At 60.9% G+C, this 226,058-nt stretch carries 223 protein-coding genes, 4 tRNA genes, 2 rRNA genes, 1 other RNA gene and 4 pseudogenes (1 of these 234 running past the window's edge); 87 read left to right on the top strand and 147 right to left on the bottom strand.

The window, feature by feature from the left end:
• A protein-coding gene (locus tag AERO9A_RS20430) for a MazG-like family protein (RefSeq protein ID WP_159973736.1) crosses the window boundary here: on the bottom strand, positions 1 to 235 show its 5' portion. The gene continues 71 nt to the left of window position 1, outside the view; 235 of the gene's 306 nt are visible here — the first part of the coding sequence; the start codon lies at positions 233 to 235; its stop codon lies beyond the left edge, outside the window.
• Between the two features lie 315 nt (positions 236 to 550).
• Here AERO9A_RS20430 and AERO9A_RS20435 point away from each other — a divergent pair, with 315 nt between their 5' ends.
• The 6 genes from AERO9A_RS20435 (at position 551) to AERO9A_RS20460 (ending at position 7,227) form a co-directional block, all read left to right on the top strand.
• Positions 551 to 1,990, top strand: coding sequence for a cytochrome ubiquinol oxidase subunit I (locus AERO9A_RS20435; protein WP_159973737.1), 1,440 nt, complete (start codon positions 551 to 553; stop codon positions 1,988 to 1,990).
• A 2-nt stretch (positions 1,991 to 1,992) separates the two neighbouring features.
• Positions 1,993 to 3,000: a cytochrome d ubiquinol oxidase subunit II gene (gene cydB / locus AERO9A_RS20440; protein ID WP_159973738.1), complete on the top strand. Its 1,008-nt coding sequence runs from the start codon at positions 1,993 to 1,995 to the stop codon at positions 2,998 to 3,000.
• A gap of 10 nt (positions 3,001 to 3,010) precedes the next feature.
• Complete coding sequence (locus AERO9A_RS20445; protein ID WP_159973739.1) at positions 3,011 to 3,157, top strand: DUF2474 domain-containing protein; 147 nt, start codon at positions 3,011 to 3,013, stop codon at positions 3,155 to 3,157.
• A gap of 100 nt (positions 3,158 to 3,257) precedes the next feature.
• A complete protein-coding gene (locus AERO9A_RS20450) occupies positions 3,258 to 3,758 on the top strand; it encodes an RNA polymerase sigma factor (protein ID WP_159973740.1) in 501 nt (166 codons plus the stop codon).
• Positions 3,748 to 4,668 carry a FecR domain-containing protein gene (locus AERO9A_RS20455; RefSeq protein WP_159973741.1) on the top strand — a complete coding sequence of 307 codons (921 nt, stop codon included), beginning with the start codon at positions 3,748 to 3,750 and terminating at the stop codon, positions 4,666 to 4,668. The genes AERO9A_RS20450 and AERO9A_RS20455 overlap by 11 nt, the downstream gene beginning before the upstream one ends.
• Positions 4,669 to 4,824: 156 nt before the next feature.
• A complete protein-coding gene (locus tag AERO9A_RS20460) occupies positions 4,825 to 7,227 on the top strand; it encodes a TonB-dependent receptor (protein WP_159973742.1) in 2,403 nt (800 codons plus the stop codon).
• A gap of 188 nt (positions 7,228 to 7,415) precedes the next feature.
• Here AERO9A_RS20460 and AERO9A_RS20465 read toward each other — a convergent pair whose 3' ends face one another.
• Positions 7,416 to 7,766, bottom strand: a complete 351-nt coding sequence (locus tag AERO9A_RS20465; RefSeq protein ID WP_159973743.1) for a hypothetical protein — start codon at positions 7,764 to 7,766, stop codon at positions 7,416 to 7,418.
• Between the two features lie 127 nt (positions 7,767 to 7,893).
• Between AERO9A_RS20465 and AERO9A_RS20470 the strand changes: the two genes are divergently transcribed.
• The 5 genes from AERO9A_RS20470 to AERO9A_RS20490 all read left to right on the top strand — a co-directional run bounded on the left by AERO9A_RS20470 (position 7,894) and on the right by AERO9A_RS20490 (position 11,997).
• A complete protein-coding gene (locus AERO9A_RS20470; RefSeq protein ID WP_159973744.1) occupies positions 7,894 to 8,490 on the top strand; it encodes a DUF2796 domain-containing protein in 597 nt (198 codons plus the stop codon).
• 123 nt (positions 8,491 to 8,613) lie between these two features.
• Positions 8,614 to 9,321, top strand: a complete 708-nt coding sequence (locus AERO9A_RS20475) for an ABC transporter ATP-binding protein (protein WP_159973745.1) — start codon at positions 8,614 to 8,616, stop codon at positions 9,319 to 9,321.
• A 1-nt stretch (position 9,322) separates the two neighbouring features.
• Complete coding sequence (locus AERO9A_RS20480) at positions 9,323 to 10,588, top strand: ABC transporter permease (protein ID WP_159973746.1); 1,266 nt, start codon at positions 9,323 to 9,325, stop codon at positions 10,586 to 10,588.
• Positions 10,589 to 10,645: 57 nt separating this feature from the next.
• Positions 10,646 to 11,167: a DUF3299 domain-containing protein gene (locus AERO9A_RS20485; RefSeq protein WP_159973747.1), complete on the top strand. Its 522-nt coding sequence runs from the start codon at positions 10,646 to 10,648 to the stop codon at positions 11,165 to 11,167.
• Positions 11,168 to 11,304: 137 nt separating this feature from the next.
• Positions 11,305 to 11,997, top strand: coding sequence for an OmpW family protein (locus tag AERO9A_RS20490; RefSeq protein WP_159973748.1), 693 nt, complete (start codon positions 11,305 to 11,307; stop codon positions 11,995 to 11,997).
• A 65-nt stretch (positions 11,998 to 12,062) separates the two neighbouring features.
• Here the strand turns inward: AERO9A_RS20490 and AERO9A_RS20495 are convergent, their stop codons facing one another.
• The 3 genes from AERO9A_RS20495 to AERO9A_RS20505 are packed head-to-tail and all read right to left on the bottom strand — an operon-like array spanning position 12,063 to position 14,448.
• Entirely contained in the window at positions 12,063 to 12,986 is a 924-nt protein-coding gene (locus AERO9A_RS20495) for an NAD-dependent epimerase/dehydratase family protein (RefSeq protein ID WP_159973749.1), read from the bottom strand.
• Positions 12,979 to 13,863 carry a sugar nucleotide-binding protein gene (locus AERO9A_RS20500; RefSeq protein WP_159973750.1) on the bottom strand — a complete coding sequence of 295 codons (885 nt, stop codon included), beginning with the start codon at positions 13,861 to 13,863 and terminating at the stop codon, positions 12,979 to 12,981. The genes AERO9A_RS20495 and AERO9A_RS20500 overlap by 8 nt, the downstream gene beginning before the upstream one ends.
• 6 nt (positions 13,864 to 13,869) lie before the next feature.
• Entirely contained in the window at positions 13,870 to 14,448 is a 579-nt protein-coding gene (locus AERO9A_RS20505; protein ID WP_256666018.1) for a helix-turn-helix domain-containing protein, read from the bottom strand.
• A gap of 16 nt (positions 14,449 to 14,464) precedes the next feature.
• Between AERO9A_RS20505 and gstA the strand changes: the two genes are divergently transcribed.
• Positions 14,465 to 15,070, top strand: coding sequence for a glutathione transferase GstA (gene gstA / locus AERO9A_RS20510; RefSeq protein WP_159973751.1), 606 nt, complete (start codon positions 14,465 to 14,467; stop codon positions 15,068 to 15,070).
• A gap of 53 nt (positions 15,071 to 15,123) precedes the next feature.
• Here gstA and ssb read toward each other — a convergent pair whose 3' ends face one another.
• Together ssb and AERO9A_RS20520 are read right to left on the bottom strand one after the other, a co-directional pair.
• Positions 15,124 to 15,624 carry a single-stranded DNA-binding protein gene (ssb, locus tag AERO9A_RS20515; protein WP_159973752.1) on the bottom strand — a complete coding sequence of 167 codons (501 nt, stop codon included), beginning with the start codon at positions 15,622 to 15,624 and terminating at the stop codon, positions 15,124 to 15,126.
• Positions 15,625 to 15,636: 12 nt separating this feature from the next.
• A complete protein-coding gene (locus AERO9A_RS20520) occupies positions 15,637 to 17,031 on the bottom strand; it encodes an MFS transporter (RefSeq protein WP_159973753.1) in 1,395 nt (464 codons plus the stop codon).
• Positions 17,032 to 17,283: 252 nt separating this feature from the next.
• Between AERO9A_RS20520 and uvrA the strand changes: the two genes are divergently transcribed.
• Positions 17,284 to 20,121 carry an excinuclease ABC subunit UvrA gene (uvrA, locus tag AERO9A_RS20525; protein WP_159973754.1) on the top strand — a complete coding sequence of 946 codons (2,838 nt, stop codon included), beginning with the start codon at positions 17,284 to 17,286 and terminating at the stop codon, positions 20,119 to 20,121.
• 61 nt (positions 20,122 to 20,182) lie between these two features.
• On the opposite strand, the gene bfr is transcribed toward uvrA, so the two are convergent.
• From bfr to AERO9A_RS20795, 54 genes and pseudogenes are all read right to left on the bottom strand, one after another.
• Positions 20,183 to 20,647: a bacterioferritin gene (gene bfr, locus AERO9A_RS20530; RefSeq protein ID WP_159973755.1), complete on the bottom strand. Its 465-nt coding sequence runs from the start codon at positions 20,645 to 20,647 to the stop codon at positions 20,183 to 20,185.
• A gap of 132 nt (positions 20,648 to 20,779) precedes the next feature.
• On the bottom strand, positions 20,780 to 22,930 hold the full coding sequence (katG, locus tag AERO9A_RS20535; RefSeq protein WP_159973756.1) for a catalase/peroxidase HPI: 2,151 nt from the start codon (positions 22,928 to 22,930) through the stop codon (positions 20,780 to 20,782).
• Positions 22,931 to 23,122: 192 nt separating this feature from the next.
• Entirely contained in the window at positions 23,123 to 23,509 is a 387-nt protein-coding gene (gene rplQ / locus AERO9A_RS20540) for a 50S ribosomal protein L17 (RefSeq protein ID WP_003243945.1), read from the bottom strand.
• 44 nt (positions 23,510 to 23,553) lie between these two features.
• Positions 23,554 to 24,555 carry a DNA-directed RNA polymerase subunit alpha gene (gene rpoA / locus AERO9A_RS20545; protein ID WP_159973757.1) on the bottom strand — a complete coding sequence of 334 codons (1,002 nt, stop codon included), beginning with the start codon at positions 24,553 to 24,555 and terminating at the stop codon, positions 23,554 to 23,556.
• A 22-nt stretch (positions 24,556 to 24,577) separates the two neighbouring features.
• Positions 24,578 to 25,198, bottom strand: coding sequence for a 30S ribosomal protein S4 (rpsD, locus tag AERO9A_RS20550; RefSeq protein ID WP_159973758.1), 621 nt, complete (start codon positions 25,196 to 25,198; stop codon positions 24,578 to 24,580).
• 17 nt (positions 25,199 to 25,215) lie between these two features.
• Positions 25,216 to 25,605: a 30S ribosomal protein S11 gene (gene rpsK / locus AERO9A_RS20555; protein ID WP_003243933.1), complete on the bottom strand. Its 390-nt coding sequence runs from the start codon at positions 25,603 to 25,605 to the stop codon at positions 25,216 to 25,218.
• 30 nt (positions 25,606 to 25,635) lie between these two features.
• Positions 25,636 to 25,992, bottom strand: a complete 357-nt coding sequence (gene rpsM, locus AERO9A_RS20560; protein ID WP_003463275.1) for a 30S ribosomal protein S13 — start codon at positions 25,990 to 25,992, stop codon at positions 25,636 to 25,638.
• Between the two features lie 133 nt (positions 25,993 to 26,125).
• Positions 26,126 to 26,242: a 50S ribosomal protein L36 gene (gene rpmJ / locus AERO9A_RS20565; RefSeq protein WP_002555468.1), complete on the bottom strand. Its 117-nt coding sequence runs from the start codon at positions 26,240 to 26,242 to the stop codon at positions 26,126 to 26,128.
• Between the two features lie 28 nt (positions 26,243 to 26,270).
• Positions 26,271 to 27,599, bottom strand: a complete 1,329-nt coding sequence (gene secY, locus AERO9A_RS20570) for a preprotein translocase subunit SecY (protein WP_159973759.1) — start codon at positions 27,597 to 27,599, stop codon at positions 26,271 to 26,273.
• Positions 27,600 to 28,034: a 50S ribosomal protein L15 gene (gene rplO / locus AERO9A_RS20575; protein ID WP_159973760.1), complete on the bottom strand. Its 435-nt coding sequence runs from the start codon at positions 28,032 to 28,034 to the stop codon at positions 27,600 to 27,602.
• 2 nt (positions 28,035 to 28,036) lie between these two features.
• On the bottom strand, positions 28,037 to 28,216 hold the full coding sequence (rpmD, locus tag AERO9A_RS20580) for a 50S ribosomal protein L30 (protein WP_159973761.1): 180 nt from the start codon (positions 28,214 to 28,216) through the stop codon (positions 28,037 to 28,039).
• Between the two features lie 2 nt (positions 28,217 to 28,218).
• Entirely contained in the window at positions 28,219 to 28,719 is a 501-nt protein-coding gene (gene rpsE, locus AERO9A_RS20585) for a 30S ribosomal protein S5 (RefSeq protein WP_159973762.1), read from the bottom strand.
• A 3-nt stretch (positions 28,720 to 28,722) separates the two neighbouring features.
• Complete coding sequence (gene rplR / locus AERO9A_RS20590) at positions 28,723 to 29,073, bottom strand: 50S ribosomal protein L18 (RefSeq protein WP_003243919.1); 351 nt, start codon at positions 29,071 to 29,073, stop codon at positions 28,723 to 28,725.
• An 11-nt stretch (positions 29,074 to 29,084) separates the two neighbouring features.
• Entirely contained in the window at positions 29,085 to 29,618 is a 534-nt protein-coding gene (rplF, locus tag AERO9A_RS20595; protein ID WP_159973763.1) for a 50S ribosomal protein L6, read from the bottom strand.
• A 12-nt stretch (positions 29,619 to 29,630) separates the two neighbouring features.
• Complete coding sequence (gene rpsH / locus AERO9A_RS20600) at positions 29,631 to 30,023, bottom strand: 30S ribosomal protein S8 (protein WP_159973764.1); 393 nt, start codon at positions 30,021 to 30,023, stop codon at positions 29,631 to 29,633.
• A 190-nt stretch (positions 30,024 to 30,213) separates the two neighbouring features.
• The gene (gene rpsN, locus AERO9A_RS20605) at positions 30,214 to 30,519 is read right to left on the bottom strand and encodes a 30S ribosomal protein S14 (RefSeq protein ID WP_003463288.1); all 306 of its coding nucleotides are present in this window, start codon (positions 30,517 to 30,519) and stop codon (positions 30,214 to 30,216) included.
• A gap of 15 nt (positions 30,520 to 30,534) precedes the next feature.
• Positions 30,535 to 31,074, bottom strand: coding sequence for a 50S ribosomal protein L5 (gene rplE / locus AERO9A_RS20610; RefSeq protein ID WP_159973765.1), 540 nt, complete (start codon positions 31,072 to 31,074; stop codon positions 30,535 to 30,537).
• 19 nt (positions 31,075 to 31,093) lie between these two features.
• On the bottom strand, positions 31,094 to 31,408 hold the full coding sequence (gene rplX, locus AERO9A_RS20615) for a 50S ribosomal protein L24 (RefSeq protein WP_003463290.1): 315 nt from the start codon (positions 31,406 to 31,408) through the stop codon (positions 31,094 to 31,096).
• Positions 31,409 to 31,419: 11 nt separating this feature from the next.
• Complete coding sequence (gene rplN, locus AERO9A_RS20620) at positions 31,420 to 31,788, bottom strand: 50S ribosomal protein L14 (RefSeq protein ID WP_003243907.1); 369 nt, start codon at positions 31,786 to 31,788, stop codon at positions 31,420 to 31,422.
• A gap of 23 nt (positions 31,789 to 31,811) precedes the next feature.
• Positions 31,812 to 32,078, bottom strand: a complete 267-nt coding sequence (rpsQ, locus tag AERO9A_RS20625) for a 30S ribosomal protein S17 (protein WP_159973766.1) — start codon at positions 32,076 to 32,078, stop codon at positions 31,812 to 31,814.
• A gap of 2 nt (positions 32,079 to 32,080) precedes the next feature.
• Positions 32,081 to 32,272, bottom strand: coding sequence for a 50S ribosomal protein L29 (gene rpmC / locus AERO9A_RS20630; protein WP_159973767.1), 192 nt, complete (start codon positions 32,270 to 32,272; stop codon positions 32,081 to 32,083).
• Positions 32,272 to 32,685, bottom strand: coding sequence for a 50S ribosomal protein L16 (gene rplP, locus AERO9A_RS20635; RefSeq protein ID WP_003243901.1), 414 nt, complete (start codon positions 32,683 to 32,685; stop codon positions 32,272 to 32,274). Before rplP ends, rpmC begins: the two co-directional genes overlap by 1 nt.
• 12 nt (positions 32,686 to 32,697) lie before the next feature.
• Positions 32,698 to 33,384, bottom strand: a complete 687-nt coding sequence (gene rpsC / locus AERO9A_RS20640) for a 30S ribosomal protein S3 (RefSeq protein WP_003243898.1) — start codon at positions 33,382 to 33,384, stop codon at positions 32,698 to 32,700.
• A 13-nt stretch (positions 33,385 to 33,397) separates the two neighbouring features.
• Positions 33,398 to 33,733 carry a 50S ribosomal protein L22 gene (gene rplV / locus AERO9A_RS20645; protein ID WP_159973768.1) on the bottom strand — a complete coding sequence of 112 codons (336 nt, stop codon included), beginning with the start codon at positions 33,731 to 33,733 and terminating at the stop codon, positions 33,398 to 33,400.
• An 11-nt stretch (positions 33,734 to 33,744) separates the two neighbouring features.
• Positions 33,745 to 34,020 (bottom strand): 30S ribosomal protein S19, encoded by a 276-nt coding sequence (rpsS, locus tag AERO9A_RS20650; RefSeq protein ID WP_159973769.1) that lies wholly within the window; start codon positions 34,018 to 34,020, stop codon positions 33,745 to 33,747.
• A gap of 16 nt (positions 34,021 to 34,036) precedes the next feature.
• A complete protein-coding gene (gene rplB / locus AERO9A_RS20655) occupies positions 34,037 to 34,861 on the bottom strand; it encodes a 50S ribosomal protein L2 (protein ID WP_159973770.1) in 825 nt (274 codons plus the stop codon).
• A gap of 14 nt (positions 34,862 to 34,875) precedes the next feature.
• Positions 34,876 to 35,175 carry a 50S ribosomal protein L23 gene (rplW, locus tag AERO9A_RS20660; RefSeq protein WP_021444331.1) on the bottom strand — a complete coding sequence of 100 codons (300 nt, stop codon included), beginning with the start codon at positions 35,173 to 35,175 and terminating at the stop codon, positions 34,876 to 34,878.
• The gene (rplD, locus tag AERO9A_RS20665) at positions 35,172 to 35,774 is read right to left on the bottom strand and encodes a 50S ribosomal protein L4 (protein WP_159973771.1); all 603 of its coding nucleotides are present in this window, start codon (positions 35,772 to 35,774) and stop codon (positions 35,172 to 35,174) included. Before rplD ends, rplW begins: the two co-directional genes overlap by 4 nt.
• A gap of 14 nt (positions 35,775 to 35,788) precedes the next feature.
• On the bottom strand, positions 35,789 to 36,418 hold the full coding sequence (rplC, locus tag AERO9A_RS20670) for a 50S ribosomal protein L3 (protein WP_159973772.1): 630 nt from the start codon (positions 36,416 to 36,418) through the stop codon (positions 35,789 to 35,791).
• Between the two features lie 83 nt (positions 36,419 to 36,501).
• Positions 36,502 to 36,813: a 30S ribosomal protein S10 gene (gene rpsJ, locus AERO9A_RS20675; protein WP_003243886.1), complete on the bottom strand. Its 312-nt coding sequence runs from the start codon at positions 36,811 to 36,813 to the stop codon at positions 36,502 to 36,504.
• Between the two features lie 153 nt (positions 36,814 to 36,966).
• Entirely contained in the window at positions 36,967 to 38,160 is a 1,194-nt protein-coding gene (gene tuf / locus AERO9A_RS20680; protein ID WP_159973773.1) for an elongation factor Tu, read from the bottom strand.
• Positions 38,161 to 38,190: 30 nt separating this feature from the next.
• Entirely contained in the window at positions 38,191 to 40,338 is a 2,148-nt protein-coding gene (fusA, locus tag AERO9A_RS20685; RefSeq protein ID WP_159973774.1) for an elongation factor G, read from the bottom strand.
• Between the two features lie 30 nt (positions 40,339 to 40,368).
• Positions 40,369 to 40,839: a 30S ribosomal protein S7 gene (rpsG, locus tag AERO9A_RS20690; RefSeq protein ID WP_159973775.1), complete on the bottom strand. Its 471-nt coding sequence runs from the start codon at positions 40,837 to 40,839 to the stop codon at positions 40,369 to 40,371.
• 103 nt (positions 40,840 to 40,942) lie between these two features.
• Positions 40,943 to 41,314: a 30S ribosomal protein S12 gene (gene rpsL, locus AERO9A_RS20695; protein WP_159973776.1), complete on the bottom strand. Its 372-nt coding sequence runs from the start codon at positions 41,312 to 41,314 to the stop codon at positions 40,943 to 40,945.
• A gap of 154 nt (positions 41,315 to 41,468) precedes the next feature.
• A complete protein-coding gene (gene rpoC, locus AERO9A_RS20700; protein ID WP_159973777.1) occupies positions 41,469 to 45,668 on the bottom strand; it encodes a DNA-directed RNA polymerase subunit beta' in 4,200 nt (1,399 codons plus the stop codon).
• 61 nt (positions 45,669 to 45,729) lie between these two features.
• The gene (gene rpoB / locus AERO9A_RS20705; protein WP_159973778.1) at positions 45,730 to 49,803 is read right to left on the bottom strand and encodes a DNA-directed RNA polymerase subunit beta; all 4,074 of its coding nucleotides are present in this window, start codon (positions 49,801 to 49,803) and stop codon (positions 45,730 to 45,732) included.
• 221 nt (positions 49,804 to 50,024) lie between these two features.
• Positions 50,025 to 50,393: a 50S ribosomal protein L7/L12 gene (gene rplL, locus AERO9A_RS20710; RefSeq protein WP_013717352.1), complete on the bottom strand. Its 369-nt coding sequence runs from the start codon at positions 50,391 to 50,393 to the stop codon at positions 50,025 to 50,027.
• 80 nt (positions 50,394 to 50,473) lie between these two features.
• On the bottom strand, positions 50,474 to 50,974 hold the full coding sequence (gene rplJ, locus AERO9A_RS20715; RefSeq protein WP_003463333.1) for a 50S ribosomal protein L10: 501 nt from the start codon (positions 50,972 to 50,974) through the stop codon (positions 50,474 to 50,476).
• A gap of 217 nt (positions 50,975 to 51,191) precedes the next feature.
• Positions 51,192 to 51,887: a 50S ribosomal protein L1 gene (gene rplA / locus AERO9A_RS20720; protein WP_159973779.1), complete on the bottom strand. Its 696-nt coding sequence runs from the start codon at positions 51,885 to 51,887 to the stop codon at positions 51,192 to 51,194.
• On the bottom strand, positions 51,887 to 52,318 hold the full coding sequence (rplK, locus tag AERO9A_RS20725) for a 50S ribosomal protein L11 (protein ID WP_159973780.1): 432 nt from the start codon (positions 52,316 to 52,318) through the stop codon (positions 51,887 to 51,889). The genes rplA and rplK overlap by 1 nt, the downstream gene beginning before the upstream one ends.
• Positions 52,319 to 52,437: 119 nt before the next feature.
• Positions 52,438 to 52,971, bottom strand: coding sequence for a transcription termination/antitermination protein NusG (gene nusG / locus AERO9A_RS20730; RefSeq protein ID WP_159973781.1), 534 nt, complete (start codon positions 52,969 to 52,971; stop codon positions 52,438 to 52,440).
• 9 nt (positions 52,972 to 52,980) lie between these two features.
• Positions 52,981 to 53,349 (bottom strand): preprotein translocase subunit SecE, encoded by a 369-nt coding sequence (gene secE, locus AERO9A_RS20735; RefSeq protein WP_159973782.1) that lies wholly within the window; start codon positions 53,347 to 53,349, stop codon positions 52,981 to 52,983.
• A gap of 42 nt (positions 53,350 to 53,391) precedes the next feature.
• Positions 53,392 to 53,467: transfer RNA gene (locus tag AERO9A_RS20740), tRNA-Trp, on the bottom strand.
• A gap of 51 nt (positions 53,468 to 53,518) precedes the next feature.
• Positions 53,519 to 54,712 carry an elongation factor Tu gene (tuf, locus tag AERO9A_RS20745; RefSeq protein ID WP_159973773.1) on the bottom strand — a complete coding sequence of 398 codons (1,194 nt, stop codon included), beginning with the start codon at positions 54,710 to 54,712 and terminating at the stop codon, positions 53,519 to 53,521.
• 84 nt (positions 54,713 to 54,796) lie between these two features.
• Positions 54,797 to 54,872: transfer RNA gene (locus tag AERO9A_RS20750), tRNA-Thr, on the bottom strand.
• A 26-nt stretch (positions 54,873 to 54,898) separates the two neighbouring features.
• A tRNA-Gly gene (locus AERO9A_RS20755) sits at positions 54,899 to 54,972 on the bottom strand.
• Between the two features lie 24 nt (positions 54,973 to 54,996).
• A tRNA-Tyr gene (locus AERO9A_RS20760) sits at positions 54,997 to 55,081 on the bottom strand.
• Positions 55,082 to 55,224: 143 nt separating this feature from the next.
• Positions 55,225 to 55,914, bottom strand: coding sequence for an SPOR domain-containing protein (locus AERO9A_RS20765; RefSeq protein WP_159973783.1), 690 nt, complete (start codon positions 55,912 to 55,914; stop codon positions 55,225 to 55,227).
• A gap of 8 nt (positions 55,915 to 55,922) precedes the next feature.
• Positions 55,923 to 56,672, bottom strand: a complete 750-nt coding sequence (locus tag AERO9A_RS20770; protein ID WP_159973784.1) for a pantothenate kinase — start codon at positions 56,670 to 56,672, stop codon at positions 55,923 to 55,925.
• Positions 56,662 to 57,627, bottom strand: coding sequence for a bifunctional biotin--[acetyl-CoA-carboxylase] ligase/biotin operon repressor BirA (gene birA, locus AERO9A_RS20775; RefSeq protein WP_159973785.1), 966 nt, complete (start codon positions 57,625 to 57,627; stop codon positions 56,662 to 56,664). The genes AERO9A_RS20770 and birA overlap by 11 nt, the downstream gene beginning before the upstream one ends.
• A 359-nt stretch (positions 57,628 to 57,986) precedes the next feature.
• Positions 57,987 to 58,102 (bottom strand): 5S ribosomal RNA (gene rrf, locus AERO9A_RS20780).
• Positions 58,103 to 58,184: 82 nt separating this feature from the next.
• Positions 58,185 to 59,365, bottom strand: a pseudogene (gene hutU / locus AERO9A_RS20785) (urocanate hydratase); the annotation flags it as partial.
• A gap of 130 nt (positions 59,366 to 59,495) precedes the next feature.
• Complete coding sequence (locus AERO9A_RS20790; protein WP_159973786.1) at positions 59,496 to 60,854, bottom strand: glutamine synthetase family protein; 1,359 nt, start codon at positions 60,852 to 60,854, stop codon at positions 59,496 to 59,498.
• A 42-nt stretch (positions 60,855 to 60,896) separates the two neighbouring features.
• Complete coding sequence (locus AERO9A_RS20795; RefSeq protein WP_159973787.1) at positions 60,897 to 61,349, bottom strand: hypothetical protein; 453 nt, start codon at positions 61,347 to 61,349, stop codon at positions 60,897 to 60,899.
• A gap of 277 nt (positions 61,350 to 61,626) precedes the next feature.
• Between AERO9A_RS20795 and AERO9A_RS20800 the strand changes: the two genes are divergently transcribed.
• The gene (locus tag AERO9A_RS20800) at positions 61,627 to 63,006 is read left to right on the top strand and encodes a glutamine synthetase family protein (protein ID WP_159973788.1); all 1,380 of its coding nucleotides are present in this window, start codon (positions 61,627 to 61,629) and stop codon (positions 63,004 to 63,006) included.
• Positions 63,007 to 63,195: 189 nt separating this feature from the next.
• Positions 63,196 to 64,302, top strand: coding sequence for an agmatine deiminase (gene aguA / locus AERO9A_RS20805; protein ID WP_159973789.1), 1,107 nt, complete (start codon positions 63,196 to 63,198; stop codon positions 64,300 to 64,302).
• Between the two features lie 159 nt (positions 64,303 to 64,461).
• On the opposite strand, the gene AERO9A_RS20810 is transcribed toward aguA, so the two are convergent.
• The 11 genes from AERO9A_RS20810 to AERO9A_RS20860 form a co-directional block, all read right to left on the bottom strand.
• Positions 64,462 to 64,881, bottom strand: a complete 420-nt coding sequence (locus tag AERO9A_RS20810; RefSeq protein ID WP_159973790.1) for a DUF6691 family protein — start codon at positions 64,879 to 64,881, stop codon at positions 64,462 to 64,464.
• Between the two features lie 2 nt (positions 64,882 to 64,883).
• Positions 64,884 to 65,318, bottom strand: coding sequence for a YeeE/YedE family protein (locus AERO9A_RS20815; RefSeq protein WP_159973791.1), 435 nt, complete (start codon positions 65,316 to 65,318; stop codon positions 64,884 to 64,886).
• Positions 65,315 to 65,629, bottom strand: a complete 315-nt coding sequence (locus AERO9A_RS20820) for a metalloregulator ArsR/SmtB family transcription factor (protein ID WP_159973792.1) — start codon at positions 65,627 to 65,629, stop codon at positions 65,315 to 65,317. Before AERO9A_RS20820 ends, AERO9A_RS20815 begins: the two co-directional genes overlap by 4 nt.
• A 184-nt stretch (positions 65,630 to 65,813) precedes the next feature.
• The gene (gene gcvH / locus AERO9A_RS20825; RefSeq protein ID WP_159973793.1) at positions 65,814 to 66,203 is read right to left on the bottom strand and encodes a glycine cleavage system protein GcvH; all 390 of its coding nucleotides are present in this window, start codon (positions 66,201 to 66,203) and stop codon (positions 65,814 to 65,816) included.
• Positions 66,204 to 66,291: 88 nt separating this feature from the next.
• Positions 66,292 to 67,374 carry a glycine cleavage system aminomethyltransferase GcvT gene (gcvT, locus tag AERO9A_RS20830; RefSeq protein WP_159973794.1) on the bottom strand — a complete coding sequence of 361 codons (1,083 nt, stop codon included), beginning with the start codon at positions 67,372 to 67,374 and terminating at the stop codon, positions 66,292 to 66,294.
• Between the two features lie 310 nt (positions 67,375 to 67,684).
• Entirely contained in the window at positions 67,685 to 69,301 is a 1,617-nt protein-coding gene (locus AERO9A_RS20835) for an iron ABC transporter permease (RefSeq protein ID WP_159973795.1), read from the bottom strand.
• Between the two features lie 149 nt (positions 69,302 to 69,450).
• The gene (locus tag AERO9A_RS20840; protein ID WP_159973796.1) at positions 69,451 to 70,452 is read right to left on the bottom strand and encodes an extracellular solute-binding protein; all 1,002 of its coding nucleotides are present in this window, start codon (positions 70,450 to 70,452) and stop codon (positions 69,451 to 69,453) included.
• A gap of 924 nt (positions 70,453 to 71,376) precedes the next feature.
• Positions 71,377 to 72,594 (bottom strand): 2-octaprenyl-3-methyl-6-methoxy-1,4-benzoquinol hydroxylase, encoded by a 1,218-nt coding sequence (locus AERO9A_RS20845; protein WP_178111163.1) that lies wholly within the window; start codon positions 72,592 to 72,594, stop codon positions 71,377 to 71,379.
• Between the two features lie 16 nt (positions 72,595 to 72,610).
• Positions 72,611 to 73,795 carry a 2-octaprenyl-6-methoxyphenyl hydroxylase gene (gene ubiH / locus AERO9A_RS20850; RefSeq protein WP_159973798.1) on the bottom strand — a complete coding sequence of 395 codons (1,185 nt, stop codon included), beginning with the start codon at positions 73,793 to 73,795 and terminating at the stop codon, positions 72,611 to 72,613.
• 4 nt (positions 73,796 to 73,799) lie between these two features.
• The gene (gene pepP, locus AERO9A_RS20855; protein ID WP_159973799.1) at positions 73,800 to 75,134 is read right to left on the bottom strand and encodes a Xaa-Pro aminopeptidase; all 1,335 of its coding nucleotides are present in this window, start codon (positions 75,132 to 75,134) and stop codon (positions 73,800 to 73,802) included.
• A gap of 22 nt (positions 75,135 to 75,156) precedes the next feature.
• Positions 75,157 to 75,711: a YecA family protein gene (locus AERO9A_RS20860; protein WP_159973800.1), complete on the bottom strand. Its 555-nt coding sequence runs from the start codon at positions 75,709 to 75,711 to the stop codon at positions 75,157 to 75,159.
• Positions 75,712 to 75,887: 176 nt separating this feature from the next.
• On the opposite strand from AERO9A_RS20860, the gene AERO9A_RS20865 reads away from it, so the two are divergent.
• From AERO9A_RS20865 to AERO9A_RS20890, 6 genes are all read left to right on the top strand, one after another.
• On the top strand, positions 75,888 to 76,097 hold the full coding sequence (locus tag AERO9A_RS20865; protein ID WP_159973801.1) for a TIGR02449 family protein: 210 nt from the start codon (positions 75,888 to 75,890) through the stop codon (positions 76,095 to 76,097).
• A complete protein-coding gene (locus AERO9A_RS20870) occupies positions 76,094 to 76,402 on the top strand; it encodes a cell division protein ZapA (protein WP_159973802.1) in 309 nt (102 codons plus the stop codon). The genes AERO9A_RS20865 and AERO9A_RS20870 overlap by 4 nt, the downstream gene beginning before the upstream one ends.
• Before the next feature lie 68 nt (positions 76,403 to 76,470).
• Positions 76,471 to 76,649, top strand: a non-coding RNA gene (gene ssrS, locus AERO9A_RS20875) — 6S RNA.
• A gap of 58 nt (positions 76,650 to 76,707) precedes the next feature.
• The gene (locus AERO9A_RS20880) at positions 76,708 to 77,310 is read left to right on the top strand and encodes a 5-formyltetrahydrofolate cyclo-ligase (protein ID WP_159973803.1); all 603 of its coding nucleotides are present in this window, start codon (positions 76,708 to 76,710) and stop codon (positions 77,308 to 77,310) included.
• A 374-nt stretch (positions 77,311 to 77,684) separates the two neighbouring features.
• Positions 77,685 to 78,134, top strand: a complete 450-nt coding sequence (locus AERO9A_RS20885) for an EVE domain-containing protein (protein ID WP_159973804.1) — start codon at positions 77,685 to 77,687, stop codon at positions 78,132 to 78,134.
• A gap of 51 nt (positions 78,135 to 78,185) precedes the next feature.
• Positions 78,186 to 80,024 (top strand): diguanylate cyclase, encoded by a 1,839-nt coding sequence (locus AERO9A_RS20890; RefSeq protein ID WP_159973805.1) that lies wholly within the window; start codon positions 78,186 to 78,188, stop codon positions 80,022 to 80,024.
• A gap of 83 nt (positions 80,025 to 80,107) precedes the next feature.
• Here the strand turns inward: AERO9A_RS20890 and AERO9A_RS20895 are convergent, their stop codons facing one another.
• On the bottom strand, positions 80,108 to 80,512 hold the full coding sequence (locus AERO9A_RS20895) for a flagellar basal body-associated FliL family protein (protein WP_159973806.1): 405 nt from the start codon (positions 80,510 to 80,512) through the stop codon (positions 80,108 to 80,110).
• A gap of 155 nt (positions 80,513 to 80,667) precedes the next feature.
• Here AERO9A_RS20895 and AERO9A_RS20900 point away from each other — a divergent pair, with 155 nt between their 5' ends.
• On the top strand, positions 80,668 to 81,648 hold the full coding sequence (locus AERO9A_RS20900) for an NADPH:quinone oxidoreductase family protein (protein ID WP_159973807.1): 981 nt from the start codon (positions 80,668 to 80,670) through the stop codon (positions 81,646 to 81,648).
• 194 nt (positions 81,649 to 81,842) lie between these two features.
• The gene (gene ppx, locus AERO9A_RS20905) at positions 81,843 to 83,345 is read left to right on the top strand and encodes an exopolyphosphatase (protein ID WP_159973808.1); all 1,503 of its coding nucleotides are present in this window, start codon (positions 81,843 to 81,845) and stop codon (positions 83,343 to 83,345) included.
• 156 nt (positions 83,346 to 83,501) lie between these two features.
• Here the strand turns inward: ppx and ppk1 are convergent, their stop codons facing one another.
• Both ppk1 and hemB read right to left on the bottom strand, forming a co-directional pair.
• Entirely contained in the window at positions 83,502 to 85,688 is a 2,187-nt protein-coding gene (gene ppk1 / locus AERO9A_RS20910; protein WP_159973809.1) for a polyphosphate kinase 1, read from the bottom strand.
• Between the two features lie 19 nt (positions 85,689 to 85,707).
• Positions 85,708 to 86,721, bottom strand: a complete 1,014-nt coding sequence (gene hemB / locus AERO9A_RS20915) for a porphobilinogen synthase (protein ID WP_159973810.1) — start codon at positions 86,719 to 86,721, stop codon at positions 85,708 to 85,710.
• A 218-nt stretch (positions 86,722 to 86,939) separates the two neighbouring features.
• Between hemB and AERO9A_RS20920 the strand changes: the two genes are divergently transcribed.
• The gene (locus tag AERO9A_RS20920; RefSeq protein WP_159973811.1) at positions 86,940 to 87,494 is read left to right on the top strand and encodes a DedA family protein; all 555 of its coding nucleotides are present in this window, start codon (positions 86,940 to 86,942) and stop codon (positions 87,492 to 87,494) included.
• Here the strand turns inward: AERO9A_RS20920 and AERO9A_RS20925 are convergent.
• Positions 87,426 to 88,706, bottom strand: a complete 1,281-nt coding sequence (locus AERO9A_RS20925; RefSeq protein ID WP_159973812.1) for a sterol desaturase family protein — start codon at positions 88,704 to 88,706, stop codon at positions 87,426 to 87,428. The genes AERO9A_RS20920 and AERO9A_RS20925 overlap by 69 nt on opposite strands.
• 160 nt (positions 88,707 to 88,866) lie before the next feature.
• Here AERO9A_RS20925 and elbB point away from each other — a divergent pair, with 160 nt between their 5' ends.
• Together elbB and AERO9A_RS20935 are read left to right on the top strand one after the other, a co-directional pair.
• A complete protein-coding gene (gene elbB / locus AERO9A_RS20930; protein WP_159973813.1) occupies positions 88,867 to 89,526 on the top strand; it encodes an isoprenoid biosynthesis glyoxalase ElbB in 660 nt (219 codons plus the stop codon).
• Positions 89,527 to 89,692: 166 nt separating this feature from the next.
• Complete coding sequence (locus tag AERO9A_RS20935) at positions 89,693 to 90,160, top strand: thioesterase family protein (RefSeq protein WP_159973814.1); 468 nt, start codon at positions 89,693 to 89,695, stop codon at positions 90,158 to 90,160.
• Positions 90,161 to 90,209: 49 nt separating this feature from the next.
• Here AERO9A_RS20935 and AERO9A_RS20940 read toward each other — a convergent pair whose 3' ends face one another.
• The 6 genes from AERO9A_RS20940 to AERO9A_RS20965 all read right to left on the bottom strand — a co-directional run bounded on the left by AERO9A_RS20940 (position 90,210) and on the right by AERO9A_RS20965 (position 96,340).
• Positions 90,210 to 90,659: a YaiI/YqxD family protein gene (locus tag AERO9A_RS20940; RefSeq protein ID WP_159973815.1), complete on the bottom strand. Its 450-nt coding sequence runs from the start codon at positions 90,657 to 90,659 to the stop codon at positions 90,210 to 90,212.
• 56 nt (positions 90,660 to 90,715) lie between these two features.
• On the bottom strand, positions 90,716 to 91,051 hold the full coding sequence (locus AERO9A_RS20945; RefSeq protein ID WP_159973816.1) for an enhanced serine sensitivity protein SseB C-terminal domain-containing protein: 336 nt from the start codon (positions 91,049 to 91,051) through the stop codon (positions 90,716 to 90,718).
• A gap of 124 nt (positions 91,052 to 91,175) precedes the next feature.
• The gene (locus tag AERO9A_RS20950; protein ID WP_159973817.1) at positions 91,176 to 93,071 is read right to left on the bottom strand and encodes a cytochrome c/FTR1 family iron permease; all 1,896 of its coding nucleotides are present in this window, start codon (positions 93,069 to 93,071) and stop codon (positions 91,176 to 91,178) included.
• 114 nt (positions 93,072 to 93,185) lie between these two features.
• Positions 93,186 to 93,818 (bottom strand): LysE family transporter, encoded by a 633-nt coding sequence (locus tag AERO9A_RS20955; protein WP_159973818.1) that lies wholly within the window; start codon positions 93,816 to 93,818, stop codon positions 93,186 to 93,188.
• A gap of 60 nt (positions 93,819 to 93,878) precedes the next feature.
• Entirely contained in the window at positions 93,879 to 94,418 is a 540-nt protein-coding gene (locus AERO9A_RS20960; RefSeq protein ID WP_159974119.1) for a mechanosensitive ion channel family protein, read from the bottom strand.
• A gap of 8 nt (positions 94,419 to 94,426) precedes the next feature.
• Complete coding sequence (locus tag AERO9A_RS20965) at positions 94,427 to 96,340, bottom strand: ATP-binding cassette domain-containing protein (protein ID WP_159973819.1); 1,914 nt, start codon at positions 96,338 to 96,340, stop codon at positions 94,427 to 94,429.
• Positions 96,341 to 96,378: 38 nt separating this feature from the next.
• Between AERO9A_RS20965 and AERO9A_RS20970 the strand changes: the two genes are divergently transcribed.
• On the top strand, positions 96,379 to 96,822 hold the full coding sequence (locus AERO9A_RS20970) for a TIGR02444 family protein (RefSeq protein WP_159973820.1): 444 nt from the start codon (positions 96,379 to 96,381) through the stop codon (positions 96,820 to 96,822).
• On the opposite strand, the gene AERO9A_RS20975 is transcribed toward AERO9A_RS20970, so the two are convergent.
• Entirely contained in the window at positions 96,819 to 97,565 is a 747-nt protein-coding gene (locus AERO9A_RS20975; RefSeq protein WP_159973821.1) for an AlgP family protein, read from the bottom strand. The genes AERO9A_RS20970 and AERO9A_RS20975 overlap by 4 nt on opposite strands.
• A gap of 140 nt (positions 97,566 to 97,705) precedes the next feature.
• On the opposite strand from AERO9A_RS20975, the gene AERO9A_RS20980 reads away from it, so the two are divergent.
• Positions 97,706 to 98,350, top strand: coding sequence for an FKBP-type peptidyl-prolyl cis-trans isomerase (locus tag AERO9A_RS20980; protein ID WP_159973822.1), 645 nt, complete (start codon positions 97,706 to 97,708; stop codon positions 98,348 to 98,350).
• A gap of 20 nt (positions 98,351 to 98,370) precedes the next feature.
• Here AERO9A_RS20980 and rsd read toward each other — a convergent pair whose 3' ends face one another.
• The 8 genes from rsd to AERO9A_RS21020 form a co-directional block, all read right to left on the bottom strand.
• Complete coding sequence (gene rsd / locus AERO9A_RS20985) at positions 98,371 to 98,844, bottom strand: sigma D regulator (RefSeq protein WP_159973823.1); 474 nt, start codon at positions 98,842 to 98,844, stop codon at positions 98,371 to 98,373.
• A 289-nt stretch (positions 98,845 to 99,133) separates the two neighbouring features.
• A complete protein-coding gene (locus AERO9A_RS20990; RefSeq protein ID WP_159973824.1) occupies positions 99,134 to 99,625 on the bottom strand; it encodes a disulfide bond formation protein B in 492 nt (163 codons plus the stop codon).
• Positions 99,626 to 99,741: 116 nt separating this feature from the next.
• The gene (locus tag AERO9A_RS20995; protein ID WP_159973825.1) at positions 99,742 to 100,989 is read right to left on the bottom strand and encodes a heme biosynthesis HemY N-terminal domain-containing protein; all 1,248 of its coding nucleotides are present in this window, start codon (positions 100,987 to 100,989) and stop codon (positions 99,742 to 99,744) included.
• A complete protein-coding gene (locus AERO9A_RS21000; RefSeq protein ID WP_159973826.1) occupies positions 100,986 to 102,110 on the bottom strand; it encodes a uroporphyrinogen-III C-methyltransferase in 1,125 nt (374 codons plus the stop codon). The genes AERO9A_RS20995 and AERO9A_RS21000 overlap by 4 nt, the downstream gene beginning before the upstream one ends.
• Before the next feature lie 12 nt (positions 102,111 to 102,122).
• Positions 102,123 to 102,893, bottom strand: coding sequence for a uroporphyrinogen-III synthase (locus AERO9A_RS21005; protein ID WP_159973827.1), 771 nt, complete (start codon positions 102,891 to 102,893; stop codon positions 102,123 to 102,125).
• Positions 102,890 to 103,828: a hydroxymethylbilane synthase gene (hemC, locus tag AERO9A_RS21010; protein WP_159973828.1), complete on the bottom strand. Its 939-nt coding sequence runs from the start codon at positions 103,826 to 103,828 to the stop codon at positions 102,890 to 102,892. Before hemC ends, AERO9A_RS21005 begins: the two co-directional genes overlap by 4 nt.
• Positions 103,829 to 104,016: 188 nt before the next feature.
• Positions 104,017 to 104,763, bottom strand: coding sequence for a LytTR family DNA-binding domain-containing protein (locus AERO9A_RS21015; RefSeq protein WP_159973829.1), 747 nt, complete (start codon positions 104,761 to 104,763; stop codon positions 104,017 to 104,019).
• Complete coding sequence (locus AERO9A_RS21020; protein ID WP_159973830.1) at positions 104,760 to 105,842, bottom strand: sensor histidine kinase; 1,083 nt, start codon at positions 105,840 to 105,842, stop codon at positions 104,760 to 104,762. Before AERO9A_RS21020 ends, AERO9A_RS21015 begins: the two co-directional genes overlap by 4 nt.
• Before the next feature lie 234 nt (positions 105,843 to 106,076).
• On the opposite strand from AERO9A_RS21020, the gene argH reads away from it, so the two are divergent.
• The 7 genes from argH to AERO9A_RS21055 all read left to right on the top strand — a co-directional run bounded on the left by argH (position 106,077) and on the right by AERO9A_RS21055 (position 112,722).
• Positions 106,077 to 107,471, top strand: coding sequence for an argininosuccinate lyase (gene argH / locus AERO9A_RS21025; protein ID WP_159973831.1), 1,395 nt, complete (start codon positions 106,077 to 106,079; stop codon positions 107,469 to 107,471).
• Between the two features lie 37 nt (positions 107,472 to 107,508).
• Positions 107,509 to 107,751 (top strand): hypothetical protein, encoded by a 243-nt coding sequence (locus AERO9A_RS21030; RefSeq protein ID WP_159973832.1) that lies wholly within the window; start codon positions 107,509 to 107,511, stop codon positions 107,749 to 107,751.
• 19 nt (positions 107,752 to 107,770) lie between these two features.
• Positions 107,771 to 108,262 (top strand): GNAT family N-acetyltransferase, encoded by a 492-nt coding sequence (locus tag AERO9A_RS21035; protein WP_159973833.1) that lies wholly within the window; start codon positions 107,771 to 107,773, stop codon positions 108,260 to 108,262.
• A 3-nt stretch (positions 108,263 to 108,265) separates the two neighbouring features.
• Positions 108,266 to 108,541 (top strand): hypothetical protein, encoded by a 276-nt coding sequence (locus tag AERO9A_RS21040; RefSeq protein WP_159973834.1) that lies wholly within the window; start codon positions 108,266 to 108,268, stop codon positions 108,539 to 108,541.
• Between the two features lie 106 nt (positions 108,542 to 108,647).
• The gene (locus AERO9A_RS21045; protein WP_159973835.1) at positions 108,648 to 109,451 is read left to right on the top strand and encodes an ABC transporter substrate-binding protein; all 804 of its coding nucleotides are present in this window, start codon (positions 108,648 to 108,650) and stop codon (positions 109,449 to 109,451) included.
• A complete protein-coding gene (locus AERO9A_RS21050) occupies positions 109,448 to 109,702 on the top strand; it encodes a TIGR02647 family protein (protein ID WP_159973836.1) in 255 nt (84 codons plus the stop codon). Before AERO9A_RS21045 ends, AERO9A_RS21050 begins: the two co-directional genes overlap by 4 nt.
• Positions 109,703 to 109,860: 158 nt before the next feature.
• Entirely contained in the window at positions 109,861 to 112,722 is a 2,862-nt protein-coding gene (locus tag AERO9A_RS21055; protein WP_159973837.1) for a class I adenylate cyclase, read from the top strand.
• A gap of 22 nt (positions 112,723 to 112,744) precedes the next feature.
• On the opposite strand, the gene AERO9A_RS21060 is transcribed toward AERO9A_RS21055, so the two are convergent.
• The 5 genes from AERO9A_RS21060 to AERO9A_RS21080 form a co-directional block, all read right to left on the bottom strand.
• On the bottom strand, positions 112,745 to 113,545 hold the full coding sequence (locus AERO9A_RS21060; protein WP_159973838.1) for a lipase family protein: 801 nt from the start codon (positions 113,543 to 113,545) through the stop codon (positions 112,745 to 112,747).
• A gap of 58 nt (positions 113,546 to 113,603) precedes the next feature.
• Positions 113,604 to 114,011: a nucleoside diphosphate kinase regulator gene (gene rnk, locus AERO9A_RS21065; protein WP_159973839.1), complete on the bottom strand. Its 408-nt coding sequence runs from the start codon at positions 114,009 to 114,011 to the stop codon at positions 113,604 to 113,606.
• 315 nt (positions 114,012 to 114,326) lie between these two features.
• Positions 114,327 to 114,518 carry a DUF1289 domain-containing protein gene (locus AERO9A_RS21070; protein ID WP_159973840.1) on the bottom strand — a complete coding sequence of 64 codons (192 nt, stop codon included), beginning with the start codon at positions 114,516 to 114,518 and terminating at the stop codon, positions 114,327 to 114,329.
• The gene (gene cyaY, locus AERO9A_RS21075; RefSeq protein WP_159973841.1) at positions 114,508 to 114,840 is read right to left on the bottom strand and encodes an iron donor protein CyaY; all 333 of its coding nucleotides are present in this window, start codon (positions 114,838 to 114,840) and stop codon (positions 114,508 to 114,510) included. The genes AERO9A_RS21070 and cyaY overlap by 11 nt, the downstream gene beginning before the upstream one ends.
• 66 nt (positions 114,841 to 114,906) lie before the next feature.
• Entirely contained in the window at positions 114,907 to 115,944 is a 1,038-nt protein-coding gene (locus AERO9A_RS21080; RefSeq protein WP_159973842.1) for an AraC family transcriptional regulator, read from the bottom strand.
• A 134-nt stretch (positions 115,945 to 116,078) separates the two neighbouring features.
• On the opposite strand from AERO9A_RS21080, the gene AERO9A_RS21085 reads away from it, so the two are divergent.
• The 6 genes from AERO9A_RS21085 (at position 116,079) to AERO9A_RS21110 (ending at position 120,848) form a co-directional block, all read left to right on the top strand.
• The gene (locus tag AERO9A_RS21085) at positions 116,079 to 116,204 is read left to right on the top strand and encodes a lipoprotein (protein WP_159973843.1); all 126 of its coding nucleotides are present in this window, start codon (positions 116,079 to 116,081) and stop codon (positions 116,202 to 116,204) included.
• Between the two features lie 13 nt (positions 116,205 to 116,217).
• Entirely contained in the window at positions 116,218 to 117,465 is a 1,248-nt protein-coding gene (gene lysA / locus AERO9A_RS21090) for a diaminopimelate decarboxylase (protein ID WP_159973844.1), read from the top strand.
• A 10-nt stretch (positions 117,466 to 117,475) separates the two neighbouring features.
• On the top strand, positions 117,476 to 118,306 hold the full coding sequence (dapF, locus tag AERO9A_RS21095; RefSeq protein WP_159973845.1) for a diaminopimelate epimerase: 831 nt from the start codon (positions 117,476 to 117,478) through the stop codon (positions 118,304 to 118,306).
• On the top strand, positions 118,303 to 119,001 hold the full coding sequence (locus AERO9A_RS21100) for a DUF484 family protein (protein ID WP_159973846.1): 699 nt from the start codon (positions 118,303 to 118,305) through the stop codon (positions 118,999 to 119,001). Before dapF ends, AERO9A_RS21100 begins: the two co-directional genes overlap by 4 nt.
• 246 nt (positions 119,002 to 119,247) lie before the next feature.
• A complete protein-coding gene (gene xerC, locus AERO9A_RS21105) occupies positions 119,248 to 120,150 on the top strand; it encodes a tyrosine recombinase XerC (protein WP_159973847.1) in 903 nt (300 codons plus the stop codon).
• Entirely contained in the window at positions 120,147 to 120,848 is a 702-nt protein-coding gene (locus tag AERO9A_RS21110; protein WP_159973848.1) for an HAD family hydrolase, read from the top strand. Before xerC ends, AERO9A_RS21110 begins: the two co-directional genes overlap by 4 nt.
• Positions 120,849 to 120,985: 137 nt before the next feature.
• Here AERO9A_RS21110 and sutA read toward each other — a convergent pair whose 3' ends face one another.
• The 5 genes from sutA to glnK form a co-directional block, all read right to left on the bottom strand.
• Entirely contained in the window at positions 120,986 to 121,309 is a 324-nt protein-coding gene (gene sutA / locus AERO9A_RS21115; RefSeq protein WP_159973849.1) for a transcriptional regulator SutA, read from the bottom strand.
• A 77-nt stretch (positions 121,310 to 121,386) separates the two neighbouring features.
• Complete coding sequence (locus AERO9A_RS21120; protein ID WP_159973850.1) at positions 121,387 to 121,812, bottom strand: secondary thiamine-phosphate synthase enzyme YjbQ; 426 nt, start codon at positions 121,810 to 121,812, stop codon at positions 121,387 to 121,389.
• 93 nt (positions 121,813 to 121,905) lie between these two features.
• Complete coding sequence (locus AERO9A_RS21125) at positions 121,906 to 123,159, bottom strand: ammonium transporter (RefSeq protein WP_159973851.1); 1,254 nt, start codon at positions 123,157 to 123,159, stop codon at positions 121,906 to 121,908.
• Positions 123,160 to 123,271: 112 nt separating this feature from the next.
• Positions 123,272 to 124,588, bottom strand: coding sequence for an ammonium transporter (locus AERO9A_RS21130; protein WP_159973852.1), 1,317 nt, complete (start codon positions 124,586 to 124,588; stop codon positions 123,272 to 123,274).
• A 40-nt stretch (positions 124,589 to 124,628) separates the two neighbouring features.
• On the bottom strand, positions 124,629 to 124,967 hold the full coding sequence (gene glnK / locus AERO9A_RS21135) for a P-II family nitrogen regulator (RefSeq protein WP_003096476.1): 339 nt from the start codon (positions 124,965 to 124,967) through the stop codon (positions 124,629 to 124,631).
• Between the two features lie 407 nt (positions 124,968 to 125,374).
• On the opposite strand from glnK, the gene AERO9A_RS21140 reads away from it, so the two are divergent.
• From AERO9A_RS21140 to gspD, 3 genes are all read left to right on the top strand, one after another.
• Entirely contained in the window at positions 125,375 to 125,632 is a 258-nt protein-coding gene (locus AERO9A_RS21140) for an accessory factor UbiK family protein (protein WP_159973853.1), read from the top strand.
• Positions 125,633 to 125,724: 92 nt separating this feature from the next.
• Entirely contained in the window at positions 125,725 to 127,218 is a 1,494-nt protein-coding gene (locus AERO9A_RS21145) for a YifB family Mg chelatase-like AAA ATPase (RefSeq protein WP_159973854.1), read from the top strand.
• Between the two features lie 309 nt (positions 127,219 to 127,527).
• On the top strand, positions 127,528 to 129,465 hold the full coding sequence (gene gspD, locus AERO9A_RS21150; RefSeq protein ID WP_159973855.1) for a type II secretion system secretin GspD: 1,938 nt from the start codon (positions 127,528 to 127,530) through the stop codon (positions 129,463 to 129,465).
• Between the two features lie 419 nt (positions 129,466 to 129,884).
• On the opposite strand, the pseudogene AERO9A_RS21155 reads toward gspD, so the two are convergent.
• From AERO9A_RS21155 to AERO9A_RS21165, 3 genes and pseudogenes are all read right to left on the bottom strand, one after another.
• Positions 129,885 to 130,211, bottom strand: a pseudogene (locus AERO9A_RS21155) (transposase); the annotation flags it as partial.
• A gap of 159 nt (positions 130,212 to 130,370) precedes the next feature.
• Entirely contained in the window at positions 130,371 to 130,754 is a 384-nt protein-coding gene (locus tag AERO9A_RS21160; RefSeq protein ID WP_159973856.1) for a DUF2750 domain-containing protein, read from the bottom strand.
• Positions 130,755 to 130,764: 10 nt separating this feature from the next.
• Positions 130,765 to 135,102 carry an RHS repeat-associated core domain-containing protein gene (locus AERO9A_RS21165; protein WP_159973857.1) on the bottom strand — a complete coding sequence of 1,446 codons (4,338 nt, stop codon included), beginning with the start codon at positions 135,100 to 135,102 and terminating at the stop codon, positions 130,765 to 130,767.
• Positions 135,103 to 135,466: 364 nt separating this feature from the next.
• Between AERO9A_RS21165 and AERO9A_RS21170 the strand changes: the two are divergent.
• Positions 135,467 to 135,856: pseudogene (locus tag AERO9A_RS21170) on the top strand (magnesium chelatase); the annotation flags it as partial.
• A gap of 5 nt (positions 135,857 to 135,861) precedes the next feature.
• Here AERO9A_RS21170 and AERO9A_RS22990 read toward each other — a convergent pair.
• The 3 genes and pseudogenes from AERO9A_RS22990 to AERO9A_RS21180 all read right to left on the bottom strand — a co-directional run bounded on the left by AERO9A_RS22990 (position 135,862) and on the right by AERO9A_RS21180 (position 138,931).
• The gene (locus AERO9A_RS22990) at positions 135,862 to 136,722 is read right to left on the bottom strand and encodes a methyl-accepting chemotaxis protein (protein WP_372239713.1); all 861 of its coding nucleotides are present in this window, start codon (positions 136,720 to 136,722) and stop codon (positions 135,862 to 135,864) included.
• Positions 136,717 to 137,838, bottom strand: a pseudogene (locus AERO9A_RS22995) (Cache 3/Cache 2 fusion domain-containing protein); the annotation flags it as partial. The pseudogene AERO9A_RS22995 and the gene AERO9A_RS22990, both read right to left, overlap by 6 nt.
• Positions 137,839 to 138,010: 172 nt before the next feature.
• Positions 138,011 to 138,931 carry a LysR substrate-binding domain-containing protein gene (locus AERO9A_RS21180; RefSeq protein WP_159973859.1) on the bottom strand — a complete coding sequence of 307 codons (921 nt, stop codon included), beginning with the start codon at positions 138,929 to 138,931 and terminating at the stop codon, positions 138,011 to 138,013.
• Between the two features lie 138 nt (positions 138,932 to 139,069).
• On the opposite strand from AERO9A_RS21180, the gene AERO9A_RS21185 reads away from it, so the two are divergent.
• Positions 139,070 to 140,449 carry a NorM family multidrug efflux MATE transporter gene (locus AERO9A_RS21185; protein ID WP_159973860.1) on the top strand — a complete coding sequence of 460 codons (1,380 nt, stop codon included), beginning with the start codon at positions 139,070 to 139,072 and terminating at the stop codon, positions 140,447 to 140,449.
• A 19-nt stretch (positions 140,450 to 140,468) separates the two neighbouring features.
• Here AERO9A_RS21185 and AERO9A_RS21190 read toward each other — a convergent pair whose 3' ends face one another.
• Positions 140,469 to 142,139, bottom strand: coding sequence for a bifunctional diguanylate cyclase/phosphodiesterase (locus AERO9A_RS21190; protein WP_159973861.1), 1,671 nt, complete (start codon positions 142,137 to 142,139; stop codon positions 140,469 to 140,471).
• A 271-nt stretch (positions 142,140 to 142,410) separates the two neighbouring features.
• Here AERO9A_RS21190 and rep point away from each other — a divergent pair, with 271 nt between their 5' ends.
• Together rep and AERO9A_RS21200 are read left to right on the top strand one after the other, a co-directional pair.
• Positions 142,411 to 144,420, top strand: coding sequence for a DNA helicase Rep (gene rep / locus AERO9A_RS21195; RefSeq protein ID WP_159973862.1), 2,010 nt, complete (start codon positions 142,411 to 142,413; stop codon positions 144,418 to 144,420).
• A gap of 290 nt (positions 144,421 to 144,710) precedes the next feature.
• Entirely contained in the window at positions 144,711 to 145,283 is a 573-nt protein-coding gene (locus tag AERO9A_RS21200; protein ID WP_159973863.1) for a xanthine phosphoribosyltransferase, read from the top strand.
• Between the two features lie 825 nt (positions 145,284 to 146,108).
• Here AERO9A_RS21200 and AERO9A_RS21205 read toward each other — a convergent pair.
• Together AERO9A_RS21205 and AERO9A_RS21210 are read right to left on the bottom strand one after the other, a co-directional pair.
• Positions 146,109 to 147,743 (bottom strand): methyl-accepting chemotaxis protein, encoded by a 1,635-nt coding sequence (locus AERO9A_RS21205; RefSeq protein WP_372239689.1) that lies wholly within the window; start codon positions 147,741 to 147,743, stop codon positions 146,109 to 146,111.
• 170 nt (positions 147,744 to 147,913) lie between these two features.
• A complete protein-coding gene (locus tag AERO9A_RS21210) occupies positions 147,914 to 148,990 on the bottom strand; it encodes an FAD-dependent oxidoreductase (RefSeq protein WP_159973865.1) in 1,077 nt (358 codons plus the stop codon).
• Positions 148,991 to 149,379: 389 nt separating this feature from the next.
• Here AERO9A_RS21210 and AERO9A_RS21215 point away from each other — a divergent pair, with 389 nt between their 5' ends.
• The gene (locus tag AERO9A_RS21215; RefSeq protein ID WP_159973866.1) at positions 149,380 to 152,226 is read left to right on the top strand and encodes an EAL domain-containing protein; all 2,847 of its coding nucleotides are present in this window, start codon (positions 149,380 to 149,382) and stop codon (positions 152,224 to 152,226) included.
• 157 nt (positions 152,227 to 152,383) lie between these two features.
• Here the strand turns inward: AERO9A_RS21215 and rpmG are convergent, their stop codons facing one another.
• Positions 152,384 to 152,539, bottom strand: a complete 156-nt coding sequence (gene rpmG / locus AERO9A_RS21220) for a 50S ribosomal protein L33 (RefSeq protein WP_012703270.1) — start codon at positions 152,537 to 152,539, stop codon at positions 152,384 to 152,386.
• A gap of 10 nt (positions 152,540 to 152,549) precedes the next feature.
• A complete protein-coding gene (gene rpmB, locus AERO9A_RS21225) occupies positions 152,550 to 152,786 on the bottom strand; it encodes a 50S ribosomal protein L28 (RefSeq protein ID WP_003242523.1) in 237 nt (78 codons plus the stop codon).
• 347 nt (positions 152,787 to 153,133) lie between these two features.
• On the opposite strand from rpmB, the gene AERO9A_RS21230 reads away from it, so the two are divergent.
• Positions 153,134 to 154,711, top strand: a complete 1,578-nt coding sequence (locus AERO9A_RS21230; protein WP_159973867.1) for an ABC transporter substrate-binding protein — start codon at positions 153,134 to 153,136, stop codon at positions 154,709 to 154,711.
• 53 nt (positions 154,712 to 154,764) lie between these two features.
• Here the strand turns inward: AERO9A_RS21230 and radC are convergent, their stop codons facing one another.
• Positions 154,765 to 155,439 carry a DNA repair protein RadC gene (radC, locus tag AERO9A_RS21235; RefSeq protein WP_159973868.1) on the bottom strand — a complete coding sequence of 225 codons (675 nt, stop codon included), beginning with the start codon at positions 155,437 to 155,439 and terminating at the stop codon, positions 154,765 to 154,767.
• Between the two features lie 138 nt (positions 155,440 to 155,577).
• On the opposite strand from radC, the gene coaBC reads away from it, so the two are divergent.
• The 4 genes from coaBC (at position 155,578) to argB (ending at position 160,804) form a co-directional block, all read left to right on the top strand.
• Positions 155,578 to 156,786 (top strand): bifunctional phosphopantothenoylcysteine decarboxylase/phosphopantothenate--cysteine ligase CoaBC, encoded by a 1,209-nt coding sequence (gene coaBC / locus AERO9A_RS21240; RefSeq protein WP_159973869.1) that lies wholly within the window; start codon positions 155,578 to 155,580, stop codon positions 156,784 to 156,786.
• A gap of 2 nt (positions 156,787 to 156,788) precedes the next feature.
• Positions 156,789 to 157,244, top strand: a complete 456-nt coding sequence (gene dut, locus AERO9A_RS21245; RefSeq protein ID WP_159973870.1) for a dUTP diphosphatase — start codon at positions 156,789 to 156,791, stop codon at positions 157,242 to 157,244.
• Positions 157,245 to 158,479: 1,235 nt separating this feature from the next.
• Complete coding sequence (algC, locus tag AERO9A_RS21250; RefSeq protein WP_218580160.1) at positions 158,480 to 159,874, top strand: phosphomannomutase/phosphoglucomutase; 1,395 nt, start codon at positions 158,480 to 158,482, stop codon at positions 159,872 to 159,874.
• 24 nt (positions 159,875 to 159,898) lie between these two features.
• Complete coding sequence (gene argB / locus AERO9A_RS21255) at positions 159,899 to 160,804, top strand: acetylglutamate kinase (protein WP_159973872.1); 906 nt, start codon at positions 159,899 to 159,901, stop codon at positions 160,802 to 160,804.
• Positions 160,805 to 160,937: 133 nt separating this feature from the next.
• Here the strand turns inward: argB and AERO9A_RS21260 are convergent, their stop codons facing one another.
• Positions 160,938 to 161,540: a DUF4124 domain-containing protein gene (locus tag AERO9A_RS21260; protein WP_159973873.1), complete on the bottom strand. Its 603-nt coding sequence runs from the start codon at positions 161,538 to 161,540 to the stop codon at positions 160,938 to 160,940.
• A 21-nt stretch (positions 161,541 to 161,561) separates the two neighbouring features.
• A complete protein-coding gene (gene pyrE, locus AERO9A_RS21265; RefSeq protein WP_159973874.1) occupies positions 161,562 to 162,203 on the bottom strand; it encodes an orotate phosphoribosyltransferase in 642 nt (213 codons plus the stop codon).
• An 80-nt stretch (positions 162,204 to 162,283) separates the two neighbouring features.
• Here pyrE and AERO9A_RS21270 point away from each other — a divergent pair, with 80 nt between their 5' ends.
• Positions 162,284 to 163,063, top strand: a complete 780-nt coding sequence (locus AERO9A_RS21270) for an exodeoxyribonuclease III (RefSeq protein ID WP_159973875.1) — start codon at positions 162,284 to 162,286, stop codon at positions 163,061 to 163,063.
• A 55-nt stretch (positions 163,064 to 163,118) separates the two neighbouring features.
• Here AERO9A_RS21270 and AERO9A_RS21275 read toward each other — a convergent pair whose 3' ends face one another.
• Together AERO9A_RS21275 and rph are read right to left on the bottom strand one after the other, a co-directional pair.
• Entirely contained in the window at positions 163,119 to 163,493 is a 375-nt protein-coding gene (locus tag AERO9A_RS21275) for a DUF4870 domain-containing protein (RefSeq protein WP_159973876.1), read from the bottom strand.
• A gap of 29 nt (positions 163,494 to 163,522) precedes the next feature.
• A complete protein-coding gene (gene rph, locus AERO9A_RS21280) occupies positions 163,523 to 164,242 on the bottom strand; it encodes a ribonuclease PH (RefSeq protein WP_159973877.1) in 720 nt (239 codons plus the stop codon).
• 164 nt (positions 164,243 to 164,406) lie between these two features.
• On the opposite strand from rph, the gene AERO9A_RS21285 reads away from it, so the two are divergent.
• The 6 genes from AERO9A_RS21285 to AERO9A_RS21310 all read left to right on the top strand — a co-directional run bounded on the left by AERO9A_RS21285 (position 164,407) and on the right by AERO9A_RS21310 (position 169,921).
• Entirely contained in the window at positions 164,407 to 165,270 is an 864-nt protein-coding gene (locus AERO9A_RS21285; protein ID WP_159973878.1) for a YicC/YloC family endoribonuclease, read from the top strand.
• Between the two features lie 206 nt (positions 165,271 to 165,476).
• Positions 165,477 to 166,097 (top strand): guanylate kinase, encoded by a 621-nt coding sequence (gmk, locus tag AERO9A_RS21290; protein WP_159973879.1) that lies wholly within the window; start codon positions 165,477 to 165,479, stop codon positions 166,095 to 166,097.
• 147 nt (positions 166,098 to 166,244) lie between these two features.
• Positions 166,245 to 166,508: a DNA-directed RNA polymerase subunit omega gene (gene rpoZ, locus AERO9A_RS21295; protein ID WP_159973880.1), complete on the top strand. Its 264-nt coding sequence runs from the start codon at positions 166,245 to 166,247 to the stop codon at positions 166,506 to 166,508.
• Between the two features lie 63 nt (positions 166,509 to 166,571).
• Positions 166,572 to 168,683, top strand: a complete 2,112-nt coding sequence (spoT, locus tag AERO9A_RS21300) for a bifunctional GTP diphosphokinase/guanosine-3',5'-bis pyrophosphate 3'-pyrophosphohydrolase (protein WP_159973881.1) — start codon at positions 166,572 to 166,574, stop codon at positions 168,681 to 168,683.
• Positions 168,684 to 168,751: 68 nt separating this feature from the next.
• A complete protein-coding gene (locus tag AERO9A_RS21305; protein WP_159973882.1) occupies positions 168,752 to 169,132 on the top strand; it encodes a RidA family protein in 381 nt (126 codons plus the stop codon).
• 57 nt (positions 169,133 to 169,189) lie between these two features.
• A complete protein-coding gene (locus AERO9A_RS21310; protein ID WP_159973883.1) occupies positions 169,190 to 169,921 on the top strand; it encodes a hypothetical protein in 732 nt (243 codons plus the stop codon).
• A 16-nt stretch (positions 169,922 to 169,937) separates the two neighbouring features.
• On the opposite strand, the gene AERO9A_RS21315 is transcribed toward AERO9A_RS21310, so the two are convergent.
• The 3 genes from AERO9A_RS21315 to AERO9A_RS21325 form a co-directional block, all read right to left on the bottom strand.
• The gene (locus AERO9A_RS21315) at positions 169,938 to 170,558 is read right to left on the bottom strand and encodes a LysE family translocator (protein ID WP_159973884.1); all 621 of its coding nucleotides are present in this window, start codon (positions 170,556 to 170,558) and stop codon (positions 169,938 to 169,940) included.
• Between the two features lie 69 nt (positions 170,559 to 170,627).
• Positions 170,628 to 171,428, bottom strand: a complete 801-nt coding sequence (locus tag AERO9A_RS21320; RefSeq protein WP_159973885.1) for an AraC family transcriptional regulator — start codon at positions 171,426 to 171,428, stop codon at positions 170,628 to 170,630.
• A gap of 2 nt (positions 171,429 to 171,430) precedes the next feature.
• Positions 171,431 to 172,288 (bottom strand): NAD-dependent epimerase/dehydratase family protein, encoded by an 858-nt coding sequence (locus AERO9A_RS21325; RefSeq protein ID WP_159973886.1) that lies wholly within the window; start codon positions 172,286 to 172,288, stop codon positions 171,431 to 171,433.
• Between the two features lie 184 nt (positions 172,289 to 172,472).
• Here AERO9A_RS21325 and exbB point away from each other — a divergent pair, with 184 nt between their 5' ends.
• The 6 genes from exbB (at position 172,473) to AERO9A_RS21355 (ending at position 179,334) form a co-directional block, all read left to right on the top strand.
• Entirely contained in the window at positions 172,473 to 173,585 is a 1,113-nt protein-coding gene (gene exbB / locus AERO9A_RS21330) for a tonB-system energizer ExbB (protein WP_159973887.1), read from the top strand.
• 3 nt (positions 173,586 to 173,588) lie between these two features.
• Positions 173,589 to 174,008, top strand: coding sequence for a TonB system transport protein ExbD (gene exbD / locus AERO9A_RS21335; RefSeq protein WP_159973888.1), 420 nt, complete (start codon positions 173,589 to 173,591; stop codon positions 174,006 to 174,008).
• Positions 174,005 to 174,745: an energy transducer TonB gene (locus tag AERO9A_RS21340; protein WP_372239690.1), complete on the top strand. Its 741-nt coding sequence runs from the start codon at positions 174,005 to 174,007 to the stop codon at positions 174,743 to 174,745. The genes exbD and AERO9A_RS21340 overlap by 4 nt, the downstream gene beginning before the upstream one ends.
• A gap of 87 nt (positions 174,746 to 174,832) precedes the next feature.
• Positions 174,833 to 175,759 (top strand): hydrogen peroxide-inducible genes activator, encoded by a 927-nt coding sequence (locus tag AERO9A_RS21345; RefSeq protein WP_159973890.1) that lies wholly within the window; start codon positions 174,833 to 174,835, stop codon positions 175,757 to 175,759.
• A gap of 7 nt (positions 175,760 to 175,766) precedes the next feature.
• Positions 175,767 to 177,842 carry an ATP-dependent DNA helicase RecG gene (gene recG, locus AERO9A_RS21350; protein ID WP_159973891.1) on the top strand — a complete coding sequence of 692 codons (2,076 nt, stop codon included), beginning with the start codon at positions 175,767 to 175,769 and terminating at the stop codon, positions 177,840 to 177,842.
• 91 nt (positions 177,843 to 177,933) lie between these two features.
• A complete protein-coding gene (locus AERO9A_RS21355) occupies positions 177,934 to 179,334 on the top strand; it encodes an aminoacyl-tRNA deacylase and HDOD domain-containing protein (protein ID WP_159973892.1) in 1,401 nt (466 codons plus the stop codon).
• 15 nt (positions 179,335 to 179,349) lie between these two features.
• Here the strand turns inward: AERO9A_RS21355 and AERO9A_RS21360 are convergent, their stop codons facing one another.
• From AERO9A_RS21360 to AERO9A_RS21385, 6 genes are all read right to left on the bottom strand, one after another.
• On the bottom strand, positions 179,350 to 180,102 hold the full coding sequence (locus AERO9A_RS21360; protein ID WP_159973893.1) for a hypothetical protein: 753 nt from the start codon (positions 180,100 to 180,102) through the stop codon (positions 179,350 to 179,352).
• Between the two features lie 58 nt (positions 180,103 to 180,160).
• Entirely contained in the window at positions 180,161 to 180,553 is a 393-nt protein-coding gene (locus AERO9A_RS21365; RefSeq protein WP_159973894.1) for a helicase, read from the bottom strand.
• 152 nt (positions 180,554 to 180,705) lie between these two features.
• A complete protein-coding gene (locus tag AERO9A_RS21370) occupies positions 180,706 to 180,978 on the bottom strand; it encodes an HU family DNA-binding protein (protein ID WP_159973895.1) in 273 nt (90 codons plus the stop codon).
• Between the two features lie 185 nt (positions 180,979 to 181,163).
• Complete coding sequence (locus AERO9A_RS21375; protein WP_159973896.1) at positions 181,164 to 182,312, bottom strand: NAD(P)/FAD-dependent oxidoreductase; 1,149 nt, start codon at positions 182,310 to 182,312, stop codon at positions 181,164 to 181,166.
• 82 nt (positions 182,313 to 182,394) lie between these two features.
• Positions 182,395 to 182,562 carry a rubredoxin gene (locus AERO9A_RS21380; RefSeq protein ID WP_159973897.1) on the bottom strand — a complete coding sequence of 56 codons (168 nt, stop codon included), beginning with the start codon at positions 182,560 to 182,562 and terminating at the stop codon, positions 182,395 to 182,397.
• A 108-nt stretch (positions 182,563 to 182,670) separates the two neighbouring features.
• Positions 182,671 to 184,164 (bottom strand): acetyl-CoA hydrolase/transferase family protein, encoded by a 1,494-nt coding sequence (locus AERO9A_RS21385; RefSeq protein ID WP_159973898.1) that lies wholly within the window; start codon positions 184,162 to 184,164, stop codon positions 182,671 to 182,673.
• 331 nt (positions 184,165 to 184,495) lie between these two features.
• On the opposite strand from AERO9A_RS21385, the gene AERO9A_RS21390 reads away from it, so the two are divergent.
• The gene (locus tag AERO9A_RS21390) at positions 184,496 to 185,356 is read left to right on the top strand and encodes a DMT family transporter (protein ID WP_159973899.1); all 861 of its coding nucleotides are present in this window, start codon (positions 184,496 to 184,498) and stop codon (positions 185,354 to 185,356) included.
• A gap of 20 nt (positions 185,357 to 185,376) precedes the next feature.
• On the opposite strand, the gene AERO9A_RS21395 is transcribed toward AERO9A_RS21390, so the two are convergent.
• From AERO9A_RS21395 to AERO9A_RS21460, 14 genes are all read right to left on the bottom strand, one after another.
• Entirely contained in the window at positions 185,377 to 186,717 is a 1,341-nt protein-coding gene (locus AERO9A_RS21395; RefSeq protein WP_159973900.1) for a hemolysin family protein, read from the bottom strand.
• Positions 186,718 to 186,779: 62 nt separating this feature from the next.
• The gene (gene phoR / locus AERO9A_RS21400) at positions 186,780 to 188,090 is read right to left on the bottom strand and encodes a phosphate regulon sensor histidine kinase PhoR (RefSeq protein WP_372239714.1); all 1,311 of its coding nucleotides are present in this window, start codon (positions 188,088 to 188,090) and stop codon (positions 186,780 to 186,782) included.
• A 48-nt stretch (positions 188,091 to 188,138) separates the two neighbouring features.
• Complete coding sequence (gene phoB, locus AERO9A_RS21405; protein WP_159973902.1) at positions 188,139 to 188,828, bottom strand: phosphate regulon transcriptional regulator PhoB; 690 nt, start codon at positions 188,826 to 188,828, stop codon at positions 188,139 to 188,141.
• 113 nt (positions 188,829 to 188,941) lie between these two features.
• Positions 188,942 to 189,835 carry a 4-hydroxybenzoate octaprenyltransferase gene (gene ubiA, locus AERO9A_RS21410; protein ID WP_159973903.1) on the bottom strand — a complete coding sequence of 298 codons (894 nt, stop codon included), beginning with the start codon at positions 189,833 to 189,835 and terminating at the stop codon, positions 188,942 to 188,944.
• Positions 189,836 to 190,047: 212 nt separating this feature from the next.
• Positions 190,048 to 190,599: a chorismate lyase gene (locus AERO9A_RS21415; protein WP_159973904.1), complete on the bottom strand. Its 552-nt coding sequence runs from the start codon at positions 190,597 to 190,599 to the stop codon at positions 190,048 to 190,050.
• 244 nt (positions 190,600 to 190,843) lie between these two features.
• A complete protein-coding gene (flgN, locus tag AERO9A_RS21420) occupies positions 190,844 to 191,290 on the bottom strand; it encodes a flagellar protein FlgN (RefSeq protein ID WP_159973905.1) in 447 nt (148 codons plus the stop codon).
• Positions 191,287 to 191,568: a flagellar biosynthesis anti-sigma factor FlgM gene (gene flgM, locus AERO9A_RS21425; protein ID WP_159973906.1), complete on the bottom strand. Its 282-nt coding sequence runs from the start codon at positions 191,566 to 191,568 to the stop codon at positions 191,287 to 191,289. Before flgM ends, flgN begins: the two co-directional genes overlap by 4 nt.
• 76 nt (positions 191,569 to 191,644) lie before the next feature.
• Positions 191,645 to 192,070, bottom strand: a complete 426-nt coding sequence (locus tag AERO9A_RS21430) for a flagellar FliJ family protein (RefSeq protein WP_159973907.1) — start codon at positions 192,068 to 192,070, stop codon at positions 191,645 to 191,647.
• The gene (fliI, locus tag AERO9A_RS21435; RefSeq protein WP_159973908.1) at positions 192,067 to 193,383 is read right to left on the bottom strand and encodes a flagellar protein export ATPase FliI; all 1,317 of its coding nucleotides are present in this window, start codon (positions 193,381 to 193,383) and stop codon (positions 192,067 to 192,069) included. Before fliI ends, AERO9A_RS21430 begins: the two co-directional genes overlap by 4 nt.
• Before the next feature lie 16 nt (positions 193,384 to 193,399).
• Positions 193,400 to 194,092, bottom strand: coding sequence for a flagellar assembly protein FliH (gene fliH, locus AERO9A_RS21440; RefSeq protein WP_159973909.1), 693 nt, complete (start codon positions 194,090 to 194,092; stop codon positions 193,400 to 193,402).
• Position 194,093: 1 nt separating this feature from the next.
• Complete coding sequence (locus AERO9A_RS21445; protein ID WP_159973910.1) at positions 194,094 to 195,164, bottom strand: FliG C-terminal domain-containing protein; 1,071 nt, start codon at positions 195,162 to 195,164, stop codon at positions 194,094 to 194,096.
• Positions 195,139 to 196,839, bottom strand: a complete 1,701-nt coding sequence (gene fliF / locus AERO9A_RS21450; protein ID WP_159973911.1) for a flagellar basal-body MS-ring/collar protein FliF — start codon at positions 196,837 to 196,839, stop codon at positions 195,139 to 195,141. The genes AERO9A_RS21445 and fliF overlap by 26 nt, the downstream gene beginning before the upstream one ends.
• Positions 196,840 to 196,858: 19 nt before the next feature.
• Positions 196,859 to 197,194 (bottom strand): flagellar hook-basal body complex protein FliE, encoded by a 336-nt coding sequence (locus AERO9A_RS21455; protein WP_159973912.1) that lies wholly within the window; start codon positions 197,192 to 197,194, stop codon positions 196,859 to 196,861.
• A gap of 12 nt (positions 197,195 to 197,206) precedes the next feature.
• Positions 197,207 to 198,616, bottom strand: coding sequence for a sigma-54-dependent Fis family transcriptional regulator (locus tag AERO9A_RS21460; protein WP_159973913.1), 1,410 nt, complete (start codon positions 198,614 to 198,616; stop codon positions 197,207 to 197,209).
• Between the two features lie 476 nt (positions 198,617 to 199,092).
• On the opposite strand from AERO9A_RS21460, the gene AERO9A_RS21465 reads away from it, so the two are divergent.
• Genes AERO9A_RS21465 through flhA form a run of 7 tightly spaced genes read left to right on the top strand, consistent with a single transcriptional unit; the run spans position 199,093 to position 205,356 of the window.
• Entirely contained in the window at positions 199,093 to 199,932 is an 840-nt protein-coding gene (locus tag AERO9A_RS21465; RefSeq protein WP_159973914.1) for a FliM/FliN family flagellar motor switch protein, read from the top strand.
• A complete protein-coding gene (fliN, locus tag AERO9A_RS21470; RefSeq protein WP_159973915.1) occupies positions 199,929 to 200,297 on the top strand; it encodes a flagellar motor switch protein FliN in 369 nt (122 codons plus the stop codon). The genes AERO9A_RS21465 and fliN overlap by 4 nt, the downstream gene beginning before the upstream one ends.
• Positions 200,294 to 201,049 (top strand): flagellar type III secretion system pore protein FliP, encoded by a 756-nt coding sequence (fliP, locus tag AERO9A_RS21475; RefSeq protein ID WP_178111164.1) that lies wholly within the window; start codon positions 200,294 to 200,296, stop codon positions 201,047 to 201,049. The genes fliN and fliP overlap by 4 nt, the downstream gene beginning before the upstream one ends.
• A 13-nt stretch (positions 201,050 to 201,062) precedes the next feature.
• Positions 201,063 to 201,335, top strand: a complete 273-nt coding sequence (locus tag AERO9A_RS21480) for a flagellar biosynthetic protein FliQ (protein WP_159973916.1) — start codon at positions 201,063 to 201,065, stop codon at positions 201,333 to 201,335.
• A 3-nt stretch (positions 201,336 to 201,338) separates the two neighbouring features.
• Positions 201,339 to 202,133 carry a flagellar biosynthetic protein FliR gene (gene fliR, locus AERO9A_RS21485; RefSeq protein ID WP_159973917.1) on the top strand — a complete coding sequence of 265 codons (795 nt, stop codon included), beginning with the start codon at positions 201,339 to 201,341 and terminating at the stop codon, positions 202,131 to 202,133.
• Positions 202,126 to 203,256 carry a flagellar biosynthesis protein FlhB gene (gene flhB, locus AERO9A_RS21490; RefSeq protein WP_159973918.1) on the top strand — a complete coding sequence of 377 codons (1,131 nt, stop codon included), beginning with the start codon at positions 202,126 to 202,128 and terminating at the stop codon, positions 203,254 to 203,256. The genes fliR and flhB overlap by 8 nt, the downstream gene beginning before the upstream one ends.
• 3 nt (positions 203,257 to 203,259) lie before the next feature.
• Positions 203,260 to 205,356 carry a flagellar biosynthesis protein FlhA gene (flhA, locus tag AERO9A_RS21495; RefSeq protein ID WP_159973919.1) on the top strand — a complete coding sequence of 699 codons (2,097 nt, stop codon included), beginning with the start codon at positions 203,260 to 203,262 and terminating at the stop codon, positions 205,354 to 205,356.
• A 102-nt stretch (positions 205,357 to 205,458) separates the two neighbouring features.
• On the opposite strand, the gene AERO9A_RS21500 is transcribed toward flhA, so the two are convergent.
• The 4 genes from AERO9A_RS21500 to AERO9A_RS21515 form a co-directional block, all read right to left on the bottom strand.
• The gene (locus tag AERO9A_RS21500; protein ID WP_159973920.1) at positions 205,459 to 205,794 is read right to left on the bottom strand and encodes a PilZ domain-containing protein; all 336 of its coding nucleotides are present in this window, start codon (positions 205,792 to 205,794) and stop codon (positions 205,459 to 205,461) included.
• A 403-nt stretch (positions 205,795 to 206,197) separates the two neighbouring features.
• Positions 206,198 to 206,313, bottom strand: a 5S ribosomal RNA gene (gene rrf, locus AERO9A_RS21505).
• Between the two features lie 459 nt (positions 206,314 to 206,772).
• Positions 206,773 to 207,996, bottom strand: a complete 1,224-nt coding sequence (locus AERO9A_RS21510) for a CaiB/BaiF CoA-transferase family protein (protein WP_159973921.1) — start codon at positions 207,994 to 207,996, stop codon at positions 206,773 to 206,775.
• A gap of 42 nt (positions 207,997 to 208,038) precedes the next feature.
• Positions 208,039 to 209,217: an acyl-CoA dehydrogenase gene (locus AERO9A_RS21515; RefSeq protein ID WP_159973922.1), complete on the bottom strand. Its 1,179-nt coding sequence runs from the start codon at positions 209,215 to 209,217 to the stop codon at positions 208,039 to 208,041.
• A 179-nt stretch (positions 209,218 to 209,396) separates the two neighbouring features.
• Here AERO9A_RS21515 and AERO9A_RS21520 point away from each other — a divergent pair, with 179 nt between their 5' ends.
• From AERO9A_RS21520 to AERO9A_RS21555, 8 genes are all read left to right on the top strand, one after another.
• Positions 209,397 to 210,290 carry a LysR family transcriptional regulator gene (locus AERO9A_RS21520; RefSeq protein WP_159973923.1) on the top strand — a complete coding sequence of 298 codons (894 nt, stop codon included), beginning with the start codon at positions 209,397 to 209,399 and terminating at the stop codon, positions 210,288 to 210,290.
• 472 nt (positions 210,291 to 210,762) lie between these two features.
• Positions 210,763 to 211,884, top strand: coding sequence for a Re/Si-specific NAD(P)(+) transhydrogenase subunit alpha (locus AERO9A_RS21525; RefSeq protein ID WP_159973924.1), 1,122 nt, complete (start codon positions 210,763 to 210,765; stop codon positions 211,882 to 211,884).
• A gap of 11 nt (positions 211,885 to 211,895) precedes the next feature.
• Positions 211,896 to 212,225 (top strand): NAD(P) transhydrogenase subunit alpha, encoded by a 330-nt coding sequence (locus AERO9A_RS21530; protein WP_159973925.1) that lies wholly within the window; start codon positions 211,896 to 211,898, stop codon positions 212,223 to 212,225.
• Positions 212,226 to 213,662: an NAD(P)(+) transhydrogenase (Re/Si-specific) subunit beta gene (locus tag AERO9A_RS21535; RefSeq protein WP_159973926.1), complete on the top strand. Its 1,437-nt coding sequence runs from the start codon at positions 212,226 to 212,228 to the stop codon at positions 213,660 to 213,662.
• 355 nt (positions 213,663 to 214,017) lie between these two features.
• Positions 214,018 to 214,233: a DUF1127 domain-containing protein gene (locus tag AERO9A_RS21540; protein ID WP_159973927.1), complete on the top strand. Its 216-nt coding sequence runs from the start codon at positions 214,018 to 214,020 to the stop codon at positions 214,231 to 214,233.
• 315 nt (positions 214,234 to 214,548) lie between these two features.
• A complete protein-coding gene (locus tag AERO9A_RS21545) occupies positions 214,549 to 214,872 on the top strand; it encodes a DUF2388 domain-containing protein (RefSeq protein WP_159973928.1) in 324 nt (107 codons plus the stop codon).
• A 130-nt stretch (positions 214,873 to 215,002) separates the two neighbouring features.
• Positions 215,003 to 215,323 (top strand): DUF2388 domain-containing protein, encoded by a 321-nt coding sequence (locus AERO9A_RS21550; protein WP_159973929.1) that lies wholly within the window; start codon positions 215,003 to 215,005, stop codon positions 215,321 to 215,323.
• On the top strand, positions 215,320 to 217,275 hold the full coding sequence (locus AERO9A_RS21555; protein WP_159973930.1) for a DUF4105 domain-containing protein: 1,956 nt from the start codon (positions 215,320 to 215,322) through the stop codon (positions 217,273 to 217,275). The genes AERO9A_RS21550 and AERO9A_RS21555 overlap by 4 nt, the downstream gene beginning before the upstream one ends.
• A gap of 36 nt (positions 217,276 to 217,311) precedes the next feature.
• On the opposite strand, the gene AERO9A_RS21560 is transcribed toward AERO9A_RS21555, so the two are convergent.
• On the bottom strand, positions 217,312 to 217,722 hold the full coding sequence (locus tag AERO9A_RS21560; protein ID WP_159973931.1) for a GFA family protein: 411 nt from the start codon (positions 217,720 to 217,722) through the stop codon (positions 217,312 to 217,314).
• Between the two features lie 107 nt (positions 217,723 to 217,829).
• Between AERO9A_RS21560 and AERO9A_RS21565 the strand changes: the two genes are divergently transcribed.
• The 3 genes from AERO9A_RS21565 to AERO9A_RS21575 all read left to right on the top strand — a co-directional run bounded on the left by AERO9A_RS21565 (position 217,830) and on the right by AERO9A_RS21575 (position 220,972).
• Positions 217,830 to 218,699 carry an AEC family transporter gene (locus AERO9A_RS21565; RefSeq protein ID WP_256666036.1) on the top strand — a complete coding sequence of 290 codons (870 nt, stop codon included), beginning with the start codon at positions 217,830 to 217,832 and terminating at the stop codon, positions 218,697 to 218,699.
• Between the two features lie 247 nt (positions 218,700 to 218,946).
• Complete coding sequence (locus AERO9A_RS21570) at positions 218,947 to 219,708, top strand: TerC family protein (protein ID WP_159973933.1); 762 nt, start codon at positions 218,947 to 218,949, stop codon at positions 219,706 to 219,708.
• A gap of 139 nt (positions 219,709 to 219,847) precedes the next feature.
• Positions 219,848 to 220,972, top strand: a complete 1,125-nt coding sequence (locus AERO9A_RS21575) for a PilT/PilU family type 4a pilus ATPase (protein ID WP_372239691.1) — start codon at positions 219,848 to 219,850, stop codon at positions 220,970 to 220,972.
• Between the two features lie 60 nt (positions 220,973 to 221,032).
• Here the strand turns inward: AERO9A_RS21575 and AERO9A_RS21580 are convergent, their stop codons facing one another.
• Together AERO9A_RS21580 and AERO9A_RS21585 are read right to left on the bottom strand one after the other, a co-directional pair.
• The gene (locus AERO9A_RS21580; RefSeq protein WP_159973935.1) at positions 221,033 to 223,582 is read right to left on the bottom strand and encodes a TRAP transporter permease; all 2,550 of its coding nucleotides are present in this window, start codon (positions 223,580 to 223,582) and stop codon (positions 221,033 to 221,035) included.
• A gap of 129 nt (positions 223,583 to 223,711) precedes the next feature.
• Positions 223,712 to 224,683, bottom strand: a complete 972-nt coding sequence (locus AERO9A_RS21585) for a TAXI family TRAP transporter solute-binding subunit (RefSeq protein ID WP_159973936.1) — start codon at positions 224,681 to 224,683, stop codon at positions 223,712 to 223,714.
• Between the two features lie 247 nt (positions 224,684 to 224,930).
• On the opposite strand from AERO9A_RS21585, the gene AERO9A_RS21590 reads away from it, so the two are divergent.
• On the top strand, positions 224,931 to 225,932 hold the full coding sequence (locus AERO9A_RS21590) for an LLM class flavin-dependent oxidoreductase (protein WP_159973937.1): 1,002 nt from the start codon (positions 224,931 to 224,933) through the stop codon (positions 225,930 to 225,932).
• Positions 225,933 to 226,058 lie beyond the last annotated feature (126 nt).

A 226,058-nucleotide genomic window follows, 5' to 3' on the forward strand; every position in this document is an offset into this window, starting at 1 on the left:
CGCTGCATAGGAGCAGGAGATAGAGCACGATGTCGCCAACTTCCTGGCCAGCATGGGCGAGTTTGTCAGCCGCCAGCGTGCGTGATTCGTCTTCGCTCAGCCATTGGAATATTTCCACCAGCTCGGCCATTTCCACGCTGGCGGCCATGGCCAGGTTCTTCGGGCTGTGGAAGCGCTTCCACTGGTTGGCATCGCGAATGGCGTGCAGGCGGGCGGTGAGTTCGGGCAGGTTCATCGGGGGCTCCTTTCGAGCCGCATAGCTTCGGCGTGAACGCCGCGCGCTGCAAGCAGCGCTTTGTCTTCACGGGCTTTCGCTAAGGCACTGCGGTGGTCTGTCGCGCGGCAACCAACCACAGAGTCGGTGGCGCAATTAGCAGCTAATCTTTCATGGTGTATTGACCCAGATCAATGCACCGGTTTGCGCGACCCACTCTGGCTCACGGGCATTTGCCCGCATAAGAACAACAGTGCTGCGTGTGACTCCAACGCCTGGAGTCTGTGGCTCGGCTTTGCGTGCCGAGGCCGAGATAACCCTGAACGAGGACGTGTCATGTTTGGCCTAGAGGCGCTCGAACTTGCCCGTATTCAATTTGCCTTCACCATTTCCTTCCACATCATCTTCCCGGCCATCACCATCGGGCTGGCCAGTTACCTGGCCGTACTCGAAGGCCTGTGGCTGAAAACCAGCAATACGGTGTACCGCGACCTCTACCACTTCTGGTCGAAGATCTTCGCGGTCAACTTCGGCATGGGCGTGGTTTCCGGCCTGGTCATGGCTTACCAGTTCGGCACCAACTGGAGCGCGTTTTCCGACTTCGCCGGGGCGGTCACCGGGCCGCTGCTGACTTACGAGGTGCTCACTGCGTTCTTCCTCGAAGCGGGCTTTCTCGGCGTCATGCTGTTTGGCTGGAATCGCGTCGGGCCGGGGCTGCACTTCTTTTCCACGGTGATGGTGGCCATCGGCACGCTGATTTCCACCTTCTGGATTCTCGCCTCCAATAGCTGGATGCACACGCCGCAGGGCTTCGAGATCGTCGATGGGCGAGTGATCCCGGTGGACTGGTTCGCCGTGGTTTTCAATCCTTCGTTCCCCTATCGCCTGGCGCACATGGCCACAGCGGCGTTTCTTGCCACCGCCTTCTTCGTCGGTGCTTCGGCGGCCTGGCATCTGCTGCGCGGGCGCGACAATCCGGCGATCCGCAAGATGCTGTCGATGTCCTTGTGGATGGCGTTGATCGTCGCCCCTGTGCAGGCCTTCATCGGCGACCTGCATGGTCTGAATACGCTGAAGTACCAGCCGGCCAAGATCGCCGCGATGGAAGGCCACTGGGAGAACGTCGGTGACGAGCCGACGCCGTTGATCCTCTTCGGCTGGCCGGACATGCAGCGCGAGGAAACCCGCTTCAAGGTGGAGATTCCCGGCCTGGCCAGCCTGATCCTGACGCACAGTCTGGATAAGCAGGTGCCTGCACTCAAGGAGTTCGCTCCCGAGGATCGGCCCAACTCAACGGTGGTGTTCTGGACGTTCCGCATCATGGTCGCCATGGGCCTGCTGATGATTCTGGTGGGCATCTGGGGCACCTGGCTGCGTCGAGGTGATCGCTTGTACCGCTCGCGTGCGTTCTTGCGCGTGGCACTGCTGATGGGGCCGAGCGGGATCATCGCCATCCTCGCCGGCTGGTACACCACCGAGATAGGTCGTCAACCATGGATCGTGCATGGCCTGATGCGAACCGCCGATGCCGCATCCGGGCATAGTGCAACGCAGCTTGGCATCACGCTGGTGCTATTTGTGGTGGTCTATTTCCTGCTGTTCGGTGCCGGTATCGGCTACATGCTGCGCCTGGTGCGCAAGGGGCCGCAGATCGACGAGGGCAAGGCCGTCTCGGCAGGCGGCCCAGGCCAGCCACGCACGCCGGCGCGGCCGCTGTCGGCGGCCTCAGAGGGCGTGGACGAAGGTGAAACCGACAGCTTGCAGCCGAGGAACTGAACATGGGTATCGATCTTGCGCTGATTTGGGCAGTGATCATCGCCTTCGGGGTGATGATGTACGTGGTGATGGACGGCTTCGATCTGGGCATCGGCATCCTCTTTCCCTGCGTTCATGACAAGGGCGAGCGCGACGTGATGATGAACACCGTGGCGCCGGTGTGGGACGGCAACGAAACCTGGCTGGTGCTCGGTGGCGCAGCGCTGTTCGGCGCCTTCCCGCTGGCCTACGCGGTGGTACTCGATGCCTTGTACCTGCCGCTGATTTTGATGCTGCTGGGGCTGATCTTCCGCGGTGTGGCCTTTGAGTTTCGCTTCAAGGCTCAGGAGCACAGGCGCCACCTGTGGGACAAGGCGTTTATCGGTGGCTCACTGACCGCCACGTTTTTCCAGGGTGTCGCGCTGGGCGCGTATATCGACGGTTTCGAAGTGGTCAATCGGCGTTTCGCCGGTGGTGCCTTCGACTGGCTGACGCCATTCTCGGTGTTCTGCGGCGTGGCGCTGATCGCGGCTTATGCACTGCTCGGCTGCACCTGGCTGATCATGAAAACCGAAGGGCGCTTGCAGCAACAGATGCACGATTTGGCGCGGCCATTGGTGCTGGTATTGCTGGGAGTGACCGCTATCGTCAGCCTGTGGACGCCCTTCGCCCACCCGGACATCGCCGAACGCTGGTTCAGCCTGCCCAACCTGTTCTGGTTCATGCCGGTGCCGGTACTGGTGCTGCTGTGCACCTGGGCGCTGCTCAAGGCGGTGGCGAACAATGCCCACTACGCGCCGTTCATCCTCACTCTGGCACTGATCTTCCTCGGCTACAGCGGCCTGGGCATCAGCCTGTGGCCGAACGTGATCCCGCCAGCCATCAGTATCTGGGACGCTGCCGCGCCGCCGCAGAGCCAGGGCTTCATGCTGGTCGGTGCGCTGTTCATCATCCCCTTCATCCTTATGTACACCGCCTGGAGCTATTACGTGTTTAGAGGCAAGGTGACGGTGGATGACGGCTACCACTAAGGAAGCGGCCATGACCGAGAGCGAAGAGAAGAAACCGCTGTGGCAGCGCCTGGGTTGGCTGGTGCTGATCTGGGGCTGCAGCGTCGCCACGCTGGGTATCGTTGCCTGGCTGCTGCGCTTGTTCATGAGCGCAGCGGGATTAGGCACACCGGCTTGAGGTTGGAGATCGACCGCAGGCGCGCCCATGGCCGCGCTCATTTGTAAATCATTTGCGTTTGTACTATTTTCTCGTGTTTTCCCGGCACCGAGAGCCGCCCGTGTCCACCCCTGTCGATCCTCCGCCGCCCGAAGAGTTGTTCCGGCGTCATTCGTCGGAGCTGCTGCGTTTCTTCACCCGGCAGACACGTTGCTGCGAGCTTGCTGCCGACCTGCGCCAGGAAACCTGGCTGCGCCTGCAAGGTCGTCCGGCGGGGGAAATCGGCAATGTACGCGCCTTCCTCTACCGCATTGCGCGTAATCTGCTCATCGACCACCACCGCCAGCAGCAGGCTCGTCCGCAATTGGCGCAGCTCGATGAGGCGCTAGAAAGCGAACTACCTGAACCCGAGCGTGCCACTGAAGACAGTCGGCGTCTGGCCCGATTGCAGACCTTGATGCACGAGTTGCCTGAGCACCTGCGTCAGGCGCTGCTGTGGAATCGTCTAGATGGCCTCACCCAGCGTGAAATCGGCGAGCGCCTAGGTGTCTCGGAAAGTATGGCCGGACGCTATATCCTCAAGGCCCTCGAATATTGTCAGGAACGCATGGATGACCTGTGAGGCAGATTTGCGCAGCCAGGCTCGGGAGTGGCTGGTACTGCTGAACTCCGGGCGCGCCAGCGCGGACGATCATGTGGCTGTCGAGCGCTGGCGTCAGACCAGTACCGAGCACGCCAGTGCATTGGCCGAGGCGGAGCGCTTGTGGGCGCTGCTTGGCCAGGTCGAACGACCGACCGCCGTTGTACAGCCCCCGGCGCGTCGCAAGCGGCGCTGGCCACTACCCCTGGCGACGGCCGCCTGCCTGCTGCTTGCCCTGTGGATGGCACCGCCGGGCTGGCATGCCGATGTACGCACCGAGGCGGGAGAGCGGCGTGAAGTGACGCTCGAAGACGGCTCGCATCTACATCTCAATGGCGCGACAGCCCTGGACTGGGATGCCAACGCCGACGGCCTGCGCCGGGTGCGCCTGTATCGTGGCCAGGTGGATTTCCAGGTGGCGGCCGATGCTGCGCATCCCTTCGTGATCGATGCCGGTGCTGCACGCATCCGCGTCACGGGTACCCGCTTCGACGTCAACCTGCTGGACGAACAGGTGTTGCTGGCCGTGAGCGAAGGGCACGTGCAGGTCAGCGATGCCGATGGTAACGAGCGCGCCGTGCAAGCCGGTGAGCAAATCGCCTGGCGCGATGGCCGCCTGCAACCTCTGCAGCCTCTGGACGCCGGGCGGGCACTGGCCTGGCAGCGTGGGCGTCTGGTGTTCCGTGATCGTCCTTTGGCGGAGGTATTCGAGGAACTGGAGCGCCAGCAAGCGCAGCAGGTGTTATTCCTCGATGGCCAGGCGCGTGAGTTGAAGGTAACCGGGGTGTTCTCTCTCGATGATCCATCGGCCGTGCTGCGCGCCATCGAAACCGCGCTGCCGGTTCGGCTGACCCGGCTTCCGGGTGTACTGCTGGTGTCTTCGCGAAGCTGACCACGCTGTTGCCGGTGCGATCCCGTCGCCGACACTGGTGAGCACCTATGCAAAAAAAATTGCGGCATCGGTTCAGGAATGCGCGATGTCCTCGTCTTCTGTTCCTGCAAATGCGACTTCTTCGCATGAATAGCAAGCAGAGCACAGGACACCCGCATGCGTTCGATTCCCTTCATCCCGACGTTGATCGCCCTTTCTATCGGCCTCGTTGCCGCTCAGGTGCAGGCCGTCGAACTCGATATCCCGGCGCAGCCGCTGGATTCAGCGCTCACCGATTTTGCCGAGCAGGCGGGCATTCGCCTGTTGTACGACGCCAGCCTGACCCGTGGCATGAGTGGCGGCAGTGCGCTCAAGGGCGACTATTCCGTCAGCGACGGGCTGCAGCGGCTGCTGCAGGGCAGCGGTCTGACGTTCAGCATTGGCAGCGATGGTACCGTCACGCTGATCCCCGCACCCGCCAGCGGCGACGTGCTGGAGTTGGGCGCCATTGATGTCAGTGGTCAGCTCGATGGTCGTGCGGACCTGCCGAGCCACTATGCCGGTGGCCAGGTAGCGCGCGGTGCCAACATTGGTGTGTTGGGCAACCAGGACATGCAAGACGTGCCCTTCGCCTTCTCCAGCTACACCTCGGAACTGATCGAGACACGCCAGGCGCAGACGCTGGCCGACGTACTGGCCAGCGATCCAGGCGTACGCCAGTCCTACGGCTTCGGCAACTTCTCCCAGGTCTTTGTCGTGCGCGGCTTCCAGTTGTACAGCGACGACATCGCCTTCAACGGCCTGTACGGGATCCTGCCCCGGCAGATCATTTCCACCGAATCGGTCGAGCGGGTCGAGGTGTTCAAGGGCGCCAATGCCTTTCTGAACGGCGTCGCGCCTGGCGGCAGTGGTGTCGGTGGGGCGATCAACGTGGTGTCCAAACGTGCCGAAGACACCCCGACACGCCGCTTCACCCTCGACTACGCCAGCGACAGCCGGGTGGGTGGGCATCTCGATCTGGGGCAGCGTTTTGGCGAAGACAACCGTTTCGGTGTACGCCTGAACCTGGCGCAACGCGAAGGGGAAACGGGCATCGACGATGAGCATTCACGCTTCGGCCTGGCTTCCCTGGCCCTCGATTATCGCGGTGAGCGCCTGCGCCTGGCGGCGGACATCGGTTACCAGAAGCAGCGGGTGAACGAGGGGCGCTCGGTGGTCTACCTGACCACCACGGGGAGCACGTCCACCCTCAATGGCAAGGTGCCGGACGCGCCTGACTCCAAACACAACTACGCCCAGCCTTGGAGCTGGTCGCAACTTGAAGACACCTACGGCATGTTCAGCGCCGAGTACGACCTGTCACCGTCGTGGACGGCCTATGTCAGCGGCGGTGGCAAGTACACGCGGGAGAATGGTGTATATGCCTCCAACTACGTGTACGGCGCCGATGGCGCGGCGCGCATCGGGCGCCTGTATTCGCCACTCGACCAGGAAACCTTGAGCCTGGCCACGGGCCTGCGCGGCGAGCTGCAGAGCGGCTCGGTGAGCCACAGGGTCAACCTGGCGGCCAACGGTATCTGGCAGGAAAAGCGCAACGCCTTCGAGTCGACCAGTGCGGCCAATCGCGAGGAGGGCAATCTGTACGACGGCTCGCCGGTTTCTGAGCCCTCGGCCAGCACGCCTTCTGGCGATCTGCATGACCCGGACACCACTGGCAAGGTGCAGAACAAGAGCCTGGCGGTCTCTGACACGCTGGGCTTCTTTGATGATCGCGTGCTCCTGACGCTCGGCGTGCGCCGGCAGACCATCGGCGCCGATGCCTGGAGTGCGGCCAGTGGCGCGCGTACGTCCAATTACCAGGAAAGCATCACCACGCCGGCCTACGGCCTGGTGTTCAAGGCCACCGATTATCTGTCGTTCTATGCCAATCGCATTGAGGCCTTGCAGCAGGGGCCGACCGCGCCCAATAGCGCTAAAAACAGCGGCACGATGTTCGCGCCTTATCGCTCCAAGCAGACCGAGGCGGGTGTGAAACTCGACTGGGGGCGTTTCGGCGGCAACCTGAGCCTGTTCCGCATCGAACAGCCGCAGGGCGTGACCGATGGCAATGGCTACTACGCAGTGGATGCCGAGCAACGCAATCGTGGTGTCGAGCTGAGCCTGTTCGGCGAGCCATTGACTGGCCTGCGCCTGCTCGGCGGGGCGACCTGGACACAAGCCGAGCTGCGCGGTACCGCAGGCGGCAGCAACGATGGCAACCAGGCCGTCGGCGTACCCGAATTCCAGTTCAACGTCGGTGCCGACTGGGACGTACCGGGTGCGCCGGGGCTGAGCCTCAACGGTCTGTTGTTGCGCACTGGCGGGCAGTTCGTCGATAGTGCCAACGATTACAGCATTCCGGCCTGGACGCGGGTGGATCTTGGCGCGCGTTACAAGACCCGCCTGGACGAGCACACCGTGACCTTCAATGCACTGCTGGAGAACGTCGCCGACAAGAACTACTGGGCTTCGGCCAACGGCGGCTACCTAACCCAGGGCGCGCCACGCACCTTCAAACTGTCGGCCACGCTGGATTTCTGAGTGCTGGTCGGCTGGCCTCGGTGTCTCTGCGCCGCCTAACGTCACACTGCGCTCGATAGATGCGGCAGGGCTGGTACGCCTTAGTCGGGTAACGGCGGCGGGGCGAGGGTGACTGACGCGTTAGTCACCCCCTGTTCTACATGGCGACAAGCAAAGCCAGTAGCCATGCTCTTTCTTGCAGCTTATAGCTATCCCTGCCAGTGATAGATTGGCGCATCTGCGCCGGTCTCCATGCGGATCTGCGCGCAATGGCGCAGCCGTACCAACAGGCGCTTGCCTGCCACGTCTCCACCCGCCAAAGCAGCCAGTTGCGCCAACAGGCGCGGCCCTTCGATCTGCCCGGCATCACGCACTAGTTGCAGGGCCGTTTGCCACAAGCCGTCGCCTACAGTGGTGGCTGCAGGCGTTAGCGCGGCAGGCGGCATGCTCGTCAACGGCGCCCCCTGCACAGCTTGCGCAAGCTGCGCCCAATCTTCGTGATCAAGCTCCAGCGTCAGGTCAACGGGCCAGTCACCTATGCGTCCGCGTATTCGCACCATGTTTTTGCTCCCCCGGTAATGCCGCGCATGCTCCCACGAGCTGAACGAAGCGCCAAGTCGCACTGGTCAGCCGTACAAAAAAACTGTTATAACGTAACACTCTATTTCAACCGTCACGGAGCCACCCATGTGCCGCCTACTGCTCGCCCTCCCCTTCGCCCTGCTGCCCCTGGCTGTCGTCCAGGCCCATGACGACCACGACCATGAACACGGCAGCCTCGGCGCGCACGAGCATGGCGTGGCCAGCCTCAACGTAGCCCTCGACGGTCAGAACCTGGAACTGCAGGTCGACAGCCCGGCGATGAACTTCGTCGGCTTCGAGCATGCCGCCAAGAGCGATGCGGACAAGGCCAAGGTCGCCGCTGCCAAAGCCGAACTGGAGAAACCCATCGAGCTGTTCGGCCTGACCGCTGGCGCCTGCCAGGTGACCCAGCAGGAACTGGAAAGCCCGCTGTTCGGTGGCCACGATCACCACGACGATGATGCTGATGAACACGAGCATGAGCATGCCGACGCTGACGAGCACGAGCACGAGCACGAGCACAGCGATATCGAAGCCAGCTACCAGCTCTCCTGCAAGCAGGTCGACGCCCTCAAGCAACTGGATCTGAGCGAGCTGTTCAAGCGCTTCCCCGCGACTCACAAGGTCAACGTGCAACTGATCGGCCCGAGCGGCCAGCAAGGCGCCGAACTCAGCGCTGCGCAACCGCGCCTGAGCTTCTGACGCCTACCGCCCCTGGCACGAGTGCGTGCCAGGGCTGCAGGACGCGGTTTCGCGCTGAATAACTGCGTAATATCCCTGCACCTGTCAGATGCAGCGCCATCCAAGACGTCCAACGAGTGTGCAATGAGTTCAGCCCTGATCGAACTGTCCGACCTCGGTTTCGCCTGGCCTGGCCAGCCCGAGTTACTCGACATCCCTGCCTTCACCCTGGGACAGGGTGAAGCCCTTTTCCTCAAAGGCCCCAGCGGCAGTGGCAAGACCACCCTGCTGGGCCTGCTCGGCGGCGTGCAGAAGGCCCAGCGCGGGCATATCCGCCTACTCGGCCAGGATCTGGCGGCGCTCTCGGCCAGTGCCCGCGACCGTTTCCGTGTCGACCACACCGGCTACATCTTCCAGCAGTTCAACCTGTTGCCCTTTCTCTCGGTGCGCGAGAACGTCGAGCTGCCCTGCCGCTTCTCGCAGACGCGTGCGCAGCGGGCGATACAGCGCCATGGCAGCGTCGATGCAGCCGCCGTCGGTCTGCTCGAACACCTGGGCCTGCGCGCCGAGTTGCTCGAACGCCGCGCCGACAGCCTGTCCATCGGCCAGCAGCAGCGCGTCGCCGCCGCCCGCGCACTGATCGGCCAACCGGAACTGGTGATCGCCGACGAGCCCACCTCGGCGCTGGACGCCGACGCCCGCGAGGCCTTCCTGCAATTACTGTTCGCCGAATGCCGTGGCGCTGGTGCCAGCCTGCTGTTCGTCAGCCACGACCAGAGCCTGGCTCCCCTGTTCGACCGCAACCTGTCGTTGGCCGAACTCAATCGCGCCGCCAAGCCTGTCGAGGTCTGAGATGCACCTTCTGCGTATCGCCCTGGCCAGCCTGGCCAACCGTCGTTTCACCGCGCTGCTCACCGTATTCGCCATCGCCCTGTCGGTGTGCCTGCTGCTGGCCGTCGAGCGCGTGCGTACCGAGGCGCGCGCCAGCTTCGCCAACACCATCAGCGGCACCGATCTGATCGTCGGCGCCCGCTCCGGCAGCGTGAATCTGCTGCTGTATTCGGTGTTCCGCATCGGCAACGCGACCAACAACATCCGCTGGGATAGCTTCGAGCATTTCGCCAATCACCGGCAGGTGAAGTGGGCCATCCCCATCTCCCTCGGTGACTCGCACCGTGGCTACCGAGTGATGGGCACCAGCACTGCTTATTTCGAGCACTACCGCTACGCCCGCACGCAACCGCTGAAATTGGCGAAGGGCCGGCCGTTCGCCGACGACCCGTTCGAGGTGGTGCTCGGTGCCGAGGTAGCCAGCGCCCTGGGCTACGACCTGGGGCAGAAGATCGTCCTGGCCCACGGCGTGTCCACCATCAGCCTGGTCAAGCATGAGGACAAGCCTTTCACCGTGGTTGGCATCCTCGAACGCACCGGCACACCGGTGGATCGCACCCTGCACATTTCGCTGGCCGGTATGGAGGCGTTGCATATCGACTGGCAGAACGGCATGCCCGCCCGTGGTGATGCGCGCATCAGCGCCGATCAAGCCCGCGCCATGGATCTGCAACCCAAGCAGATCACCGCCTTCATGCTCGGCCTCAACAGCAAGATCGCCACCTTCAGCCTGCAGCGCGAGATCAACGAGTTCCGTGGCGAACCGCTGCTGGCGATCCTCCCTGGCGTGGCCCTGCAGGAACTGTGGAGCCTGATGGGCACCGCCGAGCAGGCACTGTTCGTGGTGTCGTTGTTCGTCGTACTGACCGGCCTGATCGGCATGCTCACGGCGATTCTCACCAGCCTCAACGAACGCCGCCGGGAAATGGCCATCCTCCGTTCGGTCGGCGCACGCCCCTGGCATATCGCCAGCCTGCTGGTGCTGGAAGCCTTCGCCCTGGCCCTGGCCGGCGTGGCCTTCGGCCTGGCCTTGCTGTACCTGGGCATCGCCAGCGCACAAGGCTTCGTGCAGGCCAACTACGGCCTCTATCTAGCCCTAAGTGCACCGACGAGCTACGAGTGGACGCTGCTCGGCGGCATCCTGCTGGCCGCCCTGCTGATGGGCAGCGTGCCAGCCTGGCGCGCCTATCGGCAGTCACTGGCCGACGGCCTGTCGATCCGCCTGTAAGGCAAGAACAGAGCGCCTCGCGTAGACTGCGCGGGCGCTTCTGCAACGAGGTATTTCATGTCCCGCCGCCTGCTTGCCACCCTGCTGCTGACGCTGAGCCTGCCACTGTTCGCTGCCGAGGTACGCGAACTGAACTGGTCCGATCTGATTCCCCCGGACGCTCCGCCCGAGAAGGTCGACCCGACGCCCATCCACGATCTCTCGCAACTGGCCAACACCCTATCCGAGTCTGGCCCTGCGGCCACTCAGCAATCGCCCGCCGCGCCGGTGGTCAAAGCGCTCAATGGTCAGCACATCAAGCTACCCGGCTATATCGTGCCGCTGGACGTGACCGACGAAGGCCGCGTCACCGAGTTTCTCCTGGTGCCCTACTTCGGCGCCTGCATTCACGTACCGCCACCGCCCTCGAACCAAATCGTGCACGTCACCAGCGAACTCGGTGTGATGCTCGATGCGCTGTACCAACCGTTTTGGATCGAAGGCGTGGTCAAGGTGGAACACATGAGCAGCGAACTGGCGGAGGTCGGCTACCAGATGGAAGCGGACAAGATCTACGTCTACGAACTGCCCGACAGTTGAATCTTGCCAGCGAGCGACAGTGACTGACAAAACGCCACACCCCTCCACGCCGATCTATTGAGCCAGGTCAAAAAGCGAATCGTTGCTTGGCTTAGCATTGATTCCAGCCAAGACACTCGACTCGACTGGAGTTCGCTATGTACAAGTCATTGTTCACTGCCTCACTGCTCGCCCTCGCCGTTGCCGCCCCCATGGCGCAGGCTCACCAGGCCGGCGACATCCTCATCCGCGCCGGTGCCATCACCGTCAACCCGGACGCCGACTCCTCCAGCGTCAAGGTCGACCGCGGCGGTCTGGCTGGCGCCAATCTGGGTGGCAAGGCAACCATGAGCAGCGACACTCAGTTGGGTCTGAACTTCGCTTATATGGTCACCGATCACCTGGGTATCGAACTGCTGGCCGCCACGCCATTCGAGCATGACGTGAAGATCAAAGACACTTCACTGGCCGCCGCCAACGGCAAGCTGGGCACCCTCAAGCACCTGCCGCCGACCCTGAGCCTGGTGTACTACCCGCTCGACGCCAAATCGGCCTTCCAGCCGTACGTCGGCGCCGGTATCAACTACACCTGGATCTATGACGAACACGTCGGCAGCGCCGCCAGCGCCAACGGCTTCGACAACTTCCGCGCCAAGAACTCCTGGGGGCTGGCCTGGCAGGTAGGCGCCGACTACATGCTGACCGACAATCTGCTGATCAACGCCCAGGTGCGCTACATCGACATCGACACCACTGCCTATGTCAACAACACCGCCCTTAACGTCCGTGCCAAGGTAGACGTGGACGTCGATCCGTACGTGTACATGGTCGGCCTGGGCTACAAGTTCTAAGCCCTCCCGAAAACCAAGAAGCCGGCAATCGCCGGCTTCTTGCATTCTGGGTGCAGGCCTTGGCCTCAAAGGCCTAGCAGATGCGCCAGCCCTTCGCGCAGCGGCGTCTGCGGCGGCAAGCGATATTGCGTACTGAGTCGGGTGATATCGGCGCGCGAATGACGAATATCCCCGGCACGCGGCGCCAGATGCGTCACCGCAGGCAAGCCGCCACACAGCGCTCCAATCTCGGCCAACAACTGCTTGAGGCTGACCGCCTGGCTCCAGCCGACGTTTACTGGCAGCGGCTCGACCTGCTCGGCCGTGAGCGCCTGCATCAGCAGCGCGACCAGATCGCCGACATAGAAGAAGTCACGGGTCTGCTCACCATCGCCAAACACACTGATCGGCAAGCCCTGCTGCGCGCGCTGAGTGAAGATGCTGATAACCCCGGAGTACGGCGAAGAGGGATCCTGGCGTGGCCCGAAGATATTGAAGAAACGGAACACCGCCGGCTCTAGGCCATGCTGGCGGCGATAGAAGTCCAGGTAGTGCTCACTGCCCAGCTTGTCCGCCGCGTAGGGCGTCAGCGGCGCCTTGGCGGTGTCCTCATCGATGGCGCAACCTTCGCCATTGTTGCCGTAAACAGCGGCGCTGGAGGCGAACAGCACGCGACGTACGCCGTGACGGCGCATGGCTTCGCAGACGTTCAGAGTGCCGATGAAGTTGCTTTGGTGCGTCGCCACCGGGTCATCCACAGAAGCCTGCACCGAAGCGACCGCGGCCAGGTGCGCCACGGCATCGCAGCCGACCACAGCCCGTGCGACCCGCTCGGCATCCGCCACATCACCCTCGATGAACTGCAATTGCGGATTGGCCAACGGCAGATTCTCGCGCTTGCCCATGCTCAGGTTGTCCAGCACACGCACGCGATAGCCTGCGGCCAGCAAAGCATCGACCAGATGCGAGCCAATAAAACCAGCGCCGCCGGTTACGAGAATCTCAGCCATGACGGTAATAGTGATCCAGCAAGCTCGGCAGCCCCGTACGCCAGGCACGCGGTTTGATACCGAAGGTATGAAAAATTTTCTTGCAAGCCAGCACCGCGTGTTGCGGCTCGTCTAATGCGTCAGCACGTGCCGCATGCGCCTGCGCCAGCACCTGCTCTGGCAGGTTGTTGCGATAATGACGCGCCTCACTCAGCACCGCCTGGCCAAGACTCAGCGAAGTGCTCGCCTCATGCCCGCCATAATGATAGGTGCCCCATAGCGGTGACTCGCAATCGAGCTGCTTGAGCACCGCCAGAATGATGCGAGCCGCGTCGTCTACAGGCGTCGGGTTGCCTCGTCGATCGTCGGCCAGATGCAACGCCTCGCCCTGTTCGGCACGCTGCAGGAAGCGCCCAAGCACACCCTCGCGGCTGTCGTCGAGCAACCAGCCGAAGCGCAACAAGACGTGCCGTGGACAATTCGCTCGCACGCTCTGTTCCAGACGCCACAACGCCTGGCCACGCAAGCCAAGCGGCACGGGTTCATCCTTCTCGCTATAAGCCGTGGCGCGCGCACCGTCAAAGACGCGGTAACTGGAGGGTTGCAGCAGCACAATAGCGTGATGCTGACACAGCTCCGCCAGACGCTCGACAGCCCGTTCCTGTGTCTGCAGGCGCGCATCGTCCACCGCGGCGGCCTGGAACCAGTCGAAGTAATAGGCCAGATTGACCAGTGCATCGGGCCGAGTTTCGTCAAGCAATTCGGTAAGGTTGGCGGCATTCCAGCCGCCCTCTGGCGGGCGTGGTGCCAGGAAGCCGATATCGTCCTCGGCACCGAGACGGATCAGCGCTTGCCCCAGGGCACTACCGCCGCCCAGCAGCATCAGGCGCATACGCATGGTGGCTCAGGTGACTCCAGAATTGTTCTGCCTGCCGGTATGGCGGCGATGATGGCCGACATTCTGCTGGTTTTCCCCAAAATCGTCACCCTGCATCGCACACTGCAGCGGATCGGCGTCATGCCCAGCGGCCTGATCGAAGGTTTGCTGCGCCCGCGCGATCTCGGCCACGTTGCACTCCACCCAACGGTCGAGCGCTTTGATCGGATCACTGAGCGAATGTCCCAACGACGTCAGCGAATACTCAACCCGTGGCGGAACCTCCGCGTAGGCCTGGCGCGCCACCAAACCAAAGCGTTCGAGGCGACGAATCGTCTGAATCAGCATTTTTTCCGAAATACCCTCGACACGCCGACGTAATTCGGCAGTACGCAAGGTGCCGCCGTGCGAAAGCGCATGGATCAGCAACAGCGCCCATTTGTCCGCGATCACGGCTAGAACATGGCGCGCCGGGCAAGCGCCACTGAACACATTGCCAGACGAGCCATCATCAGCCATCGAAGGTACTCCAAAACTTACCAAAAGGTGGGTACTTGCCCAGAAGAAAGCAAAGAGTAAGCTCTTTCGCGCTTCTACTCCACTCACGCACAAGGAATCCCGTATGAAGCTGTACTACAAAGCAGGTACCTGCTCGCTCTCGCCGCATATCGCCCTGCGCGAAGCCGGTATCGAATTCGAGATAGAAGCCGTCGACCTGCAAACCAAGCGCACCGCCTCGGGCGCCGATTTCACCCAGATCAACGCAAAGGGCTACATCCCCGCCTTGAAACTGGACAACGGTAAAGTGCTGACCGAAGGCGCAGCAATCGTGCAATACATTGCCGACCTCAAGCCTGAAAGCGGCCTCGCCCCAGCCAACGGCAGCGAAGCGCGCTACGAACTGCAAAGCTGGCTGAGTTTCATATCCAGCGAACTGCACAAGCCCATGGGCAGTATGCTCAACCCGGCGCAAAGCCAGGACTGGAAGGCTGCCACACAAGCACTGCTGAGCAAACGCCTGGACTGGCTGGTCGGCGAACTCGGCGAGCGCGAGTTCCTGCTCGGTGATTGCTTCACCGTGGCTGACGGTTACCTGTTCACCGTCCTCGGCTGGACCGACAGGCTCGGCTTCTCGCTGTCCACGTGGCCAAGCCTGCAGGCCTACCGTGCCCGCATTGGCGCGCGCCCGAAGGTGGTCGAAGCGCTGAAGGCAGAAGGCCTGATCTGAGACCGAAAAGAAAACCCCGAGCTAGCTCGGGGTTTTCGTATCGGCTCGATCGCTTAGAACGGAATATCGTCGTCGAAGCTGTCGTAGTCCGGTGCTGGCTGCTGAGATTGTTGCGGTGCCGGGCGCTCCTGACGCGGAGCCGACTGTTGCGGCTCACGCTGCGGTGCCGGGCGCGACTGACGCGGCGCACCGCCTTCATCGCCACCCGGACGGCCACCGAGCAATTGCATCTGGCCGTTGATGTCCACCACGATCTCGGTGGTGTAACGATCCTGACCATCCTGGCCCTGCCACTTGCGGGTGCGCAGGCTGCCTTCGACATACACCTGCGAGCCCTTGCGCAGGTATTCACCGGCGATTTCCGCCAGACGCCCGAAGAACACCACGCGGTGCCACTCGGTACGCTCCTGCTGCTGACCGGTCTGCTTGTCCTTCCAGCTTTCGGAGGTGGCCAGGGTGATGTTGGTCACGGCGTTGCCGTTGGGCATGTAGCGAGTTTCCGGGTCGCCACCGACGTTACCCACCAGAATGACTTTGTTAACCCCACGGGCCATAACGTTCTCCTACTAGGCTTGGCACGCCGCCGGTGCTGCCGCGATCAGGCGCTCCAGGGACGTACGATCCAGTTGTTGGGTATCCACTTTGATATAGATGGCCGCTTCATCGACCACCACCACGGCGTCCGCCACTCCCGGCGTTGCCTTGAGGCGTTCGACCAGTCCGACATCGGCCAGTGCCGCAGCATCGAGCGGCAGGCGCAGGCTGGTCACATACGGCGGTTCGCGCATAGTAACAGCAATGGCCAGCCAAATCGCACAGAGCAGGGCGCAACCGATGAACACACCGTTCAGACCGACGTGCTGGTACAGCCAGCCGCCAAGGATGCCACCCAGTGCGGCGCCGAGGAACTGACTGGTGGAGTAGACCCCCATCGCCGTGCCCTTGCCACCAGCCGGCGCCACCTTGCTGACCAGCGACGGCAGCGAGGCTTCGAGCAGGTTGAAGGCGGTGAAGAACACCACGATCCCCACTACCAGCATCCGCAGGCTGTGGCCGAGTACGGCAAAATACAGCTCGCAGGCCAGCAACACCGTCACCGCGCCGAGCAGCACACGCTTCATCTGGCGCTTCTTCTCACCGTAGATGATGAACGGCACCATGCCGAAGAAGCCGACCAGCAGTGCGGTGAGGTACACCCACCAATGTTGCTCCTTGGGCAGACCGCCCTGCTCCACCAGCGCCAACGGCAAGGCCACGAAGCTAGCCATGAGCACCGCGTGCAGCGCCAGGATGGCGAAGTCCAGGCGTAGCAGGTCGGCGTGCTTCAAGGTTGGCCACAACGCTTGCGCGGCTACGCCGGACTCCCGGTGCTGCAACGACCCGGCACTCTTCGGCACGATGCCGGCGACGATAACGATGCCCAGCAGCGCCATGCCCGCCGTCACCCAGAACAACCCCGAGAGGCCGAACGCGCGCGTCAGCAACGGGCCGACGACCATGGCCACGGCGAACGACAGGCCGATGCTCATGCCGATCATGGCCATGGCCTTGGTGCGGTGCTGCTCACGGGTCAGATCCGACAATAGCGCCATCACCGCCGCCGAGATGGCACCAGCGCCCTGCAACACGCGCCCGGCGATCACACCCCAGATCGAGTCGGCATTGGCCGCCAGAATGCTACCGGCGACGAAGATCAGCAGCCCGACATAGATCACCGGGCGTCGGCCGATGCGGTCACTGATGATGCCGAAGGGAATTTGCAGCACGGCCTGGGTCAGGCCGTAGGCGCCGATAGCCAGACCGATCAGTGCCGGGGTGCTGCCGGCCAGGTCCATGCCGTAAGTAGCCAACACTGGCAGCACCATGAACATGCCCAGCATGCGGAAGGCAAAAACCAGGGCCAAGCCACCGGCAGCGCGAGTCTCGCTGCCACTCATGCGGTCACTATGGGAATCGTGCATGGAAAATGCCCCATGAAAATCAGCCGCGGATTCTAGCAGCCCTCACCGCGCCGATACAGGCACTCACTTTGCCGCAGGGTGTCGCCTGGCCCTATACTCGACCGTTTTCCGTTCGCCAGGCTCTATTGCGGCCCGCCGCTAGAAACGCCCTGGTGAAACCGTCGACGCAAGTAGCCGATGCTGGCTGCCGCCCGAGCCGCTCACAGGCCATGCAGATGCTTGCGCAACGCAGATCGCTTTAGAGGTTTTTCCGTGGACAAGATCCTGATTCGTGGCGCCCGCACCCATAACCTCAAGAACATCGACCTGACCCTACCTCGCGACAAGCTGATCGTGATTACCGGCCTGTCCGGTTCCGGCAAGTCGTCGCTGGCCTTCGATACGCTCTACGCAGAAGGACAGCGCCGTTACGTCGAATCGCTGTCGGCCTATGCGCGGCAGTTCCTGTCGATGATGGAAAAACCCGACGTCGATACCATCGAAGGGCTTTCCCCGGCCATCTCCATCGAGCAGAAATCCACCTCACACAACCCGCGCTCGACCGTCGGCACCATCACCGAAATCTACGACTACCTGCGCCTGCTCTACGCCCGCGTCGGCACACCGCGCTGCCCGGATCACGACGTGCCGCTGGAGGCGCAAACCGTCAGCCAAATGGTCGATCAGGTACTGGCCCTACCGGAAGGGCGCAAGCTGATGCTGCTCGCCCCGGTCATCCGCGAGCGCAAGGGCGAGCACCTGTCGGTGTTCGAAGAGCTGCGTGCGCAGGGCTTCGTCCGCGCACGGGTCAACGGCAAGCTGCATGAGTTGGACGAGTTGCCCAAGCTGGACAAGCAGAAGAAGCACAGCATTGACGTGGTGGTGGATCGCTTCAAGGTGCGCGAAGACCTGCAGCAGCGCCTAGCCGAATCCTTCGAAACCGCCCTCAGGCTGGCCGACGGCATCGCCCTGATCGCCCCGATGGACGATGAGCCGGGCGACGAGATCATCTTCTCCGCGCGCTTCGCCTGCCCGCACTGCGGCCACTCGATCAGCGAGCTGGAACCCAAGCTGTTCTCCTTCAACAACCCAGCCGGCGCCTGCCCGACCTGTGACGGCCTGGGGGTGAAGCAGTTCTTCGACGTCAAACGCCTGGTCAACGGCGAGCTGACCCTGGCCGAGGGCGCCATTCGCGGCTGGGATCGACGCAACGTCTACTACTTCCAGATGCTTGGCTCGCTGGCCGGCCACTATGGCTTCAGCCTGGAAGTGCCGTTCGACGAGCTGGCCGCCGAGCACCAAAAGGTGATTCTGTTCGGCAGCGGCACGCAGAACGTCGACTTCAAGTACCTCAACGACCGTGGCGACATCGTCAAACGCTCGCACCCCTTCGAAGGCATCGTGCCCAACCTCGAACGGCGTTATCGCGAAACCGAGTCGACCAGCGTGCGCGAGGAGTTGGCCAAGTTCCTCAGCACCCAGCCCTGCCCCGATTGCCGTGGCACCCGCCTGCGTCGTGAGGCACGGCACGTCTGGGTCGGCGAAAAGACCCTGCCCGCCGTCACCGGCCTGCCGGTGGGCGAGGCCTGCGATTACTTTGGCGAGTTGCACCTGACCGGCCGCCGTGGCGAGATCGCCGAGAAGATCCTCAAGGAAATTCGCGAGCGCCTGCAGTTTCTGGTCAACGTCGGCCTCGACTACCTGACCCTCGACCGCAGCGCCGACACCCTGTCCGGCGGCGAGGCTCAACGCATTCGCCTGGCCAGCCAGATCGGCGCCGGCCTGGTCGGCGTCATGTACATCCTCGACGAGCCGTCCATCGGCCTGCACCAGCGCGACAATGAACGCCTGCTGGGCACCCTCACCCACCTGCGCAACCTGGGCAACACGGTAATCGTGGTCGAGCATGACGAGGACGCCATTCGCTTGGCCGACTACGTGGTCGACATCGGCCCTGGTGCCGGCGTACACGGCGGGCAGATCGTCTCCCAGGGTACGCCTGATGAAGTGATGGCTGACCCGCAGTCGCTGACCGGCAGCTACCTGTCCGGGCGCAAGAAGATCCTCTACCCGGAAACCCGCACCCCGCGCGACAAGAAGAAGTCGCTGAAACTCAAGGGCGCGCGCGGCAACAACCTGCGCAAGGTCGACCTGGAGATTCCGGTGGGCCTGCTCACCTGCGTCACCGGTGTGTCCGGCTCGGGCAAGTCGACGCTGATCAACAACACCCTATTTCCCATCACCGCCACCGCGCTCAACGGCGCTACCACCCTGGAAGCCGCCCCGCACGACTCGTTCGACGGCCTGCAGCATCTGGACAAGGTGGTCGATATCGACCAGAGCCCGATTGGCCGCACGCCACGCTCCAACCCGGCCACCTATACCGGCCTGTTCACGCCGATCCGCGAGCTGTTCGCCGGCGTGCCGGAGTCGCGCTCGCGCGGTTACGGGCCTGGGCGCTTCTCCTTCAACGTCAAAGGCGGGCGCTGCGAGGCCTGCCAGGGCGACGGCGTTATCAAGGTGGAGATGCACTTTTTGCCGGACATCTACGTGCCGTGCGACGTGTGCAAGGGCAAGCGTTACAACCGCGAAACCCTGGAAGTGAAGTACAAGGGCAAGAGCATCACCGAAGTGCTGGACATGACCATCGAAGACGCCCGCGCATTCTTCGATGCCGTGCCGGCCATCGCCCGCAAGCTGCAAACGCTGATGGATGTGGGCCTGTCGTATATCAAGCTGGGCCAAAGCGCCACCACCCTGTCCGGCGGCGAGGCGCAGCGGGTCAAGCTGAGCCGCGAGCTGTCCAAACGTGATACCGGCAAGACCCTGTACATCCTCGACGAGCCGACCACCGGCCTGCACTTCGCCGATATCCAGCAACTGCTCGACGTGCTCCATCGTCTACGCGACCACGGCAACACTGTAGTGGTGATCGAGCACAACCTGGACGTGATCAAGACCGCCGACTGGCTGGTGGATCTCGGCCCCGAGGGCGGCTCCAAGGGCGGCATGATCATCGCCACCGGCACCCCGGAAGAAGTGGCGGCCAATCCGGCTTCGCACACCGGGCACTTCCTCAAGCCGTTGCTGGAAAGAGATAGCGGCAAGTAAGAGCCAAACAAAAAGCCAGAGCATTAGCTCTGGCTTTTCCTTGTAGCTTGCCGCTTGCGGCTCACATCTGACTTTGCAGGTACTTCTCCAGCCCCAGCTTGTCGATCAACTGGAGCTGGATCTCCAGCCAGTAGGCGTGGTCTTCCTCGGTGTCCTTGAGCTGAGCCAAGAGAATATCGCGGCTCTGGTAATCCTGGTGCTTCTCGCACAGCTCAATGCCCTTGCTCAGGGCCGCGCGCACTTCATACTCCAGCGCCAGATCCAGCTTCAATGCCTCCGGCACGCTCTGGCCAAACTTGAAGGCATTGGGCGCCATGTCCGGCACGCCCTCGAGGAAAATGATGCGCTTGAGCAGCGCATCGGCATGCTGGGTTTCCTCTTCCATCTCGTGATTGATGCGCTCGTAGAGTTTGCTGAAGCCCCAATCCTCATAGAGCCTCGAGTGGATGAAATACTGGTCGCGCGCGGCCAGCTCACCCTTGAGCAGATTTTTGAGGTAATCGATGACTTCTGTGTGGCCTTTCATACGGGCGATCCCTGTTGCATTTATTAGCAAGGCTCAATGCTCCACCTCACTCGCGCTACGGTCAAGCAAAAGCACAACGCCTCCACGTAGGAGGCGTTGTGTGTCACTCACACCAAACGGTGCGCGTCAGGGTCAGGCCAGATCGAAACGATCCAGATTCATCACCTTGGTCCAGGCGGCAACGAAGTCCTTGACCAACTTCTCTTTGCCATCAGCACTGGCATACACCTCGGCATAGGCACGCAGCACCGAGTTGGAGCCGAACACCAGATCGTTACGGGTAGCCGTGTATTTCACCTGGCCATCCTGACGCGAACGCCCCTCGAACACTTCGCTGCTGCTATCAGTGGCTTTCCACTCGATGCCCATATCCAGCAGGTTGGCGAAGAAATCGTTGGACAGCACGCCGACCTTGTCGGTGAACACGCCATGCTGGCCAGCATCATGGTTGGCACCCAGCACACGCAGACCACCAACTAGCGCGGTCAGCTCCGGCGCAGTCAAGGTCAGCATCTGCGCCTTGTCGACCAGCATCGCCTCGGTCGGCACGCCAAGGTTGCCCTTGCTGTAGTTACGGAAGCCATCTGCGACCGGCTCCAGCACATCGAAGGACTCGATATCGGTCTGGTCCTGACGCGCATCGACACGACCTGCCGCGAACGGCACATCCACCGTCACACCAGCAGCCGTGGCCGCCAGTTCGACACCGACATTACCGGCCAGCACGATCACATCAGCCAGCGATGCCTTACCGGAAGCCTGCTGGATCGCGACCAGTTTCGGCAACACCTGGATTGCCCGCTGGTTGACAGCCCAATCCTTCTGCGGCGCCAAAGCCAGGCGCGCACCGTTGGCGCCACCGCGCTTGTCACCACCACGGAAGGTGGATGCCGAAGCCCAGGCCACGGAGACCAGATCACCAACCGACAGACCGGAGGCAGCAATCTTCGCCTTCAGGTCCGAGATATCGGCAGCACTCGGATTGTGCATAGCAGCCGGCAACGGGTCTTGCCAGATCAGGTCTTCTTGCGGCACCTCCGGGCCGAGGTAACGCGCCTTCGGCCCCATATCGCGGTGAGTCAGCTTGTACCAGGCACGAGCGAATGCATCGGCAAAGGCCTGAGGATCATCCAGGAAGCGCTTGGAGATCTTGCCGAACTCCGGGTCGAAGCGCATGGTCAGGTCAGTGGTGAGCATGGTCGGCTTGTGGAATTTGCCCGGCACATGGGCGTCCGGAATGATCTCCGGCGCGTCTTTGGCTACCCACTGCTTGGCACCGGCAGGCGACTTGGTCAACTCCCACTCGAAACCGAACAGGTTCTCAAAGAAGTTGTTGCTCCATTGGGCCGGCGTCGTCGTCCACGTCACTTCCAGACCACTGGAAACCGTGTCCTTGCCAAAGCCACTACCAAAGTTGCTATTCCATCCCAGGCCCTGCGCTTCGATAGGCGCGGCTTCAGGCTCCGGCCCCTTGTGCGATTCGGGCGCGGCACCATGAGCCTTGCCAAAAGTGTGACCACCAGCAATTAGGGCGACGATTTCCTCGTCATCCATAGCCATACGGTAGAAGGTAGCGCGAATGTCCTTGGCTGCAGCCAAGTAATCGCCGCTGGCATTCGGACCTTCCGGGTTCACGTAGATCAGCCCCATATGGGTCGCGCCAAACGGAGCGCTCAGCTCACGGTCGTCGTTGACCCGCTTGGGATCGACACCCAGCCAGGCAACTTCGGCGCCCCAGTTGACGTCCTGATCCGGTTCCCACACGTCTTCACGACCACCGGCGAAACCGAAAGTACGCAAGCCCATTGACTCCAGCGCGACGTTACCGGCAAGGATGTACAGGTCAGCCCAGGAAATCGACTGGCCATACTTCTGCTTGATCGGCCACAGCAGGCGACGCGACTTGTCGATGTTGACGTTATCCGGCCAGGAGTTGAGCGGCGCAAAACGCTGCTGACCACGACCACCACCGCCACGGCCATCGGTTGTGCGATAGGTACCAGCGGAGTGCCAGGCCATACGGATAAACTGCGGGCCGTAATGCCCAAAGTCGGCAGGCCACCAGTCCTGGCTATCGGTCATCAGCTTGACCAAATCAGCCTTGAGCGCCTGGTAGTCGAGCTTCTTGAAAGCCTCGGCGTAATTGAAGGTTTCATCCAACGGGTTGGAGCGTGCGGAGTGCTGATTCAGCAGATCGACACGTAGCTGGTTGGGCCACCAATCTTTGTTGGTTGTGCCGCCACCAGCGACATGATTGAACGGACACTTACCTTGATTCGACATGGTTCTCTCCTTCTCCTCATCGGGTCGACCCTTGGCCTGCGGCCGACGATGGAACAAGCGTAGTCGCGCTTTCGCGAGAGAACCAATTTATGAACTTCAACAGCTCGATAGCTTTTATCTCTCAATAAAAACAACACCCCGATATAAACGAAAAAACCGGGCACTAGGCCCGGTTTCTTCATACAGCTTGACTTACTCGGCAGCTTCTACCGAACCACCGACCGGACGGTCGACCAGTTCAACGTAAGCCATCGGAGCGTTGTCACCAGCGCGGAAACCGCACTTGAGGATACGCAGGTAGCCGCCGTTACGGGTGGCGTAGCGCTTGCCCAGATCATTGAACAGTTTGCCAACGATAGCTTTCGAACGGGTACGGTCGAAAGCCAGACGACGGTTAGCAACGCTGTCTTCCTTGGCCAGGGTGATCAGCGGCTCGGCAACGCGACGCAGTTCCTTGGCTTTCGGCAGGGTAGTTTTGATCAGCTCGTGCTCGAACAGCGAGACCGCCATGTTCTGGAACATGGCCTTGCGGTGAGCGCTGGTGCGGCTGAGGTGACGGCCACTTTTACGATGACGCATGGTTCAATTCCTTACCAAACTTGTTCGTTCGGTGATGATGACGATCAGGCAGTCGCCTTGTCGTCTTTCTTCAGACTTGCCGGCGGCCAGTTATCGAGGCGCATACCGAGGGACAGACCACGAGAAGCCAGAACGTCCTTGATTTCGGTCAGGGACTTCTTGCCCAGGTTCGGAGTTTTCAACAGTTCTACTTCGGTACGCTGAATCAGGTCGCCGATGTAGTAGATGTTCTCCGCCTTCAGGCAGTTGGCCGAACGCACAGTCAGTTCCAGGTCGTCAACCGGGCGCAGCAGGATCGGATCGATCTCGTCTTCCTGCTCAACCACGACCGGCTCGCTGTCACCTTTGAGATCCACGAACGCGGCCAACTGCTGTTGCAGAATGGTCGCAGCACGACGGATGGCCTCTTCAGGGTCGAGGGTGCCGTTGGTTTCCAGATCAAGAACCAGCTTGTCCAGGTTGGTACGCTGCTCGACACGAGCATTTTCCACCACGTAGGCAACCCGGCGAACAGGGCTGAACGAAGCGTCGAGCTGCAAGCGACCAATGCTGCGGCTCTCGTCTTCATCGCTCTGACGCGCATCAGCCGGCTCGTAACCGCGGCCACGGGCCACGGTGAGCTTCATGTTCAGCGCGCCGTTGTCGGCCAGATTGGCAATCACGTGGTCGCCGTTGACGATTTCGACATCGTGATCCAGCTGAATATCGGCAGCAGTAACGACGCCTGGGCCCTTCTTCGAAAGAGTCAGGGTCACTTCGTCACGACCGTGCAGCTTGATAGCCAGACCTTTAAGGTTCAGGAGGATCTCGATGACATCTTCCTGAACACCTTCGATGGCGGAGTACTCGTGGAGTACGCCGTCGATCTCGGCCTCGACTACTGCACAGCCAGGCATGGAGGACAACAGGATGCGACGCAGCGCGTTGCCCAGGGTATGACCGAAACCACGCTCGAGAGGCTCGAGAGTGATCTTGGCGCGGGTCGGACTGACCTCCTGCACATCAATGTGACGGGGGGTCAGAAACTCATTTACCGAAATCTGCATGGATGCACCTATTTTCTAGCCCTTACTTGGAGTAGAGCTCGACAATCAGGCTCTCGTTGATGTCAGCGGACAGATCGCTACGAGCTGGGACGTTCTTGAACACACCCGACTTCTTCTCGGCGTCTACTTCTACCCACTCAACACGGCCGCGCTGGGCGCAAAGCTCGAGAGCCTGAGCGATGCGCAGCTGGTTCTTCGATTTCTCGCGAACAGCAACGACGTCGCCAGCTTTAACCTGGTAGGACGGTACGTTTACGGTCTGACCGTTGACGCTGATGGCTTTGTGCGAAACCAGCTGACGGGATTCGGCACGAGTAGCGCCGTAACCCATACGGTAAACCACGTTATCCAGACGGCACTCCAGCAGTTGCAGCAGATTTTCGCCGGTGGCGCCCTTCTGGCTAGCAGCTTGCTTGTAGTAACCACTGAACTGACGCTCCAGCACGCCGTAGATACGACGGACTTTCTGCTTCTCACGCAGCTGGGTGCCGTAGTCGGACTGACGACCGCGACGCTGACCGTGGATGCCGGGAGCGGATTCGATGTTGCACTTGGATTCCAGCGCGCGAGCACCACTCTTCAGGAAGAGGTCGGTGCCTTCACGGCGAGACAGTTTGCACTTGGGACCAATGTAACGAGCCATTTCTCACTGTCTCCTGTTTACACGCGACGCTTCTTCGGCGGACGGCACCCGTTGTGCGGGATAGGCGTCACGTCGGTGATGCTGGCGATTTTGTAGCCGCAGGCGTTCAGAGCACGCACAGCGGATTCGCGACCTGGACCTGGACCCTTGACGTTGACGTCGAGGTTCTTCAGACCATATTCCAGAGCAGCCTGACCAGCACGCTCAGCGGCGATCTGGGCAGCGAACGGAGTGGACTTACGCGAGCCGCGGAAACCCGAACCACCGGAGGTAGCCCAGGACAGGGCGTTACCCTGACGGTCGGTAATGGTCACGATAGTGTTATTGAAAGACGCGTGGATATGGGCGATGCCATCAACCACTGTCTTTTTGACTTTTTTACGAGTACGAGCAGCAGGTTTTGCCATGACTAAATTCCTGTCGATTCGCGAATGCGATTACTTGCGGATCGGCTTACGCGGGCCCTTACGGGTGCGAGCGTTGGTCTTGGTGCGCTGACCGCGAACCGGCAGACCTTTACGATGGCGCAGGCCGCGATAGCAACCCAGATCCATCAAGCGCTTGATCTTCATATTCACTTCACGACGCAGATCGCCTTCGGTGTTCACCTTGGCTACTTCGCCACGCAGTTGCTCGATCTGCTCGTCAGTCAGATCTTTGATTTTCGCAGCCGGATTTACGCCGGTAGCGGCACAGATTTTCTGTGCAGTGGTGCGACCAACACCAAAGATGTAGGTCAGCGAGATAACAGTGTGCTTGTTATCCGGAATGTTAACGCCTGCAATACGGGCCATTCAGTGGAACTCCAATTGACAGCTACCTACGCCCCGGAAGCCAAGAAATAGGGCGCGAGATATTAACGCTGTAAAAACAAATAATCAACCCGGCAGCGCACTAGCTGCCGGGCTTATCACGCGTGGTTCACACTCAGCCTTGGCGCTGCTTGTGACGCGGCTCTGCGCTGCAGATCACCCGCACGACACCTTCGCGACGGATAATTTTGCAGTTACGGCACAGCTTTTTCACCGATGCACGAACTTTCATTACCAACTCCTCGAACCTTACGGGTGGATCAGCGGAGCATGCCGCCGCCATAACCCTTCAGGTTAGCTTTCTTCATCAGGGAATCGTACTGGTGAGATACGAGGTGAGACTGCACTTGAGACATAAAGTCCATTACAACCACAACCACGATCAGCAACGAGGTCCCGCCAAGGTAGAACGGAACGTTGGCCGCCACCACCAGAAACTGGGGCAGAAGGCACACGGCCGTCATGTACAGAGCACCGAACAGAGTCAAGCGAGTCAATACGCCATCGATATAGCGCGCCGACTGCTCGCCCGGACGGATACCCGGAATAAAGGCACCGGATTTCTTCAGGTTTTCCGCTACGTCTTTCGGATTGAACATCAGCGCCGTATAGAAGAAGCAGAAGAAAACGATCCCTGCACTAAACAGCAAGATGTTCAACGGCTGACCAGGAGCGATCGCCTGTGCAATGTCCTGCAGCCAGCCCAAACCCTCGGACTGACCGAACCAGGAACCCAGCGAGGCCGGGAACAGCAGAAGGCTGCTGGCGAAAATGGCCGGAATGACGCCCGCCATGTTCACCTTCAACGGCAAGTGGCTAGTCTGCGCAGCGAAGACCTTGCGGCCCTGCTGACGCTTTGCGTAGTGCACCGCGATGCGACGCTGACCACGCTCAATGAACACCACGAAACCGATGATCGCTACCGCCAGCAAACCGATGGCAACCAGAGCGAAGATATTGATATCGCCCTGCCGCGCAGACTCGAAAGACTGCCCAATCGCCCTCGGCAGACCGGCCACGATGCCAGCAAAAATCAGCATCGAGATACCGTTGCCGACACCGCGTTCAGTGATCTGCTCGCCCAGCCACATCATGAACATCGCGCCCGCCACGAAAGTGGTGACCGCCACGAAGTGGAAACCGAAACCGACCGAGAACGCAACGCCTTGGCTAGCCAAGCCAACGGACATGCCGGTAGCCTGAACCAACGCCAAGACGAGAGTGCCGTAGCGGGTGTACTGGCTAATCTTGCGACGGCCAGCCTCACCTTCCTTCTTCAACTGTTCCAGCTGTGGGCTAACAGCGGTCATCAACTGCATGATGATCGATGCCGAGATGTACGGCATGATCCCCAACGCAAAAATGCTCATCCGCTCCAGCGCACCGCCGGAAAACATGTTGAACAAGCTAAGAATGGTCCCCTCATTCTGACGGAACAAATCCGCCAGGCGATCCGGGTTGATACCGGGCACCGGGATGTGTGCGCCTATCCGATAGACGATGATCGCCAGGAACAGAAAACGCAGACGAGCCCAGAGTTCGGACAACCCGCCACCTGCCAACGCAGAGAGAGCACCTTGCTTAGCCATTTATTCCTCGAACTTACCGCCAGCCGCTTCGATAGCCGCACGCGCACCTTTGGTGGCAGCGATACCTTTCAGGGTAACCGCACGGGTAACCTCACCGGACAGCATGACTTTTACACGCTGTACGTGTTGGCCTACCAGATTGGCATCCTTCAGCGCCTGCAGAGTAACAACGTCAGCCTCAACCTTGTTCAGCTCGGAAGTACGGAGTTCCGCACGATCCATCGCCTTCAAAGAGACGAAACCGAATTTCGGCAGACGACGGTGCAGCGGCTGCTGACCACCCTCGAAGCCCGGAGCAATGGAGCCACCGGAACGGGAGGTTTGACCCTTGTGACCACGGCCACCGGTCTTACCCAGACCGCTACCGATGCCACGGCCCGGACGGTGCTTTTCGCGACGGGCACCCGGCGCGGAACGCAGATCGTTCAGTTGCATGATTAACCCTCCACCTTCAGCAGGTAGTAAGCCTTGTTGATCATGCCGCGGTTTTCAGGAGTGTCCTGAACTTCGACGGTGTGACCGATGCGACGCAGGCCCAGGCCCTTGACGCAAGCTTTGTGATTGGCCAGGCGGCCATTGGTGCTCTTGATCAGAGTCACTTTGACGGTGTTAGCCATGGTTAGAGAATCTCCTCGACGCTCTTGCCACGCTTGGCCGCAACGGATTCCGGGGACTGCATGGCTTTCAGACCTTCGAAAGTGGCGTGAACCACGTTTACCGGGTTGGTAGAGCCGTAGCACTTGGCCAGAACGTTCTGCACGCCAGCTACTTCCAGAACGGCACGCATGGCGCCGCCTGCGATGATGCCGGTACCTTCGGAAGCCGGCTGCATGTACACCTTGGAGGCGCCATGAGCGGACTTGACCGGGTACTGCAGCGTGGTGCCGTTCAGGTCAACCTGGATCATGTTGCGACGAGCAGCTTCCATCGCTTTCTGGATCGCAGCCGGCACTTCACGGGACTTACCACGGCCGAAACCGACGCGACCCTTACCATCACCCACCACGGTCAGCGCGGTGAAAGTGAAGATACGGCCACCCTTTACGGTCTTGGCAACGCGGTTAACCTGGACCAGCTTCTCGATATAACCTTCGTCGCGCTTTTGGTCGTTGTTTGCCATAACTTAGAACTCCAGCCCGCCTTCACGAGCAGCATCGGCCAGCGCCTTGACGCGACCGTGGTACTTGAAGCCAGAACGGTCGAATGCAACCTGAGTCACACCAGCGGCTTTCGCACGCTCAGCAACCAGCTGACCTACTTTCTTGGCGGCGTCGACGTTGCCAGTGGCGCCGTCACGCAGTGCTTTGTCCAAGGTAGAGGCGCTGGCCAGAACCTTGCTGCCGTCGGCCGAAATGACCTGGGCATAGATGTGCTGCGAAGAGCGATACACGCACAGACGCACGGCTTCGAGCTCGTGCATTTTCAGGCGTGCTTTGCGAGCGCGACGCAGACGAGTAACTTTTTTGTCGGTCATATCCCAGCCCCTTACTTCTTCTTGGCTTCTTTACGACGGACGACTTCATCCGCGTAACGAACGCCTTTGCCCTTGTACGGCTCAGGACGACGGAAGTCACGGATCTCCGCAGCGACCTGACCCACCAGTTGCTTGTCGATACCCTTAATCAGGATGTCGGTCTGGCTGGGAGTTTCGGCGGTGACGCCTTGCGGCAGTTCGTAGTCGATCGGGTGGGAGTAACCCAGCGCGAGATTCAGCACCTGACCTTTGGCCTGGGCCTTGTAACCTACGCCGACCAGCTGCAGCTTGCGCTCGAAGCCTTGGCTAACACCGATGACCATGTTGTTGACCAGTGCACGGGTCGTACCGGCCATGGCCTTGTTCTGCAGATCGCCATTGCGAGCAGCGAAACGCAGTTCGCCACCTTCCTGGGTCACTTCAACAGAAGGATGAACGGTCAGTTCCAGAGTGCCCTTGGCGCCCTTGACCGAAAGCTGCTGGCCAGCGAGTTTGATCTCGACACCGGCAGGCAGCACGACGGGGTTCTTAGCAACGCGAGACATGCTTATCCCCCCTTAGAACACGGTGCAGAGCACTTCGCCGCCGACACCGGCAGCGCGCGCAGCGCGATCCGTCATCACACCTTTGTTGGTGGAGACGATGGAAACACCGAGACCGCCGCGAACCTTCGGCAGATCATCGACAGACTTGTACTGACGAAGACCTGGACGGCTTACGCGCTTAACTTCCTCGATGACCGGACGGCCTTCGAAGTACTTCAGCTCGATGGAAAGTTGCGGCTTGGCTTCGCCGCTTACTTCGTAACCCGCAATGTAACCTTCGTCCTTCAGAACTTTGGCTACAGCCACCTTCAGAGTGGAAGACGGCATGCTTACGACGGACTTTTCAGCCATCTGGGCATTACGGATACGAGTTAGCATGTCCGCTAACGGGTCCTGCATACTCATGGGCTAGACGCTCCTGATACAAATAGAACAGCCCGAAGGCTGTGGGATCATCCATAAGCTCGACACCAAAATGCCAGGCTCAGGGAGCCGGCCATTCTAGAGATCGATCAAAAATGAATCAAGCCCCAAAAGGGGCTTGTTCAAGAAAAGACAAAACCGGCACAAGGCCGGTTTTGCTTTAAACAACTGCTTACCAGCTGGCTTTCACCAAACCCGGTACGTCACCACGCATGGCAGCTTCGCGCAGCTTGTTACGCGACAGACCGAACTTGCGGTAAACGCCGTGCGGACGGCCGGTGATGCGGCAGCGGTTACGCAGGCGCGAGGCGCTGGCGTCACGCGGCTGCTTCTGCAGGGCGACCTGGGCTTCCCAACGCGCTTCCGGACTGGTGTTCGGATTAGCGATGGTGGCTTTCAGCTCGGCACGCTTCTTGGCGTACTTGGCAACCGTTTGCTGACGCTTCAGCTCGCGGTTCTTCATGCTTGTCTTGGCCATTGTCCAGGACTCCGATCAGTTGCGGAACGGGAAGTTGAAAGCACGCAGCAGAGCGCGGCCTTCATCATCGTTACGGGCAGTGGTAGTCAGGGTGATGTCCAGACCACGCAGCGCATCGATTTTGTCGTAATCGATTTCCGGGAAGATGATCTGCTCTTTCACGCCCATGCTGTAGTTGCCACGACCGTCGAAGGACTTGGCATTCAGGCCGCGGAAGTCACGCACGCGCGGCAGGGAGATGGACAGCAGACGATCCAGGAACTCATACATACGTTCGCGACGCAGAGTGACCTTGACGCCAATCGGCCAACCTTCACGAACCTTGAAACCTGCGATCGACTTACGGGCATGAGTCACAACGACTTTCTGACCGGTGATCTTCTCGAGGTCGGCAACAGCGTGCTCGATGACTTTCTTGTCACCGATCGCTTCGCCCAGGCCCATGTTCAGGGTGATTTTGGTGATGCGCGGAACTTCCATCACGTTCGCCAGCTTCAGTTCTTCCTTCAGCTTGGGCGCGATTTCCTTCCGGTAAATCTCTTTCAGTCGTGCCATGGTGTTCTACCTATGATTCTCAAGCGCCAACCGGCTTTTGGGTGGACTTGAAGACACGAATTTTCTTGCCGTCTTCAACCTTGAAGCCAACGCGATCAGCCTTGTTGGTTTCAGAGTTGAAGATGGCAACGTTGGAAGCGTGCAGTGGCGCTTCTTTCTCGACGATACCGCCTTGAACGCCCGACATCGGGTTCGGCTTGGTATGACGCTTGACCAGGTTGATACCACCGACGACCAGACGGTCGTCAGCGAGAACCTTCAGCACCTTACCGCGCTTACCTTTGTCTTTACCGGCGATCACGATGATCTCGTCGTCACGACGAATCTTTTGCATGTCGGATCTCCTTAAAGCACTTCAGGGGCGAGCGAGACGATCTTCATGAACTTCTCGGAACGAAGTTCACGGGTCACCGGGCCAAAAATACGGGTCCCGATCGGCTCTTGCTTGTTGTTCAGCAGAACAGCAGCGTTGCCGTCGAAGCGGATGATCGAACCATCGGCACGGCGAACGCCGTGACGGGTACGAACGACCACTGCGGTCATGACCTGACCTTTCTTCACTTTGCCGCGCGGAATTGCTTCCTTGACGGTGACCTTGATGATGTCGCCGATGCCGGCGTAGCGACGATGCGAGCCGCCCAGCACCTTGATGCACATGACGCGACGTGCACCACTGTTGTCAGCCACATCGAGCATGGATTGAGTCTGAATCATAAAATTTCTCCGACCCCTAGCCCTTAGACTTCAACTGCGCGTTCAACGACTTCAACCAGGGCCCAGGACTTGGTCTTGGACTGCGGACGCGTCTCACGAATGGAAACGAAGTCGCCGATCTTGCACTGATTGTTTTCGTCGTGAGCGTGCAGCTTGGTCGAACGCTTGACGTATTTACCGTAGATCGGGTGCTTTACGCGACGCTCGATCAGTACGGTGATGGTCTTGTCCATCTTGTCGCTGACAACACGGCCGGTCAGCGTACGGACTGCTTTTTCAACTTCGGCCATGATCACTTACCTGCCTGCTGGCTGAGGACAGTCTTAACGCGAGCGATGTCGCGCTTCACTTGCGAGAGCAGGTGAGACTGCCCCAGTTGGCCAGTCGCTTTCTGCATACGCAGATTGAACTGGTCGCGCAGCAGGCCGAGCAGTTGCTCGTTAAGCTGCTGAGCGCTTTTTTCACGAAGTTCGGTCGCTTTCATCACATCACCGTCCGCTTAACAAAGGTGGTGGCGAGCGGCAGCTTTGCAGCAGCCAGGGCGAAAGCCTCGCGCGCCAACTCTTCGGATACGCCTTCGATCTCGTACAGGACCTTGCCCGGCTGGATCTGGGCTACCCAGTACTCGACGCCACCCTTACCTTTACCCATCCGCACTTCGAGAGGCTTCTTGGTGACCGGCTTGTCCGGGAAGACGCGAATCCAGATCTTGCCGCCACGTTTTACGTGACGAGTCAGAGCACGACGAGCGGACTCGATCTGACGAGCGGTGAGACGACCGCGAGCAACAGACTTCAGCGCAAACTCGCCGAAGCTGACTTTGCTACCGCGCTGAGCCAGACCACGGTTGTGGCCAGTCATCTGCTTGCGGAACTTCGTACGCTTTGGTTGCAACATGATGCGTACTCCTTATTTCTTGGCAGCTTTACGAGGCGCAGGCGCTTGCGGCTTCAGCTCTTCAGTGCGGCCACCAATGACCTCACCCTTGAAGATCCAAACCTTGACGCCGATCACACCGTAAGTGGTGTGTGCTTCGTAGGTGGCGTAATCGATATCGGCACGCAGGGTGTGCAGGGGCACACGACCTTCGCGATACCACTCGGTACGGGCGATTTCAGCGCCGCCGAGACGACCACTCACCTGGATCTTGATGCCCTTGGCACCAATACGCATGGCGTTCTGTACAGCGCGCTTCATGGCGCGACGGAACATAACGCGACGCTCCAGCTGCTGAGCTACGCTCTGCGCAACCAGCATACCGTCGAGCTCCGGCTTGCGGATCTCTTCGATATTGATGTGCACCGGCACACCCATTTGCTTGGTCAGGTCCTGACGCAGCTTCTCAACATCTTCACCTTTCTTGCCGATCACGATGCCGGGACGAGCGGTGTGGATGGTGATGCGTGCGGTTTGAGCCGGGCGAGCGATGTCGATACGGCTAACGGACGCGCTTTTTAGTTTGTCTTGCAGGTATGCACGAACCTTCAGGTCGGCGTTCAGGTAGTCGGCGTAATTGCGACCATCTGCGTACCAGACCGAGGTGTGATCCTTGACGATTCCCAGGCGGATGCCAACGGGATGTACTTTCTGACCCATCTGATCGACTCCGTTACTTGTCCGCAACCTTGACAGTGATATGGCAAGACCGCTTGACGATGCGATCAGCACGGCCCTTGGCACGCGGCATGATGCGCTTAAGCGAACGCCCTTCGTTGACGAAAACGGTGCTGACCTTCAGGTCATCAACGTCTGCGCCTTCGTTGTGCTCGGCGTTGGCCACGGCCGACTCCAGCACTTTCTTCATGATCTCGGCGGCTTTCTTGTTGCTGAAAGCCAGGAGGTTGAGCGCTTCGCCAACCTTCTTCCCGCGGATCTGGTCAGCGACCAAGCGGGCTTTCTGGGCGGAGATGCGAGCGCCCGACAACTTAGCGGCTACTTCAGTCATTTCCTAACCCCTTAGCGCTTGGCTTTTTTGTCTGCCACGTGACCACGGTAGGTACGGGTAGCAGCAAATTCGCCGAGTTTGTGGCCAACCATGTCTTCGCTCACGAGGACCGGAACATGCTGACGACCGTTATGCACAGCAATGGTCAGACCGACCATCTGTGGCAGGATCATGGAACGGCGCGACCAGGTTTTAACCGGCTTGCGATCGTTCTTTTCCACCGCCACTTCGACCTTCTTCAGTAGGTGAAGATCGATAAAAGGACCTTTTTTCAGAGAACGTGGCACTGTCGTATCCCTCTATTTACTTGCGACGACGGACGATCATGTTGTCGGTGCGCTTATTAGCACGGGTCTTCGCGCCCTTGGTCGGGAAGCCCCATGGCGACACCGGATGACGACCACCGGAGGTACGACCTTCACCACCACCGTGCGGGTGATCAACCGGGTTCATGGCAACACCACGAACGGTCGGACGAACGCCACGCCAGCGCTTGGCACCGGCCTTACCCAGCGAACGCAGGCTGTGCTCGGAGTTCGAGACTTCACCCAGGGTCGCACGGCACTCGGCCAGGACTTTACGCATCTCGCCGGAGCGCAGACGCAGAGTCACATAAGCACCTTCACGAGCGATCAACTGAGCGGAAGCACCAGCAGAACGAGCGATCTGAGCACCTTTCCCCGGCTTCAGCTCAATACCGTGAACGGTCGAACCTACCGGAATGTTGCGCAGCTGCAGGCTGTTGCCCGGCTTGATCGGAGCCATGATGCCCGCGACCAACTGATCACCAGCGACCACACCTTTCGGCGCGATGATGTAGCGACGCTCACCGTCGGCGTACTTCAGCAGAGCGATGTGCGCAGTACGGTTCGGATCGTATTCCACGCGCTCGACAGTGGCAGGAATGCCATCTTTGTCATTGCGTCGGAAGTCGACCAGACGGTAATGCTGCTTGTGACCACCACCGATATGACGGGTAGTGATACGGCCGTTGTTGTTACGACCACCAGACTTCGACTTCTTCTCGAGCAGCGGAGCGTACGGAGCGCCTTTGTGCAGCTCCTGATTGACCACCTTGACCACAAAACGGCGGCCAGCGGAAGTCGGTTTGCATTTAACGATTGCCATGATGCACCCCTTCCTTACTCAGCACTGCTGGTGAAATCGAGATCTTGGCCCGGCTGAAGGGAGATAACTGCCTTCTTCCAGTCGTTACGCTTGCCCAGACCGCGAGCAGTGCGCTTGCTCTTACCCAGAACATTCTGAGTAGTCACGCGCTCAACCTTCACGCTGAACAGGCTTTCGACGGCCTTCTTGATTTCCAGCTTGGTCGCATCGGTAGCGACTTTGAAAACGAACTGACCTTGCTTGTCAGCCAGAACCGTGGCCTTCTCGGAGATGTGCGGGCCAAGCAGCACTTTGAATACGCGTTCCTGGTTCATCCCAGCAGCTCCTCGAATTTCTTCACGGCCGAAACAGTGACCAGCACTTTTTCGTACGCGATCAGGCTGACCGGATCGGAACCCTGAACATCACGTACATCGACGTGCGGCAGGTTGCGGGCAGCCAGGTACAGGTTCTCGTCGACCGCATCAGATACGATCAGCACATCGTTCAGCCCCAGACCGTTCAGCTTGGACAGCAGAGCCTTGGTTTTCGGAGCCTCGACAGCGAAGTCTTCAACCACGACCAGGCGGTCGGTACGAACCAGCTCAGCAAGGATGGAGCGCAGAGCAGCGCGGTACATCTTCTTGTTCAGCTTCTGGTCATGATTACGGGTGGACGCTGCGAAGGTCACACCACCGCCACGCCAGATCGGACCACGAGTGGTACCAGCACGCGCACGACCGGTGCCCTTCTGACGCCACGGGCGCTTTCCGCCACCGGAAACGTCGGAACGGGACTTCTGGCCTTTGGTGCCCTGACGGCCGCCAGCCATGTAGGCTACGACTGCTTGGTGAACCAGGGTCTCGTTGAACTCGCCACCGAAGGTCGCATCGGACACTTCGATCGCCTGAGCGCCATTTACATTCAATTGCATCTCAGATTCTCCCCTTACGCCTTGACAGCCGGACGAACGATAACATCGCCGCCAGTAGCGCCAGGAACGGCACCCTTGACCAGCAGCAGGTTACGCTCGGCGTCTACGCGTACGACTTCCAGGGACTGAACGGTAACGCGCTCGGCACCCAGGTGACCGGACATCTTCTTGCCCTTGAATACGCGACCCGGGGTCTGGCACTGGCCAATAGAACCCGGAACACGGTGGGACACGGAGTTGCCGTGAGTGTTGTCTTGGCCGCGGAAGTTCCAACGCTTGATGGTACCGGCGAAGCCTTTACCTTTGGACTGACCGGTGACATCCACCAGCTGACCAGCTTGGAAAATTTCAGCGTTGATCAGATCGCCAGCTTGGTAGTCGCCGTCTTCGAGACGAAACTCCATAACAGTACGACCCGCCGCGACGTTCGCCTTGGCGAAGTGACCGGCCTGAGCCTTGCTAACACGAGAAGCACGACGCTCACCAACAGTGACTTGCACTGCACGGTAGCCATCGGATTCCTCGTTCTTGAACTGGGTGACACGATTCGGCTCGATCTCAATGACCGTAACCGGAATGGAGACACCTTCCTCGGTGAAAATGCGGGTCATACCGCACTTACGACCGACTACACCAATAGTCATGTTTAAAACCTCATGAGTGTACGGGGCTTTCACCCGCTATGGCCGCCCATTTCAGAGCGTTACACGACTAAAACCGCCAGGTTTTAGCCGAGGCTGATCTGCACTTCCACGCCTGCCGCAAGGTCGAGCTTCATCAGCGCATCAACGGTTTTATCCGTTGGCTGGACGATATCCAGAACACGCTTATGAGTGCGGATTTCGTACTGATCGCGCGCGTCTTTGTTGACGTGCGGAGAAATCAGAACGGTGTACCGCTCCTTACGAGTAGGCAGAGGAATCGGACCACGCACCTGAGCACCAGTACGTTTCGCGGTTTCCACGATTTCCTGGGTAGATTGATCGATCAGGCGATGGTCAAAAGCCTTCAACCGAATACGGATTTGTTGGTTTTGCATTTTGACCTCAGATTCCAAGCTGCTAATCCCCACAGACGGACTACGCCCGCTCAAGGGAGGCGCAATTGTACGGATGCCCCCCAAGGGTGTCAACTTTTAACCAATCCAAAAAAAGGGCCCCGAAGGGGCCCTTTTTCATATCCAGATCAGCGATTACTCGACGATCTTGGCAACCACGCCAGCACCAACGGTACGACCACCTTCGCGAATCGCGAAGCGCAGGCCGTCTTCCATGGCGATCGGCTTGATCAGGGTGACAACCATTTTGATGTTATCGCCCGGCATTACCATCTCAACGCCTTCCGGCAGTTCGCACGAACCGGTCACGTCAGTGGTACGGAAGTAGAACTGCGGACGGTAGCCCTTGAAGAACGGAGTGTGACGACCACCCTCTTCTTTGGACAGAACGTACACTTCAGCTTCGAACTTGGTGTGCGGCTTGATGGTGCCCGGCTTGGCCAGAACCTGACCACGCTCGACTTCATCACGCTTGGTGCCGCGCAGCAGCACGCCGCAGTTCTCACCAGCACGACCTTCGTCCAGCAGCTTGCGGAACATCTCAACGCCGGTGCAGGTGGTTTTGGTGGTCGGACGCAGACCAACGATTTCGATTTCTTCCTGGATCTTGACGATACCGCGCTCTACACGACCGGTAACAACAGTACCGCGGCCGGAGATCGAGAATACGTCTTCAATCGGCATCAGGAACGGACGATCGATGGCACGAACCGGCTCAGGAATGTAGCTATCCAGAGTTTCAACCAGCTTCTTGACAGCAGTGGTGCCCATCTCGTTGGCATCTTCACCGTTCAGCGCCATCAGCGCGGAGCCAATGATGATCGGAGTGTCGTCACCCGGGAAATCGTAGGTGCTCAGCAGGTCGCGAACTTCCATTTCGACCAGCTCCAGCAGCTCAGCATCGTCAACCATGTCAGCCTTGTTCAGGAAGACAACGATGTACGGAACACCAACCTGACGGGACAGCAGGATGTGCTCACGAGTTTGCGGCATCGGACCGTCGGCAGCCGAGCAGACCAGGATCGCGCCGTCCATCTGGGCAGCACCGGTGATCATGTTCTTCACGTAGTCAGCGTGACCCGGGCAGTCAACGTGCGCGTAGTGACGAATGTTGGAATCGTACTCTACGTGTGCAGTGTTGATGGTGATACCACGAGCCTTCTCTTCCGGCGCGCTGTCGATCTTGTCGAAGTCGACCTTGGCCGAACCGAAAACTTCGGAGCAGACGCGGGTCAGAGCAGCGGTCAGAGTGGTTTTACCGTGGTCAACGTGACCGATGGTGCCAACGTTGACGTGCGGTTTGTTACGTTCGAATTTTTCCTTAGCCACGACAGTAAACCTCTTACTTAAAGGGCGGGATTAGCCTTGTTTTTTAACCAGCGCTTCGACGATGTTCGCCGGAGCCTCTGCGTACTTGGAGAATTCCATGGAGTAGCTCGCGCGACCCTGGGACATGGAACGAACGTCGGTAGCGTAACCAAACATCTCGCCCAGCGGAACTTCAGCACGGATTACCTTGCCGGAGACCGAGTCTTCCATACCTTGGATCAGACCACGACGACGATTCAGGTCACCCATCACGTCACCCATGTAGTCCTCAGGAGTTACCACTTCCACCTTCATGATCGGCTCAAGCACTTTACCGCCGCCCTTCTGGGCCAGTTGCTTGGTCGCCATGGAGGCGGCGATTTTGAACGCCATCTCGTTGGAGTCGACGTCGTGGTAGGAACCATCGAACACGGTAGCCTTCAGGCCGATCAGCGGATAGCCGGCAACGACGCCGTTCTTCATCTGCTCTTCGATACCTTTCTGGATCGCCGGGATGTATTCCTTCGGAACCACACCACCTACGACTTCATTGGTGAACACCAGACCTTCGGTGATATTGCCCTTGTCGTCCACATCCGGAGTCGAGAAACGAATCCAGCAGTGACCGAACTGACCGCGACCACCGGACTGACGAACGAACTTACCCTCGATCTCGACAGCGTCTTTGGTGATGGTTTCACGGTAGGAAACCTGCGGCTTACCGATGTTGGCCTCGACGTTGAACTCGCGCTTCATGCGGTCAACGAGGATGTCCAGGTGCAGCTCACCCATACCAGAAATGATGGTCTGACCGGTTTCTTCATCAGTCTTGACGCGGAACGACGGATCTTCCTGAGCCAGCTTGCCCAGAGCAATACCCATCTTCTCCTGGTCAGCCTTGGTTTTCGGCTCTACAGCCACCGAAATTACCGGCTCCGGGAAGTCCATACGCTCAAGGATGATCGGTTTCTCTGGATCGCACAGGGTTTCACCGGTGGTGACATCCTTCATGCCGATCAGAGCCGCGATGTCACCAGCGCGCACTTCTTTGATCTCGTCACGCTGGTTGGCGTGCATCTGCACCATACGACCAACGCGCTCTTTCTTGCCTTTCACGGAGTTGATGACCGACTGGCCAGACTCCAGAACGCCCGAGTAAACACGAACGAAGGTCAGCGTACCAACGAAGGGGTCGGTCGCGATCTTGAACGCCAACGCGGAGAACGGCGCATCGTCATCAGCATGACGCTCGTCGTAATCGCTCTCGGCAATCTCTTCTTTCGGCTTGTCAGCCAGATCCGGGTGGATACCCTTGATCGCTGGGATCTCGGTCGGAGCAGGCAGGAAGTCGATAACGGCGTCGAGAACCAGGGGAACGCCCTTATTCTTGAACGAAGAGCCGCAGACAGCCGGAACAATCTCGCTCGCCAGAGTACGGGCGCGCAGACCAGCCTTGATGTCTTCGACGGACAGGTCACCTTCTTCAAGGTACTTGTTCATCAGCTCTTCATTGGCCTCGGCAGCAGCCTCAACCATGTTCGAGCGCCATTCGTTGGCCAGGTCAACCAGCTCCGCCGGAATTTCTTCCTCACGGTAGGTGGTACCTTTATCGTCATCGTTCCAGTAGATGGCCTTCATCTTGATCAGGTCGACCTGACCCTCGAAGTTCTCTTCTGCGCCGATAGCGATCTGAATCGGAACCGGAGTGTGACCCAGGCGATTCTTGATCTGACCGACAACGCGCAGGAAATTGGCACCCTGACGGTCCATCTTGTTGACGTAGACGATACGCGGAACACCGTACTTGTTGGCTTGACGCCATACGGTTTCGGACTGCGGCTCAACGCCCGAAGTACCACAGAACACCACAACAGCACCGTCGAGCACACGCAGGGAGCGCTCTACCTCAATGGTGAAGTCAACGTGACCGGGGGTATCGATGACGTTTACGCGGTACTTGTCGTACTGACGGCGAGAACCTTCCCAGAAGGTGGTGATCGCAGCAGAAGTAATGGTGATACCACGCTCCTGCTCCTGAACCATCCAGTCGGTGGTCGCGGCGCCATCATGCACCTCGCCCATCTTGTGGCTCAGGCCTGTGTAGAACAGGATCCGCTCGGTAGTGGTGGTCTTGCCCGCATCAACGTGCGCGCAGATACCGATATTACGGTAGCGGTTAATTGCTGTATTACGAGCCATAAAGCCCTCGCAAAGTTAGTGGAGCCGGAATTAGAAGCGGTAGTGCGAGAACGCCTTGTTGGCCTCAGCCATACGGTGCACATCTTCACGCTTCTTGACAGCAGCGCCTTTGCCTTCAGCAGCATCCAGCAGCTCACCAGCCAGACGCAGAGCCATGGACTTCTCACCACGCTTGCGCGCGAAGTCCACCAGCCAGCGCATAGCCAGGGCGTTACGACGGGACGGACGAACCTCGACCGGAACCTGGTAGGTAGCACCGCCAACACGGCGGGACTTGACTTCGACCAGCGGAGCGATGGCGTCGAGAGCTTTCTCGAAGATTTCCAGGGGATCGCTGTTCTTGCGTGCCTTGACAGTGTCCAGAGCACCGTAAACGATGCGCTCGGCCACAGCCTTTTTGCCGCTTTCCATCACGTGGTTCATGAATTTAGCGAGGATCAGGCTTCCGTATTTCGGATCGTCCAGAATCTCACGCTTTGCTGCTACACGACGTCTTGGCATTGATAAGCCCTCAAACGGTCTTCAGGTTAGCTCGGGACTCACAGCCTTGACCGGCCCGACCTTACTCTTATCGACTCAACTAGATAAAAAGGATCAAGCGACCTTATTTCGGACGCTTGGTACCGTACTTGGAACGACCCTGCTTACGGTCTTTGACGCCGGAGGTATCCAGCGAACCACGCACGGTGTGGTAGCGCACACCCGGAAGGTCTTTTACACGACCGCCACGGATCAGCACGACGCTGTGCTCTTGCAGGTTGTGGCCTTCACCACCGATATACGAAGACACTTCGTAACCGTTGGTCAGACGCACACGGCACACTTTACGCAGTGCCGAGTTAGGTTTTTTCGGCGTGGTGGTGTACACGCGGGTGCACACGCCACGGCGCTGCGGGCAGTTCTGCAGCGCAGGTACGTCGGACTTGTCGACGATACGCTTGCGCGGCTGACGTACCAGCTGGTTGATAGTTGCCATCTACTAGCTCCACTGTTGTCTTTCGACGCTATTTACAACACAAATAAAGATGGCAGAGCCGATTGCCCTGCCAAATTTAAGGGTGCATGAGTCTAAAGAGCCCCACGCGCCCAGTCAAGACAAAGCCCCGACGCTCACGCGACGGGGCTTCGGCTCAATTGCCGCTGGAGTTCAGCGCTTCGGTCAGTGCGGCTTCAACCTCACTGGCGCTGACACGTACCGGCTTGTCGGCATCACGCTTGCGCTTACGCTCGCTGTGATAGGCCAGACCAGTACCGGCCGGGATCAAACGACCCACAACCACGTTCTCTTTCAGGCCGCGCAGGTAGTCGCGCTTACCAGTAACCGCCGCCTCGGTGAGGACGCGAGTGGTTTCCTGGAACGATGCCGCCGAGATGAACGACTCGGTGGACAGCGAAGCCTTGGTGATACCCAGCAGTACACGGGTGTACTTGGCGATGAACTTGTCCTCTTCAACCAGACGCTCGTTCTCACCCAGTACCTGAGTCAGTTCAACCTGATCGCCTTTGATGAAGGACGAATCGCCCGACTCGCTCACTTCGACCTTGCGCAGCATCTGGCGCAGGATGGTTTCGATGTGCTTGTCGTTGATCTTCACGCCCTGCAGGCGGTACACGTCCTGGATCTCGTTGACGATATACTTGGCCAACGCGCTCACACCCAGCAGACGCAGGATGTCGTGCGGATCGCTTGGTCCGTCGGAAATCACTTCGCCCTTGTTAACCTGTTCGCCTTCGAACACGTTCAGGTGACGCCATTTCGGGATCAGCTCTTCGTACGGATCGCTGCCATCGGTCGGGGTGATGACCAGGCGACGCTTGCCCTTGGTCTCTTTACCGAACGAGATGGTACCGCTGATTTCCGCAAGGATCGAAGCTTCCTTCGGACGACGCGCTTCGAACAAGTCGGCAACGCGTGGCAGACCACCGGTGATGTCGCGGGTCTTCGAGGTTTCCTGCGGAATACGGGCGATAACGTCACCGACCGCAATCTGCGCACCATCGGCAACACCAACCAGGGCGTTGGCAGGCAGGAAGTACTGAGCCGGTACGTCAGTACCCGGCAGCAGCAGTTCCTTGCCGTTGGCATCAACCATCTTGATGGCCGGACGAATGTCCTTGCCAGCAGCCGGACGATCCTTCGGATCGAGAACCTCGATGTTGGTCAGGCCGGTCAACTCGTCGGTCTGACGCTTGATGGTGATGCCCTCCTCCATGCCGACGAAGGTCACGGTACCCTTCATCTCGGTCACGATCGGGTGGGTGTGCGGATCCCACTTGGCGACGATGGCGCCAGCGTCGACCTTGTCGCCTTCCTTCACGGAAATCACGGCACCGTACGGCAGCTTGTAGCGCTCACGCTCACGGCCGAACTCGTCAGCAATAGCCAGCTCGCCGGAACGCGATACGGCGACCAGGGCGCCGTCAGTACGCTCAACGTGCTTGAGGTTGTGCAGACGCACCACACCGCCGTTCTTCACCTGAACGCTATCGGCAGCCGAAGTACGGCTTGCAGCACCACCGATGTGGAAGGTACGCATGGTCAGCTGGGTACCCGGCTCACCGATGGACTGGGCAGCGATAACGCCAACCGCCTCACCAATGTTGACTCGGTGACCACGAGCCAGATCGCGACCGTAGCACTTGGAGCAAATACCAAAGCGCGTTTCACAAGTAATCGGCGAACGCACAACCACTTCGTCGACGCTATTGAGCTCGATGAACTCGACCCACTTCTCGTCGATCAGGGTACCGGCCGGAACGATAATCTCATCGCTACCCGGCTTCGGCACGTCCTTGGCGATAACACGGCCCAGCACGCGCTCACCCAGCGGCTCGACCACGTCGCCACCTTCGATGTGCGGAGTCATCAGCAGACCCTGCTCGGTGCCGCAATCGATCTCGGTCACTACCAGATCCTGAGCCACGTCAACCAGACGACGCGTCAGGTAACCGGAGTTCGCGGTCTTCAGTGCGGTATCCGCCAGACCTTTACGCGCACCGTGGGTGGAGATGAAGTACTGCAGAACCGACAGGCCTTCACGGAAGTTCGCCGTGATCGGCGTTTCGATGATGGAGCCGTCCGGCTTGGCCATCAGACCACGCATACCGGCCAACTGACGGATCTGGGCAGCAGAACCCCGCGCACCCGAGTCAGCCATCATGTACATGGAGTTGAAGGACTCCTGCTCGACGGTCTTACCTTCGCGATCGACTACCGGCTCTTTCGAGAGGTTGGCCATCATCGCCTTGGAGACTTCATCGTTGGCCTTCGACCACAGGTCGATCACCTTGTTGTACTTCTCGCCCTGGGTGACCAGGCCGGAGGCGTACTGCGATTCGATTTCCTTCACTTCCTCGGTGGCGGCATCGATGATGCGCGCTTTTTCGTCCGGGATGACGAAGTCATTCACGCCGATCGACACACCGGAAATGGTCGAGTAGGCGAAACCGGTGTACATCAGTTGGTCAGCAAAGATGACGGTGTCCTTCAGACCCACGGTGCGGTAGCACTGGTTGATCAGTTTGGAGATCGCCTTCTTCTTCATCGGCTGGTTGACCACGTCGTAAGACAGGCCGGCCGGCACAACCTGGAACAGCAGCGCACGGCCGACAGTGGTGTCGACGATACGGGTGTTCTTGCTGATCGAACCGTCTTTTTCTTTGACGGTTTCGTTGATACGCACTTTCACGCGGGCGTGCAGGGACGCTTCGCCGGCGCGGAATACGCGGTCGACTTCCTGCAGGTCAGCGAATACGCGACCTTCGCCCTTGGCGTTAACGGCTTCACGGGTCATGTAGTACAGACCCAGTACCACGTCCTGCGACGGCACGATGATCGGCTCGCCGTTGGCGGGCGAGAGGATGTTGTTGGTCGACATCATCAGCGCGCGCGCTTCGAGTTGGGCTTCCAGCGTCAGCGGCACGTGAACGGCCATCTGGTCACCGTCGAAGTCGGCGTTGTACGCAGCGCAGACCAGCGGGTGCAGTTGGATCGCTTTACCTTCGATCAGAACCGGCTCGAACGCCTGGATACCCAGACGGTGCAGGGTCGGGGCACGGTTGAGCAGCACGGGGTGTTCGCGAATCACTTCAGCGAGAACGTCCCACACTTCCGGCAGCTCGCGCTCGACCATCTTCTTGGCCGCCTTGATGGTGGTCGCCAGACCACGGGCTTCCAGCTTGCCGAAAATGAACGGTTTGAACAGCTCAAGCGCCATCTTCTTGGGCAGACCACACTGGTGCAGACGCAGGGTCGGGCCCACGGTAATAACGGAACGACCGGAGTAGTCCACGCGCTTACCAAGCAGGTTCTGACGGAAGCGACCTTGCTTACCTTTGATCATGTCGGCCAGCGACTTCAGCGGACGCTTGTTTGAGCCGGTGATGGCGCGACCGCGACGGCCGTTGTCGAGCAGGGCGTCGACCGCTTCCTGCAGCATGCGCTTTTCGTTGCGCACGATGATGTCCGGCGCCGACAGATCGAGCAGGCGCTTGAGACGGTTGTTACGGTTGATCACGCGGCGATACAGGTCGTTCAGGTCGGACGTGGCGAAACGGCCACCATCGAGCGGAACGAGCGGGCGCAGATCGGGCGGAAGAACCGGCAGAACGGTCAGTACCATCCACTCAGGCAGGTTGCCGGAGTCTTTGAACGCTTCCATCAGCTTCAGGCGCTTGGACAGCTTCTTGATCTTGGTCTCGGAGTTGGTCTGCGGAATTTCTTCACGCAGGCGGCTGATCTCGTGATCCAGGTCAATAGCGTGCAGCAGCTCGCGAACAGCCTCGGCGCCCATGCGTGCGTCGAAGTCATCACCGAACTCTTCGAGGGCTTCGAAGTATTGCTCGTCGTTGAGCAGTTGATTCTTCTCAAGCGTGGTCATGCCCGGATCGATCACCACGTAGCTCTCGAAGTAGAGCACGCGCTCGATATCACGCAGGGTCATGTCCATCAGCAGGCCGATACGGGACGGCAGCGACTTGAGGAACCAGATGTGGGCGACTGGCGAGGCCAGTTCGATGTGCGCCATGCGCTCACGACGAACCTTGGCCAGGGCCACTTCAACGCCACACTTCTCGCAGATCACACCGCGGTGCTTGAGGCGCTTGTACTTGCCGCACAGGCACTCGTAGTCCTTGACCGGGCCAAAGATCTTGGCGCAGAACAGGCCGTCGCGCTCGGGCTTGAAGGTACGGTAGTTGATGGTTTCCGGCTTTTTAACTTCACCGAACGACCACGAACGGATCATCTCAGGCGAGGCCAACCCGATACGGATGGCGTCGAACTCTTCGATCTGACCCTGGTTTTTCAGCAAATTCAGTAGGTCTTTCAAGGCCTTTCCTCCTGGCGGAGCGGAGAGCGGGCTAACCGCCCCGCCCTCCTCACGTCACGTGTTATTCGGTTTCCAGATCGATGTCGATGCCGAGCGAACGGATCTCTTTGATCAGCACGTTGAAGGACTCGGGCATGCCCGGCTCCATACGGTGATCGCCGTCCACGATGTTCTTGTACATCTTGGTACGACCGTTCACGTCGTCCGACTTCACGGTCAGCATTTCTTGCAGGGTATAGGCGGCACCGTAGGCTTCCAGCGCCCAGACCTCCATCTCCCCGAAACGCTGACCACCGAACTGTGCCTTACCACCCAGCGGCTGCTGAGTAACCAGGCTGTAGGAACCCGTGGAACGCGCGTGCATCTTGTCGTCCACCAGGTGGTTCAGTTTCAGCATGTACATGTAGCCAACGGTAGTCGGACGCTCGAACTGATTGCCGGTACGGCCGTCGAACAGGCGCATCTGACCACTTTCTGGCAAGTCAGCCAGCTTCAGCATGGCCTTGATCTCGGTTTCCTTGGCACCGTCGAACACGGCGGTAGCCATCGGTACGCCGCCTTTCAGGTTCTTCGCCAGCTCGAGAATCTCGTTGTCGGAGAACGAATCGAGGTTTTCCTGACGACCACCGATCTCGTTATAGATCTCGGCAAGGAACTTGCGTAGTTCAGCGATCTTGCGCTGCTCTTCGAGCATGCGGTTGATCTTCTCACCCAAGCCCTTGGCCGCGAGGCCCAGGTGGGTTTCGAGGATCTGACCGACGTTCATACGCGACGGTACGCCCAGCGGGTTGAGGACGATATCGACCGGGGTGCCATTGGCATCGTGCGGCATGTCTTCAACCGGCATGATCACCGAGACCACACCCTTGTTACCGTGACGACCGGCCATCTTGTCACCCGGCTGGATGCGACGGCGGATAGCCAGGTAAACCTTGACGATCTTCAGTACGCCCGGAGCCAGGTCATCGCCCTGCTGCAGCTTGCGCTTCTTGTCTTCGAACTTGTCGTCGAGCATCTGACGGCGATCAGAGATGTAGGCCTGAGCCTTCTCCAATTGCTCGTTCAGCGCGTCCTCGGACATACGCAGCTTGAACCACTGACCACGCTCGAGCTCGTTGAGAATCTCGTTGGTGATTACGGTGCCTTTCTTCAGGCCAGCACCACCTTCTGCAGTGGCACCAACCAGCGCGGAACGCAGACGCTCGAAGGTGGCGCCTTCGACGATGCGGAACTCTTCGTTCAGATCCTTGCGGATCTCGTCCAACTGCTGCTTCTCGATAGCCAGGGCACGGCTGTCACGCTCAACGCCGTCACGGGTGAAGACCTGTACGTCGATGACGGTGCCTTTGGTGCCGGTCGGCACGCGCAGGGAGGTGTCCTTAACGTCGGACGCCTTCTCACCGAAGATCGCACGCAGCAGTTTCTCTTCCGGAGTCAGTTGAGTCTCGCCTTTCGGAGTGACCTTACCAACCAGGATATCGCCCGGACCGACTTCGGCACCGACGTAAACGATACCCGCTTCGTCCAGCTTGTTCAGAGCAGCCTCACCCACGTTCGGGATGTCAGAGGAAATTTCCTCTGGGCCGAGCTTGGTGTCACGCGCCACACAGGTCAGTTCCTGAATGTGAATGGTGGTGAAGCGATCTTCCTGAACCACGCGTTCAGACAGGCAGATGGAGTCTTCGAAGTTGAAGCCGTTCCACGGCATGAACGCCACACGCATGTTCTGACCCAGAGCCAGCTCACCCATGTCGGTGGACGGACCGTCAGCCATGATGTCGCCACGCGAAACCTGATCACCCTTGCTCACCAGCGGACGCTGGTTGATGCAGGTATTCTGGTTGGAGCGGGTGTACTTGGTCAGGTTGTAGATGTCGACCCCGGCTTCGCCAGTTTCGACTTCGTCGTCATTGACACGAACCACGATGCGGCTGGCGTCGACGGAGTCGATCACACCACCACGACGAGCCACAACGCAGACGCCGGAGTCACGGGCGACGTTGCGCTCCATGCCGGTACCTACCAGCGGCTTGTCGGCGCGCAGAGTCGGTACAGCCTGACGCTGCATGTTCGACCCCATCAGTGCACGGTTGGCGTCATCGTGCTCCAGGAACGGAATCAGCGAGGCAGCAACGGAGACTACCTGCTTCGGCGATACGTCCATGAGGGTGACGTCTTCCGGCGCCTTCACGGTGAATTCGTTCAGGTGACGTACAGCAACCAGCTCGTCGATCAGTTGGCCTTTATCGTTCAGAGTCGCAGACGCCTGAGCGATCACATGGTCAGCTTCTTCGATGGCGGACAGGAACACGATCTCGTCTGTAACCTGACCTTCCTTGACCACGCGGTACGGGCTTTCCAGGAAGCCGTACTGGTTGGTGCGGGCATAGGCCGCCAGCGAGTTGATCAGACCGATGTTCGGACCTTCTGGCGTTTCGATCGGGCACACGCGGCCGTAGTGGGTCGGGTGTACGTCGCGGACTTCGAAGCCTGCGCGCTCACGGGTCAGACCGCCCGGGCCGAGTGCGGAAACGCGGCGCTTGTGAGTGATCTCGGAGAGCGGGTTGTTCTGGTCCATGAACTGCGAGAGCTGGCTGGAACCGAAGAACTCCTTCACCGCTGCCGCTACCGGCTTGGCGTTGATCAGGTCCTGCGGCATCAGGCCTTCGCTTTCGGCCATCGACAGACGCTCTTTGACCGCGCGCTCGACGCGCACCAGGCCCACACGGAACTGGTTCTCGGCCATCTCGCCGACACAACGTACGCGGCGGTTACCCAGGTGGTCGATGTCATCGACGATACCTTTGCCGTTACGGATGTCGACCAGGGTTTTGAGCACCTCAACGATGTCTTCGCGCGACAAAACGCCCGCACCTTCGATCTCGGTACGACCGATGCGACGGTTGAACTTCATGCGACCAACGGCGGACAGATCGTAACGCTCGGCGCTGAAGAACAGGTTGTTGAACAGTGTCTCGGCAGCATCCTTGGTTGGCGGCTCGCCAGGACGCATCATGCGATAGATCTCGACCAGCGCTTCCAACTGATTCGTAGTGCTGTCGATCTTCAGCGTGTCGCTGATGAACGGGCCGCAATCAATGTCGTTGGTGTACAGAGTCTCGAAGCGGACAACCTGTGCCTTGGCCATTTTGACCAGCAGGTCAGCGGTCAGTTCGGTGTTGCACTCCGCGATGATCTCGCCAGTGGCAGGGTGAACCACAGCCTTGGCAGTAGTACGACCAATAACGTACTCGAGCGGAACGTCCAGCTCTTTAATGCCAGCCTTGTCCAACTGATTGATGTGGCGAGCAGTGATACGACGACCTTGCTCGACGATCACCTTACCGCTGGCATCCTTGATGTCCTGCACGGCAACTTCACCACGCAGGCGCTGCGGCACCAGCTCCAGGCTCAAGCCGTCGCTCTTAACGTGGAAAATATTGGTGTCGTAGAAAGCATCCAGCACTTCCTCAGTGCTGTAGCCCAGCGCACGCAGCAGAACGGACGCCGGCAGTTTGCGGCGACGGTCGATACGCACGAATACCGCATCCTTCGGATCGAACTCGAAGTCCAACCAGGAACCACGGTAAGGAATGATACGCGCGGAATACAGCAGCTTGCCCGAGCTGTGAGTCTTGCCACGGTCGTGGTCGAAGAATACACCCGGCGAACGGTGCAACTGGGACACGATAACGCGCTCGGTACCGTTGATAACGAAGGTACCGTTCTCGGTCATGAGCGGGATTTCGCCCATGTACACTTCTTGCTCTTTGATGTCCTTGATCGCTTTGTTCGACGATTCTTTGTCGAAAATGATCAAGCGCACTTTCACGCGCAGCGGTACGGCAAAAGTCACGCCGCGCAGGACGCATTCCTTGACGTCGAACGCCGGCTCGCCCAGGCGATAGCCGACGTATTCCAAGGCAGCGTTGCCGGAGTAGCTGATGATCGGGAATACAGATTTGAAGGCCGCATGCAGGCCGATGTCACGGAACTGTTCCTTGCTCACCCCTTGTTGCAGGAATTCGCGGTACGAATCCAACTGGATGGCCAGGAGGTAAGGCACATCCATGACATCCGGCAACTTGCTAAAGTCCTTGCGGATACGTTTTTTCTCAGTGTATGAGTAAGCCATCAGCGTTCCCCAGCTTGGTCACCTGCTTGTTTGGCCAGCGCCGGCGGCGATGACCAGAAAATCGTGCAAACCCACGGTTTGCCACCGCCTCTTTGGCGGGATCTTCCCAGTTCAAGGCCCGCTGACGAGCAGCCAACCTAGAACGGAAAAAGGCCGGTGGCAAAAGCCACCAGCCATCAGCCTTATGCGAGTCGCTCGGGCTGTCGACGCAAGATGCGAACTTACTTGAGTTCGACCTTGGCGCCGGCTTCTTCCAGCTTCTTCTTGGCGTCTTCAGCAGCTTCTTTGGTCAGACCTTCAGCGATGACCTGAGGAGCGGTGTCAACCTTCTCCTTGGCTTCTTTCAGGCCCAGACCGGTCAGCTCGCGAACGGCTTTAATCACGTTCACTTTCTTGTCGCCAGCTTCAGCCAGAACAACGTTGAACTCGGTTTGTTCTTCAACGGCAGCAGCGGCAGCAGCCGGGCCAGCCGCAACAGCAGCGGCAGCGGTAACACCGAAGGTTTCTTCCATCGCTTTGATCAGCTCAACGATTTCCATAACGGATTTCTGGCCGATAGCTTCGATGATTTGCTCGTTAGTCAGGGACATGACTATCTATTCCTGTATTGGGGTGACGGCCTACACGACCATCAAATTAAACGTTTGATTTCGAAAGCGCTCACGCCACCTTAGGCAGCAGCAGCTTCTTTCTGGTCGCGAATAGCTGCCAGCGTGCGAGCGAGCTTGCTGGTGGCGCCTTGAATAACGCTCATCAGCTGGGCAATGCCCTCATCACGGGTCGGCAGGCTTGCCAGTACGTCGATCTGGTTGGCTGCGAGGTACTTGCCCTCGAACGCAGCTGCCTTGATCTCGAACTTGTCCTGACCCTTGGCGAACTCCTTGAACAGACGAGCAGCAGCGCCCGGGTGTTCGTTGGAGAAAGCGATCAGGGTCGGGCCTTTGAACACGTCGTTGAGCACATCGAATTGAGTGCCTTCAACGGCGCGCTTGAGCAGGGTGTTACGCACGACTTTCACGTACACACCAGCTTCGCGGGCCTCTTTACGGAGTCCGGTCATAGCGCCGACAGTCACGCCACGGGCATCAGCCACGACAGCGGACAGACCGGCTTTGGCAGCCTCGTTGACTTCAGCGACGATGGCCTTCTTGTCTTCGAGTTTAATTGCCACGGGTTTACTCCTGGTTTTTACCGTTTCGTCAGGCCGGAACCTGACGGCGTTTTGGTGTCTGATTCGGTATGAATCGGGAGCACCATCTGCGTAGGCACATGAAGATTACACCTCACGTTTTAAAGCTTGTGCTACCTACGGTCTTGGATAGCCCCCGCCAGGCAGGGACCCCAATCTTTCAAGGCTGACGATTGCAGAGGCCGCCAGCCGAACTTCATTACGCTTCCAGCGAAGCCTGATCGATGATCAGACCAGGACCCATCGTGGTGCTCAGGGTCACGCGCTTGACGTAGATGCCTTTCGAAGTCGAAGGCTTCAGACGCTTCAGGTCAGACAGCAGGGCTTCCACGTTCTGCTTCAGCGCAGCAGCTTCGAAGCCGACCTTGCCAACGGAAGTGTGGATGATGCCGTTCTTGTCGGTACGGAAACGTACCTGACCCGCTTTGGCGTTCTTGACTGCAGTGGCGACGTCCGGAGTCACGGTGCCGACTTTCGGGTTCGGCATCAGACCGCGCGGGCCCAGTACCTGACCCAACTGACCGACAACACGCATGGCGTCCGGGGAAGCGATAACCACGTCGTAGTTCAGATCGCCAGCCTTCATTTCGGCAGCCAGATCGTCCATACCGACCTTGTCAGCACCGGCAGCCAAGGCAGCTTCAGCGCCCGGACCCTGGGTGAACACAGCAACGCGTACAGTTTTGCCAGTGCCGTTCGGCAGAACGGTGGCACCACGTACAACCTGGTCGGATTTACGCGGATCGACACCCAGGTTCACAGCGATATCGAAAGACTCGGTAAACTTGACAGCCGAAAGCTCGGCCAACAGCTTGGCGGCATCATCAAAGGAATAAGCCTTGCCAGCTTCAACCTTGGCAGCGATGGCCTTTTGGCGCTTGGTCAACTTAGCCATTACACACCCTCCACGTTCAGGCCCATGCTACGAGCGGAACCGGCGATGGTACGCACGGCCGCATCCATGTCAGCAGCAGTCAGATCGGCCTGCTTGGTCTTGGCGATCTCTTCCAGCTGAGCACGGGTAACGGTGCCGACTTTCTGGGTGTTAGGACGGCTAGAGCCGCTCTGGATACCGGCAGCCTTTTTCAGCAGCACGGAAGCCGGGGTGCTCTTGGTCTCAAAGGTGAAGCTGCGGTCGCTGTAAACGGTGATGATCACAGGAGTCGGCAGACCAGGCTCCATGCCTTGAGTCTTGGCGTTGAACGCCTTGCAGAATTCCATGATATTCACGCCGTGCTGACCCAGAGCCGGGCCCACGGGTGGCGACGGGTTTGCCTGACCGGCTTTAACTTGCAGCTTGATATAAGCCTGAATCTTCTTAGCCATTAGCTACTCCAATTTCGGGTTCAAACGCCTCGCAAGGCTCCCCGGTTACTTACGCATTTATCCCAATGACAACAAAACCCCGCAACCTAAGGCTGCGGGGTATGGGATACTTATGTCAGTTACGACTTCTCGACCTGACTAAACTCCAATTCGACCGGCGTGGAGCGACCAAAAATAGTCACTGCAACCTGGATACGACTTTTCTCGTAATTCACTTCTTCAACAACGCCGCCGAAATCAGCAAACGGGCCATCGATAACACGAACCATCTCACCCGGCTCAAATAGAGTCTTAGGCTTAGGCTTGTCACCACTATCAGCGACACGACGCAGAATGGCTTCAGCTTCTTTCTCGGTAATTGGAGCAGGCTTATCAGCAGTACCACCAATAAAGCCCATGACGCGAGGCGTATCCTTGATCAAGTGCCAAGTCGCCTCACTCATCTCCATCTGCACCAAAACATAGCCAGGGAAGAACTTACGCTCACTTTTACGCTTCTGACCATTGCGCATCTCTACCACTTCTTCAGTGGGCACGAGAATCTCGCCAAAGTCTTCTTCCATGCCAGCCAGCTTGACACGCTCAACCAAAGAGCGCATGACATGCTTCTCGTAACCCGAGTAAGCATGCACAACGTACCAACGCTTAGCCACGGGACACCCTTAACCAACAATCAGGGAAACAAGCCAACCGAGCAGGGAATCGAGTCCCCACAACAGCAGCGCCATAACCAAAACCACAGCAACAACGATCAGAGTCGTTTGTGTAGTTTCTTGACGGGTTGGCCATACAACCTTACGAATCTCGACGCGAGCATCCTTCAACAGAACCGCGAAAGACTGACCACGAGCCGTCTGCAACGCCACAAACGCAGCCACAACAGCCAAAGCAACCAGCCCCAGAACGCGATACAGGATCGGCTCAGCAGAGAAGTACTGATTACCTACAACACCCACCACAACCAAGGCAGCGACGACCAGCCACTTAACCAGATCAAAGCGAGAGTCTTTGGCTTCAGCCTTAACATTCATTAGAGAGGATCCTGTGAAAGACACGCCAGATTCGTTAGAAAATGGCAGGTCAGGAGGGAATCGAACCCCCAACCTGCGGTTTTGGAGACCGCCGCTCTGCCAATTGAGCTACTGACCTAGATGAATCAGGCCGACCATTATGCCGGCCTATGCGAAACAGATCAACCGATTATTCAACGATCTTGGCAACCACGCCAGCACCAACGGTACGACCACCTTCGCGAATCGCGAAGCGCAGGCCGTCTTCCATGGCGATCGGCTTGATCAGGGTGACAACCATTTTGATGTTATCGCCCGGCATTACCATCTCAACGCCTTCCGGCAGTTCGCACGAACCGGTCACGTCAGTGGTACGGAAGTAGAACTGCGGACGGTAGCCCTTGAAGAACGGAGTGTGACGACCACCCTCTTCTTTGGACAGAACGTACACTTCAGCTTCGAACTTGGTGTGCGGCTTGATGGTGCCCGGCTTGGCCAGAACCTGACCACGCTCGACTTCATCACGCTTGGTGCCGCGCAGCAGCACGCCGCAGTTCTCACCAGCACGACCTTCGTCCAGCAGCTTGCGGAACATCTCAACGCCGGTGCAGGTGGTTTTGGTGGTCGGACGCAGACCAACGATTTCGATTTCTTCCTGGATCTTGACGATACCGCGCTCTACACGACCGGTAACAACAGTACCGCGGCCGGAGATCGAGAATACGTCTTCAATCGGCATCAGGAACGGACGATCGATGGCACGAACCGGCTCAGGAATGTAGCTATCCAGAGTTTCAACCAGCTTCTTGACAGCAGTGGTGCCCATCTCGTTGGCATCTTCACCGTTCAGCGCCATCAGCGCGGAGCCAATGATGATCGGAGTGTCGTCACCCGGGAAATCGTAGGTGCTCAGCAGGTCGCGAACTTCCATTTCGACCAGCTCCAGCAGCTCAGCATCGTCAACCATGTCAGCCTTGTTCAGGAAGACAACGATGTACGGAACACCAACCTGACGGGACAGCAGGATGTGCTCACGAGTTTGCGGCATCGGACCGTCGGCAGCCGAGCAGACCAGGATCGCGCCGTCCATCTGGGCAGCACCGGTGATCATGTTCTTCACGTAGTCAGCGTGACCCGGGCAGTCAACGTGCGCGTAGTGACGAATGTTGGAATCGTACTCTACGTGTGCAGTGTTGATGGTGATACCACGAGCCTTCTCTTCCGGCGCGCTGTCGATCTTGTCGAAGTCGACCTTGGCCGAACCGAAAACTTCGGAGCAGACGCGGGTCAGAGCAGCGGTCAGAGTGGTTTTACCGTGGTCAACGTGACCGATGGTGCCAACGTTGACATGCGGTTTATTACGTTCGAATTTCTCTTTAGCCATCTTGACCGTCTCCCATTGAAGAATTGAGCAAGCCACGCGCCACTTAAAACAAAGGCAGATACTTTCATATCTGCCTTCATTAGATGGAGCTCATGAGCGGACTTGAACCGCTGACCTCACCCTTACCAAGGGTGTGCTCTACCAACTGAGCTACATGAGCCAAACTCTCTTTACGCAACCACAAACTGGAGCGGGCAGCGGGAATCGAACCCGCATCATCAGCTTGGAAGGCTGAGGTTCTACCACTGAACTATGCCCGCGGAGCCTGCAGCTCACGCTGAATTTGGTGGAGGGGGAAGGATTCGAACCTTCGAAGTCGATGACGTCAGATTTACAGTCTGATCCCTTTGGCCGCTCGGGAACCCCTCCAAAGTGAGGCGGCATTTTCTAGATCTGCCACCCTGCTGTCAAGCATTTTCTCATTTAAAATCTTGAGCTTAGCTTATTCGACAACATCTTCTAGGGCGTACTAACTTTGGCCACCCTGCGAAGCGGGCGCCATTCTATGCAAACTACTGAGGCAATGCAACGCTTTCGCAAGGCATTAATTGATGCTGTAGCCCAACAAAATCCCCCGCTAGCCGCCTCAAAAGAGAATCATCCGCCAAACGCCTACTCTTCGGAGCTACACGCACCCAGAAACTGCGATGAGAACGAGACAATTCACGCATTTTAGGCTCGTACCCTGCCTCACGAAGCCGCTGCATGGCAACGTCCGCAGAATCACTACGCGGGAAAATACCGAGAGAAATCCCATTGGCAAGATCACCCTGAGTGATTATGTAGCTATCAACACGGCGCGCCTGAAGCTCCCGCAATTGCCGTAAAGATGCCTGCCGTGAAGCCAAAGGATCCAGATAAACCCAATACTCCACACCTGCCGCCGCATCCATTTCCCGAACCTGAGCCTTTATATCCAGCGAAAGCAGCCGCTGCTCGACTTCCTGCGCCTCGGCCTGACGCTCAAAACCACCTAGATAAAGACAAACCGAGCCCTCTCCCTCATCACTTCCGTGAGACTCCGACGCAATAACCGACGGCGACTGCCCACCAGAAGTCTCACTCAGCAAGCGGATATCCTTACGCTCTCCCTGATAAGACTGCACAGGCGCAACCTCCTTTGCCCGCAACGGCGCCTGCTGTTGATGCCAAACGTAATAGAAGACATTAAGTAAAACCAGCAGCAGCAAAATCCAACGCATAGCCACCCTCACACCAGCGGACAGGCTATCGCCAAGCCGACAAAAACTAGATCCGGAACCACCTGAGCACCAGGCACAACATCCCTAACCAGCTCTGCATCCCCTCCGGTAAGGAAGACTTCAACCCCATCAGGAAAACGCTTCAACGCCTCGTCATATTGCGCCCGCACAAAACCCCGGAGCATCAACAAGCAACCACGCTCGACCGCCTCAACCGTTGAACGCCCCGGCTCAAGTGATGCTAATGCTGCCACAGCAGCACCTCGATCATAACGAATGCGGCGCGTATGCGTACTCAACTGGTCCCGCATCAGAGGCAAGCCCGGACAAATGAACCCACCTAAATGACAACCATCAGACGCAACAAAATCAGCAGTTACAGCCGTACCTAAATCGATCACAAGGCATGCCCGCTGACCAAGATGGTAAGCCCCCAAAATAGCAAGCCAACGATCAAGCCCTAGGCGCGAGTAGTCATCATATCCATTGCTCACATCGCCTAAACGCTCCAGCGACTGGGCACAAACAACTGGCACATTGAATCGCCGCCCCAGCTCAGCAATCAACTCAGCACTTTCAGCATCACTGCGAACACTGACAAACCGGCAATGGCGAATGCGTAGATCAGCCAGCGTCTCTAGATCCCTAAATAGCTGCGAATCCGTATCTGCAATACCTGCGTGCAACCGCTCGCACGTATCGGAAGCAATGAGACGCCACTTGATAAAACTGTTACCACAATCAAGCTCAAGAATCATGGCGCAGCCTCAAACTCAACTCCCCACCACTGAAGACAACTTCCCGCCCCTCAACCAGCAAACGAATAGCCCCACCGTCGTTGACGCCCAAAATCGTACCACTGACGGTTTTAGCCCCAGCAATCAGAGAAGCCTCACTCCCAGCCCACAGATGCAAGCCTTCCCACTCCTTGCGCAATCCAGAGAAGCCAGATTTCCAATGCTTAGATAAATAGTTGTGCAACTGATTGATTAGCTCGGCGGCGATCGGGTTACGGTCAACACAGTGCCCAAGCTCCTGACGCATGGATGTCCAGGGCTGATCAATCGCCTGATCATATTCAGGAAGCATGTTCACGTTCAGGCCAACCCCAATCACTACGTGACAGATATCTGCAGGATCACCGAGCAACTCCAAGAGTATCCCCGAAACCTTCCGTCCCCTGACAAGCACATCATTCGGCCACTTGACCCCAACCCCATCAATACCGCTAGCAATCAATGTGCGAGCGACAGCAAGACCTATCGTTAGGCTTAACGCTTCAACCTGGCGCATCCCACCATCAACACGAACTACCAGACTACAGTAGAGATTTTCAGCAAAAGGACTCACCCAAAACCGACCTCGCCGCCCCCTTCCCGCCGTCTGACGCTCAGCGAGCAGACAAAACGGCGCAGGCACGCCAGCATTAATGCGCCGCATAACCTCGGCATTCGTAGAGTCGAGACTCGGTAGCACATGCACATCCCAATCAAAACCGGATGCACAACGAGCGATCACCTCACCATCCAAAAGCGCCAATGGCTCAGCAAGCCGATAGCCCTTACCTGGGACGCTGAAGACCTCAACACCGAACTCCGAACGAAGCCCCTGCAACTTTTTCCAGATAGCACTACGACTGACCCCCAAGGAGGCCCCCAAGGCCTCGCCAGAGTGAAATCGACCATCTTGGAGAAGTTTCAACAATGCCTGCATGGAAGGTCCCACCGTTCACAAGGCAGGCATGATAGCGACGAGCACGGACGCTGCATAGAAATCGACACACTGCATGCCCTGCAAAACAAAAAAGCAGACGACGCCCTTGGAACATGAAACCCAGTTCTGACTCAACGCCAACCCAGAGCCTGACGGGAGTTTGCTTGCAAGGCTATCGCGCCACACATTTCTGCTGCGCAAATAAACCGCCAGTCGATCGGCGGCTCGCACAGGATCGCGCCAAGGACTCGGGCAACATCGCGAACTCGGCATTGCAGGGCTTTCACCGCCACAGTGCATTTTTATCGCGCAAAGAAGAAACCCCAGATCGCTTGCGCGATCTGGGGTTTCGTATAGGAGCTTGACGATGACCTACTCTCACATGGTGAAGCACCACACTACCATCGGCGATGCGTCGTTTCACTACTGAGTTCGGGATGGGATCAGGTGGTTCCAACGCTCTATGGTCGTCAAGCAATTCGGTTGGGATCTCGCGGTTAGGCGCTATCCCTTGGATACGTGATAGAGGCTTGTAGCTCTCGCAAATTTTCGGCTTNCAGACGATGACCATGCCTGAGTGTTGGGAGAAGCCCATGCCCACGCCGCCACCATGGTGCAGCGACACCCAGGTGGCGCCGCTGGCGGTGTTGAGCAGGGCGTTGAGCAGCGGCCAGTCGGACACGGCATCGGAGCCATCCTGCATCGCTTCGGTCTCGCGGTTGGGGCTGGACACCGAGCCGCTGTCGAGGTGGTCGCGGCCGATGACGATGGGCGCACTCAATTCGCCCGAGCGCACCATTTCGTTGAACGCCAGACCGAGCTTGGCGCGCTGGCCCAGGCCGACCCAGCAGATACGCGCGGGCAGGCCCTGGAAGGCGATACGCTCGCGGGCCATGTCCAGCCAGCGGTGCAAATGGGCGTCGTCCGCGATCAGCTCCTTGACCTTGGCGTCGGTCTTGTAGATGTCCTCGGGGTTGCCAGACAGCGCCGCCCAGCGGAACGGGCCGATGCCACGGCAGAACAGCGGGCGAATATATGCGGGCACGAAGCCGGGGAAGTCGAAGGCGTTGGCCACGCCCTCTTCTTTCGCCATCTGGCGGATGTTGTTGCCGTAGTCGAAGGTCGGCACGTCCATCTTCTGGAAGTCGAGCATGGCCTGCACATGCACGGCCATGGACTGTTTGGCGGCCTTGACCACTGCTTGCGGATCGGTGGCGGCGCGATCCTTGTACTGCTCCCAGGTCCAGCCAATTGGCAGGTAGCCGTTGAGCGGGTCGTGCGCGCTGGTCTGGTCGGTGACCATATCCGGGCGCACCCCGCGCTTGACCAGTTCCGGCAGGATCTCGGCGGCATTGCCCAGCAGGGCGACGGAGATGGCCTTGCCTTCTGCGGTGTACTTGGCGATGCGCGCCAGGGCGTCGTCCAGATCGGTGGCCTGCTCATCGACGTAGCGGCTGCGCAGGCGGAAATCGATGCTGCTCTGCTGGCATTCAATGTTCAGCGAGCAGGCGCCAGCCAGGGTGGCAGCCAGCGGCTGGGCGCCGCCCATGCCGCCTAGGCCTGCGGTGAGCACCCAGCGGCCCTTGAGGTTGCCCCACAGGTGCACGCCTTGGGCCTCGGTGATGATGCGCGGGCCCTTCTCGGCCAACTGCTTGTAATCACTGAACGGCGCCAGATGGTGGGCCTGGCTCAGGGCCTGCCAGTGTGCGGTCTTGGGGTTGCTCGCTTGCTTGTTCATTACCACACCTTCTTCTGTGAGCGCTGCCGGCTCACGGACTCTTGGAGAGTGGGCCGGGCGGCGATCCGCTTCATCCCACCGAATCGGCCTGCAAGGGTGGGCTAAAGCCCACCCTACACCTACGCCGGAACTACACCGACAGCAGCAGGAACTCACGCTCCCAGGAGCTGATCACGCGCTTGAAGTTCTCATGCTCGGCGCGCTTGACCGCGACATAGCCGCGCATGAATTTTTCACCGAGGTACTTCTCGGCAGCCTTGCACGCTTCCATCCGCTCCAGCGCCGCTTCGATGGTCAGCGGCAGGCGCAGGTTGCGGCGCTCGTAGCCTCGACCCTTGACCGGCGCGCTGGGTTTGATGCCCTCGACCATGCCGATATAGCCACACAGCAGGGACGCCGCCAGCACCAGATACGGGTTGGCATCGGCACCGGCCAAACGGTTTTCCACGCGGCGGTTCTGCGGGCTGGCCTCCGGTACGCGCAGACCAACGGTGCGGTTCTCCTCGCCCCACTCGACGTTCACCGGCGCCGAGGTGTCGGGCAGGAAACGGCGGAACGAGTTGACGTTCGGCGCAAACAGCGGCAGCAGTTCGGGAATGTACTTCTGCAGGCCGCCGATGTGGTGCAGGAACAGCTCGCTCATGGTGCCGTCCTCGTTGGAGAACAGACTCTTGCCGGTATTGATATCCACCACGCTCTGGTGAATGTGCATGGCGCTGCCAGGCTCATCGGTGATCGGCTTGGCCATAAAGGTGGCCGCCACATCATGCTTGAGCGCGGCCTCGCGCATGGTGCGTTTGAACACGGTGATCTGGTCGGCCAGGTGCAGCGCCTCGCCATGGCGGAAGTTGATCTCCATTTGCGCCGGGCCGTCTTCGTGGATCAGCGTGTCGAGATCCAGGTGCTGCAGCTCGCACCAGTCGTAGACGTCCTCGAACAGTGGATCGAATTCGTTGGCGGCATCGATGGAGAACGACTGGCGACCCACTTCCGGGCGGCCGGAACGGCCCATTGGCGCCACCAGCGGAAAGTCCGGGTCACTGTTGCGCTTGGTCAGGTAGAACTCCATCTCTGGCGCAACGATGGGCTTCCAGCCCTTGTCCGCATACATCTGCAGCACACGCTTGAGAATGTTGCGCGGCGACAGCTCGATGGGGTTGCCCTGCTTGTCGAAGGTGTCGTGAATGACCATGGCGGTGGGCTCGATGGCCCAGGGCACGAGAAACACGGCATCGGCGTCGGGGCGACAGAACATGTCGATGTCCGCCTCGTCGAGCAATTCGTAATAGATGTCGTCCTCGACGTAATCGCCGGTTACGGTCTGCAGCAGCACGCTCTCGGGCAGACGCATGCCTTTTTCATCGAGGAACTTGTTGGTCGGCGATATCTTGCCGCGGGCAATGCCAGTCAGGTCACTGATCAGGCATTCGACTTCGGTGATTTTGCGTTCTTTCAGCCAGCTCGTGAGCTGGTCTAACTTGGTACTCATAGAGACCTCAGGGTTGTAGAACCAGCACGATTCATAGCCGGTTCAGCGTTGCCCCATGCGCCCCCTGCAAGCCTCACCAAAGGCCTGGAGGAACACGGGATGATGTGTGAATGCTACCTGCCGCCCAAGAGAATACGCCTCTGCGGCACGAAGCTGGCACAGCAATACAGCAGACAAGCACAAACCGCCCACTTGAGCACAGACGCGAACAAAAGGTACACAGCGCAGACCGAATAACTGCGCACGAATCACTGGCATGCCATATAACAGTCGCATACAGGCGGCTGAACGAAGGCGAACTACAAGCGCAAAGGAGCTAATGAGCGGAGCAAACAAGCCGTCACGGAAGAAGAAAGCAACGCTTACCTGACAGCCCACCTTCAGCGTTTTTTCAGCCCAACCAGCGTAACGCGCAACAGCACGGATCGCTGCCGAAGGAAAACGGCCTAAGGCCTTGAAACAAGCGCTGACGCCGATGACCGGCAAGCGAGACATGGGACACCCGTGTTATTGCTGTAAGTGGGCTTTCGACCGAGCTTAGCTTTGTTCATTTTTTTACACAATATATCTGTAAAAAATCAAACACACCCCGCTGAGCACCGCGACATCACAGGGTTTGAGAGCCACATAACAGCCCTTCAACGCCCCAAAAACGGCCATAACGCCCCGCTTCGGGGCATTTTTTGCCCGGCTTGACAGCCAAGTACGTTTCGGATTGACTCACACCCATGCAGTCGCATGATTGATATTTTTAACAAAAAGGTGTTGCATCATGTCGGTACCCCCGCGTGCCGTTCAGCTTAATGAAGCGAACGCGTTCCTTAAGGAACATCCTGAGGTCCAGTTCGTCGACCTTCTTATTGCAGATATGAATGGTGTGGTGCGCGGCAAGCGCATCGACCGCAATGCCCTTCACAAGGTGTACGAGAAAGGCATCAACCTCCCCGCCTCGCTGTTCGCGCTCGACATCAATGGCGCCACCGTCGAAAGCACAGGCCTGGGCCTGGACATCGGCGACGCCGACCGTATCTGCTTCCCCATCCCCAATACCCTGTGCAACGAGCCCTGGCAGAAGCGCCCCACCGCGCAACTGCTGATGACCATGCACGAGCTGGACGGCACGCCATTCTTCGCCGACCCACGCGAGGTGTTGCGCCAGGTGGTACAGAAGTTCGACGAACTGGGCCTGCGTATCTGCGCAGCCTTCGAACTGGAGTTCTACCTGATCGACCAGGAGAACATCAACGGTCGCCCCCAGCCGCCGCGCTCGCCGATCTCCGGCAAGCGTCCGCACTCGACTCAGGTGTACCTGATCGACGACCTCGACGAATACGTCGACTGCTTGCAGGACATGCTCGAAGCCGCCAAGGAGCAGGCCCTGCCCGCCGACGCCATCGTCAAGGAAAGCGCCCCGGCGCAGTTCGAGGTCAACCTGCATCACGTCGAAGACGCCATCAAGGCCTGCGACTACGCCCTGCTGCTCAAGCGCCTGATCAAGAACATCGCCTACGACCATGAAATGGATTCCACCTTCATGGCCAAGCCCTATCCGGGCCAGGCTGGCAACGGTCTGCACGTGCACATCTCGCTGATCGACAAGAAAACCGGGCAGAACATCTTCGCCGCCGAAGACCCGCTGCAGAACAGCTCGCTGCGCCACGCCGTCGGCGGCATCCTCGACACCCTGGCCTCGTCGATGGCCTTCCTCTGCCCCAACGTCAACTCCTACCGCCGCTTCGGCGCCAACTTCTACGTGCCCAACGCACCGAGCTGGGCGCTGGACAACCGCACCGTGGCCGTACGCGTGCCCACCGACAGCCCCGAGGCGGTTCGCATCGAACACCGCGTAGCCGGTGCCGACGCCAACCCCTACCTGATGCTGGCGTCGATTCTGGCCGGTATCCATCACGGCCTGACCAATCAGATCGAACCGGGTGAGCCGATCGAAGGCAATGCCTACGAGCAGCTCGAACCCAGCCTGCCGAACAACCTGCGCGATGCCCTGCGCCATCTGGACGACAGCGAAGTGCTGAACAAGTACATCGATCCGAAGTACATCGACATCTTCGTCGCGTGCAAGGAAGCCGAGCTGCAGGAATTCGAGACCACCATCTCCGACCTCGAATACAACTGGTACTTGCACACGGTGTAAGCCCAGCTCCCAGAAAGCCGACCACCGCGTCGGCTTTTTCTTATAAGCGCCGACCGCTCTCGGGTATGTCGCAGAACGACCACGCGAACCTATACTGGCCGCCCGCGACGCTCAATGGCGAACGCAACAAATTCGTAGCCCGCACACACTCCAGTGTGTCGATGACATGACAGCCCGCACAGGTGAACCATGACCCTACTCAGCACGACTCCCCGCGCCGACGGTTTTCACATGCCCGCCGAGTGGGCCCCGCACAGCCAAACCTGGATGGTCTGGCCCGAGCGCCCGGACAACTGGCGCAATGGCGGCAAACCGGCGCAGGCTGCCTTCGCCACTGTGGCCCGTGCCATCGCCCAGTTTGAGCCAGTGACCGTCTGCGTCAGCGCCGCACAGTACGAAAACGCCCGCGCGCGCCTGGACATGAGCAATATCCGCCTGGTGGAAATCACCACCGATGACGCCTGGGTACGCGACACCGGCCCGACCTTCGTGATCAACGCCAGCGGCGAAGTACGCGGTGTGGACTGGGCTTTCAACGCCTGGGGCGGCTTCGATGGCGGCCTCTACTGGCCCTGGCAGCGTGACGACCAAGTGGCGCGCAAGATCCTCGAAGTCGAGCGCTGCAAGCGCTACCGCACCGAAGGTTTCGTGCTCGAAGGCGGCTCGATCCATGTCGACGGCGAAGGCACCTTGATCACCACCGAAGAGTGCCTGCTGAACAGGAACCGCAACCCGCACCTGTCGCGCGAGGAGATCGAAAACGTACTGCGCGACCACCTGGCCATCGACACGGTGATATGGCTGCCGGATGGTCTGTACAACGACGAGACCAATGGCCACGTCGACAACTTCTGCTGCTACGTGCGCCCCGGTGAAGTGCTGCTAGCCTGGACCGACGACGAGAACGACCCCAACTACCCGCGCTGCCAGGCCGCCATGCACGTGCTGGAAAACGCGCGCGACGCCAAGGGCCGCCAACTGCAGGTGCACAAGATGCCGATACCCGGCCCACTGCACGCCAGCGCTGAAGAGTGCGCGGGCGTCGACATAGTCGAAGGTAGTCAGGAGCGCAGCCCCGAAGTACGCCTGGCCGGCTCCTACGTCAACTTTCTCATCGTCAACGGCGGCATCGTCGCGCCGAGCTTCGCTGACCCCAAGGATGAAGAAGCGCGCGCCATTCTCGAACGAATTTTCCCCGAGCATCGCGTGGTGATGGTGCCGGGCCGTGAGATTCTGCTTGGCGGCGGCAATATCCATTGCATCACCCAGCAGCAACCCGCCGCGCAAGGGCGCTAAGAATCAGCATGCTGGCCTGCTCAACCGGGCCAGTTGTGACCAAGGGCATCCAGAACAGCGCACGCCAGGTGGTCGATGCCATGTGCCAGCTCGCCTGAGCACTCACGGCTCAAGGCGCAAGCACGAGGCGCTGACTGCCTGGCGCGGCAGGCGAACACTTCACCTCCTGTGCCAGGACTGCAGCGCGGTGAAGATCAACATACCGACCAGCATCGCAACGACGAACAACAACGCCTGCCAATGCCCGAGCAGCAGGATCGCCAGAGCCGGCCCCGGACAGATGCCGGCAACGCCCCAGCCGACACCGAACAACAGGCTACCGCCGATCAGGCGGGCGTCTAGGTCTCGCCGTGTCGGCAACTGCATGGCACCGCCCAACAGTGCACGGCTGCGCCGTCGGGCAAGGGTCATAGGCAAGGCGGCAACACCGATCGCCGCCACCATCACCAGAGCCAGCGACGGATCCCAGGCGCCAGCCAGGTCGAGAAAGGCCAGCACCTTACTCGGGTCGGCCATCCCGGCCAGCAACAAGCCGAGTCCGAACAGCAGGCCACAGATGAATGCGCTGAATCTGGCCATGCTCAGCCTCCCAACAGATGACGCACAACAAAGACCGTTGCTAAACCTGCAGCCATGAAGCACAAGGTGGCCACCAGCGAACGCAGCGACAGACGGGAAATGCCGCAAACGCCATGGCCACTGGTGCAACCGGCTCCATAGCGAGTACCGATACCGACTAGTAAGCCGGCGACGATCAGGCCCAGGCTGCTGCTCTGGAAATGGATCTCGGGTAATACCGCAAACAGCCCCCACAGCAATGGAGCCAGAAGCAGACCGAGCAGGAACGCCACCTTCTCCCCACGAGCATCGCCACTACGCTGCAGCAAGCTGCCAAGCAGACCGCTGATCCCCGCGATACGTCCATTAGCCAGAGCGAACAGACCTGCGGCCAGACCGATCAGGGCGCCACCAGCTAATGCACTCCAGGGCGTGAAATTGAGCCAATCGATATTCATTGCGCACCCTCGCAGAACAGCCGGTAGAGCGTCTCAATCACCGCCAGCGCCGCCGGGCTGCTGATGCGGTAGAAGATCTGCTTACCTTCACGACGGGTTGCCACCAGGCCTTCGCGGCGCAACACCGCCAGTTGCTGGGACAGCGTCGGCTGTTGGATACCCAGCAGCGCTTCAAGCTCACTGACATTGCGCTCGCCCTGCGAGAGCTGGCAGAGCAGCAACAGCCGATCCGGGTTGGCCAGCGCCTTGAGCAACTGCCCGGCTGCGTCAGCATTGGCGCGTAGCGCCTGGATATCGATGGAGTCGCTCACGTGACACCCTCATCAAATACAATATGTATTTTTATATACTGTATTTTGATAAAGCGTTTGCAGCGCGACGAACGGTCACCCGTAGGGCGGGTGAAACCCGCCAGTCACCCCGGCAGGTTGCACCCGCCCTACGCCGTAAAAACGAAAACCCGCCGTGGCGGGTTTTCTGAGTGCTGCGGATGTATCAGGCGTCGGCGTCAGCGGCAGCCTGATAACCAGCCGCGTCGAGCAGCTTGTCCAGCTCGCTGACATCACTCGGCTTGAGCTTGAAGAACCAGCTACCGTACGGGTCGCTGTTGACGTTCTCCGGGCTGTCGGACAGCGATTCGTTAATGGCGATTACTTCACCGCTCACCGGCGCGTAAATATCGGAAGCGGCCTTGACCGACTCCACTACGCCAGCTTCCTGAGCGGCAGCCAGTTGCTTACCGACCTCCGGCAGTTCGATGAACACCACATCGCCGAGGGCTTCCTGAGCGTGGTCGGAAATGCCCACGGTCACGCTGCCATCGGCCTCCAGACGCGCCCACTCATGGCTGGCGGCGTAACGCAGATCAGCGGGGATATTGCTCATGTTTCATTCCTCGTAAGCGGTGATGGCAGGCAAGCCGCCAGGACAATTTAGCGCCCAGGCACAAGCAAGCCTGCGCCTAGGCCGATGTTCAGATCAAGGGTTTGCCGTAACGCACGAAGTTAGCTTGAACCACACGCACCGGGAACCATTTGCCGCGGATTTCCACCTCGGCGCGCTCGCCAGTCGCGGCGGGCACACGAGCCAGAGCGATGGACTTGTTAAGGGTCGGCGAAAAGCTGCCGCTGGTGATTTCACCATCACCGATCCCAGCCACGCGCACCACTTGATGAGCACGCAGCACGCCGCGCTCCTCCAACACCAGACCGACCAGTTTGTTTGGGCAACCCGCGGCCTGCTGCGCCTCAAGTGCAGCACGCCCGATAAAATCGCGCGTGCTGGGCTCCCAGGCGATGGTCCAGGCCATGTTGGCGGCCAGAGGCGAGACGTTTTCGTCCATGTCCTGACCGTACAGATTCATCCCGGCCTCCAGGCGCAGGGTGTCGCGCGCGCCCAGGCCAATCGGCGAAATGCCCGCGCCTACCAGGTCATTGAGGAAGGCCACCACCTCAGTGCTCGGCAGCATGATTTCCAGGCCATCTTCACCGGTGTAACCGGTACGGGCGATGAACCAGTCACCATCAGGCAAGCCCTGGAACGGCTTGAGGCTGTGGATCAACGCCGCACCACTCTGGCTCACCAGCTCGGCAACGCGCGAACGTGCTTTAGGGCCCTGGACGGCAAGCATGGCCAGGTCACTGCGCTCACGCAGAGTCACATCATGATCGCCCGCGTGGGCGTGCATCCAGGCTAGATCCTTGTCGCGGGTAGCGGCATTGAGCACCGCTCGGTAACCGCCTTCAGTGAGATAGACGATCAGATCGTCGATCACTCCGCCCTGCTCGTTGAGCATGGCGCTGTACAGCGCCTTGCCGGGGCTCTGCAAACGGGCCACGTCATTGGCCAACAGCCGTTGCAGATAGGCCTGCGCCTGGCTACCGGTGATATCCACCACGCACATATGCGAGACGTCGAAAACGCCGCATTCGCGACGCACCTGATGATGCTCCTCTACCTGCGAACCGTAGTGCAGCGGCATGTCCCAGCCACCGAAATCCACCATCTTGGCACCTAACGCCAAGTGCAGGTCATATAGAGGGGTACGCTGTCCCATGGGGTCTCCTTCCGGGCTTGGCGAAGCGATTCAGACGGCCGAGAGGCTCACTCGTTGCCATGAGCACACAGCAAGCACTCAAGGCGTTCATATGCAACAGCATAGTCGTCAGCACTTGAGCACCCTCGCCGACTTGCGCCTGGCACTCGCTCAGCTTTCTCAGCCGTCTGCCGGGCAGCCCGGCTCGCGAATGGCGCGCATTGTAGCGGCATGCGTGCGGAGGGTCATCCTGGCTTCAGGTCGTAAGGCGAGGACAACCGGCCAGTGCCAAGGTATGGCGGGTTGCACCCGCCCTACAGCATTGCCCTGATCAACCGAAGCGCCGCGCCGAACGACGGATCAGTAGGATCACCGGCAATAAGCCGACCGCCACCAGCGTCAGTGCCGGTAGCGAGGCACGCGCCCACTCGCCTTCGCTGGTCATCTCGAATACGCGCACAGCCAGGGTGTCCCAACCGAAGGGACGCATCAGTAAAGTGGCCGGCATTTCCTTGAGCACATCGACGAATACCAACAGCGCGGCCGACAACGTGCCCGGCAGCAGCAGCGGCAGATAGACCCGCAGAAACAGACCGAGCCCACCGACGCCCAGGCTGCGCGATGCCTCGGGTAGCGATGGACGGATGCGTGCCAGGCTGGTTTCCAGCGGCCCATAAGCCACCGCCAGGAAACGGATCAGGTAGGCCACCAGCAGCGCGGCCAGACTGCCCATCAGCAGCGGCTTGCCAGCGCCACCAAGGGCGCTGCTCAGCGGAATCACCAGCTCACGGTCGAGAAAGCTGAATGCCAGCATGATCGCCACCGCCAATACCGAGCCCGGCAATGCATAGCCCAGGTTGCCAAAGGCCACCCCCGCACGCACCGCGCGCGTCGGCGCCTGGCGGCGGGCGAAGGCCAGCAACAGCGCTACGCTCACGGTGATCAGCGCCGCCATAGCGCCCAGATAGAGCGTATGCAGGATCAGCCCGGCATAACGCTCGTCGAGATCGAAACGTCCACGCTGCCAGAACCAAGCCAGCAACTGCAGCACGGGAATGACAAAGGCGCAGGCCAATACCAGGGAGCACCAAGCACTGGCCGCCAGCGCTTTCCAGCCCCGCAGGTGGTACAACGCCTGGCCTCGCGCACGCTCGTTGGTCGGCCGTGCGGCACCACGGGCACGGCGCTCGCCATACAGCACCAGCGCCACGGCCAGGAGCAACAAACTGGCCAACTGAGTGGCGCTGCTCAAGCTGTAGAAGCTGTACCAGGTTTTGTAGATCGCAGTGGTAAAGGTATCGAAATTGAACACCGAGACCGCGCCGAAATCCGCCAGGGTCTCCATGATCGCCAGCGCCAGACCGGCGCCTATAGCCGGGCGCGCCATCGGCAGGGCGACATGCCAGAACGCCTGCCAGGGCGTCTGTCCGAGCACCCGCGCAGCCTCCATCAGCCCCTTGCCCTGGGCCAGGAAGGCGGTGCGCGCAAGCAGGTAGACATAGGGGTAGAACACCAGCACCAGGACGATGATTACCCCACCGGTGGAGCGCACCCGTGGCAGGCGCACGCCGCTGCCGAACCATTCGCGCAGCAGCGTCTGCACCGGCCCGGCGAAATCCAGCAGACCAACGAAGACAAACGCCAGCACATAGGCGGGAATGGCGAACGGCAGCATCAGCGCCCAATCCAACCAGCGCCGACCCGGAAATTCGCAGAGACTGGTCAGCCAGGCCAGACTAACGCCGAGCAGGGTCACGCCAACGCTGACGCCGAGCACCAGCGTCAGGGTATTACCGATCAACCGTGCCATCTGCGTTTGCCACAGATGCGCCCATATCTGCGTGTCCACCACCTGCCAACTGAGCAGCAGCACAGACAACGGCATCAGCACCAAGGCAACAACGGCCAGGACGATGGGATACCAGCGACGCTGAACAGGATGCGGCACGCAGATTCCTCTAATACGAAAAAACGACGCCCCGACTAAGCGGGGCGTCGCAGTAAAACAGCCGGGGGCTGCAAGCTGCAAGCTTCAGGCTTCAGGCTTCAGGCGCAGCAACCTAGGCGTTTGCCTGCAGCCTGTCGCCTGCCGCCGCTTTATTGCCACCCAGCGCGATCCATCAGCATGGTTGCTTCGGCCTGACGCTTGCCTGCCACTTCGGTGGCCACGGTGTCGGCCTTGAAGGCGCCCCAGGACGCGACTTCGGCGGACGGCTGCACGGCAGGGTTGGCCGGGTATTCCTGGTTGATATCGGCAAACAGGCTCTGTGCTTCGGCAGTGGTCATCCACTCCAGCAGTTTACGCGCGGCCTCGGCATGCGGTGCATGCTGGGTCACACCAGCACCTGCCAGATTGACGTGCACGCCACGATCGTTCTGGTTCGGCCAGAACGGCTTCACCTTCAACGCCGGGTTCTGCTTGTGCAAACGGCCATAGTAGTAAGTGTTAGTGATGCCTACATCGCACTGACCGGCATCGATGGCCTGCAGCAGGGCGGTGTCGTCGGCGAACACATCGGTGGCCAGGTTATTGACCCAACCCTTGATGATTTCCTCGGTTTTCTCCGCACCGTGGGCTTCGATCAGGGTGGCGGTCAGCGACTGGTTGTAGACCTTCTTGCTGGTGCGCAGACACAGGCGGCCTTCCCAGTTCTTGTCGGCCAGCGCTTCGTAAGTGGACAGCTCCTGCGGCTTGACCCGCTCGGTGGAGTAGAAGATGGTGCGCGCACGCAGCGACAGGCCCGTCCAGCTATCGGTGCTGGAGCGGTACTGAGCCGGGATGTTGGCGTCGATCACCTCGGACTCGGTCGGCTGCAAAACTCCCGCCTGCTCAGCCTGCCAGAGGTTGCCGGCATCGACGGTGATCAGCATGTCGGCTGGCGTATTGGCGCCTTCGGCCTTGAGGCGAGCGATCAGCGGCGCTTCCTTGTCGGTGATGAACTTCACCTTAACCCCGGTTTTCGCGGTGTAGGCATCGAAGACCGGCTTGATCAGCTCGTCGATACGGGCGGAGTAAACCACCACCTCATCGGCAGCCTGTACCGCAGTCGCCAAGGTGCTGAGTGTGAATGCGGCAAAAAGCGCGTTACGAGCCTTCATGGAAGCAGCCTCTGTCATCGTGAAAGTGGCTGAATACTAGTGAAGCTCATTTGCCGTCTCAACGAAACGCGGCGCGCAATCATGGCCAGTTGTTACAAGGCGTTTATAAGGCCATGCGTGTTTTATTGGCTGATACTGGTTCGGCAAGTTTTTGTGCTGGTTGTTTGGGTGTCTGTTCCGGACTGCCGCGTTTCTGCTGATATTTTTGGTTTCGCCCTCCCGGGCGAGTGACTTTTGACGGGCAAAAGTAACCAAAACCCTCCGCCCGGTCATCCGGCCCTCGCTGCGCCAGGGTTCGCTCACTCCATCGCCGCTCCAGAGGCCCGCCACGATGGGCCATCCATGGCCCTCCGTGGCTCTCGGCTTTGGCATCCTGCGTCGCTCTACCTCCTGCATCCATGCAGTCGTCGCGACATCCTGTCGCTCGACCTCTTCCACGACGACTCCGTTCACCCTCCTGGGCGGGCTCTGCACGCGCCTGAACCTCCAGTAATTCAGGTGTAGCTAGGAGTGCTCTGGCAAGAGCAATAGCAAACCGCTGTGGTCTGCGAGTGAAACCGATAGTTTCAGGCGCGCGAAAATCCCCCTTCAGGAGGCCGAACGTAGGCACTGCGCAGGGGGGCGAGCGGCATGGATGCCGCGAGAGGCGTAATGGGCCAGGGACGGCCCATGTACGCCGACCCTGGAGCGGTGCCGGAGTGAGGGAAGTCGAGCGAAGCGAGACCCGGATGGCGGGGTGCGCTTTCTTTTGCTTACTTTTCTTTGCGCATTTCAAAGAAAAGTGAGTCGCCCGAGGGGGCGAAACCTGGAATACCTGAATACGCCTTAACGGCGTCCAGAACACCAAAAAACAAACAAACTTGCCAGTACGGTATCAAGAAGAACTTTCCCAAGACTCCGCGGAGATCTATTCAAGGAGCCGGTTCAGGCTCGCGCCAGCTCCGGCAAATCACCCGAAAGCCCCAGCGCCTGGCGCACGAACAGCGCCTTGGCTTCGGCCTGGCCATCGACCAGATCCAGGCCGATATTGCGCAGCAGACGCAGCGGCAGCGGGTCGGCCTGAAACAGCCGCTCGAAGCCCTCCATCGCCGCCATCATCGCCAGGTTGTAAGGCATGCGGCGGCGCTCATAGCGACTCAGCACGCGCTCGTCGGCCAGGTTCTCGCCACGTTCGGCGGCATGCAGCAGCACCTCGGCCAGCACCGCGGCGTCGAGGAAACCCAGGTTGACGCCCTGCCCAGCCAGCGGGTGGATGGTGTGCGCGGCATCGCCGATCAGCGCCAGCCCCGGCTCGATATAGCGCTTGGCGTGGCGCTGGCGTAGCGGGATGCACAGACGGCGATCAGCGTGCAGCACCTGACCCAGACGCGACTCGAACGCCCGCGTCAGCTCGCGGCAGAAATCCTCGTCCCCCAGCGCCATCAGGCGCTCGGCTTCGGCCGGCACGGTCGACCAGACAATCGAGCACCAATGCTCGCCAGCAGGCCCAGCCAGTGGCAGAAAGGCCAGCGGGCCGTCGTCGGTGAAGCGCTGCCAGGCCGTCGCCTGATGCGGTCGCTCGCAGCGCACGCTGGTGACGATGGCGTGGTGCAGGTAATCCCATTCACGCGTGGCGCAACCGGCCAGGCGGCGCACTGCCGAGTTGGCGCCATCGGCGGCCACCAGCAGCGGCGCGCGCAGTTGGCGGCCATCTTCCAGGGTCAGCAGCCAATCGTCGCCGCTGCGGCGCAGTTGCTCCAGACGGGCGCCGGGCAGCAAACCGATCTGGCTGTCGTGCAGGCGTTCGAGCAGGGCATCCTGCACCACACGGTTCTCGACGATATGGCCGAGGGTGTCGGCATGCACGCTGGCCGCGGCGAAATGGATGCTGCCGGTGCCGGAGCCGTCCCACACGCGCATCTCGCCATAGGGGCAGGCACGCCGGCTGGCGATGCCCTGCCAGGCGCCAAGGCGCTCGATGATGCGCTGGCTAGCCACCGACAGCGCACTGACTCGCGGTTCGAACGGTGCATCAGCGGCGAACGGCGCCACGCTGAGCGGACTGCCATCGACGATGAGGATGTCCAGACCGCTGTGCTCCAGCGCCAGGGCCAGGGTGCTGCCGACCATGCCGGCACCGACGATGATCAGATCCGCGCGCATATTCATTCCTTGGTCATCACAGGCTTCGCGTCCCCATGCCCATCGCCTGACGGGCGAACCAGCGCTTGGCCGGCGGCAGCAGATCCAGGCCGAGCAGGCCGAGATTGCGCCCGGCTGCCAGCAGCGGTTGAGCGGTACTGAACAGGCGGGTCACCCGGTCGGAAAAGCCGACGGTCAACTGTTGATCCAGTTGCTGACGCTGCAGGTAGCGCTGCAGCATGGCGTAGTCGCCAAGCGCAGCCTGGCTGTCGCTGAGCACCTCGGCCAGGGCCTGGGTATCCCGCAGCGACAGGTTGTAGCCCTGGCCGGCGATGGGGTGCAGGCTGTGCGCGGCATTGCCCAGCACCACCAGATTCGGGCGCACCTGCTCCTGCGCTTCCACCAGTGCCAGCGGATAGAGATGCCGCGTGCCGACCTGGCGCAGCGCGCCGAGGCGATAACCGAAAGCCTGCTGCAATTCGTCGAGGAAAGCGCGCTCGCTCAAGTTCATCAGCCGTTCGGCATCGGCGCCAGTACGCGTCCAGACCAGCGCGCAGCGGTTGCCGTCCAGCGGCAGCATGGCCATCGGCCCGTCATCGGTGAAACGCTCGAAGGCCTGGCCGCGATGAGCTTCCAGCGGGCTGACGTTGGCAATGATTGCACTCTGCCCATAGGGCGTCTGGCTCACGGCAATGCCCAGTTGCTCGCGCAAACCGGAGCGGCCACCATCGGCAAGCACCGCCAGTTGGCAATCGAGGCTACTGCCATCGTTCAGTTGCAGGCGGTAGCCGGCCTCGATCTGGCGCATGGCGCTGACTTCGGCCGGGCAATGCCACTGCACAACGTCTGGGTCGAGCGCCTGCCACAGGCAATGGCCGATCCAGGCGTTCTCCACCACGTAGCCCAGGGCCGGCACACCCTCTTCGATGGCCTGCAAGCGGGTGGCACCGAAACGGCCACGATCGGACACGTGAATCTGCAGAATCGGCTCGGCACGTTGGGCGATGGCCTGCCACAGGTCGAGGCGTTCGTAGATCAGCCGACTGCCGTAGGACAGCGCGGTGGAACGCGCGTCATAGCTGGGCTGGTAGGCATTGCCGGGGGCAAAGGGTTCGATCAGGGCGATGCGCCAGCCGCGCTGGCGCGCGGTTTCCTGCAGGGCCAGCGCCAGGCTAGCACCAACCAGGCCGCCACCGATGATCGCCAAGTTCACCTGAGTCATGGCCTCAGGCCGCCTCGCTGCGCGCGGCAGCCATCAACGCCTCGATCTCGGCGACCGACTTGGGCACGCCATTGGTAAGGATCTCGCAGCCGGTCTTGGTCACCACCACGTCGTCCTCGATACGCACGCCGATGCCGCGCCACTTCTTCGCCACCTTGTCATTGTCGGTGGCGATATAGATGCCCGGTTCGACGGTCATGGCCATGCCCGGTTCGAGCACGCGCCACTCGCCGCCGACCTTGTAGTCGCCGACATCGTGCACGTCCATGCCCAGCCAGTGACCGGCACGGTGCATGTAGAAAGGTTTGTAGGCTTCGCTGGCGATCAGTTCGTCGACCTCACCGCTGAGCAGGCCCAATTCCACCAGACCGGCGGTGATGACACGCACGGTAGCCTCGTGAGCTTCGTTCCAGTGCTTGCCGGGAGCGATGTGTTTGAAGGCCTCTTCGTTGGCTTTGAGCACCAGCTCGTAGATGGCCTTTTGCTCGGGCGAGAACTTGCCACTGACCGGGAAGGTGCGGGTGATGTCGCTGGCGTAACAGTCGATCTCGCAACCGGCGTCGATCAGCACCAGATCGCCGTCCTTGAGCGCAGCGTCGTTCTCGCGGTAGTGCAGGATGCAGGCATTCTTGCCCGCCGCGACGATGCTGCCATAGGCCGGCATCTTCGCCCCGCCCTTGCGGAACTCGTAATCCAGCTCAGCTTCCAGATGGTATTCGTAAAGCCCGGCGCGGCTGGCCTGCATGGCGCGGATGTGGGCACGCGCGCTGATCTCGGCGGCCTCACGCATCACCTTGACCTCAGCCGCCGACTTGTACAGGCGCATGTCGTGCAGCAAGTGGTCGAGGGCGACGAACTCGTTCGGCGGCGTGGCGCCCTGGCGCGCCTTGGCGCGGATATGGTTGACCCATTCCATCAGCCGGTGATCGAACTCCTGATTGAAGCCGATAGCGTAGTAGACACGCTCACGGCCTTCGATCAGCCCCGGCAGGATGTCGTCGATATCGCCGATGGGGAAGGCATCGTCGGCACCGAAGGTGCTTACGGCACCCTCCTGGCCGGCACGCAGGCCGTCCCACAGCTCGCGCTCGGGGTCACGCTCGCGGCAGAACAACACGTATTCGCCATGCTCGCGACCGGGGATCAGCGCCATCACCGCTTCCGGCTCGGGGAAGCCGGTGAGGTACTGGAAGTCACTGTCCTGGCGGTAGGTGTGCTCGACATCGCGGTTGCGGATGTACACCGGCGCGGCCGGCAGGATGGCGATGCTATTGGGTTCCATCTGCGCCATCAGCGCCTTGCGCCGACGGGCATATTCGGACTTGGGAATGCTGATCACGGCGGGCTCCAACGAATGGCAGTCAGTGCAGGGAAGGTTTCGGTTCAGCAGTGGCGGGCTTGGCGCACTCGGAAAACAGCAGCAGCGGCGCCACGCGCAGGTACTCCATCACCTCCATGTAGTCGCTCTCGCCGTCTTCGGATTCGTCCAGCGCGCTCTGCACCTGGGCAATAGCGGAAAGATCCTGCAGCACTTCCATGGCCTCGGCGCTCAGCGCACCGTCACGGGCGGTCAGGCCGAAGCCACCGAGAAAGCCCTGGCACCACTGGCCCAGAGCGGTGGCACGTTGCGCCAGCGGCGCTTCGTCGTCCGGCAGCAGCAACACCACGGTGATGTCTTCGCTGCACAGCTCGCCCTTGACCATCTCCTGCAAGCCAATCAGCGCCTGACGCACGTTGTCTTGCGGCGCGCCACCGAGCAGTTCGGCGGCATCGACCAGCCAGGAGCCGGGCTCGAAACCGGCGCCGGCGCAACTGCGCCCGAGCAGCAGGCCGTGCAATTCGGCAGGTGAAACGGAGTGCCCCGCACTGCTCAAGAGAGCGGCGAAGGCGGCGTAGGGAGAACTGGAAGTCGACATGGGCAGCTAGGCGCCAGGCGGCGCAATCTCTAGAATGGAGGCCTCGTATCCTAGCACCGGCAGGCGAGCCAAGGCCATCGACCGCCGCCTGTGTGCACGCGGCCCGCTGGCCAGCAGATTTGACCTGCTGGCCAGCGGGCCTATAGTCCAGCCATTCCCTGCCATAGCGAGAGCCCATGGAAGACGCCGATATACACGCGTTGACCGCCAAACTGGAGCTGCTGATCCAGCGCGTCGAACAGCTCAAGGCCCACAACCGACTCCTGCTGGCAAATGAACAGGCCTGGCGCGAGGAGCGCGCCCATCTGATCGAAAAGAACGAATTGGCCCGGCACAAGGTCGAATCGATGATTTCGCGCCTCAAAGCCCTGGAGCAGGACACATGACCCAGTCGAAAACCGTGACCGTCCACATCCTGGACAAAGAATATTGCATCGCCTGCCCGCAGGACGAACGCGCCAACCTGGAAAGCGCTGCACGCTATCTGGACGGCAAAATGCGGGAGATCCGCACCAGCGGCAAGGTGATCGGCGCCGACCGCGTAGCGGTGATGGCAGCTCTGAACATCACCCATGACCTGCTGCACAAGCAACAGCGCCTGGACATGGACGCCAGCTCCACCCGCCAGCAGGTACGTGATCTGCTCGACCGCGTCGACCAGGCCCTGGCCGACGATCCCAAAGCCCCCTGAGCACCTGGCATGCAGACCGATTCGTCACCCGCTGCCCGCAAGCGGCTCTCATCGGGTATACTGCCCCCCGCTCCCTGGAGTGCGCGCCAGTCGGTGATGTCCCTGAGCCGATACGCACAACCACGGGGGTTGCAAGTTGGGGCCGGTGTGCATGTCCGCTTGACGGAAAGCCTTAACGCCTCCTGCAACCTCCACCTTGAACTTTCGGGTTCAAGGGCTAAACCGACAGCGGCATGCCGGGGAGTCACTTCTTCTTTAGCCTTCGCGCCCCAGCGTAGGCCTTTGGCGACACTCGGCAACCGAACATGATCGAGTCCGCCGGTCTAAGCCGCCCACAATTGCGCCGCCTGCTGCGACAACAACGCCGTGCCTTGCCCGCTAGCGCACAGCGCCAAGCCGCACGTGGACTTTATCGGCAGTTGAGCCAACACCCTCTCTTTCGTCGCGCCCGGCATATCGCCCTGTACCTGCCGAACGATGGCGAGATTGATCCACGCCCACTGCTCAAAGCTGCGCAAAAACGCGGCAAACACACCTACCTGCCGGTGCTCAGCGCCTGGCCGCGCACCAAGATGGTATTTCAGCGCATCAGCCGACACGAGAAGTTGGCGGGCAATCGTTTCCGCATACTTGAACCGACTGCGCAGCGGGCCAAGCAACGCAAGATCTGGGCGCTGGATTTGGTATTGCTACCTCTGGTCGGCTTCGATGACTGTGGCGGTCGGCTCGGCATGGGCGGTGGCTTCTATGACCGCAGCCTGGCCTACCTGAGTCGGCGCAAAAATTGGCACAAACCGACGCTACTGGGCCTGGCACATGAATGTCAGCGGGTAGATGAGCTGGCCATGGCCAGTTGGGACGTGCCCTTGCAAGCTACGGTAACGAATCGCGCGTGGTATCACGGCTAGACAATCGTGCCGCATTCCCTGCGGCGCAGAAACCAATCAAGCGACCTTACGGCTGCTGGACTTTGGCCGGGACATCATCCTGGCGATCCAGAAGGCTCTGGGTGTACCCCGTAGTCACCATACCCAGGCCGAATAGTATGACGAGAACCCACAAAATATCTGGCTTGCGTTTCATTAATGAATTGCCTCCCCCTTTCAGGCAATGCAGCGCGTAAGCCGCGCATTATTTTATGTGCAGCCCTACGTCACCAAGCGTTTAGCGCGGCATTTTCCTCCAGCGGACTACGCTTCGCAATTTCAGGCGCCAACCAACCGTCGGACAAATTACTTTCAATCGATGTCCGCCAACGGGCATAGCAGCAGGAGCAAAGTTCATGCCTTACTGGCTGATGAAATCAGAACCCGATGAGCTATCCATCCATGATCTCAAGCGTCTGGGCACGGCGCGTTGGGATGGTGTGCGCAATTATCAGGCGCGTAACTTCATGCGCTCGATGCAAAGGGGCGACCTATTCTTCTTCTATCACTCCAGTTGCCCAAAACCAGGAGTTGCCGGGATCGCGCGGATTGTCAGCCAAGCCTACCCCGACCCCACAGCACTTGATCCACAGAGCCATTACCACGACGCCAAGGCCAGTATCGAGAAAAATCCATGGAGCGCCCTGGACGTCGAATTCGTCGAAGCCTTTACTGACGTGCTGCCACTGGCAACGCTCAAGAACAATTCGCTTCTGCACGAGATGCCGCTACTACAACGCGCCAGCAGACTTTCGGTGATGCCCGTCAGCGACTCACAGTGGCAGGCGATCCTCGCCATGCGTTGAGCCATCTCGGGCCTTGTGCTATCACATTGCTACCGCCTTCGGAGTTTCGCCATGCTGGCATCTTCCGCCTGGCCGGCGCGCATGGCGCTGGCTCTTCTCATGGTCATGCTCTGCACCGCCAGCGTACTGCTCTGGCGTCAACTGGAGCGCGAGCAGCAGCAGCGCATCGACGAGCGCATCGACTACGAAGCCCGCACCCTGGCCCGCCAACTGGAGAACTCACTGCAACAGGAAGTCGCCAGCCTGGGGCGTATCGCGCGCCTGTGGAATACCTTCGACCGCCTACCGCGCGCCAGTTGGGAGGAAGAAGTCAACCGCACGCTGGACGGTTTTCCCGCCTACCAGTCGATCCAGTGGCGGGGACCAGACTTGCACATGCACTGGCTGCTGCCACTGCGGGGCAACGAATCGGCAGTTAACTACCGCCTGACCCCCAACAACCCCAACTACGCGCTGGCCATGCAGGCCCGCGACACGGGCGAGCAACGCCTTTCCAACAGTTTCGAGCTGGTGCAGGGTGGCCGCGGCTTCGTCCTCTACACTCCGCTCTATCGCACCCAGGATAATCAGCGCGTCTTCGACGGTTTCCTGCAGGGCGTCTTTCGCGTCAAGCCGCTGATGGATCAGTTGCTAACCCAAATAGACCAAGGCAACTTCACCCTCGAACTGCTTGAGCACGACCAACCCATCTATCGCCACGACCCAACCGGCAACGTCGGCACACCAAGCCGCCAGGTCATGTTGAGCCTACTCAACAACCACAATTTCAGCCTGCACCTGAGCCCGACACCGGCATTACTCGCTCAGCTCGAAACACCGCTGCCGCAATTGGTACTTGGCAGCGGCGTGCTGATCAGTCTGCTGCTGGTTGCTGCTCTGGCTCTCGCCCAGCAAACCGGCCTGCGGGCACGCGCGCAGCAGCGCGCGAATAAGTTACTGGGAATCGAAGCGCGCAGACGCCAGGAAATCGAGCAGCGCCTGCGAGAAAACCGCGAGCGCCTGCAACTGGTGCTCGATCTGACCGACTCCAGCCACGACGGGCTGTTCATCTTCGACACCGCGACCCGCGAGCTGCTCCACATGAACCAGGCCACCTACGCCAGCCTGGGCTATCACGCGCAACAGTTCGCAGAGCTACTGCGTGATACCCCTGAGAAGCTTATGCCCGGCTTTCATCGCTGGCTGGAACAAGCGCATCAAGCCCAACGCGACAACCTCACACGCATATTCCAACGAGAACTGATTCGTCGCGATGGCAGCCGCCAACCCGCCGAGATCAACACTCAATTGGTTAACCTGCATGATCGCGAATACCTGATCGCCGTCTCGCGCGACAACAGCGAACGCCTGCAACTTGAAGAGAAATTGCAACGCCTGTCGCAACTGGACGGCCTGACCGGCCTCTATAACCGCCGCTACTTTGACCAGCAATTGCATGCGTTATGGCGCAGGCAGTGGCGCGACGCTGCACCGCTGGCACTGCTGATGGCGGACATCGACTACTTCAAGCCGTACAACGACACGCTTGGCCACCTGGCTGGCGACGATGCCCTACGCCGCGTCGGTGAAGCGCTACGAGGCAGCTTGCAACGGGAAGGCGATGTCGCCTGCCGCTATGGCGGCGAAGAGTTCGTGATCATTCTGCCCGGTACCGATCATATGGGCGCAGAACAGATTGCAGCGCGCCTGCAAAGCGCCATCACCGAACTACAGATAGCCCATCCCATCAGCCCCTTTGAACGCCTGACCCTGAGCATCGGCATCGCCGCCGCCGAGCCCGTGGACGATGATCGTCCCGGCGCACTCCTGGAGCGCTGCGATCAAGCGCTGTACAGCGCCAAACGCGAAGGCCGCAACCGCACAGAGACCTGGAAAGGCACCGCCGAATAAAGCAAACCACTGACCGTGAACGCACCAAGCTCAGGCATAACGGCCACAGCCTTCCGCTCCCGAGGGCTTACGCAGGCCGTTCGCTATTGAATGATCAGATTGTTGAATAGCAGGTCTTCAACGACAGGCGCACCCTCTTCAGCATTGATCGCATCCTGCACCTTCTTCAAGGCTTCCTGGCGCAAGTTCTCGCGACCATCGGGCGCGTTGATCACCTCGCTGGTCTGCGCCGAGAACAGCATCACCAGTTGATGGCGGATCAACGGCTCATGCAGCTTGAGCTTGTTCTCGGCCTCGGTGCCCGTGACGCGCAGCGACACATCGGCCTTGTAGAACTTCAGCCGCGCCCCTTGATCGGCCAGATTGCCAATCAGCGCAGGGGTCAGGTTGTAGTAGAGCGTGGTCGGGGCCTCTTCCTTCTTCTCCGAGCTGGCAAAGGCAGGCAGACAGATCGACAAGCTCAACAGCAGGGCGGTCAACAATTTCACGGCGGACACTCCATCGGGGATGTGCCTAGCATAGCCATCCACAGGCCAGTACCCAAGCCCGGCGCTTATGCACAACCATCAGGCGCGGGCATGCTCATTGACCCGAAACAGGCACTTCCTACACTGCCAGACACCCTGCAAGAGGAACGCATTCGATGAAAGCCCTGCTGTGTAAAGCCTTTGGCCCTGCCGACACGCTGGTATTGGAAGACATCGCCAACCCCGAACCGAAAAAGAGCGAGGTGCTGATCGAGGTACAGGCCGCGGGGGTCAACTTTCCCGACACCCTGATTATCGAAGGCAAATATCAGTTCAAACCGCCCTTCCCTTTCGCACCGGGCGGCGAGGTGGCTGGCCTGATCAAAGCCGTTGGCGAGAAGGTGAGCCACCTGCGCGTCGGCGACCGGGTAATGGCCCTGACTGGCTGGGGCGGCTTTGCCGAAGAGGTCGCCGTACCGGCCTACAACGTACTGCCGGTGCCCAAGAGCATGGATCTGACCACTGCTGCGGCCTTCAGCATGACCTATGGCACCTCGATGCACGCGCTCAAGCAACGCGCCAACCTGCAGCCAGGCGAAACCCTGCTGGTACTCGGCGCCTCCGGTGGCGTGGGCCTGGCGGCGGTGGAAATCGGCAAAGCCATGGGCGCCAAAGTGATAGCCGCAGCGAGTAGCGCCGAAAAACTGGAAGTCGCACGCCAGGCTGGCGCTGACGCATTGATCAACTACAGCGAACAGAGCCTGAAAGAGGAACTCAAAACCCTCACCGCAGGCCAAGGCGTGGACGTGATCTACGACCCGGTAGGCGGCGAACTGTTCGAGGAAGCCTTCCGCAGCATCGCCTGGAACGGTCGTTTCCTGGTGGTGGGATTCGCCGCCGGGGGCGGTATTCCCGCGCTGCCAGCCAACCTCCCGCTGCTCAAGGGCGCAGCCCTCATCGGCGTGTTCTGGGGCTCATTCGCCCAACGTCAACCGCAGGACAACGCCGACAACTTCCAGCAACTGTTTGCCTGGCACGCTGAAGGCAAACTCAAACCACTGCTATCGCAGACCTTCCCGCTAGAACGCGGCGGCGATGCGATCGCAGCCCTTAGCCAGCGCAAGGCGGTGGGCAAGGTGATTGTGCAGGTTCGCTGAGACGCACTGAGCAACTGTAACCCCCCCCTGCAATTCTTGGCATTTGCCACACGGGTTCTGATCCAGCAGGCCGTTGAAAAACGCAGGAAGCTTTTCAACAGCCTGCTAGACCCGTTAATGCGACATCCGAATGCGTTGGCTCATGCGCTCAGTCGTGGCACGATGGCGCCGTTATCGACTGAGATGCCGTAATCATGCCTCAAGCCAACACTGCCAACTTTCCTCTGATCGCTGCTATCGACCTGGGCTCGAACAGCTTCCACATGGTACTAGCGAAGGCCGACAATCACGAGGTTCGTATCCTTGAACGCCTGGGCGACAAGGTGCAGTTGGCCGCTGGCCTGGATGACGAGCGCCAGCTCAGCGAAGAAGCCATGCAGCGCGGTCTGGACTGCCTGCGCCGCTTTGCCCAATTCACCACCAGCCTGCCGGAAGGCGCAGTGCGTGTGGTCGGCACCAATGCCCTGCGTGAGGCGCGCAACCGCGCGGTGTTCATCCGCCGTGCCGAAGAAATTCTCGGCCATCAAGTCGAGGTAATTTCCGGCCGCGAGGAAGCGCGCCTGATCTACCTCGGCGTGTCTCACAGCATCGCCGACACCCCTGGCAAGCGCCTGGTAGCCGACATCGGCGGCGGCAGCACCGAATTCATCATCGGCCAGCGTTTCGAACCGCTGCTGCGCGAAAGCCTGCAGATGGGCTGCGTCAGCTACACCCAGCGCTACTTCAAAGATGGCAAGATCACCCCAGCACGTTATGCCCAGGCCTACACTGCAGCTCGCCTGGAGCTGATGGGCATTGAGCAAGCTTTGCGCCGTCTCGGCTGGGAAGATGCCGTCGGCGCCTCCGGCACCATCAAGGCCATCGGTTTGACCACCAAGGCCGCAGGCCTGGGCAATGGTGAGGTCACGGTCGAGGGGCTGGCCTGGCTCAAGCGCAAGCTGTTCAAACTGGGAGAAGTGGAGAAGATCGATCTCGACGGCATCAAGCCGGATCGGCGCGGCATCTTCCCAGCGGGCCTGGCGATTCTCGAAGCCATTTTCGACGCCTGCGAAATCCAGCGCATGAGCCATTCCGAAGGCGCCCTGCGCGAAGGCGTGCTGTATGACCTACTCGGTCGCCACCAGCACGAGGATGTGCGTGAGCGCACCCTGGCGGCCTTCATGGAGCGTTATCACGTCGATACCGACCAGGCTGCGCGGGTCGAGGCCAAGGCACTCTCAGCACTGGACAAAGTGGCAGCCGACTGGGGCCTGATCGACGACTGGCACCGCGAGTTGCTGAGCTGGGGCGCCAAGGTGCACGAGGTGGGCCTGGACATCGCCCACTACCAGTACCACAAGCACGGCGCCTATCTGATCGAACACTCCGACCTGGCCGGCTTCTCCCGCCAGGATCAGCAGATGCTCGCCCTGCTAGTGCGCGGCCACCGCCGCAACATTCCCAAGGACAAGTTCGCCGACTTCGGCGAGGAAGGCGTCAAGCTGATACGCCTGTGCGTGCTGTTGCGCTTCGCCATTCTGTTCCACCACATCCGTGGCACACAGGATATGCCGCAGGTGCAGTTCAAGGCTGGCGCAAACAGCCTGGAAATCGTCTTCCCCGATGGCTGGCTGGCAGCCAACCCGCTAACCCAGGCGGATTTCGAAGCCGAAGCCGAATGGCTCAAGCGCATCGACCTGAGCCTGAGCGTACGCTGATCAGGGTTGCGCCCTACGATCTTTGTTTGCATGAGCGTAGGGCGGGTGTAACCCGCCACCAGGCGAAATCGAAACATCCACCGCTTACCCAGCAAGTCTTGATGATGCCCCTCTCCCGCCAATGGAAGAGGGTTATCAGTGGGTCACTGCGGCCGTTTATCGCGTCACGATCACCGGGGCGGTGAGCTTCTCCAGCAGCGCAGCCTGAGCATTACGCGAATTCTGGTTACCGGTGGGCTGCTGGCGCAGGTAGCGCCCGTCGGACTGCAGCACCCAAGCCTGAGTGTTATCGGTCAGGTAGCTTTCCAGCTCCTTCTTGACCCGCGTGATGAGCTTCTTGCCCTCCACCGGGAAGCAGGTCTCCACGCGCTTATCGAGGTTGCGCTCCATCCAGTCGGCGCTGGACAGATAAATCAGCTCGTCGCCGCCATTGAGGAAGTAGTACACCCGCGTGTGTTCGAGGAAGCGACCGATGATTGAGCGCACCTGAATGTTGTGCGACACCCCCGGCACCCCTGGGCGCAGACAGCACATGCCGCGCACCACCAGATCGATCTTCACCCCAGTCTGGCTGGCCTTGTACAGGGCGCGGATGATCTTCGGATCGGTCAAGGCGTTGAACTTGGCGATGATATGCGTCGGCTTGCCTTCGGCCGCCGCGGCGGTTTCCTTGGCGATCAGGTCGAGCAGCGTCTTCTTCAGGGTGAAGGGCGCATGCAGCAGCTTCTTCATGCGCAGGGTCTTGCCCATGCCGATCAACTGGCTGAACAGCTTGCCAACGTCTTCGCCAAGGGCCACATCGGCGGTGAGCAGGCTGTAGTCGGTGTACAGACGGGCGTTACCGGCGTGGTAGTTACCGGTGCCGAGGTGCGCGTAGCGGCGGATCTCGCCGTTCTCGCGGCGCAGAATCAGCATCATCTTGGAGTGGGTCTTGAAGCCGACCACGCCGTAGATCACCACCGCACCGGCTGCCTGCAGGCGGCTGGCCAATTGCAGGTTGGACTCCTCGTCGAAACGCGCGCGCAGCTCGATCACCGCCGTGACTTCCTTGCCGTTACGCGCCGCTTCCACCAGCGCGTCGACGATCTCCGAATTAGCCCCGGAGCGATACAAGGTCTGCTTGATCGCCAGCACGTGCGGGTCTTTCGCCGCCTGGCGCAGCAGGTCGACCACCGGCGTGAAGGACTCGAAGGGGTGCAGCAGGAGGATGTCCTGTTTGCTGACCACATTGAAGATGTTCTCGGCGTTCTGCAGCGGCTTGGGGATGACCGGCGTGAACGGCGCGTACTGCAGATTCGGGTGGTTATCCAGGCCGGTGATGCTGAACAGGCGGGTCAGGTTGACCGGGCCGTTGACCTGATACAGCTCGCTCTCGGTCAGGCCGAACTGCTTGAGCAGATGGTCACGCAGGTGTTTCGGGCAGGTGTCGACCACCTCCAGACGCACCGCATCACCGTAGCGACGCGAGAACAGCTCACCGCGCAGGGCGCGGGCCAGATCTTCGACATCCTCGGTATCCACCGACAGGTCGGCGTTACGGGTCAGGCGGAACTGGTAGCAGCCCTTGACCTTCATCCCCTGGAACAGGTCATCGGCATGCGCGTGGATCATCGACGACAGGAACACGTAGTTGTCGCCAGGGCCGCCGACCTCTTCCGGCACGCGGATGATCCGGGGCAGCAGACGCGGCGCCGGAATGATCGCCAGACCGGAATCGCGGCCGAAGGCATCGACGCCCTCCAGCTCGACGATAAAGTTCAGGCTCTTGTTCACCAGCAGCGGGAACGGGTGCGTTGGGTCGAGGCCGATGGGAGTGATGATCGGCGCGATTTCGTCGCGGAAGTAGCGGCGCACCCAGGTCTTGAGCTTGGCCGTCCAGTAGCGTCGACGAATGAAGTTGATGCCTTGCTTGGCCAGCGCCGGGAACAGGGTGTCGTTGAGGATCGCGTACTGCCGATCGACCTGCTCATGCACCAGCTCGGAAATCCGCGCCAGGGCCTGGTGTGGCTGCAAGCCGTCAGCACCGGCCTGCTCACGGGCGAAGTTGATCTGTTTCTTCAGGCCGGCGACGCGAATCTCGAAGAACTCATCGAGGTTGCTGGAAAAGATCAGCAGAAACTTCAGGCGCTCCAGCAATGGATAGGACTCGTCCAGCGCCTGCTCCAGCACGCGGATGTTGAATTGCAGCTGCGACAGCTCGCGATGGATGTACAGGCTGCTGTCATCCAGACCGGGAATCGGCGCGGGCGGCGGGGTTTCCACCACCGGCGGTTCGGCGATCACCTCCACGGGGGCCGGGTTGCTGCTTTCGAGCGCTTCGCTGTTGAGTCCTTCGGTGTTCATCACTGGGTTCCTGGGGGCGTCAGTGCCCCTGTTTTAGCAGTTCTGCCGCACGCACGGCGAAATAGGTGAGGATGCCATCGGCGCCGGCCCGTTTGAAGGCGGTGAGCGATTCGAGAATCACCGCCTCACTGAGCCAGCCGTTCTGAATGGCCGCCATGTGCATGGCGTACTCGCCACTGACTTGGTAGGCGAAGGTCGGCACCTTGTAGGCATCTTTCACGCGCCAGACGATGTCCAAGTAGGGCATGCCGGGTTTGACCATGACCATGTCGGCGCCTTCGGCAAGGTCGGCAGCCACTTCGTGCAGCGCTTCGTTACCGTTGGCCGGATCCATTTGGTAGCCAAGCTTGTTACCCTTGCCGAGGTTGGCGGCCGAACCGACCGCATCGCGGAACGGGCCGTAGTAGGCGCTGGCGTATTTGGCCGAGTAGGCCATGATTCGGACGTTGACGTGGTCGGCCAGTTCCAGCGCCTCACGAATAGCCTGGATACGCCCGTCCATCATGTCCGACGGCGCCACCACCTGAGCACCGGCTTCAGCATGCGACAACGCCTGCTTGACCAGTGCATCGATGGTGATGTCGTTCTGCACGTAGCCGTCATCGTCGAGGATGCCGTCCTGGCCGTGGGTGGTGAACGGGTCGAGCGCCACGTCACTGATCACCCCCAGCTCGGGGAATTTCGCCCGCAGGGCGCGAATCGCGCGCTGGGCGATGCCGTCCGGGTTCCACGCCTCGGCGCCGTCGAGTGATTTTTTCTCCAGCGGCGTGACCGGGAACAGCGCCAGCGCCGGAATACCCAGCGCCCCCCAGTGCTCGGCCTCTTGCAGCAGCAGGTCGATGGACAGACGCTCGACACCCGGCATCGACGGCACGCTCTCACGGCGATTCTCGCCATCGAGGACGAACACCGGCAGGATCAGGTCGTCGACGCTAAGGCGGTTCTCGCGCACCAGACGGCGGGAGAAGTCATCGCGACGGTTGCGACGCAGACGGGTAGCAGGGAATAGACGATTGGCGGGGGTAACGCTCACGGCAGACTCCAGAGCCCGCACGGACGGGCCAGTGTGACGGTTATAAGCGGGCATTATGACCAAATGATGACGAACGCATGACGCGATGCGACTGCAGGTCGCAACCATAGCAAACGGCAGCAATGCCCAAAAACCCGGCTATTGTGGCATGCCACGCCACCTTCCGGGCTTTTGCGGGTCGGAGTAGTCTGCCTCTTCCCGCAACACGAGCGCACCGCATGCTGCATGACCTGATCCACCAGTTCGGCTACCCCGCCCTGATCCTGGGCACCTTTCTCGAGGGCGAAGTTTCGCTGCTACTGGCCGCTTATATGGCTGTGCGCGACGTACTGAGGATCGAATGGGTGGCGCTGTGCGCCTTTCTCGGCACCTTCGCCAGCGACCAACTGTGGTTCTACCTAGGCCGTCACCATGGCCGTGCTCTGCTCGCGCGCAAACCGCGCTGGCAACCACTCGGCGAGCGCGCCAGTGCATTGATCCAACGCTACCCGGATCTATGGGTGCTGAGCTTTCGTTTTCTCTACGGCCTGCGCACGGTAATGCCACTGACCATCGGCCTGTCCGGCTATTCCTGGCGTCGCTATCTGCTGCTCGACGCCATCGGCGCGGCCATATGGGCAGGTGGCATCAGCCTGCTCGCCTACAGTCTGGGCAACGCCATGGAGGGCTTGCTCGATGAACTGCGTCATTACCAGATTCTGTTGCTAGTCGTCGTGGTGTTGCTGCTGACCTTCGCCTGGCTCTATCGGTGGCGACAACGCCGCCGCGGCTGAACGACACGCCAGCCAGATCCCCAGCAAGCTGGCCAGGGTGTAGAGCATTAGCCAGAACCAGCCCGAGCCCTGCAGCGAGAAGATCCCCAGCATCTCACTCAACCAAGCAGCAGGCAGATTCAACGCCAGCCGCCAGCATTCGCAGCGCACCGCCCAACTGCGCCTCTCCAACCAGGCGCCAACGCTGTACAAGCCTAGCGTTATCCACAGACACGCCAGCAAGGTGGCGGTGGTACTCAGCCAATCCGCACATGCCAGCATCCCCACACCGGCCAGCAGGTAGCAGACGAATTGCAGCAACGCATAGATCTGCTCGCCACGCGCCAAGGGCACCTCGAACTTGCGAAAGTCGCGCAGATCCGGCTTCCCTAGCCGATAGCGGGCAGCCACGTCAGCCGGTCGCCAGCCAGTACGCATAAACCAGATACGCAGACGGTCCCACCATGAGGCGGTGCACCGAGCATCGCGCCATAGCCCGGCATAGACCTGCACATTGGCCCACAGCGGATTCCAACTGGCCAGCGGCACGGTGACACCGAACACCACCGGGTGCTCGTCCAGCTCCTCCTGAAAAGTGCCGAACAAACGATCCCAGACAATGAACACTCCGCCGTAATTGCGATCCATGTAAATAGGATTCTGCGCATGGTGCACACGGTGGTTCGATGGCGTGATGAACAGCCACTCGAACCAACCCAGTTTGGGGATATGCCGGGTATGCACCCAGAACTGGTAGAGCAGGTTCAACGCCGCGATGCTGATGAACACCAGCGGCGGCACGCCGACAACAGCCAATGGCAGGTAGAAAAGCCAGCCGAAAACGAAGCCTGTGCTGCTTTGGCGCAACGCAGTGGAGAGGTTGTAGTCCTCGCTTTGGTGATGCACCGCATGCGCGGCCCAAAGCACATTGCGCTCATGCCCCAGGCGGTGATGCCAGTAGTAGCAGAAGTCATAGAAGACGAATGCGCAAGCCCAGACCCATAAAGCGCTCTGTGGCAAATCGAACAGCGCCAGATGCTCCCAGGCAAAGGCGTAGGTCAGCAAGCCAACCACCTTGGTCAACAACCCGGTGGCTTGTGACAGCACACCCGCACTGATGCTGCTTAGGGCATCAGCCAGGCGATAATTGTGCATACCGCGCACACGGTCAGCGAACAGCTCCAGCGCAATCAGCAGAAAGAAAACGGGCACCGCATAGAGAACGAACGCCATATCGTTGTACTTGTGTAGGGAATGGGCTGTTATTGATCCTATGCCCAAAGCCGTGCACTTTCGCGGCGCCAGATGACACTCCGAGCGGCATTTGGCGACATCCACAACAGACAATCCTCGCGCCCGCTTCCCGGTCGCGGTTACTCACCAGGAGTCGAGCATGAACAAGAAAGTGGCAGTGATTTTGTCCGGTTGCGGCGTCTACGATGGCGCCGAAATCCATGAAAGCGTGATCACCCTGCTGCGCCTCGACCAGCGCGGTGCCGAGGTGCAATGCTTCGCCCCCAACGTGGCGCAACTGCACGTAATCGATCATTACCGGGGCGAAGAAATGAACGAAACACGCAACGTCCTGGTGGAATCGGCGCGCATCGCCCGCGGCCAGATCAAGGACGTCAAGGAACTGCATGTCGCCGGCTTCGATGCGCTGATCGTACCGGGCGGCTTCGGCGCCGCGAAAAACCTTTCGGACTTCGCTAGCAAGGGCGCCGACTGCACTGTGCAGCCCGATGTACTGGCCGCCTGCAAAGCCTTCGCCGATGCTGGCAAGCCGGTTGGACTCATGTGCATCGCCCCGGCACTGGCGGCGAAAATCTTCGGCGCCGGCGTGGTCTGCACCATCGGTACCGACCCCGAAACCGCTGCCGCCATGGTCAAGATGGGCGCCGAGCATCATGAGTGCGAGGTGGATGAGATCATCGAGGATGAAGCTCGCAAGCTGGTCACCACCCCGGCCTACATGCTCGCCCAGTCCATCGCCGAGGCAGCCTCGGGCATCAACAAGCTGGTCGACCGCGTGCTGGATCTGACGCACCACTGACGTCACGTCAGACTGTAGGGTGGGCCGGGCGGCGATCCGCTTCAGCCCACCCTACCGGCTGTGCACAGGCTGATCCGGCCAATGCTCACGACACTCCCGCCGCGCCACTGGCCAAACCGGCCAGCCTGCGGCAGCGTGCGAGGGAACGATTCGCGGAGCGACAACGATGCCCCACGGCCACCACCTCGACGACGAGTTGCAGCAAGCGGCTGCGTCCTTCTTCGAGCGTATTCCCTTCAACCAGTTGCTCGGCATCGAGATCGACTCAATGAGCGCGCAACAGGTGGTCATGCACCTGCCAATGAAGCCAGAGCTGATCGGCAACTTCGTCCACGGCATCTTGCACGGCGGCGTGATTTCCTCGCTGCTCGATGTCTGCGGCGGCGCCATGGCACTGATCGGCGCCTTCGCCAATCACCAGCATCTGCCAGCAGCCGAGCGCATGAGCAAACTCTCCAAGCTCGGCACTATCGACCTGCGCATCGACTACCTGCGTCCTGGCCGGGGACAGCGCTTCATCGCCACCGCCACGCCCCTGCGCACAGGCAACAAGGTCACGGTAATCCGCATGGAGCTGCACAACGACGAAGACGTGCTGGTGGCGGTGGGGACCGGCACCTACCTGTGCGGCTGAGATGGGTCGGTAGAAGCCAGCTCGTCATGACGCCAGAGCAAGCTGGAGACTAGCGACTCAAACGCGTGAGAATCCGATCCAGTGCATTGGCAAAGGCCTGTCGATCCTTCTCCGCATAAGGCGCCTGGCCACCGCCAACCTGGCCCTGCTCACGCAGATCAGTGAACAGGTTACGCACCGCCAAGCGCTCGCCCATGTTGCGCTCATCGAACTCACGTCCGCGAGGGTCGAGCGCCGCCACGCCTTTTTTCACCAGACGATCAGCCAGCGGCACATCGCTGCAGATCACCAGCTCACCCGGCACGGCATGCTCGACCAGATGATCGTCCGCCGCATCTGGCCCGCTGGGCACCACCATCAGTTTCACGCAGGCGAAATTCGGCCTGGCAACGGCCTGCCCTGCCACCAGTACCACCTCGAAACCTCGCTTGAGGGCGAACTTCACCACCTGGTCGCGCGCTGCCCTTGGGCAAGCGTCGGCATCGATCCACACGCGCATAGAGCACCTTCGGTCATCAGTCGGTGCAGTATGCCAGCAAGGTACAAAAAGCGGCCTCAGCGGCGATGAAAAGCCGCGCAGCGCTCGCGCACGGTACGCGACAGATGGTCGTCGGCCAGCTCGATCAGATCCAACTCGACCTCATCAGGCAGCAATTCGGCCACCAAGGCAGCCAGGCGGCGCTGACCGCGCTGATCCGCCCCGGAAACCGCCAGCAGCAGGCGCGGCTGCGGGCCGATGGACGGGTCACGCAAGGCGGCCAGATAGGCCTCCCGTACCTCAAGTTGAGCACAAGCATCGGACAGCGCCTGTTCCAGAACAGGATGGCGCAGAGGAGCAACCGTCAGCTCAGGGCTGTCGGCGTAGTGGGTGGAATGAGTCGTGGAGGACATGCGCGCACTCGGCAGAGGGATTGGAACCAGCCTAGGCGCTGTCAGACCAACTGTCGCGGCAACGGTTCACGCTCTGGAGCAACAGGCGGCCAAAGCCGCCCCCGCTCACGCATATCGCAACAGGTTATAGCGGACTCTGCTGCGCCAAACGCCGACGCTCGCTCAGACGGCTACGCCCATACAGCAGAGCGATACCCGCCAGCGCCAGGCCCTGCGCCGAAAGACTCCAGGCGTCAGCATGAATGCCCAGCCAGTCGAAATCGAAGAACGGCACCGGACGCGTACCCAGCACACCGGCTTCCTGCAGAGCCGCCACGCCATGCCCGGCGAACACCACCGACAGTACGCACAACAGAATCGCGTTGGCGCCGAAGAAGGTAGCCAGCGGCAGCTTGCGCGAGCCACGCAGAATCACCCAGGCCAGGCCGAGCAACACCACCAGCGCCGTCCCGGCCCCCGCCAGCACCGCACTGTGCCCAGCCGGGCCAGCCTGCAGCCAGAGGGTTTCATAGAACAGAATGACTTCGAACAGCTCACGGTACACCGAGAAGAACGCCAGCACGGCGAAGCCAAAACGCCCCCCGCCGCCGACCAGGCTGCTCTTGATGTAATCCTGCCAGGCAGCCGCGTGGCGGCGGTCATGCATCCACACACCCACCCACAGCAGTACCACGCTGGCGAACAGCGCGGTAACACCTTCGAGCAATTCACGCTGGGCACCGCTGACATCGATGGCGTAAGCCGCCACCGCCCAGGTGCCGACCCCGGCGATCAGTGCCAGGCCCCAGCCGATGTGCACGCTGCGCACTGCCTGCTGCTGCCCGGTGTTGTTGAGGAAGGCGAGGATCGCCGCCAGCACCAGAATCGCCTCCAAGCCTTCACGCAGCAGGATCAGCAAGCTGGAGAAGAAACTTAGCGAGGCGTTCATCGCGCCGCCCTGAAGCAGATCGGCCGACTTAGCCAACTCGACCTTGGCCAGCTCCAACGCTTGGGCAGCCTGAGCGACGCTAGCGCCATCCTGAATCGCCTGACGGTAGGCCATCAGCGCCTTCTCGGTGGTTTTGCGCTGCGCGGCATCAAGATTGTCCAGCGCCCCCTCGACCAGCTCAAAACCTTCCAGATAGGCGCCTACCGACAGGTCGTAGGCTTGCTCGACATTACCGTCACGGTAAGCCTGTAGGCTGCGTTCGAGGGTGCTGCGGGTATGCCCGATCAATTGCTGCGGGCCGCGCTGCTCCACCGTAGGACGGGCGCGCTGGGCACGGAAAGCGGCGATATCAGCGCCGGCTGCAGCGACCTCTTCAGGCGTACGCCCGGCCAGATCAGCCATGCTGAAATGCTTCTCGCCCTGCGCCTGCCCTGCACTGAAACCGGCAATGTAGACGGCCAGATCCCAGCGCTGACGATCATCAAGCTGGTCGGCAAAGGAGGGCATATCGGTACCTTCGATGCCAAGACCAAGGGTGTTGTAGAGATCGAACAGGCTCAACCGATCCAGACGCGTGGTATCGCGCAGATTCGAGGGCGGCGGCTCCAGGCCGATACCCGCAGGGCCGTCACCGGCACCGGCATCACCGTGGCACACCGAGCAATGATGGGCATACAGCGGTGCACCACGCTCAGGGTCAGGAGTAATGGCTGGCGTCTGCGCCACCTGATAGACCTCAGCCAGGCGCGCACTGAGCTGGCGAGCCTGGCGAGCGACCTGCTCTCCCGGCTGACGCTGCTCGACCGCCTGATGCAGCGCCGTGAGGCCCTGCTCCAGCTCGGCACGCTCAGCCTTGGGCGGCAATGCAGCCAGCAGCCCTTGCAGCACCTTGAGAAACTCCAGTTGCTCGCGGTACTCACCCGCCTCGATCACTTGGCCGTCAGCTACGGTGGCCGAGTAGTCTGCGCCGATGTAACCGAGCATATGCAGGGCCTGGGCAGCGCCGTCAGGCGACTCTGCCTGGACGAAAGGGCTGCTGAGTGCCAGCACGGACAACAACAGGCAGGACAATAACGAGCGATAGCGACTCATCAATGCAATCCGAAACGCGAATAGATGGCATTAAATTGTTGCTGGCGCGCCCCGTGCAAACAAGGAAAAAATGAAATATTTGGTAACAAAGCGCCTAGGCGCGCAGCGTCGGACTCAGACGGCAGCGCGCTTGATCGTCGCCAGCAGCCCTGCGGCAGCCACGAACAGCGCCGCAAAACTGCGGTTCATCAGCCGCTGCTGGCGCGGCGTACGCAGCAGGCGCAGCACTCGCGAGGCCAAGCCGGTATAGCCGGCCATGACGATCAGATCGACCACGATCATGGTCACGCCCATCAGCAGATACTGCCCCAGCAGCGGCGCATGTGGGTCGATGAACTGCGGCAGCACCGCAAGCATGAAGACAATCGCCTTGGGATTGCTGGAATTGACCAGAAAGCCACGCAACACCAAGGTCAGCGGGCGACCGATGGGACGCACGGCAGCGCCGGCATCCAGATCGCTGGGCAGGGCGACCCACTGTTTGTAGGCCAGAAACACCAGGTAAGCCACACCGAACCATTTGATGACGCTAAATGCCAAGGCCGAGGTGGCGAGAATGGCGCCTACACCGGCGGCGACAATCGCAATCTGCAAAGCCAGGCCAAGCTGCAAACCGAGGGCATTCCAGTAACCCCGCCAGAAACCGTATTGCAGGCCAGCCGACATCGACGCCACGGCGCCAGCGCCCGGTGACAGGCTGATGACCCAACAGGCCAGGAAGAAAGCAAGCCAGGTTTCCATGGCCATGAAGTGACACCTCGGGGCTGATGCGCTAGACGGGCACACAGCCTACTCCTGCCCCTGCGCTCAGCGCCAGCGGCGCACCGACTTCTGGAAAAACAGGCTGTTGGGCACCTGCAGCAAAGCGCCAGCACCTTCTTCGCTGACATCCTGCAAGGTGGTGTAGAACAGGTTGACGGCAATCACCCGGCCCTTCACGCCAGGCTTGTCGGCACTCTCGATGACTTCCACGGTGTCGCCCAGACGAAACGGCCCCATGGTGAAAATCAGCAGCGCGCAGAACATGTTCGACAGCACGCTCCAGATGGCGAAGAAGGCCACCGCAGCCACGGCGGTAAAGCCGGTCAGGGCCGTCCACAGCACAGTCGCGGAAACACCGAGACGCTCCAGCACCATCAGCAGCGCGCTGCCCATGATCAGCCAGCGCACCAGGCCACGCAGCGGCAGCAGCACCTCCTGCGGCAACAGGCTGTAGCGCTCGCCGAGGCGACTGATGGCACGAGTCAGGATGCGTTGCGCCATCCAGGCCAGGAAAATAATCAGCAGCACCTGCCCGGTTCGCACCAGCGGATCGCGCCAGGTGGCGAGCAGTTGCAATAATTCCATTTGATCGATCACTCGGCCTCCTCCAACTGTTGCTGCAGCGCCTCCAGGGTTTCCAGCGCCAGCAACCAGGCTTCCTCCAGCTCAGCCTCGCGCGTTTTGAGCTGCGCCTGCTCAGCCAGACACTCACGCAGCTCGTCCTTGCGCGCAGCCTCGTACAGACTGCTATCGCCTAACTGGGTTTCCACGGCGGCGAGCTTTTCCTGCACCTTGCCCAGCTCCTGTTCGAGCTTGTCGGCCTGCTTCTTGTGCGGCGCCAGTTGCTGGCGCAAAGCGGCGGCGGCCTGACGCTGGGCGCGCTTGTCGGTCTTGTCCGCCGCCCCCACGACTGGTGCGCTCGGCGGCGCCTGGCGCTGACGATAATCGACCAGCCAGCGTGCGTAATCGTCGAGGTCACCGTCGAACGGCACGACACGGCCCTCGGCAACCAGCAGAAATTCGTCGGTGGTGCTCTTGAGCAAATGGCGATCGTGCGAGACCACCACCACGGCACCGGCGAACTCCTGCAGGGCCATGGTCAGGGCCAGGCGCATTTCCAGGTCGAGGTGGTTGGTCGGCTCATCGAGCAGCAGCAGGTTGGGCTTGCCCCAGGCGATCAGTGCCAGGGCCAGGCGCGCCTTCTCGCCGCCGGAGAAATTCACCACCGGCTCGTCGCAGCGCGCGCCACGGAAGTCGAAACCACCGAGGAAGTCGCGCAGGGTCTGCTCGCGCTCGCTCGGCGCGATACGCTGCAGGTGCAGCAGCGGGCTGGCCTTGTCGTCCAAAGCGTCGAGCTGATGCTGGGCGAAATAGCCGATCACCAGGTTCTCGCCACGGGTCAGGCTGCCGCTCAGAGGCTGCAGCTCAGCGGAGAGGTTCTTGATCAGCGTCGACTTGCCCGCGCCGTTGGGGCCGAGCAGGCCGATACGCGCGCCGGGTACCAGACTCAGTTTGACCTGCTGTAGCACGGTCTTGTCGCCATAGCCGAGGCGACCTTCGCTGAGACTCAGCAGCGGCGTGGAGATCTTCTCGGCCTCGCGGAAGACGAAGTCGAACGGCGAGTCGACATGCGCCGCGCTCAGTTCTTCCATGCGCTCCAGCGCCTTGATCCGGCTCTGCGCCTGACGGGCCTTGGTGGCCTGGGCCTTGAAGCGGGCGATGTACTTTTCCATGTGCGCGCGTTGCGCCTGCTGCTTCTCGTACGCCTGTTGCTGCTGGGCCAGACGCTCGGCGCGGGTGCGCTCGAAGGCCGTGTAGCCACCGCGATACAGGTTCAGCTTGCGCTGCTCGACATGGGCGACGTGGTCGACCACGGCATCGAGAAAATCACGGTCGTGAGAAATCAGCAGCAAGGTGCCAGGGTAGCTTTGCAGCCAACCTTCGAGCCAGAGAATCGCATCCAGATCCAGGTGGTTGGTCGGCTCATCGAGCAACAACAGGTCGGACGGACACATCAACGCCTGGGCCAGGTTCAGGCGCATCCGCCAGCCGCCGGAGAAGTCGCCGACGCGACGATCCATCTGCGCGTTCTCGAAGCCCAGACCAGCCAGCAGCTTGCGCGCGCGGGCGTCGGCGGTATAACCGTCGGCGCTATCCAGCTCGCTGTGCAGACGGGCGATGGCCGCACCATCATGTGCCTGCTCGGCAGCGGCCAGTTCGGCCTGCACGCGGCGCAGGTTGTGGTCACCGTCGAGCACGTAGTCCACCGCCAGGCGTTCGAGGTTATCGACCTCCTGGCGCATGTGGGCGATACGCCAGTCGCCGGGCAGCAGACAATCGCCGGCGTCTGGCGTCAGCTCGCCACGCAACAGGGCGAACAAACTGGATTTACCGGCGCCGTTGGCACCGATCAGACCGGCCTTGTGACCGGCGTGCAGGGTCAGTTCCGCGCCTTCGAGAAGGCGTTGCGGACCGCGCTGTAGAGTGAGGTTCTGGAGTCGGATCATAATGGCCGCGGAGTCTACCAAATCGCCCCGGAGGCCGCGTGCAGGATCTGTGGAATTTCGCCCTCGAACTCTACGCCCGCCCCGGCGTGGAACAAGCCTGCCTGGAGTTGCAAGACGCAGGCGTTGATGTCTGCCTGCTGCTCACCGGGGCCTGGCTGCAACGGCGTGGCTGTCGCTGCGAGGCGCATCGCCTGGACGCACTGCGCACGCTTACCGCCCCCTGGCAGCGCGAGGTGGTGACGCCATTGCGGCAGTTGCGCCAGCACTGGCGCGCCGATGCCCTTCAAGATAGCGACTGGACGACCTTGCGCGAACAGGTGAAGAAACTCGAACTGCAGGCCGAGCGCGTGCTACTCGAACGCTTGCAGACATTGGCCGAAAGCTGGCCGGATGGCGAAAGTGAGGACGACTGGCTGCTGGCCCTGGCTGGCCAGGACAGCGCCGCGCTGCAGGTGCTGCGCGGCGCTGTCGACTCGATTTAAGACGACGCGCTGGAAGCCTCAGGCGCAGGGGCGGCCTGCGCCACTGGTGCGGCAGGCTTGACCGTCGGCTTCTTCGCCGACGCTTTGCCGACGGCAGGTTTTTTCGCCGCGGCGGGCCTGGCTGGGGCTGCTTTTGCTACAGGTTGGGTAGCGGGCTTGCTCGCCGCAGGCTTGACCGGGGCTTTTGTCACAGCAGGCTTGGCAGGCACCTTGGCCGGAGTCGACTTGCTGACCGCTGGCTTAGCGACAGCAGGCTTAACAGGTGCCTTGTTCGCCGGAGCCTTGCTTGCGGCGGGCTTCTTTTGCACCGCAGGCTTGGCAGTCGGCGCAGCTAATTTGGCTTCACGGGCATCAAGCGCCTTACCGGCAGCATCCTTCACTTTGCCAACGCCTTGGGCCAGCTTCAGGCTGTCTTGAGCATCGCGTTTGAGTTGAACGATATAAGCGCGCGTCTCGCTCTGACGAGCTTTCAGGGTATCGAGTAGCTCCTCCAACTCAGCGACCGAGTCCTTGGCTTTGGCTTGCGCCTTGGCCTTGCCAGCAACAGCGGCGTCTTGCAGCTTGCCGCGAGCCTTGTGCAGTTTTTCCTGAGCTTTGCCACGCTGCTTTTCCAGCTTGGCGAGGAGTTTCTCGGCATCGACCAGCGCTTGCGAGCAGGCGTTCTCAAGATGCTCTAACAGACTACCGGTGAGTTGATGCAGCAGATGCAGCGGGGTACTGATGGACTTCTTCTTGGCCGACATGGCTCGCCTCCGGGCGGATGTGGATGGCGCCCATACTAGTCGCACGCCACACGCCCCGCCATAGGCCATATGGCGAAGCCGCACGGCAGTTCGCCTCAAGCGCTGGCATAATCGCCGCCAACTCGACTGGAGAAACCATCATGCGCCGCGCCCTCGTCCTTGCCCTGAGCTTTACCACCAGCACGCTGTGGGCTGCACCTGCGCAGGACGACCTCGCCTACAGCCTCGGTGCACGCCTGGGCGAGCGCCTACGCGATGAAGTTCCAGATTTGCCTTTGCCGGTATTGATCGAAGGGTTGCGCCAGGCCTACAGCGGCCAGCCACTGCGACTGGACGAAACGCGCATCGCCCAATTGCTGGAAGAACACGAAGCCAGGATGGAGCAAAACCCACAGCGTTATGCCAAAGCCAAGCGCGACGAAGAACGCTTTCTCGACGAAGAGCGCCGCAAGCCCGGTGTTAGGGTTCTGGACAATGGCGTCTTGATCACCGAGCTACGGGCTGGCGAAGGCGTCAAACCGAGTGCCCGCAGCCGCGTCCAGGTGCGCTACAGCGGTCACCTGGCAGACGGCAGTTTGTTTGACGAGAGCCTGACACCGCAGTGGTTCAGACTCGATGGCCTGATTGCCGGGTGGCGCATTGCATTGCTGCAAATGCCATCTGGCGCACACTGGCGCCTGGTGGTGCCATCGGCACAGGCTTATGGCGAAGAAGGCGCTGGCGACCTGATCCCGCCTTATTCACCCCTGGTATTCGACCTGGAGCTGGTCGGCGTGAGTAACTGACACACGCCTCAGCGGCCTTGTTATGGCAGAGCCGCAGCCTGCTCCTGATGGGCGTTGTGCAACACCTCGATCAGGCAGTCTTCCAACTCAAAGCGCTCATGCAGCAGCGCCCCCAGACGTTGGAACTGCTCGGACAGCGACGCACCATTTTTGCAAGCGCGGCTGTCGCACTGGTCATTGAAAGCCAGTGCAACGGCTGTAATCGCTTCGAGACGGGGATAAATCTGCTTGGCCAGCTCAAGACCACGCTGGTCATTGAAAGCCTCAGCCTCACTGGTCAATTGCTCGTAGACCCCAAAGTGCCCGGCAGATACATAATCGACCAGCAGTTGACAGAAGCCTTGCAGAACTTCGCTGTTCATAGTCGGGGCCTGAAGGGCATCGGCAAGCCCCTTGTAAGCCTTTACCAGTTCATGGCGCTCATGCAGCCAGCGATCGATCAACTGGTGCACGCCTCCCCAGCGCTCCTGGGCGTTGCGACAACTCTCGAGCATCTTGGACCTCACTTCCCTTCTCGGTAATGCCTGTTACAGGTTCATTCCGAGACGCTACTGTGGCCTACCGTCGGCGGCTGCATAAATTCCTTCGGGCCCTGGCAAGCAGTAGTGAGAACTACTTACGACACTTTTCTGTCGCATGGAGCATGCCCTCGAAGAAGCAACCATCAAACGGCGTTTTTTCGACGTCGCGTGAGCCAGATTATGCCCACGAACTAACCCCTTCAAGCTATCTGAAAAGAAAAAATCATACGAGCGTTTAATTGCCGCATGCCGTAAATGCAGTTCAGCGACGGCGCAACAGTTGATAGAAGCCAAAGCCCAGCATGCCGATGAAGCCCAACAGGCTCCACTCCGGGATGCTCATACCAAAGAGCGTCCAGTTGACCTCGGCGCAGTCCGCAGTACCACGGAAGACCTTGCTGACGATCTCCTGCAGAGGGAAGGCTTCGATCATGTACTCAAGGCCAGGTAGGCAGGCTTCGAGTTGCTCAGGCGGCACGCTTTGCAACCAGATCTGCCGCCCCGCAGTGGCTGCACCAGCGATGGCGAAGAGTAGCGCCAGCACGGCATAGGCGCGCTGCCCCCCGCGCTTTGGCCCGTGAATGGCCGCAACCAGGCAGACCAAGCCGAAGCCAATCACACAAATACGCTGGACGATGCACAACGGGCAAGGCTCGAGCCCTACCGCATGTTCCAGATATAGGGCCGCCGCCATAAGCAGGACGCAGCCGAGAAATGCCAAAAAGAAAAGAGGACGCGGGCTGGCCAATTGCATGATGGCTCCGGGAGAGAAATCGAGGGCCGTACGGTAGAGGAAAGCGAGGGCGCCTTTCAAGGCACCTCACGCTCGATAAGGGGCTATTCGTCCAAGCGAAATGCCCCTCCGTCCATTTAGCCGTTGGCAGATTGCGGTTGCGGCAGGCTGGGCAGAGTCTGGTGGAGCAAAGTGTGACTCTCCAGCAGCAGTTGATTACTGCGTTCGAGTTCACCCAATTGGGTCAGCAAACGTGCCAATTCCGCACAGGTTTCCGGGTGACGCTCCAAACGCAGGCTACTCTCGAAATAATCACGCGCCTTGCCCCATAACTGGTTCTGCAAGCACAACCGCCCAAGAGTGAGTTGCAACGCTGGATCTTCTGAATGCTGCTTCAGCCAGCCTTCCGCGGTATCCAGTTGCCGCGCAGGATCACTGCCACGCAACACCCCGTAGAAGCGTGCCAAACGGCTGTCATAGCTACGCTTGAGCGCGCTACGCAGCACCTGCTCGGCCTCTTCCTGCGCACCCAAGCGGCGCAACTGCTCAACATAGGCGGCAATCAACTCCGGCTCATGACGCAGGGCAGAAGAAAGCTGATTCCATGCCTGGGTCAGTGGCTGCAGGGCGGTTTTTCCTTCAGCCAACCCCTGCTCCCCAAGATCGAGCAGGCGTCCGCGCCACACTTCCCGCTCCAATTGATCCAACTCAGCAGCAGGCAACGCCTTTTCCTTGCGCAGCTCCGGTAGCAACCCCAGCAGCGCCGACCAGTCATGGCGCTGCCGGTAGAGCTGTTGCAGACGGCGCAAGACTTGATGGTGATTGGGGTGACGTTCGCGCATGGCCTGCAGCGTTTCCAACGCTGCCTCACTCTGGCCACGGTCGAGCTGCAGTTGTGCATGAGTCAGCGCGATAGCCAGTTCCGCCTGCGGCTGGGACTGCAACGCACGCTCAAGCAAGGCATCGCTCTGTTCATGCTGCCCTAACTTGTTCGCGGCGCGCGCAGCCCCCAGGTAATACATCAACGGCTGACTGTCGGCCTCAGCAGCACGTGACAACTGACGTAAGGCACGTGCCCAGCGCCCCTCGGCCAAGTCCAGCAGCCCCTGTTCAGACGCCAAGCGCGCGCGCCGATTGCGATGCAGACGCGACCAGGGGTTGGCCAGGCGAGTCGAGCTGAGTAACAGGCGCAGCAGCGCCTTGAGCAGGTAATAGAGCACCACCAGAGCAACCACCAGGGCGAGGAATGCCCATAGCCCTGACTGGTAGCGAAAGCCTTTGTAAGCGAACAGAACGTAGCCACGATCAGCCTCGATGGCGAGGCTTAGCAAATAGATGCCTACGCCGACAGCCAGCAGCACGAACAGCCATAGCAGACGCTTCATTGCGCCCCCTCGGCCGCGGCGGCCCCCTGTCGACGCTGGGCATGCTTGCGTTGCAGGTAGGCCTGCAACGCATCGAGCGATTCGCTCAGATCCGGCACCTTGACCTCGACGCTCGCCTCAGCCAGCTCAGAGAAGCGCTGGCGCAGGGCACGGCTGTCCGGGTTATCCAGATTGAAGTGAGCGTCGAGGATTTCCTCGGCCTGCTTCAGGGACTGCCGGTAGACCCCACTCTGGCCATGCAACGCGGCCCACTGCGCTTGTTCCAGCGCCAGCGCCAAGCTAAGGCGAACCTGCGACAGGCTTTGCCCGGACAACAGCGGGCGCACGTTGCGCTCGGCATCGAACTCAATGCGGAAATACTGCGACAGGGTTTTCAACCAGTCGCTCCACCAAGCACCGTGCTCCCCTTCTGCCGCCAGCTCGCTCAGGGCATCACCCTGCCCTTGCAGAGTCGGCGCCAATGGATTGAGGGTGGCAGCCTGCTCACGCAGGGCACCGAGCTGTAGGAACAACCCCACACGATCAGGGCGCTGCGTGGTGCGTAGGGCTTCCAGACTGCGGCTAAGTTGCTCGCGCGCGGCGAAGGCTGCCGGGTCGTCCTGCTGCCGAAGGATGTCATCGGCTGCCTGCACCAGCGCTTCGGCGCTGGTAACGTCTTGCAGAGCATTCAGACGAAGAGTGGCAAGCCGCAGTAAGTGCTCGGCCTCTTCCAGTCGCCAGTCCTGGCGTGAGCCATCGAGAACCGACTCCAGACGCTGACTCAAACGCTGCTGGTCAGCCTGTAAATTGGCCAGAAGACGACGGCGCTCATCGAGCTCAGTCGCGCTGGGCAAGGCGGACAGCCGCGAGTCGAGACGCTGCGCCAGCGCTTCCACACGCTGAGCGCTGTCGTCACGGGTACGCTGCAGATCCTGCGCCTGTTGCTGCTCACGCACCTGCATGGCGTGCAGTTGCCAGAGACTCCAGGCACCAGCGGCTGCGCCGCCGCCACCGACCAGCAAGGCAAACACAGCGAGCGCGCTTGCAGCAGAGCGGGGCGCCTTCTTGGGCGAGACCGGAGGTGTTTTAACCTCAGGGGTAGGCGTTTGTTCTTGTGCTTTCGGGGTGGCTGCTTCGCTCACGTATCCGTCCTTTTAGAGGGCGGCAGCCGGAAACTGCTCCAGGGCTGCCAGCAAGGCCGCGGCACTCGCACCGCGACAGTCCACAACGATTTCGGCGCCCGCATGGCGCGCCTGATCTGCCACGCGCGGGCTGGGTACGAACAAGGGTAGCCGAGCCAACATGGCCCAGTCATCGCCTGCCAGTTGCCGCAGATGTTCGAACCCCTGCCCACTGCTGACCACCAGGCCGTTCAGGCGTTCCGAACGCACGCATCGCGACAGTTCTCCTGGCGAGTAGGCAGGCAACATGCGCCGGTAAAGTTCTAGATAGTCGACCGTGACGCCTTGATCACGCAAGCGCTCAGCGAGAAATTCTCGGCCACCTTCACCGCGCAGGATCAGTACACAGGGCTCAGGCGTACCGGCAATAGCGTGCTGCAGAGCAGGCAACGCCAGCAGTGCCTCACTGTCATCGCCGCCGTCCGGGTAATGAACCTGCAAGCCGTGCTCGGCCAGCACGGCAGCCGTGGCAGCGCCAACACTGAACCAGGGCATGCAAGGCAACGACGCCCCGTGCTGGGCAAGCAACTGCACCCCGATACGCGCGGCGGGTTTACTGATCACGATCACCGCGCAATAGCGCTGCAGATCGGCAAAAGTGCTGCGCTGCTCGTCCGTCTCGGCCAGCGTCTCGATGGCCAAAAGCGGCATGCAGTGACTGGCGACGCCTTGCGCAGCCAGCGTCTGCGCCAGTGCTGCACAATCCTCGGCAGGACGGGTCAGCAGCAGGCGCCAGGTATTCACGGGTGACCAGCCTCGCCGTAAACGGCCTTGAGGATGTCATCCGCCCCCTGCGCCAAGAGCGCCTCGGCGACGCGCACCCCCAAGGCTTCAGCATCACCGCTGTCTGCGCGCTCTTCGGCGCGCAGCAACAGACCACCATCAGGCTGACCAACCAGACCACGCAGCCACAGTTGATCGTTTTCGAGCAAGGCATAACAGGCGATGGGCACCTGGCAACCACCATTGAGATGCTTGTTCAGGGCACGCTCGGCGGTGACGCGTAGAGCGGTTTCGCGGTGGTGCAGCGGTGCCAGCAGGGCATGCACGTCAGCGTCGGCGCTACGGCACTCGATACCTACGGCGCCCTGACCACCGGCTGGCAGGCTGTCCTCGGTGCTGATCGAGCTACGAATGCGTGCCTCGAAGCCCAGACGAATCAGGCCGGCAGCAGCGAGGATAATGGCGTCGTATTCACCGGCATCGAGCTTGGCCAGGCGAGTGTTGACATTGCCACGCAGGAACTGGATCTGCAGATCGGGTCGACGCGCCAGCAACTGCGCCTGCCGACGCAAGCTGGAGGTGCCGACCACGCTACCAGGCGGCAGTGCATCGAGGCTGTCATAGATGTTGGAGACGAAAGCATCGCGCGGGTCTTCACGCTCGCAGATGCAATACAGGCCCAGGCCCTCGGGGAAGTCCATGGGTACGTCCTTCATCGAATGCACAGCGATGTCGGCTTCGTTCTCCAACAGCGCGGTTTCCAACTCCTTGACGAACAGACCCTTGCCGCCAATCTTCGCCAGCGGTGCGTCGAGCAACTTGTCGCCACGACTGACCATAGGCACCAGGCTGACCTTGAGACCAGGATGCGCCTGTTCCAGACGGGCTTTAACGTATTCGGCCTGCCAAAGGGCCAAGGCGCTCTTGCGGGTAGCGATGCGGATTTCGCGGGGCATGGGGCAATTCCAGAAAACGAACTGCGGCCATCATAGCAAGCTCCAAGCTCCAAGCTCCAAGCTCCAAGCTCCAAGCTCCAAGCTCCAAGCTCCAAGCCAATCAGTGTAAGGGCAACCCCGAGCGACCAAGCGCCGCACCTAGCTTTTACTTGCAGCTTGAGGCTTGAGGCTTGAGGCTGGTAGCTGCCTTATAGGCCCTGCATCAACTTGCGTACGCCGGCCACATGGCGCCGGCTCACCACCAGAGCATCACCGCCGAGCCCTTTGAGAAAGAGCTGAAAATGCCCCAGCGGTGTGCGCTGCAAGCGTTCGATACGGTCGCGAGTGACCAGCGCATTGCGATGAATCCGCACAAGCCGATCACCAAATTCATCTTCGAGCGCTTTGAGCGGCTCATCCAGCAGCACTTCACCGCCCTCGTGGCGCAAGGTCACGTATTTGTGATCGGCAATAAAATAGATCACCTGATCCAACGGGATCAGCTCAATGCCTTTACGGGTTCGGGCGCTGATGTGGGTACGCGGGCCACCGCCGTTATCCACCGCAGGGCGGGTCAGTGCAGCCAGTTGCACGCGATTGGGGCGCTCAGCTTTTTTCAGCGCCTCGCTCAGGCTTTCCGGGCGGACGGGCTTGACCAGATAGCCAACGGCACTGACCTGGAAGGCCTCCAGGGCAAACTCATCATGCGCCGTGCAAAAGATCACCGCAGGCGGTGCTTCACGCTCGCAGAGTTTGGCCGCGACCTGCAGCCCATCCAACCCTGGCATACGGATATCCAACAAGACGACATCCGGTTTAAGGCTATCGATCAAGGTGAGTGCCTCCTCGCCATTGCTGGCGGCAGGCTCCAGAACTCGGTAACCCTCAAGCTCGCCGACCATACGGCTCAGGCGCTCGCGGGCGAGGGGTTCATCATCGACGATCAGGACATTCATATTGCACTGGCTTCCTGCGTGAGTCTCGCACATGGATAGCGTAGACAGCTGTAATGACGGCCATCACGGCGCTCCACGCTGAGACTCGCGCGCGGGCCAAAAAGTGCCGTCAACCGCGCTTCGATATTACCCAGTGCTTGGTGCGTACCCCGTGATGGCGCCTGCTCGCCACGCTCTTCATACGGATTGCTGACACACAAACTGAACACACCATCCTGGTAATGCGCCTCGATGCATACCAGACCACCTTCTATACGTGGCTGGATGCCGTAGATCAACGCGTTTTCCAACAAAGGCTGCAGTGTGAGCTGGGGGATCGGCAGATCCTCTGGCACACCGTCGACCTCCCACTGCAACTGTAGTCGCTCACCGAGCCGATAGTGCTCAATGGACAGATATCGTTTTGCCAACTCCATCTCCTCTCCCCACGACACCAACGAGCCGGGCCGGGCCAGGCTCGCCCGGAACAGGTCAGACAGATCCAGCACAGCCTGCTCTGCCTTGGCCGGATCAATCGCCACCAGGCTGGCAATGCTGTTCAGGCTGTTGAACAGGAAGTGTGGGCGGATCCGCGCCTGCAACGACTCGATGCGTGCACGCAGTTCGGCCTGCTCCTGCCGACGCCATTGGCTCTGCAGATAGAAATAGCGTAGCAGCAGTGCAGACATGATCAGGCTGATCAGCGCATGGCGCAGATAAAGCCGTGCTTCACCACTCCTTGGTAGCGGGCCGCCGAGATCGTAGTAATCCGCCACGGCGGTGCACGACAGCGTCAGCAACACCACCAATACACAACACAACACGCCAGCCAACGCCGGGCGCAGGCGCGCCAACAAGGGGCGCAGACGACACAGCAGTGCAGCCGAGAGCAGCACGATCCATTGCACGAACAGCGATGTCAGCGCCAGGCGTACCCAGTCGAAGGTCGGCAGCATGGGCTCGGCCAGCACCAGAACCAGCACCAATAGTTCGGCCATCAGCACCATGCTCAGCAACGCTTCGGGCTGGCACAGCTCAGGCACGAAAAAGTCATCGGCCGGGGCAGGCTTGTGTGCGGAAGAAACGGATCGTTTAGGCATCGATGCAGTTTCCGTGTCGCCCACGCAACCGGCAAGATGGCCAACTGCAGACGGGCAAAATAAAGCGCTGAAATACTAGAGGCGCCAGCAAATCTGTGACGCAGCCGACAACACCGAGCCTGGGCGCCGCAACTAAACCACCACGGCGAAAGCATCCCAGACCCTGTTATTATCGACGCACTTTTTCCGCCTTGCAGGTTGCCAACGCCACCTGCCCGATCCAGAGCGAATCCCATGAGCAGCGAAAAAACCAACCAATCCTGGGGCGGCCGCTTCAGTGAGCCCGTCGACGCCTTCGTCGCCCGCTTCACCGCCTCGGTCGAATTCGACAAACGCCTGTACCGCCACGACATCATGGGCTCCATCGCCCACGCCACCATGCTGGCCAAGGTCGGCGTGCTGAGCGATACCGAGCGCGACACCATCATCGATGGCCTCAAGCAGATCCAGGGCGAGATCGAAGCTGGCCAGTTCGACTGGCGCGTCGATCTGGAAGACGTGCACATGAACATCGAGGCGCGCCTGACCGACCGCATCGGCGTCACTGGCAAGAAGCTGCACACCGGCCGTTCGCGCAACGACCAGGTGGCCACCGACATCCGCCTGTGGCTGCGTGACGAGATCGACCTGATCCTCGCCGAAATCACCCGCCTGCAGCAGGGCCTGCTGGGCCTGGCCGAAGCCGAGGCGGACACCATCATGCCTGGCTTCACCCACCTGCAGACCGCGCAGCCGGTGACCTTCGGTCATCACCTGCTGGCCTGGTTCGAGATGCTCGCGCGCGACTACGAGCGCCTGGTCGACTGCCGCAAGCGCACCAACCGCATGCCGCTGGGCTCGGCCGCGCTGGCCGGCACCACCTACCCGATCGCCCGTGAAATCACCGCCGAACTGCTGGGCTTCGATGCCGTGGGCGGCAACTCGCTGGACGGCGTGTCGGATCGCGACTTCGCCATCGAATTCTGCGCCGCCGCCTCGCTGGCGATGATGCACCTGTCGCGCTTCTCCGAAGAGCTGGTGCTGTGGACATCCGCGCAGTTCCAGTTCATCGACCTGCCGGATCGTTTCTGTACCGGCAGCTCGATCATGCCGCAGAAGAAGAACCCCGACGTACCCGAGCTGGTGCGTGGCAAGACCGGCCGCGTGTTCGGCGCCCTGACCGGCCTGCTGACCCTGATGAAAGGCCAGCCACTGGCCTACAACAAGGACAACCAGGAAGACAAGGAGCCGCTGTTCGACGCCGCCGACACCCTGCGCGACAGCCTGCGCGCCTTCGCCGACATGGTCCCGGCGATCAAGCCCAAGCGCGAAATCATGCGTGAAGCAGCGCTGCGCGGCTTCTCCACCGCCACCGACCTGGCCGACTACCTGGTGCGCAAGGGCCTGCCGTTCCGTGACTGCCACGAGATCGTCGGGCACGCGGTGAAATACGGCGTACAGAGCGGCAAGGATCTGGCCGAAATGAGCCTGGACGAACTGCGCCAGTTCAGCGACCAGATCGAGCAGGACGTGTTCGCCGTGCTGACCCTGGAAGGCTCGGTGAATGCCCGCGACCATATCGGCGGCACCGCCCCGAATCAGGTGCGTGCGGCGGTGCTGCGTGGCCGCGAATTGCTGGCAACGCGCTGAACGCCATCATAAGAACTATCAGGGAAAGGGACTTCCCATGTTCGAATGGTTGCTGCACGGCTTGGCACTACTCGCCGAGTTCGTACTCGAGGTCGTGGCTGGCTACATTTTGTACAGCACCGACTGGCTGGCCCTGCGTTTACTCACATTGGGTCGCTACCCAAACCTGCCGCTACGTGTAGACGACCCAATGGGTTCGCGCACGGCCTGGGTCGCAGCGTTCGGCTTCTTCTGCCTGGTAGGTTTGCCGCTAACATGGCTGACCCTGACCTACGGCTGACCATTTACGAGATACGCCAATGCCCCTGACCATCCGCCCCGCCACCCCTGACGACGCCGAACTGATCCTGCGCTTCATCACCGAGCTGGCCATCTACGAGAAGGCCGAGCATGAGGTGAAAACCGATGCTGCCGGTATACGCGACAGTCTGTTCGCTGAAGGCAGCACCGCCCATGGTCTGATCTGCGAGCACGACGGCCAGCCCATCGGCTACGCGGTGTACTTCTTCAACTACTCCACCTGGCTGGGCAAGCACGGTCTGTATCTGGAAGACCTGTATGTCAGCCCGCAGGCGCGTGGCATCGGCGCAGGCAAAGCACTGCTGCGCCACTTGGCACAACTGGCCGTGGCTCGTGGTTGCGGCCGTTTCGAATGGTCAGTGCTGGATTGGAACACCCCGGCCATCGACTTCTACGAATCCTTCGGCGCCCGACCACAGGACGAATGGACCACTTACCGCCTCACCGGCCAGGCCCTGCTGGACTTCGCCGCCGAGACCTCCCAGGAGTAACGCATGAACGAACACGACGATCACGAAGAAGAAGCTTTTGCCGAGGCGACGCTGGTTCAAGCCATCGAGAATCAACTGGAAAGCGGCGAGCCGGCTGCTGCCAAGGCGGTCTACAACAAGCTGACCCTGGTGGGTTATGAGCGCGAGGAAATTCTCGAGCTGATGGCCCTGGTTCTGGCCCATGAGGTCGACGCCATGCTGCACGAGGATCGCCCGTTCGACGGCGCCTGGTATGAGCAAGCCCTAAGAGCCCTGCCTGAGCTACCGGCTGATGGCTGATGGCTGATGGCTGATGGCTGATGGCGAATTAATCCACATCCAGGAGCATGCTGGCAGATAGATTGCTTGGATCAGCCCTGCCCCTAGCAACAAGGACTGTGTGTCGATGCCCTACCGACTCCTGCGCATGCTGGTGCTTTGTCTGGCGTTACTCGGCAGCGCCGAGGCTGCGACGGTACGGATCGGCGCCGAAGATGACTGGTATCCCTATACCGCGTTACGGGATGGCCAGATCAAGGGCATGTCGGCAGATATCGTGCGCGCGGCCTTCAAGGCGAGCGGCACCGATTTCGAACTGGTGCCCTACCCTTACTCACGCTGTATGGAACTTGCGCGAAATGGCGGCCTGGCAGGCTGCTTCAATACCACGCCGGATCACTCCATCCGCCAGCAATTTCTGCTGCCCGAGGAAATGTTATTTAGCGATGACATCCTGCTTTGGGGGCGCGCAGGCACGGCGGCGGTGAATGATCTGGACGATATTGCCGGCAGGCGTGTTGCCGTGACCATCGGCTACACCTACGGGGAATACTTCGATAACTACCCAGACCTCCTGCGTATACCGGTACGCCGCGATATCAACAGCTTCCTGATGCTGCAACGCAATCGTGTGGATTATGTCATTGCCTTTCGTGGCACCACCGAGGCCCTGCTTCGCGAGCACCCGGAACTGGCAGGGCAGTTCGCTCCACTGGCGACCATCCACCGCCCACAGTTGTATCTGACATTTTCCCGTCTATACCCCCAGGCCACAGAACTTGCGCACCAATTCGATGCCGGCATGCGCCAGATCAGACACAACGGCACTTACCAGCGCATTCTCGAACATTGGCAACTACGCACCGGACAAACCAGCCCACTGGGCTATACACTGCAGGGGCGTCATAACAACAAGACGGAGTCACCATGAAATCTTTCACCGCCGACCTGATCGATGAGCTGGAAATTCTTGCCCTGTACAACCTGAACAACCACCAGGAAGGGCTCAAGGTGCACAACAACGCGTCCTTCAAAGCGCAGGGCGCCATTACCCGCCTGTATGAAAAAGGCCTGGTCAGCCAGGCAGACGGGGGATATCTGACTGGGCTGGGTATCGATGCCGCCGAACATGCGCAAGCCCTACTCACCATACTCGCAAGCCGCCGCGCCACAGCAGCCTGAACCATCGAGTCCGTCGCCCTGAGCGCGTCTAAAAACCTAGACCTCATGTTTTTAGGCGCGTCCTAAACAGGCATATTCGGCGGGCGGTTTGCGTCATAGCCCCTGCACTGGTGAGCACGCCGCTGATAGGCTTGCCCCATTTCCAGTAGAGCTTGAGCATGACGCGCACTCACGAAATCCGCCCGGACATCGACGACGGCATCGACCGCAAGGTGCTTGCCCAACTGCGCGCACGCTTCCTGCAAATCAACCAAGGGCGCCTGCAGCGCGCGGTAGAGGCCTTGTCGACCCGCCAGCAGTTGGTACTCAAACTGCTGCCACTGCTACTGCACGTCAATCACCCGCTGCTGCCCGGCTACGTCTCAACCAGCACGCCGGCGGGCCTCAGCAGCTTCGAACCAGACGATGCCAGCCTGGCGGAAGTCCAGCGTCTGGCGCGCTCCTTCGCCTATAAACCACGTCGCGGCCAAGGCGCGGCGCCACTGCACGGACTGTTTCTGATGGGCAGCCTGGGCACCGTGGCACAGGCCGAACAGAGCGACATGGATCTGTGGCTATGTCATGCCTCGAACCTGGACACCCAGCAACTGCAAGAACTGCGCAGAAAGTGCGATCAGTTGGAAAGCTGGGCCGCCACCCAGGGCGCCGAGGTGCACGTCTTTCTGGTCGACCCACAGCGCTTCACCCAGGGCGCCCGCGAAGCGCAACTGACCTCAGACGACTGCGGCACGACCCAGCACTACCTGCTGCTCGACGAGTTTTACCGCACAGCCATCTGGCTCGGCGGGCGCACGCCGATCTGGTGGCTGGTGCCGGTTTACGAGGAAGGGCGTTATGAAAATTATTGCCGCACCCTGCTGAGCAAGCGCTTCGTGCGCGAAGAAGACGTGCTCGACCTCGGCCACCTGGCGCAGATACCCGCGCAGGAGTTCATCGGCGCTGGCATGTGGCAGCTATACAAAGGCATCGAGTCGCCCTACAAATCGGCGCTCAAACTACTGCTCACCGAGGTCTACGCCAGCGAACACCCCAAGGTCGAATGCCTGGCGCTGCGCTTCAAACAAGCCGTTTTCGAGGGACGCCTGGATCTGGACGAACTCGACCCCTACATCGTGGTGTACCGCCGTCTGGAGCAATACCTGCTCGCACGCAACGACCGCGAACGCCTGGAACTGGTGCGTCGCTGCCTGTACCTGAAGGTGAACAAGCGCATCAGCCGCCCGCCTGCACGCGGACGCAGCAAGAGCTGGCAACGCCTGCTGCTCGAACGCCTGACCGGGGAATGGGACTGGAGCACGCGCCAACTTACCGTGCTTGACAGCCGCAGCCAGTGGAAGGTGCGTCAGGTAGCGGCCGAGCGGCGCGTGCTGGTCAACGAACTGACCTACAGCTACCGCTTCCTTTCACAGTTCGCGCGCAGCGCCCAGGTCGGCAGCTCGCTGAACAACCGCGACCTCAACGTGCTGGGCAGGCGCCTCTATGCAGCCTTCGAGCGCAAGGCCGGCAAGGTGGAGTTCATCAACCCCGGCATCGCCCCAGACCTCGCCGAGGACACCCTGACACTGGTGCAACGCGCCACCGCCGAAGCACCAGAAGATCATCAATGGGCCCTGTATGGCGGCAGCCTGAGCGCCCAGGAATGGCCGGACTTCGCCCCATTCAAGCGCACGCGCGAGCTTATCGAACTGCTCGCCTGGTGCCACCGCAACGGCGTCATCGACGCCAGCACGCGCCTTTCATTGCATCCTGGCGATAGCGACCTCAACGATTTCGAGCTCGCCAACCTGATCAGCAGCCTGCAACAAACCTTTGCCCTGCCACTGCCAAGCGTCGAAGAGCTCGACCTGCTACGTGCCAGCAGGCCCAAGCGGATTCTGCTGCTGGTCAACGTCGGCGTCGACCCACTCAAGCAGCACAGCCAGATGAACATGCACATGACCACCGGGCGCATCGATGCGCTGGGCTACTCGGGCGTGCGGGAAAATCTGGTGCAGACCCTCGATCAGATCAGCCTGAATAGTTGGAACGAGCTGCAAGTGGCCCGTTACGACGGCGAAGACGCCCTGCTCGACTGCCTCAGCGACCTGCTCAACAGCCTGCCGCCAGACGGCCCGCACCCGGAAATCCAGGTGCGCTGCTATTGCCGCAACCGCGCCCAAGCCATCGCCAGCCGAGTCGAGGAACTGCTACGCGACCTACTCGACAACTATGCCAATGCGACGCCCTCACGCTACTTGGTGCAGGTGCGCCAGCACTACCACGTGCTACAACTGATTCCCGGCCAGGTGCGCCACACTGCTCTCGGCGACCTGCCAGCACTGCTCGACCACCTCGGTTCGCAACAGACGCTGTACAGCCCGCTGAATCTCGACCGTTACGCACTGGAAGGCAACGACCTGGCACTGATCCTGCCACTGGGCAGGCCGCAGACCATCCAGGTGTTCTACCGCGTGAACGAACAGCACGGCGAGGCCGAACTGACCGTCCTCGACGAGCACAACGCCCTCTGGCGCAGGCGCCTGCCTTATCGCGACGAGCAAAGCCTGCTTACGCCGCTGCAGCGCTTCCTGCAATCGCTGCTGTACCGACGCAACGCCCAGTTACCGCTGGACGATTTCAGCAGCAGCGAAACGCCGCTGGAAGTGCTCTATTACCAACTGCTACCCGATGCCCCGCTGCGCGCCCAAAGCGTGGAGCGGCGGGCGCCGCCGCAGGCGCCCATCAGCCACCCGTTCTACGACGTGCAAGCCATCGTCGAGCCGGGCGACGGCCGCCAGCGCCACGTCACCCTGTACTGCAACCACCGAGAGTTCTCCGAGCTGGAGTACGGCCGGGACCTCTATCGCTCGGTAGCGCAGCACATCCTGGCCCAGCGCTCGGGCGGCGAACGCTATCCGTGCTACATCACCGACCTCGACCTGTCCGCCGTGCTGGCCGGGCAGCAGGCGCAAACAGTGCACTACCTGCGCTACAAGAGCGAACTGGAAGATGCACTCAACGCGGCGCTACAGCAGGCCTAGCAGGCTGTTGAAGAACTACCGGCTAGCCGCGCATCGGCGCTTCGGGGTGCAACAGGGCGTAGAGGTAGCAATCGCCCATGCTGTGGTTGTCGGCGACACCGGCATAGCTGGCTGTGAAGGTCACCGGCATGCCCAGGTGCTGATACAGCCAGCGATCGCTGTCCGCCGGCGGCACCTCGGGCACCAGGTCGCTGTCGTTGACTAGGCGCAAGGTGGGCACCGCCAGACCGTTGTAGTAACGGGCAAAAGCGGGCGAAGCCAGGCGCGGGCTGGCGAAGTTGTAGTGCTGCAGCGGCAACACCGGCCAGCGTCGGCGCAGATCCGGCACCGCCAGGCTGCTCAAGGCGCTGCCCAGGCTGTGCCCACAGGCCCATAGCCGCGCCTGCGGTTGCAGATCGTCCAGCGCCAGCAAGGCCTGGTCACGCAGCGAGGCATAGAGCTTGAGGAAGCCGTCATGCACCGGGCCGGCATCGATCTGCCAGGGGTAGTCGGCCTGATCCAGGTCGAGATCATCGAGCCAGTCCTGCAACGACTCGGTGCCGCGAAACACCAGATAGCAGTCGCCTTGCGGGTCGCGCGCGGCGAAACCGAAAGGCTCCGACTCGTTGAACAGGTGCCACTCACTAAGGACGCTCCAGATCGGAGCGGAAAACTTCCAGCCGGGTCGCTGCGGCAACTGCCAATGGAAGTTCACGGGGACGCGCGGGCGCTTTTGCGTCAGCCACTGGGCGTACTGGTCATAGGCGAGCATGACCAGATCGGCGCATTGCAACGCATCGGTACGTGAACAGCTAGGCGGAAAGTAGAGGGGAAGACTGGGCATGGCGAGGCCTCCTTGCCAATGGCGCAAGACCTCACTCTAGTTCAGATATTTCCGGGCGTCAGCGATCGTACTCGCCCGCCGCCTCCGGCTGATACTCCACAGCCAACAGGGTCAGTTTGAGCTGCTTGCCACCTGGCGCAGGCCAGTCGATGTGCTGACCGACGGAGAGGCCCAGCAGCGCGCTGCCGACCGGTGCAAGAATGCTGACCTTGCCTTCGCCGCCGACATCTTGTGGATAAACCAGGGTCAGGTGGTAGTCCTTACCGCTGCTTTCCTCACGGCAGTGCACACGCGAGTTCATGGTCACCACGCCGGACGGCACCTCGTCATGGCCCACCACCTGCGCCCGTGCCAACTCTTTCTCCAGCGCTTCGGCGCCTGGGCCGAAGTCCTCCAGCGAATCCAGCAGACGCTCCAGGCGCTGTAAGTCGAGACGGGTGATGGTAATAGCGGGTGCGCTGTTCATGATGCCGGGCAGACTCCTTGCGTGAAAAACCGCCCATATCAGACTGTGTGAAAACTACTGCGCTCGGTCATGCTGCGTTAAAAAACGGCTCAAAATGCTCATTTACAGCTCGTAAACTGCGCTTTTTCGCCGTTTTTTGCCTTGCCTGACCTTCGCTCGCTACGTTTTCACACGGCCTGATATCCGACGATATGTCGGCTCTGTTGCGCAGGGCGGAATCCATGGCTGAAAAAAGCAAAACCCCGTCTTGAGGACGGGGTTTTGCGACGTTTTATCGACCCTAACATAGCTGACCGAATAAACAAGAGCAGCCACTCAACCCGGCGCCTTGCGCTCGCGCAGGCGCGCTTCGGCGGTCTGGCAAATCTGCCGACGGCGCTGCGCGTCCGCCGCGCTCCAGTCGAGGATTTCCTGCATGCTACGACCACAACCGAGGCAGATGTCGTCATAGTCGAGGCAGCACTGACGACGACAGGGCGAGGCCGGTAGAGGCGGCTCAGAGCTCATCGAACTCCAGCTCGGCGCCAGCCTGCTCGACCACGAAGCGGGTGAGCATTTCGCTCAGCAGCTCTTCGCTGGTATCACAGATCCAGTGCTGCTCGGCTTCGTCGTAATCGAAGTGGAACCCCCCCGAACGCGCAGCCACCCACAACTGGCGAATCGGCACCTGACGGCTGAGGATCAGTTGCGTGCCATTCTCGAAACGCACGGTCAACACGCCGCCGCTGTTTTCCAGATCAACGTCCAGGCCACTGTCGTCGAAAATATCTTCTACTGCCTGCTGGGTAGCATCGACCAGGTCGTGGAAACGGGCTTCGCTCAGGCTCATCGGGTTGTCCTCACTCGGTGCAGCGACTGCAAAAATAGGCGAAAGCGCCAGGCCGTGATCCACCGCCTAGGCGCCAAGGTGGCGACGGTACTCGCCCGGAGTCGTTCCCGTCCAGCGACGAAAGGCCCTGAGCAACGAACCCGGCTCGCTGAAGCCGACGCGAAAGGCGATTTCGCTCAAATCCAGGGAAGGCTCGTGCAAGGCGTGCAACACCAGTTGCTGACGGGTTTCATCAAGCAATTGACTGAACGATAGACCCGCCTCGCGCAGACGGCGTTGCAGGGTGCGAGGGCTCAGCGCCATTGCCTCGGCGATAGCCGGTAAATCAGCGCCGCGTTCTGGCAACTGCTGAGCCAGCACCAAGCGTGTGCGTTCAAGCACGCTAAGGCCCTGATTGAATTCGGCGAGCTGACGCTCGGCATAAGCGTCGAGCAGCGCGCGCACCTGGGCATCGGCTTGCCCCAGCGGCAATGCCAGCAGGCGCCTGGGAAAGACCAAGGCATTGTCGGCCTGCCCAAAACGCACCGGGCAACGGAAGATACGCATGTGTTCTGCGGTATCGCGCGGCGCCGCATGGCAAAACCGCACCTCGGTAGGCGCAATGTCCTGGCCGGTAATCCAGCGCCCGAAACTGAGCCAGCCTGCCAGCGTTTCTTCACTCGCCTGGCGCTGTTGCTGAGCCAGAAAAGGCCGCCAACTGTGTATCACTAACGCCTCACAGCCCGGTCGCGGCGGCTCGTCATCCAGCAGCACACGCCCCAGGCTGCCCACCAAAGCGGCATAACGTGCCTGGCGGTGCAGCGCATCGGCCAACGTGGCACAGCTCATCGCCAGATGCCCGAGTACACCGTAACTGCCAGGGCGCACCGCCTCGCCCAGGTGCAGCCCAAGGCAATCATCGCCACTGAGCCGACACCCTTCACCCAGCAGACTCAGGTAGGCACTGGCGGCAATGCGCCGCTCACGCTGCTGCAGCACGGCAGGCGTCAGCCGGGCGCGCGCCAGCAGCACCTGCGGGGCAACGCCGCGACGCTGTAGGTAGTCAACCAGAGCTTGCAGGTAAGCCACCGAGACCGAGCCAGCAAGTGTCGCAGGGCAATCCATCAAACCTCCTTGAGTTCAACCCGTATGCCTGAAAAATCGGCTAGCCCCCGCCAGACGGGCCCTTGGCGCATAGGCAAGGTGGCGGGTGGTCGGTATACTCCGGCGCAATTCACGCTTTTTTCAAGGATTGCCCCATGAAGCGACTGACCCTCGCGCTCCTCGCCGTTGTCTGCCTGGTGGCTGGCTGCGGTCAGAAAGGCCCGCTGTACATGCCGGACGACGAAAAAGCCGGTAACAGCCGAGATCGTTTCGAACTCTGACAGGAGCAGCACCATGGAAGCCTTCAACTACCGCGACGGCGAACTGTTCGCGGAGGGCGTTGCCTTGTCCGCGCTGGCCCAGCGCTTCGGCACGCCCACCTATGTTTATTCCCGCGCCCACATCGAGGGGCAGTATCGCGCTTACGCCGACGCCCTGGCAGGCATGCCGCATCTGGTCTGCTTCGCGGTCAAAGCCAACTCCAATATTGGCGTACTGAACGTATTGGCACGCCTCGGCGCTGGCTTCGATATCGTCTCCAGCGGCGAGCTGGAGCGCGTTCTGGCCGCTGGTGGCGAGCCGAGCCGCATCGTCTTTTCCGGTGTCGGCAAGAGCCGCGATGACATGCGCCGCGCGCTGGAAGTCGGTGTGCACTGCTTCAACGTCGAATCCAGCGTCGAGCTGGAACGCCTGCAGAAGGTCGCCGCAGAACTGGGCGTCAAGGCACCCGTTTCCCTGCGCGTCAACCCGGACGTGGACGCTGGCACGCACCCGTACATTTCCACCGGCCTCAAGGAAAACAAGTTCGGCATCGACATCGAGCAGGCCGAGGCGGTTTACGCCCGCGCTGCCGAGCTGCCGAACCTGGACGTGATCGGCGTCGATTGTCATATCGGCTCGCAACTGACCACCCTCGAACCCTTCCTCGATGCACTGGATCGTCTGCTGCTGCTGGTCGACAAACTGGCCGCGCGCGGCATCACCATCAAGCACCTGGATCTGGGTGGCGGCCTCGGCGTGCAATACCGCGACGAGCAGCCACCGCTGGCCGGCGACTACATCGCCGCCGTGCGCAAGCGTCTGGCCGGTCGCGACCTGTCGCTGGTGTTCGAGCCAGGCCGTTTCATCGTCGCCAATGCCGGCGTGCTGCTGACCCAAGTGGAATACCTCAAGCACACCGAGCACAAGGACTTCGCCATCATCGATGCGGCGATGAACGACCTGATCCGCCCGGCCCTTTATCAAGCCTGGATGGATGTGTCGCCGGTGCAGCCGCGTGAAGGCGAGGCGCGTAATTACGATCTGGTCGGGCCGATCTGCGAAACCGGCGACTTCCTGGCCAAGGATCGCCAACTGGTGCTCGCCGAAGGCGACCTGTTGGCCGTGCGTTCGGCCGGTGCCTACGGCTTCGTGATGAGTTCGAACTACAACACCCGTGGCCGCGCCGCCGAGGTGCTGGTCGATGGCGAGCAGGCGTTCGAAGTACGCCGCCGCGAAACCGTTCAAGAGCTCTACGCTGGCGAAAGCCTGCTGCCAGACTGAGGGTAAAGCCATGCTATTGCGCTTTACCAAGATGCACGGTCTGGGCAATGACTTCATGGTGCTCGACCTGATCAGTCAGCACGCCCACGTGCAGCCCAAGCACGCCAAACAGTGGGGCGACCGCCACACCGGCGTCGGTTTCGATCAGTTGCTGATCGTCGAGCCGCCGAGCCACCCGGATGTCGACTTCCGCTACCGCATCTTCAACTCCGACGGTTCGGAAGTGGAGCAATGCGGCAACGGCGCGCGCTGCTTCGCCCGCTTCGTGCTGGACAAACGCCTGACCACCAAGAAGGTCATTCGCGTCGAAACCAAGAGCGGCATCATCGAACTGCGCGTGCAGAACGACGGCCAGGTCTGCGTCAACATGGGCGCGCCGCGCCTGCAGCCGGAACAGGTGCCGTTCCAGGCCGAACAGGCGGCGCTGAACTATCGCGTCGACGTCGATGGCCAGAACGTCGAGCTGGCCGCGCTGTCGATGGGCAATCCGCATGCGGTGCTGCGCGTCGACAGCGTCGATGACGCACCGGTGCACACACTCGGGCCTAAGCTGGAACACCATGTGCGCTTCCCGCAGCGGGTCAACGTCGGCTTCCTCCAGGTGCAGAGCCGCAAACAGGCGCGCCTGCGCGTCTGGGAGCGTGGCGCCGGGGAAACCCAGGCTTGCGGTACCGGCGCCTGCGCTGCTGCTGTCGCGGCCATCCGCCAGGGCTGGATGGATTCGCCCGTACAACTGGAACTGCCGGGCGGCAAGCTGTCTATCGAGTGGGCAGGCGAAGGCCACCCCGTTATGATGACCGGCCCCGCCGCCCGCGTTTACGAAGGACAGGTTCGTCTATGACCGACCAGCAGGACACGCCCAAGACGCTCGACTCGGAGACGGTCGCCGCCTATCTGCGCCTGCACCCGGAGTTCTTCATCGATCATGAAGAACTCATCCCCGAGCTGCGCATTCCACACCAGGCCGGTAATGCCGTGTCGCTGGTCGAGCGCCAGGTCAAGCTGCTGCGCGAACGCAACATCGAGATGCGCCACCGCCTTGGCCAGTTGATGGACGTAGCCCGCGACAACGACCGCCTGTTCGACAAGACCCGCCGCCTGGTGCTCGACTTGCTCGACGCTGGCAGCCTGGAGGAAGTGGTCGGCATCGTCGAAGACAGCCTACGCCATGAATTCCAGGTGCCCTTCGTTGGCCTGATTCTGTTCAGCGATACCAAGCTGCCGGTCGGGCGCTCGGTCAGCTTGGCCGAGGCACATCAGCAGATCGGCGGCCTGCTCAGCGGCGGCAAGACCATCTGCGGCGTGCTGCGCCCACATGAGCTGGAGTTCCTGTTCGGCAAGGACGAGGCCGCACAGGTCGGTTCAGCCGCCGTGGTCAGCCTCAGCCACCAGGGCCTGCATGGCGTGCTGGCCATCGGCAGCGCCGACCCCCAGCACTACAAGAGCTCGCTGGGCACGTTATTCCTCGGCTATATCGCCGAAGTGCTGGCGCGTGTACTACCCGGCTTATCCACACCACTGCGGTCGGTACGCTAGCAGGCCGTTGAAAAACGTAGGCGAGGCAGCCAGCGCAATACCGATGGCGGCCCCACAAAAACAGCCGAAAAACGACCGGGCTCGCGTCCGACTTTACGTGTTGTAAATGAGCATTTTGACTGAGCTCGCACGCGAGGCTGTTTTTAACGCAGCGATGGCAACGCAGGTAGTTTTTCAACGGCCTGCTAGGTCGTGTAGGGTGGATGACGAGGCTCATCCACCTTCGGCCCGTTCGGAGCCCAGCACGTGACACTTGAAGCCCACCTTGACGCCTACCTCGAACACCTGCGCCGCGAGCGTCAGGTTTCGGTGCATACCCTCGATGGCTACCGCCGCGACCTGGCCAAGGTGCAGACCTTCTGCGAAGCCGAAGGCCTGAGTGACTGGAGCGAGCTGGATACCCGTAATCTGCGCCGTCTGATCGCCCGCCTGCACCAACAGGGCCTGTCCAGCCGTAGCCTGGCACGACTGCTCTCAGCCATCCGCGGCCTCTATCAATACCTGCTGCGTGAAGGCCTGTGCCGTCACGACCCGGCCACCGGCCTCAGCCCGCCGAAACGCGAACGTCGTCTTCCGCGCACTCTGGATGCCGACCGCAGCGCGCAGTTGCTCGACGGCGCCGTGGAGGACGACTTCATCGCCCGCCGCGACCAGGCCATGCTCGAGCTGTTGTACTCCTCCGGTTTGCGCCTGTCCGAGCTGGTCGGTCTCGACCTCGACGGCCTTGACCTGCCCGCAGGCCTGGTGCGTGTGCGCGGCAAGGGCAACAAGGTGCGCGAACTGCCGGTCGGCAGCCTGGCGCGCCAGGCGCTGGAGCAGTGGCTGCCGCTGCGCAAACTGGCCAATCCGAGCGATGGCGCGGTATTCATCAGCCAACAGGGCCGCCGCCTCGGGCCACGAGCGGTGCAACTGCGGGTACGCCAGGCCGGCGTGCGCGAGCTGGGCCAGCACCTGCATCCGCACATGCTGCGCCACAGCTTTGCCAGCCATATGCTGGAATCCTCGCAGGATCTACGCGCCGTGCAGGAACTGCTCGGCCACGCCGATATCGCCACCACGCAGATCTACACCCACCTGGACTTCCAGCATCTGGCCAACGTCTACGACCAGGCCCATCCACGCGCCAAGCGCAAAGGCGGTAGCGAATGAGCATCGAATTGATCACCTTCGACCTCGACGACACCCTGTGGGACGTCACCCCGGTGATACAGGACGCCGAGGCCGCCCTGCGCAACTGGTTGGCGCTGCATGCTCCGCGCCTGGGTGGAGTGCCAATCGAGCACCTGTGGGCCGTGCGCAGCCGTTTGCTCGACGCAGAGCCGATGCTCAAGCATCGCCTCAGCGAGTTGCGCCGACGCATTCTGTTCCACGCCCTGGAAGACGCAGGTTATCCACATGGCGAAGCACAAGCACTGGCCGAAGCCGGGTTTCAGGTGTTTCTCAGCGCGCGCCATCAGGTGGAACTGTTCACCGAGGTGCATCCGACGCTGGAGGCGCTCGCCGAGCGCTTCATGCTCGGCGTCATCACCAATGGCAATGCCGACGTGCGCCGCCTGGGCCTGGCCGAGTATTTCCAGTTCGCCCTGTGCGCCGAAGAGCTGGGCGTCGGCAAGCCCGATCCTAAGCCCTTCCGCGAGGCGCTAAGCCGCGCTGGCGGCGTGGTTGCCGAGCGCGCCGTGCATATCGGCGATCACCCCAACGACGACATCGCTGGAGCCCAAGCGGCTGGCATGCGCGCCATCTGGTTCAATCCGCGAGGGCTAACCTGGGAAGGCCATGGCACGCCGGATGCGCAGATCACCAGCCTTTCCGAGCTGCCGGGGCTGCTGGATAGCTGGCTGCACTAAGCCTTATCCGGGGAAGCCATAGATGGGCTTTTTGCGCTTTAGGGGGAAGTGCTTGGTTGAAACTGGACTTTCCCAAAACTCCGGGAAGAGCCATAAAAAACCCGCCACGCGGGCGGGTTTCTTATAGCGGGCCGTCCTCAGATGGGGCGGCTGCCGTACTTGCTGTCGGGCTTCTTGGGTGGATCGGCGACCACGTTGGGCTCCACCTCCTGCACCTTGCCGCCACGCGACAGGAACTCTTCCATCGCGCGGGCCAAAGCATCACGCTCTTTCTGCTTGGCCTCGACGCTAGGCAGCTCGTCGACCTCGACGGACTTGGCCTTGCTCTTCTTGCCAGGCGCTACAACTTCACCGTCACCGCCATCATCGCCAGCGTCGCCGTCATCGGCTGCAGCCAGTTCCTCACCCTCATCCTCGTCGGAGGCTTCCAGATCGTCTTGTTCCAGGTCTTCGTCGCTCATGTTCAACCTCATGACTTGCGAAAAGCAGGTTAGTTATAGACCAGTCGCGCAGCCTTCACTGCCCAGCCAGAAAAAATTCAAATCGCCTCGCCCTGCAGCGTTGCCACCACCCGACGCGCACCACCATGGTCGCGATGCTCGCCGAGGTAGATACCCTGCCACATACCCAACGCCAGGCGCCCATCCTGTATCGGCAACTGCAGTTGAAACCCCAGCAGGCTGCCCTTGAAGTGCGCTGGCAAATCATCCGGCCCTTCGTAATCGTGCTCGTAACCCGACTCGCCTTGCGGCACAAGGCGGTTGAAGAACCGCTCGAAATCGCGGCGCACAGCCGGGTCGGCGTTCTCGTTAACTGTCAGCGACGCGGATGTGTGCTGCAGCCACAAGTGCAACAGACCTACACGTATTTGCGTCAGTTCAGGCAAACCTCTGACAACCTCTTCGGTCACCAGATGGAAGCCGCGACTACGCGGCGACAGTTCGAGGGTGCGCTGCATCCACATGGCACATCTCCCAGGCTTCGGCGCGCGCATTCTAGCGCGCTCGCAGAAAAAACAAAGGGCGCCGAAAGGCGCCCTTGTTTTTTACTCCGGCGATTACTTCTTGCCGGTAAATTCTGGGTAGGCTTCCATACCGCACTCGGCGATATCCACGCCTTCGTACTCTTCTTCCTCGCTGACACGCAGGCCAATCACCGCCTTGAGGATGCTCCAGACGATCAGGCTGGCAATGAACACCCAGGCGAAGATGCTGCCGATACCCAGCAACTGAGCGCCCAGCGAGGCGTCGCTATTAGTCAGACAGACGGCCAGCAGGCCCCAGATGCCAACTACGCCGTGCACCGAAATGGCACCGACTGGGTCGTCGAGCTTGAGCTTGTCCAGGCCGAGGATGGAGAACACCACCAGCACGCCACCGACACCACCGATCAGCGTCGCCTGCAGCGCGCTCGGAGTCAGCGGCTCGGCGGTAATCGCCACCAGGCCAGCCAATGCGCCGTTCAGTGCCATGGTCAGGTCGGCCTTGCCGAACAGGATACGAGCTACGATCAGCGCCGCGATCAGGCCACCAGCAGCGGCCATGTTGGTGTTGGTGAACACCTGGGCCACGGCGTTGGCGTCTTCGATGGTGCTCATCTTCAGTTGCGAGCCACCGTTGAAACCGAACCAGCCCATCCACAGAATGAAGGTGCCGAGGGTCGCCAGCGGCAGGTTGCAGCCCGGAATGGCGTTGACCTGGCCATTGGCGCCGTACTTGCCTTTACGCGCACCCAACAGCAGCACACCGGCCAGAGCGGCAGCAGCGCCGGCCATGTGCACCACGCCGGAACCGGCGAAGTCGAGGAAGCCGGCTTCGTTGAGGAAGCCCGAACCCCATTTCCAGAAGCCCTGTACCGGGTAGATGAAGCCGGTCATGACCACGGCGAAGGCCAGGAAGGCCCACAGCTTCATACGCTCGGCCACGGCGCCGGAGACGATCGACATGCAGGTCGCGGCAAACACTACCTGGAAGAAGAAGTCGGAACGGGCCGAGTAGTACGGGGCATCGTCGCCACCGGCCAGGACGGCTTCGACGGTGTTCTCGTCACCGATCAGGAACCCCAGGCTCGGCAGGATGCCGCCCTCGGGGCTGGAGTACATGATGTGATAGCCGATCACCAGGTACATGACGCTGGCAACCGCGTACAGAGCGATGTTCTTGGTCAGGATCTCGGTGGTGTTCTTGGCACGCACCAGGCCGGATTCGAGCATGGCGAAACCTGCCGCCATCCACATCACCAGTGCCCCACAGATCAGAAAGTAGAAGGTGTCGAAGCCGTACTGCAATGCAGTCAATGCTGTGTTGTCCATTGTTCACCTCTTGCCGGCGCGCTTATCTATGCGCTCTTCGGTAGAGGCGTCCGGGTTGGCGCCGGACGCACTCCATGTGAAGGCCCGCCGGAACCCGGCAGGCCTCAGCTACTTACAGGATGTAACCGCGCTCGTTGTGCTGAGCCAGGTCGAGACCGACGGTCTCTTCTTCCTCGCTGACGCGCAGGCCCATCACCACATCGATCACCTTGAGAATTACGAAGGTGACGATGCCGGTATAGACCACGGTGACCAGCACGCCGACGAACTGAGTCCAGACCTGCGCACCGATGTCCTCGACAGTGCCGAAGCCACCCAGGGCAGGCGCAGCGAATACGCCAGTGAGGATGGCGCCGACGATGCCGCCGACACCGTGCACACCAAAGGCGTCCAGCGAGTCGTCGTAGCCCAGCTTGCGCTTGAGGCTGGTGGCGCAGAAGAAGCAGATCACGCCGGCCGCCAGGCCGATGGCCAGAGCACCCATGGGGCCTGCAGTACCTGCGGCCGGGGTGATGGCAACCAGACCGGCAACCACGCCGGAGGCGATGCCCAGTGCGCTCGGCTTACCATGGGTCAGCCACTCGGCGAACATCCAGCCCAGCGCCGCAGCAGCAGTGGCGATCTGAGTGACCAGCATGGCCATGCCGGCGGTGCCGTTGGCGGCAACTGCGGAGCCGGCGTTGAAGCCGAACCAGCCGATCCACAGCATGGCGGCACCGACCAGGGTGTAGCCCAGGTTGTGCGGCGCCATCGGCGTGGTCGGGAAGCCCTTGCGCTTGCCCAGCACCAGACAGGCGACCAGACCGGCGATACCGGCGTTGATGTGCACCACGGTGCCACCGGCGAAGTCCAGCACGCCTTCATCCCACAGGAAGGCACCGTCGCCGGACCAGACCATGTGGCAAATCGGGGCATACACCAGGGTGAACCAGACGCCCATGAACACCAGCATCGCGGAGAACTTCATACGCTCGGCGAAAGCACCGACGATCAACGCCGGAGTGATGATGGCGAAGGTCATCTGGAAGGTGATGAAGACGCTCTCAGGGAAAGCTGCAACCAGACTATCAACAGTCAGACCGCTCAAGAATGCCTTGTCCAGACCGCCCACAAAGGAATGGAAGTTGGTGACGCCCTTCTCCATGCCGGTGGTATCGAAAGCCAGGCTGTAGCCGTAGATCACCCAAAGAATGCTGATCAGGCCGGTGATGGCGAAGCACTGCATCATTACCGACAGCACGTTCTTCGAACGCACCATACCGGCGTAGAACAGGGCCAAGCCCGGGATGGTCATGAACAGAACCAACGCAGTGGCGGTCAGCATCCAAGCTGTATCGCCGGAATTCAGCGTTGTTTCCGCGGCCATGGCCAGCCCCGGGGAAAGCAGAGACAAAAGGGCTCCAAGCCCTGCGATTTTTCGCAGAGTCATGATTTAACTCCTGGGACGATTCTGGGGTGGGGCGCGGGGCTTAGATCGCGTCGGTATCGGTTTCGCCGGTACGAATACGAATCGCCTGCTCCAGGTTGACCACGAAGATCTTGCCGTCACCGATCTTGCCGGTGTTGGCCGCCTTGGTGATGGCCTCGATCACGCGATCGAGCTGATCATCAGCGATGGCGACATCGATCTTGACCTTGGGTAGGAAGTCGACGACATATTCAGCACCACGGTACAGCTCGGTGTGGCCCTTCTGACGACCGAAGCCCTTGACCTCGGTAACGGTGATGCCTTGCACGCCGATTTCCGACAGCGACTCGCGTACGTCGTCCAGCTTGAACGGCTTGATGATGGCAGTGACTAGCTTCATGAAACTTTCTCCCGTGTTAGGTGGACTTGCCCCAGGAATTTTCGGCCCATGACAAGTCTAAGCGCAGTGTCCGGCTTTTGTAATGCACCGACCGCCCCAACCGGGCCAGGCCGATACCCACCAACCGCTTCCGACGAACCACTTCCCGCGCTTCGCCTGACGCCCCGGTACTGCATCGGTGCATGCGTCACAAGGGGTTAAGCAGAAAGCTTGCCAGCTCTAAAGAAAGGCCGTGTATCAGGCCATTGGCCGTATGCGCGGAGCTTTTCAGGCGATCAGCCAGCAACTAACGCACCAAAAACGACCACTCCACTCAGCAGCGCTGCTCATAAATTGTGCAAAGCCGCATCGCCTAGTCTCCTCAAGGCTGCGTGCTACACTGCCGCATCTTTATTTGGAACCTGACCATGCTGCCGCCCAAAGCCCTGCTCGACACCCTCAGTAGCCACGCCTCACGCCTGTTCAGCGGCGATAGCCCGCTGCCAAAGGCCGAACTGGAAGCCCAGTTCAAAGCATTGCTGCAAAGTGGTTTCGCCAAGCTGGATCTAGTGAGCCGTGAAGAGTTCGACAGCCAGATGGTGGTACTGGCTCGCACCCGCGCTCGCCTGGAGGCACTGGAAGCCAAGGTCGTCGAACTGGAAGCCAAGCTCACTGCCGCAGACTAAGACTATGTTGTAGGAGTGGCTTCAGCCGCGAACAGGCGTCACGGCTGAAGCCGCTTCTACAGGCACAGCCCCTACTTGATCAAGGAGCGATCATGTCCCTGGCCATCGTCCACAGCCGTGCCCAAGTCGGTGTCGAAGCACCGCCCGTCACGGTCGAAGCCCACCTGGCCAACGGCCTGCCCGCTCTGACTCTGGTAGGGCTACCGGAAACTGCAGTGAAGGAAAGCAAGGATCGCGTTCGTAGCGCCATTCTCAATAGCGCCTTCGATTTCCCGAATCGTCGGATCACACTCAATTTGGCGCCGGCTGATCTGCCCAAGGATGGTGGCCGTTTCGACCTGGCGATTGCGCTGGGCATACTCGCCGCCAGCGGTCAGATACCTGCCGATACGCTGGACGAATACGAATGCCTGGGCGAACTGGCGCTTTCCGGTGCGTTGCGCCCAGTACAAGGTGCATTACCGGCGGCCCTGGCCGCACGCGAGGCCGGACGCACCTTGCTGGTGCCGCGAGCCAATGCCGAAGAAGCCAGTCTGGCATCGGGTCTGAAAATCATCGCTGTCGAGCACCTGCTACAAGTGGCCGGGCACCTGAGCGGCAGCCAGCCGCTAGAGCCTTATCAGGCCCAAGGACTGCTCAGGCAGAGCCTGCCCTACCCCGATCTGGCCGAAGTCCAAGGCCAGTTGGCCGCCAAGCGCGCACTGCTGGTGGCGGCGGCGGGCTCGCACAATCTGCTGCTCAGCGGCCCACCCGGCACCGGTAAGACGCTGCTGGCCAGCCGCCTACCAGGCTTGCTGCCACCGCTGGAGGAAGACGAGGCCCTGCAGGTGGCGGCTATTCACTCCGTCGCCAGTCATACGCCCCTGCAACATTGGCCGCAGCGTCCGTTCAGAACGCCCCATCATAGTGCCTCTGGGCCTGCGCTGGTCGGTGGCGGCAGTCGTCCACAGCCAGGCGAAATTACCTTGGCCCATAAAGGCATTTTGTTTTTGGACGAGTTGCCGGAATTCGACCGCAAGGTGCTGGAGGTACTGCGCGAACCGCTAGAGAGCGGTCATATCGTGATTGCCAGAGCCCGTGACCGGGTTCGCTTCCCCGCGCGCTTTCAGCTCGTCGCGGCGATGAACCCCTGCCCATGCGGCTATCTGGGCGACCCCAGCAACCGCTGCCGTTGCACGCCAGATCAAATCCAGCGCTACCGCGCCAAACTCTCCGGCCCACTACTCGACCGCATCGACCTGCACCTGACCGTAGCCCGCGAAAGCACGGCGTTACAGGCCAGCAGCCAGGACGGCGAAACCACGGCACAAGCGGCAGCCAAGGTCGCCGCCGCGCGTCAGCGCCAGCTACGGCGCCAAGGTGTAGCCAACGCGTTCCTCGACCTGCCTGGCCTGCGCCAGCACTGCCACCTGCAGGACACCGACCGCCAGTGGCTGGAAAACGCCTGCGAACGCTTAGGCCTATCGCTGCGTGCCGCCCACCGGGTTATCAAGGTAGCGCGTACTCTGGCCGACCTGGAGGGCACCGACGCCATCGCCCGCCAGCACCTGGCCGAAGCGTTGCAGTACCGGCCAGGAACGAGCTGAGTGGCAAGAAAATCCTGAGTTTAACGTCCAGATGCTGGCGAAATACGACACACCCATTACCCCGAGAATCCCAATGAAGTAATGACCTTCGCCTTGCTTTATCGAACCTGCGGGTAGCATGCCGACAATTAATGACGATACGCCGGCATTATGAACAGTGGTCTATTTCTGGCCATCCCGACACATATCAAACCACCGAGCAAAGCGAAAACCTTTACCGCCATCGCAGACTCATACGTTACATACATTGCGCAAGCAGACAGGAACACTACGGTATCCTCCGAATAGCCTACGGAAGCATTTTTAATAATGAACGCATTCTCCCGAAAACTAACACTATGTATTTTCATCAGCTTAGCAATGACTCCACTATCTCTATTCGCCGAGTCGAGTCAACGCTTACCGAGCACAATCCAGCAAGATGAAAGCTGGACTATAAATCTCAAAGGCGCGGACATCCGCGAATTCATTGATCAGGTAGCAGATATTACCGGTCAAACATTTATAATTGACCCCCGTGTAAGTGGTCAGGTCACCGTTATTTCCAGCACCCCTCTGGGGGGCACCGAGGTCTACCAACTGTTTCTGTCAGTGATGGCCACGCATGAGTTCACTGTATTGAGCCAAGGTGATCAAGCTCGCATCATTCCAAATACAGAAGCTAAAACAGAGGCTGATAATGGTCGACCGGCACCTGATCGCTTAGAAACCCGGCTAATACAGATGCAACATATCCCGGTAGCAGATCTCATTCCATTGGTGACGCCACTGGTTCCGGAATATGGCTACTTGACGGCAGTCACCTCGGCCAACGCAATCATCATCAGTGACCGCAGCGCCAACATAACTCGTATCGAACAATTATTGAATCAGCTTGACCAGAACAGTTCAAACGATTACACCGTTCTTCCCCTGCAGCATGCCTGGGTCATGGATATTGCAGAAGTGCTCAATACAAGCATGGAGCGCGGCCAAGCCAAGGGGACGAGTACCACCCAAATAGTGGCCGATGCACGGACTAACCGCCTGATCCTAATTGGGCCAGCAGATGCCCGTTCCAAACTAGTCACACTGGCACAGTCGCTGGATACACCATCCAGCCGCTCAAACAGCACTCGCGTCATTCGTCTACGTCACAGCGATGCCAAATCCCTAGCAGATACGCTCAGCGCCCTATCTGAAGGCCTGAAAGACCATGGAGGAAAGGCAATTACCAATCCATCCAGCATCCTCATTCGTGCAGATGAAAGCCTCAACGCCCTGGTTCTGCTGGCTGCCCCAGATACGCTTATCGCTCTTGAGGAAATCGTACGCCAGTTGGATATTCCGCGTACTCAGGTCATGGTCGAAGCAGCAATTGTCGAAGTATCCGGTGATATTACCGACGCGCTAGGAGTGCAATGGGCGGTTGACGCGCGCAGCCAGAGTGGCGGGCTCGGCAGTTTAGGCGGCAGTAATTTTACGGGCACTGGTCTCTCTGTGGGCACCGTTTTACAAGCCATTCAAAACGATGAACTCCCCAGCAGCCTTCCTGACGGCGCAATTCTAGGCATTGGCAGTGACAATTTCGGCGCTCTGATCACCGCATTATCTGCCAATACCAAGAGTAATCTGCTATCTACTCCAAGCCTACTTACCTTGGACAACCAGCAAGCGGAGATCCTTGTTGGGCAAAACGTTCCCTTTCAAACAGGCTCCTACACGACCGATGCATCAGGCGCAGGAAACCCCTTCACCACCATTGAGCGTAAAGACATTGGCGTCACCCTCAAAGTAACCCCCAGCGTCAATGAAGGTGCAACGCTGAGACTGGCCATTGAACAAGAAATCTCATCCATCGCCCCCAGTACAAGCCTCAATGCCCAAGCCGTAGACCTGGTGACCAACAAGCGCATGATCAAAAGCACCGTACTCGCGGAGGACGGCCAGGTAATTGTGATTGGCGGACTCATTCAGGACGATGTTACAGAGTCTATCTCCAAGGTGCCTTTGCTCGGAGATATACCGTTGCTGGGCCGCCTGTTCCAATCCACTCGTGAGTCACACGTCAAACGCAATCTAATGGTTTTCCTGCGACCCACCGTAATACGAGACAGCGCAGGGCTTGCAGCACTATCGGGCAAGAAATACAGCGACCTTCATATCCTCAGCAATGGAACCAGTGAACAAGGTTACCCCAGCATCCTGCCTCGCGATCGCCATAAGCTATTCGATAGACAAGAGAACGCCACGATAGACTTTCAATAAAGAAGGATCAAAAATTCAGTCATTTTTGAGACAGGGGATCCCACGCGCTTGCCAATGAAGCAGATGCCCTCGCCGACTCATAATACACTTCCATACCAAACCAAGAAAAACAGCCATTATTATTGCGGTACCAAGACGCATATCGGGGCGATGTGGAGTCAGGATTATTGCATCACGGCCATGTTACGGCAGCCGATGTTGCGGGCATAACTCTGGCGGGCAAACGTCTACACGACGAAGAGAACATAGTGGCGGCTGATACCTGCCATTCAGGGATGGTCTGAAGTAGCCCTACATTTCCGTGTTGACTTCGGCCTCTGCCGATTTTGAACGCACCCACCAATCAAAACCGGTCAGTTTGTCCGCTCAGCTCTCCGTTTTGGGCCGTCACGAGCACCTCGTAGCGGCCATTCCCCATATTACAGGTGTACCTCTCCTGCGGTAGTCAGCAAATGTCGGCGCGCTATCCATAGGTTCGACAGGGCAAACAAGGTCATCAGCTGAGTCCCGTTCTTCACCAGGCCTCGGAAGCGCGTTTTCACATGACCAAACTGCCGCTTGATCACCCGGAATAGGTGTTCAACCTTGGAATGCACTTGGGCCCCGGCTTTCTCAATATTGCGCTTGGCGTTGTAGAGCGGGTTGATCTTGCCCAGCTTCTTATACGTGCTACGATGCGCTGCAATCTGCCAAAAGACTTCGCGCCCTTCATACTCGAGTCGCTTCTCGAATCCGGTATAACCCGCACTTTCAAAGAAGGGTGGATAAGCAAAGCGCTATCCACCGTTGCCAGTTATTAACCCGCACGAAGCCTGAAATAGAAAGAAACCGACTAAGGGCACCTTCATCCGCATCAAGTCACTGAACAAAAAGCGCTCATCTATCTCCTCGCCAGCAACTTTAACCTAGTAATTCTGCAATTCAACTTTGATATCAAGAGCTAATTGATCAACACTTGGTGTAACACCTTTTCCACTCAAAACAAAGAAAACCCCTGGAAGCATTCCATCAGATTTTAGCCTAGGTAGCAGATCATTCAAGAGCTCATCCAAGCTAAAAGATTTTGGCTCATACCCCGCCCATTCATTTTCAGCACAGGCTTCAGCATATTCTTTAGCCGGCCACATCGGGAAAACAGTCGCTCCATCATCAGTGCCAGCAAGAGCCCATCCCTCCATATAGAGGCCCCATACTTCCTGCCAGTCCGAGACAACCTTCACAAAATACTGATACCGCTCCTCACCCGTCAAAGCAATTATAGCCGCTAGCTGTTTAGGGTTTATTCTCATCTTCCACCTCTTAATCTAAAGGGCGTTCTCTATTGGCACGCCCAAAGTCATCGTATTTATGCTGAAGCCGATGTAGATCTCTATCTTGAAGGTTAGAATGCTTATAGCTATAACCCTTGGCCGCCTCTCGCCCACGTTCATGAGCGAGATCTTTTCCAGGCGGATTTCGAATACTTGATCGCTGACCACGCTCAATCGAGTTGATCTCCTGTTTTATCCATCCACGATCCGCTTTTCCTAACCTATCATCATTTGCCAATTCACGCAGTCGGGACTGCTTTCCGGCTCGACCTACATTACTTACAACACCAGTACTTTTAACAGGCCCACTATTAACCAACTCTCCCTGCGGAGTCAGGCCTCGCGTGGTGCCAGTAATAGGGCCCAACGCACCGTCACCCACAAAGATTCTCGTCTCAAACCCCGGCACCGAAGGCCCACTTCCAGGCAACTCCTCCGACATACGCCCATCAGGGTCGATGAAGCGCATAGGATTGTTATTAGCATAAACGTAACGATTGAAACTAATCGCACTTTCCGGATTAACCTCAGCTGGATCAATGGCCAGAAAACGCCCCACGACGGGGTCGTAGTACCGCGCTCCGGCATACACCAGACCGTTGGCATCGTCCTGCATATGCCCCGTATAGCCGATGCTGCCTACATCCGCTCCACCCTCCGCCTGCCGCTCACCGTAAGGTCTGAAGTGTGCACGCCATTCCAGTTCGCCCTGGGCGTTGCTCGTCGCCACTGGAGAGCCCAGGTGATCGTTGTGGTAATACAGTCGGCCGTCGCTGCCATCGTGGGCGATCAGTTCACCGCCTGCATGGATGTACTCCTTGCGCTTACCAGTAGACAGATCCTCTTCCAGCATCAAGCCCAGCTGACCGTAGAAGCTGACGGTACGGGCACCATCAGCCTGCTCCAGCAGCACCCGCATGCCCTTGCCGTCATAGCTGAAGCGCTGATCGGGTGCGCTGGCACAGTTGGCCTTGGGCTGGATGCACAGGCTGCTAAGTTGGCCCGCACTGTCATAGGCATACGTGCTACGGGCTTGCAGGACATTGCCCTTGGCGTCGTAACTCAGGGTCGCCGATAGACCGCCGCTCAAGCTGGCCAGGCGGCCCTTCGCATCGTAAGCATAGGTCGTAGTCTGGCTGCCCAGCTTTCGGCTGGTAATATCGCCACGGGCGTTGTAGGCGAAGCTGTCCGCGCCCCAGGCCCCGGTAGCGCTGACCAAGCGGTTAAGGGCGTCGTAACCCAGAGTTTGGGTATAGGCCGCATCCCGCAGATCAGTAATTTTTGTGAGATTACTGGTCGCGTCATAGCCATACTGCAGGGCCAACAGGGTATCGCTGCCACCGACTGAACGCTGGGTAGGACGCAGGCGGTTGGCATCCAGGCTGATGCTCAGGCTGCGACCGTTACCGTAGGTCAGCCCTTTCAGGCTGCCGTTGGCGTGATAACTCAGCGTACTGGCGAAATCCCCCACTTTGGTCGCCTGGCCGTAAGTGTTTGGTGCCAATTCCACCAGGAGGCCACTCGGGTAACCGACACCGGTCAGCGCATCGAGCGCATTGTAGGCATAGGCTGCGGCATAGCCCTTGCCCAGCGACGTCAACTTCAGGGTTTCGCTCAGCAGATTGCCATGACTGTCATAGGTGTAACGCCTGTCTGTTCCCGCGAAGACCTCAGAAAGCACCCTTCCTGCCAGGTCGTAGCCGTATTCGAGTGCGGTGCCGTCGGCATAGGTGATCTTTTTCAGGCGATTGCGTGCATCGTAGGCATATTGATCCGCTGCGGTGGTACCCACCTTTTTACTGAGTACGTTGCCAACGCCATCGCGGGTGTAGGCAGTCGTGCCAGTTTCCGGGTTGCTCTCGCTGGCGACAAAGCCCTTGGCGTCATAGGTGTAGGCGCGGCTCAGGCCGCCCTGGGCAATGGCCGTCGTGCGCCCGAGGTTGTCAATGGTGATGCTGGTGACGTTGCTGCCCGGTTCGGTGACCTTGACAAGGTGGCGTTCATCCGGGTCGCCGAAGGCAACGTACTCACGTACGGTGGCATTACCACGTTCATCGGTCGTAGTTATCGTCTTGGAGCCATAGCTCAGGCTGATGGTGGAACCATCGGCATGAGTGGTCTTGGTCAGTCGGTTCAAGGCGTCATATTCGAACCTTTCACCCGATGCCGATACAGAGGAGAAATTGGGATTGGACTGGAAAGTGCGCTGCCCCGCTGGCGAATAGGTCGCCGTGACAATGATGGGCTGAACTGTCGCACCGCCACTTTCGGTCTGTTTCAGTAACTGGCCAAGTTCATTGTACTCACGAACCCGTTTGTATGCGCCACGGGTCAATGTCTCGATATTATTGCTGCCAAAGCTGTAGTTGATAATTGTTTTTGAAGCAGCGCCTTTGGGCGGGGTAATACTGGTCAGCCGTTCACCCTTGTCGTAGGTATAACTGGTAGTTTGACCCATGACATCTTTAACAGAGGCAACTGTTCCTGACTCGTTCACCGTCCGAGTGAGAACACCGCCATCAGGGTAGGTTTCCTTGCGCGGGACACCTCGGTAGTAATTCTCATAGCGCGTCACCCGACCGTTGGCGTCGGTTAGTGAATTCAAGTCTCCAGAGCCAGTATAAGTATACTTTGTCACCACGCCATAGCGACTTTCCTGAGAAACTTTGCCGCTGGAAGTATAGCTGTATTTGATGCTACCTGTTACGCCGGAGGTAGTTTGTGAAGCGATCTTGCCAAGCACCCATTTACCGCCAGGCAAGGTATAGCTGTTAGTGATTGTTCTCGATTTATCTCCACTTTCCACTACTGTTACGGGCTGACCATTGGAGTCATAGGTGTAGCTAGTCGTATAGGTACCCGACTGACTAATAACCTTCTTTGCCAAGACAGGGGCACGCGTATAGTTCTCAACCAGCAAGCTGTAGCGGCGCATTTCATTTTGCACGGAAATATTCTGTGAATCCCACGAATACGTTTCTGAACGAAGCGCTCCATTACAACTCTTGGATATTTCCTTCCTCATTAGTAGACCGATGGTCCATAGACCTCTATCCACTGCGGAAACTCCGTTGGCGATGCTATTAGCACCAACATGCTCATAACGTATGCATTGATCAGGACCTTTCTCGACGGTCACATCATTCTTATTGAAACCCTTGGTATAGGTATAACTCCATGTATAAGCACCATGAGAGCCTCCACGAATCGAAGATATCCGGCGCTCCGTGACAATATTAACCTTATCAGAAGGATCAGCCCCCATCTGCTTATAGTCGTACTTATAACTAACATTTAAACCTAACGGAGTCCTCATGGTTCCCATCGAAAAGCGCCCCGCTGACGTCCCTACTATCGTATTACTATCGTTGTAGGTATAACGCCAATCTGTATCATCAGGATTGGAGACGCGGGTCAGATATTGCGCCTTAGCTCCCACGCTGTAAGCGGCATCAGAGAACGTATAACTAACAACTCTGCTCCCGCTACTGATACTGGAAATAAGCGCTTTATTGGACGAAGCATTCTGGTAATTAAACGTAACCGTACGTCCATCTGACGCGCTGACGCGAGTGAGCAGATGATGGGGGGCATAAAGATTAGCAGATGTAATGTTGTAATCGATATCCAGCCTATTCCCCGATAAGTCTTCTATACGGGTAACAAAATAGGTACGAAACTGAAGCCCTGGAGCAACAGTACCCTTGAGATTGAACGTATATTTCAAACCTTCAGGAGAATGGAGGATGATCCCACCATACCCCTTGTTCTCGGAAACAGGTAGGCACGTTGCAATCCAACGGGACTTGGTAATAAACGCCTGAGTTGAACCATTACCGTTGGCAAGAACTTCACGAGAGCCATCCGGCAATTCCAACACTGGATTCAGGTTGGTGGCAACCTGACCTATTTGACAGACTTTATTATTTGAACCGGCAGCCAGTGATTTATATGTTTCTGACACCCAGACCCGACCAAAGTGGATGTCCCAACCTGTTCCGAACGGCGTTCGACCAGTGTAACCATTACTGTATGGGCCTGCTCTATTGGTGACGCCCTGATAGTTACGGATAATTTCTATATCTAGACCACCATTGCCTGGAACTACGAGATCCTTGTGGACTATTTTCAGCGCACCCGTAAATGGGTCTACTCGATCTACGCTTTCACTCACGCCGAACGCACGTTTCAAAGAAAAACCAGGATCTTGATACAAACCCAAGTCGGCAGAATTGAAAGACTCTGCCGTATGCCCAAACGAGGAGAATATTGATAAAAATATAGAAATTATGAACGAGAAGGCGTAACGCAAGATTTTTTGCGTCATGACTAATTCCTTTTAGTAACGAGTCCAAGGCCATGATGGCTGAAACATGACGCAGACCGTATACATTAACCCACAATCCACGTCAATCACCACTTGATCAAGTCCATGATTTCAGATTGTTGTGGATAATTCTTCTCAAGGTTCTGGCCAGTGCCGCCATCTAGGGGCACCCCTAAAAACCCAATTCTGACCTGAAAACAAAACGTGGCGAGGTGACCAGCACAAAGAATATGCGGTCAGTACCTCTCGCAATGGGGTAATGCAGACCAGAGAAACCGGCCTATTGGTATCTTTACGCCATTTCCAGCAGGCTCGACATCCTTTCAGGTTGTACACCGCTGATTTGATCGTCGGACCAAACTGCTACCGCGCCAAACTCTCCGGACCACTACTCGACCGCATCGACCTGCACCTGACCGTAGCCCGCGAAAGCACGGCCTTACAGGCCAGCAGTCAGGACGGCGAAACCACGGCACAAGCGGCAGCCAAGGTCGCCGCCGCGCGTCAGCGCCAGCTACGGCGCCAAGGTGTAGCCAACGCGTTCCTCGACCTGCCCGGCCTGCGCCAGCACTGCCACCTGCAGGACGCCGACCGCCAGTGGCTGGAAAACGCCTGCGAACGCTTAGGCCTATCGCTGCGTGCCGCCCACCGGGTTATCAAGGTGGCACGCACCCTGGCGGATCTGGACGGGGCTGACGTCATCGCTCGCCAACATGTGGCCGAGGCGCTGCAATACCGCCCCAGCCAGGGTTAATTGCCTCAGCGGAAGCGCTCGACCTCCTGACGTAACTGCGCGGCGACCTGATCCAGGGCGCTGGCGGTTTGTGCCAGGTTGGCCACGACTTCACGCTGCTCACTGTTGGCATGGGCAATGCTCTGCAGGTTACCGCTGAGCACGGTAGCGGTGCGGCTCTGCTCATCTGTGGCGGTGGTGATGGCGGTGAACTGCTCACCGGCAGCGCTGCTGCGCTCGGTGATCTGCGCCAGCGCAGTGGCAACCTTGGAGTTGCGCTCGAGACCTTCCTGCATCAATTTGCGGCCCTGTTCCATGGTCGCGATAGCACTGCTGGTCTCACTCTGGATGCTGCCGATCATCGCCGATATTTCATTGGTCGCCTCACGGGTACGGCCAGCCAGGTTGCGCACCTCATCGGCGACCACAGCGAAACCGCGCCCCTGCTCGCCAGCCCGAGCGGCCTCGATGGCGGCATTGAGCGCCAGCAGGTTGGTCTGGTCGGCAATGGCGGTGATTACGCTGACGATGCCGCCGATTTCCTGCGAGCGCTGCCCAAGGCTATCGATTACCTGCGAAGTCTCATTCAGCGCCTCAGCAATCTGCACCAGCGCTTCAGACGCCTGATCCATGGAGGTGCGGCCCATACGGGTCTGCTGGGCATTTTCACTGGCCAAACGCTCGGTATCACGCATGTTGTCGGCGATATCCTGCGATGTGGCGCTGAACTCCTCGACCGCACCAGCCATGCTGCTGATCTCGCCGGACTGCTGATCAATTCCGGTATAGGCCTCGTGGGACAAGCTAGAGAGACTCTGCGCGCGGGCACTGACATCCTGTGCGGCATGGCGGATGTGCGACACCATGGTCGACAGGGCTTCTCCCATCTGGTTGAAGCTACCGGCCAGCATGCCAATTTCATCATTGCTAGAAAGCACCAAGCGCGCGTTGAGGTCGCCAGCCCCCAGGGCATGCGCCTGCTGTACCAGGTCTTCCAGTGGGCGCAGCTTGCGCCGCAGCAGCCAGACCACGGCGATCACCGCCAGCAGCAGGGTAATAGCACTGCCAATGGCGAGCTGGGTACCGACACTCCAGGTGACGGCCTGAATTTCCTCGCGCGGCATACTCGCCAGCACGACCCATGGGCCACCAGGGAACGGCATGGCCACGCTGTAGAACTCCTGCTGGCCGTCATGCCAGAAACCACCCTTGCCGGTGCGCGAAAGCAGTGTACTCAGCTCAGTGGGCAAGCTGTCCAGAACACCTGCACCGGCCGGTTTGACCAACCACTTGCCCTGCTCGTCCAACAGCGCCAGGGAGCCGGTGCTGCCGATACGGAACTCGCTCAGCTTACGCAGTTGCAGGTTCTGCGCATCGGTATAGTCGAAGCCGACGAAGAGCACAGCGATAACCTTACCGCCAGCGTCACGCACCGGGGTGTACTGGGTCATGTAGTAGCGGTCGAACAGCACCGCTCGCCCCACGTAGCCTTGCCCTGCCAACAGGCGCTGGTAGGCCGGATGCTTGTGATCGAGCACAGTACCCAGCGCACGGGAGCCATCCTGCTTAGCCAGCGAGGTGGTAATACGAATGAATTCCTCACCATCACGCACAAAAACAGTGGCGACACCGGCTGTCATGCGCTTGAAGTCATCGACCTCGGTAAATTCGTTGTTCAGGCGTGTAGCACCGAGGTACAGGGCTGGCGACTGCATGCTGCCTACTGTCACCCGTTCGTCCGCCTGCACCCGCAAGCCCTGACTAAAACGCTGTTCGAACAACCCGGCAAGACGCTGAGTGCTGTCACGCAAGCTGCCGTGGAAGGTTTCCAACTGATCGGCCAGTAAGCTGGCCTCACTCCCCAAGTGCTTGGCACGGGTAGACAGATTGGCCTCGTTCAGAGAACGCAGGGCGAACAGTGTGCTAAGACTGATCAGCAGTACCAGAATCAGCGCAAGCGCGGCAGCCAGTTGCAAGGCAATACGAGAACGGGGCGGGTTCATGGCGGGCTCCGAGTTGGCCAAACGCAGGCGATGGCGGATGACCAGATAATGTCGTTATCAAACCTGGTCATCCGATGACTCGGCGAAAGCGCGCGAGAATACTTGACTGTTTAGTTCAGTCAATCGCCATACGCCAAATGGCCATCATTTTTTATCAAAATGTCGTACCCGTTTAATCCAGGTACTCGACCTTAGGCATTGCGACCGCTTGAACCTGTGCCAGTAGATACTCTCGCAGCCGTCGCAGGCGCCCTTGAGCACGATGCGACCGTGGCCACACTAAATAGTAGCTCTCCCCGCTGAAAACGCCGGTCGGCCAGGGCAATGCCAGGCGCCCAAGCGCCACATCCTCGGCGACCATCAGCAGATCACCTATCGACACGCCATAGCCTCGGGACGCCGCAACGATGCCCAGCTCAAGCATGTCGAACATCTGCCCGTTCTTCAGAGGGACGGCGTCATGCAGACCAGTGGCCTGCAGCCAACGGCGCCAATCGCGACGATCCGCAGTCGGATGGAGCTGCTCGGCAGCCTGTAGCCGTTGCAGTGACCAAGGGCCATCTGCGGCGTCCGCCGTGCTGCACACCGGGATCAACCACTCACGGAACAACAACGTGCTTTCCCACTCGTCGGGAAAGTTGCCATCCGAGAGTAAAACCGCGCAATCGAACGGCTCTTGGCGAAAGTCCACCTTATCCACATCCATCCAAGCGCTGGTCAGTTGCACTTCGGCGTCGGTATACGCCAGGCGATAGTGCGATAGCCGCGCCAACAGCCAACGTACGGTCAGCGTGGTGGGGGCTTTCAGGCGCAATACACCATCATCGCGCTGCACGCTTGCACAGGCCCGCGCCAGGCCGTCGAAACCCTCACGCAGGCCAGGCAGCAAAGCGCGGGCCTGCTCACTCAGATGCAGGCTGCGACCACGGCGCTCAAAAAGGCGGCAGTCGAAATACTCCTCCAGCGTACGGATATGGCGGCTTACCGCGCTCTGAGTAATGGCCAGCTCCTGCGCCGCACGTGTAAAGGAGGCGTGACGCGCCGCCGCCTCGAAGGCGCGCAAGGCATAAAGCGGTGGCAAGCGTCGATTCATAGCGTTGACTCATGAGTTTTTAAAATACCAAGCATGGCTATTTTCCTTTTGTGGCGCGGCGGCACAACTCAGAGAATAGCGGCCACTGCTTCTCATCAGAAAACCTGCTGAGCATTCCCTGCCTAATATTTACTCATCATGACGTTTACCACCGGACACGAAATGCGGGCGCTACTGCGCCTGGCCGGGCCGCTAATTTCCGCGCAACTGGCCCATGCGCTGATGATTTTTACCGACACCTTGATGATGGCCATGCTCGGCCCCAAGGAGTTGGCCGGCGGCGCGCTGGGCGCGACCTGCTACTTTATCTTCTCGATCTTCTGCAGCGGAGTGATCGCCGCCGTAGGCAGCCTGGTCGCTATCCGCCATGGCGCTGACGACCCTGCCGGAGTCACACGCCTGCTACACAATGGCCTGTGGCTGGCCCTGCTATTGGCTGGCATCAGCGCCCTTGGCCTCAACGGTCTCGCCCCACTGCTGCCCTACCTGGGCCAAGCGCCAGACGCGGCCAGCCAGGCCATGGCGTTTCTGCAACCCTTGTCGCTGGCTCTCCCCGGCTACCTTGCCTTCATGGCGCTGCGCGGTTTCACCAGCGCCATCGGCCACCCTGGCCCGGTCATGGCCATCAGCATCATCGGCACCGTCACCAACTTCACCATCAATTACGCCCTTATTCAGGGTTGGTTCGGCCTGCCCCAACTGGGCCTGCGCGGTATTGGCATGACCACCGCGCTGGTCAGTACTGCCATGGCCCTAGCGCTGGCCCTGTATATCCGGGTCGCCCCGATCTACCGCCGTTACCCCCTGCACCTCGGTCGCCCGCAGCGAGCCGAGATACGCGCGCTGCTGCGTCTGGGCCTACCCATTGGCGGCACCTATGCGGCCGAGCAGGGCCTGTTCACCTTCGCCACGCTGTGCATGGGCGCGCTGGGCAGTGTGCCGTTGGCGGCCCATCAGATTGCCATGCAGACCGTCGCGCTGGCGTTCATCGTGCCGCAGGGGTTGTCCTATGCCGTGACCTTCCGCGTCGGCCTGCATTACGGCGCCGGGCGGCTCGCGATGTCGCGCCTGAGCGGTCATCTGGGCATGCTGCTTGGCGCCGGGCTGATGCTGCTGTTCGCCCTACTGTTCTGGCTGCTACCGGAATGGATCATCGGTCTATTCCTAGACCGCCACGACCCGGCCTTCGCCGAGATCATCACCCTGGCAGTGAGCCTGCTGGCGATCGCCGCCTGGTTCGAGCTGTTCGATGGCCTGCAGAGCATCGCCATGGGCGCGATTCGTGGCCTGAACGATGGCCGCCTGACTCTGGTGCTCGGCCTGAGCGGTTACTGGTGCGTCGGCGCACCACTGGTCTGGCTGCTGGCGTTTGCGCTGGGTTGGGGGGCGCATGGCGTATGGTGGGGGCTGGCCGCCGGACTAGCAGTAACGGCGACCGGCCTGGTGCTGGGCTTTCGCTGGAAAACAACGCGCCTGCAGCGTTCGCAAGACATCGAGGACAAGGCCTGCCTGGCGTAGCCCGGATGCACGCCTGCGCCTACGCGCCGCCGCCAAGCAAGGGCTGACGCATGCCAAATACCAGAAAGCGAGCCAGCTCAGGCAGCGGCACGGGCTTGCTGATCAGGTAACCCTGCACTTGGTTGCAGCCGAACTGACGCAGCATCTCCAATTGCTCGATGTTCTCCACACCCTCGGCCACCACCTCTAGATTGAGGTTATGCGCCAGATTGATCATCGCCCGCACCAATTGGTGGTTTTCCGTGCGCTCGCTCATGCCCGCAACGAAGCTCTTGTCGATCTTCAGCAGGGTGATGGGCAGGCTGCTAAGGTGCACGAAAGACGAGAATCCGGTGCCGAAATCATCCAGGGAAAAACGCACCCCCAACCGCCCCAGAGCCAGCATGGTCTGCTGCACCTGGTCACTGCGGCGCATAACTGCCGTTTCAGTCAGCTCGAACTCCAGGCATTGCGCGTCCACACCACGCTCCTCGATCAGGCGCCCCAGCGTCGACAGTAACTGGCTGTCCTGAAACTGCCGGAACGACAGGTTGATCGCCATATGCAGTGCAGGCAGGCCACGTCCGCGCAACCACTGCATATCGCGCAAGGCACGAGAAATCACCCAGTAGCCCAATGGCACGATCAGCCCGGTTTCCTCCGCCAGCGGCACGAACTCGCTGGGGGCCAGCAGGCCAAGTTCGCCATGCTGCCAACGCACCAGGGCTTCCAGGCCGACGATACGCCCACTCTCCAGGCACAGGCGTGGCTGGTAATGCAGCTCCAGCTCGTCGCGGCGCAGGGCGCGACGCAGCTCACCTTCCAGATCCGCCTGACTGCGTGCACTGCGATTGAAGCGCTCGTCATAGACATGGAAAGCACAACCGTACTGCCCCTTGGCCTGCTGCATGGCAATGTGTGCATGCAACAGTAGCGAGTCGGCACCCTCACCGGCACGGGCATGAGCCAAGCCGAGGCTGCAGCCGATCAGCAAGCTTTCACCATCGACCCAGTAAGGCTCGGCCAACGCTTCGGTGATGCACTCGGCCAGTCGCTCGGCACGCTGCGGGTCATGGCGAGTATCCAGCAGCAGGGCAAACTCATCGCTACCCAGGCGCGCCAGGTGATCGCCTGGCTGCAACAGAGCCTTGATCCGCGCCACCACCTGCAAAATCAGGCGATCGCCGCCTTGGTAGCCCAGGGCATCGTTGGCATGGCGGAAGTTGTCCAGGTCGAGATGGCCGAGCACCAGGCCACGCCCGGCGCATTCGCTCAGGCGTGCGACGAGTAAGGTATGCAGCCCCTGGCGATTGGCGATCCCGGTGAGCGAGTCCTGCTCGGCCAGGCGTTGCAAGGTGTGCTTGAGGTTGCCTTGTTCACGGACATAGCGCAGGCAGCGGCGCAGCGTGTCAGGCGTCAAGCTGTCACGCACCAGCCAGTCAGTGACACCTGCGGGCACCTGTTGCGGTTCGCCATCAAGCAGCAGTACGACAGGCAACGGACAGTTACCAGGGGCGGGCAGGCGCGTCGGCGTGGCGAGTAGCAGGCCATCGGCAGCATTCTCGAACAAACGGCTAGCGCTCTCCCAGGACGACGCAGTAATCAGCGGCGACTGGCTGTTCAACAGGTTCAGATTTTCTCGCAACAACTCGGCCCAGGCTGGCGAATCAGCCAGCAGCACCAAGCGTACCGGTTCGATGGGCGTGGACAAGCAAACTCCCCAAAACACTAGAATGATGACGACTTCTGGTCGCCTGATCGCGCCTTAATCGACGATGAATCAATACCATCCATGTGAAATTTGACGCATATCCTGAGGTATTGCCAAAAAACCGGCAAGCCAGCTCAGGGTACTGCAACGAGATAAATAGCCAAGCGCGGCGGCGCGGTATTGCGTGCGCCAGACCACAGTTCCAGACGGTCGCGGCAGAAAAGCTCAGGCCTGTTAGAATGCGCGGCCCATTTTTCCTGCAAGCGCTCCCATGTCCCGACTCAATCCCCGGCAGCAAGAAGCCGTGAACTACGTCGGCGGCCCCCTTCTGGTGCTGGCCGGCGCGGGTTCCGGCAAGACCAGCGTAATCACACGCAAGATCGCCCATCTGGTGCAGAACTGCGGCATCCGCGCTCAGCATATCGTCGCCATGACCTTTACCAACAAGGCCGCGCGCGAGATGAAAGAGCGCGTCGGCACCCTGCTCAAGGGCAGCGAAGCGCGCGGCCTAACCGTGTCGACCTTCCACAACCTGGGCATGAACATCATCCGCAAGGAATACGCGCGTCTGGGCTACAAGCCCGGCTTCTCGATCTTCGATGACGGCGACATCAAGGCGCTGCTCACCGACATCATGCAGAAGGAGTATGCCGGCGACGACGGCGCCGATGAGATCAAGAATCTCATCGACAGTTGGAAGAACGACCTGATCCTGCCCGACGAAGCCCTGGCCAACGCCCGTGGGCCGAAGGAACAGACCGCTGCCATCGTCTACCTGCACTACCAGCGCACACTCAAGGCGTACAACGCCGTGGACTTCAACGACCTGATCCTGCTGCCGGTCAAACTCTTCCAGGAACACGCCGACATTCTGGAGAAGTGGCAGAACCGCATCCGCTACCTGCTGGTCGACGAATACCAGGACACCAACGCCAGCCAGTACCTGCTGGTGAAGATGCTGGTGGGCATGCGCAACCAGTTCACCGTGGTTGGCGACGACGACCAGTCGATCTACGCCTGGCGCGGCGCGCGCCCGGAAAACCTGATGCTGCTCAAGGAAGACTACCCGTCGCTGAAAGTGGTGATGTTGGAGCAGAACTACCGCTCCACCAGCCGCATCCTCAAATGCGCCAACATCCTCATCGCCAACAACCCGCACGTGTTCGAAAAGCAGCTCTGGTCGGAAATGGGCCATGGCGACGAGATCCGCGTGATCCGTACCCGCAACGAAGACGCCGAGTGCGAACGGGTGGCCCTGGAGATTCTCACCGAGCACCTGCGCACCCAGCGCCCGTACAGCGACTTCGCCATCCTCTATCGGGGCAACTACCAGGCCAAGCTGATGGAGCTGAAGCTGCAGCACCACCAGATTCCCTATCGCCTCAGTGGCGGCACCAGCTTCTTCGCCCGCCAGGAGGTGAAGGACCTGATGAGCTACTTCCGCCTGCTGGTCAACCCGGACGACGACAACGCCTTCCTGCGGGTGATCAACGTGCCGCGCCGCGAAATCGGCTCGACCACCCTGGAAAAGCTCGGCAACTATGCCAGTCAGCGCAACATCTCGATGTATGCCGCCAGCGACGAAATCGGCCTCGGCGAGCACCTCGACGCACGTTTTACCGAGCGCCTGGCACGCTTCAAGCGGTGGATGGACGGCGTGCGCCAGCAATGCGCGCAAAACGACCCCATCGCCGCCATTCGCAGCATGGTCATGGACATCGACTACGAGAACTGGCTGCGCCAGAACGCCTCCAGCGACAAAGTCGCCGATGCGCGCATGGGCAACGTCTGGTTCCTCGTCGATGCGCTGAAGAACACTCTGGAAAAAGACGAAGACGGCGACATGACCGTCGAAGACGCCATCGGCAAACTGGTGCTGCGTGACATGCTCGAACGCCAGCAGGAAGAGGAAGAAGGCGCCGAAGGCGTGCAGATGATGACCATGCACGCCTCCAAGGGCCTGGAATTTCCCTCGGTGTATATCATCGGCTTCGAAGAGGAAATTCTGCCGCACCGCTCCAGCATCGAGGCCGACACCATCGAGGAAGAACGCCGCCTGGCCTATGTCGGCATCACCCGCGCCAAGCGCAATCTGGCACTGACCTTTGCCGCCAAGCGCAAGCAGTATGGAGAGGTGATCGACTGCACACCGAGCCGCTTTCTTGACGAACTGCCGCCCGAAGATCTGGTATGGGAAGGCCAGGAAGAAGCACCCGCGCAGGTCAAAGCAGCCCGTGGTAACGACGCCCTAGCCAACATGCGCGCCATGCTGAAAAAATAGCCGGGAGCTATTTTTAACGTCGCGCAGCGACGGCCCGCAGGGCGGCCGCCAGGGATGGCAGGCCGTAAAAATGACCGGGAGTCATTTTTAACATCGCGCAGCGATGGCCCGAAGGGTGGCCGCCAGGGATGGCGGGCCGTAAAAAATGACCGGGAGTCATTTTTAACGTCGCGCAACAACGGCCGCCTAGGATGGCAGATACAGAACAAGCGACACCGTAGCCCGGAGGCAATCCGGGGAAACCGTCCCGGATTGCCTCCGGGCTACGTTCATCTTGAGAGGAACATCGCGTGCAAACGCTGAAACAGAAGATTCGTGATGAAGGCATCGTCCTGTCCGAGCAGGTACTGAAAGTCGACGCCTTTCTCAACCACCAGATCGACCCGGCACTGATGCAGCAGATCGGTCATGAGTTCGCCCAACGCTTCGCCGACCAGGGCATCACCAAGATCGTCACCATCGAAGCCTCCGGTATTGCCCCGGCGGTCATGGCCGGCCTGGAGCTGGCTATCCCGGTGATCTTCGCGCGCAAGTTCCAGTCGCTGACGCTCAAGGACGACCTGCTGATCTCCAAGGTGTTCTCCTTCACCAAGCAGACCGAAAGCACCATCGCCATCTCCGCCCGCCATCTGAGCGCAACAGACAAGGTGCTGGTGATCGACGACTTCCTCGCCAACGGCCACGCCGCCAAGGCGCTGATCGATCTGATCCAACAGGCTGGCGCGCAGATCGCCGGTATCGGCATCGTCATCGAGAAGTCCTTCCAGGACGGCCGCGCCCTGCTGGAAAGCGAGGGCTACCGCGTGGAATCACTGGCCCGCGTGGCCGCGCTGGAGAACGGCCAGGTGCGCTTTATCGACTGAGGCACTCGGAGCCTGTTCGCGATCTCGCGAGCAGCGATCCGACGGGCTGGCGCCCCAGCCTGCTTTGCCTCCTTAGGGAGAAGGCTTGGTTGACACCGGACTGGCAAGTTTGTGTGTGACTTGCTGGTTGTTCGGGTGCCCGTTCCGGCTTGCCGCGTTTTGGCTGATGTTTTTAGTTTCGCCTTCCCAGGCGAGTGACTTTTGCTCCGGATGGCCGGCCCGACAAAAGTAACCAAAACCCTCCGCCCGATCATCCGGCCCTCGCTGCGCGAGGGTTCGCTCACTCCATCGCCGTTCCAGAGGCCCGCCACGATGGGCCATCCATGGCCCTCCGTGGCTCTCGCGACATCCTGTCGCTCGACCTCTTCCACGACGATTCCGTTCGCCCTCCTGGGCGGGCTCTGCACGCGCCTGAACCAGCGGTAACTCAGGTGCAGCTGGGAGTGCTCTGGCAAGAGCAATAGCAAACCGCTGTGGTCTGCGAGTGAAACCGATAGTTTCAGGCGCGCGAAAATCCCCCTTCAGGAGGCCGAACGTAGGCACTGCGCAGGGGACGAGCGGCATGGATGCCGCGAGAGGCGTAATGGACCAGGGACGGCCCATGTACGCCGACCCCGGAGCGGTGCCGGAGTGAGGGAAGTCGAGCGAAGCGAGACCCGGATGGCGGGGTGCGCTTTCTTTTGCTTACTTTTCTTTGCGCATTTCAAAGAAAAGTGAGTCGCCCGAGGGGGGCGAAACAGGGAGTTCCTGAGAACACTCAAGGCGGCGTCCAAAACATCAATAAGCCAACTCACCAACACACAAACTTGCCAGTCCGGTGGGTGCTCAGGGCTCAGGCTTATAGCCCAGGCGCAAGCCACCCCAATGCCGCCCCCGCACCAGAATCGGTACCGACAGGTCATGCATCAGCTCGCCGGTATCGCGCATATAGGTCTGCAGCAACACGGCCTTGCCGTGACTACCACAGCGGATGCCAGTTCGATCATTGAACAGGCGCTTGCCGCGACTACGGGTGGTGTCGACCGCCGGGTCGCCGCTCTGCGGGTGATTGAACGCCTGATTGTGGGTCGGCACATAGCCCTCTGGCGTGGTGGCGATGGCGAACACCAGCCCGTCATGCCGCTTGAGTAGCGGCTCCTGCAACCCAGGTAGCACCTGATCGGCATACTGGTCGAAGCGGGTGCGGTACTTCTGCGGCTGGGTACCGGCAATCGGCTGGTACTGGCGGTCGAACAGGTCATCGAGCGCGATGCGCCCGGCGGCAAGATCCGCCTCGAACTGCGCCGCAATCGCGGTAGCGCCCTCGCGGGCCAGGTCGTAGATGCGCTGGTGATAGTCGTCCAGCCCCACCTCGGCAAGCTGTTCGCTGACCGTCTCGGCCTGCCCCACCAGTTGTTCCGCCGCGCCTGCCAGTTGCCGCGTCTGCCCCTCGCTGCCCTGCACATCCCCACGCAATTGCATCGCAGCCGCCGACAGGCTGGCCAGACGCTGGTGGTTATCTGCACTGCCGGCACTGATCCGCGCCACTTGCTGCTCCACCTCCTCGGCCTGAGCAGCAATGCCGTGCAATTGCTCGCCAGCACGCTCGATCTGCCGTGCGGCCTGTTCCAGCTCGCCACTCTGCTGCTGGATATGGCTGACCACCGCTGCGCTCTGCTGGCGGATATCGGCGACCATCTGGCTGACTTCCTCGGTCGCGCTGGCGGTGCGGGCGGCGAGATTACGAACCTCGTCGGCGACCACAGCAAAACCACGTCCCATCTCCCCTGCGCGCGCCGCCTCGATGGCCGCGTTGAGCGCCAGCAGATTGGTCTGGCTGGCGATGGACTGGATCACCTGGGTAACCTGCTCGATCTGCTCGGTACGGCGGCCCAGGCCGTCGATCAATTCACGGCTGGCCAGGGTCTGTTCACTGAGCCGCTGCATGCGAGTGATGGCCTGGGTCAGTTCGGCCTGGCCGCTGCTGCTGGCGGCACGCACGTGCTGTGCGGCTGCCAGGGTCTGCTCGGCACGCTGAGCACTGTCTTGTTCGGTCAGCGTGATCGCCTCAGCCGCTTCGCTGACCTGCTCCACAGCCATCAGTTGCGACTGCAGGCGCCCGGCCAAATGTTGCACCGCATGCGCCACGCGCGCGGCCGACAGGGCGTTGTGACTGGTATGGCGCGACAGGCCACGGCTCAGCTCGACGAAATCACTGCCGCCCGGCGCGGGCTTGGCAAGCGGAGCACTCTCGTCACGACGCTGCCAAGGCCCGAGCCAAGGCCACAGAGCCAGGATCATGAAGGACGGTACGCTGATATACAGCGGTAACTGCATCGACTGGTAGGCCACCATCAAAGCGGCCAAGCCCAGCGCATGCAGCAGACAGGTAAAGGGGGAACGGACAAACGCAGCTTGCATGACCGACCTCGCGATTCTTGTTCTTGTGCGCGGCGACGCGCTAAGAGCGGACGGTGGCATGGACAACCTCCCTGATCATCACACCGGACAATACAGATACCCGGTCTTGACCGCCGAGCCGCCCAATCACTAGGCGCCTGCCAGGCGGTCTTTGATTCGATCATCCAGCCAGCACAGGGGCTATCACACTTTGGTCGCAGCCTAGCCTGTACTCGGGCACGACACCATAGCTAATCGGCCAGGTGATGGCGCCGCACGAAGCGTTGATCGAGCCAGTCCTTGCAGCGCCCATAGAATTGCCCGTCAGCACTCCAGCCGCGCCAATCGAGCAAGGCACCACCATCGCCGCTGGCCAGCAGCGTCAGGCCCTGGCGTGGCGCCCGGTACAGGCGCAGCGGCTGATTGTGCAAGGCGGCCTGCAGATTGCCCGCCAGCACCCGCCCCTGGCGCGAGGAACGACTAAGACTGCGCGGCACATCGCGCAGCGTGGCGCATTCACCCACAGCAAAAATCTGCGGGTGCGACAGACTTTGCAGGCTGTCATGAATCGCCACGAACCCCTCGGTATCGCAAGCCAACCCCGCCGCACGCAACCATGGCCAGGCCCGCGCACCACTGGCTAGCAGCAGGCGGCGGCCGCGCCAAACCGGCTCATCACCGCTGAGCAGCCAGTCATCTTCGATCCGCCCTATCGGGCAATGCTCGCGCACCTGCACGCCACACAGGCGCAAGTAGCCCAGTGCACGCAGACGCAGCCCGAGCGATTGCCCCGGCAGCAGCGGCCCGCCGCAGAACAGGGCCAGATTGGGCACCTGCCCGGCAATGGCCAGAGCGAGCTCGACACTCCCCGGCGTGCCACCCAAAATGGCCAGGCGCCGAGGCTCTCGCTGCCATTGCCGCCAACCAGCCAGGAAATCATCAATGGGCCGCGTCGCTAGCACCTGCATGGCATCGCCACTCTGCGGCGGCGACAGCAGGCCAGCACCGACATCAAGCGACAACCACTGTGACTGCAGTGAGCGGCCATCGGCCAGACGCAATATGCAAGCATCCGCGTCCATGCCGCTCATGACGCACTCGATCAACTCCACCTTAGCAGCGCGACACAAAGGCTCCAGTGCAACCTGGCAGTCATCCTCGGCGAAACGCTCAGCCAGCAATCCGGGTAATCGCCCGGTATACCAGGCATGTGTCGCGCAATTGAGCAGAGCGATACGCCCCTTGGGGCGCTCAACCAGCGCCCAACGCCGCAACACCCCAAGATGGGCATGTCCGGCCCCCACCAAAATCAGGTCATAGTCACTCATCGAACACTCTTTCTTCCCTCGCGATCGCGGCGACCGCCGGGCTTGAAGCCGGGCCTGTGCAGATATCACAGGTCACTGCAGAAGCGCGAGCATGTCGGGACACGTAGATGCTGGCAAGCCTACGATGAGTGCTGCCACTCAAAATACGACCTGCGCCTGAGCCTATGGCGAGCACCGCAAGGCGCGATAACGCACTTTTGCGCCGCATTTCAAATGCGCTGAACACAATTTCCGCTCACCACGGGCCGACTTAGACAGTGCCACGGACGGCACACCAACCGACTCGCCAAAAGAATGGCGTCACAATGCCATCACGCTGATATAATCCGCGACCGCAGACAATAAACCGGGTTATCACGCCCCCACGATAGCTGCCTGAGGTGCCCCGGATGGCTCGCTGGCTCTCCCTCCTGCTTCTCTTACTCAGCCTGCAGAGCTGGGCAGAAGCACAATTACCGCTCATTCAGCCAACCCATGATGCATTGAGCAGTCCTTTCTCGCTCAATCACCGGCTATTGCTGGAAGACCCGGACGGCCAGCTCGACGCCGCCCAGGCGCTTGACGCGCTGCTCCAGCAGGGCAAAGCGATAACCGGCAGCGCCCACATTGGCTACTCCAGCAGCACCTGGTGGCACGCCTTACGCTTGCAACTGCCAGCCGGGGAATCCGTCAAGTTGATCCTTGCGACCCCACTTCTGGACAGCGCGCAAGTGTGGCTGCTCTCCAATGAGGGCATGATCGGCCCACTGCGCAGCGGCAGCAGCCTGCCTTTCGATGAGCGCGGACAACCGTATCCACACCTGATGCTCGACCTGCCACCGCTGGATGCAACGCCACACACACTGCTGATACGCACCCAAAGCCACGCCTCTCTCGACCTGCCTCTGCAGTTGATCAGCAGCACAAGCAGCCAGCACCTGATCGCCCATAGCTGGTTGCTCAACGGCCTGTTGATTGGCGCCCTGCTGGGCCTGACGGCCTTCTATCTGATCCGCTTCAGCACGCTGCGCGAGGCCCAACTGGCCTACTTCTGCCTGGCCGCACTTTGCGTCGCGGCCTTCACCATCGGCATGTACAACGCGGCCGGCCTTCTGGCAGACAGCGACGCACAGCGATCAGAACTGCTCATTCAACTGCCCATGGTCGGCATACTGATCTTCAGCACCCTGTTTCTGAGCCACTCTCTACGCCTGCCAACACAACGGCTGCGCTGGCTAAACCCAGCCCTGTTCGCCATCATCCTGCTGGTATGCGTGGGCGGCCACCTGACCGCGCACCCGCAGACCTACCGCCTACTCAACCTATTGATCCTGGCCACAGGCCTCTATCAGCTCACCTTGCTGCTACTGGCAGTACACCTACGACGCACCTGCGCACGGAGCTTCCTGCTGTGCTGGGGCCCGGCACTGCCACTGATGCTACTGATCCCCCTGAATCGCGAAGGTCTCATATCGCTCCCCTCCGACCTACAGGCGCTCTATGCCTTCCTGCCATCGGTAAGCATGCTGATGTTTGGCACCTTGCTGGACAAAAAGCATGAACGAACCCGCCGCGCACTCCTGAGCACACAGACCCGAGCTATCGACAACCTCGAGCAATACCAGGCCCTGTTTCGCCATAGCAGCGAGGGCATCATGCGCTGCAATCACGCCGGCCAACTGCTCGAAGCGAACCCCAGCCTGTGCCGCATGCTGGGCGAGAACAGCACCCAGCTACTGACCAAGCAACTGCCTGAACTGCTTGGCGAAGTCACCTGGACAGAACTGCTGACCGGGCTCGAAAACTCAGGCGGCGCCATAAGCCGAGAATGCCAGTTGCGCGACATCAACGGCCAGCAACGCTGGGTCTACCTATCCCTGCACCAACAGCCCACGCAGGACAGCATCGTCGGCATTATTGTCGACCTCAACGAACGCCACACACTGGAAGAGCGCCTGCAGCATCTGGCCACCCACGACGCCCTCACCGGGCTGTATAACCGCCGCGAACTCGAACGCCTGCTGTCGAGCACTCTGAACGGCGAGACATCTCCCCCCTTCAGCCATCTACTGTGCCTGAGCCTGGATCGTTTCAAACTGGTCAACGACCTCTGCGGACACCTGGCAGGCGACCAACTCCTCAAGCAACTGGCCAAGCAACTGCAGCGCTCGCTACCCGAGCACGCCGAACTCGCCCGCATCGGCGGCGACGAGTTCGCCATCCTGCTTCGCGAACCCAACGATGCAGCCGCCCAGCAGCAAGCCGAACTACTGCGCCGCAATGTCGAACAGTTCGTCTTCACCTGGCAAAACCGGCCATTTCGCCTGCATGCCAGCATCGGTCTGCTAACCCTAGCTCCAGACATGCCCGACTGGGAAACGGCCTTGAACTGGGCCAACAACGCCGCACAACAGGCCAAACACCAAGGGCGCAACCGCGTTCACCAATTCAACCCAGCAGACGGCGCGCTACTCGACCACCAACGTCAGTTGCAGTGGATCACACGCCTACGCGACGCCACCGAGCACGACCATTTCGAACTTTTCCAGCAAGCAGTCACGCCGCTGCAGAAAAATACACAAGGCCTGCACTACGAAGTGCTGCTGCGCTACCGCGACCCCAAGAGCGGCGAACGGATCAGTCCCGGACAGTTTCTCGATGCAGCCGCGCGATATGGTTTCCTCGGCGCCATTGACCGTTGGGTGATCGAACACCTGTGCGCCTGGCTAGCGAACAACCCCCGGCACCTCGCCAACCTGGTACAGGTCAATGTCAACCTGAGCGCCGAATCGCTGCTCGACAAGAGCTTTCACACACTGCTCAACGATGTCCTGCAACGCCATAACCTACCGGCCAGCAAGCTATGCATCGAGGTCACCGAAATGGTCGCCCTGGGTGAGCTGGGCGTTTCCGCCAAGTGGATCAAAGAACTGCGCAGCCAGGGCCTGAAAGTGGCCCTGGATGACTTCGGCAGCGGCTTCGCCTCCTATGCCTACCTGCGTCACCTGCCACTGGACATCCTGAAGATCGACGGCAGCTTCATCCGCGATATCGACCAGGATCCAATCAACCAGGCCATGGTCGGTTCGATGCAACAGATCGCCACACAACTGGGCCTGAGCACCGTGGCAGAGTTCGTCGAAACACAACAGAGCATGAACTGCCTGCACCGACTCGGCATCGACTACGCACAGGGCTATCACATCGGCAAACCGCAACCCCTGGCGCTGCTGGCCGACGCACCTCAACCCGCCTGAGATGCCAAAAAGAGCAGCAGACGCTGCTCATGACGCCCCCCACGCAAAAGCCATGCACAGATTGCTCGTCACAATGACGGCCACAAGCCCCACCTCAGCGATCTACAGGCATAAAAAAACCCGCCAGAAGGCGGGTTTTTCGTCAGAAACCGATCAATTACTTGATCTTGGCTTCCTTGTAGATCACGTGCTTACGCACGACAGGATCGTACTTCTTAATCTCGATCTTGTCGGGAGTAGTGCGCTTGTTCTTGTCGGTGGTGTAGAAATGGCCGGTACCGGCGCTGGACACCAAACGGATCAGTTCACGCATGACTCTCTCCTTAAACCTTTTCGCCGCGAGCGCGCAGCTCAGCCAGCACTACATCGATGCCACGCTTGTCGATGACACGCATGCCCTTGGCAGATACGCGCAGACGTACGAAGCGCTTTTCCGACTCAACCCAGAAGCGGTGATGCTGCAGGTTCGGCAGGAAACGACGACGGGTTTTGTTGTTTGCGTGGGAAATGTTATTCCCGGTTACCGGACCCTTACCGGTAACTTGACAGACTCTCGACATGCCTCAGCCCTCTAAAACCACATGCCCAACCCGGCATGGGTTGGCCGCTTAAACTCAATGTCATTGGCGCTGTGCGCCGCGTTTCTCGAGGGTCTTACCGGGCGCACTGAATAGCGCAAGAACCGGGCCCCTAGAAAAGAGCGCTGCTTTATACCAGAAACCTCAGAGGGCAACAAGGAAAAACGCAGGATAAAACACTGTCACGTATCGCCCAACCGGCCAGGCACTCGATACGCCGGACTTCCCTCGCGAGCGACCACTCGTCGCCTGCAGATAGTATTCAGCACCAAGCAAATCGACTAGGGTGCATGCGTGCTGCCATCCCCCCTAATGATGAGGAACCGACCATGCGCCTGCTACTCGCCACGCTGTTCTGCGCTCCACTGCTGAGCCAGGCCGCCACGCTAGCCGTCTGCACCGAGGCCAGCCCAGATGGTTTCGATGTAGTGCAGTACAACTCGCTGACCACCACCAACGCCTCGGCCGACATGCTGATGAACCGCCTGGTGGAGTTCGATGCCGAGCAAGGCAAGCTGCTGCCAAGCCTGGCGCATAGCTGGTCGGTCTCGGACGACGGGCTGGTCTACGACTTCCAGCTACGCGACGACGTGCAGTTCCACCACAACGCCGACTTCGCGCCAAGCCGTAACCTGAGCGCCCAAGACGTGCTGTTCAGCTTCCAGCGCATGCTCGATGCACAGAACCCGTGGCACAAGGTCGCCACCAGCGGCTACCCGCACGCCCAATCGATGCAGTGGCCGAGCCTGATCGCCAAGGTCGAAGCAGTCGGCGACCAGCACGTGCGTATTACCTTGACCCGCCGCGACGCCACCTTCCTCTCCACCCTGAGCATGGGCTTCGCCTCCATCTACCCAGCCGAATATGCCGACAAGCTACTCGCAGCCGGCACCCCGGAGAAACTCAACAGCGCCCCCATCGGCAGCGGCCCATTCGTCTTCGAGCGGTTCCAGAAAGACGCCGTGGTGCGCTACAGCGCCAACCCCGACTACTTCGGCGGCAAGCCAGCCATGGACAAGGTGATCTTCGCCATCACCCCGGACAGCAACGTACGCCTGCAGAAACTACGCCGTGGCGAGTGCCAGATCGCCCTGTCACCCAAACCGCAGGACGCACAGGCCATCGCCGGCGACGCCACACTCAAGAGCGCGCAGACCGCCGCCTTCATGACCGCCTTCGTCGGCATCAACAGCCAACACCCACCGCTGGACAAGCCGCAGGTGCGCCAGGCGATCAACCTGGCGTTCGACAAGGCCAGCTACGTCAAGGCCGTGTTCGAGGGCAGCGCCGAGCCCGCCAACGGCCCCTACCCGCCCAATACCTGGAGCTACGCCAAGGATCTCCCCGGTTATGCCCATGACCCGGCAAAAGCCCGCGCCCTGCTGGCCGAAGCGGGCCTGAAGGACGGCTTCAAAACCACCATCTGGACGCGCCCCAGCGGCAGCCTGCTCAACCCCAACCCCAGCCTCGGCGCACAGTTGTTACAGGCGGATCTGGCCAAGGTCGGCATCGCCGCCGAGATTCGCGTGATCGAATGGGGTGAGCTGATCCGCCGCGCCAAGGCCGGCGAGCATGATCTGCTGTTCATGGGCTGGGCGGGTGACAATGGCGACCCTGATAATTTCCTCACCCCACAGTTCGCCTGCGCCTCGGTGCAGTCCGGCCTGAACTTCGCGCGCTACTGCGATGAGGCGCTGGACAAGCTGATCGCAGACGGTAAGCAAAGCAGCGACCAGGCCGAGCGCAGCCGCCTCTACCACGATGCACAGAAGATCATCCAACAGCAGGCACTGTGGCTGCCGCTGGCTCATCCGACGGCCTTCGCGCTGCTCAGCAGCAAAGTCGAGGGGTACAAGGTCAGCCCATTCGGCCGGCAGAATTTCGCTGCGGTGCAGATGGCGCCATGAGTCGTGGTCTTGGTGGGCTAAAGCCCACCCTACATAAGGTAGGCTACGCCCCTCTATATCCAGCCCAGCTCGGCCATCGACAACGGTTCGCCATCACCGACGATGAAGTGATCGAGCACGCGCACCTCCACCAGCGCCAACGCATCCTTGAGGCGCTGGGTCAGCACGCGATCCGCCTGGCTCGGCTCAGAAACGCCCGAGGGATGGTTGTGAGTGAGGATGACGGCTGCTGCATTGTTGGCCAGCGAACGCTTGACCACCTGCCTGGGATAAACGCTGGCGCTGTCGATGCTGCCGCGAAACAGCACTTCGAACGCCAACACGCGATGCTTGGCATCGAGAAACAGGCAACCGAATACCTCATGCGGCTCATGACGCAACTGCGCCTTGAGGTAATCACGCACCGCCTGCGGGCTCTCCAGCGCCGAATCACGACGTAGGCGCTCGGCCAAATGACGCCGAGCCATCTCCAGCACGGCCTGCAACTGTGCATACTTGGCCGGCCCCAGACCAAGGTGCTGGCTGAACCCCGCTAGGTCGGCTTCCAGCAGAGCCCTCAAGCTACCGAACTCGCCGAGCAGATAACGCGCCAGATCCACCGCACTCTTGCCGGTAACTCCGGTACGCAAAAAGATCGCCAACAGTTCAGCATCGGTCAGCGCTGCTGCGCCCTGAGCCAGCAGCTTTTCCCGCGGGCGCTCTGCCGCGGGCCAATCACGAATGCTCATATACCCCTCCATGTCGAGCCAAGCCCCGCTGATCCGCTGCGGGCGCTGTGCTATCGTAGCCCATCTTTTCGCACGGGGTCGGCCTGGGGAGGCGTTGGCCACGTGATGCACATTCATCCGTCCATGAAAGGCAGGCCTATGCAGCGGCTGTATCGCAAACGCATCATCGTCGGCGTAGGGGGCGGTATCGCGGCCTACAAGAGTGCCGAACTGATTCGCAGGCTCAAGGATCAGGGCGCCGAAGTGCGCGTGGTAATGACCCAGGGCGGCCGCGAATTCATCACCCCGCTGACCCTGCAGGCGCTCTCCGGCCATCCTGTTCATCTCGACCTGCTCGACCCGGCTGCCGAAGCCGCAATGGGCCATATCGAACTGGCTCGCTGGGCCGATTTGATCCTGATTGCCCCGGCCACCGCCGACCTGATTGCGCGCCTGGCCCAAGGTATCGCCAACGACCTGCTGACTACGCTGGTGCTGGCCACCGATGCCCCGGTCGCCCTGTCCCCAGCGATGAACCAGGCCATGTGGCGCGATGCTGCCACCCAGGCCAATCTCGACCTGCTGCAGCAGCGTGGCATGCACCTGTTCGGCCCGGCGTCCGGCAGCCAGGCCTGTGGCGACGTTGGCCTCGGGCGCATGCTCGAACCCACCGACCTGGCCCAGTTGGCCGCCGACTGCTTCCAGCGCCAGGCGCTCGATGGCCTGCACGTTCTGATTACCGCAGGTCCGACCCAGGAAAACATCGACCCGGTGCGTTACATCACCAACCACAGCTCAGGCAAGATGGGCTTCGCCCTGGCCGAAGCGGCCGCCGAAGCCGGAGCGCGCGTCACTCTGGTCAGCGGCCCGGTACATTTGCCGACGCCGGATCGGGTCAGCCGTATCGATGTGGTCAACGCCCGCGACATGCTTGCCGCCTGCGAAGCCGCCATGCCCTGCGATATCCTCATCGCCGCCGCCGCTGTAGCCGATTACCGCCCGGAAGTGGTCGCGCAGCACAAATTGAAGAAAGACCCCACCAGCGGCGAAGGCATGCTCCTGCAAATGGTGCGCAACCCGGATATCCTCGCCACCATCGCCAGCCGCGAAGATCGCCCGTTCAGTGTCGGGTTCGCCGCCGAAACCGAGAACCTGCTCGAATACGCTTCACGCAAGCTGCGCGACAAAAATCTCGATCTGATCGTCGCCAACGATGTGGCCAACCCCAACATCGGCTTCAATAGTGAAGAGAACGCCATCACCGTGATCGACCGCGAACTGCAACAAATCGGCTTCGCCCAGACCAGCAAGGGCAAGATCGCCCGCCAGTTGATCACCCTTATCAAAGACCGTTTGAACAAGAACTGACCATGCACGCTCTGCAAGCCAAGATCCTCGACCCCCGCCTCGGCCAGGAATTTCCCCTGCCGCAGTACGCCACGCCAGGCTCCGCCGGCCTCGATCTGCGCGCCATGCTTAAAGAAGAAATCGTCCTCGAACCAGGCCAGACGGTACTGATACCCACCGGCCTATCGATCTTCGTCGCCGACCCGGGCTTGGCTGCGCTGATCCTGCCGCGCTCGGGCCTCGGCCACAAACACGGCATCGTCCTGGGCAACCTCGTAGGCCTGATCGACTCGGACTATCAGGGCGAACTGATGGTGTCGTGCTGGAACCGTGGCCAGGACAGTTTCCGCATCGCCATTGGCGAGCGCATCGCGCAACTGGTGCTGGTACCCGTTGTGCAGGCCCGCTTCGAACTAGTCGACGAGTTCGACCAAACTCAACGCGGCGCTGGCGGCTTCGGCCACTCCGGTAGCCACTGAGCGCATCCTGACCGGCCGCCTCGCGGAGGAGCACCTGCGTGAAACTCTTCAAGCGCAACGCCAAAGAAGCTGAAGCACCTGCCACCAGCCAATCATCCGCGAAAGGCAGCAAAGGCTCCAGTCCATCACTCGGGGCCCTGCTACCAGGAGTGCTGGCCGCCATCCTTGGCATCGGCGCAGGGGGCGCTCTGCTCTGGCTCGTACAAAGCAGCAATAACCAAGCCCATCAGACGGAGTTGGCACAAGCCCTGGGCAACACCCAGGCAACTGCGGTGCAGTTGGCACTCAAGCGGCTGCAGGCTGACAGCCTGGCGGCGGCTCACAACCCGGAGTTACTGCAAGCACTGCGTAGTAACGACCGCCTGCGCATCAGTGAGGCCGAGCAGCGCCTGCGCTACTGGGATGGTGTCATCGATGCCCAGCTCAACCGCCGCGGCGAAGCCGTACAAAACACCGAGCGAGCCGCGCCGATGAACTTCGCTGGGCTAGACATGCTGCGCCGCGCAGAAAGCGGCCAGGCACCCGCAGTCGAAGCCTACCGCGCTGGTCAGCGCTGGCTCGTCTACAGCGCCGTCGCCATACGACAGGATGATAAGCAACCGGCAGAAGGCACCCTGATGCTGGCGGTCGACCTCAATCGTCTCATCGCCAGCATACCGGCACTGCCGCCCGAGCTGGGCCAGGTGCAGTTGGTGCAGCAATTTCACAACGGCCCGGCACAAGCCCTGCTACAGCGTGGCGAAGCGGGCAACGCCAGCACTCAATCCTTCAGCACCGGAAACCCGAATTGGAAGCTGGCGTTCACACCTGGCCCTGCCCTCTCGCAAGATGGCATTCCAGTGCCAATGCTCGGCCTGGCCGCCCTACTCGCCCTGGGCGGCGCAGTGATCGGTCTGATTCTGCTAAACGGCAGCCTGCAGCGACGCCTCAACAGCGACGCACTGCAGCTCGGGCAAATGCTCCAAGAACTCTCCGCAGGCAAAAGCGTCAAACCCTTCAGTCTGAGCCTGCCAGCCCTCGACGGACTGGCGCGCAGCCTGGCCCGCCTGCCGCGTCGCAGTAACGCCTCGGCAACCGACAGCACACCAAGCAAAGAAACAACCGCGGCCCCTGCCACTCCGCCCGCCCTCAAGTCGGCTGAGCTGGTCGATCCGCTATTTCAGGACACCGATATCCTCGATATCGACATTCTCGATGAAGACCAGGATTTCCTGGGACTGGAGCAGAGCCCCGCAATGACCACTAGCCAAAGCGCCCCGAAACTTCCCGCCGACATCTTCCGCGCCTACGACATCCGTGGCGTGGTCGGTGACACCCTGACCGCCGAATACGCTTACTGGATCGGCCGCGCCATCGGCTCGCAGAGCCTGGCCCAGGGTGAGCCCAAAGTCATCGTAGGCCGTGATGGCCGTCTGTCCGGCCCCGAGCTACTGCAACAACTGGTGCAGGGTCTACTCGATTGCGGCTGTGAAGTCACCGATATCGGCATGGTGCCGACACCGGTGGTGTACTTCGCCGCCAACGTATTGGAAGGTCGCTCGGCGGTCATGCTCACCGGCAGCCACAACCCGCCGGACTACAACGGTTTCAAAATCATCATCGCCGGCGACACCCTGGCCAACGAGCAGATTCAGGCACTCAAGACCCGCCTGGACAACAACGACCTGGCCACAGGCGTCGGCAGCGTGCAGCAGGTCGATGTACTGCCGCAGTACTTCAAAACCATCCGCGACGACATCGCCATGGCCAAGCCGCTCAAGGTGGTGGTCGACTGTGGCAACGGTGCCGCTGGCGTAATCGCACCGCAACTGATCGAGGCCCTGGGCTGCAGCGTGATCCCGCTGTTCTGCGATGTCGACGGCACCTTCCCCAACCACCACCCGGATCCGGGCAAGCCGGAGAACCTGGTCGACCTGATCGCCCGCGTCAAAGCCGAAAACGCCGACCTGGGCCTGGCCTTCGACGGCGACGGTGACCGCGTTGGCGTCGTGACCAACACGGGCACCATCGTCTTCCCTGATCGCTTGCTGATGCTGTTCGCCAAAGACGTAGTGTCGCGCAACCCTGGCGCGGACATCATCTTCGACGTCAAATGCACCCGCCGCCTGACCCCGCTGATCAGCGGCTACGGCGGCCGTCCGGTGATGTGGAAGACCGGCCACTCGCTGATCAAGAAAAAAATGAAGGAAACCGGCGCCCTGCTCGCAGGCGAGATGAGCGGCCATATCTTCTTCAAGGAGCGCTGGTACGGCTTCGACGACGGCATTTATAGCGCCGCTCGCCTGCTGGAGATTCTCAGCCTCGACAAGCGCGACGCCGAACAGGTGTTCAATGCCTTCCCGAGCGATATCTCTACGCCGGAAATCAACATCAAGGTGACTGAGCAGACCAAGTTCGGCATGATCGAACGCCTGCAGCGTGAAGGCCAATGGGGCGAAGCGAACATCACCAGCATCGATGGCGTACGTGTCGACTACCCCAAAGGCTGGGGCTTGATCCGCGCCTCCAACACCACACCAGTACTGGTGCTGCGCTTCGAAGCCGACACCCAGCAAGAGTTGGAGCGCATCCAGGACGTGTTCCGCGCGCAACTGCTCAAGGTCGCCCCCGACCTGCAACTGCCCTTTTGATCGACCTGCCCCAGGAGCCCCTGCATGACCCTCGAGCGTGACGCCGCCGCCCAAGTTGCCAAGGTACTGTCCGAAGCCCTGCCTTATATCCGCCGCTTCGTCGGCAAGACCCTGGTAATCAAGTACGGCGGCAACGCCATGGAAAGCGAGGAACTCAAGCAGGGCTTCGCTCGTGACATCGTGTTGATGAAGGCGGTTGGCATCAACCCGGTGGTGGTCCACGGCGGCGGTCCGCAAATTGGCGACCTGCTCAAGCGTTTGTCCATCGAGAGCCACTTCATCGATGGCATGCGCGTCACCGACACCGCCACCATGGACGTGGTGGAAATGGTGCTCGGCGGCCAGGTCAACAAGAGCATCGTCAACCTGATCAACCAGCATGGCGGCAGCGCCATCGGCCTTACCGGTAAAGACGCTGGCCTGATCCGCGCGAAGAAACTCAAGGTCAGCCGCCAGACGCCGGAGATGACCCAACCGGAAATCATCGACATCGGCCATGTCGGCGAGGTTACCGGGGTCAACACCGACCTGCTCAACATGCTGGTCAAGGGTGATTTCATCCCGGTCATCGCGCCCATCGGCGTCGGCCCGGATGGCGAGTCCTACAACATCAACGCCGATCTAGTTGCCGGCAAGGTGGCCGAGGCGCTGAAAGCCGAGAAGTTGATGCTGCTGACCAACATCGCCGGCCTGATGAACAAGCAGGGCGAAGTGCTCACCGGCCTGACCACCGAGCAGGTCAACGGACTGATCGCCGACGGCACCATCTACGGCGGCATGCTGCCGAAGATCAAGTGCGCGCTAGAAGCCGTACAAGGCGGCGTGAACAGCTCGCACATCATCGATGGCCGGGTGCCCAATGCCGTACTGCTGGAAATCTTCACCGATATCGGCAACGGCACCATGATCAGCAACCGCAAACGCCCTTAAAGCAAGCCGCGAGCGCGGCTTTCTGATGCCCCTCCCCCCAATGGGGGAGGGCGCCCTCTGCGCGGGAAGGGTAAAGCGAGCAACGCACCTAACGCCCCTCAAACCCACTCAGGGACAGGCTACAGCTAAGCATTCACGGCTTGCGCGCAGCCCCGTCAAACAACTCGCTCAGCCGCGCACGGTCGGCAGCAAAGCCCGCCTCAGCCTGAGCACGGGCTTCCTTATAACGAGCGATATCGCGCTTCAGACGCTGCTGCTCGTCATTGGCAGCATTGATCTGCGCCAGCAGGTTTTCCGGCACCTGCTGCCCGGCACGCTCATGATCGGCAGCCTTGCTCTGCAAGTTGGCCTGCTGCGAGCGCACCGACTGCAGATTACCGCGCGCAATCCCAATCACCCCATCGAGCTCGGCCAGCTTGCGCTCGCGGGCACGGTCGACATCATCAAGATTGGTATAAAGGCGCAGCAATTGTGCATCACTGCTAGCACGCGCCTTCTGCGCCTGCATCCGCGCGTACTCTTCAGGCGTCGGCGCAGGTGGAATCACCCGCACCACACGCCCCTGATCATTGAGTACTTCATACCCCTTACCGATCAACTCAGGCGGCACGCCCTGCCGACTGAGTACAGTGACGCCCTTGCCATCGACATAGCGATACAGCTCGGCAGCCACCCCGGACAACGGCAGCAGTAAGCCAAGCAGCAGCGTACAGCGGGTCAGGAGCGGTGCGGGCATAGGGACGACCTTGTGCTAGGGCTAGATTCCGTACTCGGCGCGATAGGCTTCGACAGCCGGAAGATATTGCTTCAGTTCAGCATCCCCTGCCAGATATTCCAGTACCTGTTCGAGTGACACGATGCTCACTACCGGCATGCCAAAGTCGCGCTCGACCTCTTGGATGGCAGAAAGATCGCTCTGACCACGCTCCTGGCGATTGAGCGCAATCAGCGTACCGGCGGCCTGAGCGCCCTGCCCCTGGATGATCTGCATGACTTCGCGAATCGCAGTACCTGCAGTAATCACGTCATCGACGATCAACACGCGGCCCTTGAGCGGCGCACCAACCAGGGTGCCGCCTTCGCCGTGATCTTTGGCTTCCTTGCGGTTGAAGCACCAGGGCAAGTCACGCTGATGGTGCTCAGCCAGCGCCACGGCGGTGGTTGCCGCCAACGGAATACCCTTGTAGGCCGGGCCGAACAGCACATCGAAATCGATACCGCTGTCGACGATCGCAGCCGCATAGAAACGCCCAAGCTGTGCCAGCGCCAAGCCGCTGTCGAACAGACCGGCATTGAAGAAATAAGGGCTGGTGCGCCCAGACTTGAGAGTGAACTGACCGAAACGCAGAACCCCACGTTCGATGGCAAAGCGAATGAAATCGCGCTGATACGCTTGCATGAAAAGCCCCGGACGGCACGGATTTAGCTAAATGGAGTGAGCTCGGGTATCATACACGCACGTGTTTTTGGGGGCCATTTATGCGGATCATCAGTGTGAACGTGAATGGTATTCAGGCTGCAGCCGAGCGAGGTTTGCTTAGCTGGTTACAAGCCCAGAATGCCGACGTGATCTGCCTGCAAGACACCCGTGCCTCCGCCTTTGAAATGGACGACCAAGCCTTCCAACTGGATGGCTATTTCCTCTATGCATGCGACGCTGAAGTGCCCAGCCAAGGTGGTGTAGCGCTTTACTCGCGATTGCAACCCAAGGCGGTGATCAGCGGCCTCGGCTTTGAGATGGCCGATCGCTACGGGCGCTACCTGCAGGCAGATTTCGACAAAGTCAGTATTGCCACCCTGCTTCTGCCCACGGGCCGAGACGGTGACGAGAGCTTGAATCAGAAATTCAAGTTCATGGACGACTTCACCCATTATCTGGACAAACAGCGGCGCAAGCGTCGCGAGTACATCTACTGCGGCTCGCTGCATGTCGCGCACCAGAAGCTGGACGTGAAGAACTGGCGTGACTGTCAGCAATCGCCGGGGTTTCTCGCACCCGAGCGCGCCTGGATGGATGAGGTAGTGGGCAGCATGGGCTACGTCGACGCCCTGCGCGAAGTCAGCCGTGAAGGTGACCAATTCAGTTGGTGGCCCGACAGCGAACAGGCGGAAATGCTCAACCTGGGCTACCGCTTCGACTATCAGTTACTAACGCCAGGCATGCGCCGCACCGTGCGTAGCGCTCGCCTGCCGCGCCAACCACGCTTCTCTCAGCATGCACCGCTGATCGTCGATTACGACTGGATCATCAGCATCTAACTCGCAATGCAGAGCCCCAAAAGCCGACTGATCAGTCGGCTTTTTGCTGTGCGCCTTACTTGACCAAGCGCCAAATCAAAGGGTATCGGTAAGCCTTGCCTTCATTGGCCTTGATCCCTGCGATGATGGTTAGAACCAGCGCAGCCAGGCTCACAAGAACCATCAACGGGAAGCCGATCAATACCCAGGCCAGAAGGCCGCAGACCATCAAGGCGAGACTGACCGTTATCTGAAAATTGAGCGCCTCCCTGCCCTGAGCATCGACAAAGGGATCCAGCTCCTTCTTCAACTGCCAGACCACCAGCGGCCCGATGACATTGCCAATCATCGGCGCAAGCAACCAACAGAACGCCGCGTAATGACAGAGCATGGCCCATTGCCGAGCCTCACGGCTCGGCAATGGTTGTGGCACCTGGTATTGATCGCTCATGTGGCAGCTCCCAGTACAGCCCGAGTGCGTCAGTCGACCAGCGCAGCTTTCTGCAGTTCGAAAATCTCGCTCATGCCCTTCTGCGCCAGAGCCAGCATGGCATTGAGTTCCTGCGGATGGAACGGCGCGCCCTCGGCAGTGCCCTGCACTTCGATGAAGCCACCGGCATCGGTCATCACCACATTGAGGTCGGTCTCGGCGGCGGAGTCTTCCAGATAATCCAGATCCAGCACCGGCTCGCCCTGATAGATGCCGACCGACACAGCGGCGATCATCTGCTTGAGCGGTTCGCCCTTGAGCGCCCCACGCTTCTTCAGCACTTTCAACGCGTCGATCAGTGCCACCATGGAGCCGGTGATAGAGGCTGTGCGGGTACCGCCGTCGGCTTGAATCACGTCACAATCGACGTACAGGGTGTTCTCGCCCAGCTTGCTCATATCCAGCGCAGCGCGCAGCGAGCGGCCGATCAGGCGCTGGATCTCCAGCGTGCGACCGCCCTGCTTGCCACGGCTGGCCTCGCGCTGGTTACGGTCGCCGGTGGCGCGCGGTAGCATGCCGTACTCGGCGGTCAGCCAGCCTTGGCCCTGGCCCTTGAGAAAGCGCGGCACACCGGACTCGACGCTGACGGTGCAGATCACCTTGGTATCGCCGAACTCTACCAGAACCGAACCTTCGGCGTGCTTGGTGTAGTTGCGAGTAATACGGATCGAGCGCAACTGATCGGCGGCGCGGCCACTGGGACGTTTCATCGAGCGATACCTACTTCGTTAAGTGAAAACAGCACGCATTATAGGGTGCCGCCGAGCATGACGACACGCCGAATTGGCGCAGGGCCGACCGTCTGCACATGAAATGGAGCATCACCGTGGGCTACAATCCTGCGCTTTTCGAGCCGACGTCCACGAGGTATCCCATGGTTCATAGCATGACGGCCTTTGCCCGCAACGAGCAGGCAACCGCCCACGGCACCCTGAGCTGGGAGCTGCGCTCGGTCAATCACCGCTACCTGGAGCCGCACCTGCGCCTGCCCGAGGCCTTCCGCGACCTCGAAGGCGCCGTGCGTGAGGCGCTGCGTCAGGGGCTGTCGCGCGGCAAGGTGGAATGCACCCTGCGCTTCGCCGAAGAAAGCGCCGGCAAAACCCTGCAGGTCGACAACGAGCGGGCACGCCAACTGATCACCGCCGCCGAACAGGTCGCCGCACTGATTCAGCAGCCAGCTCCGCTCAACCCGTTGGAAGTGCTGGCCTGGCCTGGCGTACTGGTCGCAGACTCGGCTGACCCGCAGGCACTCAACGCCGCCGCACTGAAGCTGTTTGATCAAGCACTGAGCGAACTCAAGGCAGGACGTGCCCGCGAAGGCGCCGAGCTGGCCAAGCTGCTCAACGATCGCCTCGACAGCATCCTCGACGAAGTCGCCGCACTGCGTGAGCTGGTACCACAAATGCTCGCCAGCCAGCGCACCAAGATCGAAACCCGCTTCGCCGAGATGCAGGCTGAGCTCGACCCGCAGCGCCTGGAGCAGGAGCTGGTGCTGCTGGCACAAAAGAGCGACGTGGCCGAAGAGCTGGATCGCCTCAGCACTCACGTCAGCGAAGTGCGTCGCGTGCTCAAGGCCGGCGGCGCAGCAGGCCGACGCCTGGACTTCCTGATGCAGGAACTTAACCGCGAGGCCAACACTCTGGGTTCCAAAGCTTTCGACCCACGCAGCACGCAAGCGGCGGTCAACCTCAAGGTATTGATCGAGCAGATGCGCGAGCAGGTGCAGAACATCGAGTAAAAACTACTGCGCGAGACTATGCCGCGCTGAAACGAAGCAAAGCGTAGTAACAGCCAAAGGCTGGCCCGAAGGGGAGCGAAGCGTATAAATCAGATTCGAAATGCTCATTTGCAGTCGTAAACTTCGCTTTCTCACCTGATTTCGCCTTGCCTAGCCGTCGCTCGCTACGCTTTTAAAATCCCGCAAGATTTTCAGGACGCTACTTCATGGCCACCACCACCGGCACCCTCTACATTGTTTCCGCCCCCTCCGGCGCGGGCAAGACCAGCCTGGTCAAGGCGCTGATCGAGAGCGAGCCGCAGATTCGCGTCTCGGTGTCGCACACCACCCGCGCCATGCGACCGGGCGAAGAAGACGGGGTGAACTACCACTTCGTCGACCATGCGCAGTTCAGCGCCATGATCGAGCGCAACGAGTTTCTCGAACACGCCCAGGTCTTCGACAACTTCTACGGCACCTCGCAGAAGTGGCTCGAACAAACCCTGGCCGAAGGCTTCGACCTGATCCTGGAGATCGACTGGCAGGGCGCACAGCAGGTACGCAAGCTGATGCCGCAGGCCAAGTCCATCTTCATCCTGCCGCCAACTCAGGAAGCGCTGCGCCACCGCCTGACCAACCGCGGCCAGGATAGCGGCGAGATCATCGAACGGCGCATGCGCGAAGCCGTCAGCGAAATGAGCCACTACGTCGAGTATGACTACCTAGTGATCAATGACGACTTCAACCATGCACTGAGCGATCTGAAGGCGATCTTCCGCTGCAACCAGTTGAGCCAGGAGCAACAGCAACAACGTCATGCTGGCCTGCTCAGTGAGCTGTTAGCCTGATAGCAGCAGGCTTCAAGCCACAAGCGGCAGGTAAAAGCAAGGCCGGACTGGCTTCTGCTTGTAGCTTGTCGCTTGCGGCTGCTTTACAATGTTCAGTCCGCTCGCCCGCTCGGGCCAAGCTTATCCGCACACGTTACGAGGAACACCATGGCTCGCGTTACCGTCGAAGATTGCCTGGACAATGTTGATAACCGCTTCGAATTGGTCATGCTCGCGACCAAACGTTCGCGCCAACTGGCCACGGGCGGCAAAGAACCCAAAGTAGCTTGGGAAAACGACAAACCGACCGTCGTTGCCCTGCGCGAAATCGCTGCCGGCCTGGTCGACGACGAAATCGTCGCGCAGGAAGACATCGTTGAAGAAGAGCCGCTGTTCGCCGCCTTCGAGGAAGAGGCCAACGAGCCTCTGTAAGCAGATGATGCCGGGTCGAAGTCGCACGGCGCTGGGCCATAGCTGCCAACGGGAGAGCTTCCCATGGCTGGCATAGACGCTCTCGCCGACCGACTTTCGGCCTACCTTGGCCATGACCAAGTCAATCTGGTTCGCCGAGCCTACTTCTACGCCGAACAGGCGCACGATGGCCAACGCCGCCGCAGTGGCGAAGCCTATGTGACCCACCCGCTGGCCGTGGCCAGCATCCTCGCCGAAATGCACATGGATCATCAGAGCCTGATGGCCGCCATGCTGCATGACGTCATCGAAGACACCGGTATCGCCAAGGAAGCGCTCAACGCGCAATTCGGCGAAACCGTGGCCGAGCTGGTCGACGGGGTCAGCAAGCTGACCCAAATGAACTTCGAGACCAAGGCCGAGGCGCAAGCCGAGAACTTCCAGAAGATGGCCATGGCCATGGCCCGCGACATCCGCGTGATTCTGGTCAAGCTCGCCGACCGCCTGCACAACATGCGTACCCTCGATGCCATGCCGCACGAGAAGAGCCGCCGTATCGCCAAGGAAACCCTGGAAATCTACGCGCCCATCGCTAACCGGCTGGGCATGCATAACATGCGCGTGGAGTTCGAAGACCTGGGCTTCAAGGCCATGCACCCGATGCGCTCCAAGCTCATCCGCGCAGCAGTACGCCGGGCTCGGGGTAATCGCAAGGAAATCGTCGCCAAGATCGAGGAATCGATCCAACTCTGCCTGCAACACGAAGGCATGGAAGGCGAAGTGATTGGCCGCGAGAAGCACCTCTACAGCATCTATCAGAAGATGCGCGGCAAGCGTAAGGCGTTCAACGAGATCATGGACGTCTACGCCTTCCGCATCATCGTCGACAAGGTCGACACCTGCTACCGCGTGCTCGGCGCCGTGCACAATCTGTACAAGCCGCTGCCCGGACGGTTCAAGGATTACATCGCGATTCCCAAGGCCAACGGCTACCAGTCGCTGCACACCACGCTGTTCGGCATGCACGGCGTGCCCATCGAAATCCAGATTCGAACCCGCGAGATGGAAGAGATGGCCAATAACGGCATCGCCGCACACTGGCTGTATAAATCCAGCGAGGACGAGGCGCCCAAGGGCAACCATGCCCGTGCGCGGCAGTGGGTCAAGGGCGTGCTGGAGCTGCAGCAACGCGCCGGCAACTCGCTGGAATTCATCGAGAGCGTGAAGATCGACCTGTTCCCCGACGAGGTCTACGTGTTCACGCCCAAGGGCAGCATCATGGAACTGCCGAAGGGTTCCACAGCGGTCGACTTCGCCTATGCGGTGCATACCGACGTCGGCAATACCTGCATTGCCTGCCGTATCAACCGCCGCCTGGCGCCGTTGTCGCAAGCCCTGGAAAGCGGCTCGACAGTGGAAATCGTTACCGCGCCGGGCGCCAGACCGAATCCGGCCTGGCTCAACTTCGTGGTCACCGGCAAGGCGCGCACCCATATTCGTCACGCCCTCAAACAACAACGTCGCTCGGAATCGATCAACCTCGGCGAACGCCTGCTGAACAAGGTGCTGGCCAGCTTCGACACGCATCTGGAGAAAATCAGCCCGGAGCGCGTGCAGGCCGTACTGGGCGAGTACCGCCAGGACGTCATCGAGGATCTGCTAGAAGACATCGGCCTGGGCAACCGCATGGCCTACGTGGTTGCTCGTCGCCTGCTGGCCGAAAGCGGTGACGACACCCTGCCCAGCAGCGAGGGGCCGCTGGCGATCCGCGGCACCGAAGGGCTAGTGATGAGCTATGCCAAATGCTGCACGCCGATTCCGGGCGACCCCATCGTCGGCTACCTGTCCGCCGGCAAAGGCATGGTGGTGCACATGGAGAGCTGCCGGAACATCGCCGAGATCCGCCACAACCCGGAAAAATGCATCCAGCTCAACTGGGCCAAAGACGTTACCGGCGAGTTCAACGTCGAACTGCGCGTCGAGCTGGAGCACCAGCGCGGCCTGATCGCCCTGCTGGCCAGCAGCGTCAATGCCGCCGATGGCAACATTGAGAAGATCGGCATGGACGAGCGCGACGGCCGTATCAGTGTGGTGCAATTGGTGATCAGCGTGCATGACCGCGTACACCTGGCACGGGTGATCAAGAAATTGCGCGCACTCAAAGGCGTGGCCCGTATCACCCGAGTACGCGCCTGACACACCCTCACTATTTCCAGTCTGTAGGCTAGGCGCTCAACCTAGCCAGTTCTCACAAGGAGCGATTCATGAGCAAGACCGTTATCAGCAGCGATAAGGCCCCCGCCGCCATCGGCACCTACTCCCAGGCGATCAAGACCGGCAACACCGTGTACATGTCCGGGCAGATCCCGCTGGATCCAGTGAGCATGGAGTTGGTCGAAGGCTTCGAGGAACAAACCGTACAGGTGTTCGAGAACCTCAAGGCCGTGGCTGAAGCCGCCGGTGGCTCGTTCAAGGACATCGTCAAGCTGAACATCTTCCTCACCGACCTCTCGCACTTCGCCAAAGTCAACGAGGTCATGGGCCGTTACTTCGAGCAACCCTACCCAGCCCGCGCCGCTATCGGCGTAGCCGCTCTGCCGCGCGGTGCGCAGGTGGAAATGGACGCTATTCTGGTCATCGAATAAGCCCACTGGCGGGGCTCAGCCCCGCCTACTCACTTCTCTCCCTGCGCGGAGATCACCATGCGCCTGATCGCCCTGCTGCTGTGCAGCGCCGTCCTGGCCGGATGCGCCAGCAAGCCGAACGACAACCCCAATGGCATCTGGATCAACCAGGCTGCCATCGATGCCGCCCGTGAGAGCGGTCGCCTACGTGAAGCACTGGCGGCCTACGGCCCTAACCTGGAATGGCAGATCGATACAGCCCGCCAGCAAGCCACCTACAGCAATGGCTTCGAGATTGCCGACGGGCGCCTGCAGCGTCTTGATCCGCAGCACTGGCAGGTCACCTTCTACGGCGACTACCGCGAGCATCTGAGCCTGCAGGGCGAGAAGCTGATTCAGGATGCCAGCGATTATTGGCCTGAGCAGCCATTCACCCGCGTTCCCGGCACCGACGCGCAAGCAGCGCCCGGCAGTCACTTCGAGCGCGCACTGTATCGCGCCTATCTGGGTGGCGACTGGTTGATCGAAAAAGGCCCAGGCCGTGGCGGTCTCGTGCGCTTCGCAGCCGATGGCACGGTCGAAGGCCTACCGGGCGCCGAGCGCTACGCTCTGTGCCTAGCCGGTGATTGCGCGGCTATGAGTGGCGAAAACGACAGCATCTGGCTGCAACTGGGCGAACACGGCAGCCCTTGGATCTTTGTCCACGAAGGCAATCAACTGCGCATCTTTGATGCCGAGAATCGCGCCCAATTCGACGAAATGCCCGCGTACCAGCCCGGCCCACAACGCTGGCTGCTCAAGCGCAAGTAACCCGCCTCGGCAGCGCTCAGGTCACGCTGCCGAGCAGCAACCCACACCCCAAGGCCACGAGCAAGACACCACAACCACGATCCAGCCAACGCACCTGGCGCTGTAGCTTGCTGCGCCAACGCCGATGCCCCAACAGGCGCACCAGGGTCAAATCCCAGCCCCATACCACCAGCGTCATCCACAGCATGGCCAGCGCCAACGCCCAAATCGGCATGGCCGCCTCGTGCAGCACGCCGAACAGCCCGGCATAGAACAAGGGCAACTTGGGGTTGCAGCTACTGGCCAGCAGGCCCTGCAACAGACCGCGCCACCAACTGCCCTCATGCCGCTGCTCGCCTGCTGCCAGATGCAGGTCGCGCCTGGCAAGCAACGCCTGTACACCGCTGTAGACGAAGTAAACACCACCCAGCGCCTGCAATACCTGCCAGCACATGCCGCCACGGGTCGGCAGCACCCCCAATGCGATCAGCACCAACGCCATGCTCAATAGATTGGCCAAGGCGATTCCGCCTGCACAGCCGTCAGCCTGGCGGCGGCCTTCACCCAGCGCCGTGCGAATCAACAGGAAAAAATCCGGCCCCGGCGACAACAGCGCGGCGAAATGAGTAGTAGCGACCAACAGAAACAACGCGAGCATCGCAAAAGACCTCCTTGAAAAAAGGAGGCCAGTCTCGCCAGAGATGATGGCGCCAGTATTGGAGAAAACTCAGACCAGCGCAGTGCGGCGAAACTGCCCAGGCGTTACGCCCGTGAAGCGCTTGAACGTGCCGGAGAAGTGAGCCTGATCGTAGAAGCCCAGGCTCAGCGCTACCGCAAGCGGCGATTGATCTCCGAGTAGTAAGCGCTTGGCCTCACGCACTCGGCGCTGCAACAGATAGGTATGCGGCGGCACGCCATAGACCCGGCGAAACGCCTCAATCAGATGACGCGGATGGCGCTGCACCCCATCAGCCAACTGCTCCAGACTGATTGCCTCGGCATAGTTAGCCTCCAGATAGTCACGCACCTGCGCCGTGGCACCACCGTCGCGCACACTTGGCCGCGCCGCCCGCAGGCCGCCATGGCGCACGAACACCAGCTCAAGCAGCGCCAGCAGCTCGCTTTCCAGCGCCAACGCATCACCACGCTCGAACTCACCGGCCAGGCATGCCAACCCGGCTGCGACCCGCCCATCATCCTGCGGATTGAGCATGCGAAAACCATCAGGCAAACGCTTGCGCCCGAGCAACGACGGCAATCGCGACTCTTCAACATAAAGCATGCGATAAATCAGCCGCTGCGACTCGGCATGGCCGGTATGCGGCTCTTCGGGGTTCATCAGCGATAGGGTGCCAGCCGGCAAAGCATGGCGCTGGCCTCGGCACTGGTAGCCACCGACACCCGCAACAATGGCTCCGATGGCGAAGGCATCATGGCTATGACGCCCAAAGGCCTGCCCGGAAAAATCGGCATGAAAGAGCTCCACACCCGGCAACCAGGGCTTGGCCAGCAGGCGGTTGCCGTCCACCCTCACACGCCCTGCAAAATCGCGCTGTATCCCTCGCGATAACTGGGGTACTGCGGCACCCACCCCAACGCGCGGGCGCGGGCGTTGCGGCAGCGCTTGCTGCCGGCACGGCGGATCTGCGACTCATCGCTCCAGTGGCTCACGCCCAGTTGCTCACGCAACCAGGCCACCACCTCATGCAGCGGTGAGGGCTCATCGTCCACCCCCAGATAGCAGTCGGCCAGCGCGATGCCTTGAGCATCGGCTTCGAACAGATGGGCGAGCAGCCCGGCGGCATCATCGACGTGGATACGATTACCGTATAGCGCTGGCGTCTCACTCACCCGGTAGCCACTGCGCACCTGATTGAGCAACCACTCGCGCCCCGGCCCATAAAGGCCGGTCAGGCGCACCGTGGTTGCAGGCAGACCGCTGTTCAAGGCTAGGGCTTCAGCCTCGCGCATGATCAGCGCCGAATAGCTTTGCGCCTCAGCGGGCGAGTCTTCGTCGATCCACTCCCCCGCCTGCTGCCCGTACACCCCGCTGCTCGAAGCAAACAACAGGCGCCGTGGACGCTGACCATGCTGCGCCAGCCAGCTCAGCACATGACGCAGCCCCTCGACGTAAGCCGCTCGGTAGCCTGCCTCATCGTGCGTAGTAGCGGCCGCGCAGTACACCAGATAATCGAGTGGCTCCCGCGGCCAAGCAGCAGGACAGGCCGCGACCTGCAAATCACCCGGCACAGCCAGGATTTGCCCAGGCAATGCCGCCACATTACGCCGCAGGCCATGCACCATCCATCCTTTGGCATGCAGGCGCAGCGCCAATCGGCCACCTACGTCACCGCAACCGGCAATCAGCACACGAGGTTTTTCGGACATCGGCAGGGCCTCCGCAAAAGGTCGAGGATAGAGGCAGCGCTCTAAAGCGGCAAACACACAGGGAAAACAGGCGTAAGTGTTACATTATCACTTTAACAAACAAGAATTAATTGCAATACTAATAGCCTTTGCCCGCCAACGCCCGCCGACGGGTGATAACGCAATTCATCGTTCAGGTCCGACCATGAAACCCATTGCACCCAACGCCAAGCCCTCCTCGCCTTTCCGTCGCGCCCAAGCGCTGGCAGTACTCCTGTTTAGCCTGGCATTGCTGCCAGGTACTCAGGCGCTGGCCGAAGAGTCCAGCAGCGCCCCGGCAACGACTGCCGCAGCCGCCCCAGCAGATAGCAACGCGCCCCTGGCATCGCTGCAAACGGCCCTGCCAGCCGGTAACGAGGAGCTGAACAGCAAGCTGCAGGCACTCGGCCCACAGGCCACACCGGAGCAAATCCGCGAAACTACGCGCCAGACACTGACCGCCCAAGGCGTGCCCAGCGCGCAGATCGAAGAAACCCTGGCCGCGATCGACCCGCTGCTCACCCCCTCCAACGACCTGGACAGTGCGGCCAACGGCGCTGAAGAAGAAGGCATGCTGGCCGGGCACGATCTCTCGCCCTGGGGCATGTACCAGAACGCCGATATCGTGGTGAAGTCGGTGATGATCGGCCTACTGCTGGCCTCGGTCCTGACCTGGACCGTGTGGCTGGCCAAGAGCGTCGAGCTGATCCGCGCCAAACGCCGCCTGAGTCGTGAGCTGCCAACCCTGAAAGCCTCGCGCACCCTCAAGGAAGCCGGCAACAGCATGAATGGCGAAGCCTGCATCTCCCATCGTCTGGTGCAAGATGCGCTGGAGGAAGTGAAACTCTCCGGTAGCGTGCGCGAGATCGACGGCATCAAGGAGCGCGTCAGCTTCCGTCTCGAACGCCTGGTAGCCGCCAGCGGTCGGCAGATGAGCCAAGGCACTGGCGTTCTTGCCACCATCGGCTCGACCGCCCCCTTCGTCGGCCTGTTCGGCACCGTCTGGGGCATCATGAACAGCTTCATCGGCATCGCCAAATCGCAGACCACCAACCTCGCCGTAGTCGCACCGGGTATCGCCGAAGCCCTGCTGGCTACTGCTCTGGGTCTGGTTGCGGCGATCCCCGCAGTCGTCATCTATAACGCTTTCGCCCGCGCCATCGCCAGCCACAAGGCTCAGGTCGCCGACGCCTCGGCGCAGGTGCTGCTGCTGGTCAGCCGTGACCTCGACCACCTGCCAGCCGAGCGCCAGGCTCCGCACATGGTCAAAGCGGGGTAAGCCATGGGCATCCATCTCAACGAAGGCGACGACCTGCAGGAAACCCACGAGATCAACGTCACGCCGTTCATCGACGTGATGTTGGTGCTGCTGATCATCTTCATGGTCGCGGCACCACTGGCCACCGTGGATATCAAGGTCAACCTGCCCGCTTCCACGGCCAAACCCGCGCCAAGGCCGGACAAGCCGATTTACCTCAGCATCAAGGAAGACCTCAGCCTGTACCTGGACAACGAGCAGGTCGCAGAGCAGCAGCTCGGCGCTACGCTGGACAAGCTGACCCAGTCCGACAAGGAAAAGACCATCTTCGTCCGTGGTGACAAGAAGGTCGATTACGGTCGCCTGATGGAAGTGATGGACGCCCTGCGCAGCGCAGGCTATCTGAAGATCGGCCTGGTAGGCCTGGAGACGGTCGGTAATTGATGGCCAACGTACGCAAGCTGTCCGGCTGGGGCCTCAGCCTGCTGGTGATCCTCGGCCTGCATGTGGCGGTCGGGCTGTGGATGATGTTTTGGACCGTCAAGGCGCAGCCGCTGGAGTTGCCGCCTGCCGCCATGATGATCGAACTGGAGCCGCTGCCGGCCCCCACTCCTGCGCCGACCCCACCGCCGGTGCAGGCGCCGGAACCAGAACCCGAGCCACAACCCAAGGTTGTCGAAGCGCCCAAGCCGCAGATCGCCCTGCCGCCCAAGCCAAAACCGAAGCCCAAGCCGCAACCGCCAAAACCCAAGCCGCCTGAGCCGAAACCGGTCAAGCCGCAGGAGAGCGAGAGCGTCAAGGAAAATGTCGCCCCCGCCAACGACAAGCCCAGCGAGAGCAAACCGGCCGCGCCGCAATTGGCTGCACCGAGTGTTCCGAGCGCAGCCGAACGCACCTGGCAGAGTGAACTGTTCAACCACCTGGCGCGTTACAAACGCTACCCGGAAGATGCACGCCGTCGCGGAATCAAGGGCACCAACCGCCTGCGTTTCGTGGTCGATGCCAACGGCATGGTGCTGTCCTACTCCCTGGTAGACAAAGCAGGCAGCGCCTCGCTTGACCGCGCCACGCTGCAAACCATTCGCCGCGCGCAACCGCTGCCGAAACCACCGGCAGAGCTGCTCAAGAACGGCACGCTGGAAATCGTCGCCCCCTTCTCCTACTCGCTGGAGCGGCGCTGACGAACAAGCGCCCCAGCACGCGGCTGCGGGCGCTTGGTTCCATTGACTACAGCCGCTATGCTTGCCGCAGCTCAATGGAAAAAGACTATGACCCTCACCGAATTGCGTTACATCGTCACCCTCGCTCAGGAGCAGCATTTCGGCCGCGCAGCCGAGCGCTGTCACGTTAGCCAGCCGACCTTGTCAGTGGGCGTGAAGAAGCTGGAGGACGAGCTCGGCGTACTGATCTTCGAACGCAGCAAAAGCGCCGTACGCCTGACTCCCGTAGGGGAAGGCATCGTTACCCAGGCGCAGAAGGTACTGGAGCAAGCCCAAGGCATCCGCGAACTGGCCCAGGCCGGCAAGAACCAGTTGGCCGCGCCGCTGAAGATCGGCGCCATCTACACAGTCGGCCCCTACCTGTTCCCTCACCTGATTCCACAGTTGCACCGGGTCGCCCCGGATATGCCGCTGTACATCGAAGAGAACTTCACCCACGTGCTGCGCGACAAGCTGCGCACCGGTGAGCTGGACGCCATCATCATCGCACTGCCCTTCCAGGAGGCCGACGTACTGACCAAGCCGCTGTACGACGAGCCCTTCTATGCGCTCTTGCCGGCAGGGCATCCCTGGGCAGCGCTGGAAAGCATCGATCCCAAGTTGCTCAACGACAAAAGCCTACTGCTGCTCGGCGAAGGCCACTGCTTCCGCGATCAGGTACTCGAAGCCTGCCCATCGCTGCGCAAGGGCAGCGATGATCCGGCCAAGCACACCACGATCGAGTCCAGCTCACTGGAAACCATCCGCCACATGGTCGCCTCAGGCCTTGGCGTATCGATCCTGCCGTTCTCGGCAGTGGACAGCCACCACTACGCACCCGGCGTGATCGAAGTACGCCCGCTCAGCGCGCCGACGCCATTCCGCACCGTGGCGATTGCCTGGCGCGCCAGCTTCCCGCGCCCCAATGCAATCGAGGTGCTGGCCGACTCCATCCGCTTGTGCTCAGTGGCCCGTCCGCAGGCCAAGAGCGCCTGAGGTCGGCGTGAGCGAGCTGGCAACGGTATCGGTCACCGCGCTCAAAGGCGTTGGCGCAGCCCTAGCGGAGAAACTTGCCAAGGTCGGTCTGGAAAACCTGCAAGACGTGCTATTCCACCTGCCGCTGCGCTACCAGGATCGCACCCGTATCACCCCCATCGGCGCGTTGCGTCCTGGGCAGGATGCGGTGGTCGAAGGCATCGTCGCCGGAGCTGACGTGGTCATGGGTCGGCGGCGCAGCCTGCTGGTACGTCTGCAGGACGGCAGCGGTACCCTGAGCCTGCGCTTCTTCCACTTCAGCCAGGCGCAGAAGGACGGCCTCAAGCGTGGCACCGCCCTGCGCTGCTACGGCGAAGTGCGCCCCGGTGCTACCGGCCTGGAGATCTACCACCCGGAATACCGCGCGCAGAACGGCGACGAACCCGCTCCGGTCGAGCAGAGTCTGACACCCATCTACCCGACCACCGAGGGCCTGACCCAGCAGCGCCTGCGCCAGCTCAGCCAACAGACACTGGCGCGCCTGGGGCCACACAGCCTGCCGGACTGGCTGCCCAACGAAATCGCCCGCGACTACCGCCTAGCGCCGCTGGATGAGGCCATTCGCTACCTGCATCGACCGCCACCGGATGCCGACGTCGAAGAACTCGCCGAAGGTCGCCACTGGGCGCAGCACCGCCTCGCGTTCGAAGAATTACTGACCCACCAGCTCTCCCTGCAACGCTTGCGCGAGCAGGTACGGCGCCAGCAGGCACCGGCCCTACCACCAGCACAGAAACTGCCACAGCTCTATCTGCAAAACCTCGGTTTCGCCCCCACCGGCGCCCAGCAGCGTGTAGGCGCCGAAATCGCTTACGACCTGGCGCAGAGCGAGCCCATGTTGCGCCTGGTGCAGGGTGACGTGGGAGCAGGCAAAACCGTGGTCGCTGCCCTCGCTGCACTGCAGGCGCTGGAGGCCGGCTATCAGGTGGCGCTGATGGCGCCGACCGAAATCCTTGCCGAACAGCACTTTCTCAACTTCAGCAAATGGCTGGCACCGCTCGGCCTGGATGTTGCCTGGCTGGCCGGCAAGCTCAAGGGCAAGGCGCGCGCAGCGGCGCTGGAGCAGATCGCGGGTGGCTGCCCGATGGTGGTTGGCACCCATGCGCTGTTCCAGGACGAAGTGAAATTCCAGCGTCTGGCCCTGGTGATCATCGACGAGCAACACCGCTTTGGCGTGCAGCAGCGCCTGGCACTGCGCCAGAAGGGCATCGACGGACGCCTCTGCCCGCATCAGTTGATCATGACCGCCACGCCCATCCCGCGCACGCTGGCGATGAGCGCCTACGCCGACCTGGACACCTCGATCCTCGACGAACTGCCTCCAGGCCGCACCCCAGTCAACACCCTGGTAATCGCCGACAGCCGCCGCGATGAAGTGGTCGAGCGGGTGCGCAACGCCTGCCAACAGGGTCGCCAGGCGTATTGGGTATGCACCCTGATCGAAGAGTCCGAAGAGCTCACCTGCCAGGCCGCCGAAACCAGTTTCGAGGAGCTCTCCGCTGCCCTGGGCGAACTGCGTGTCGGCCTGATCCATGGACGCATGAAAGCGGCGGAAAAAGCCGCGGTGATGGACGCATTCAAACAGGGGCACCTGCAACTGCTGGTGGCCACCACGGTGATCGAAGTCGGCGTCGACGTGCCCAATGCCAGCCTAATGATCATTGAAAACCCCGAACGCCTGGGCCTGGCCCAACTGCACCAACTACGTGGCCGCGTAGGCCGTGGTAGCGCCGCCAGCCACTGCGTGCTGCTCTACCACGCGCCACTGTCACAACTGGGCCGTGAGCGCCTGGCGATCATGCGCGAAACCACCGATGGCTTCGTCATCGCCGAGAAGGATCTGGAACTGCGCGGCCCTGGCGAGATGCTCGGCACGCGGCAAACCGGCCTGCTGCAATTCAAGGTTGCCGACCTGATGCGCGATGCCGATTTACTGCCGACGGTGCGCGATGCCGCACAGGCGCTCATGGAACATTGGCCACAACATGTGGCCCCATTGCTGGAGCGCTGGTTGCGTCACGGCCAACAATACGGTCAAGTATGAGCCAGAGCACAGGACAATCATCGTCAAGACTCAATGCGCAACGCCCTACTGGTTATACTCCAGATCAGATGCGCCAACGCTGGATACCCATATGACCGAAGCCGCCCTCGCCAACATCCCGCAGCCGCCCGCCGTCATCCTGCAGCTACTGGAGAAACTCAACCTGCCCTACCGCGTCTGCGCCGAGCGTCCGGGCCAGCCCGCCGAGGCACGCGTTCAGGCCGTTCTACTCGATGACGCCGTTGGCGCCCTACTGGTACTTTACCCGCGCAGCCATCTGCTCGACCTGGCCCGTCTGGCTGAACTCACCGGGCGCAAGCTCACCGCCGTCAAACCGGATCGCCTTGAGCGCATGCTCGGCAAACACAAGCTCGCCAGCCTGCCGGCGCTGCCAGCGCTGACCAGTTCGCCCTGCCTGTACGAAGAGCGCCTGTTGCAGGCTCCCAGCCTGCTGATTGAGTCTGGCCAGCCAGGCGTGCTGCTGGAAGTCCCCACGGATGCCTTCAAGACCCTGCTCAGCAAAGCCAGCGCCGCGCACTTCGGCGAGCCGGTCAGCGCCATCCGCCTGAACCTCGACCGCCCCGATGACGACCGTGCAGAAATCACCCAGGCCGTCCAGGCGTTCACCGCGCGCCGCATCCAGCAGCGCCTGGAAGAAACCATCGAGATCCCGCCGCTGCCGGAAACCGCACAGCGCATCATCAAACTACGCGTCGATCCCAATGCGACAGTCGACGATATTACCGGCGTGGTGGAAACCGACCCGGCTCTGGCCGCCCAGGTGGTCAGTTGGGCGGCTTCGCCCTATTACGCCGCCCCAGGCAAGATTCGCTCGGTGGAAGACGCCATCGTTCGCGTGCTGGGCTTCGACCTGGTGATCAACCTGGCCCTCGGCCTGGCGCTGGGCAAAACTCTCAGCCTGCCCAAGGATCAACCACAGCACGCCACGCCTTACTGGCAACAGGCGATCTACAGCGCTGCCGTGATCGAAGGTCTGACCCGCGCCATGCCCCGCGCACAACGCCCGGAAGCCGGGCTGACCTACCTCGCCGGGCTGCTGCACAACTTCGGTTATCTGGTGCTGGCGCACGTCTTCCCGCCGCATTTCTCGCTGATCTGCCGCCACCTGGAGGTCAACCCGCACCTGTCGCATAGCTATATCGAACAGCACCTGCTGGGCATCACCCGCGAGCAGATCGGCGCCTGGCTGATGCGCCATTGGGACATGCCTGAAGAACTGGCCTGCGCCCTGCGCTTTCAGCACGACCCAAGTTATGCCAGCGACAACGCCGTATTCCCCAATCTGGTGTGCCTGGCCGTCAGCCTGCTGCGTAATCGCGGCATCGGCGCAGGGCCGCAGGGAGAGATCCCTGGTGAGCTGTTCGAGGCACTCGGCCTGACTCGGGAAAAAGCCGAAGACGCGGTCAACAAGGTGCTCAGCGCCGAAGCCGCACTGCGCGAACTGGCCGCACAGTTCCAGCCGACACACTGAGTAGGTACTGGCGCCCTATGGTTGACCAACCATAGGGCGCAGCAACTGACGGCGCTCGGCGAATAACTGCGGCACCACCTCCAGACTGGTGCGAAACAGCAAACGTACGCTGGGCTGCTCGTAAAGGTCGGCATATTCAGCAAGCTGATCGCTAGGAATCTGGCGATAGGCATAGAGCATGAAGGACTCCACCGCCGACTCGCTGGAGCGCCGAATGGCTTCGGCCTGCGCCTGGGTTTGCTCCTGCAACGATTTCTCGTCCAGATTTTCACCGCGCGCACGCAACGCCAGTAGCGCCTGAGTCTTGCCCACCTCATAGCGCAGCAAGCTGGCCAAGTCGGTGGTATGAGTCGCCTGGTCGAGGCGCTGCACCAGATCCAGGCGAGCGCCACGCACAGGGTGTTGTTGCAGACGTTCGCGGTAGTCGCCCAAGGCCTCGGGATTCACGCCAACGGCGCGCTCGGCAGCCGTGAAGCGTTGCGCCAGCGCACCATCGAGCAGATCACGCACAGCCTGCATCTGTTCGCCATCGAAGTGTGGCGCGGTACGCTCAGCCAGCTCAAGGCAGAACGCAGCCCCTTCGAACAGCTCTTGCAGGAGTTTCTGCTGCCCCGGCTCCTGGCCCTGTTGCAGCATAGGCGCTGCTTGCTGGCAAAGGAGATCAATCCCCGCCAGTTCCAACAATGGCAGCAAGGCAGGCGCAGCAACAGGCTCGGCGCGCGCCAGAACGGCCGACAGCAGCAAGCAGGGCAACAGAAGCAGACGCATCGCCGGATTTCCACAGGAAGGTGCAGGCAGCCTAGCCAAAGCGCGAGGGCGCAGCCAGTCAGGCAGCTTTTTTCGCCGAATCGGGCTTTTTCGGCATGAGGTACTTGGTCAGGCCCTGGAACCACATGACCAGCGCCGGATTGCCTTGGATCTGGATGTTCTTGTCCTGAATACCCTGCATGAATGCCAGTTGCTTGTTCTTGGCAGTCATGGTGACGAAGCCGTAGGCGGCATCCTTGAAGCCGATGGCGAAGGCTGGGGCTTCAGCCGCGCCGCGCTGGCTGCTGACACGCTGGTTCTTGACGATGTAATGGCGCGCCAGCTTGCCGTCGAGGGTGTGCAACTGAAAGACCAGATCACGCCCCTCCAGTTGCTGCTGGAACGCTGGATTCTCACGACTGGCCTTGGCCATCAGCCGCCCCAGCATCCACAGAAGGAAACGAAATTTCATGCACAAGCCCCATGTTCGAAGAGGATGGGCGCGCATTGTAGTGGTTTTCTCGCAGGACTACAGCCTGTCCAAGGCACGCCCCTGAAACGACACGCCCCGCAAACGCCCCCTGCGAAACAGAGGCCGGTTGCGGGGCGTGCAGTGAACGGCGCTTAGTTGACGGCGTCTTTTAGCGCCTTGCCCGGCTTGAAAGCAACGGTATTGCTGGCTTTGATCTTTACCGGCTGACCGGTTTGCGGATTTTTGCCTGCACGAGCACCGCGATGGCGCTGGATAAATGTGCCAAAGCCCACCAACGTCACACTGTCCTTGCGGTTCAGCGCATTGGTGATTTCTTCGAGCACAGCGTTGAGTACACGATTGGCCTGATCCTTGGTTAGATCAGCCTTTTCAGCGATGGCGGCGGCGAGTTCCGGTTTACGCATAAATGCCTCTTTGACGGTTTTTTGTTGTTGTGTCCGTGCTGCTCTTAGAACAGCGCCCAAGGCGCCGCAACAGCTCTGCGCTGCGGCAGACTCGGGGAGAATGGCATGCCCGCTGGCACCGCGCCAGTGCTGCGGGGTGCTTTACAGGCAATTTTTCGTGGCGTATCCGACAGAACGCGACACAATCACGCCAATAACGCTGGTAGCTCCTTGTTCAGCGCCAGTTTTGCCTGCACTGCCGCACCGGTCAGGGCATAGCCAAGCAGGGCGCCATCGGCATCGCGGCACAAGGCCTTGATATCGGCGCCCTCGCCTTCAACCGTCCACTCACCCTGGCGGCCAAAGGGCGGCGGCGACACCACCAGCGGGCAGGCCGGCGTCTTCACCGTCACCGGCATGGGGCCGTAAGCCACAGCCGTCGGCTCGCCAACCAGGGTCTTGGCCAGGGCGCGGGCACAGCTCATCAGCGGCATGACGTAGAGCAGGTTGAGGCCATCGACCTCGGCGCAGTCGCCCAGGGCGAAGATGTTGGTGTGGGAGGTGCGTAACTGCCGGTCGACCATCACCCCGCGGTTGATATCCAGCCCCGCCGCAGCAGCCAGCGCGGTGCGTGGACGCAAGCCAACGGCGGACACCACCAGATCGCAGTCGATCAGCGTGCCATCGGACAGATGCGCCTGCAGCCCTTCGCCCTGCTGCTGCAGGCTGGCCAGGGTTGGGCCTAGGTGAAAACGTGCGCCCAGCCCTTGCAAACCGGCCTGCACCGCCGCCGCAGCCGCCGCTGGCAGCAGTCCGGGCATCACCTGCTCGCTGGGCGCCACCACGTCCACCTCAAGGCCTCCCAGGCGCAGATCGTTGGCAAATTCACAGCCGATCAGACCGGCTCCTAAAATCAGCACACGCTGCTTACCAACAGCCGCCGCACGGAAGCGCGCGTAGTCTTCAAGGTCGTTGATGGAGAAGATGGCGTCCTCAGCATCACCGGCCACCGGCACGCGAATCGGTTCAGCGCCCCAGGCCAGCACCAAATCGCGGTACGGCACCGCTTCTTCACCAATCCACAGACGCTGGTGGCCGGGATCGATGCCGGTGATGCGGGTATGGGTACGAATTTCGGCATTGAGCTGCTCAGCCATGGCACCGACCTCAGCCATTACCAGACCGTCAGCATCCTTGTTCTTGCCGAAGCCGGTGGACAGCATCGGCTTGGAATAGGAGCGCCCGTCATCGGCGCTGATCAGCAGCAGCGGCGTCTGGCTGTCGAGCTTGCGCCATTCCTTGGCCAGGTTATAACCGGCCAAGCCGGTACCGACGATGACGACAGGTGCACTCATACGCTGCTTCCTCGCTACAAAAACGACGCGACGGCCTGCTGGCCGTCGTTATTGTCCGCTGTTCACGCCTGCTGATAGGCGCTTAGGCTATTTCGATCATCTCGAAATCCGCCTTGCCCACGCCGCAATCGGGGCAGAGCCAGTCGGCGGGCACGTCTTCCCAGGCCGTGCCAGGGGCGATGCCCTCGTCAGGCAGGCCCAGGGCCTCGTCGTAGATGAAACCGCAGACGATGCATTGCCACTTGCGCATGGATCGGCCTCCCGAAAGGCTGGCGAGCAACACCCTACTGGATCAGACGCCAACTGGCCAGACGCACGCCGAGTAGCCAGTGACAGGGGTACCAGCCAGCATAGGCCATCAACTGGCGAGCATACGCCCGGTTTCGTCCAGATTGATGTGCCACTGCAACGCTTCGCGCAGGATATGTGGCGTATGGCCGCCACGCTGGCACGCACGCTCGAAGTAATCGTTCAGCGCAGCGCGAAAATCCGGGTGCACGCAGTTGTCGATGATCACCCGAGCCCGCTCGCGTGGCGCCAGCCCGCGCAGGTCAGCCAGGCCCTGCTCGGTGACGAGGATGTCGACATCATGCTCGCTGTGGTCGACGTGGCTGACCATCGGCACCACGCTGGAAATCGCCCCGCCCTTGGCCATGGACTTGGTGACGAAGATCGCCAGGTGGGCGTTGCGGGCGAAATCGCCGCTGCCGCCGATGCCATTCATCATCCTGGTGCCACCCACGTGGGTGGAGTTGACGTTGCCGTACAGGTCAAACTCCAGCGCCGTGTTGATGCCGATGATGCCCAGACGCCGCACTACCTCGGGGTGGTTGGAAATCTCCTGCGGGCGCAGTACCAGCCGATCCTTGTAGCGCTCCAGGTTGCCGAATACATCGGCATTGCGCCGCGCCGAGAGGGTGATCGAGCTGCCCGAGGCGAAGGCCAGCTTGCCGGCGTCGAACAGGTCGAAGGTGGAGTCCTGCAGCACCTCGGAGTACATGCTCAGGCCCTCGAACGGCGAGTCGATCAGGCCGCACATCACCGCGTTGGCGATGGAGCCGATGCCGGCCTGCAGCGGGCCGAGGCTGTTGCTCATGCGCCCGGCGTCCACTTCGCGCTTGAAGAAGGCGATCAGGTGGTCGGCGATGGCCTGGGTTTCGGCGTCCGGCGGCAGCACGGTGGAGGGTGAGTCCGGCTGCTCGCTGATGACGATGGCGACGATCTTCTCTGCCGGAATCGGAATCGCCGTGGCGCCGATGCGGTCGTCCACGCGGGTCAGCGGGATCGGCGTGCGCGTCGGCCGGTAAGTGGGGATGTAGATGTCGTGCAGGCCTTCGAGGTTGGGGTTGTGCGCCAGGTTGATCTCGACGATCACGCGCTCGGCGAAGATGGCGAAGCTGGCCGAGTTGCCCACCGAGGTGGTCGGCACGATATGCCCCTGCTCGGTGATGGCCACCGCCTCGATCACGGCGATATCGGGCTTCTTGAGCTGGTGGTTACGCAGTTGCTCGACGGTTTCCGACAGGTGCTGGTCGATGAACATGACGCGCCCGTCGTTGATCGCCCTGCGCAGCGTGGCGTCGACCTGAAACGGCATGCGCCGCGCCAGCACACCGGCCTCGGTCAGTTGCTTGTCGAGGTCGTTGCCCAGGCTCGCGCCGGTCATCAAGCTGATGCTCAGCGGCTGCTGGCGCGCGCGTTCGGCCAGCGCCAGCGGCACCGCCTTGGCCTCGCCTGCGCGGGTGAAGCCACTCATGCCGACGGTCATGCCGTCCTCGATCAACGCGGCCGCTTCAGCCGCCGTCATTACCTTATCCAGCAGCGCAGGCAGCCGCACACGATCACAATGCATCGCAAGAACCTCAACGGGTCGGGTCACGGAAAGTGCGGCAGTCTAGGCCCGCAGACGCCTCCCGCATGCTCGACCAAGGTCGCATTGATGGCTCTAGGGCGGGCCTTTCGTCGGATTTTTCGCCGCCCGCACCAAAGCCAAGCACCTGCATGACTTTGGTGCGCGGCAAGAGAGCAGCGCGCCGGTACTCTCCCCAATCCATGCGTTTGAGCGCGACTGGCACCGGACTTGCTGCCCGAAGTCATTCGGCTCGGACATCTGATGGCACCTCGGGCCTCATCGATAAACAGATGCCAGGCCGCCACTGACGGCGCCTGGATGGGAGATTGGGATGCGACCGGAAGTCGTTCTGCTACTGGGCGCCAGTTTCTGGGGCCTAGGCTGGATACCCCTGGAACACCTGGCCGCACAGGGCCTGTCCGGCATGCCCGTGGTGGTCTACACCTACAGCCTGCTGTGCCTGCTCGCCATGCCGGTATTGCTGATCCAGCGGCACGCCTGGTGGCCGCAGCGCCGCGCCCTGGCCGTGGTCTGCCTGTGTGGCGGCTGGGCAACCGCCGGGCTGGTTGGAGCGCTGTCCGAAGGCGACGTGGTGCGCGCCATGCTGCTGTTTTACCTGGCACCGGTCTGGAGCCTGCTGGGCAGCCGTCTGCTGCTCGGCGAACAGCTCACTGCCAGCCGTATCGGTGCCGTGCTGCTGGCCATGTTCGGTATCGCCCTGACCCTGGGCATCGATGCCGATACCTTCCGTCCGTTGCAGGGGAGCGACTGGCTGGCGCTGTCGGCGGGCATCGCCTTCGCTGCCAACAACCTAGCCACCCGCTCAGCAGAGCAGGTGCCGCTGGCCAGCAAGGCGCTCGCCGCCTTCATCGGCGCAGCAATTACCGGCGGGCTGTTCTGTCTGCTGCAGAAGATCGCCTTGCCTGCGGTGGCGCCAGGGCAATGGCTGCAACTGGGCCTGTTCGGGCTGTTCTGGCTCACTGCCATGAGCGCCGCGCAATATGGCTTCAGCCACGTCGACGCCAGCCGTGCAGCCGTGCTGGTGCTGGTCGAGCTGGTGGTCGCCGTGCTCACTGCGGCTGCCTTTGGCGAGCGTCAACTCGGCCCAGGGGAGTGGTTCGGCGGCGCTCTGGTACTGACCGCTGCGCTGCTCGCAGAGCGGCCATCGCGCCCTCGCTCGGCGTTGGCCTGAAGCAACAGATTGGCGAGGCCTCAGTCGAGCTTGAGCACCTTGGCCAGCACCACCTTCGGCCCCTTCATCTTCTTGACGATGATGCGCAGGCCGTCGGTCTCCAACACCTCTTCTTCCTCGGGCATGCGCTTGAGGCTGTCGTAGATCAGCCCGGCGAGGGTCTCGGCCTCGATGTGGTCGAGGTCGACACTGAGCAGGCGCTCGATCTTCGCCAGTGGCGTATCACCACGCACCAGCAGCTTGCCCGGCTGATAGGCGAGGATGCCGCGCTCGGCCTTGCGGTGTTCGTCCTGGATGTCGCCAACCAGGGCTTCGAGCACGTCCTCCATGGTCAGGTAACCGATCACCTTACCATCGGCCTCCTCGACCAGGGCGAAATGCGCGCCGCCCTGGCGGAAGCGTTCGAGTAGTTGCGACAGCGGCAGGTGGCGGCTGACCCGCTCCAGCGGGTGCATCAGTTCGCCCAGCTTGAGCGCCGAGGGCAACATCTCCAGCAGCGACAATTGCAGCAACAGATCCTTGATGTGCAGCACGCCGACGAACTCGCCCTTGCTCTCGTCGAAGATCGGGTAGCGGCTGTACTTGTGCCGACGGAAGGTGGTGAACACCTGATCGAGGCTGGCGTGGAGTTCGAGGAAGACCAGGTCTTCGCGCGAGTTGGCCCAGTCCACCACCTCCAGCTCGCCCAGTTCCACGGCCGAAGCCAGCACGCGCAAATCCTGATCGTTGTCGGCGCTGGCGCGGCTGGAATGCAGAATCAGCTTCAGTTCGTCACGGCTGTAATGGTGTTCGTGGTGCGGCCCCGGCTCGCCTTGCCCGGCAACGCGCAAAATGGCGTTGGCGCTGGCATTGAGCACGAAGATCGCCGGGTACATCAGCCAGTAGAAGGCGTACAACGGCGCCGCCGTCCACAGCGAGAGCATCTCCGGCTTGCGGATCGCCCAGGACTTGGGCGCCAGCTCACCGATGACGATGTGCAGGTAGGAAATGATCGCGAACGCGGTGAAGAAAGCGATGCCGTGCACCAGTTGTGGCGATTCGATGCCCAGCGCGCCGAGCAGCGGTGTGAGCAACTCGGCGAAGGCTGGCTCGCCAACCCAACCAAGCCCCAGCGAGGCCAGGGTGATGCCCAGTTGGCAAGCCGAGAGGTAGGCATCCATCTGGTTGTGCACGGTGCGCAGGATGCGCCCGCGCCAGCCGTGGGCCTCAGCCAGGCTGTCGACCTTGGTGGCACGCAGACGGACGATGGCGAACTCGGCGGCGACGAAGAAGCCGTTGAGCAGAACCAGGAACAGGGCGAACAGCATGAGGCCAAAGTCGGCCAGGTATGTGGAGGCGGAGAGACTCGTGGAGGGGTCCATGGATATCGGGCTTGGCCAATGATCGGCCTAGGTTGGGGGCAGTGCGCAGCGATTGCAAGCCATCAAAGGCTGCGCCGTATCATCTGCGCCGGGGCGAACTGGCAAGTAAAGGTGCTGCCGCGGCCCACCACACTGCTGATTTCGAGATGGCCGCGATGACGCAACAGCACATGCTTAACGATCGCCAAGCCAAGACCGGTGCCACCCGTGGTACTGGCACGGCTGGAATCGACGCGGTAGAAGCGCTCGGTCAGACGCGGCAGATGTTTGGCTTCGATACCCATGCCGGAGTCTTGCACTGACAGGTGCGCGCCCCGCTCATCACTCCACCAGCGAATACGGATCTCGCCGTCTGCTGGGGTGTATTTCACGGCGTTGAACACCAGATTGGAGAAGGCGCTGCGCAGCTCTGCCTCACTGCCCTTGAGCTTCAGGTGAGGGTCGGCCTCCAGACTGATGCGGTGATGGCGGTCGGCCGAAAGCGCCTGGGCGTCGTTCTTGATCGACAGCAGCAAGAGGTCAACCGCTACCGGCTGATTGCCCGAGGGGTAGTCGGTAGCCTCCAGCTTGGCCAACAGTAAGAGATCATTGAGCAGGGTCTGCATGCGTGCGCCCTGCTGCTGCATCTGCTGTAGAGCGCGCAGCCAGCGCGGATTGATCGCGTCGACATTGTCCAGAAGGGTTTCCAGATAACCGGCGATAACCGTCAGCGGCGTACGCAACTCGTGGGATACATTGGCCACGAAATCCTTACGCATTTGCTCCAACTGATGCAGCCGGGTGATGTCACGCACCAGCAGCAGGTGCTCACGGTTACCGTACTGGGTGATGTGAATTTGCAGGTAGCGCCGGTCATTGACCGGCGACGGAATTTCCAGCGAATCGGCATAATTGCCGCGCTCGAAGTACTCTTTAAAGCGTGGATCGCGCACCAGGTTGGCCAACGGCTGACCACTATCCTGTGGTGTTTTCAGGCCCAGCAGGGTTTCCGCAGCCAGGTTCCACCACTCCAGATTGCCCTGGCTATCGAGCATCACCACGGCGTCCTTGAGCGCGGCGGTGGACTCCTGCACACGGTCGATCACCGCCTGCAGACGACCGCGCGCCTTCTGGTTGCGCCGTTGCAGGTGGTAAATGCTGTCGAACACCTCACCCCACAGGCCATAGCCATCAGGCGGCGGCTCGTCCGGGCGGTGCTCACGCAGCCATTTGTGCAAGCGCAACAGTTGGCTCAGCGTCCAGGCAAGGTGGATCCCCAGACCGATAGCCAGCACCCAGGCGTATTGGTCGGTAAGAAAACCGAGCAACAGGCAGGCGCCGATCAGCAGCAACAGACGGCGCACCACGGCGCCACGCCAGTCTTGGTTCACGATGCGGCGCTTCCTTGTCGTACGGCAGGCATAAAAGATGTGGGCGGGCGATCAACCCTTGGTGGAGAAACGATAGCCGGTGCCACGCACGGTTTGCACCAGGTTTTCGTAAGCCTCGCCGAGCGCCTTGCGCAGGCGGCGGATGTGCACGTCGACGGTACGTTCCTCGACGTAGACGTTGCCACCCCAGACCTGATCGAGCAACTGGCCACGGGTGTAGGCACGCTCCTGATGAGTCATGAAGAACTGCAGTAGGCGGTATTCGGTCGGGCCCATTTCAGCCGGTTTACCATCGATGGTGACGCGATGGCTGATGGGATCGAGCAGCAGGCCACCGACTTCGATCGGCGTCTCGCTGTCGCTGGGACCCGCGCGGCGCAATACGGCCTTGAGACGGGCGACCAACTCACGCGGCGAAAACGGCTTGGTGATGTAGTCGTCGGCGCCGACTTCCAGGCCCTGGATCTTGTTGTCCTCTTCACCCTTGGCGGTAAGCATGATGATCGGGATATCACCGGTCAGCTCGTCGCGCTTGAGCCGACGCGCCAGCTCGATGCCGCTGGTGCCGGGCAGCATCCAGTCGAGCAGGATCAGATCGGGCTTGCGGTCGACGATGACGGCATGAGCCTGCTGGGCGTTCTCCGCCTCTAGGCACTCGTAGCCGGCCATTTCCAGGGCCACCGCGATCATCTCGCGGATCGGTGCTTCGTCATCGACGATCAGGATGTTCTTGCCAACCATGGGGCCTTAGCCTCTATACGTTCATCTGTCTGCGCCGCATTAGATAACGAAATTATTGCAGCGATGTGACAGCGCAGTGGTACCGCCAAACCTCTGGCGCAACTCAGGGGCTCTCAGCGCAGGGCATAGTCGAGCGCGATCCCCAGGAAAATCGCCAGCCCTGCCCAATGGTTGTGCAAGAACGCCTGGAAGCACACCAGCGGCTCACGGCGGCGGGTCTTGATAAATTCCCAGACGAAACAACCCACGGCGCCGAGCAGGCCAAGCTGGAACCACAGACCCAGCTCGAAGCGCGCACCGGCCAGCAGCAGGCAGAGCAGCGCCAGGCCCTGCAGGGTAGCGATGATCAGGCGGTCGGCGTCGCCGAACAGGATGGCGGTGGATTTCACCCCGATCTTCAGGTCGTCCTCGCGGTCGGCCATGGCGTAGTAGGTGTCGTAGGCCACCGTCCACAGCAGGTTGGCGATGTACAGCAGCCAAGCCTCGGGCGGCGGCAGCTCGCCAGTCACGGCGCTGAAGGCCATCGGCATACCCCAGGAGAAGGCCGCGCCGAGCACCACCTGTGGATAAAAGGTGTAGCGCTTCATGAAGGGATAGCAGGCGGCCAGGGCCAGGCCGCCGAACGACAGCCAGATGGTGGTGGCATTGGTGAACAGCACCAGCACGAAACTCAGCGCCACCAGCACAGCAAACAGCACCAGCGCCTCGCGCGGCTTGACCTTGCCGCTGGCCAGCGGGCGAGCCTTGGTGCGGCTGACATGGCCGTCGAAATTGCGGTCGGCGTAGTCATTGATCACGCAGCCGGCGGCGCGCATGAGGATGACCCCGGCGACGAAGATGAACAGGTTCTTCGCGCTCGGCACGCCCCCTGCTGCCACCCACAACGCCCACAGTGTCGGCCACAGCAGCAGGTAGATGCCGATGGGCTTTTCCAGGCGCATCAACTGGATGAAGTCCCAGGCGCGTGGGTGCAGGCGGGTAGTCGATTGCAGCAGGCGGGTGTACATCGCGGCGTCTCCGTGCAGATTGCGCGGATTATACGGGGCTTACCGCCGTAGGGTGGATGGCGCTTTATCCATCCACCCTTACAGCAAGCGCTTCAACGCGTAGGGCGTACTCGGCTTTGGCTTCCTGCGTCGCTCTACCTCCTGCGCATCCATGCAGTCAGCGCGAAGCAGTACGCCATGGCCCAACAGGCAGCCGGTATAACCTGCGCAGCCTACGCCTCGATACCCGCCGCCCGCCAAAAGTCCGGCAGGAACACCTCGGCCACCAGCACCCCCAACGCGCCCCGACTGAAGCAGGAACGCCGTGCCCACAAGCGCTCTTCGCGCACAGCATCCGGCAGCCAGGCGGCGGGATAACGGCAAGCCTGCAGTTCGCCCCGGTCGAAAGCGCGATCACTGAACAGTAGCTCGCCGAGCGAACGGCTGCCCAGCTCGGCCAGGTTCAACCCGGAACCCTCCAGGGCGCTACGGGCGGCGACGCTACGGGCGAATACCCAGCGCTGTTCATGGCCACGCAGGTACACCTCGCGCACCCAACCCTGGCTGCCATCGGCCACACCAAGCGCGGCACATTCATCGAGGCGCAGACGTTGCCAGCCCTCGTCCAGCGGCAGCACGGAAAAGCCATTCTGGGACAGGGTCGTTAGGCGTCGGGTCAGCGAATCTTCATTGAATAACCACTCGCGCACAGCGGTGCTCGACTGCGGATGCAACTGAGCCTGGGTCAACCAACGGGGCGGATGAGCGAGGGCGGCGTGAGGCACGAAGAGAAATCACCACAGAGCGAAAGCGCGCGAGTCTAGCACGGCGCGGCAGGCGCTTTGAGACCGGGACATGAGCGTCAGGGGCGTTGCGTGGGCCGGGCTAAGATCCGGTTCCGCGTGGGCTAAAGCCCACCCTACAAGGCTGAGGCCGGTAGGGTGGGCTTCAGCCCACCCATGATGTCCAGTCCACCAAAGGCATTCAGCTTGGACTCATGCAGATCGCCGCCCCTAAAGGCCAAACCACTCAATACGGCTGCGGCGAATAAAGCTGCCCGGCACCTGGCTCGCCGAGCAGTTGTTCGAGAATCTCGTTATGCATCGCCAGCAACTTGCCATTGCGCTCGTTAAGGCGCTTGCACTGTCCGGCCAGTTGGCCGAGTTGCTGCCAGGTCAGTTCGAGGTTGTTGCGCTGCGTCTGCGGATAACGCGCCAGCAGCTTGTGCATACCGCTATGGCCACTGCCCAGGCGCAAGGCCGTGAGCACCTTGCTACGACGCTCGGCGCGCTGCCGGGCCTGATCGACCAATGGCAGGATCTGCTCGTTGAGCAAGTCGATCTGCTGGCTGTCCCGCTTGAGCAACTGCTGGTAAAGCTCCTGCATGAAACTACGCAAGGTCAGGTAGTCGGCGCAGTCCTGCTGTAGATCCTGCTCAACGACCTGCAACAACTGTTGCTCACGCGTGGTGGTCACGCATCGCTACCACTGTGATAGGTCAACATGCTGCCAGCCAGGGCTTGCGGATCACTGACCAACTCGCCACGGGCCAGGGCCGCCTTGAGCGTGGCAACCTTGTCCAGATCGACCTCCGGCAGGCTGCGCAGAGCCGACTGCAGCTCATCCAGACGGGGTTCGGTGCTGGCGGCCGGGCGCACGGAACTGGCGCTCGGCTGCGCGCTGACGCTCTGCACTTGGGCCGGCGCGTCGCTGGGCAGGTTGAGGCTGGGCTTGAGGTGCCGGCTGATTTCCATGATTGCATCCAACTCGTGGGGTTATGGCCTAAGAGCGACCGCACAGTGCCTGCACTTAAATACGCGGGTGAAAAAATTACCCGACCTGAGTTCGCCACCAGGCCTGTGCGGCCAGGCCATCCTGAATCTTCTGCTCCTGACGAGCAAGCTCGTCCTGCCACTGCCCCATCTTGCTATCGAGAAACTGGGTGATGACCTTCTCGCTGCGCATGGCCGCCAGCAGCTCACGCTGAATGCGCGCCAGGTTCTCTTCGGCCATCGCCAGCTCGCGCCGCTGCAGCTCGACCATCTTGTACAGGGTCGCCTTGTAGCGCTGCTGGTTGTCGCGTTGCAGCGGCGTGGTCATCGGCACGGTGAAGCCGCACAGGCGACTAAGGCCGGCGATGTTGTTGCGATAGCGCTGACACAGGTTCTGCTGATAGGCCACGCGGCCCAGCATCTGTTGCACCTTGTTGCCGCGCAGACTGGCCAGGCGCCCGAGTACCTCGATCTGCTGTTTCATTTGATGATGCTCTGCAAGGCGACAAGGCTCGCGCCGAGTTCGGCGCTGGCACCGACCTCCTGGCGCAGGAAGCGTTCGAGACTGGGTGCCAACTGCACGGAGCGGTCGGTCTTGGCGTCCATACCGGGCGTGTAGCCGCCCAGCGGAATCAGCTCCTTGATCTTTTCATAGGTGCTGTAGAACTCCTTGAACTGCCGCGCCGCGCCCAAGTGTGCGGGCTGGCCGACCTGACTCATGCAGCGGCTGACCGAGGCGGCAATGTCGATGGCCGGGTAGTGGCCGACATCGGCCAGGCGCCGCGACAGGACGATATGGCCGTCGAGAATCGCCCGTGCGCAATCGACGATCGGATCCTGATGGTCGTCGCCCTCGGCCAGCACCGTGTAGATGGCGCTGAGACTGCCACTGCCGCTCTCGCCGTTACCGGCACTTTCCACCAGCTCCGGCAGCATGCCGAACACCGACGGTGGATAACCCTTGGTCGCGGGCGGCTCGCCGAGGGCCAAGGCGATTTCGCGCTGGGCCATGGCGTAGCGGGTCAGCGAGTCAACCAGCAGCAGCACGTCCTGGCCCTGGTCGCGGAAGTAAGCGGCGATGCTGTGGCACAGCTCGGTGGCCTTTAGGCGCATCAGCGGCGACTCGTTGGCCGGTGCGACCACCACCACGGCCTTGCGCAGGCCCTCCTCGCCAAGCGCATGGAGAATGAACTCCTGCACCTCACGACCACGCTCGCCGATCAGCCCGACCACCACCACGTCGGCCTTGGTCTGCCGGGTGATCATGCCCAGCAGCACGCTCTTACCCACGCCGGAGCCAGCGAACAGGCCGACGCGCTGGCCCTTGCCCAAAGTCAGCAAGCCATTGATGGCGCGCACGCCAACGTCCAGCGGCTCTTCCACCGGACGCCGCTTGAGCGGGTTGACCGTGGGCAGCTCGACCGGCAATGGATCGCGCCCACCCAGCTTGCCACGCTCGTCCAGCGGCTCGCCGAGGCCATTGACCACACGGCCAAGCCAGGACTCGTCGATGTGCAGCACGGCTTCATCCTTGGCCGGAAACACCCGCGAGCCAGCAGCCAGGCCAACCGGCTTCTTGAACGGCATCAGATAGGTGATATCGCGATTGAAGCCGACCACCTGGGCATCAAGCAAACTGCCGTCGGCCTGCTCGACGCGGCAACGCTGGCCGGTGCTGCGCTGGCAACCGAGGCTTTCCAGCAGCAGGCCGGACACGCGCACCAGGCGCCCGGCCACCTTGGCCAGTTGCACGCCATCGAGCGAGCGCAGCGCTTCATCGAGCTTGTAGTCGAGCATCCGGCGCGGCTCCTGCTCAGGCTTCGGTCAAATGCAGGTGTTCAGACAGGGTGTCGATGCAGGCATCCAGACGCTGCTGACAACCGACATCGGCCTCGGCCTGCGGCGTCACCACGCGGCATTCGCCCAACGCCAGGCGCTCGTCAGCGACCAGTTTCCAGCTCGCCGCACGCTCCGGCGCCACCGCCTTGATCCGCGCATATTCCTCGGGGCTGAGCAGCACCTGCACGTCCTCGGGCTCGCCCGGCATGCCGACCAGGGCCTCTTCGACCAGCGCCAGCAGTTGTGTCGGGTGCAGGGTGAGTTCGCAGCGGATGACCTGCTGCGCCACTTTCTTCACCAACTCCAGCAGCTCTTCGCGACGCTTATGTTCCAGCTCGCCCAAATACTGCTCGACCTGCTCGCTGATGCGTTGTAACGGCTGTGCAGCCTGCTCGAATTCGCGCCGCCCTTCCGTGCGGCCTTCTTCGCGGCCCTGGCGCAGGCCGTCGCTGCGGCCCTGCTCGAAGCCGGTGTGGCGCCCGGCCTCCTCGCCTTGCTGCAAGCCGTCCTGATAGCCCTTTTCCATGCCTTCCTGGAAACCCTCGGCCATGGCGCGCTGCAATCCAGCCGGATCGTCACTCCAATCCACCGGGGCTTGGCTGCTACGCGGCGGGAAGCGATAGGGACGCCAGTGGCGGGTATCGCCTTTGATCATCTTGACCGTCATGTCATTCCACCGTCTGTTCGCGGAACAGTTGCACCTGCAGCTCGCCGCTAGCCGACATCTCACGGACCACGGCCATGATGTCCTTGCGCACCTGCTCGACACGGCTCAGCGGCACGGGGCCCTGGCGGCGGTTGATCGACTCCATTTGCTGCGCCTGACGCTTGGGCATCGCACCCTGAATGGCGCGCACCAGCTCGGGCTCGGCGCCCTTGAGAGCGACCACCCACTCTTCCAGTGGCACCGCTTCGAGCAGCGCTTGCAGCACGTCCTGGTTCTGCCGCGAGAGAATGAAGAAGTCGTACATTTCGTCTTCGATGCGCTCGACCAATTGGTCGTCGTGGGCGCGCAGCAGCTCGAACATCTGCCCACGGTCACCCTTGAAGCGGTTCATGATGTCGGCCGCCTGCTTGATACCGCGCACCTGCGAGCCCTGGGTGCTGAGCACCGCCAGGCTGCGCTCGATCAGTTGCTCCAGCTCGGCGATGACGTCGCTGTTGACCTCGCTGAGGTTGGCGATGCGGTACAGCAGTTCATCCTGGCGCTCCTTGGGCATGCATTCGAGCACCTCGCTGGCCATGCCCGGCGGCAGGAAGGCGAGGAATACCGCCTGCATCTGCGCGTGCTCCTTGGCGATCAGCGCGGCGAACTGCTTCGGATCGAGCCATTCCATCTTGGCCATCTTGGCGCGAATCTCTTCGCCATAGATGCTGTCGAGCAGCGAGCGCGTGATCTCGCCACCCAAGGCCTTGCTGAGCATACCGTCAAGGTAGCCACGCGAGGCGCCCTTGATGCTGCTCTGCTCTTTGTAGTCATCGAAAAAACGACCGATGACGTCGGAAACCATCGGTTGCTTGACGTTGGACAAGCGCGCCATGGCCTGGCTGATGGCAACGATTTCTTCACGCGAAAAGTGCTTGAGCACGCCAGCGGAGATCTCGTCACCCATGCTCAGCATGAGAATCGCCGCCTGTTCGGAGGAGCTGAGCGAGCGGCTCTGTACACGCTGGCGCATTTCCTTGGCGGTGGACGCCTTGCCGCTACTCGCCTCAGGCTGGTTTGAGGTCTCTTTCATTACGCCCTATCCATTGCTTGATAACTTCCGAGACACGCTCGGGATCGTTCGTGGCCAGCATCTGCAAGTGCTCGATCTGCATTTCCAGACCCGAGCCTGGCGCTGGCAGGCGAATTTCCGACAGCGGGCTTAGCTCGCTGAGCAAGCGCGCCCCTGGGGAGTCGTCACTCACACGGGTCAGCAGGCGCTCGGCGCTGCGCTCACCCTGCAGCGCCAGCGCATCATCGTCCGTCGCCGCCACGGAGCCAGCCAGGCTACGTTGGCTCAGGCTGCGCACGGCCGGGCGCACCACCATCAGCAGCAACAGCACACTGATCAGCGCGAACACACCCAACTTGGCCAGGTCATGCACCTTGGGGTTCTCCCACCAGGCCAGGCCATCGGCACCGAACTCACCCATGCTGTCGGCGGTAAAGGGAAAGACACTGAGGGTCAGCAGGTCGCCACGCGCCTGGTTGAAGCCCACCGCGCTCTTGATCATCGCCTCCATCTCGGTGCGCGCCTCTGGTGTCCAGCCACCCTCGGGGGCGGCAGCGGCATTGAGCACCACGGCGATGCTTTGCTGACGCAGGCTGAAAGGCGCGTATTTGACGTGTGTAACGCTCTGGTCGTAGTCCAACTGGCGGTTGGACTCCTTGCGCAACGAGGTCGCGGCCTGATTGCTGGTATCCGGCGCAGCCTGATTGCCAGCCTGAGCCTGATTAGCCGCGCCTTGATTGGCGCGCGGGTTAGCAGGTGGTGGCGGACGGTTGGCCAGCGAGCCCGGTACGCCCAAGGCAAGCTGATCGAGCACGCTCTCGTCGCGCACCACTTCATTGCGCAGGCGCGGGTTCTCGCCATAGGCCTGGAAGGTTTCTTCCTTCTGGCTGAAGTCGATGTCGGCGGACACGCTGATGCGGTAGTTACCACCGCCGACAATCGGCGCCAGCACCGCTTCGGCGTTGGTCACGGCCTTGCTCTGGTAATCGTCAACCACCTGCCAGTTCTGCAGCGGCCCGCCCAACGTGTCGATGCCACGTGAAAGCAGCGCACCATACTGATCGACCACCTGCACGTTGCTCGCCTCCAGTTGCGGCACGCTGCCAGCCACCAGATTGACGATGGCGCTGACCTGCTCCGGCGCCAGTTTGTAGCCTGGAACCAGTTGCAGCATCACCGAGGCCTTGCTCGGCTCACGCTTGCCGACCACGAAGGAACTGCTTTCCTGCAGCGCCAGGTGCACGCGCGCGCCCTGTACGCCCTTGAGCGCCATCACCGTGCGCGCCAGCTCGCCCTCCAGGCTGCGCTTGAGGCGCACATCCTGCACGAACTGACTGGTACCCAGCGGTTCGTCCTTGTCGAACAGCTCATAACCGGCCGGCACCTTGACCTGCACGCCTTTGGCGGCCAAGAGCATGCGCGCACGGCTGAGCTGATCCTCACGCACCAGCACTTGGCCACTTTGCGGATGCAGGTGATAGGCGATGGCTTCACCATCGAGCACCTGCATCACCTCAGCCGCCGGGTAGGACTCGCCCGCGCCATACAGCGGACGAAAACTGCCCGAGTCACGCCAGAGGTAGAACACCACGCCCACCGCCAGCAATGCAGCGACGGCAGCCAGGCCAATCAGGCCCATGCGCGGATCGATTTTCAGGCCGCCGACAGGCAGCTTGCTTTTGATGGTCTGCAGCACGCAAGGCTCTCCGAACCGCTTACAGCGGCAGCTTCATGATGTCGTCGAAGGCCGTGGCCAACTTGTTGCGCACCTGCATCAGGGCACTGAAGGAAACGCTGGCCTTCTGACTCTGGAGCATCGCCCCGACCAGATCATCACTCTGTCCGCTGTCGACAGCCGCCATGGCAGCGCTGGATGCATGCTGCTGACCATCGACGGCACGCACTACGTCGTCGAAGGCCACGGCGAAACCGGGCTGCTGCGGCTGTGCAGCAAAGCTCTGCGCAGGCTTGATGACCGAGGCATCGCTCAAGCTCTTGAGCTGCTCCATGCGGCCCAGCAGATCCTGCTGCACCTGGGTAATCGAGTTCATCCTTCGCGTCTCCTAAACGGGTATCTGTACGCCCTGCTCGCGCATGGCGTTGAGGCGATAGCGCAATGCGCGCGGAGTCATGCCGAGGCTTTCGGCAGCCTTGGTCTTGTGCCCGCCGAAACGGCGGATGGTATCGATAACGTGCTGGTATTCGGCCCACTTGCCACTGGCCCGCAGCGCCGCCTTGCCACCTTCAAGTAGCTGCGGCTGCAAGCGCGGCGCGGGTTCCACAATGGCGGCAGGCGGTACAGCCAGGCCCAGATCCTGCCCCTGGATGTACAGACCGTTACGCAGCACCAGGGCGCGCTGCAGGCAATTTTCCAATTCACGCACGTTGCCCGGCCAGTCATGCGCCAGCAGCGCGCGGCAGGCATCTTCAGTGAGCAGTTCCTGACCAGCATCCTGCGGGGCGTACTGACGAATGAAACGGCGCGCCAGCGGCAGCACGTCGTCCTTGCGCTCGCGCAGTGGGCTGATGTGCAGCGGCAATACGTCGAGACGGAACATCAGGTCGGCGCGGAAGCGCCCCTCGGCCACTTCTAGCTGCAAATCACGGTTGGTGGCGGCGATGATGCGTACATCAAGGGTGATTTCGCGGCGCCCGCCCAAGCGCTCGACACGCTGCTCCTGCAACACCCGCAACAGCTTGGCCTGCAGGCCGAGTGGCAGCTCGCCAATTTCGTCAAGCAACAGGGTGCCGCCATTGGCCAGCTCGAACTTGCCCGGCTGAGCACTCACCGCACCGGTGAATGCGCCCTTCTCGTGACCGAAGAGGATGGACTCAAGCATCTGCTCGGGAATCGCCGCGCAGTTCACAGCGATAAAGGGCGCACCGTCCTGTGCCGAGAAGCGATGGATATAACGCGCCATCAGTTCCTTGCCAGTACCGGTCTCACCCGTGATCAGGATCGGCGCGCGGGTCATAGCCACACGCTGGGCCATCGCGAGCAGACGGCGACCAGCCTGTGAGCAGGAGACGAAGCCCTCATCGCTGGCACTAGCCGACTCCTGGCGACGCAACAGCGCGTTCAGTTGCGCCTCACTGAAAGGTGCCAACAGATAATCGACACAGCCCAGTTCGAGCAACGCGGCGGCCTTTTCCTGGTCGGCGTATTCCACGACAGGCACCACGCCCACGCGCCCGGCCTGGCGCAGGATCGCCCCGACCTGGGCATACAAGGTATTACCCGCCAGACTGCTGACGAACACCAGCACCAGGCTGGCGCCCTCCAATGCCGACGGGTCGAGTTCCAGGCAACTGGCGAAACGCCGTACCGGGAACCCCTGGCGCTGCAGACCACCCGTCAGCAGACGCTCGCTGGCCGCATCGGCCTGACCGATCACGACAATATGTGACTGCCCCAACTGCTGCGCGAACAGTTCTTCGCAGGCGTAACTTACCGTTTGAGTTGAGTGCTTCAAGGTAAATCACCCGTTGTCTTTAGTCTGCCAGTCGGTTTATTCGCCCCAGCGTTTAAACCTGCCAACCCGATGACAGATTTTTTTCACTTGGCCCCTTAATCTTTTGAAACTTTCCGTCGCTCTTGATGACCAATAGGGGTACATCCACAGCTCCCTTCATTCATGTGCGACGGTTCACGGCGCGAACGCTAACAAGCGCACAGAAAACCGCCGAATTACTTGGCGTTAATTGCTATCAGTGCTAGCCACGTATGCTCAAAAACAGCATTTGATATCTATTGATTTAATTTCCCGCCCTCTCGCCCCCTAGACTCCCCTCCGTCATCACTGGCCTGCAGCGCTGCCGCCAGGTTGCCTCTGACAACGGCTCGTCATCGCGTGGCAACACAGTTCGACAGCCCACCCATACCGCCCGTACCGCCCACCAAACACCCTCGGTGGCCCACGCCGTTACAACCAGGAATACAGCCCACAACATGACTGGCATTAAAAAAGTCCATCATGGCGTGCCCGCCGACAGTCTGACCCGGTTGAAACCGCAGAAACTCGGTCGGCATTACCACAAGATCCCTCATTACATTCGCGAACTGTCCAATAAATATCCGCGGATCATCAGTGACTACTTTCTGCGCAACTACCGGATCAACTTGGAGTTGCTCAAAGTCGATGTTCACGAGCAGGTGGCGCAAGACGCCGAGTGCGTTTATCGCTCGCCGTACGGCAAGGTCGGCTTCTCCATCGAGCGCGCTCTGCTAACCGAAGCGCTGGAGTGCTACTACGGTGGCACCTGCTTGCCGAATCATGAGGCGCCGCCCATCAGCACCTCCGAACAGCGCATGCGAACGCGCCTGGGCATGGACGTGACCCAGCTATTCGCCCGCTCGATTCTCGCCGGTAGCACCTTCGGCAAGCTGGAAACCTACGACAACGCCTACGACGAAGCCGTGTGGGAGTACGTGGCGCAGTTCCACTTCACCAGCCACATCACCGGCAGCCAGGCGTCGATCTTCATTTATCTAGACACGCAGTTGGTCGACGAATTGACCAGCCGCCTGACACCTGCGGCCCCCACCTCACAGCACGGCAGCTCACTGAATCAGATCCGCAACCTTCCAGTACGCCTGGATTGCGTGGTGGCCAGTCTGCAGATGCCACTGTCGCAAGTGCTCGCGCTGCGTCCAGGCGATGTCCTGAGCATGCGCCTGCTGGAACGCTGCGAGGTGCAAATCAACCAGCAGAAGTTGTTTCGTGGCGTCATCTTCGAAGAGGACGGCTCCCTGTTACTGACATCTCTTGAGAGCGTGAAGACCCCATGAGCAGCTCCATTTCCGATAACGATTTCGACAGCCTGATCAACGATACCGGCCTGACCAGTGACGAGAACCTCAGCGAGCCCACTAGCGAACCCACAGCAGCCCTGCCGCATCAGGATCTGAGCTTCTTCGGCAAGATCCCGGTCAACGTCACCTTGGAGGTGGCCTCCACCGAGATTTCCCTCAAGGAACTGATGGATGTCGACGCCGGCAGCGTCATCGCGCTGGACAAGCTGGCAGGCGAGCCGCTGGACGTGAAGGTCAACGGTGCGCTGTTCGCCAAGGCCGAAGTGGTGGTGATGAACGGCAACTATGGCCTGCGCATCGTCGAGCTGTCCGGTAACGGCCTGAACGGGATCGGCGCATGATCGCTCGCCGCCTGCTGCATACGGCCCTGCTGCTGGTAGCCCTGGGCTGCCCGCTGCTGGCCCAGGCCGCCGGTGGCGATATCACCCTGTTCAACTTCAACGACACCGAGAACGGCCAGACCCTGAGCGTCAAGCTGCAGATCTTGCTGGTAATGACGCTGCTGGGCTTCCTCCCGGCGATGTTGATGATGATGACCTGCTTCACCCGCTTCATCATCGTCCTGGCCATCCTGCGCCAGGCCATCGGCCTGCAGCAGAGCCCGCCCAACCCAATCCTCATAGGCATCGCCCTGTGCCTGACGCTGCTGGTGATGCGCCCGGTGTGGCAGGAGATGTACACCCAGGCTTACGTGCCCTTCGAGGCCGACGAGATCAGCCTCGAACAGGGCCTGGGTGAAGGTCGGCGCATCATCAGCCAGTTCATGTTGGCGCAGACCAACAAGAACTCGTTAGACACCATGGTCAGCCTGGCCGGCGAAGAATTACCCGAAGACCTCAGCCAGTTGGATTTCTCCCTGCTGCTGCCGGCCTTCGTCCTCAGCGAGTTGAAAACGGCCTTTCAGCTGGGCTTCATGATCTTCTTGCCGTTTTTGGTGATCGATCTGGTAGTCGCCAGCGTGCTGATGGCGATGGGCATGATGATGCTGTCCCCCATGATGATCTCGCTGCCGTTCAAGCTGATGGTGTTCGTACTGGTCGACGGCTGGACGCTGCTGGTCGGCACCCTGACCAGCAGTATTCAGCCCTACTAGCGAGACCGCCGCGATGCTCACGCCCGAACACGCCGCCGAGCTGGTGGCCCACGCTGTCTACATCACCGGGCTGATCGTCTGCGTGCTGGTAGTGCCGAGCTTGCTTGGTGGCCTGCTGGTGAGCATTTTCCAGGCCGCGACGCAGATCAACGAACAGATGCTGAGCTTCCTGCCACGCCTGCTGATCACCCTGGGCATGCTGCTCTTTGCCGGGCACTGGATCTTGCGCACCCTGAGTGACCTGTTCATCGAAACCTTCAAACAGGCCGGGCATCTGGTGGGCTGAGCCATGTCCGAACCCGTGCTGCACGCCACCAGCTACCTCACCAGCCTGCAGGCCTATTGGTGGCCGTTTTGTCGCATCATGGCCCTGTTCAGCATGGCGCCGCTGTTCAACCACCGCGCGGTGTCGGTGCGCGTGCGTATCCTGCTGGCACTGGCGCTGACCGTCGCCCTTGGCGCCTCACTGCCGGATATGCCGCAGATTGATCCGCTATCGCTCAAAGGCCTGCTCACCGCCCTGGAGCAGATCGCCTTCGGCGTGTTGCTGGGGCTGACCCTGCAACTGGTGTTCACCATCTTCATGTTGGTCGGCGAGGTGGTGTCGACGCAGATGGGCATGAGCATGGCGCGCTACAACGACCCGGTGAATGGCGTGTCGTCCTCATCCATCCTCTATCAGTTGTACTTCATCGTGCTGGTGCTGCTGTTCTTCGCCATCGACGGCCATTTGCTGACGGTCAGCGTGCTGTACCAGAGCTTCCTGTTCTGGCCCGTCGGCAGTGGCCTGCACTACCTGGGCGCGCAGAGCTTCGTGCAGGCCTTCGCCTGGGTACTGGCCGCCGCCGTATTGGTAACCCTGCCGATCGTCTTCTGCCTGACCCTGGTGCAGTTTTGCTTCGGTCTGCTCAACCGCATTTCACCGGCGATGAATCTGTTCTCACTGGGCTTTCCCATCAGCATCCTGATGGGCCTACTGTGTGTGTACCTGACGTTGCCGGATCTGCCCGACAACTATCGGCATCTGACCCGCGAGCTGCTCAACGGCATCGGCGTAATTCTGCGCGAGGGCGGCGATGTCTGAGCACAGCAGCCAGGAAAAGACCGAAGAGGCCTCCGCGCACAAGCTCAAAAAGAGCAAAGAGGACGGCCAGGTCGCACGTTCCAAAGATCTGGCAACCACCATTTCCCTGCTGGCCACGCTGTTCATCCTCAAACTGTGCGCCGGGATGTTCATGGAAGGCCTGCACGACAGCTTCCGCCTGTCCTACATCCAGTTCGGCCACAGTGAGATAGGCCTGGATGATCTCGATACCCTGCTCGGCTACAACATATTGGTATTCATCAAGCTGCTCGCGCCGCTGCTGCTCACCTCCCTGCTGGTCGTGGTGCTGTCGCTGATCCCCGGCGGCTGGGTGTTTTCCTCGAAGAACTTCGCACCCAAGCTGAGTAAGCTCAACCCCATCAGTGGCCTGGGGCGGATCTTCTCCGCGCAGAACTGGAGCGAGCTGCTCAAGTCAATCCTCAAGGTACTGGTGCTGTTGGCCGTGGGCTATCTGCTGGTACGCAGCGCCATGCCCGAACTGATGGCGCTGCAGCGCACCAGTGTGGTCGAAGCCATCGCTGCCGCGCTGGATCTGACCTTCAACCTAACCCTGTGCATGCTGCTGATCTTCGTGCTGTTCTCCTTCATCGACATTCCGCTGCAGCGCTTCTTCTTCCTCAAGAAAATGCGTATGACCAAGCAGGAGCGCAAGGAAGAGCACAAAAATCAGGAGGGTCGCCCGGAGATCAAGGCACGCATCAAGCAATTGCAGCGGCAGATGCTGCAACGCCAGATCAGCAAGGTGATCAAGAATGCCGATGTGATAATCACCAACCCGACACACTACGCCGTTGCCCTCAAGTACGACATGAAGAAAGCGGCCGCGCCCTTCGTACTGGCCAAAGGCGTCGACGAAACCGCGCTGTACATGCGCCAGATGGCTGCCAAACATACGCTCGACGTGGTGGAAGTGCCGCCACTGGCGCGGGCCATCTACTTCACAACCCAAGTCAACCAGCAGATCCCGGCACCGCTGTACACCGCCGTGGCCCACGTGCTGACCTACATCCTGCAGCTCAAGGCCTGGCGCCAGGGCCGCAGAAGCAAGCCGCAACTGGCGAGCAACCTTCCGATTCCCGACAGCTTGGCCAACAGGGGCTGATTCATGAACCTTCTGCAGCAACTCGCGCCCACCTTCCGCAGCGGCCGCATCGGCATTCCGGTGCTGATCCTGTCGATCCTGGCCATGGTCATCCTGCCGTTGCCACCGGTGCTGCTCGACGCCCTGTTCACCTTCAACATCGCCATGGCCATCCTGGTGCTGTTGGTCAGCGTGTCATCAAAAAGCCCGCTGGACTTCTCCCTGTTCCCCACGGTGATCCTGATTACCACCCTGCTGCGCCTATGCCTGAACGTCGCCTCCACGCGCGTGGTGCTGCTCGAGGGCCATACCGGCACCGGCGCAGCGGGCAAGGTGATCGAGTCGTTCGGCGAGGTGGTGATCGGCGGCAACTTCATCGTCGGCCTGGTGGTGTTCGTGATCCTCATGATCATCAACTTCATCGTCGTTACCAAGGGCGGTGAGCGTATCTCCGAAGTGACGGCACGTTTCACCCTGGACGCCCTGCCCGGCAAGCAAATGGCCATCGACGCCGACCTCAACGCTGGCCTGATCGATCAGAATGAAGCCAAGCGCCGCCGCTCGGAAGTGGCCAAGGAAGCCGACTTCTACGGTGCCATGGACGGTGCCTCGAAGTTCGTCCGTGGCGATGCCATTGCCGGCATTCTGGTACTGCTGATCAACCTGTTTGGCGGCTTCGCCATCGGCATGTTCATCTATGACCTCGATGCCAGCCACGCCTTCAAGCAGTACGCCCTGCTCACCATCGGCGATGGCCTGGTGGCACAAATACCCGCGCTGCTGCTGTCCACCGCGGCGGCGATCATCGTCACGCGGGTCAACGAATCCTCGGAAATCACCGATCAGGTGCATCGCCAGTTGCTGGCCCAACCCGCTCTGCTCTACACGGTGGCCGGCATCCTGTTCACCCTGGCGTTGGTGCCGGGCATGCCACACCTGGCCTTCATCAGCTTCGCGGGGCTGGTCGCCTTTATCGGCTGGATGGTCGCGCGCAGCGGCCCGCCCAAGGAGGCAGCCGATCTGCAGCAGGTCGAAGCCCTGGGCAAGGCGATGGAGCAGGAGCGCGCACAGAACCTGCAGTGGGAGGACATCCCCCTGGTCGAGCGACTCTCGGTGTCGCTGGGCTACAAGTTGGTCGGGCTGGTCAACGAAGCGGCCGGCGCGCCGCTGACCCAACGCGTACGCGGCGTGCGTCAGACCTTGTCCGAGAATCTCGGCTTCCTTCTGCCGGAAGTGCACATCCGCGACAGCCTGCGTCTGAAGGCCTCGCAATACAGCATCCAGATCAACGGCGAGAAAATCGACGGTGCCGAATTGCACGCCGACCGCATGATGGCGATTCCCTCACCGGAGCTATATGGCGAAATCGACGGCATTCTCGGCATCGACCCGGCTTACCGCATGCAGGTGGTATGGATTCAACCGGAGGACAAGTCACGCGCGCTCAACCTCGGCTATCAAGTCATCGACTGTGCCAGCGTCATCGCCACCCACCTGAACAAGGTCATCCGCGAACACCTGCCCGATGTGTTCAAGCACGACGATGTCGACCACCTGATGCAACGCCTGCAGGTTCAGGCAACAAAGCTGGCCGAAAGCCTCAAGACCCAGCTCAGCTACACCCAGCAACATCGCGTCTATCGCCAGTTACTGCAGGAGCAGGTGCCGCTCAAGGACATCGTCACCATCGCCACGACCTTGTTAGAAGCGAGCGAGTCGACCAAGGATCCGGTGCTGCTGGCCTCAGACGTGCGTTACGCCCTACGCCGTAGCATCGTCAGCATGATTGCCGGGGAGCGCCAGGAGCTATCGGTATTCATCCTCGAAAATGCGCTGGAGAATACGCTGCTCAACGCCCTGGCCATCGCGCAACAGGCGGGCCCGGTGAGCCTGGACAACATCCCGGTCGAACCCAGCCTGCTCAACCAGCTACAGGACACTATGCCGGTAGTGAAGGAGAAACTGCGCAAGGACGGTCACCCGCCGATCCTCACCGTGATACCGCAACTACGGCCACTGCTGGCCCGCTATGCAAAAGTCTTCAGCCCAGGCCTGCATGTCTTGTCGCAGAACGAAATTCCGGATCGCGTGGGCGTGAACATCCTCGGCACTCTTGGCTAAACGAAAGCCTGAGGAACACAGGTGATGCCGTAAATGGCATCACTGCCATGATTGAAGTGTTTAGATGCCTGTAGCGCGCATCGAGGTATGGGCGGCGCCACGCTAGCCCTTGCGTACTTTGCGCATGCCCTCGATCAGCAGCACATAATCGGCCGAGTCCCCTTGCAAGGCCAAGCCAGCCTCGAAGAAGCCGGTACGGACATTCTCCTGCGACCACTGGCAGATCATATCGACGTCTACCTGGCGCATCTCACCTTCGCGATCACGCATCCGCACGCGCAGTTTCAACTCACTCCCCGGCTCGACGGGCACGTCTCCCAAGAGCTTCATCCCACACTCAGACACGTCGCCTGCATAGCCAATTAGCGTGTCCCGCTCTCGGTCGCTGATCTTGATCCGAAATGTAGAACGAAAGGTGATACGACTCGATTGACGCATAAGAGAATGCCTTAGTGCTCACAACGTCTGGCTGGATAGCAGCAATCAGATACGGACAATAAATGCTCATCCAGTGAAAAGGAGCACATTGATATACCTGTGAATCATCAAAGCAAAGCGACAGCGGCGAACAAAAGCTTAAAGACAATTGCTAAGTTCAGTTGGAAACGTCCGCCCGCATGCATTCTTGTTTTCGTAGCCCGCTTGCCATGATCGTTCCCGATGCCACGATCACATACATAGCGAGCATATCGACAAAAAAGAACCCCCAGGCCGCGAGGATAATAAGGACTCGGGCAACATCGCGAACTCGGCATTGCAGGGCTTTCACCGCCACAGTGCATTTTTATCGCGCAAAGAAGAAACCCCAGACCGCGTGTGCGATCTGGGGTTTCGTATAGGAGCTTGACGATGACCTACTCTCACATGGTGAAGCACCACACTACCATCGGCGATGCGTCGTTTCACTACTGAGTTCGGGATGGGATCAGGTGGTTCCAACGCTCTATGGTCGTCAAGCAATTCGGTTGGGATCTCGCGGTTAGGCGCTATCCCTTGGATACGTGATAGAGGCTTGTAGCTCTCGCAAATTTTCGGCTTTCTGTCGNGAGAAACTTCTTTCTACTCAACCACTTGCGCTTTCGATCAGAGCTTCTTCTCTCAAGCGGGAGGCGAATCATACAGCGTTCAAAACCGCTGTCAACACCTCTTTTCTACCGCTCTCGATCCACTTGATCGAATCACCAACAGGACTCAACCACCACCCTGTCGACCGGCGCGCATTCTACACACCAGATCCAGCTTTGCAAGCCCTTCATTCAACCTAACTTATTGATTCACAAGAAGTTTTTGAAGCGCTTCATCGCTGAAGTGGCGCGCATTCTACAGTACTTGAGCGAGCTGTAAATCCCTGAGACGCAAAAAGTTGCGCACATAAGTTCAAGGGCTAACGCCCCTGCATCTGGAAGGCAAGATGCCTCAGATCACCCCCCCGTTACGCCATTCAGCAATCTGCACATCACTCACCCCCAACAAACGCCGCAGTAGAGCCTCGGTGTGCTCCCCCAGCAGCGGCGGCGCCGAGCGATAAGCTACAGGAGTAGCAGAGAGACGCAGCGGACTAGCAATCTGAGGCGTTCGACTGCCCAGACCATTAGGTAGGTCGAGACGCAGACCTCGCGCCAGCACCTGGGGATCGGCAAACACCTGCCGCAAATCATTGACCGGCCCACAGGGCACTCCTGCCGCCTCCAGCAGCTCGATCCATTGCGCTGTGGTCTTGAACACGGTCACCTGACGCAACAGCGGTATCAGCTCGGCACGATGCGTCACCCGAGACTTGTTGTCGGCGAAACGCGGATCATCGGCAAGATGCGCAATCGCCGCGACCTCACAGAATTTGCGGAACTGCCCATCGTTACCCACAGCCAAGATGAAATCGCCATCTGCACTTGGGAAGTCTTGATAAGGAACGATATTGGGATGTGCATTACCCAGACGCTTGGGCGACACACCGGTACTCAGGTAATTCATGGCCTGATTGGCAAGACAGGCAACCTGCACGTCAAGTAGCGCCACATCTATGTACTGACCCATACCGGATTGTTCCCGCTGGCTCAGCGCAGCCAAGACGCCTACGGTCGCGTATAGCCCAGTGAGGATGTCCGTGAGTGCAACACCCACCTTTACCGGCCCAGCTCCCTCCTCCCCTTCAGGCCGACCAGTCAGGCTCATCAGGCCGCCCAACCCCTGAATCATGAAGTCGTAGCCAGCACGCTTGGCATACGGCCCAGTCTGACCGAAACCGGTGATAGAGCAGTAAATCAGCTTCGGGTTGACCACCTTCAGCGACTCATAGTCCAGACCATAGGCTGCCAGGCCGCCGACTTTGAAGTTCTCCAACAGGACATCGCACTGTGCTACCAGCTCACGAACCAGGCGCTGCCCTTGCGGCTGAGTGAAATCCAGGGTCAGGGATTGCTTGTTACGATTCGCGCTCTGGAAGTAAGCAGCCTCGCGCGAGTCATTACCCTCTGCATCCTTTATATAAGGAGGCCCCCAGTGCCGAGTGTCGTCACCGACTCCCGGCCGTTCGACCTTGATAACCTCAGCACCGAGATCACCCAGAATCTGCCCGCACCAGGGGCCAGCAAGCACACGGGAAAGATCAAGCACACGTATGTGGGACAGAGCACCGGACATAGCGAATCTCCGCGAGGTGGGCCAGGGAACCCTGGTCGTGACTTAGAAGAAGGCCTGAATACCGGTCTGCGCGCGACCAAGGATTAACGCATGCACGTCATGCGTACCCTCATAGGTGTTGACCACTTCGAGATTGACCAAGTGACGGGCAATACCGAACTCGTCACTGATACCGTTGCCACCCAGCATATCGCGCGCCATGCGCGCGATATCCAGCGCCTTGCCACAACTGTTGCGCTTCATGATCGAGGTGATCTCCACCGCAGCGCTACCCTCGTCCTTCATCCGACCGAGACGCAGACAACCTTGCAGCGCCAGGGTAATCTCGGTCTGCATGTCCGCCAGTTTCTTCTGGATCAGTTGGTTGGCAGCCAGGGGACGACCGAATTGATTACGGTCGAGCACGTACTGACGTGCGGTGTGCCAGCAGAATTCAGCGGCGCCCAATGCGCCCCAACTGATGCCATAGCGTGCAGAGTTCAGGCAGGTAAACGGGCCACGCAGACCGCGCACATCCGGAAAGGCGTTTTCTTCAGGGCAGAACACATTGTCCATGACGATCTCGCCGGTGATCGAAGCGCGCAGACCAACCTTGCCGTGAATCGCCGGAGCTGAGAGACCTTGCCAGCCTTTTTCCAGCACGAAACCGCGAATCTCGCCCGCATCATCCTTAGCCCAGACAACAAAGACATCAGCGATCGGACTATTGGTGATCCACATTTTACTGCCCGTCAGGCGATAACCACCCTCGACCTTCTTCGCACGCGTGACCATCGAACCAGGGTCGGAACCGTGGTTCGGCTCGGTCAGACCGAAGCAACCTATGTATTCGCCGCTGGCCAACTTGGGTAGATATTTTTGCTTGGTCGTCTCGCTGCCGAACTCGTTGATCGGCACCATCACCAGCGACGATTGCACACTCATCATCGAACGGTAACCAGAGTCGATACGCTCGACCTCACGCGCAATCAAGCCGTAACACACATAGTTCAGGCCACTACCGCCATAAGCTTCAGGAATGGTCGCACCGAGCAGGCCGGTCTCCCCCATTTCGCGGAAGATCTTCGGGTCGGTCTGCTCGTGACGGAAGGCTTCAAGCACGCGCGGCGCCAGCTTGTCATCAGCAAACTGCTGCGCACTGTCGCGCACCATGCGCTCTTCTTCAGTCAGTTGCTGATCCAGCAGCAGCGGGTCAATCCAGTTAAAGCTTGCCTTGGCCATTACGAGAAACCTCGGAGCGGTGAAGTAAGTAGTCGGCTCAACCGACCCGGAATAGCTTGATCCTAGGCCCGCTTCACACACAGGACAAACGCAGAATCCGCACACAATTGTGCTTTTTAATCACTTCGAGATAGCTTAATCGCCTCAATGGAGCACGTTTAAATGAGGCTTTCGCACAAATGCGCCGCAAGATTCCCAGCACTGCCGCCCTAATCGCCTTCGAGTCCGCCGCCCGCCACCAGAGCTTCACCAAAGCAGCGGATGAGCTCAACCTGACGCAAAGCGCAATCTGTCGGCAGATCGGCGGACTGGAAAGCTTTCTCAACATCGAACTGTTCCGCCGTTCGAGACGCGGCGTGGTGCTGACCGAGGCCGGCGTGGCCTACAGCAGTAAAGTGGCCGCACAACTTGATGCCGTGGAGCGTGACACCCTGGCACTGATGGGCAATCAAGGCAGCAGCATCGAGTTGGCAGTGGTACCAACCTTTGGCACACAGTGGCTGCTGCCGCGATTGCGCGCTTTCCAGCAGTTGCACCCGGAAGTGACAGTACACCTGACTAACCGCACTCGTCCCTTCCTGTTCGCCGACACCCACTTTGACGCCGCGATCTATTATGGAGACGCCGAGTGGTCAGGCACCCAAGCGCATTTTCTGATGCACGAACACCTGCTCCCTGTCTGCAGTCCATCACTACTAAGGGGAGCACCGGTCACAGTTGAGCACATCGCAACATTACCGCTACTACAGCAGACCACACGCCCCTATGCATGGCGCCGCTGGTTCAACGCTCAAGGCCTGAGTATTGCCCGTGACATGACCGGCCCACGCTTGGAACTATTTTCGATGCTGGCCCAGGCTGCCCGACATGAGATGGGCGTAGCATTAATTCCGCCATTCCTGATTCAGCGCGAGCTGCAAGATGGCAGCCTAGTCATCGCCCTCAATCAAACCGTGCCAGACAACGCGCACGCTTACTACCTGATGGTGCCAGAGCGAAAAGCCGAGTCCTCAGCACTCAAAGCATTCCGCGACTGGCTGCTCAAGCAGGCCGCCGCCTATCGTCAAGAATAAATACGCCCGCGCTCAAAACACGAAAAAGCACCAAAAGAACACTTACCGCCCCCAATAAATACGAGTAGCAAATTTTCGGTCACGCTACATAGCAATTATCAGCCGAACCCAGTCAACGCCTTTAATTTCCAGCTATTGAGCCAATATCGAACACCACGGCAGCCGTGTGCCAAACAGCAACCAATTGCGAGCAACGGTTATTCGTCCAGTGAATGACCAATATCCACCGATCCCCCTTTATTGCTGAACTGCATCAGAATCCACGCGGGCTGCATGCAGTATAAAAATCCCTCATATACTCATTCCTTGTAGTAATCCATTATTTTTACTCCATAACTTCTTGTAAGGCATTGCTTTCGATTGCACAATCGCTACGCCCGCCACCTTTCGGCAGGTTTTGTGCTGATCCCCAATGCCGACGCGCCAGCGCAGTGCACCGGTTCACAGAGAAAGATCACGCAGGAGATTAGACGTGCACATTGGCGTTCCACTCGAAACCCATGCAGGGGAGACGCGGGTTGCCGCGACACCCGAGACCGTCAAGAAGCTGGTCGGCCAAGGCCATCAGGTGACCGTCCAGGCAGGTGCCGGCATCAATGCCAGCATCCCGGACAGTGCCTATGAAGCTGCTGGCGCCCACATAGGTAACGACTCGACCACGCTCGGCGCGGATCTGGTGCTTAAGGTAGTAGCGCCGACCGACACCGAACTGCAGCAGATGAAGGCTGGTGCAGTGTTAGTCGGCATGCTCAATCCGTTCAGCAACGACACCATCGCACGCATGAATACCCGCGGCATTACCGCATTTGCCCTGGAGGCCGCGCCGCGCACCTCCCGCGCGCAGAGCCTGGACGTGCTGAGCTCGCAGGCCAACATCGCCGGCTACAAGGCCGTCATGCTCGCCGCCAACCACTACCCGCGCTTCATGCCGATGCTGATGACCGCTGCCGGTACCGTGAAGGCCGCGCGCGTGCTGATTCTCGGCGCTGGCGTTGCCGGCCTGCAGGCCATCGCCACGGCCAAGCGCCTGGGTGCAGTGATCGAAGCTTCCGATGTGCGCCCTGCGGTTAAGGAGCAAATCGAATCGCTCGGCGCCAAGTTCGTCGACGTACCGTTCGAGACCGATGAAGAACGCGAGTGCGCGCAAGGTGTGGGCGGCTATGCCCGGCCCATGCCGGCCTCGTGGATGGAGCGTCAGGCCAAGGCCGTGCACGAACGCGCCAAGCAGGCCGACATCGTCATCACCACCGCGCTAATCCCAGGTCGCAAGGCGCCGACCCTGCTGCATGAAGCGACGGTGCAAGAGATGAAGCCGGGCTCCGTAGTCATCGACCTGGCCGCGGCTCAGGGTGGCAACTGCCCGCTGACCGAAGCCGATCAGGTCGTGGTTAAGCACGGCATCACCTTCGTCGGCCACACCAACCTGGCCACGCTGGTGCCGGCAGACGCCTCGGCGCTGTACGCACGCAACCTGCTGGACTTCCTCAAGCTCGTGATCGACAAGGAAGGCCAGTTCCAGCTCAACCTCGAAGACGACATCGTCGCGGCCTGCCTGATGTGCAACGCCGGCGAAGTCGTGCGCAAGAACGGCTAAGGAGTAGAGAAATGGATCTGATTTCCGACGGCATCTACAACCTGATCATCTTCGTGCTGGCCATTTATGTCGGCTACCACGTGGTGTGGAACGTCACCCCGGCCCTGCACACTCCGCTGATGGCCGTGACCAACGCCATTTCCGCCATCGTCATCGTCGGCGCCATGCTGGCCGCCGCGCTCACCGTCACTCCGCTGGGCAAGGCCATGGGCACCCTGGCCGTGGCACTGGCGGCGGTGAACGTGTTCGGTGGCTTCCTGGTTACCCGACGCATGCTGGAAATGTTCAAGAAGAAAGCGCGTGCAGTTGAAACAAAGAGCGCGCCGGTGGAGAAACACTAAATGAGCATGAACCTGATCACTGTTCTCTACCTTGTCGCCTCGGTGTGCTTCATCCAGGCGCTCAAGGGGCTGTCGCACCCGACCACGTCGCGACGCGGCAACCTGTTCGGCATGGTCGGCATGGCACTGGCAGTGGCCACTACTGTCGGGCTGATCTACAAGCTCGGCGCTGATCTGGCCGTACAGGGTATCGGCTTCGTCATCGTCGGCCTGCTGGTCGGTGGTACTGCCGGCTCGATCATGGCCAAGCGCGTGGAAATGACCAAGATGCCGGAACTGGTCGCTTTCATGCACAGCATGATCGGCCTGGCCGCGGTGTTCATCGCCATTGCCGCCGTGGTCGAGCCGCAGTCGCTGGGCATCGTCGCCGCGCTGGGTGATGCCATTCCGTCCGGTAACCGTCTGGAGCTGTTCCTCGGTGCGGCCATTGGTGCCATCACCTTCTCCGGCTCGGTCATTGCCTTCGGCAAGCTGTCCGGCAAGTACAAGTTCCGCCTGTTCCAGGGTGCCCCGGTGGTCTTCAAAGGCCAGCATATGGTCAACCTGGTGGTCGGTCTGACCATTGTGGCACTGGGTCTGTACTTCACCTTCACCGGTGATATCCGCGCCTTCGCCATCGTCGTCGCGCTGGCCTTCATCATCGGCGTGCTAATCATCATCCCGATTGGTGGTGCTGACATGCCGGTGGTGGTGTCGATGCTCAACAGCTACTCGGGCTGGGCGGCGGCTGGTATCGGCTTCTCGCTGAACAACTCGATGCTGATTGTCGCTGGCTCGCTGGTCGGCTCCTCGGGCGCCATCCTCTCGTACATCATGTGCAAGGCAATGAACCGCTCGTTCTTCAACGTCATCCTCGGCGGTTTCGGCGCCGATGCAGATGCTGGCGGCCCGGCGGGCGCGCAGCAGGAGCGTAGCGTCAAGTCGGGCTCCTCCGACGACGCCGCCTTCCTGCTGACCAACGCAGATACCGTGGCCATCGTCCCCGGCTACGGTCTGGCCGTGGCGCGCGCCCAGCACGCGCTGATGGAACTGGCGGAGAAGCTGACTCACCGCGGCGTGACCGTGAAGTACGCGATTCACCCGGTTGCCGGGCGCATGCCGGGCCACATGAACGTGCTGCTGGCCGAGGCCGAAGTGCCTTATGAGCAGGTGTTCGAGATGGAAGACATCAACTCCGAGTTCGGCCAAACCGACGTGGTGCTGGTGCTCGGCGCCAACGACGTGGTCAACCCTGCCGCGAAGAACGATCCGAAGTCGCCGATTGCCGGCATGCCGATCCTCGAGGCGTACAAAGCCAAGACGGTAATCGTCAACAAGCGCTCGATGGCCAGCGGCTACGCCGGCCTGGACAACGAACTGTTCTATATGGACAAAACCATGATGGTCTTCGGCGATGCCAAGAAGGTCATCGAGGACATGGTCAAGGCCGTGGAATAAACGCTGACCAAGCAGACAGAAAACCCGGCTTCATGCCGGGTTTTTTGTGCGCTATCTCGCAGAAAAATTTGATTTACAGGTCAAATAGCACAAGCAATCAATTTTCAACTGTACTGCTCACAAAATAAATAAAATCGGGTTGCACCCAGTTAAAAACACTACAAATCTAGGTTGCACCCAGTTTTTTAACTTATCACCAGTACAGTTTTATCAATTACAGACAACACAGTTACAAAGCATCCTATCTAATAGGGCAGCAATTTTCTCCATCTGTGACTACTGGGTCGAGCATGCTCTCGGGATAATTTGCCCATCGATAGCAAACACGCCCGCCACAAGCGGAAGGATGACCACCATGGAACGCACCCTCAGTTCCGCCCTGCTCCAAACTCACAGCGCTGCCAACGACAAATCCCCCTGGCCGCTGCGCACCATCGCTACCCTTTCTCTGTGGCAGCGCCGCATCGTCAGCCGTCGTCAACTGGCTCGACTGGATGCCCGCCTGCTGGCAGACGCTGGTATCACCGAAAACCAGCGCTACGCCGAACTGCAAAAGCCGTTCTGGCGCTGATACCCCGCTTTGCTCCATCCCAGCACTGGGATCTTCTGAAAGCTCCACCGTCTCTGTAGCGGTGGGGCTTTCGTTTTATCTGGCTCAGCAAAACCACAGCCACCACAGCCCTGCTGCCATATCAAGCCGACGGTAACTGGACAATCGCCTTCACCAGCATCGCTGCCGTAGAACGTCATGCCCCCAACGGGCACCGACGACACAGCATGACCATCAAAACCTGGCTCTGGCGCTAAGCCAGCAATGGAGCTGCCAGCCATACTGGGCTAAGCTGCCGCCGCGTGCCATTCGGCCACGTTTTCGGAGTACTGCCTAATGCACCTGAAGAACCCACTGATTGCAGTGCTCACAGCCCTGAGCCTGGCCAGCGGCGCACATGCCAGTAGCCTGGTCGCCACTACCGACACCCTGCTAGGGGCCGTAGCAGGCACGGTTGAGGGCACCTCAGACGCAACCAGCTCCCTGCGCGATTCCAAAGTGCTAGGCGCCGCTCGTGATGACGCGGCCATCTTCGTTGCCAGCTCTGGCAGCCTACGAGGGGCACGCCTGGAGGCAGCGCTGCAGATACTGCGCCCACGCCACCCGAATGCCAGCGACATGCAACTGGCAGAGGCCATTGTGGCGCAGACGGGAAGCTGACCAGCAGCAACTTGGCCCTGTACGACGATTCCGCTAGCCTTAGCCGCCGCAGACGAAGCACCTGGTGTTACGGAACTGCCTACCAACAGCCTCGTCCAAGCTCTCAATCGTCGTTCTCCGGAGTCATTTCATGCGTCGCTCGCTTATCGCCGCCGCCACCGCCTGCGCCTTGTTCAGCGCCTTCACCCAGGCGCAAACCGTGGTCGCCACCAGTAACATCGTGGTGCGCGCCCTGGATCGCAGCATCAACTTCACCTCGGATACCACCACCTCGATCCGCGATATGAAGGTAGTGACCCAGGCCCGTGAAGACGCGGCCAGCTTCGTCGCCAGCAACGGTGAGATCCGTGGCGCCCAGTTCGAAGCCGCGCTGCAGACCCTCCGCCAGCGCCTGCCCGAAGCCCAGGCAGCCAGCGACCTGCAACTGGCAGAAGCTATCCTCGCCCTGTGATTCGCCTCACCGCCTGGTGCTGGGCAGCGCTGCTGACCCTGGCCACCGCCCACGCCCAGGCGGGGCTTCAGCTCGAACTCAACAGCAACGGCCTAAGCACGCCTGAGCGCCAAGCCAGCCAGGCCCTGCTCGACGAAGCACTGGCAGCCTTGCCACCGCGCTTCGTCGAACGCCTCGATCGCACCGTACAAGTACGTTGGCTAGAAGGGCTCGACACCAACGTCTATGGCCAGGTAGGCCGCACCAGCGGTATTGAACTCAACGCCAGCCTGCTACCGGCGCTGGTCGATGGCTCGGCAGCACGCAATAACACAGGCCGAGCGCACGGCAATCAACGGCGCGAACTGCTCGCCACGCTGATTCACGAACTGACCCATCTGTACGACCGCGCCCGACTATGGCCAGCCGCACAGCGCCGGCAGATCGCCATGTGCCAGCAGCGAGCCAAATCCACCGGCCAGGTCGGCCTGCCTGACGAATGCAGAGGCCAGACCGAGCGCCGCTTCACCTTCAGCGACGATCCACGCCTGCTCGACCTGGCTGGCTGGCAACAACGCGTCGGCCAACGCGGCGAGCGCGAACACGACAACGGCCAGGTGGCACGCAGCCCAGACAGCTACGAACTGAGCAACCCGCTGGAGTTCGTCGCGGTCAACCTCGAATACTTCCTGCTCGACCCCAGCTATGCCTGCCGCCGCCCATCGCTCGCGGGCTATTTCCGCGAACATTTTGGCTGGGCGCCGCCGGGCCAACCCTGTGCCGAGGGCTATGCCTATCTGAATGCCGGGCGCGACTTCGCTCGCCAGCCACTGGAGCGCATCGACCCCGAGCGGGTCTACGCGGTGGACTACCTGCTGGCCGAAGCCAACGATGCCTGGATGAGCCGCTGGGGCCACAGCATGCTGCGTCTGGTGATCTGCGCACCAGGGCGCCCACGCGGCCCGGACTGCCGACTGGATCTCGACCAGCATCTGGTGCTGTCCTACCGCGCCTTCGTCGGCGATGTGCAACTGTCGAGTTGGGATGGCCTGACCGGTGCCTACCCCTCGCGCCTGTTCGTTCTGCCGCTGGAGCAGGTGATCGACGAATACACCAAGGTCGAGCTGCGCAGCCTGGCGTCGATACCGCTACGCCTATCGCGCGACGAGCTCGAAGGGCTGGTTGCCCGCGCCGCCGAGCAGCACTGGAGCTACGACGGCGACTATTACTTCATCTCCAACAACTGCGCAGTGGAAACCTTGAAACTGCTACGCAGCGGCACCGACAATCCACGCCTGCAAACACTCGACAGCATCCTGCCCAACGGCCTGCTGGAGCTCTTGTCAGCACGCGGCCTGGCCGACACCTCGGTGCTGGATGACCCACGCGAGGCCCTGCGCCTGGGCTACCGCTTCGACTCCTTCCGCGACCGCTACCAGGCCATGTTCGCCGTACTGCGCCAACGCCTGCCAATCACTCAGGACAGTGTGGAAACCTGGCTGGAGCAACCCGCACAACAGCGCCAGCAGTGGTTCGCCCAGGCCGACCTGCGCGCCAGCGCCGCCCTACTGCTACTGGAGCAGGCGGCACTGCGTCGCCAATTGCTGCTGGCTCAAGACGAACTCAAACGACGCTACCTGACCGGCCGCGCGGCCGGCGACCCGAGCCTGAACAAGGCGGGCGGCGCCCTCGAACAGATCCTGGCCAACAGCGGCTTTCTCAGCCGCCCGGCTGAACTGCTTGAGAGTGGTTACGGGCTGCCGCAACAGCAGGAATGGGATCGACTGGAAGCCAGCAGTCGCGAACGCCAGCAGCAACTGCGCCAGCTCAGTGACGAGTTGGACGGCGAAGTGCGTAACCTGCTGCTGCCCGAGCGCCTGGCCGAACTGGAAGCCAACGAGGCCAACCTGCTAGCCCTGGGCGAACACCTACGCGCGCTGCACAAGGCCAGCGGCGGGCTGCAGTTGCCTTAGTCTCGTAAGTAGCCCGGATAAAATCCGGGCTAGGGATCAAGGCTCAGGAATCATCTCTTCGTTCTCTTCCGGCAACTGCGGATCGACCGTCAGCCAAGGCAGCCGACTGCCGGCCCAGATATGCCGATCCGCCGGTGCCTGCTCAGGCGCATCCAGCGTGGCCACGGTCACATCCAGCGTATCCGGGCTGAGCGTGGTGAATAGGGCCAGATGGGCGCCACAGTCGCCGCAGAAATAGCGCGTGCAACTGGCTGACGAGGCGAAGGCCTTCGGCGTGCCGCGTAACCACTGGAAGGCCTGGCGCGGCACCGTGACCCAAGTGGTAAGAATGCCTCCGGTGCTGCGCCGACAGATCGAGCAATGACAATGCGCGCTGTCGTGCAACGACGCCTCAATGCGATAGCGCAAGGCGCCGCATTGGCAGCCACCTTCATGTCGTTGCTCCATTTCGTCTGCTCCTTGCATTGCCATAAGCCGCTGACCAAGATAGGCGCTCATCACCACCGGGGGTTCCCGTGATCGATCTGCTGCTGGCCCTGTGGCCGTTGTTCGCCATGATAGTCGCCGGCTACTGGCTGCGCTCGCGCGAGTTTCCCAGCGAGGCCTTCTGGCCGGGCGCCGAGCGCCTCAACTATTTCATCCTGTTCCCTGCCCTGCTGTTCTCCAGCCTGGCCAAGGCGCCGCTGAACAACCCGGCCCTGCCGCGCCTGGCCCTGGCCGTGCTGCTCGGCCTGGGTATCGCCTGGCTCGCCCTGCTGCTGGTGCGCCGCCTGCACGGCTGGCCAGCCGGGCGCTTCGGCGCATTCAGCCAGGGCATCCTGCGTTTCAACACCTACCTCGGCCTGGCCGCCGTCGGCAGCCTGCTTGGCCAACCAGGGCTGACCCTGGCTGCGCTGATGCTGGCATTGATGGTGCCGACGGTGAACGTGTTGTCGGTCTGGTCGCTGACCGCCGAGCGCGGTGTCAGCGCGCGCAGCCTGTTGCTGCCGATCGTCAAGAACCCGCTGATTCTCGCCTGTGTCGGCGGCGCCCTGTTCAACCTGACCGGCATCGGCCTGCCCGGCGGCAGCGACCGCCTGCTCAGCCTGCTGGCCGCCGCCAGCCTGCCGCTGGGCCTGCTCTGCGTCGGCGCGGCGCTCAAGCCCGAACAACTGGGCGGCGAGATTCCCGCGCTGGGCTGGAACAGCGCCCTGCGCCTGCTGGCCATGCCGCTGCTGGCCTGGGGCGTGGCCTGGGGATTGAGCCTGCCACCCATGGAAAGCGCCGTGCTGGTGCTGTTCTTCGCCCTGCCCACTGCGCCCACTGCCTACGTGCTGACCCGCCAGCTCGGCGGCGACAGCCAGTTGATGGCCGGCATCATCACCCTGCAGACGTTACTGGCGGCGGGCAGCCTGCTGCTGGTGATGGCCGCGCTGGCGCCCTGACACGGCACTACGACTGAAAGCTGTGCGAAAGCAGCCGCACCTAGGATGATGCGGCCATGCGCCACAACGCAGCGGCAACCGACAACAACAAGACAGGTCACGCCCAGGCACTTCTGACACGTCCCCCGATGGCTTGCGGCCACTCGTCGCTGCCGCCAACCGGCAAAATTCAAGAACCGTCAGCAGCCGTGTAATATGCGGCGCCCAGCCGTGCGTGGCTTCCCTCAGCGTTTACGAGAATCGAAAAATGGAATGGCTCAGCAACCCGGAAATCTGGGTCGCCTTCTTCACCCTGACTGCCCTGGAGATCGTCCTCGGCATCGACAACATCATCATGATCGCCATTCTGGTCGGGCGTATGCCGCCGCACATGCAGGCGCGCACGCGCTTCTTCGGCCTGGCCCTGGCAATGGTCACGCGCATCGGCCTGCTGCTGTCGATCACCTGGATCATGCGCCTGACCAACGACCTGTTCGAGCTGTTCGGCCAGGGCATTTCCGGGCGTGACCTGATCCTCTTCTTCGGCGGCCTGTTCCTGCTGTGGAAGAGCAGCACCGAGATGTACCAAAGCCTCGAAGGTGAAGAAGAAGCCGAGCAAACCGCCGGTAACGGCGCGGCGCGCAACTTCATCGGCACCATCATCCAGATCGCTATTATCGACATCGTGTTCAGCCTGGACTCGGTCATCACTGCCGTCGGTATGGTCTCCCACGTACCGGTGATGGTCGCGGCGATCATCGTCGCCGTGCTGGTGATGATGCTGGCGGCCGGCACCATCAGCAATTTCATCGACAAGCACCCCTCGCTGAAGATGCTGGCGCTGTCCTTCCTCGCGGTAGTCGGCACCGTGCTCATCGCCGAAGCCTTCGAGGTGCATGTGCCCAAGGGCTACGTCTACTTCGCCATGGCCTTCTCGCTGGGCGTGGAAGCCCTGAACATCCGTATGCGCGTGCTCAAGGGCCGCAAGGAAGATCCGATCAAGCTGCGCAAGGACGTTCCTGGCCAGTAAGGCCGATAGTTGACCAGACAACGGGGCCCATGAGGCCCCGTTTTCGTATGTGCCGCGCTGACCATTGATCACGCTCAGCACGAAAGCCATTGGGGATGACTATGCTTGCCCGCATTCGATCTTCAACAGGGTCATGCCGATGAGCGATGCCAGCGACACCCTCGACGTCTTCCCCTACCTGCAACTGATGCAGCAGCACGGCGGCTCCGACCTGTTCTTCAGCGTCGGCGCGCCGCCACACATGAAGGTCGAAGGCCACAGCCAGCCGGTCGGCCAGCGTGTGCTCAAGGCCGGTGAAGTGCAGCAATTGGCCTACCAGTTGATGAGCCAGAAGCAGATCGCCGAGTTCGAGCGCGATCTGGAAATGAACCTGGCGGTCAGCCTGCAGGGCGCCGGGCGTTATCGGGTCAACGTCTACTACCAGCGTGGCGAAGTGTCCATGGTGGTGCGCCTGATCAAGAGCCAGACTCCCGGCTTCGAGGCGCTCGGCCTGCCGAAGATGCTGGAGAAACTGGCGCTGCAGGATCGCGGGCTGATTCTGGTCACCGGCGCCGCCGGTTCGGGCAAGTCCACCACCCTGGCGGCGATGCTGGATTTCCGTAACCGCCACCGCAGCGGGCATATCGTCTGCATCGAAGACCCCATCGAATTTCTCCACAGCCACCAGCGCTCGATCATCGACCAGCGCGAGGTGGGCCTGGATACCCACAGCTTCGCCGATGCCCTGCGTAACGTGCTGCGCGAGGCACCGGACGTGATCATGCTCGGCGAGATCCGCGACGCCGCCACCATGCAGCACGCCCTGCATTACGCCGAGACTGGTCACCTGTGCGTGGCCACGCTGCACGCCACCAGCAGCAGCCACGCCATCGAACGCATCGCCCGCTTCTTCCCCGACGAGGCGCGCAAACAGGTGCTGGCCGATGTCGCGCACAACCTGCTGGCCGTGGTCGGTCAGCGCCTGGTGCCGGGCATCGCGCAGAAGCGCGTGGTGGCCGTGGAGCTGATGCTCGGCACGCCCTATATCCGCGATCTGATCCAGCGCGACGAGCTGGAGGAACTGCGCGAAGCCATCGCCCGCGCCGCCGAGCAAGGTCTGCAGACCTTCGACCAGCACCTGTTCGCGCTGCTCGAAGCCGGGCGTATCAGCCTAGCCGAGGCGCTGAAGTTCGCCGACTCGCGCACCGACCTGAGCCTCAAGTTCAAACTCGAACGCGGTTTTGCCGCCGACGATGCCGAGATGAAAGTGCTCCGCGACGGCTGAGCATGGCGCAGAAACGAACAAGGCAGCCCGAAGGCTGCCTTGTCGGTGACACGCGGCGCGTCAGCTCGCCTTGCGACGACGCTGCAGCCAGACCACCAGGCCAAACAGCAGCAGGGCTGGCAGCCACATCCACTCCTTGGCCCAGCGCTCGGTCGGCGCACGGACGCTGAGGATCTGCTGGTCGAACTCCAGACCCGCCTCGGCAGCCGAGCTGCCGAAAGCAACGCTGTCGATCAGCACCTTGTCGCCGTCCTCATAGGTCATCAGCCCCAGCTTGTCGAGACGCGCCTGGCCGTCGGCGCCCGCCGGTACCGGCAGCAGCACGACGAACTCGCGCGGGTCGCCCACCTTGTCTTCGCCACGCACACGTACGCGCAGCGAGCTGCCATCCTCGACGCTATCGAGCGCCTGCGCCAGTTGCGCCGGCGGGATGTCGCGGTACGGGTCGTGCAACATGTCCATCCAGAACCCCGGACGGAACAGGCTGAAGGCCACCAGCAGCAGCAGCACGCTCTCGTACCAGCGACTGCGCACCAGGAAGAAACCCTGGGTGCCGGCGGCGAAAATCAGCATCGCCACCGTGGCCACGACGAAGATCAGCACGCCATGCCAGAAGTCCACGTTGATCAGCAGCAGGTCGGTGTTGAAGATGAACAGGAACGGCAACGCAGCGGTACGCAGGCTGTAGAAGAACGCCACTAGACCGGTCTTGATCGGGTCGCCCTTGGACACCGCCGCCGCCGCGAACGAGGCCAGCCCCACCGGCGGCGTGACGTCAGCCATGATGCCGAAGTAGAAGACGAACAGGTGCACCGCGATCAGCGGCACGATCAGCCCGTTTTGCTGCCCCAGCGACACCACTACCGGCGCCAGCAGGCTGGACACCACGATGTAGTTGGCGGTGGTCGGCAGGCCCATGCCGAGGATCAGGCTGAACACCGCCACCAGAATCAGCATCAGCAGCAGGTTGCCCATCGACAGCAGCTCGACCAGATCGGCCAGTACCAGGCCCACGCCGGTCTGCGACACCGCACCGACGATGATGCCGGCCGCCGCCGTGGCGATGCCAATGCCGATCATGTTGCGCGCACCGGCGATCAGGCCTTCACGCAGGTCGATCACGCCATCTTTGAAGGTGCCGTGGTCGTGGCTGCCATCCTGGCGCATCCAGCTCAGCAGCGGGCGCTGAGTGAGCAGGATGATCACCAGCATCACGCTGCCCCAGAAGGCCGACAGGCCGGGCGACAGGCGCTCGATCATCAGGCACCAGACCAACACCACCACCGGCAGCAAAAAGTGCAGGCCGGAGAGCAGCACAGCGCGCGTCTCGGGCAACTCTTCGAGCGGCGCATTGGGGTCTTCGGCAGGCAGCACCGGCACGCTGGCGGCCACTTTCAGCAAGCCGAGATAGACCACCGCCAGCAGAGCGCCGATGCCCGGCAAGGCATAGTCACCCAACGCAGGCTTGAGCCAACCCAGGCCGTAATAGACGATCAGGGAAATACCGCTGATCAGTGCTGCACCGAAGGCCAAGCCGGTCAGGCGACGCAGCCAGGGCTTGGGCTGGGCGCTGCCGATGGGTTGCAGGCCGAGCTTGAGCGACTCCAGATGGACGATGTAGAGCAGCGCGATATAGGAAATCGCAGCCGGCAGGAAGGCGTGCTTGATGATCTCGACATAGGGCATGCCGATGTACTCGACCATCAGGAAGGCCGCTGCGCCCATCACCGGCGGCATGATCTGGCCATTGACCGACGAGGCCACCTCGACCGCCCCCGCCTTCTCCGAGGAAAAACCTGTGCGCTTCATCATTGGAATGGTGAAGGTGCCGGTGGTCACCACGTTGGCGATGGACGAACCGGAAATCATCCCGGTCAGGCCGGATGCCAACACCGCCGCCTTGGCCGGGCCGCCACGGAAGTGGCCGAGCAGGCTGAAGGCCAACTGGATGAAGTAATGCCCGGCGCCAGCGCGTTCGAGCAACGCGCCGAACAGCACGAAGAGGAACACGAAGCTGGTCGACACACCCAGGGCGATACCGAACACACCCTCGGTGGTAATCCACTGGTGGTTGGCCAGCGCATGGAAGCTCACCCCGCGATGCGCCAGCAGGCCCGGCATGTAAGGACCGGCCAGGCTGTAAATGAGGAACACCAGAGCGATGATCGCCAGTGGCGGGCCGAGCGCACGACGCGTCGCCTCCAGCAAAAGGGGGATACCGATACAGGCAGTGATCAAGTCTTCCGTGGTCAGGCTGCCGGGGCGCAGCGCCAATTGCTGATAGAAGATGAACAAATAGGCAGCGCTGGCAGCGGCCACCAGGCCGAGGGCGATATCCAGCAGCGGCACGCGGTCACGTGGCGAGCGCTTGAACGCCGGGTAAGCGAGAAACGCCAGCAGCAGGGCGAAGGCCAGGTGAATGGCGCGGGTCTGGGTATCATTGAGCACGCCGAAGCCGAAGATGAAGGGCAGCGGCGACGCGATCCACAACTGGAACAGCGACCAGAGCAGCGCCAGCCCGGCGATACTGCGAGCCATCAGCCCCGTTGGCGTACGGCCGCCGACATCCTGGGCGATCAGTTCTTCGGTGGACAGTTGCTTGTCATGCATGGAGTGAAACCTGCATTCGAATGAATCGGAAAACGGCGAAACCCGCAGGCCTGCGCCACGCGGGTTTCTCTAACGCTAGAAGCGAATCGGACAATGTGCCCGCCAACCGGGGCTGGCGGGCTGCACGGCTTACATCCAGCCGCGCTCCTTGTAGTAACGCACGGCGCCTTCATGCAGCGGCGCGGTCAGGCCGACCTTGATCATGTCGGTTTCCTTCAGGTCAGCGAATGCCGGGTGCAGACGCTTGAAGCGGTCGATGTTGTCGAACACCGACTTGACCAGTTGATAGACCACTTCCGGGTCAGCCTTGGCGCTGGTGGACAGCACGGCCTTGCCGCCGATGGACGGAGTCGGCTGGTCGTTGCCCTTGTACAGGCCGCCTGGGATGTCTGCCTTGGTGTAGTAGGTCTTCTCGGCCAGCAGCTTGTCGATCTCGGCGCCGGTTACCGGTACCAGAACGGCGTCGGTGGTGGTGGTGGCTTCCTGAATCGCACCGTTGGGATGACCGACGAAGTAGGTCATGGCGTCGATGTTGTTGTCGCCTAGCGCGCTGGCCTGCTCGGCCGGCTTCAGCTCGGCAGCCAGGGCGAAGGCGGAACGATCCCAGCCTTTGACAGCCATGATCTCTTCCAGGGTGTCACGCTGACCGGAACCTGGGTTACCGATGTTGACGCGCTTGCCCTTGAGGTCATCGAAGCTTTTGATGTTGGCATCACGACGGGCGAGGATGGTGAACACCTCGCTCTGCAGCGAGAACACCGCGCGGATGTCCTCCATCGCACCTTCGGCCTCGAACGGCGCTGCGCCCTTGAGTGCCTTGTACTGATGGTCGGACTGCATGATGCCGAAGTTGAATTCGCCGCTGCGGATGCCGTTGACGTTGGCCACGCCACCGCCACTGGCCGGTGCGTTGCACTTGATGCCGTGCTCAGCCGAGCCACGGTTAAGGAAACGGCAGATGGACTGGCCGGCGACGTAGTAAACGCCGGTCTGACCGCCAGTACCGATGGTGACGAACTTCTCGTCAGCCTGTGCCATACCACCGAAAGTGGTGCCAGCGAGTACGGCAGACAGAGCCCATGCCAAGGATTTGCCTTTCATGGGGGATCTCCTTTTTCTGTTTTATAGAGTCGTCCTGCACCTCGTGGGCACAAGCCGGGAACGGTGAAGTCTAACCGCTCAAGACGAGAATGCACCCCCCGACGGCCATTCGCTGGTAACGGCTTGTGTAAAGCAGCCCTGCGCTGCCAGCCCAAACCGCTCTGCCATAACCCCTGTAGCGACGCCTACCTTTGTGACAGACGCACAAAAACCGTAGAGTGAACGGCCCGCAACGAGGAGATCCCCCATGAGCCGACTGGCTTCGATCAAGCTCTCCACCCTCGACCTGGCGCCAATTCGCGATGATGGCGACGCCGCCCAGGCCCTGCACAACGCCCTGGCGCTGGCCCGCCATGTGGAAAGCCTCGGCTTCGAGCGCTTCTGGGTCGCCGAGCACCACAACATGGACGGCATCGCCAGCTCCGCCACCGCCGTGCTGCTCGGCTACCTGGCCGCTGGCACGTCACGCATCCGCCTCGGAGCCGGCGGCGTGATGCTGCCCAACCATGCGCCGCTGGTGATCGCCGAACAGTTCGGCACCCTAGCCACGCTCTATCCGGGGCGCATCGACCTGGGCCTGGGCCGCGCGCCCGGCGCCGATCAATACACCGCCCACGCCCTGCGCCGCAGCCGCGATGGCAGCGCTGAGGATTTCCCCAACGACGTCGAAGAACTGCAGGCCTACCTCGGCCCGCGTCAGGAAAGCCAGCGCGTGATCGCCATGCCCGGCACCGGCACCGAAGTGCCGATCTGGCTGCTCGGCTCCAGCCTGTTCAGCGCACAACTGGCCGGGATGAAAGGCCTGCCCTATGCCTTCGCCTCGCACTTCGCGCCGCGCTATGTGCACGAGGCCATCCGCGTCTACCGCAACCACTTCCGCCCATCAGCGGTGCTGGACAAACCCTATGTGATGCTCGGCGTGCCGCTGCTGGCTGCCGACAGCGATGAGCAGGCCCAGCACCTGGCCACCTCGGCGTTCCAGCGCATCCTCGCGCTGATCCGTGGCCAGAGCCTGGTACAACGCAAACCCATAGCGAGCATGGAAGGCCTGTGGCTGCCGCATGAGCGCCAGGCCGTCAGCGAGTTTCTCGGCCTGGCCGCCATCGGCGGGCCGCAGACTGTGCGCAGCCGCCTGGAACAGTTGCTGGAGCAGACCGAAGCAGACGAGCTGATCTTCACCTGCGACATGTACGACTTCGCCGACCGTCTGCATGCCTTCGACATCCTCGCCGAGCTGCAAAACGGCTAAAGCGTCGAACTTGTGCGCGCCAGTGCCCTCTCAATGCACAAGGGCCGCCAGCCGGGCGGCCCGCCATCAAGCAATGGGCTCCTCTAAAAACGTAGGCGAGGCAGCCAGCGCAAGGCAAAAACAGGC

The organism is Pseudomonas sp. 8Z (assembly GCF_902506535.1).
GTDB lineage: Bacteria > Pseudomonadota > Gammaproteobacteria > Pseudomonadales > Pseudomonadaceae > Aquipseudomonas.

Bases quoted from the DNA above. Each gene is read 5' to 3' on its own strand.
- fliN (WP_159973915.1), top strand. From the start codon at position 199,929: ATGAGCAGCTCCATTTCCGATAACGATTTCGACAGCCTGATCAACGAT.
- AERO9A_RS20880 (WP_159973803.1), top strand. From the start codon at position 76,708: ATGATCGAGTCCGCCGGTCTAAGCCGCCCACAATTGCGCCGCCTGCTG.
- AERO9A_RS21030 (WP_159973832.1), top strand. From the start codon at position 107,509: ATGTTCGAATGGTTGCTGCACGGCTTGGCACTACTCGCCGAGTTCGTA.
- flgM (WP_159973906.1), bottom strand. From the start codon at position 191,568: ATGGAAATCAGCCGGCACCTCAAGCCCAGCCTCAACCTGCCCAGCGAC.
- rpsN (WP_003463288.1), bottom strand. From the start codon at position 30,519: ATGGCCAAGACAAGCATGAAGAACCGCGAGCTGAAGCGTCAGCAAACG.
- AERO9A_RS20480 (WP_159973746.1), top strand. From the start codon at position 9,323: ATGCACCTTCTGCGTATCGCCCTGGCCAGCCTGGCCAACCGTCGTTTC.
- elbB (WP_159973813.1), top strand. From the start codon at position 88,867: ATGAACAAGAAAGTGGCAGTGATTTTGTCCGGTTGCGGCGTCTACGAT.
- AERO9A_RS20865 (WP_159973801.1), top strand. From the start codon at position 75,888: ATGGAAGACGCCGATATACACGCGTTGACCGCCAAACTGGAGCTGCTG.
- gspD (WP_159973855.1), top strand. From the start codon at position 127,528: ATGAACGCATTCTCCCGAAAACTAACACTATGTATTTTCATCAGCTTA.
- birA (WP_159973785.1), bottom strand. From the start codon at position 57,627: ATGCAGGCATTGTTGAAACTTCTCCAAGATGGTCGATTTCACTCTGGC.
- rpsJ (WP_003243886.1), bottom strand. From the start codon at position 36,813: ATGCAAAACCAACAAATCCGTATTCGGTTGAAGGCTTTTGACCATCGC.
- AERO9A_RS20945 (WP_159973816.1), bottom strand. From the start codon at position 91,051: ATGTCCTCCACGACTCATTCCACCCACTACGCCGACAGCCCTGAGCTG.
- rplF (WP_159973763.1), bottom strand. From the start codon at position 29,618: ATGTCTCGCGTTGCTAAGAACCCCGTCGTGCTGCCTGCCGGTGTCGAG.
- rpsM (WP_003463275.1), bottom strand. From the start codon at position 25,992: ATGGCCCGTATTGCAGGCGTTAACATTCCGGATAACAAGCACACTGTT.
- AERO9A_RS21390 (WP_159973899.1), top strand. From the start codon at position 184,496: ATGCGACCGGAAGTCGTTCTGCTACTGGGCGCCAGTTTCTGGGGCCTA.
- flhB (WP_159973918.1), top strand. From the start codon at position 202,126: ATGTCTGAGCACAGCAGCCAGGAAAAGACCGAAGAGGCCTCCGCGCAC.
- lysA (WP_159973844.1), top strand. From the start codon at position 116,218: ATGGAAGCCTTCAACTACCGCGACGGCGAACTGTTCGCGGAGGGCGTT.
- AERO9A_RS21365 (WP_159973894.1), bottom strand. From the start codon at position 180,553: ATGAAATTTCGTTTCCTTCTGTGGATGCTGGGGCGGCTGATGGCCAAG.
- AERO9A_RS21055 (WP_159973837.1), top strand. From the start codon at position 109,861: ATGACGCGCACTCACGAAATCCGCCCGGACATCGACGACGGCATCGAC.
- AERO9A_RS20815 (WP_159973791.1), bottom strand. From the start codon at position 65,318: ATGAATATCGATTGGCTCAATTTCACGCCCTGGAGTGCATTAGCTGGT.
- AERO9A_RS21085 (WP_159973843.1), top strand. From the start codon at position 116,079: ATGAAGCGACTGACCCTCGCGCTCCTCGCCGTTGTCTGCCTGGTGGCT.
- AERO9A_RS21215 (WP_159973866.1), top strand. From the start codon at position 149,380: ATGGCTCGCTGGCTCTCCCTCCTGCTTCTCTTACTCAGCCTGCAGAGC.
- AERO9A_RS21510 (WP_159973921.1), bottom strand. From the start codon at position 207,996: ATGTCCGGTGCTCTGTCCCACATACGTGTGCTTGATCTTTCCCGTGTG.
- rpsC (WP_003243898.1), bottom strand. From the start codon at position 33,384: ATGGGTCAGAAAGTACATCCCGTTGGCATCCGCCTGGGAATCGTCAAG.
- AERO9A_RS20445 (WP_159973739.1), top strand. From the start codon at position 3,011: ATGACCGAGAGCGAAGAGAAGAAACCGCTGTGGCAGCGCCTGGGTTGG.
- ppx (WP_159973808.1), top strand. From the start codon at position 81,843: ATGCCTCAAGCCAACACTGCCAACTTTCCTCTGATCGCTGCTATCGAC.
- dapF (WP_159973845.1), top strand. From the start codon at position 117,476: ATGCTATTGCGCTTTACCAAGATGCACGGTCTGGGCAATGACTTCATG.
- AERO9A_RS21585 (WP_159973936.1), bottom strand. From the start codon at position 224,683: ATGAAAGGCAAATCCTTGGCATGGGCTCTGTCTGCCGTACTCGCTGGC.
- AERO9A_RS21380 (WP_159973897.1), bottom strand. From the start codon at position 182,562: ATGCGCAAGTGGCAATGCATCGTCTGCGGTTTCATCTACGACGAGGCC.
- katG (WP_159973756.1), bottom strand. From the start codon at position 22,930: ATGTCGAATCAAGGTAAGTGTCCGTTCAATCATGTCGCTGGTGGCGGC.
- AERO9A_RS20495 (WP_159973749.1), bottom strand. From the start codon at position 12,986: ATGGCTGAGATTCTCGTAACCGGCGGCGCTGGTTTTATTGGCTCGCAT.
- AERO9A_RS21205 (WP_372239689.1), bottom strand. From the start codon at position 147,743: ATGCCACCGTCCGCTCTTAGCGCGTCGCCGCGCACAAGAACAAGAATC.
- sutA (WP_159973849.1), bottom strand. From the start codon at position 121,309: ATGAGCGACGAAGACCTGGAACAAGACGATCTGGAAGCCTCCGACGAG.
- AERO9A_RS21050 (WP_159973836.1), top strand. From the start codon at position 109,448: ATGAAATCTTTCACCGCCGACCTGATCGATGAGCTGGAAATTCTTGCC.
- AERO9A_RS20800 (WP_159973788.1), top strand. From the start codon at position 61,627: ATGTCGGTACCCCCGCGTGCCGTTCAGCTTAATGAAGCGAACGCGTTC.
- AERO9A_RS21550 (WP_159973929.1), top strand. From the start codon at position 215,003: ATGCGTCGCTCGCTTATCGCCGCCGCCACCGCCTGCGCCTTGTTCAGC.
- rplD (WP_159973771.1), bottom strand. From the start codon at position 35,774: ATGCAATTGAATGTAAATGGCGCTCAGGCGATCGAAGTGTCCGATGCG.
- AERO9A_RS21455 (WP_159973912.1), bottom strand. From the start codon at position 197,194: ATGAACTCGATTACCCAGGTGCAGCAGGATCTGCTGGGCCGCATGGAG.
- rpmG (WP_012703270.1), bottom strand. From the start codon at position 152,539: ATGCGTGAACTGATCCGTTTGGTGTCCAGCGCCGGTACCGGCCATTTC.
- AERO9A_RS20950 (WP_159973817.1), bottom strand. From the start codon at position 93,071: ATGAGTCGCTATCGCTCGTTATTGTCCTGCCTGTTGTTGTCCGTGCTG.
- glnK (WP_003096476.1), bottom strand. From the start codon at position 124,967: ATGAAGCTAGTCACTGCCATCATCAAGCCGTTCAAGCTGGACGACGTA.
- AERO9A_RS21045 (WP_159973835.1), top strand. From the start codon at position 108,648: ATGCCCTACCGACTCCTGCGCATGCTGGTGCTTTGTCTGGCGTTACTC.
- AERO9A_RS21270 (WP_159973875.1), top strand. From the start codon at position 162,284: ATGCGGATCATCAGTGTGAACGTGAATGGTATTCAGGCTGCAGCCGAG.
- AERO9A_RS20860 (WP_159973800.1), bottom strand. From the start codon at position 75,711: ATGTCGACTTCCAGTTCTCCCTACGCCGCCTTCGCCGCTCTCTTGAGC.
- ubiH (WP_159973798.1), bottom strand. From the start codon at position 73,795: ATGACTCAGGTGAACTTGGCGATCATCGGTGGCGGCCTGGTTGGTGCT.
- AERO9A_RS21060 (WP_159973838.1), bottom strand. From the start codon at position 113,545: ATGCCCAGTCTTCCCCTCTACTTTCCGCCTAGCTGTTCACGTACCGAT.
- flhA (WP_159973919.1), top strand. From the start codon at position 203,260: ATGAACCTTCTGCAGCAACTCGCGCCCACCTTCCGCAGCGGCCGCATC.
- gcvT (WP_159973794.1), bottom strand. From the start codon at position 67,374: ATGGGACAGCGTACCCCTCTATATGACCTGCACTTGGCGTTAGGTGCC.
- rplV (WP_159973768.1), bottom strand. From the start codon at position 33,733: ATGACTGAAGTAGCCGCTAAGTTGTCGGGCGCTCGCATCTCCGCCCAG.
- rpsQ (WP_159973766.1), bottom strand. From the start codon at position 32,078: ATGGCCGAAGTTGAAAAAGCAGTCCGTACGCTGACCGGCCGTGTTGTC.
- AERO9A_RS21480 (WP_159973916.1), top strand. From the start codon at position 201,063: ATGCTCACGCCCGAACACGCCGCCGAGCTGGTGGCCCACGCTGTCTAC.
- rpmJ (WP_002555468.1), bottom strand. From the start codon at position 26,242: ATGAAAGTTCGTGCATCGGTGAAAAAGCTGTGCCGTAACTGCAAAATT.
- rpsK (WP_003243933.1), bottom strand. From the start codon at position 25,605: ATGGCAAAACCTGCTGCTCGTACTCGTAAAAAAGTCAAAAAGACAGTG.
- AERO9A_RS21465 (WP_159973914.1), top strand. From the start codon at position 199,093: ATGACTGGCATTAAAAAAGTCCATCATGGCGTGCCCGCCGACAGTCTG.
- AERO9A_RS21370 (WP_159973895.1), bottom strand. From the start codon at position 180,978: ATGCGTAAACCGGAACTCGCCGCCGCCATCGCTGAAAAGGCTGATCTA.
- AERO9A_RS21305 (WP_159973882.1), top strand. From the start codon at position 168,752: ATGAGCAAGACCGTTATCAGCAGCGATAAGGCCCCCGCCGCCATCGGC.
- AERO9A_RS21120 (WP_159973850.1), bottom strand. From the start codon at position 121,812: ATGTGGATGCAGCGCACCCTCGAACTGTCGCCGCGTAGTCGCGGCTTC.
- rplC (WP_159973772.1), bottom strand. From the start codon at position 36,418: ATGACTATTGGTGTAGTCGGTCGTAAGTGCGGTATGACCCGCATTTTC.
- rpoZ (WP_159973880.1), top strand. From the start codon at position 166,245: ATGGCTCGCGTTACCGTCGAAGATTGCCTGGACAATGTTGATAACCGC.
- AERO9A_RS21145 (WP_159973854.1), top strand. From the start codon at position 125,725: ATGTCCCTGGCCATCGTCCACAGCCGTGCCCAAGTCGGTGTCGAAGCA.
- rplR (WP_003243919.1), bottom strand. From the start codon at position 29,073: ATGACCGACAAAAAAGTTACTCGTCTGCGTCGCGCTCGCAAAGCACGC.
- exbB (WP_159973887.1), top strand. From the start codon at position 172,473: ATGAAACCCATTGCACCCAACGCCAAGCCCTCCTCGCCTTTCCGTCGC.
- AERO9A_RS21570 (WP_159973933.1), top strand. From the start codon at position 218,947: ATGGAATGGCTCAGCAACCCGGAAATCTGGGTCGCCTTCTTCACCCTG.
- AERO9A_RS20965 (WP_159973819.1), bottom strand. From the start codon at position 96,340: ATGATCCGACTCCAGAACCTCACTCTACAGCGCGGTCCGCAACGCCTT.
- AERO9A_RS20920 (WP_159973811.1), top strand. From the start codon at position 86,940: ATGCTGCATGACCTGATCCACCAGTTCGGCTACCCCGCCCTGATCCTG.
- gstA (WP_159973751.1), top strand. From the start codon at position 14,465: ATGAAGCTGTACTACAAAGCAGGTACCTGCTCGCTCTCGCCGCATATC.
- rpsL (WP_159973776.1), bottom strand. From the start codon at position 41,314: ATGGCAACTATCAACCAGCTGGTACGTCAGCCGCGCAAGCGTATCGTC.
- rep (WP_159973862.1), top strand. From the start codon at position 142,411: ATGTCCCGACTCAATCCCCGGCAGCAAGAAGCCGTGAACTACGTCGGC.
- AERO9A_RS20770 (WP_159973784.1), bottom strand. From the start codon at position 56,672: ATGATTCTTGAGCTTGATTGTGGTAACAGTTTTATCAAGTGGCGTCTC.
- fliI (WP_159973908.1), bottom strand. From the start codon at position 193,383: ATGCTCGACTACAAGCTCGATGAAGCGCTGCGCTCGCTCGATGGCGTG.
- AERO9A_RS20995 (WP_159973825.1), bottom strand. From the start codon at position 100,989: ATGAAGCGTCTGCTATGGCTGTTCGTGCTGCTGGCTGTCGGCGTAGGC.
- AERO9A_RS20870 (WP_159973802.1), top strand. From the start codon at position 76,094: ATGACCCAGTCGAAAACCGTGACCGTCCACATCCTGGACAAAGAATAT.
- AERO9A_RS21140 (WP_159973853.1), top strand. From the start codon at position 125,375: ATGCTGCCGCCCAAAGCCCTGCTCGACACCCTCAGTAGCCACGCCTCA.
- AERO9A_RS20845 (WP_178111163.1), bottom strand. From the start codon at position 72,594: ATGCGCGCGGATCTGATCATCGTCGGTGCCGGCATGGTCGGCAGCACC.
- AERO9A_RS20765 (WP_159973783.1), bottom strand. From the start codon at position 55,914: ATGCGTTGGATTTTGCTGCTGCTGGTTTTACTTAATGTCTTCTATTAC.
- bfr (WP_159973755.1), bottom strand. From the start codon at position 20,647: ATGAAAGGCCACACAGAAGTCATCGATTACCTCAAAAATCTGCTCAAG.
- rph (WP_159973877.1), bottom strand. From the start codon at position 164,242: ATGAAACGTCCCAGTGGCCGCGCCGCCGATCAGTTGCGCTCGATCCGT.
- AERO9A_RS20485 (WP_159973747.1), top strand. From the start codon at position 10,646: ATGTCCCGCCGCCTGCTTGCCACCCTGCTGCTGACGCTGAGCCTGCCA.
- pyrE (WP_159973874.1), bottom strand. From the start codon at position 162,203: ATGCAAGCGTATCAGCGCGATTTCATTCGCTTTGCCATCGAACGTGGG.
- AERO9A_RS21015 (WP_159973829.1), bottom strand. From the start codon at position 104,763: ATGAATGTCCTGATCGTCGATGATGAACCCCTCGCCCGCGAGCGCCTG.
- AERO9A_RS20925 (WP_159973812.1), bottom strand. From the start codon at position 88,706: ATGGCGTTCGTTCTCTATGCGGTGCCCGTTTTCTTTCTGCTGATTGCG.
- AERO9A_RS21530 (WP_159973925.1), top strand. From the start codon at position 211,896: ATGGATCTGATTTCCGACGGCATCTACAACCTGATCATCTTCGTGCTG.
- AERO9A_RS21070 (WP_159973840.1), bottom strand. From the start codon at position 114,518: ATGAGCTCTGAGCCGCCTCTACCGGCCTCGCCCTGTCGTCGTCAGTGC.
- AERO9A_RS21565 (WP_256666036.1), top strand. From the start codon at position 217,830: ATGATAGTCGCCGGCTACTGGCTGCGCTCGCGCGAGTTTCCCAGCGAG.
- AERO9A_RS20935 (WP_159973814.1), top strand. From the start codon at position 89,693: ATGCCCCACGGCCACCACCTCGACGACGAGTTGCAGCAAGCGGCTGCG.
- AERO9A_RS20465 (WP_159973743.1), bottom strand. From the start codon at position 7,766: ATGGTGCGAATACGCGGACGCATAGGTGACTGGCCCGTTGACCTGACG.
- AERO9A_RS20500 (WP_159973750.1), bottom strand. From the start codon at position 13,863: ATGCGTATGCGCCTGATGCTGCTGGGCGGCGGTAGTGCCCTGGGGCAA.
- AERO9A_RS21540 (WP_159973927.1), top strand. From the start codon at position 214,018: ATGGAACGCACCCTCAGTTCCGCCCTGCTCCAAACTCACAGCGCTGCC.
- rplA (WP_159973779.1), bottom strand. From the start codon at position 51,887: ATGGCTAAGTTGACCAAGCGCCAAAAGGCCATCGCTGCCAAGGTTGAA.
- aguA (WP_159973789.1), top strand. From the start codon at position 63,196: ATGACCCTACTCAGCACGACTCCCCGCGCCGACGGTTTTCACATGCCC.
- ssb (WP_159973752.1), bottom strand. From the start codon at position 15,624: ATGGCCCGTGGGGTTAACAAAGTCATTCTGGTGGGTAACGTCGGTGGC.
- dut (WP_159973870.1), top strand. From the start codon at position 156,789: ATGCACGCTCTGCAAGCCAAGATCCTCGACCCCCGCCTCGGCCAGGAA.
- AERO9A_RS21310 (WP_159973883.1), top strand. From the start codon at position 169,190: ATGCGCCTGATCGCCCTGCTGCTGTGCAGCGCCGTCCTGGCCGGATGC.
- AERO9A_RS21590 (WP_159973937.1), top strand. From the start codon at position 224,931: ATGAGCCGACTGGCTTCGATCAAGCTCTCCACCCTCGACCTGGCGCCA.
- rplW (WP_021444331.1), bottom strand. From the start codon at position 35,175: ATGAACCAGGAACGCGTATTCAAAGTGCTGCTTGGCCCGCACATCTCC.
- cydB (WP_159973738.1), top strand. From the start codon at position 1,993: ATGGGTATCGATCTTGCGCTGATTTGGGCAGTGATCATCGCCTTCGGG.
- AERO9A_RS21035 (WP_159973833.1), top strand. From the start codon at position 107,771: ATGCCCCTGACCATCCGCCCCGCCACCCCTGACGACGCCGAACTGATC.
- AERO9A_RS21545 (WP_159973928.1), top strand. From the start codon at position 214,549: ATGCACCTGAAGAACCCACTGATTGCAGTGCTCACAGCCCTGAGCCTG.
- tuf (WP_159973773.1), bottom strand. From the start codon at position 54,712: ATGGCTAAAGAGAAATTCGAACGTAATAAACCGCATGTCAACGTTGGC.
- AERO9A_RS20790 (WP_159973786.1), bottom strand. From the start codon at position 60,854: ATGAGTACCAAGTTAGACCAGCTCACGAGCTGGCTGAAAGAACGCAAA.
- rplK (WP_159973780.1), bottom strand. From the start codon at position 52,318: ATGGCTAAGAAGATTCAGGCTTATATCAAGCTGCAAGTTAAAGCCGGT.
- AERO9A_RS21360 (WP_159973893.1), bottom strand. From the start codon at position 180,102: ATGCGTCTGCTTCTGTTGCCCTGCTTGCTGCTGTCGGCCGTTCTGGCG.
- AERO9A_RS20520 (WP_159973753.1), bottom strand. From the start codon at position 17,031: ATGCACGATTCCCATAGTGACCGCATGAGTGGCAGCGAGACTCGCGCT.
- AERO9A_RS21230 (WP_159973867.1), top strand. From the start codon at position 153,134: ATGCGCCTGCTACTCGCCACGCTGTTCTGCGCTCCACTGCTGAGCCAG.
- AERO9A_RS21535 (WP_159973926.1), top strand. From the start codon at position 212,226: ATGAGCATGAACCTGATCACTGTTCTCTACCTTGTCGCCTCGGTGTGC.
- rplE (WP_159973765.1), bottom strand. From the start codon at position 31,074: ATGGCACGACTGAAAGAGATTTACCGGAAGGAAATCGCGCCCAAGCTG.
- phoB (WP_159973902.1), bottom strand. From the start codon at position 188,828: ATGGTTGGCAAGAACATCCTGATCGTCGATGACGAAGCACCGATCCGC.
- AERO9A_RS21275 (WP_159973876.1), bottom strand. From the start codon at position 163,493: ATGAGCGATCAATACCAGGTGCCACAACCATTGCCGAGCCGTGAGGCT.
- AERO9A_RS21180 (WP_159973859.1), bottom strand. From the start codon at position 138,931: ATGAATCGACGCTTGCCACCGCTTTATGCCTTGCGCGCCTTCGAGGCG.
- rpmB (WP_003242523.1), bottom strand. From the start codon at position 152,786: ATGTCGAGAGTCTGTCAAGTTACCGGTAAGGGTCCGGTAACCGGGAAT.
- gmk (WP_159973879.1), top strand. From the start codon at position 165,477: ATGGCCACCACCACCGGCACCCTCTACATTGTTTCCGCCCCCTCCGGC.
- fliH (WP_159973909.1), bottom strand. From the start codon at position 194,092: ATGACGGTCAAGATGATCAAAGGCGATACCCGCCACTGGCGTCCCTAT.
- AERO9A_RS22990 (WP_372239713.1), bottom strand. From the start codon at position 136,722: ATGGGAGAAGCCCTGTCGACCATGGTGTCGCACATCCGCCATGCCGCA.
- AERO9A_RS20990 (WP_159973824.1), bottom strand. From the start codon at position 99,625: ATGCAATTGGCCAGCCCGCGTCCTCTTTTCTTTTTGGCATTTCTCGGC.
- AERO9A_RS21560 (WP_159973931.1), bottom strand. From the start codon at position 217,722: ATGGAGCAACGACATGAAGGTGGCTGCCAATGCGGCGCCTTGCGCTAT.
- rplP (WP_003243901.1), bottom strand. From the start codon at position 32,685: ATGTTGCAACCAAAGCGTACGAAGTTCCGCAAGCAGATGACTGGCCAC.
- AERO9A_RS21100 (WP_159973846.1), top strand. From the start codon at position 118,303: ATGACCGACCAGCAGGACACGCCCAAGACGCTCGACTCGGAGACGGTC.
- AERO9A_RS20890 (WP_159973805.1), top strand. From the start codon at position 78,186: ATGCTGGCATCTTCCGCCTGGCCGGCGCGCATGGCGCTGGCTCTTCTC.
- AERO9A_RS20475 (WP_159973745.1), top strand. From the start codon at position 8,614: ATGAGTTCAGCCCTGATCGAACTGTCCGACCTCGGTTTCGCCTGGCCT.
- AERO9A_RS20960 (WP_159974119.1), bottom strand. From the start codon at position 94,418: ATGGAATTATTGCAACTGCTCGCCACCTGGCGCGATCCGCTGGTGCGA.
- AERO9A_RS20940 (WP_159973815.1), bottom strand. From the start codon at position 90,659: ATGCGCGTGTGGATCGATGCCGACGCTTGCCCAAGGGCAGCGCGCGAC.
- algC (WP_218580160.1), top strand. From the start codon at position 158,480: ATGACCACTAGCCAAAGCGCCCCGAAACTTCCCGCCGACATCTTCCGC.
- secE (WP_159973782.1), bottom strand. From the start codon at position 53,349: ATGAATGTTAAGGCTGAAGCCAAAGACTCTCGCTTTGATCTGGTTAAG.
- ubiA (WP_159973903.1), bottom strand. From the start codon at position 189,835: ATGTACACCCGCCTGCTGCAATCGACTACCCGCCTGCACCCACGCGCC.
- AERO9A_RS21040 (WP_159973834.1), top strand. From the start codon at position 108,266: ATGAACGAACACGACGATCACGAAGAAGAAGCTTTTGCCGAGGCGACG.
- rpsG (WP_159973775.1), bottom strand. From the start codon at position 40,839: ATGCCAAGACGTCGTGTAGCAGCAAAGCGTGAGATTCTGGACGATCCG.
- AERO9A_RS20455 (WP_159973741.1), top strand. From the start codon at position 3,748: ATGACCTGTGAGGCAGATTTGCGCAGCCAGGCTCGGGAGTGGCTGGTA.
- AERO9A_RS21185 (WP_159973860.1), top strand. From the start codon at position 139,070: ATGACGTTTACCACCGGACACGAAATGCGGGCGCTACTGCGCCTGGCC.
- rplB (WP_159973770.1), bottom strand. From the start codon at position 34,861: ATGGCAATCGTTAAATGCAAACCGACTTCCGCTGGCCGCCGTTTTGTG.
- AERO9A_RS20460 (WP_159973742.1), top strand. From the start codon at position 4,825: ATGCGTTCGATTCCCTTCATCCCGACGTTGATCGCCCTTTCTATCGGC.
- AERO9A_RS21445 (WP_159973910.1), bottom strand. From the start codon at position 195,164: ATGAAAGAGACCTCAAACCAGCCTGAGGCGAGTAGCGGCAAGGCGTCC.
- AERO9A_RS20900 (WP_159973807.1), top strand. From the start codon at position 80,668: ATGAAAGCCCTGCTGTGTAAAGCCTTTGGCCCTGCCGACACGCTGGTA.
- AERO9A_RS21355 (WP_159973892.1), top strand. From the start codon at position 177,934: ATGACCGAAGCCGCCCTCGCCAACATCCCGCAGCCGCCCGCCGTCATC.
- AERO9A_RS21315 (WP_159973884.1), bottom strand. From the start codon at position 170,558: ATGCTCGCGTTGTTTCTGTTGGTCGCTACTACTCATTTCGCCGCGCTG.
- rpsH (WP_159973764.1), bottom strand. From the start codon at position 30,023: ATGAGTATGCAGGACCCGTTAGCGGACATGCTAACTCGTATCCGTAAT.
- AERO9A_RS21125 (WP_159973851.1), bottom strand. From the start codon at position 123,159: ATGGACAACACAGCATTGACTGCATTGCAGTACGGCTTCGACACCTTC.
- AERO9A_RS21325 (WP_159973886.1), bottom strand. From the start codon at position 172,288: ATGTCCGAAAAACCTCGTGTGCTGATTGCCGGTTGCGGTGACGTAGGT.
- AERO9A_RS21430 (WP_159973907.1), bottom strand. From the start codon at position 192,070: ATGAAACAGCAGATCGAGGTACTCGGGCGCCTGGCCAGTCTGCGCGGC.
- rplN (WP_003243907.1), bottom strand. From the start codon at position 31,788: ATGATTCAGACTCAATCCATGCTCGATGTGGCTGACAACAGTGGTGCA.
- rsd (WP_159973823.1), bottom strand. From the start codon at position 98,844: ATGCTCGAGAGTTGTCGCAACGCCCAGGAGCGCTGGGGAGGCGTGCAC.
- rplO (WP_159973760.1), bottom strand. From the start codon at position 28,034: ATGCAACTGAACGATCTGCGTTCCGCGCCGGGTGCCCGTCGCGAAAAG.
- AERO9A_RS20975 (WP_159973821.1), bottom strand. From the start codon at position 97,565: ATGTCGGCCAAGAAGAAGTCCATCAGTACCCCGCTGCATCTGCTGCAT.
- AERO9A_RS21285 (WP_159973878.1), top strand. From the start codon at position 164,407: ATGGTTCATAGCATGACGGCCTTTGCCCGCAACGAGCAGGCAACCGCC.
- rpmC (WP_159973767.1), bottom strand. From the start codon at position 32,272: ATGAAAGCGACCGAACTTCGTGAAAAAAGCGCTCAGCAGCTTAACGAG.
- AERO9A_RS21575 (WP_372239691.1), top strand. From the start codon at position 219,848: ATGAGCGATGCCAGCGACACCCTCGACGTCTTCCCCTACCTGCAACTG.
- rnk (WP_159973839.1), bottom strand. From the start codon at position 114,011: ATGAACAGCGCACCCGCTATTACCATCACCCGTCTCGACTTACAGCGC.
- AERO9A_RS20795 (WP_159973787.1), bottom strand. From the start codon at position 61,349: ATGTCTCGCTTGCCGGTCATCGGCGTCAGCGCTTGTTTCAAGGCCTTA.
- AERO9A_RS21345 (WP_159973890.1), top strand. From the start codon at position 174,833: ATGACCCTCACCGAATTGCGTTACATCGTCACCCTCGCTCAGGAGCAG.
- rpmD (WP_159973761.1), bottom strand. From the start codon at position 28,216: ATGGCTAACACCGTCAAAGTGACTCTGATCAAGAGCACCAATGGCCGC.
- cyaY (WP_159973841.1), bottom strand. From the start codon at position 114,840: ATGAGCCTGAGCGAAGCCCGTTTCCACGACCTGGTCGATGCTACCCAG.
- rplQ (WP_003243945.1), bottom strand. From the start codon at position 23,509: ATGCGTCATCGTAAAAGTGGCCGTCACCTCAGCCGCACCAGCGCTCAC.
- rpsD (WP_159973758.1), bottom strand. From the start codon at position 25,198: ATGGCTCGTTACATTGGTCCCAAGTGCAAACTGTCTCGCCGTGAAGGC.
- AERO9A_RS21160 (WP_159973856.1), bottom strand. From the start codon at position 130,754: ATGAGAATAAACCCTAAACAGCTAGCGGCTATAATTGCTTTGACGGGT.
- AERO9A_RS21210 (WP_159973865.1), bottom strand. From the start codon at position 148,990: ATGAGTGACTATGACCTGATTTTGGTGGGGGCCGGACATGCCCATCTT.
- rpoA (WP_159973757.1), bottom strand. From the start codon at position 24,555: ATGCAGATTTCGGTAAATGAGTTTCTGACCCCCCGTCACATTGATGTG.
- spoT (WP_159973881.1), top strand. From the start codon at position 166,572: ATGGCTGGCATAGACGCTCTCGCCGACCGACTTTCGGCCTACCTTGGC.
- AERO9A_RS21080 (WP_159973842.1), bottom strand. From the start codon at position 115,944: ATGGATTGCCCTGCGACACTTGCTGGCTCGGTCTCGGTGGCTTACCTG.
- AERO9A_RS20810 (WP_159973790.1), bottom strand. From the start codon at position 64,881: ATGGCCAGATTCAGCGCATTCATCTGTGGCCTGCTGTTCGGACTCGGC.
- rplL (WP_013717352.1), bottom strand. From the start codon at position 50,393: ATGTCCCTGACTAACGAGCAAATCATCGAAGCTATCGGCCAGAAATCC.
- AERO9A_RS21020 (WP_159973830.1), bottom strand. From the start codon at position 105,842: ATGCCTAAACGATCCGTTTCTTCCGCACACAAGCCTGCCCCGGCCGAT.
- AERO9A_RS21500 (WP_159973920.1), bottom strand. From the start codon at position 205,794: ATGCGTCAATCGAGTCGTATCACCTTTCGTTCTACATTTCGGATCAAG.
- AERO9A_RS21260 (WP_159973873.1), bottom strand. From the start codon at position 161,540: ATGCCCGCACCGCTCCTGACCCGCTGTACGCTGCTGCTTGGCTTACTG.
- AERO9A_RS20490 (WP_159973748.1), top strand. From the start codon at position 11,305: ATGTACAAGTCATTGTTCACTGCCTCACTGCTCGCCCTCGCCGTTGCC.
- rpoB (WP_159973778.1), bottom strand. From the start codon at position 49,803: ATGGCTTACTCATACACTGAGAAAAAACGTATCCGCAAGGACTTTAGC.
- AERO9A_RS21580 (WP_159973935.1), bottom strand. From the start codon at position 223,582: ATGCATGACAAGCAACTGTCCACCGAAGAACTGATCGCCCAGGATGTC.
- rpsE (WP_159973762.1), bottom strand. From the start codon at position 28,719: ATGGCAAACAACGACCAAAAGCGCGACGAAGGTTATATCGAGAAGCTG.
- AERO9A_RS21395 (WP_159973900.1), bottom strand. From the start codon at position 186,717: ATGGACCCCTCCACGAGTCTCTCCGCCTCCACATACCTGGCCGACTTT.
- hemC (WP_159973828.1), bottom strand. From the start codon at position 103,828: ATGCCCCGCGAAATCCGCATCGCTACCCGCAAGAGCGCCTTGGCCCTT.
- fusA (WP_159973774.1), bottom strand. From the start codon at position 40,338: ATGGCTCGTAATACAGCAATTAACCGCTACCGTAATATCGGTATCTGC.
- AERO9A_RS21110 (WP_159973848.1), top strand. From the start codon at position 120,147: ATGAGCATCGAATTGATCACCTTCGACCTCGACGACACCCTGTGGGAC.
- rplX (WP_003463290.1), bottom strand. From the start codon at position 31,408: ATGCAAAAGATTCGTCGTGACGACGAGATCATCGTGATCGCCGGTAAA.
- AERO9A_RS20955 (WP_159973818.1), bottom strand. From the start codon at position 93,818: ATGGCCATGGAAACCTGGCTTGCTTTCTTCCTGGCCTGTTGGGTCATC.
- AERO9A_RS20885 (WP_159973804.1), top strand. From the start codon at position 77,685: ATGCCTTACTGGCTGATGAAATCAGAACCCGATGAGCTATCCATCCAT.
- AERO9A_RS21375 (WP_159973896.1), bottom strand. From the start codon at position 182,312: ATGAGTGCACCTGTCGTCATCGTCGGTACCGGCTTGGCCGGTTATAAC.
- ppk1 (WP_159973809.1), bottom strand. From the start codon at position 85,688: ATGAACACCGAAGGACTCAACAGCGAAGCGCTCGAAAGCAGCAACCCG.
- secY (WP_159973759.1), bottom strand. From the start codon at position 27,599: ATGGCTAAGCAAGGTGCTCTCTCTGCGTTGGCAGGTGGCGGGTTGTCC.
- argB (WP_159973872.1), top strand. From the start codon at position 159,899: ATGACCCTCGAGCGTGACGCCGCCGCCCAAGTTGCCAAGGTACTGTCC.
- coaBC (WP_159973869.1), top strand. From the start codon at position 155,578: ATGCAGCGGCTGTATCGCAAACGCATCATCGTCGGCGTAGGGGGCGGT.
- gcvH (WP_159973793.1), bottom strand. From the start codon at position 66,203: ATGAGCAATATCCCCGCTGATCTGCGTTACGCCGCCAGCCATGAGTGG.
- AERO9A_RS21520 (WP_159973923.1), top strand. From the start codon at position 209,397: ATGCGCCGCAAGATTCCCAGCACTGCCGCCCTAATCGCCTTCGAGTCC.
- AERO9A_RS21385 (WP_159973898.1), bottom strand. From the start codon at position 184,164: ATGCATTGTGATCGTGTGCGGCTGCCTGCGCTGCTGGATAAGGTAATG.
- AERO9A_RS21515 (WP_159973922.1), bottom strand. From the start codon at position 209,217: ATGGCCAAGGCAAGCTTTAACTGGATTGACCCGCTGCTGCTGGATCAG.
- AERO9A_RS20470 (WP_159973744.1), top strand. From the start codon at position 7,894: ATGTGCCGCCTACTGCTCGCCCTCCCCTTCGCCCTGCTGCCCCTGGCT.
- fliR (WP_159973917.1), top strand. From the start codon at position 201,339: ATGTCCGAACCCGTGCTGCACGCCACCAGCTACCTCACCAGCCTGCAG.
- AERO9A_RS21130 (WP_159973852.1), bottom strand. From the start codon at position 124,588: ATGACTCTGCGAAAAATCGCAGGGCTTGGAGCCCTTTTGTCTCTGCTT.
- exbD (WP_159973888.1), top strand. From the start codon at position 173,589: ATGGGCATCCATCTCAACGAAGGCGACGACCTGCAGGAAACCCACGAG.
- fliP (WP_178111164.1), top strand. From the start codon at position 200,294: ATGATCGCTCGCCGCCTGCTGCATACGGCCCTGCTGCTGGTAGCCCTG.
- AERO9A_RS20840 (WP_159973796.1), bottom strand. From the start codon at position 70,452: ATGAAGGCTCGTAACGCGCTTTTTGCCGCATTCACACTCAGCACCTTG.
- argH (WP_159973831.1), top strand. From the start codon at position 106,077: ATGAGCAGCGAAAAAACCAACCAATCCTGGGGCGGCCGCTTCAGTGAG.
- AERO9A_RS20435 (WP_159973737.1), top strand. From the start codon at position 551: ATGTTTGGCCTAGAGGCGCTCGAACTTGCCCGTATTCAATTTGCCTTC.
- AERO9A_RS20980 (WP_159973822.1), top strand. From the start codon at position 97,706: ATGCGCCGCGCCCTCGTCCTTGCCCTGAGCTTTACCACCAGCACGCTG.
- radC (WP_159973868.1), bottom strand. From the start codon at position 155,439: ATGAGCATTCGTGATTGGCCCGCGGCAGAGCGCCCGCGGGAAAAGCTG.
- AERO9A_RS21165 (WP_159973857.1), bottom strand. From the start codon at position 135,102: ATGACGCAAAAAATCTTGCGTTACGCCTTCTCGTTCATAATTTCTATA.